We start from the raw sequence: 222,757 nt of genomic DNA, 5'->3' as shown, positions 1-222,757 counted from the left end.
CCAACAAGAACTTGCAGATAGTCCTTCATGCCGCCACCCTCAACGCTCCCGATACATCTGCTCTGGCGGTGACAGTCTGATTCGGGACCAGTGTGACGGTCTGATTCGGACCCACCCGGGCTTCGGCGTGGCGTCGTGACGGCTTGATCTGGACCCACTTCCGTGGCGTCAGGAGGACCCGCATCCAGCGGTCCTCGCGGCACCGGAAGTGGGTTTCGGGATGAGGGTGCGTGTGGAACTGTTCGCTGCGATCCGTCGGGACGCCCGGGTCGAGGGCATGTCGATCCGAGCGCTCGCACGCAAGCACCAAGTCGGACGCGGCACCGTTCGCCAGGCCCTCACGTCCGCGGAACCACCGCCGCGGAAGACCCCGGTGCGTTCCTCGCCCCGGTTGGATCCGTTCAAGTCGGCCATCGACGACATGCTCCGCGCCGACCTTGAGGCGCCGCGGAAGCAACGGCACACCGCCCGCCGGATCCACGTCCGCCTCATCGAGGAACACGACGCCATTGAGGTGTCGTACTCGACGGTTCGCGACTACGTCCGCATCCGCCGCACGCAGATCGGCCTCGAAGCTGGCCGCCGGGTCGAAGTCATGATCCCCAGGAGCACGCACCAGGCGCAGAAGCAGAAGTCGACTTCGGCGAGCTCTACGTCATCCTGGCCGGGGTGAAGACGAAGGTCTTCCTCTTCACATTCAGGTTGAGTTACTCCGGGAAGGCGGTGCACCGGATCTACGCCACCCAAGGCCAAGAGGCGTTCCTCGAGGGCCACATCGCCGCGTTCAACGAGATCGGCGGCATCCCCACCCGGCACGTCCGGTACGACAACCTCACCGCCGCAGTCACCCGGGTCGTCAACGCGCGCGGTCGTGAGCGGGTAGAGAACGACCGCTGGGTGCTGTTCCGCTCCCACTTCGGGTTCGACGCGTTCTACTGCCAGCCGGGCATCGCCGGGGCACATGAGAAGGGCGGCGTGGAAGGCGACGTCGGCCGGTTCCGCCGCCAGCACCTCGTGCCCATGCCCGTCGTCGACTCGCTCGACGAGCTGAACGAGAAGGTCTGAAGCGCCCCGGGTTTCGTGGAGGCTCGGTTACTTGGATCCGGCCTCGGTGAGGACCGGGGTTTCAGGGTAGTTGTTGGCGTTGGTGGTTTCCCAGTACGACGCCTCGAACTCGGCGGGTGGGACGAGTCCGATCTCGCCGTGGAGCCGTCGGTGGTTGAACCAGTCGACGTACTCAGCCACGGCGATCTCGACGTCGATCACGGACTTCCAGCCGCCCTTCGGGCGCATGACCGGGTTGCGGATGCACTCGGCTTTGAACAACGAGTTCAGCGCCTCGGCCATCGCATTGTCGTAGGAATCACCCTTCGACCCGACCGATGCGACGGCCTCGGCTTCGGCCAACCTCTCGGCATAGCGAATCGCTCGATACTGGACTCCTCGATCGCTGTGGTGCGTCAAGCCGGTGACGTCACGGCCGGCCCGCTGCCGTGCCCACAGGCCCATGTCGAGGGCGTCCAAGGCCAGGTCGGTGCGCAGGCTGGTCGACACCTGCCAGCCCACGACCATCCTGCTGAAAACGTCGAGGACGAACGCGACATAGGTCCAACCCGAGTGGGTGCGGACATAGGTCAGATCGGCCACCCACAGTTGGTTCGGCGCGGTCGCAACGAACTTCCGCTTGACCAGATCCTCGGGTCGCTCGGTCTCTGCGCCTTCGCCGATGGTGGTCTTGCGGGACTTGTCCCGCCGCATCCCTCGCAGCCCCTCGGCACGCATGAGCCGCTCCACGGTGCACCGGGCCACCCGGGCGCCTTCGCGGTTGAGCTCGGCATGGATCTTCCGCGCACCGTAGACACCGAGGTTGGCCTTGTGGGCGACCTTGATATCGGTGACCAGCTCGGCATCACGCACAGCCCGCGCCGACGGCGGCCGGGACTTCGCGGCGTAGTAGCTGCTCGGGGCGATCTTCACGCCGGCCTTCTTCAGCACCGCGCAGATCGGCTCGACCCCGACCTCACGCCCATCGACCACGTCATGGCGATGGGCATCGATGTAGGCCACTACCTGTTCGAGGGGCGGTCGAGCTCCGCGATGCTCCTATGTCAAGCAGCCAGCCGCAGTGGCTCTGCGGGCGCCTCGACGACTCCTGCGCGGAGGTCGGCTCGCAGTGCGGTGAAGACGGCGTCGGATAGCCGGCGACGCAGCAGTCGAAGGCCTGCGACGCGGTCCTTGCCGCGTGCCAGCTGCTTGTCCAGATAGGTCTTGCCCGGTCCGACACCGCGGGCCTGGGTGACCGCGATCATGTGCAGCGCGCAGTTCATCGAACGGTTTCCGCCACGGTTGAGCCGGACCTTTCCCTTGCTGGAACCCGACCACACCGGCACCGGCGCGGTGCCGGTGAATCGGGCGTAGGCGTCCTTGTTGCGGAACCGGTGCACGCCGGCGGTCTCACCCACGATGACTGCCGCGGACAGCACTCCGCAGCCGGGAATGTCCAACAAGGACGGAGCCAACTGGCGCACAAGGTCGCGCAGCTCCTTCTCGAGCGTATTGATCTGGTCGGTGAGTTCGGAGCAGCGTTCGAGCAGTCCTCGTGCGAGTCGGGCGACCACGCCCTCGAACCGGTCCATCTCCTCGAGTAGCTCGGCCACGACGCACTGACGTCGCAGGCCGCGGCTGGGCACCTGCAGGTCGGGGTCGAGCTCGTGTAGGTGCCAGCGGACCTGGGCGGCGATCCGGGTGCGCTGAACGACAAGGTCGCGACGGTGATCTGACAGCAACTTGACCTCCCGCGCTGGGCCATCCAGTTCGGCGACCGGCAGGTCTGCGTGCCTGAGCGCGGCGAGTGCGACTGCCTCCGCGTCGATTGGATCCGACTTCCCAGGCTCCCGGCTCGACTGGCGGACCCCGGCCATCAAGCGGGTCGGGACTCGGATCACCCGATGCCCGGCGGCGAGGAGATCCGATTCCAGCCGGCGAGTCAGGTGGCGGCAGTCCTCCAGTGCGAAGCGGACCCCTTCGTCGTCACGGTCGGCGAACTGGGCCGCCCACTCGACCAGGGCAAGGTGCCCCTCGTCGTTGGTGCGCACCGTCTTGGTGGCCAACCGCCGACCTACCTCGTCGAGTGCGACCACGGTGTGGGTCCGCTTGTGGGAATCGGCGCCGATCATGACCATGCGGAACCTCCAGCTGCTCGGGATGCAATCGGGTGTCCTGGCGTCCGCGAGGCGGGCACGCCTCAATTCAGCGCGAACTGTGGTCGCGAGCAGGCTCCTATCAAGCCACGCGCCCGCGGACGCCAGGACACCCGACCGGAGCCGCACATCGAGGACAAGCCATCGACCCAGCGAACCGAGACGGGGCAGCGAAGAAAGGAGCGAACCCCGGTCGGGCAGGCATTACTTTGGCATTGACGCGAAGAAAGCCGAGGCCGTCTTCAAGATGTGGTTGGCCCGACGCAGCTCACGATTCTCACGCTCGAGCTCCGCGATCCGATCCCCATCCAGGGTCGTGGTCCCAGGACGCAGACCCTCATCGATCTCCGTGCGCTTGACCCACGTCCGCAACGTCTCCGGGTTGATCCCCAACTGACCCGCGATCCGAGCGATCGCCCCCTGCCTCGTCTCAGGATCCCTGCGGGCATCGACCACCATCCTGATCGCACGCTCCCGCAGCTCGTCGGGGTACTTCTTCGGTGCTGCCATGACTCTCATCCTTCCGTGGAATGAGAGCCTCCATCAGACCCGGGGCGCTTCAGTCCGTGCCTTGGACGCCGCCGACGACCGCCGACGGATCTCGTCGCGGATCCGGACCGTCGGCGAGGACTTCGCGACCGAACGCGAGAACCTCGCGCCGCTCCCGGTCGAGGGGTTCGACCCCGGGCTGATGCTGAACCCGATGGTCGACCGCTCCGCGATGATCACCGTCCGCATGGCCCGGTACTCCGTCCCGGCGCGGTTCATCCACCGCCGCGTCCGCGTCTCCTTGCGCGCATCCGAAGTCGTCGTGTTCGACGGCCGACTCCAGATCGCCCGGCACCCCCGCGTCATCACAAGGGGTGGCCAGTCGGTGAACCTCGACCACTACCTCGAGGTGCTCAAGGGTAAGCCGGGCGCATTGCCAGGCTCCACCGCGTTGGCGCAGGCCCGCGAATCGGGGGCGTTCACGCCTGCGCATGAGGCGTTCTGGGCGAACGCCCGCAGGCGGCTCGGGGATGCGGTCGGCACCCGGGAACTGATCGACGTGCTCCTACTGCACCGCGCCATGGCCGCCGACGAAGTCGAAGCCGGGCTGCTCGCCGCAGTGAGCGTCGGTGCAGTCTCAGCTGACGTGGTCGCGGTCGAAGCACGCCTGCACACCACCCGCGCAGCGCCCACCGGGGCCAGTTCAGACCGTCATCCCGTTGCGCAGCGCAGCGATGGCGAACGACGAGATGTCGACACCAAGCGCAGCCGGAAGGTCGTGTCCCTCACCGAACGCCTGCTGCTCGACCCGGCCGCGGTCATCGCCGGCCTCCCGCCCGACACCCGGCCGCTGCCGTCGATGGAGAAATACCAGCAACTGCTCGGCCGCCGCACCGGCACCGACCACCACCCCGACCCGATGAGTCCCTATGAGAGCGGAGCACCCCGATGAGCACAGTCACCAGCGTGACAACCACCTTGCGCCGCCGCCGCGGCCTGACCGAGGAAGCCGCCGTAGCGGCGGTCGACCAGGCCTGCCGGAGGCTCCGGCTCCCGACCATGCGGGCCCTGCTTGGCGACGCGGTCGCGGCGGCGAACAAGGACCAGTTGACCTACACCGGATTCCTCGCCGAGCTGCTCCTGGCCGAGTGCGACGACCGCGACCGTCGGTCCACCATCCGGCGCGTGAACGGCGCCGGGTTCCCGCGGAGCAAGTTCCTCGCGGACTTCGACTTCGACGCCAACTCGAACATCATCCCCGCCACCATCCACCAGTTGGCGACCGGCGAGTGGGTGCGGAAGGGCCAGCCGCTGTGCCTGATCGGGGATTCCGGCACCGGCAAGTCTCACCTGCTCATCGGCCTGGGGACCGCAGCCGCGGAAAAGGGATTCCGGGTAAAGTACACCCTCGCCACGAGGCTGGTGAACGAGCTTGTAGAAGCAGCCGATGAGAAGCAGTTGGCCCGCACGATCGCTCGTTACGGCCGCGTCGACCTGCTCTGCATTGACGAGCTCGGCTACATGGAACTGGACCGCCGCGGCGCCGAACTCCTCTTCCAGGTCCTCACCGAGCGAGAGGAGAAGAACAGCGTGGCAATCGCGTCCAACGAGGGCTTCGCCGGCTGGACCAAGACCTTCACGGACCCGCGCCTGTGCGCGGCCATCGTCGACCGCCTCACCTTCGGCGGCAACATCATCGAAACTGGTACCGACTCCTACCGGCTGGCGTCGACCCGGTCAGGGAACGCGTCGCGGTGACGCAATCAACCGAGCCTGCTTCGTGCGCACGCCGCACCCGGTGGGCTGTCACTGCGTGCTGTCCCGCGTGGTCATCGGGCGCCCCTGAAGGATCCGGCGGCGTCGCTGGAGAACCCCGAGCGCCAGCACTACCAGCACAGACGCGGCGGCGAGCGCGCCGATGAGTGTCGTCCGTGTCTGGATCCAGCTGGAGACCACCGCGGAGACGTCAGTGAGTCCGCCACCACGACCCGCGGCGACCGGGGCGTCGCTGGTGGCCGCCGGATACCAGTACCAGGCCAGATAGGCGCCGGTGAGCAACAGGACGACAGCGGTGACCCTTGGGCCATGACGGGCCAATCGCGCGACGTGGCGGGTGAGTCCGCTGCCTGCCGCGGCGGTGGCCAGGGCGAGCAGCAGCAGGACGGTCGCCGAGCCAGCAGCGTAGACACCGAAGACGAGCAGGAGCCCGGCATAGCTGGCGGTGGCCTGCGCCTGCGCGATGACCGCGAGGATCACCCCGAACGTGCACGACAGCGAAGCCAGCGCGTAGCCGACCCCAAACGCAGCCATCCGGGCAGTGGGTGGGAGTCCCGCGGCTGCCCGGCCGGGGATCCGAGGCACCCGCACCGAGACCGAGCGTCCGGCTAGCATCCACAGGCCGAGAACCACCAGCAGGATGCCGACGGCCAGGCCGAGCGACGGCGCGGCGCGAATCAGCCCTCGGGCGCCGGCGCTGACTACCAGGCCAGCTGCCGCGAGGGTGCCGGCGAACCCCACCGCCAACACGAGACCGGCCCGCAGCGCCCGCAGCAGCCGCACCGGGACCGTTGAGGCATCGGTGTCGCCGAGGGTGTGGGTGATCCAGGCCGGGAGTAGCGCGAACCCGCACGGGTTCACGGGCGCGACCATGCCGGCCGCGAAGGCGAGGGTGAGCAGTCCGCCCATGGATCAGGCTCCGGCCTTTGCCAGTTCGGCGGTGATCGTCGCGGCGTCGGGGTCGGTGGCGCGGAAGGTCACCGTGCCGTCGGCGTCGACGACGATCAGGGTGGACAGAGCGGCCACCTCGAATCGCCGGGAGAGTGCCGCGCCATCGTCGATTGCGGCCGGTACGTGTTCGGCGTCGACGGACTCCATGAAGTCGCCGATCAGGGCCTTGGATTCGCCGGGGTCCATGTCGACGGCGAGGAAGCTTGCCACGGTGCCGGCGTTCTCGGCGGTGGTGGCTGCCTCGCCGAGGGACCGGACGCCGTTCACGCATTCGCCGCACCCGACGGAGAAGAAGAACACCGTGGTGGGCTTCCCGTTTGCGGGCAGGCTGATCTGCTGGCCATCGACGCTGGTCACGGTGGCGGGTGAACCGGAACCGGCGGTCGCGGGGTCGGCACTGTTGCCGCAGGCGGTCAGGGCAAGCGATCCGGCGGCGAGTACGGCGGCGATCGAGAGCGCGGCGCGGTGGCGGCGGGTGATTCTCATCGGTTCTGCTCGTCCTTCGGGTCGACGTTTTCGTTGGTGGGCATGGGCGGGCAGCAGCCGTGGCCGGCGGTGTCGCCGCCGCGGCGGGAGATGGCAATCAGCGCGAGGATCGCCAGGGCGATCCCGGCGCCGATGACCCACGGGTTGCGGAGGAACGCGCCGATACCGGCGATCGCGCCACCGGCGATGAGGATGGGGGGCAGGGCGCAACAGGCGACCATGAGCAGCGCGGCGCCGGCTCCGAGGAGCAGGCCGCTGCCTCCCGGGCGGTCGTCGTGGTTGGACATCATCGGTGTTCTCATTCCCTTCAGTGGGTATGGGTCAGCAGCAGCTGTGGCTGTCGTCGGCCGCGGCGGGCGCCTGGAGGCGGTTGAGCAGGCCGGTGGTGAGGGCGGCCCCGATCCGGTATGCCTCGGCCACCGGGACCACCTCCGCGACGGGGTGCTCGGCCAGCCAGCCCGCGGCGTCCTCGGCGGAGGTGAAGTAGTGCACCTGGCTGCAGAAGGAGGAACGGATCGAGGTGATCTGCTCCGGGTTCACCAGCGACACCACCGCGGTGGGCGGATCGACGCTGGTTGCACCTTGTGTGGGGTCGACGTTGACCCGAACCGGCTCGCCGCTGACCGGGGAGGCCGACTCCACGCGTGCCGGGCGGTCCAGCAGGGCGGGGAAGATCAGGGTGTCCAGCGCACACCAGGTGTAGAGCTCCTCACCGGCCACGATGAACCGGTGCGGGGTGGGGCGCAGGGTGAGGCCCTGGCCGATGATCCGGCCCTGGTCGTCGTACTCGGTGTCCGGCACCGCGGCGAGCCCACGCCGTACCTCGTCGATCGGACGTCCGGCGGCCGCGGCGAGTTGCTCGACGGCGACGGGGTCGCCGTCGACGAGCAGTCGCAGCAGCGGGACCAGCAGGCCTGCGTTGAGGCCGGTCTCCTCGGGTCGGGTGAGTCGTTGGGGTAGTTGCGTGCTGAGGTCCGACATGGCGGATGCCTCCTTCAGGAGTGGGGTGGGCGCTGTGTGGGTGCTGGTCAGGCGCAGCAGGACAGCTTCGAGACGTCGGTGGTGAAGGCCTTGGCAACGATCCGGATGCCCTCGGCCATGGTCAGGTAGGGCGCCCAGGCGTCGGCGACCTCGGCGATGGTCTTGCCGAGGATGTGCACGCCCGCGGCGGCGAGCTCGCCGGCGTCCTTGGCGACCGCTGTCAGGCCGAGGATCTCGCCGGTGTCTGCGTTGGCGACCATCTTGATGAAGCCGCGCGTGTCCCGGTTGACCAGCGCCCGGGGCACGTATTCCAGCGGTAGCACGCGGCAGTCGCAGCGGATCCCGGCCGCGAGGACTTGGGCCTCAGTCATCCCGACTGCGCCGATCGCGGGACTGGTGAACGTGACCCGCGGCAGCCGCATGTAGTCCACGGACTTCTCGGCGTCGGTGAAGGCGTTCTCGGCGACCAGGGTGCCGTGGTGGGCGGCGACGTAGACGAACTCGGGGTGCCCGGTCACGTCTCCGGCCGCCCAGATCCGGGGGTTGGAGGACTGCAGCTGGTCGGTGACCACGATCTCACCGACCTCGCCAGTTTTAACCTCGACCGCGTTGAGGTTGAGCCCGTCGGTGACCGGCCGGCGGCCGAGCGCGACGAGGAGCTGGTCGGCGCGGAACTCCTGCTCGCCACCGGAGACGTCCGCTGTGACGGCCACCTGGCCGGTGGCCGCGTCGCGGGTCGCGCGGGTCGGGACCGCGCGGCGGACCACCCGGATGCCCTCGTCGGCGAAGACCTCCTGAAGTGTCTTGGAGACTTCCGGCTCCTCCTGCGACGCCAGCCGGGAGCGAACCAGCAGGGTCACCTTCGACCCGATCCGGGCGAACATCTGGGCCTGCTCCAGCGCCACGTAGCCGCCGCCGAGGACGAGCAGAGAGTCGGGGACCTCGGCGAGCTCCATCGCTGTGGTCGAGGTCAGGTACCCGGCCTCGTCCAGTCCGTCGATCGGCGGGGTCCAGGGCCGGGAGCCGGTGGCCACCAGGTAGTGCTCGGCCGCGATGGTCTCGACGCTGCCATCCGCCGCGGCGACCTCGAGCAGGGGCGAATCCGGAGTGCCGGCGAACGCGGCGTTGCCGCGGCGGATCTCCCAACCGTAGGAGTCGGCGACGTCGACGTACTTCTCACCCCGCAGGGCCTCGACGAGATCCTGCTTTCCGCCGATCAGGGCCGGCATGTCCACCGGGTCGGCGGCAGCGGCGATGCCCGGGAACCGCTTCGACGCGTCCGCGGCGACGTGCCGGACCTCCGCGGCTGCGATCAGTGCCTTGGACGGCACGCAGCCGGTGTTCACACACGTGCCGCCGAACGTGTCGCGCTCGACCATCACCACCGACTTGCCCAGCGTGGTCGCGCGAATGGCCGCGGCGAACGCACCGCCGCCGGATCCGATGATCGCGAGGTCGTACCTGGTCTGCATCCCGATTCCTCACCGAGTGTGTTGGGAAACGCTTCTGATGCAGCCACAATGGACCTTCCAGTACAGGGGAAGGTCAAGCGAGACCTGCGACACGATGGAGGCCGGGATGCGGATCGGAGAACTCGCCGAGGCGGCAGGCACGACCACCAAGACCCTGCGGTTTTACGAAGAGCAAGGGCTGCTGCCCCCGGCCGAACGCACACCGGCCGGCTACCGCGACTACACCCCCGACGCGGTCAGCCGGATCGACTTCGTCCACCGCGGCCAAGCGGCCGGGCTCACCCTCGCCCAGATCAAGCAGATCCTCGACATCCGCGACCACGGCCAAGCTCCCTGCGGCCACGTACGTGACCTGCTGGACGCGCGCCTTGCCGACATCGACGCGCAGATCGCCGACCTCACAACACTTCGCGACAACGTGGCTGCGCTCCGCGACGATGCAGCCCTCCCAGAGCCCGAAACCTGTAGCCCCGATCAGGTCTGCAGATACCTATAGCCCTCGCCAATCGGCAGTGACCACCGAGACCAAGGGCGTGATTAGCCGGTGCCAGGTGGGTCCGAGTCAGACCGTCATCGTGGTCCCAGATCGGGTTGACACAGCCACATCTGCCCCACCGCGGCAACTGCCACCTTTGCCGCAACCTCGATCTGCGCCTGGGGCACCCCGCAGATACGGAGGCTGGAGACCGCAACGCCGTGGAGCTCCTTGTTGGTCACCGTGTCGCCGGAGGCACGCGTGCCGATGACGCTCTCGACAGCATTCAGGATCAACTCACCCAGTTGGAGCATGGCGACTGTGTCTGTCACCGCCTGCGATCCACACGAGATGCCGAGCGACCCGTACGCCTCCCGCAGTTGGCCACGCGCAGCGGCGTACTCCCGAGCTTCGGGCGTCTGGGAGACGTCGGGGCATGCGGGCAACATCCCAATGTTGTGCATGAGCGTGGCAAGAGATTCGGCGTCGTGAAAAGCGAGGAGGTAGAGCGCTGCCTCCGGGCTCTCGATCCGGGCCAGGTCGCCGACCCTGTCCAGCGCCGGCCGCACGGTCATCTCGAGAAGCTCGGCGAGGATCCCGGGCTTGCCGGCGAAGTGGTAGTAGAGGCTCGCTTGTCGGATCCCGACCGCTTCGGCGATGTCGCGGGTGGAGGTGCCGGCGTAGCCCTGGCCGACGAACAGGCGAGCGGAGACGGCGAGGATCTGGTCACGCGGGTCTGCGTGGGTGTCGGAGGCCGGAATGTGTCGGGGACGGCCCGGGCCCGGACGGCGATTGTTGGAGGCTGCGGAACTCATGTTGCTCCGTCGCAGATGTGGTGGATGGATCCCGGGGCCACCGATCGGAGCCAACCATTCGGGACCCCGGGTTCTCCCAGTCTTCAATAATATTCATTCTATTACAAGGACCTTGCACGCATTACGTTCAAGGAACCCTTGCGAACACGCATGTCTTGCGACCATGATGGATAGCCCAACGCCACCCCGAAGCACCTCGGGCGGGCACACAACAACGGAGGCACTCGGCATGGCTCTCACACGTATCGCTGTCAGTAACGACTGCAACGGTGGCAACTGCCCCTCGGTCCACACGACCGACGACCCTTCGGTCGTTGTCGTCCAGGGCATCAAGCTCGAGGACGCCACCCGCACCGAGCTTGTCGGCATGCCCGACCATGAGGACGCCGTCACCATCCCGACCGAGGTGATCCTCCAGGCGGCTCGAGCCCTCGAGGGGAGGGCCTGATCGGCGTGGCAGACCTCGGATCCGCGTTCCAGAACCTGACCACCTCGTGGTTCCGCCTGGAGACGCTCCAGGCCTACGACGTCAAGGAAGAGCACGAGTCCTTCGCCGAGTTCCTGCGCACCGGGCGGCTCGACTCGCCCGGTGATGTTGGGTGGCGGGAGATGATCGCCGGGCATGTGGCCGCCGGCCGGTCTCTGCAACGGGTCCACGTCGTCGAGGTGCCGCTCACCGACTACGTTCGCTACGAGATCGCCGAGTACGTCCGCAACCACGAGGCCGGAGAAGACATCCGCCTACTGTCGGTTCCAGCCGGCGACTGGCCAGAGGACCTCCCCCAGGGCACAGACTTCTGGCTGCTCGACGACGGCCAGCCCAGTCAGTCGGCGTGGGCAATGGACTACGACAACGAGGGTCGCTTTCTGGGCGTCAAGGAGGTCCAGGACCCTGACTTGATCGACACCTACCGAAAGTGGCGCGACACCGCCCTTGGCCTCTCCGTGCCGTTGAATGGCTATCGTCGCAAGGACGCATAATTTGCACGACCAAGACGAATAGTCAGGCAAGACGACCAGGAGGAACCCACCATGGGTAGCGCGACACGGCGAGCACGAGAGGCGCTCGGTGACGCACTGAGAACTGCCAGGCGAGAGGCCGGGATCACCGGCATCGCCCTCGCCGCGCAACTCCAGCAGTCCGGCCAGACCTGGTCACAGTCCAAGGTCTCCAAGATCGAGGCCGGTCGCCAGATGCCCACAGAGGACGAGGTCCGCGCCTGGGCGGATGCTGTTGGCGCTGACCCAGAACGACTCCTGGCCATCCAGGAACGCGCATCCTGGGAATACTCGGTGTTCCGCGACACCTTCGGGCAGGACGACGGCCCAGCCGCCGTGCAGCGCGCCTACGAGGCAGCCGAAAGGGCTGCTTCAACGGTGTTCAGCTTCCACCCGACCGTCATCCCCGGCCTGTGCCAAACCGCCGACTACGCCGCCGCGCTGCTCAAACTGATCGGCGGCCCGGTCGAGCACGGCGCATCCGAAGACGACATCGCCCACATGGTCGCCGCCCGGACGCGGCGCAGCGCCATCCTGTACGAACCCGGGCGCGACGTCACCGTCCTCGTCGCCGAGACCGCGCTGTACCCACGGATCGGTGGCCCAGACGTGATGCGAACCCAGCTCGAGCACCTCGCTGGTCTGGCGACCCGCGCGAAGGCGGTGGTCGGGATCGTGCCGCTCGACCAGTTCCCGGTCTTGGTCGGGCAAGCCTGGGACCAGCGTGACCAAGTCGTCACGATCGAGACCACCGCCGGCGATCTCGAGATCGCTGACCCCATCGAGGTTGCGCAGTACCAGCGATGGGCTGAGGCACTGACCTCAGTCGCACTCACCGGCTCCGACGCCGCACGCAAATGCGTTGAACTCGCAGCCCGAGACGTAAGCAGCACCGACTAGCAGGGATACAACCTTGAGTCTCGTCCCCCGGTCCACATCGACCCCGACCCGGCACAAGAGTGGCAACGTCGTCGACCTCAGTGATGTCTTCAGACATCACAAAGATGGGCCCGGAGGCCGCTGGCCAACGCCTCCAAAACCCTGCGGTGAATTTCTTGGGGAATGCCATCTGACCTGCGGAGACGCTGAGATTCCCCCAACATCCCCCCTGCCTGAGGGTATGAATCGGGTGATGGGGGATGTCCATCGTGGAAGGCATGAACGTCCAATCCACGCCCACCGCGAGACGGGTCGCCGAGGCGATGCGGAGAGCGCAGAACCAGCAGCTGCGTGATGCCGCGCTGATCCTGGCTCATGCCGGCGTACCGGTCTTCCCGTGTGCCCCGTATGGCAAGCAGCCGCTGACCCGCAGCGGATTCCTTGCCGCCACCACTGATCCTCGCCAAGTCGGGCGTTGGTGGCTGCGCTCCCCCTCCGCGAACATCGGGATGCCGACCGGCACCACCTCCGGCGTCGTCGTGGTCGACGTCGATGTTCACGCCACCGGCAACGGGTTCAGCGCCTTCGCGCGGACCGAGCGTGCCGGGATCACCTCTCAGTGGTCGTTCCTGGTCCGTACGCCCTCGGGTGGCATTCACGCCTACTTCACCCCCGCTGGCGAAGACCAACGTAACTGGCAGGCCAACGGGACCCACGTCGACTTCCGCGGCGAGGGAGGATACGTCGTCATACCGCCCTCACAGATCCGCGGCCCGGGCGACAACACACGGTCGTACGAACTGATCGCGATTGCCCAGCATGGCGACAAGGCGCTCGACGCCGACCGACTCCGAGACTTCCTCGTCCCACCACGTCAGGTGCGTGAACCGGTTGGGATGCCCGCTCGCGGGGCACGCCCTGACCGGCTGGTCGCGTGGATGGCCAACCGCCCCGAGGGCACCAGGAACAGCAGCCTGTTCTGGGCAGCGTGCCGGATGGTTGAAGACGGGCAGCGCTACGACGCCACGCTCTCGGTCCTCGGCGATGCCGCCCGGTCGGCGGGGCTGGGTGAGCACGAGGTGGAGTCGACGATCCGGTCGGCCTACCGGATCGCGTCCCGACTCGGTCCGGGGAGCCGCTTGGGCCCTACCCAGGCCCGCACGGCGACAGCGAGCAGTGAGGCGGTGGCGTTGTGAACAGCGGAGTCTTCTACCGGCGTCACGCGATGCCGCCACGCCAGAAGCCGGTCGACATTCCCCCGGCCGAGGTCTCCAAACTCGCCATCCACGGCGACCCCTCCCAGCAGACAAGCGAGCCCGCACCCGAGCGGGACCAGAACGCGGTGCGATGGGTGCGGCCCAGCGAGCTGCCCACGATGGTCGCCAACCGCTATGTACGCCGCCTCGTGGCCTCGAACGAGGCTGCTGTGCGGCAGGCGCGCCAGCTACCACGGCGTGCGATAGCGCGTGTGCGCATCGCGAGAACGCAAACCGCGAGCAACACTGCGCCAGACCGACTGGGAGGGATCGGGCAATGAGCTTCGTCGACTCCGAGGGACTGCGGTCCCTGCTCTTCCGGCTCTACGGCGCCGGCCCCGACGCCTGGCGTGATGATCCCGAGGTAGCCGAACTGATGGCGTACACGATGGAGAAGTACGGCGCTCTGGCCCGCCGCCACGGGTTCGAGCCCGCAGACGCGGCCGCCGCGGCCTACGAGGTACTTCGGACCCGTCCCGTGCGGAAAGCCGAGGATCCGTGGGCCGTGGTCACCCACGCGGTTCAGCTCACGATGAGCGCCGAGGACCGCGCGGCCGGACTGCTCTGTGCGGAGGCTCGAGTGCGGAAGGCTGACCTGGCTGGGTTCCACGATGCCCAGCGACTCAGCGACCGCGAGCACTCCCTGGCCGACTACCACCCAGCCTTCCAAGTGGCGCCCGCCCACGATCTCGCCATCCTTCTCGCTGATGCCGAGCGGGCGAAGAGGGAACAGGAGAAGGAGAACGCAGCCAAGGCTCACCGAGATCACGAGGCCCACGACGGCGGCGAGGAACCTGACGCAGACGCCGTCGGAAACGTCGATGAGCCGGTCGAGGATAAGCCCGAGAAGGAAGCCCCGAACGCGTTCTTCGCGCTCGACCAGATTGTCGAGATTCTCGTCGAGTTCGGCTGGCCGGAGCAGACCGCACGCGCGGCGATGGAGTACATCGGATCGCGGCTGATGATGTCGGGCACCAGGCAGGCGGCGTACGAACGCCTGCGCCGCGAACGCCAGCCATGGCTCCGGTTCGACCTCGACCTGGAAGTCTGGGGGACGCTCCTGCGCGCGGTTCTGGGCTCACCGGACCCCGACCGAGCCAAGACCCTCACTGGCAAGGGCATGTGGTGGAGGTTCTGCAAGGGCCACGAGACCGAGCAGGTCCTCGCCGACACCTCCCTGCGCCGGGCGCTGGTGACCTCAGCCCGCTACGTACGTCGCAGGAGGTCCCATGTCTGACCTCGGCCACTTCGAGCTCGAGCGGACCCTTGACTCGATCGCCATCGGCGTACGCCACCGCAAGGACCTCGGCGACCTGGCGACCCTGAAAGAGTCCATCGAGAGCCTCGGCCTGCTCCAGCCCATCACCGTCACTCCCGACGGCACACTCCTGTGCGGACGCCGACGGCTGGAGGCGGTCAAGGAACTCGGCTGGCGGACCGTGCGCGTCTGGGTACGCTCCGGGATCTCCGACGAACTCAAGGGGCTGATGGCGCTCCAAGACGAGAACCTGCTCCACAAGCCGTTCTCCCCCACCGAGGCCGAGACGCTCTACCGGGAACTCAAGAAGGTGCTCGCCGAGGACGCCGCGCGACGTCAGGAGGCGACGCGTTTCGGCGCCGACCCCACTGCCGGCGTCGGGGCGGAAGACGGTGCTGATGAATCATCAGCACCGTCAGGGGCTGGTTACACCCGCAATCAGGCGGCCACGCTCGTCACCGGAGCCAACTCCCACCAGCGTCTCGAACGCATCGGCCGCATCAAAGACATCGCTGACGACCCCACTCGACCGGCGCATGTACGCCAGGTCGCTAGCGAAGCGCTCGACCAGATCGACCACGGCGCACCGGTGTCCTCGACGTACGAGCGAGTTATGGACCTCGCCCGCCAAGCCGACGCCGACCCTTCCCTCCCCGACCTCGACGCCCTCGCCGAAGAAGCACTCAAGCGCATCTCCGCGCCACGTACGCGACGTACGAACCCGTCCGGCACCCCGCGCAAGTCAGAGTGGTCAACGCGATCCTTCGTCCTGATGTGGACCGACCTGGACGGCTGGTGGACCCACTATGACGCCGCTGAGATCGGCGCCGACCTCAACGACGGCGACTGGGAGCTCCTCGAGCGGATATACGGCGAGCTCGATGCGTTCGTCGAAGCCGCTCGCCGGGCTCGCGAATCCAAGGTGCCAGCGGGCACGGCTGCGTCCTAGAATTCTGAGCATGTTGCTGTGCAGACCACGTGACGCCGGGTTCATACCCAGGCGGCGGTGACCTACCTGCAATCCCGCGGGATGGACGCCGTCGCAGGAATCCGGAGCGTCACGTGTCCCGTACCGACAAGACCCAGCCCTTCCGCGTCCGTCTGTGGGATGGCACTCTCACCCGCGTCCCTGTTCACGACCACAGCGACGGCGCCTGTGATCTTCCTGCAACCTATCTCGACGACCTCGCCCAGTACGCCACCGATGGAGGTCGCTTCTCTCGCGGCTCCTGCTACTGGGCCATGCGCTTCACCGGCACCATGGCGTGCTGTTGCGGAATGTGCCACGACGCCGCTGGCCTTCGCGCTGAGCGCCGCGCCGATCGTCACCGCACCCGCCGTGAGCTCGCCGACCTCGTGAAGGAGGCGAACGCCGGCTCGCACGATCTGGATTAACGAGGCGATGAAGCCGGCGCCTGCGGGCACCTTGCCCCCATGAACACTCCCACGAACGAACGTGCCTCAGGCACCGCCGGGTCCCTTCACCTTCAGGTCCGCTACGTCGGCGATAGCCCCGAGGAGGACGGTGGATTCCGCCGCAGCTACCGCTACCAGATCGACGACACCGGCTCCCCCGACGGTCCCGTCGTCGGCACGGACCTGTACTCCGGAGTCGGCGCTCCCGTCGACGCCCGGGCCGCGTTGGCCACCCTCGTTGCGTTCGTCTCCGCCGCTGGTGAGGCTTACGGCCACACGATGCGTGGCGGACAGTCGGAGAATCAGCATCTGTTCCGCCGAGGTATCGCTGAGGCGGCGTACATGAACTCTGATGAGCTCCAGGTCCTCGCGATGGACCTGGAACGACTCTCCACGCGATCCGCTCAAGCCAACACGCGGTCGACACCTCGGCCGGACACGCCGACCCTGTAAACCTCGGGGGTCACGGCGCACCTCTCCTGCAACCCACTCATTCAGGAGAAATGATGCGAACCCGGACCTACACCGCCCGACGTCGGCGACTCCTCCGTGCAGCTGTCCTTGTCGGCGGCCTCACCGCCGTGCTCTTCATTCTCAGCGGCATTCTGATCGCGACCACCGACGGCGCACACGCCCCGAACCAGCGCCCGAGCCAGGCCCCGGAACCGCTGACATCTCCGCCCTCGGGTGAACCATCAAGCGCAGGTCACGATGAGGCTCGGGCGTTCGCGATCGAAGCGGCACAAATGGTCTTCGACTGGGACACGACCACCTCCTCGAACACCGACGGCTACTTCGCACGTCTCGTCGCGATCGCCGACCCAGGCGGAGTCGAGTCGGACGGGCTGGTGGCTGACCTGAACATCTACCTGCCGAACCCGGAGGCGTGGCGCGAACTGCGGGCGTACGAGACCCGTCAGTGGCTCGAGATCACCTCCGCCATGGTGCCCTCCACCTGGGAGGCAACCGCTCGCGAAGGCGAGGCGTACGGGCTCGAGCGTGGCACGACCGCGTACACGATCACGGGGATCCGCCACCGCGCCGGCACCTGGAACGGCGAACCGGTCACCAGCCGCCACCGGGTTAGCTTCACCGTCTTCATCCTCTGCGTGCCGCGCGAACCATCCTGTTACCTGCTCCGGCTCTCCCGGCTCGACCACCCGCTGCTTTAGAAGGATCGGTGAGATGCGGAAGGTGCTCATCGTGGTCGTGGTCTTCCTGGTCCTGATCGCTCCGGCTGCCCAGGCAAGCGCCTTCACGCTCGCCGTGACTTTCGCTGCCAAGCCCACCTGGAGCTGCCGCCTCGGGGAGACCGGACCTGTCCCCAACAGCCTCACCGCCACAGCGGCAGACGGGGTGAAGATCCGTCTGGATCGGTCTCAGCTCACCCACGCCGCGACCATCGTGGAGGTCGGTGGACGTACGCCCGGAGTCGGACGTGACGGCGTGCTCGTCGCGTTGATGGCCGCGCTGACCGAGTCCAGCCTCCGGATGCTCGCCAACACCAGCGCCTGGCCGCAGTCCGCGAGTTTTCCCAACGACGGGAACGGTGGCGACCACGACTCGCTCGGCCTCTTTCAGATGCGACCCCGCGCCGGGTGGGGAACCATGGCCGAGCTCATGAACTCCACCTACCAAGCACGCGCCTTCTTCGGCGGCCAAGACGGGCCCAACCATGGCTCACCCCGCGGCCTGCGCGACATCCCCGGCTGGCGTAGCCTCCCCAAAGGCGCCGCGGCGCAAGCCGTGGAGGTCTCGGCCTTCCCGGACCGCTACGCCCGCTTCGAACCGGTCGCTGAGCAGATCCTCGACGCACTGACCGTCCGCGCGGACCGCGGCGCCAACTCCCCCCAGGTCCCCGAGACCGGGCAAGTCGTGTTCCCACTCCCCGCCCGAACCTGGACCGCGACCAGCCCATTCGGGATGCGCACCGACCCGGTCACCGGCGCCCACACTCTGCACACCGGCTCCGACTACGCCGCACCCAAGGGCACTCCCGTCCTCGCCGCCGCCGACGGCATCGTGGTCTTCGCCGGCGACGTGACCTCAGGCTACGGCCACCTCATCCTCATCAAGCACACCGTCAACTCCGCCACGGTCCACTCCGGTTACGCCCACATGTACGCCGCCGGCATCCATGTCCGCAAAGGACAGCGTGTGACCGCCGGTCAGCACATCGCCGACGTCGGCACCGACGGCAAGTCCACCGGCCCACACCTCCACTTCGAGATTCGGCCCGGAGGCGCGTACGCCTCCCCCGTCGACGCCAACAACTGGCTCACCGAACACGGCGCGGCCAGCCGCTCAAATTCCACGTCCGAGGAACTTTCTGAAAGTTGCTGACAACGCCTGGGGGTATGATCCATCATCCTCTTGCCTCGCTGGTGACCCGAGACGCCAGCGGGGTTCCTCCTTCCCGGGCACAGACGCCCACCTGCTGGCCATGAGTCCCACCCTCCCCCGCGGACAGGTCCACCCAGACCTCGGCGCGATCTCCGGGACTGGGGATCTGCGCGACATCGTGGGAGCACTTCTCACCTACGGTTTGCTGCTCTCGGTCGCGATGCTGATCATCAGCGCAATCACGTGGGCTATCGCATCTGGGGCGGGAAGCTGGCATGGCGCCTCTCGGGCGAAGGTGGGTGTGCTCGTGGCTCTCGGTGGCGCGGTCCTCGCAGGAGGAACGCTCGCCTGGGCGAACTGGCTTGTCGGGATAGGAGCTCGCCTGTGAGCATCAGCGCTGAGCCGCGATCAACGCCGCCAGCTCAGCCTCGGGCCGTACGTGACGCTTGAAGAGCGGTCCGCACGGAACGCGGGCCAGCTCCTTCGACACTTGAGGCAGGTCGGGGACACCATCGCGACGATGGTCGGCGAGGAAGATGAAGTCCTTCATTGACCCGACCACGCTCCGATCAACGGTCGGACCGACTCGTACCTCTTTCATCTGCTCGATCTCGGCATCGATGATCTCCGGCGGCACGTTCTGGTCGATCAGAGCCTCAGCGATCACCTCCGCGATGCGGCCCGGCAGGCCTTTGGCAGGAGCAAGCGGGGTCAGGACCGGGAGCAGCGTGCGCGCGTTGACCAGGATCGCGGTCTGGGGACGCCACGGCAGAAAATTCGCGTACCAGTCACCGAGCAATGTCGTCGACGTCTCCCCGTCCACTGGCGGCAGACCGCCGATGCGATCGCGCAGCTTCTTGGTCGCACGCAGAACGAGCATGGAGCAATCATCTCCAATCGTCGTCTGAGTCCAGAGGCGACGCCACGATCCCCTACCGCTGACATACGACCCAGCCGTCGTCAGTACCGGGCGGGGCTCCAGTAGGAGACCGCCCGGACCGCACGACGTAGTGACAGCACGCCCGGAAGTGGCTTCACCGGCGATTCGTGAGCATCACGGGAAAGCCAACCCACCTGCTGGGCATCCAGCCCCTTCTCACTCGTGGAGCTACCCGTGAGCATTCACCCGCCGACCTATAAGGGTCCTGCGGCTCAGATCGACATCAGTCCGAACTCCAGCGGCTTGCCCGGCATCGCCGAGCTACGCGAGATCGTCGGCGCGACGATGACGATCGGCCTGATCCTCGCCGTCCTCGCCCTGATCATCTCCGCAGTTGTGTGGGCCCTGGGGTCGAACACCTCCAACCCTCACCTCGCCGGCCGCGGCAAGCTCGGTGTCCTGATCGCCCTCGGCGCAGCGATCGTCTGCGGCGCCTCAGTCAGCCTGGTCAACTTCTTCTGGAACGTCGGCCAGGCCGTCTGAAGACGAGGAGCGAGCGATGGGTCTGTGCGACGTACCCGGCGCCAACGAGGTCTGCAACCAAGCCACGGAGGCCACCACCAGCGCCGTCGAAGGCTCCTTCACCTGGCTCGCGACAGCGATGGGTGAACTGGCCAAGGCGGTGTTCGAGATGACCTGGAAGGTGCTCGACGACACGACGTATGTCGACGTCACCTCCAGCGGCTACACACGCGTCTACAACCTGATCTTCGGCATCGCGCTCTTGATCATGATCGGGTTCTTCCTGCTCCAGGTCATGGCCGCGATGATCCGCCGCGAACCGGCCGGCCTGAGTCGAGCCGCGCTCGGCCTGGGCAAGTCGATCCTCGGCTCCTTCCTCGCCCTCGCCCTGGTCGGCACTGCACTGGAAGTCACCGACCGGCTCTGCATCGGCATCGTCCACGCCGCCGGCACGAACATGAGCGAGCTCGGCGACCGGATCGCCGTCCTGGTCGCGGTCGGCACCGTCGCCGGCGTCGCCAACCCCGGCGCCGCAAGCCTGGCGAGCGTGTTCCTCACCAGCCTCGCCGTCGGAGCGACCTTCTTCATCTGGATCAGCCTGCTCGTACGCAAAGCCCTCCTGCTCGTCGCGATCGTCTTCGCCCCCGTCGCCCTCGCCGGCTCCTCGTGGGACCACGCCCGCGCGTGGGCCGGACGATGGGCTTCGTTCGTGATCGCGTTGATCCTGTCCAAGCTCGTCGTCGTGGTCATCTTCCTCATCGCCAGCACCCAGGTCTCTGCACCGATCGATGCCGATCTGAAGTCGCTGAGCGAACCCCTCTCCGGCATCGTGCTCCTGCTCGTGGCCGGGTTTGCGCCCTACATCGCCTATAAGGCGATCAGCTTCATCGGCTTCGACATGTACCACGCCATGTCCGCCGAACAAGAAGCCAAGAACGCCCTCAACCGCCCCGTCCCCCTTTCCGCCCGCTCGCCCGGGATCCAGCCTCGCAAGGTCCTCGATGAAGGTGGCGGAGAAGAATCGGCTGGTACGCCGCCAGCAACCCACTCGCCGAAGCCAGGCTCGAGTTCGACCGTCGTGGAGGGGCCAACCACGGAGATAGCCCCCATGACGCCCGAAGCGGCGGCGCCGGAGACATCCACAGCCGTCGCGGGTCCAGCCGCTGCCGCCGTGGCGGGCGCCGAACTCGTGAAGTCGTCATCAACCGCCGGCCAGCGGACTGGCCAGACCATCGGCGGTGCCACAGAGGAACAGGCGGCCGCCGGTGACGGCGCTCCACCACCTCGCGTGCCCATGCCCCACACCGCCGACCCAACCCCGGGTGACCAGCGATGACCACCGACCTCGCACCGGTCAAGTTCTCCCGCCTGTCCCGCCGCGGCGTACTCCTCGGCCTCTCCCCCAGTCAACTTGCCACAGTCGGCATCGCGGCGGTCACGCTGGTCATCGCCCTCTACGCTGGCGGCACCTCCGCCCTCGCCGGCGCAGTCCCAATCATCGGCGCCTGCACGGCCCTTTCGTTCCTGAAGGTCGCCGGACGGCCCGTGGTTGCCTGGCTACCGATCGGCACTGTGTGGCTCCGGCGCTCGATGACCGGGCAGCTCGACTACCGCCGCAACTTCACCCGCCCGCGTCAGGCCGGAACCCTCGCCCTCCCCGGCGACGCCGCCCGCCTCCAGCAGTGGGAGGACGCCGAGACCGGCGCCGTCATGGTCCACGACCCTCACGCCGCCACCCTCACCGCGATCGTCGCGGTCACCCACCCGGCCTTCGTGCTCCTCGACCCCGCGGAACAACAGCGCCGCGTCACCGGCTGGGGCCGCGTACTCGCCACCGCCTGCCGCTCCGGACGCCTTGCCGCCGTCCAGGTCACCGAACGTACGCTGCCCGACTCCGGCAAGAGCCTCACCGAATGGTGGGAGACCCACGGCACCGACGACGACACCTGGGCCGCCCGCACCTACGCCGAGCTCATCGACCGAGCCGGTCCCGCCTCCGAACGCCACGCCACCACCATCTCCATCGCCCTCGACATGCGCGCCGCCTCCCGAGTAATCCGAGCCGCCGGCGGAGGCCGCAAAGGCGCCGCCGCTGTGCTCCGCCAAGAGATGAGCGCCCTCACCGCGGCGCTGCGCTCGGCCGAGCTAAACCCTGAGGGCTGGCTTACCCCGGCCGACCTCGCCGTCGTCCTACGCTCCGCCTACGACCTTGACGCCGCACCCGCTCGCGAGCGCCACCCCGACCTCGGCCGCGACCTCACCCAAGCCGGCCCGATCGCAGTCTCCGAAAGTTGGGGATCGCTGCGCTCCGACTCCGCCCACCACGCCGTCCTCTGGATCAGCGAGTGGCCACGCTCCCAGGTCTACCCCGGCTTCCTCGCACCCCTCCTACTCACCTCGGGCATACGCCGCGCCCTCACCCTCTATTACCAACCGCTCCGCACCGACACCGCCGCCCGCGACATCCGGAGAAAGAAGACCGAATACGTCTCCGACGCCACCCAACGCGCAAAACTCGGCCAGATCGAAGACGCTCAGCAAAGCGCCGAATACCGCGATGTCCTCCAGCAAGAAGCAGAACTCACCGCCGGCCACGGCATCCTCCGCACCACCGGCCTCATCACCATCAGCGCCCCCGACGATCACGAACTAGAGAAGGCCATCGCCACCGTTGAGCAGGCGGCGATCCAGTCATGCTGCGAGACCCGCCGACTCTGGGGCCAACAGGCCCGGAGCTTCGCCACAGCGCTACCGCTCAGTCGGCGGCTTTCGTAGATGATCCGACGTCGCCCAAATCGTGTTCGCCAAGACGAGTCCGACATGCCCTGGCGAGTGAGGCCCACGGCCTCATTGTCATAGCCGATCGGGTTTGGCCACCCGCTCAAGCCGCAGGAACTGCTGTAGCGGGCTTCACCACCGGCCCCCGTCCGATAGCCGCTCGGTAGCCATCCGCGGTCGCAACGAGGTCGGCAACCTGGCGAATGAACTTCTGCGTGTAGACCCACTGCTTCGTGGACTCGATCCAAACGCACAGTTCGCTCGTGCTCTTCGGCAGCCGTCCTTTGCCACCCTTGTCCGGCCCCACGCCGAGATGATGGCGTGCTGCCGTGAAGTCGTTGGTGCTGAACTTGAACGGGATCAGGCACTCCACTGCCCGCGCCGCCGCGGCTGGCAGAAGCTCATCCTTCAGCGCTACATCACGCAGCTTCTCGATGATGACCGCGCGGCCCTCGCTCTCGATCATCACGCGCTGGTCCTCGGCCGAGAGATCTTCCATGCGCACGAATCTCAGCGCCATGTCAGCCTCGGTCTTAGGCCCCTTGATCGGGGTCATCATGACTCTGTACACGAATCGCTCATCGGCCAAGACAGCGGGATCGAGACTCGCCTCGAACTTAGTCACGTACGACTTGGTCGCTGCGGGAACACCGCGGCGCAGCGCCTTCTGCTGCTTGAGCCCTTCAGGCGTCAGCGATTGAACGAAGACCGGGAAACGGAGCTCAGACCCCAGGCTGTACACGGAACCGAAACGCCGGACTAACTCGGCCTCGAAGTTGATGACCAATGCGTGCGCGTGCGGCGCGGTCTCGATCATCGTCGCGGTCTGAAACCTGTGCTCGATCTTGTTGCGCAGTCCGATGAAGAACTCGATGTTGGCGCGGGTGGGGTCGCTCGCGGAGAACTCCTCCTTCAGACACTTCGCGAGATCCCAAGACTTCTTGTCGCCATTCGGCAGACGCTCGTAGCGACGGCTGCCCTTCTGCCGGTAGTGCAAGTTCACGCCGCGTCGCGTCAGATCAGCGTGGAGCAGGTCCTGCCAGGCGAGGTGCATGTGCACCACGAAGTCTAGGTAGCTCGCGCGGTCGCCCGGTCGGTTGTAGAAGTCCACGGCCAGGCACGCCTGCCGACGCGCCTCCTGCATGGTGTGCCACCAGGCGGGTCGCTTCGCCATTGCATCTTCTCCTGATCTTCATCTACACACATGATCTTGCCCTTATACGGCCTTCCACGCGATCAGGTTTCTGCGTTTAGCGGCCACATAGCCAGAAATGATGGACTTGATCGACTGAGCTGCTGACACACGGTGTGATCTCATCGCGCGACGTATCCCCGCGAGACGACCAGCGCGAGCGATGCCGAGGGCGAACGGGAGGCTTTCGCCGAACTCATCTCGTCACCGACCAAGTCTGACCCGCGCGGCGTCCCTGCTGGAGTCAAGGTCGCACCTGCCTGCTGATCACCCTTTCAAAGCAGGAGGACACGATGCCGACCTTCAACGACCCGACCAAGGACGCAGAGGAAGCCCGCCAAGCACTGCGCGGCCTCGCGCACGCGACCAGGAACCTCGAGGACCCCTCGGTGGTCTACGACCTGCTGGGTGCCCTCTCCCAAGCGATCACCTCGATGGGGCAGACGCTCAACCAGATCGGTGGCTTCCACGACACCCTGAAACGGCACGACATCCGGCCCGTCGTGGCCGACAGCTCGCGGACTGGGTACAGCGCCTCCTATCAGGTGTCGTGGGAACTCCACCGGGCCGCCGAGATGACCCGCCAGATTGCCAAAGTCGTCGACCACGCCCGCGAGATCGAGGCCAGAATCGCATACTCACGTCCCGTCGAACAGACCGCCCGAACCACCAGCATCCCCGGCAACGGGATCACACTGTGACCCGAGAGGAACGGCTCCACGCTGCCACGCTTGTTTCTCCTGCCCACGAGCGTCGGCGAGACCGCAAGAAGCGACGCCGTGCCACCGCCCAACTGCTCTCCGACTGGCACGCACGGAACCGGGCCGCCGACCTTGCCTCGGATGTCGAGCACGAGCCGCCGATGATCGGTCCAGCAGGTGAGGCCGGACCGGCCATGCTGCGTACGCATGGACGACTCCGCCTTCCGAAGCACCAAGACACCTCCGCAACTTGGGGCGGCGCGTACCCCTTCCTCGCCGAGGGCGGACTCGGCGCCGACGGCATCTTCGTCGGCCAGGACCTCTACTCCGGCAGCTCGTTCGTCTACGACCCCTGGGTCCTCTACGCCCGCGGACAGATCACCGCCCCCAACGTCGTCCTCGCCGGAATCGTCGGCTCCGGGAAGTCATCACTGGCCAAGAGCCTCTATAGCCGGTCCATCCCGTTCGGGAGACGTGTGTACGTCCCCGGCGACCCCAAAGGCGAACACACCCCTGTGGCCGAAGCCGTCGGCGGACGCGCCATCGCCCTCGGCCACGGCATGACCAACCGCCTCAACCCCCTCGACGAGGGTCACCGCCCGGCGGGGCTCGACGACGTCCAGTGGGCCGCTCAGGTCACCGCACGCCGCCGCGACCTCCTCGGAGCTCTCGCCGAAACCGTCCTCGACAGGGCCCTCACACCACTCGAGCACACTGCGATCGACGTCGCGCTGGGCGCAGTCGTCCGGTCGTACGAGGTCCCGATCCTCCCCCTCGTCGTCGACCGGCTTCTTTCCCCCGACCCCGCCGACGACCCGGACCACCGGCTCACCGACGATGGCCGCCTCGCCGCCCATGCCCTCCGCCGACTCGTTGCGGGTGACCTCGCCGGACTTTTCGACGGACCCTCAACCGTACGGTTCGACCCCACGCTGCCCATGATCTCGCTGGACCTGTCCCGCGTCACCGAGAACGCCATGCTGATCTCCGTGCTGATGACCTGCGCCTCAGCCTGGATGGAATCCGCGCTCCTGGACCCCGACGGCGGGCAGCGGTGGGTCGTGTACGACGAAGCCTGGCGCCTCATGTCCCACCCCGCCCTGCTCCGCCGGATGGACGCCCACTGGCGACTCGCCCGCCACTATGGGATCGCCAACATGCTGATCTTCCACAAGCTGAGCGACCTCGACAACGTCGGCGACTCCGGCACCGCCATGCGCGCCCTCGCCTCATCCCTGCTCTCCAACGCCGAAACCCGGATCATCTACCGGCAGGAAGCCGACCAACTCGGCAACACCGCAGCGGCGCTCGGACTCACCTCGACCGAGCAAAGCCTGCTTCCAACGCTGAGCACGGGTCGGGGGCTGTGGCGGATCAAGGAACGATCCTTCGTCTGCCAGCACCAGCTCCATCCCGCCGAACTATCCCTCTTCGACACCGCTGGGCGCATGCGCGATCGCCGCTAACTGGTTACGACTGCACCTGCCATTCCAACCAACGTGCCGTTCCCGAAACTGAGGTCGCCCGACTGTCGAATCTAGCCGCGCCCGTTCGTGGAACAGTAGAGAGCGGACATCCAGTCCGCCCTGCCCTTCGAGGAGTCGACATGGCGAACTACATCATCTACTTCAACGCCCCATGGTGCGGCGACCACACCGAAGAGTGGTTCCAGAGCAGAGTGGAGCCGTCCAGCGCCGTCAGCCGCGAGATGATGGACGCCGGCGTCTGGGTGTTCGGCGGTGGCCTGGCAGACGGCCACACCGTCCACAGCGCCGACGCCACCAGCGGCACCGCCGTGGTCACCGACGGCCCCTACGTCGAGACCAAAGAGCACATCGGCGGCTTCGTCGTCATCGACGTACCCGACGTCGAGACCGCCAAGTACTGGGCCGGCCGACTCGCGGAGGGGTGCGGCTGGCCACAAGAAGTCCGCGGGCCAGTCCTGTAGGTTCCGCAGGTCGCAATACCGGACCACGAATGTACAGCGCATTACTCATGCCGGTCGAGTAGCAGCAGCGTACGGGCGATCAGACAGCCATCGTCGAGCAAGACGTGCGTTCCAGCGACCCAATCGATCTACAACGGGTTTGTCGGAACTGGACACCGTCAGCGTCGCGCGCGATCTGGCGACGCTGACCGGTCCAGTTGCTTCTACCTCATGCGCGCGGTCACAACGAGCGTCGTTCCGTCGAGTGTGTCTCCGATAGCAGCCGTCGCCCACGATGCGATCTGGCTGTGGCTGGCTTCGAGCAGCGCGGTGAGATCGGCGGTTCGTGGGCGGTCCGAGAACGAGGCATCGAGGAACGTCGAGCCCGTCGCTCCGATCGCCTCGCCGTCGTCATCGACCTCATCGACTTCCCACCGGCCGATCGAGATTCCCCACCCAGGCAGGCCAAGCGGGTTCACCGACATCTTGGGCCCGACCTCGAGATAGAAGTCGTGGTTTCCGGAGTCGTCGTCGAACGGATCGATGAAGAAGTCGAGGCCCTCCAGACTGATGGATACGAATGCGTCCGGTGAGCATCGCGTGTAGGCGTCGAGCATCATGCGGAGATCGTCAGCGGCGACCTGGCGATCCGCGTCGGTGTCGTAGTCGTCGTGCTGATCGAGATACTCACGGTCGCGCTCCTTGAGCCCGAGATCCTCGGTGTAGACGAACGGCTCGTCGCGTTCCCAAAGGCGCTGGCCAGGTTCCTCTGACACGTCGGCTCCCTCCTCCTCCGCGAGGGCGACCCGGAGCCACTTTGCTTCGGTCGCCAACTCGGCCTCAACGGCCGTGCGCACCGGCGGTGGCACCGTCGTCAACTCCTGGTCGAGATCGGCGAGGGCGTCGTGCAACTGCCACATTGCCAGGACGTACCAGAGGCTGTGGGCACAGTCGAGAAGCTGCGAGCGTTCCTTCGGATTGGACAGCACATCGAGGTGGTCACGCGGATAGTCGTCTGCAGGTCCGAATCGTGTGTCCCAGGTGCTTACTGGCGTGGTCGCGCTTGCGGAGACCCGGTTGAGTGCGTCCACGATCGGCTCCGCGAGAGCGACAGACTCCACGCTCGTGACGGTCGACGACGCGAGTCCGGACCGTCCACGGAACGTCGCCAGGATCTGGACCTTGCCGCGGTGGGCATGGTGCGAATAGATGGTCATTACAGGTGGCTCCCTTGCGGCCATCGCACACACAGTGTGCGCGACAGCCTGAAGTAACGAAACGAGAAGGCGGCGGTAGCGCAGGCGCAATCCAACGCCCCGTGCCGCGAGACCGACGGTGGTGGTTCAGGTGCTTTCCCGAACTCCTTGCCTGTCCCCACAGTACAAGACCGACCATGCCGCCTCACGCTGGTTCGGATACGCGTGTCACCAACTCGAACGTGCCTGACGTGCGCGCAGCATGCGCAGGTCCTTCCCACTCAGACGTCCCCGGTTTCGAGGGCGTCAGGCGCAGGCTGCCGTTCCAGGTCGATGTTGTAGATGCGTTCTTCGGTGCCGGTAAGGCATCGAACCCGCTGACGCGGACCCGCGGGAGCACCTGCTGTTCGACACGACAGCTGGAGGCGACGATGTCGACGACACTCACCGAGCGACAGGCACGCAAGCAAGCCGAGCGCGAAGCGAAGTTGGAAGCGGTCCAGCAACGGCTGACGACCGCGGTAGAGCAACTGGTGACCGGCGACGACTGGCGCCGCGCGCTGGAGTTCTCGGCAAAGTTTCGGAGCCGCAGCTTTCGGAACTCGATGCTCATCGCGGTCCAGCATGCCGAGGCATACGAGCAGGGTCGCGTTCCGACCCCGTTCCCGACCTACGTCGCAGGCTACAAGCAATGGCTCACCCTCGGTCGTCAGGTTCGCAAAGGAGAGGCCGGCTACCAGATCCTCTCGCCGAAGACGGCACGGTTCGCCACGTCCACTCCGTCCGACCCGTCGTCGTGGCGGCGCCTGGCAACCAACGAGAAGGCACAGCCGGGCGAGACAGTCCGGACCCGGATGACCGGGGTCCGCTTGGCGTACGTCTGGGACATCTCCTTGACCGAAGGAGACGATCTGCCGACTACTCCCGCACCGCAGATTCTGAAAGGCGAGGCACCCGAAGGGCTCTGGGATGGGTTGGCAGACCTCATCACCGAGGAGGGATACGAACTGCGACTGGTCTCGAACGCCACGGCGATCGGCGGCGCCAACGGGCTGACCGACTTCCAGACCCGGGAGGTCTCAGTCCGCATCGACATGGACGACAGTGCCCAGGTCAAGTCGCTGTGCCACGAGCTCGGGCATGTTCTGCTGACCGATCCCGATAGCCCGGATGCACCGTTCCATCGCGGGATTGCCGAGGTCGAGGCCGAAAGTGTCGCGCTCATGGTCGGTGCCGCGCACAGCATGGACACCTCCGCCTACACCGTCCCCTACGTCACGACCTGGGCGAACACCGTGCCCGAGACGAACCCTGTCGAGGTCGTCCAAGCCACTGCCGAGCGGGTACGCCGTGCAGCGCTCGGGATCCTCGACCGACTCGACACACACCAGACCGCTACCGGGGCACCGCCCGGACTCGAACCTCGCGTGCCGACCGCCAAAGCACCGCAGGCCGAACGCACCGTGCAGCACGTGAAGCCGAGTGAGGCGATCGGGCTATGACCTCCTGGCGTCACCCTCACCTGCGAATCCACATCAATGAGGCTGGTGCTCCGTCCTTCACGCTCAACGGCGACACCTACACACCCCCTGGCGGCCCTCAACTGGCAGGCCGCGAGTCCGTACGCGGCGTCCTCGACGCCGTTCGCACGGATCTCGGCGCCGTCCGGGTCGAGATCATCGAGGCAGACGGCAGCATCTACAGCGACGTGCTCGGCCCCGACGACGTGACGGAGGCATCCGGCTCGACGAGCGACGAGCCTGATACGTACGCGTCAGGGTTCCTGCCGGGCGAGCCAGTCGCCGTCGCGGTGATCATCAGCGAACACCCCGCCTCCGACGACGGAACGACCCACGTACGTCTACCGGCGGCCGTGCTCGCCCGCCGCGGCGGCACCGTGATGCTGCTGGGCCGTTCCTCAGGCACCCTTACCTTCCTCGGAGCCGACCGATGAACCCGAACGCCCGGCCCATCGATGACGCGTTGGTCAACCTGGGACTCGGCCTCATCGCCGCGCTGGCGGGCCTCTTCGCGATCCTCTGGATGGCGGCAGAGGTGACCAGTCACCTCACCGGCGCGCGGGTACGTGGAAAGGGCCTGGCCACCGGCCTCGACGTGCTGAATGATCCGTTGTTTCCCGCCGGGCAGCAGCCCGTCGCGTACTGGCTGATCGCCACCGCCATCGTCGCGGTCCTCGGTGTCCTGGCCTGGTTCGCGTGGCGCCTGATCGGACTTACCCACCACCGGACCGCCCGTGACCCGCGGCGTCTCGCGGGCATCGCGACCAGCCGGGACGTACGCGCCGCGGCGTCCCGTCGAGCTCTCCTCCGACGAGCCGCGAATCTTCGGCCCAGCCTCGCGGAGCCACGGCCCGAGGATGTCGGCTACCTGCTCGGCAGGTCCCGGAACCACCAGGTGTGGAGCTCCGCCGAGGACTCGATGCTGATCCTCGGTCCACCTCGCTCGGGCAAAGGACTCCACCTCGTCATCAACGCGATCCTCGACGCCCCCGGCCCCGTGGTAACCACCTCCACCCGACCAGACAACCTCAATGCCACCATCGATCACCGTGCCGAACGCGGACCAGTCGCGGTCTTCGACCCCCAGCGCCTGGCCGAGGGCACCCCCTCGGGGTTGCGCTGGTCTCCCGTACGCGGTTGCGAGGACCCCCTCACCGCGATGATCCGCGCCACCGGGCTGGCCTCCGCTACGGGCCTCTCCTCCGGCGGCGTCGAAAGCGGCGGGTTCTGGGAAGGCAAAACCCGCACCGCCCTCCAAGCCCTCCTCCACGCCGCCGCCCTCGACCAACGCACGGCAGCCGACCTCTACGCCTGGACTCTCAACCCCTCGCTCGCCAACGACGCCGTCGCGATCCTGCGCAGCTCCACCGGAGCCGCGGATGGGTGGGGCGACTCGCTCGAGGCCATGATCAGCGCCGACCCACGCACCCGCGACTCGATCTGGATGGGCGTCTCCCTTGCACTCTCCTCCCTCGCCGACCCTCGCGTTCTCGACACAGTCACCCCACGAAACGGTGAAGCCTTCGACCCCACCGAGTTCCTCACCGACAACGGCACCCTCTACCTACTCGCCACCGGCGCCGGAGCCGGAGCCGCCTGGCCCCTGGTCGCCGCGTTCATCGAAGACCTCGTCGAAACCGCCCGCCATCTCGCCGCAGCCGCCCCCGGCGCCCGGCTCGACCCACCCCTCCTGCTCGCCCTCGATGAGATCGGCAACCTCTCCCCCTTGCCCTCCATGCCCGTGCTCATGGCCGAAGGCGGCGGCACCGGCATCACCACCATGCCCGTCCTCCAATCCCTCGCCCAGGCACGCGACAAATGGGGCGACCACGCCGCCAACGCCATCTGGGACGCCGCCATCGTCAAGGTCATCCTCGGCGGCGCCTCCGCCACCAAAGACCTCCAAGACCTTTCCGCCCTCATCGGCGAACGCGACGAACACACCGACACCCTCATCGTCGGCGACCACGGCTCCCGCTCGCTCCAACGATCCGTGCGCCGCCTCCCGGTCATGCCCCCAGAAACGATCCGAACGCTGCCCTTTGGCAAGGGCCTTGTCCTGCTCCGCAGCACACCCCCGATCGTCACCGAACTCCGGCGCTGGACCGATCGCGCCGGCCCACCCCGATGGCTCCGTTAATCGCCAGCCCACAGCGGTCCACTTCAACGAGCATTAGACGCGGTCGGTTGTGGGCCGACTCGGCATGCAAGGGCGGCGCGCCGTCGCGCCCATAGGGCATAAACAAGAAGACCGAGCGATCCGATCGCCAGAAGCGGCTGGATAGGGGCGAACCAGTTGAGAGCCCCGCTGACCCCGATGGCCATGACGACGAGCTTGTTGCAGACGGGACATCCCACCGCGAACAACGAGAGCACGCTGCCCAAGAAGGTCTTGCCTCCCTGGGTAGCAGGAACGGGAAGCGCCGGATCGCGGACGTAGGTTGCAACGAGCGCACCCGTAAGGAGCGCCGAAGCCGCCCAGACCGGATAGTTCCACCAGAGGACTGGGGTCATGCGCTGATACCAGGGCGTCTGGATGATCCCTGTCGGGATCCCGACCACGAGCGCGGTTGCAATCGCGGCGACCCCACCGATCGCCAGTCGGCGTGCCAGCAGCATGTCTGAACTCCTCCAATACTCATCAGCGTAGATCGTCAACGTAGTCGGACACTCCGGATCGGGCGCCACGGTCGTTCATTCGTTTTGCAGGTAGATGCGCGCGAGAACGTGATCCCACGTCGGGGTGCTCCCATGGATGCTCTGAGCATGTCTGGTCGCGAGCTCGGCCAACTCATCGTCCGTGTCGGCGGCGAGAACGACGTCGCAGGCATCACAGGCCAGTTCGAGGGGCACCGATCATCGCCCGTTCGTCGTCGCGCGGAACCGCATGAGATGGCGGCGTGCAGACAGCACAACGTCGATGTCACTGAATCCGGCTTCAGCTAGGCCCTCCGCCAACTCGTCGTGGGCGATCATGCGGTGTGGTGAGCCGTCGAGCCGGTGTGTCAGCCGAGCCAGGTTGGTGTCTGTGAGGTCGTAGCCGATGAGGATCCCGCCGGGGCGAAGCACGCGGGCGGCCTCGTGAAGCGCATCGGTCCAGTCGACGACGTGATGCAACATCAAGTAGGTCGTCACAATGTCGAACGATCCGGTGGCGTACGGCAACGATGTGACGTCGGCTTGTTCGACCTTGACGTTGGAGCGATCCTGGAGCCGGCGGCTGGCGGCGCTCACCATGGCGTCGTCCACGTCTGTGACGATGAGCCGGACGCCGGGGAACCTGCGGGCGACCCCGTCGGCCATGGCACCGCTACCACCACCGATCTCCAGGACATCGCCGCGAAGCTCGAGGCCGTTGAGCGCCCAAGGTAGGACCCAACGTCTGGCGAGGTACCGCCACGGATCACTACGACAGAACGCGCCTTCGATGGCGGACATCACCGGCATCAGCCCAACAGCCCCTTCATCGTGGTGATCTCGTTGGTCTGAGCGGCCTCGATCTGCTTGGCCAAGGCGACCGCGTCGGGGTAGGAGCCGTTGGCCTGCTCGGACTTGGCCATCTCGATGGCCCCCTCGTGATGCTCGATCATCATCGTGAGGAACATCTGGTCGAACTCGTTACCGGTGGCGTTCGCCAACTTGTCCATGTCGTCGCTGCTCATCATGCCGGGCATCGACGAAGACATGTCCATGCCAGTCATGTCCTCGGGCACCGGCTCGCCCCAGGACGTCAGCCATTCCGACATCGTCTGGATCTCAGGATCCTGCGCACCCTTAATCTCCGCGGCGAGCTCCCTGACCTCGGGGTTCTTCGCCCGGGACTTTGCCAGCCCGGCCATCTCAACCGCCTGACGGTGATGGGGAATCATCTCGGTCGCGAACGACACGTCGGCATCGTTGATGCTGAGGCTCGAATCGGTTGGCTCGGCGGGCGTCGAGGAATCCATGCCCGACATGCCTGGCATCGAATTGTCGCTGTCGCCGCACGCGGCCAGGGTAAGGCCGCCGATGACCACGAAGGCTGCGGCTGCGAGTGGTTTAGTACGCAAGGTTGGTCTCTTTCCCTGGTTGGCGTTGGTTCTAGGACTGGTACACGAGCGCGGCCATCATTCCGGCCTCGGCGTGGTAGATGTTGTGGCAGTGCGCCATCCAGTTGCCGGGGTTGTCGGCTTGGAACTGGATGTTTAGTTTCTGCATCGGCTTGAGCAGAACGGTGTCTTTGCGTAGCCCGTTTGGCAGCGCGAAGGTGTGGCCGTGCAAGTGCATCGGGTGCGTCATCATCGTCATGTTCGAAAGTTGGACCTGGATACGTTTGCCTGGCTGGATCGTCAGCGGCTGGTTCTCGGGGTACGCGGCTCCGTTGACCGCCCAGGCGTATGGGCTCATCTGCCCGGTCAGGGTCAAGGTGAGCTCTTGCTCGATGTCTCGTTCTGGTAGGCGTGCCGATTCTTCCGGGGTCAGGTCGGAGCCGATCAGGATCGCACCGTTGAGTTCGGCGACAGCATCGCCTGGTGTAGGGGCCGCACCAGTGGCCGTGCGGATGAGCGCGAATCCCTGCCCGGTCTTACCGATGGGCTTCGCGATGAGCGGGAAGACACCCTCCCTGAGGGTGACGACCGCGTCGTACCTCTCCCCCATGCCGATATAGAACGCACCGGCTTGTTGCGGTCGGACGGGGAAGCCATCCGTGTGGGTGAGTGACAACGTGTGGTCGCCGACGGCGACGGCGAAGATCGTGTCGGCTGCGGCGTTGATGAACCTCAGCCGCACCCGCTGACCGGGCTTGGCGCGCAGGACGTCCGGGCTCGAGCCGACTCGTCCGTTGATCAGGTAGTGGGGGTAGTCGACGTCACCGGCGTCGCCGAAAGGTGACTCCGGAGACCCCATCGACATTCCGTCCATACCGTCCATACCGTCCATCCCAGGCATCGAGGAACCGGACCCCATGTCCATGCCATCCATTCCACCCATGGGACCGGCAGAACCGGAACTGGTGGCGACCAAGCCGGCGAGGACGTCGTCGGGAGTCGTGCCGGTGCCGTCGATCCAGTCGTCGAGAATGACGATCCACTCGTCGTCGTAGTCGCCCGGTTCGGCGGGGTCGTCGATCACGATCGGGGCATACAGACCGCGGTCGAGCTGTACCCCGACGTGTGGATGGTAGAAGTACGTCCCCGGATCGGGGGCGACAAACTCGTAGACGAATCGCGACTGCGGCGTGATCGGATCTTGGGTGAGGCCGGGCACACCGTCGGCAGCGTTGCGTAGCGCGATGCCGTGCCAGTGGATGCTGGTGTCGGTCGGGAGCTGGTTGTCAACGGTGATCCGCACCAGGTCTCCCGCGGTCGCCCGGACCAGCGGCCCAGGGACCGTGTCGCCGTACGCCCATGTGTTCATGGTCGTGCCACCGAGGTCGATCGTCGTGGCCCGCGGTGTCAAGGTGCGCTCAACCACCCGTTTCCCCGCAGGCTGAGTCATCGGTGACTGGGTGGGCAGAGCGAGGCCCGACGGCTGCATCGCGGGGTTGCCCGAGCAGGCGGCGAGCAGGCCGCTGCTGGCGCTGCCCGCAGCGCCGAGCAGGAGCGAACGGCGCGAGAGCCTCATGAAAGCCGCTCTTCGTCGCTGAAGTCCGGATCAAGGTCAAGCTCGCCGCTTGCGAACCTGTGGTCGAGCGTGCCCCGCAGATCATGGCCAGCGTCTCGGGTGCGCGAGCCGATGATCGCGCGACAGACGAGGACGACCACAGCCCACACGGCCGCGAGCCCGAGAACCACCCAGATCCAGGTCACGTCCCATGCACCGTCCGTCATGGCTCCAGCCTGGAGGTCGACCTTTGTGATTGGCTCGCAGATTTCATGAAGGTTTGACGAAGGTCGGCTCGCGGAGGACCTGAGCCGGTCGCGATCGTCGTCGACGGCAGTCAGAATGGGGTCATGAGCAGCCACGCCCACGAGCCGCCGCCGCATGCCGCTGACCCCGTGTGCGGGATGAGTGTCGACCCGGCGAACACGCCGCACTCGGTGACCTACCGCGGCGAGCGCTATTTCTTTTGCTCCGCCGGCTGCCGACAACGGTTCATGGCCGATCCGGTCACCTACGCCGGGGACGCTACGCCCCCCGCCGACCACGACCACAACGCCAGCTACGGCCACCAGACGCCTGACCGGCACGCACACGCGGATCACGACCAACACCATCACGAGGAGCACCACCCTCATGCGGAGGCGTCGGCCCAACCCGCGGAGGCTTCCGCGCCGCCTGCCACTGAGTGGACGTGCCCGATGCATCCAGAGATCCGCCGTCCCGGTCCGGGCGCCTGCCCGATCTGCGGGATGGCGTTGGAGCCACTGATAGCGAGCGTCGAGGAGGGCCCAAGTCCCGAGCTGCGGGATATGACTCGCCGGTTCTGGGTCGGTGTCGCTCTGGCCGTACCGGTAGTGGTCTTGGAGATGGGTGGTCATTTTGTCGACGCGATTGGCGAGGCCATCCCGCAGTCGGTGTCGAACTGGATTCAGCTCGTTCTTGCCACACCCGTGGTGTTGTGGGCCGGGTGGCCGTTCTTCGTGCGGGGGTGGGCGTCAGTTCGAACCCGCAATCTGAACATGTTCACGCTGATCGCGATGGGCACCGGGGTGGCATGGCTCTACAGCGTCGTCGCGACGGTGTCACCAGAGATCTTCCCCGACTCCTTCCGTTCGTCTGCTGACATGGCCGACGGCATGGGATCTGGGGCGGTCGATGTCTACTTCGAGGCAGCGTCCGTCATCACCGTTCTCGTGCTGTTGGGGCAGGTGTTGGAGTTGCGAGCCCGCGAGCAGACCTCGGGGGCTATTCGCGCTCTGCTCGATCTCGCTCCGAAGACCGCCCGCCGTGTGCGTGCCGACGGCACCGACGAGGAGATCGGCCTGGACGACGTCATCGTCGGGGACCGACTCCGCGTACGTCCTGGTGACCAGATCCCTGTGGATGCGGTAGTGACGGAAGGCAGGTCGTCGGTCGATGAGGCGATGGTGACCGGTGAATCGATGCCGGTGTCCAAGTCCGAGGGTGACCACGTGATCGGAGGCACCATCAACACCACCGGTGGCCTGTTGGTGCGTGCCGAACGTGTCGGGCGGGACACGATGCTGGCGCGGATCGTGGCGATGGTTGCCGACGCTCAGCGCTCCCGCGCCCCGATCCAGCGCACCGCGGACCGAGTCGCCGGCGTGTTCGTACCCGTCGTGATCGGGATCGCCGTGCTGGCGTTCGTCGTCTGGGCGGTGGTTGGTCCGGAGCCCCGGATGGCCCACGGTCTGGTCGTCGCGGTCGCCGTGCTCATCATCGCCTGCCCGTGTGCGCTCGGCTTGGCCACCCCGATCAGCATCAAGGTCGGCGTAGGTCGTGGAGCCGAGCATGGCGTCCTGATCAGGAACGCCGAGGCGCTGGAGCGAATGGAGAGGGTCGATACGGTCGTGGTCGACAAGACCGGCACCCTGACCGAAGGGAAGCCCTCAGTCACCACGATTGAACTGGCCGACAGGGACGGAGACGTCAACGACGCACTGCGCCTTGCCGCCTCGGTCGAGCGTGCGTCGGAGCATCCCTTGGGGCAAGCGATCCTCGATGCTGCTAAGGAGCGCGAGTTGGGCCTGGCGGATGTGGCCGACTTCGATTCTCCCGTCGGCCGCGGCGTCGCTGGCACCGTGGAGGGCAGGCGGGTCGTACTGGGCAGTGCCCGCTTCCTCGCCGACGAGGGCATCGACCCCATGCCTCTGGTGGCCGTCGCCGATCGGCTCAGGTCCACGGGAGCGACTGCGATTCTCATGGGCACCGATCAGCGGCCCGTTGCCGTGTTCGCGATCGCAGACACCGTCAAGCCGACCACGGCCGAGGCGCTCGCCGACCTCAAGGAACAGGGCGTCGAGGTGGTCATGTTGACCGGCGACAACCGCGTCACCGCTGAGGCCGTCGCCAGCAGTCTGGGAATCACCCGGATCGAGGCCGAGGTCCTACCCGACCGCAAGGCCGAGGTCGTGCAGAAGCTCCAGTCCGAAGGCAAGGTGGTCGCGATGGCAGGAGACGGTGTCAACGACGCCCCCGCCCTGGCCGCGGCCGATGTCGGGCTCGCGATGAGTTCGGGCACCGACGTGGCGATGGAGTCCGCAGGTGTGACCCTGCTCAACGGCGATCTGATGGGCATCGCTCTCGCACGACGGCTCTCGGACAAGACGATGCGCAACATCAAGCAGAACTTGCTGTTCGCCTTCGTCTACAACGTCGCCGGCATCCCGATCGCCGCTGGCGTCCTGTACCCCGTCACTGGCCTCCTGCTGTCCCCGATCATCGCCGCCGCCGCGATGGCCCTGTCTTCCGTCAGCGTGATCAGCAACGCCTTGCGGCTGCGTGGCGTGCACCTCGGCCGATCGGGCACAAGACCGCACCAGGCGACGAGCGAGAGCTGACCTATGACAGCACCCATCCCGGTCCTGGTGGTCGAAGATGAGCGTCCCCTCGCCCAGATCGTGGCCGACTACCTGACCAAGGGCGGATTCGTCGTCACCCAGGTACACAACGGCCCCGACGCGGTCGATCTCGCCCGCACTCAAGACCCCGACCTGATCCTCTTGGACCTGGGTCTACCTGGACTGGACGGCGTAGAGGTGTGCCGCATCATCCGCACATTCTCTGACTGTTACATCATCATGCTCACCGCCCGCGAGGACGAGATCGACAAGCTCATCGGTTTGGGCGTGGGAGCCGACGATTACATCACCAAGCCGTTCTCCCCACGCGAAGTCGTAGCTCGAGCCCAGGCGGCGGTACGACGCCCACGGCTCAGCAAGCTCACAACACCGCAGACCGGCGACCTGCTCCGCTTCAACGGACTCACCCTCGACCTCGCGGCCCGTGAAGTCAGCCTCAGCGACGGGCCTGTGCACCTGACCCGGACCGAGTTCGATCTACTCGTTGCCCTCGCGCAGGCTCCTCGGCGGGTCTTCTCCCGACGCCAACTCGTCGATGCCGTCTGGGGCGAAGGATGGGGCGGTGACGAGCACATCGTCGACGTCCACATCGCTCACCTGCGCAGCAAACTGGGCGAGGCCGCCACCGAGCCCCTCTTCATTGACACCGTCCGCGGGGTCGGCTACCGGTTCAAGACGGATCAGATCAAGACAGTGCAGAGCCGATGAGGCTACGGCAATTGCGGATCGGAACCCGGCTCGTCCTGGCGCAGGCGTTGGTCCTGCTCGCTGCGATTGTTACCGCCGGAGTTATCGCCGCTGTTGTGGGGCCGCCCCTGTTCCATGAGCACATGCTCCAGGCAGACCACGCGCCCGACCCGTCCGAACTCGAGCACGTCGAACGTGCATTCCAGACGGCGAGCATCATCTCCCTGGGTATCGCCATCGTCGCCGCCGCGGCCCTGGCGTTGGCGGTCAGCTGGCTCCTGAGCCGACGGTTCGAGGAACCGCTGACTCGACTGCAGCGCGCCGCCGCACAGGTCGCCGCAGGCCGCTATGAGACCCGTGTCCCAGTCGGTGACGCCGGGCCCGAGCTCGACGCGCTCGCCGAGTCGTTCAACACCCTCGGCACTCAACTCGCCAGCACCGAGGACACTCGTCGGCGTCTCCTGTCCGATCTGGCGCACGAACTCCGCACACCGATCGCGACCCTGCAGGCCTACCTAGAAGGCCTAGACGACGGCGTCAGGCATTGGGACCAGAGCACGCGCAGCGTCCTGGGTGAGCAGGTGACACGCTTGGCCCGCCTCGCCACGGACCTCGATGCTGTCTCCCGAGCCGAGGAGGGCCGCCTGCAGCTCACACTGGAGCCGGCCGTCCCGGCCGATCTGATCCGGGTCGCGCAGGACACGGTCGCCGCGCGGTTCGAGGAGAAGCACATCCGGATCGTTGCGACGGCGACCGGCTCAGGACGCGTTGTGGTGGACCGGATTCGATTCCTCCAGGTGCTCACAAACCTTCTCGACAACGCTCGACGGCACACACCGGCGGGTGGAACCGTCACCGTCCAAACGCAGCGCGAGCAAGACTGGATCACAGTCTCCGTCACCGACCCCGGCGACGGAATCCCACCTGCGCAACTGCCACACATCTTCGAACGCTTCTATCGCGGCGACGCTGCCCGTAGCCGCGACGAACAAGGATCCGGGATCGGCCTCACGATCAGCCGTGCGATCGTCGAGGCACACGGAGGACACCTCGAGGCCTTCAGCCGTGGGCCCGGCAAGGGCGCAACCTTCACTCTTAGAGTCCCAGCCCTGACAACCAATGACTGAGCACGATCAGCTCCCAGGTAGTACGTGTGGGTCTCTGCACCTCCGAGAGGTGGGCTCCTGACTCACGCGACGAGAGGCAGCGGTTCGAGTCGTCTAACCATTGTCTACTATCGATCGTCGTAGTGATCACTGGGAAAGACGTGCGCGTGAAACTTGTAGTACGGACGACCGCAGCCCCCGCGCGGCGGATGTCGTTGCAGAGAGGATGGCGGATCGCCCTCGCCACGCTGCTGGGCGTTCTGACGCTGGCTTACGCAGCACCGGCGGCGCAAGCGCACGCAACCCTGCTGTTCGCCACGCCATCAGTCGAGGGCGCGGTCCCGACCTCGCCGAACCAGGTTCGGCTGGTTTTCGACCAAGAGGTCATTCCAGCCGAGTCGGCGCTGGAGCTGGAGGGGCCCCGAGGGGCCGCGATCCGCGTTGGGCCAACCACGTCGGGTGAGAACGGGCGAACGGTGAGCGCTGCCGTGCTCGAGGAGCTCGACGTCGGCCAGTACGTCGTGGACTGGACAGTCACCGCCAAAGACGGCGACACGATGACCGGCAAGTTCCGCTTCGCCGTCGGCTCCAGATCCGGCCTCACGCTCGGCGGGGGTGACGAGCCCGAGGTCCGCGGCCTGACGGCGCTCACGATGCTGCGGATCGGACTGTTCAGCGGCCTCGCGCTCACACTCGGCGGGTTGGTTGGAGCGCGGATTACACGACGCTCGGCCTCATCACAGACCCGCAAAGAGGATCCCGAACCCTGGCTGCTTGCCGGGAGCCTGCTTGGGTTGGTGAGCGCGGCTGGTCTCGCGGTGGTCCTGCTGGGCAGCGGCTCTCTGGCCGGCGGCATTGCTCGTTTGCGACCGCTTGAGCTGCTGAACACGACGCCTGGGCTGGTGGCTGCTGTGGAACTGATCGCGTTCGCCGCGGCTGCTGCCGCCTGCCTTGCGCGCCGTGGCGCCCTTGCCGCCGCGACGTTGGTCGCGGTGGCGGCGGCCGAGGGCGTACGCGCACATCCGCAGGCCACCATTCCGGGGTGGGGTGCCGCACTGACGTTCCTGCACCTGTGTGCGGCCGCGGTCTGGATCGGGGCACTCATTCACGTGGTGCGGGTCGGCCTGTCCCGGCGCCGTCGAGGCCTCTCGGCCGTCGAGGCCATGCGCGGCTACGCGCGGGTTGCGGTGTGGTTGTTCCTGCTGGTGCTCGGCAGCGGTGTCATGAGCGGGCTGGTGTTGGCGGTCCCGGGGGGCCTGGTCGACACGTTGACCGAGACAAAGTACGGACGCTGGTTGATCGTGAAACTTGCCGTCGTCATGGTCGTCGCCGCACTGGCCGTGTGGGCACGGCGGCACCTTGCGGCACGACCGAACGCAGTCCAGCCGTCGCGGGCCGCGCGAATCGAGGTTGCGGGCCTGGGCGGGGTGCTGGCCATCTCCGCGCTGCTGACCTCGCTCGCTCCCCCGGTTCAGGCTGATCTTGAGTTGCCGTTCCCGCCACCTCCCGTTGGGCCGGTGTCGGCGGCCGGGGGTCGGGCGGGCTGGATCGGCATTGGGCTCACTGCGTCGCAAGGTCAGCTGCTGGTGCGATTGAGCACTCCGGACATGCATCCCGCCGAGGATCCCGTCGACGCCACGACGTACGAGCTCGTGGCCAACGCACTTGCACCGGAGGACACCTCGCCTCGGGCGTTGCGTCTGCGCCGGTGCGGGACTGGATGCTTCGTGGCCCCGATGCAGTGGCAGCGGGGCCGGACCACGATCACCTTGAAGGCGACTTCGTCAGACTTTCGTGGAGGCACCACGGCACTCACCGTGGCCTGGCCAGCTAAGCAGGCGACTCAGCTGCTGAAGCAGACCGTGCGCGTCATGCAGCAGGTCCCGGCGCTCGTTTTGTATGAGCAGGTCACCAGCGATACCAACGGCGCCTCAGGCATCGAGACCCGGATCCCGATGAGTGGTCAGGAGCTGGTGGATTCGGATCCCTATGGCTCCGGGATCGCGCCCACCGTCGTACTGCTCGGACACGACCCAGACACCGGTGAGACCGAGCTGGCGCTGGCCTATCCCGGTGAAGGGACCTATGTGCATCTCACCTTGGACCATCACGACAGGATCGTGCGCGAGACCCTGAACGCCCCCAAGCATCGAACTACCAGAACGCTGGTCTACCCAGAGGACGACGACGGTCATGACCATGAACACTGACCACGAGTGCTGACCGCGCATCACGGGACCGTCGCGCTCTCATCGTCCTCCTGAGTCGCCGGCGAGGGCGTGATCGAACATCTCGCTCGCGACAGTGGTGGACGCCGCAGATGGGCCGCATGCAGTAATCTACTATCGCAATTAGTAGAAGGCGGGTTGGCTCGCCTCCACGAAAGGAAGACCTTCCAATGGAGCAGCTCCTCTACTCGGTGGCCATCCTGGCCTGCCCGGTCGGCATGGGACTGATGATGTTCTTCACGATGCGCCGCTCCGGTGGCCACAAGCCGGCGCAGCCGGCTAACGCGCAGGAGCTCGCCAGCCTCCGCGCAGAGCTCGACCAGCTGAAGGCCGCACAGAGTGACGCCGCCGCTCGATCGAATCTCCCGTGACCGACCTGGTGGTTCCAGGGCTCGTAGCTGCCGCATCGATCACGTTCGCCTACCTGTTCTGCGTTCGCCCGATGCGGCGCGACGGTCACGGCGTGATGGCCGGCATGCGCCATGGGGGATCTTGCTGCGATGGCTCGGAAAACCAGAGCGAGGCGATCGAGATCGAGCGGCTACGCACCGAGATTGCCGAGTTGCGCCAGCAACAACGGCCAGCGGCAGCTGAGCCGACTCAGCCACGCGAGTGAGCCGATTCTGATGTGTGCCCACCGGGGCACAGGAGTTGACAGCAGCACCGCAAGCACGAGAGGTTCTTGCCGCGCGCAGGCCCCGCACGCGCTGCCTCCGTACCTAGCGCACGCGGTACGCCTGCGGAATGAACTCATCAAGTTGTGGAATCTGTGTCGGGTCACAGGCCTCGAGCTCATTCCGAACGACAAGGAGCAACGTAAGTGTGCTGCCAGGCTCGTCGTCGATTGTGAACCCGCCCCCTGGGTAGTCTCGGGCGAACGCCACGATGACAGCCACGGGCTGGGATACAGCGCCATGCTCACGCATTGCGACAGGCCGCCTGCAGGCACGGCCAATAGCGTGCAACGCTCGATGTGCCTGATCCACCCGAACCCGGGGTACGACCTGATTGGGCTCAGGTGGCACTGACGGAGCAACGCCGCTCTCCACCACGGCCGACGGTGCCGCCGGCGGCTCCTGCACACTGAAGGCGTTAACGATCCCCCATGATGCCCCGCCAAGCAGCGCCAGCACCAGAAAGACCGCAGGCATGGGATGCCGGGTCAGCCATACGAGGACGGGTGTCACAGCGGCACCTGCCACGTGCCGATCAGCGTACGCAGGCTCGCCAGCCATGCACCCCAGATGCCGGTGACCTCCAAGACACCCAGGGCCACCAGCATGGCACCACCGATCCGCATCACCGAGCGCGCGTGGCTCCGGGCGAACGCGAAGACGCGAAAGGCGCGGCTGATGCCCATGGCGGCCAGAAGGAACGGGATCCCGAGACCGAGGCTGTAGGCGAAAGACAGCAGGGCCCCGCGACCGGCCGTGCCGCTGGTGGTCGCGAGGGCGAGCACCGCCGCGAGCGTCGGACCGATGCAGGGTGTCCAGCCGATGCCGAACATCACTCCGAGTATCGGGGCCCCCGCGAGGCCGACTGTCGGCTGGTAGCCGAGTCGGAACGTGCGTGATAACCCCGGCACTGCTCCCAATGCCCCAGCGAACATCAGGCCGAGGAAGATCGTGACCACTCCGAGGATCCGGATGAGCAGATCTTGATGTCGGACCAGGGTGCCGCCGATCGTGCCGAAGAGGGCTCCGTAGCTCGTGAACACCACGGCGAACCCGAGAACGAAGAGCACGGTCCCCATCACTGCCGTCGACCGTGACCGGGCGCCGGTTTCGCGCGCAGCGTCGGCTCCGGCAGCGCCGGTCACGTAGGCGAGGTAGCCAGGGACCAAAGGGAGGCAGCACGGACTGAGGAATGAGATCGCGCCCGCGAGGATGGCCACCAAGACGGCTACGAGGAGTGGACCGTAGGCGACGGTCGGGCCGATGGACAGCGCATGGGTCATCCGAGCTTCTCCGCGTCCTCGATCAGGCCGCGCAGGGTGCTGGCGTCGATCCGGCCGATGTTGCGGGCGCGAATGATGCCATCGCGGTCGATGACCAAGGTCGAGGGGACGGCACTGACGGGCACGATGCCGGTGAACGAGGCGAGCACGAGCCCGTTCTGGTCATTGAAGCTGGGGTAGGTGATCCCGAACTTGCGCTCGAAGGCCAGACCCGCCGCCGGATTGTCGCGCACGTCGATGCCGACGAACCGCACACCCCGCGGCGCGGACTCCTTCGAGATCTTCGCGAGGTCCGGAGCCTCTGCGCGACAAGGTGCACACCACGATCCCCATACGTTGAGGACGATCACGTGACCGCGAAGGTCAGCAAGGGAAAGCGAGTCGCCAGCGATAGTCTTGCCCTCGACATCGGGGAGCGGGATGCCCTCATCCCCGGCGTAAAGAGTCAGACCGACTTCTCCAGCGTCGGTCGTGCGGGCATGCGACCGAGTCTCGCGCAACTGCCACCACCCAAGGCCGAGGATCGCGGCGATCGCCAGGATCACAACCGCCGTACGCGCCTTGCGTCGCATTCCGTCACCCTTCGAACGTCTACTATCTTCGATAGTGGATAGTACGGCGGGAAGTCCGGCGCAGAGAAACCGGGCTCATAGAGGACAGGACTCACATGACCGACCCCAGTAGCGATCGCATCTTCGGCCTTTCGCCTCGCGCCCTTAAGGTCGTCGCACCGCTTCTCATCGTCACGGTTCTCGTGATCGCGATGGGCACATACCTGAATCAGCGCTCGGGCAGTGGTTCCGAGATCAGCGCGGGGCCCGTCGTGGGTGGCGACCTGCACGCAGTCGGCGAGGTCGGCGATCGCCTGTTCGTCGGTGGGCACGGTGGAGCCGGGTACCGTAGCGCCGCTGGAAATTGGACGCAGATCAAGTCGCTCGACGACAAGGACGTCATGGGCTGGGCCCAGTCAGGGGACACAGTGCTCGCCGGCGGCCACGCGGGCTTGTATGCCTCGAGCGACAATGGCGCGACGTTCGACACTGTCACCGGTCTGCCCGTCTCCGATGTTCATGGCCTCGGCGCTTCGGGCAGCATGGTATACGTGGCCTCGCCGCAGTCGGGGATCCTGGTGTCGACCGACGGCGGGAAGACGTTCGAGCGGCGCAGCTCGCAGGGCATGGACTTCATGGGCACCATCTGGGTGGACCCATCCAACCCGGACGTGGCGATCGCGCCATCGATGCAGGCCGGCGCGGTCAAGACGACCGATGGCGGCCGCACCTGGGATGCAATGGGCAGCGGCATGGGGTCCATGTCCGTTGCAGTCGGCAAGGGCGGCCAGGATCTGTTCGTCATCGGCATGGGCGATGCCCAGGTCAGCACCGACCAGGGCTCGACCTGGACCTCGGCCACGATTCCCGACAACACCAGCGCAGCCTCCTACACTGCCCAGGGCGAGCTCATCATCGGGGTTCTCGACGGCGACCGCGCTAACTTGTACGAGAAGGCGGGATCCGGGTGGGAGCCATTGTCCTAGCAGGTCGCGGGTCCGCCGGCCAGCGTGTGAGGAAGAGGAGTCATTCGAAAGTGCGCCCATTCGGAGACCTTGAGGCGGTGGTCATGGACCACCTGTGGGCGGCAGACGAACCGCTGACGGTTCGCGACGTCCTCGAGCGGATCGACCGAGACCCGCCACTGGCCTACACCACGGTGATGACAGTCATGGACAATCTTCACCGCAAGGGGGTCGTGACTCGCCAGCGGGAGGGACGGGCGTTTCGCTATCGGCCGACCAAGGACCGCGCCGCGCACACCGCCGACCTCATGCACGAGCTGCTCAGCGGGAGCGGTGACAGCTCGGTCACGCTGCTGCGCTTCCTCGACACCATGTCGCCAGCCGAGGTCAAGAAGTTGAAGCGGGCGCTCGGTGATTGACGCACTCCTTCTGGCGACGTACGCCGCGGTCGCCGGGACACTCGGCGCCACATGGCTGCGAGAGGCCCGTTGGCCAGCATTGGCTCCCCGACTCGCGATCGCCGCCTGGCAGGCCTTGTCGATGTCGGTGCTGCTGTCTCTCGCAGCCTCTGGACTCGCGCTCGGTATCTCGTTCTCCCACGTCAGTGCCGACGTGGCCAGATTCTTCAGCCTGTGTGCCGAGAACCTTCGCCACGGCTACGCCTCACCAGGCGGCGCATTCACCGCGCTGCTTGGCCTGACGCTGTTCCTGATGCTGATCTCACGGACCACATGGTGCGCAGTGCGGGCGTTGGTGTCAGATCGTCGGGAGCGTGCCGCACGCGTGGCCGCCTTTGACATGGTCGGGCGACGTGACGTCGCAACAGGTGCATTGATAGTCGAGCACGAGGCGCCGTACGCCTTCTGCATCGGCGGCCGACACCACCGAATCGTGCTCACCAGCGGCCTGCTCTCCACTCTCCGACCAGACGAGCTCGACGCCGTTCTGGCGCACGAGCACGCCCATCTTCGTCAGCGGCACCACACGGCACTGGTCGCATGTCGCGCATTGTTCGCGACGCTGGCGCCAGTCTTTCCTGCTTTCCGCACCGCCATGCCGCTCGTACAGCTTTACGCCGAACTGTGCGCGGATGACGGTGCCCGTCGCCGCGTCGGCCCGGGGCCGCTTCGCGATGCGCTTGCCCGGCTCGCGTGCAATCCCGCGCCGGCAGGCACGTTGGCCGCGAGTGCGCAAGACGTTGAAGCACGACTGTCCCGGCTGCGTGGCCGACCGCGACGCTTGTCCGTGGGCGCATCGGCGGTCGCAGCATTCGGCATCGCCGCAGCTGTGATGGTCCCGCTCGTGCTCGCCGCCGCTCCCGCCGTGGCCATCGCATGGGAAGGCATCTGCCGGATGGCGTGAGCCGCCTTCCCCAACCATTGGCAGCGTGAAGTCTGGACCGTGATGCGTGGACGGCCCAGCGCCTTGCGGCGGCGCGCACACTGCTCGATTCCGGTCAGCCCTGGCGTGTGGTTGACCGCCCACAGACGAACGCGCGCACTCGTCTACTATCCTTCTTAGGAGTTCGTTCCTGAGGAGAGGAAGTGCGTCATGGCGAGCATCCGTCGCCGCGCCAAGAAGAGCGATATCGACAGGCAGCTGTCGAACTGGAGCAAGCGCCGCATCGCGTCTTGGTCGTTGTTCGGGCTGGCGGCCGTTGTCGCGATCCAGCATCTCGTGGCCCACGCAGGCTGGCACCCCATCCCGATGTCGATGGGTTGGCAGGACGTGCTGATCGGCTATCCCATGGCCATCGGGCTCGGGATCATCGGCGGCATCGTCATGGACCCGAACCCGAGGGTCTGACGACGAGATGACCACTCTGTACATACCGAGCCCGAGCGAGGGCGTCTGGCATATCGGACTCTTCCCACTGCGCGCGTACGCGCTGTGCATCATCGCCGGCATCATCGCTGCCGTGTGGCTGGCGGAGAAGCGCTGGGCACGCCGCGGAGGTGAGCCGGGGCGGATCCAGGACATCGCCTTGTGGGCGGTCCCATTCGGCATCGTCGGAGGTCGCCTCTACCACGTGATCACCGACCCCGAGCTCTACTTCGGGGCCGGAGGCCGACCGATCGAGGCGCTCTACATCTGGAACGGCGGGCTAGGCATCTGGGGCGCGATCACCCTGGGCGCACTTGGGGCCTGGATCGGCGCCCGGCGCGCCGGCGCGCCGTTCGGGGAGGTCGCCGCGGTGCTCGCACCCGCGATCCCGCTGGCGCAGGCGATCGGCCGATGGGGCAACTGGTGGAACCAGGAACTCTTCGGCAGGCCCACACAGCTACCCTGGGGACTGCAGATCAGCCCCGATAAGCGTCCAGAGGGCTACGAGAGCTTCGCTACGTTCCACCCCACCTTCCTCTACGAGTCGCTATGGGACCTCGGCGTCGTGGGACTCGTGCTGTGGATCGAAGCACGTTTCAAGATCACCGGCGGTCGACTGTTCGCCATCTATGTCATGGGTTACACCGCTGGCCGCGGATGGATCGAGTACCTGCGGATCGACACGGTGAACCACGTCCTCGGGCTGCGCTTGAACATGTGGACCAGCGTCATCGCCTTCGCCGCTGCCGCGGCCTACTTCGCCCTGGCAACCCGCCGGCCCAAGGCGTCAAGCACGGCCCTCGAGGCCGCAGCCGCGGATCCTGTCCAGTGACCGACACCATCGACACACCGCTGACCACGCAGCCGAGCGAGCCTCCCTCAGCGCCCGGCACGCTCACCGTCTTGGAGCTTGCGCGATGGGGCTGGCGCCAGCTCACCTCGATGAGGACCGCCCTGATCCTCCTCCTGCTCCTGGCGCTGGCCTCGATTCCCGGGTCCCTCGTCCCGCAGGAGCCGGTCGATCCGAACGCGGTACGCCAGTGGCAACAGATGCACCCCAAGCTAACGCCCGTCTATGAGCGGCTCGACGTATTCCACGTCTACGGGTCGCCCTGGTTCAGCGCGATCTACCTGCTGCTGATGGTCTCCCTGGTGGGCTGCATCCTGCCGCGCCTCAGGGTGTACTGGCGCGGTGCGACCGCTCCCCCGCCGCGCGCCCCCCGCAACCTGACCCGCCTGCCTCACTCGATTACGGGCACATCTACCGCGTCTCCGGAGGTGGTGGCCGATGCGACCCGGTCGCTGCTCCGGCGGCAGCGCTATCGCGTCAACACGGCTTCCTCCGAGGACGGGTCTGCGACCGTCTCCGCGCAACGGGGCTACCTACGCGAGGCCGGCAACCTAGTCTTCCACCTGTCATTGGTCGTGATCCTGATCGCCTTCGCCGCAGGAAGCTTCTTCGGGTTCCGCGGCTCGGTCAACCTGGTGCAAGGACAGACGTTCACCAATGCCCGCCAGTCCTACGACGACTTCGCTCCCGGACCGCTGTTCCGCGCGGATTCACTCAAGCCGTTCAACTTTACACTTGACCAGTTCAAGGCGAACTTCATGACCTCCGGCCCGACGCTGGGCCAACCCACGGCCTTCCGCGCAGACCTTTCCTACAGCCCCTCGCCCGGTGCCGAGAAGGAGAAGCAGCGGGTCGAGGTGAACCGTCCGCTGACCATCGGGGACACCAGCGTCTTCCTCGTCGGCAACGGCTACGCGCCCGTCATCACGGTCCACGACGGCGAGGGCAACACCGTCTACTCAGGACCGACGGTCTTCATGCCGCAGGACGCCGCCTACTCCTCCGTGGGGGTCGTGAAGGCACCGGACGCCAAGCCCTCGCAACTTGGCTTCGACGCGCGGTTCCTGCCGACGTACGCCTGGAGCAAGGAGACAGGACCGGTCTCACAGTTCCCCGACGCGATGAACCCCGTGTTGTCGATGGCCGTCTACCAGGGCGACCTGGGACTGAGCAACGGTGTCCCCCAGTCTGTGTACGCGTTGAACAAGACGAATCTGGCCGCAGTCACGGACAAGACCGGAAAGCCGCTCATCCTGAATATCCCGATGGGCGCTACCCGCAAACTCCCCGACGGCCTGGGCACAGTCACCTTTGACGGGTTGACCCGCTGGACACGACTCCAAGTAAGCTCCACCCCAGCTGAAAATTTCGCCCTCGGCGGCGTCATCATCGGACTCCTCGGCCTGCTGGGATCACTCTTCATCCGCCCGCGCCGCGTCTGGCTGCGCGCGCGCCGTACCGAGGCCGGCTCCGAACTGGAGATTGCGGGTCTCGACCGTCTCGAGGGCAATGGGCTTGACCAGGCACTGACCGATCTCCTCGCCAACATCGAGAAGGCAACCACATGAGCAACATCCAATACGCCCAGTTCAGCAACACCGCGATCATGTTCGCGGCCCTGGTCTACAGCCTCGCCCTGCTGGCCCACATCGCCGAGTGGGCGTTTCACAAGGCACCACGACCCGAAATTGCGACCGTCAAGGTCGGCGCAACCGGGGTCGAAGCGGATCCGCGGAACTCACTGATCTCCTACCGTGAGGACTTCGCAGGTCGCCTCGGTGTCGCTCTTACCGTGATCGCGTTCGCACTGAACACTGTCGGGATGGTCACTAGGGGCCTGGCTGCTGATCGCGTGCCATGGGGCAACATGTACGAGTTCACGATCACCGGCTGTGTGGCCACCGTCGCTACGTACCTTGTGCTGCTCCGCTTCCAGCCCATTCGCTGGCTGGGTCTCGCGGTGACCGGGCTGATCGTCGTACTTCTCATGGTCGCGGTGCTGTTGCTGGACGTCCCAGCGGGCCCACTGGTCCCGGCACTGCACTCCTACTGGCTCTACATCCATGTGACGGCGGCCATGCTCGCCACCGGCGCATTCACCGTCGGCGCCCTGGCCTCTTGCCTCTACCTTTATCGGTCACGTGCGGAGGCCCGCGACGCCGGCAACCGCGGCCTCGCCGCACGACTCCCCGCCGGAGAGGTCATCGATGCGCTTGCCTACCGCGTGCATGCGTTCGGCTTTCCGGTATGGACCTTTGCCGCGCTGATCGCCGGCCCGATCTGGGCAGGCTACGCCTGGGGCCGGTATTGGGGATGGGATCCCAAGGAGGTCTGGGCGTTCATCACGTGGGTTGCCTATGCGGCCTACCTCCACGCCCGTGCCACCGCCGGCTGGCGCGGGCGCCGTGCCGCGATCCTCGCCCTCGTTGGCTTCGCCGCTCTGCTGTTCAACTTCGTCGGCATCAATCTCTGGGGCGGCGGCCTGCACTCCTACGCGGGCAAGTAGACGGACCAGGCGCTGTGGCGAGGCTGCGCGGGACTGCGGCACGCGTCTGATCCCGCACTGACCTCGACGGAGCAGCGCGCTCGGGGCCGTTCGACTGCGACTCGGAACGGCTCGCCCCAGGTGCCGCGGCCATGAGCATTCTGTTCAGCGGCTGATCAGGCGGCTCACCGCTGCTATGGTCTTGAACGGAACGGCTCAGACGGATACCCCGTGTCGAAGTGCATGTAGTCAGGGACGTCGATGTTCTGCCAGATCCACCCTTCTCGGCGGAATGCCTTCCAGACCACGCCGTCTCGGAGGATCACTCCAGGGGCCTCCTTGCGTGCCCGGTAATCGCCGGAGGGAAACCAGCACGTGCAGCGAAGGTCCTTCCACGGGTTCTCGAATGGGTTGATGTCGATCGCCCTCCCATTCGCGTGAGGAGACTCGCGAAACGGTGCGTTGATCTGGTCTTCTCTGCGGCAGTTGTACGCGGAGGTGTTGTCGTCGGCAAGACTGGCATTCGCGTCCCCGTCGTACTCCTCCACCGGCTGCATCTTCCGAATCGGGAATCGGGCGTCGTACAAACTGCTGAAGATCCGGGACACACTAGCCGCCACATCTCGGTTGACGACCAGCTGACCGCGCTGCTTCACACCGTCAAAGTCCATGAAGCTCACCCGCACCGAACGCAGTTGACCGCGTCGTACGACGGGACATCCGGGGCGAACCATTCCCACCGCCTCCATCTCTTGCCATTGGCGTCGAGATACCGGCTCGATCACTGGGTCGGCGGAGTCAACCGACGAAAGCCCCGCTGAGGGGTTCACAGGAGCTGTCGCAGACGGGTTCTTCCTCGGCACCTCCCGTTGGCCACGCTCCCCTACGGCGGCGCATCCAGAAAGCACCAAGGCCAGGACCAGCATGACCGCCGCCCGTCGGGCTGCCGTCACACGACCTCCGGCAGATCGCGTTCGAAAAAGGACAGTCGTTGGCCATCGGATCCTGTTGCATCACGGGTGTGTCGCCAGCCTGACTTCGCATAGAACGACCCGGCGCCGTTTGGGCCGGCGACGGTGACCAGACATGCCCGGTCCCGTCCCGCGTCGCGCGCCTGAGAAAGGAAGGCGTCCACCAGCACCGTCCCCAGCCCGTATCCGCGGGCGTGCTCGGCCACGACAATATTCGACAGGACCGCAATGCGGGGCCCACCCACCGACTCGAGGGCGCGATCGCGGGAGCGCATCAGAACGGTCAGGTATCGGCGTGCCCGGGTCACGAGGAAGCGGGTCAGCACCGTCGGCCTGCGCATCAGACCGATCAGCCCACATACCGCCAGCGCGACACCGTGATAAGTCAGCAGAAGACGGCGATGCTGAACGGGATCCAGGACGCCGACGAGATATCCCGATGGCACTCCGGACACCTCGACGATGAGTGCCACAGCCAGCGGACCGTCGAGGAACGTCCGGTAATAGCGGCAAAGGAACCGCGGTCCGAGACGCGCAAAGAACCCATTGGGGAAGTGCTGACGATGAGCGGCGACGACGGCCGGCAGGTCTTGCAAACCCATCCGCCTGGTCCTCACCGTCGATTCATCGACAGGTTCCCTCGGCGCCGCCCCGCCGCCTGACGCAGTACGTCCTGGTGCGGCGCGTCCTGGTGCAGCACGTCGTAGCAACTGCCTGCCACCTCCCTGGGATCTACTATTGGCGATAGTAGATCGTGTTCGGTCTCGGATTTCAAGAAGGAACACCCGGCGGCGCGGGCTCTCGACCGCCCCTGTTCACGCTCGCGATCGCCGGCGGCATCACCATGGATCTCCCAACCCCCGAGGCCGTACGTCCCCAACAGGCGGGCCTGCACTACGGGCGAACACCATGCTCAACAAACGCGTCCTTCGGATCGATGGGATCCGCGCCGCCTGGGCGTACCTCGATATGCACGTGGGGCCCGGTGCTGTTGCCGGTACTTCCGACCTCGCCGATCGGCTGCCCACGACCGACCAACTCGTCGGGATCGACGTCGATGCGCGCCTGATGGCAGTACCAGATCTCCGTCCCATCAGGAAGCTCCATGATCGTGCGGTAGCCGTACGCGCCCGCCCAACCGGCTTCGATGACACGCCCGCCCGCTACCGCGACGATCGTCGTGCCCCACGACGTCGCAAAGTCCAGGCCCGTATGAGTGTTGCTCCATAGCGAACTCCCCTCGCCGAAAGTGCCGGTGAGGCGATACGAGTCGACCGGGAGCACCCATCGCGCATCCGTGCGGTCGTCCGCGAGCCTCTCGACCTGACGGGGCCGGTCAACCCGAGCCCTCGGAGGCCGACTCGGGCTGGGCTTGGCGGGTTCGCGCCGCCTGTCCCTCGACGACTGCCGCTCCGCCGACCGGCTCACCCTGTCCCGCCGATCGAGCGCCGCCGGCGGCACTGAACGATCGGCCGCCGACTCCGTCAACGCTGCCGGATCCACCGAATCTCGAACAACAGAACCGCCACCCAGAACGCCCGCGACCGCAACGACAGTCAGCACCTGGGGCACCGCTCCTCGCCAGCGAATCGCGCCGCGACGCTCATTTCGATGCCGCCCGTCTACCGGCCCCAGCCGACGTGGGGCCGCCAAAAGTCTTCGCGTGTCAGCCTGCGACCAACCTCGTGTGTTGTCATCTATCCGCTTGTGTCGACCAGGGCGCACCTGTTCTCCTCGTCCCACCGAATCGCGTACACGACCGCGCCACAGGCATGAAATGGTGGGCGCCCATGACGGGGAAGCCGGGCACCCACCAGGGGATGGAGAATCCCGCTTCTACTATGGACCGTAGTTGATCGGTGGTAGTGGACCAACTCGCGCGTGTCATGTTGAACCAGGCGGGATTCATCTGAGTGAGTTCTTGTTACGCGTGGCGTACGCCTAGTATCGAGGCCATGCAGGATCTCCGGACGGCGACGCACATAGGTGGCGCGCGCCTTGCGTTTGCCGCGGTTGCGGTGGCGCTGTTCGGACTCTTGTCGATGCACGGTTGGGGATCTCACGCCGGCGCTCACACTATGGGCGCCTTGCCCCAGAGCGGGGGCGTGGTGATGGCCGCGGGACACGGTGGACCGCATGAACTGGCCGCGACAACGGTAGACGAGTCCCCGGCCACCGCGGCCCCCCGCGGCGCCACGGATTCCCAGATGCCTGGCAGCGACGGAGGTGGGAGCATCCTCGGTCTCTGTCTCGCGATCCTCACCGGGTTGATCTTGGGCTTCGCTCTACTGATGGCGAGGCGCGGCATCCGGGTCCTCAGGCACCTGGTTCCCACTTGGTCGACGCCGGTTCTCTACGGACGAGACCGTGATCCGCCCGATCTGCTGCAACTCTGCGTGATCCGCTGCTGACAGGTCCTGGCCACGAGGCACCCATTCGGGGTGGCTCGGGTTTTCGCCTGCCCAGACCCAGATCACATAACGGAGTACTTCTCATGCGTAAGACCCTGACGGCCGCCATAGTCGTGGCCGTGCTGCTCATCCTCGCGGCCGTTGTTCTCATCCTCGCTGTCCGTGGCGGCGAGGATGACGGCCACACGTCGGCCGGGCACAACGATGCCGACGTCACGTTTGCCCAGCAGATGATTCTGCATCACCAGCAGGCCGTCGAGATGTCAGAGCTCGCCGGGACCCGAGCCGAGAGCCAGAAGGTCAAGGACCTGGCCGCTGATATCGAGGCGGCGCAAGGACCGGAGGTCAAGACCATGACCGGCTGGCTCGGGAGCTGGGGCGAGGACGTCCCCGATGAGGGCATGCCCGGCATGGACCACGGCGACATGTCGTCGGACGACATGACCGGGATGATGTCAGAGGAGGACATGGCCGAGCTCGAGAACGCCTCTGGCGCCGAGTTCGACCAGATGTTCCTCACGATGATGATCGAGCACCACGAGGGCGCGATCGAGATGGCCCAGACTGAGCAGGCCGAGGGCGAATTCCCTGACGCCAAGGCTACGGCCAAGGACATCGAGACTGCCCAGACCGAGGAGATCAAGACGATGCAGGCACTACTCAAGTCCTGACCGTCATCCAAGCCGGGCAGGCCCCGCACCTGCCCGGCATCTTCTCAAGACCGGAGCATTCTCATGAACCGAACCTCCCGCCTCACGATCGCGGTCGCCGTGGCAACGGCCCTCCTTTCAACTGCCTGCGCCGCCGACTCGGAGTCCAGCCCAGCCGCAACCGACAACACCGCGGACGAGAGTTCAGTCGGCCACATCCACGGCCTCGGGATCGACCCCGCCGATGACAGCCTTTACGTCGCCACCCACTTCGGCCTCTTCCACGTTCCCGACGACGGCAAGCCGACCCGGGTCGCCGACCGCTGGCAGGACACCATGGCGTTCACCGTCGTAGGTCCAGGCCACTTTCTCGGCAGCGGACACCCCGACCTGACCGAGGACCTGCCTCCGCACCTGGGGCTGATCGAGTCCACCGACGCCGGCGAGACCTGGACACCGCTCGCGCTGCAAGGTGAGGCCGACTTCCACATCCTCGAACCGGCCGGCGACGTCCTCTACGCCTACGACGCCACCACCAAGCGCCTGCTCCGCACCGAAGACCGGGAGCGGTTCGAGGAGATCCACTCGGGCGACCTCGTCAGCGTCGCCGCCGCCAAGGAAGCCGGCCAGCTGTTCGCAACCACCGGCAAGGGTCAGCTGATCAGCATCGACACGTCCACGGGACAGACCCGCGAGCTCGGCGGCCCCATCACCGCCTACCTCGACGCCACTGCGGAAGGCAGCCTCGCAGGCATTGGCCCCGATGGCGTTGTCCGGGTCAGTGACGACGCGGGCAAGACGTGGCAGGAGACTGGATCGCTCGGTGGGCAGCCGGCGGCATTCACGATCACCGAGCAGGGCTGGTATGCCGCCACCACGGACGAGGCCTTCCGCTCGGACGACAACGGCGACACCTGGGAACAGGTCCTGTAGGTCGGCGAGACGATGAGCAAGCACCGAACTGCATCTCACCGATGCCGGGAACCGCACCGCGCCCGGCTCGTGGCCGAGGATTCCGCAGGCCACGCCGGTCTCGCCGTCCTTCTCACGGCGCTGGCGATCACCCTCCCGCTCGTCGCGATGGCGCGCGACGGTGAACCCGCCAACAAGAGTGAACGCGCCCCAGTTTCGTCGGTTGCCGCCCCGCCTTCGGCTTCGCCGACCTCGGGCACGGAGCTTCCCGACGGCGAAGTTGCCGCAGCCGCGGGACCGGTCCCCCGGCCAAGCGAACCGCCAGCGTCGCCGGTGGCGATACCCGAGCGCGGGTCCGGGAGGTTTGAGGTCGCGGCCGCTCCAGCCGCCCCCTTGGAAGATGCGACGACATACCGGGTCGAGGTGGAGAAGGAGCTGCCGTACACGACCAAGCAAGTCGCTCGTTTCGTCGAGACGACACTGTCTGACGACCGTGGCTGGGCTGCCGAGCACCGGCTAGCACGCGTCGACGGCCACGCCGACCTGCGGATCGTCCTGGCCACACCCGAGACCGCCGACGAACTTTGCGCTCCCCTTGACACCGACGGCAGGCTGTCGTGCCGCAACGGCGACGATGTCGTACTCAACGCCTGGCGATGGCACTTCGGCGCCGACAGCTACGCCAGCAAACTGACGGCCTACCGTCGCTACGTGGTAAACCACGAGACCGGCCACGCGCTCGGCTACCCGCACGTCGGATGCCCGGGCAATGGCGTGCCTGCTCCGGTGATGCTGCAACAAACCAAGGGACTGGACGGCTGCACCGCCAACCCGTGGCCCGCTCGTGTCGATTTGGCTGGGCACTGACTCGAGCCAGCGGCCCATCCGGTCGATCCTCGGTGTCCAGCCTGTGCCACGAGGATGTTGCTGCAAGTGATTCGCGATAAGGTGCTGCCATGTTGATGACCGCCCGCCGCCGTGACCGGATCGCACTGCTGGCGATGGCGGGCGTGGTCCTGGTGTTGAACCTCGTCGGTTGGGTCGTCCTGATCGCGGTGGTCGCGCCGCAGGAGTACCGGGTCGGCGGTTCCGGTGTGTTCGGCGTGGGCCTCGGGGTCACGGCGTTCCTGCTGGGCGTCCGACATGCCTTCGACGCCGACCACATCGCGGCGATCGACAACACCGCGCGCAAGCTGGTGGGTGAGGGCAGACCCGCCAGCGGCGTGGGTTTCTGGTTCTCGTTGGGCCACTCCAGTGTCGTCTTCGGACTTTCCCTGTTGCTCGCGGTCGGGGTGAGTGCGCTCGCCGGCCCGGTGCAGAACGACGACTCGACGTTACAGACCACACTCGGTCTCGTGGGCACTCTTACCGCCGGGACTTTCCTGATCGTGATCGGCCTGACCAACCTGAGCGCACTGTTCGGCATCGTCCACGTGTTCCGGCACATGCGAGCCGGAACCTTCGACGAGGACAAACTCGAGCACCACCTGCACCAACGCGGTCTCATGGCGCGGCTCTTCAACCGAGCCACCCGCCGGGTGACCAAGCCTCGCCACCTTTACCCGATCGGTTTGCTGATGGGCCTCGGGTTCGACACCGCGACCCAGGTCGCGCTCCTGGTCCTCGCGGGCGGCGCGGCCAGCACGCTGCCGTGGTATGCCATCTTGGTGCTCCCGGTCCTGTTCGCTGCCGGGATGACCCTCTTCGACACCGCCGACGGCGTCTTCATGGCCCACGCCTACAAGTGGGCGTTCCTCAGCCCGGTCCGGAAGGTCTACTACAACCTGACCGTCACGACCTTGTCGGTCGTGGTCGCCCTGGTGATCGGCGGCATCGTCCTGCTGCAACTGCTCGCCGAGCAGTTCCACCTCGCCGCCTTGTCATGGGCGACGCGGCTCGACCTGCAGTATGTCGGCTATCTCCTGGTCGGGCTCTTCGTCGTGGTCTGGACGATCAGCCTGCTCGCGTGGAAGTTGGGCCGTTTCGAAGAGCGAATCGAGATCCGCCACGCCGAGTCAGCCTCACCTCTATAGAAGTGAAGGACTCCGGTGAGCGTCCGGACCCTCCCTCAGTTGTGAGACGACAGACGAGGTGCGGGGGCACTGGACTGTGCTTCGCGATTGAGCGCAGGTCTCGATGAGGACTCCCTTCTCTTGGGCACGGCGCGGTCGGCGGCATGTGACCTTGCCGCTTCGGACCCGCAGGAGATCCCCGTGACAATCCGTCCCGCAATCCGCCCCGCAATCGGCCTCGGTTTTTCCGTCGTTCTCGCGGGCCGCCGTTGTCGGGGGCCCGCTGCTCAGCGCGACCACCGCGTCTGCCGACGACAGCGACTTCGACGGCCGGTGAACCGCCTCGGCCGCCAGCCGGCGCTCGAGCGCACGGCGACTTGTCACGCATGACACCGTCAGGGGCCCTGGCCGTGCTGGTGGGCCAGGGGCGCTTGCTGCTCGCCTCTCCTGGCGTCGGGCATGAGGTGCTGTCACGGCCCATGTCCGTCGAGGCGGCCGATCCCGGGCAAGAAGCGGCCGACTCGAGCGGCGTACCGACGCCAGGTCGCCTGGTGGATGCGGTCCAGGTATGGCTCCTCGATGCGGCGTACCTGAAGTTCGACGCCGATGACCATGCATGCCAGGCCCGCCGCGGAAACGGCGTTGGGCACCGTCAGGGCCAGGCCGGCCGTCATCACGATCGTTCCGGTGTATATGGGATTGCGCATCAGCCGGAACGGGCCGGTTGTGACCAGCGCCGGCGTTTCTGTGGCGTCGACTGTGGTGCGCCAAGAGGCGCCCATGGCCAGCTAACAGGCGAAGACCGCTGCGATGCTCAGCCCTGCCAGCGCTGCGCCGGCAGCACGCAGGGCCGGTTGGTCCAGGGCGGGGACTGGGGGCAGTCCGAGCAGGTCGGCGACCGGGGCCACGACACCTGCGGTCAGCCCGCCGAGCACGCTGATCAGTCGTGCGCACCAGTGGAATAGACCCACCGGCCGGCGCACCCCAGTCTCCCCGGTGCGACGTCGCTGGACGAGGATCCGTACTCCGCCATCGAGCGCCAAGAACAAGGCGAACAGCAACAGCCCAACAACCGCCATCGTGCTCAGCCCCGGTCGGCGTTCTGTTTGCGGGCCGCCCCGAGCAGGTAGTCGCCGTTCACTCTGGTGAACGACCCAGTCACGTCCAGGTTGTGGCGGGGCAGTTCGGCTAGGAACTCTTGTGCCGTGAACCGGTCGTGGTCGGGATGGTCGAAGAGGAGGCGGTAGGAGGGGCGGGCCAGGGCGTGCGCGGTGACCTCGTCGAAGACGAATACTCCTCCGGGCTTGAGGACGCGGGCGATCTCGGCGACCGCGGCCCGCCACTCGGGGATGTGGTGGATGATCGCGAAGTCGAACGCCGCGTCGTAGTCGCCATCGCCGGCGCTGAACGCTGCGTTCAAGTCAGTGGCGCTTCCGGCTTCAACGCGGACGCGGCCGGACCGGTCGGCCAGTCGCGTCTTGGCCTTGGCCACCATCTCCGGGTCCAGGTCGAGGGCGTCGACTGATGCGGCGTTGAAGTGGTCGAGGATCATCTGTGTGCCGTACCCGGAGCCGCAGCCGATCTCGACCGCTCTCGATCCGGGCTGGAGAGGCCCGCCAGCCAACTTCAGCAAGGCCGGGACCTCGTAGAAACGCTGCAGAGCCCGGCGAGCCGGGTTGTTGACCGCCACCTTCTCGATCCGGTTCATCAACATGACACGACCTCCGTGATAGGTGTCATCGGGGTCTGTGGTTATCATCGTCCCATGACGATGAATATCACGGATGACGGCTCCACGGCCACCACGTCGTGTGGGGCTCCGTCTGCGGCCGTGGCGTTGTTCCGGTCATTGGGCGACCCGGCACGGTTGGCGATCCTGCGGCGGCTTGCTGAGGGCGAGGCGCGGGTGACCGACCTGGTGAGCTGTGTCGGATTGGCTCAATCCACCGTCTCGGCGCATCTGGCCTGTCTGCGTGACTGCGGGCTGATCACCTCCCGCCCGCAGGGCCGCGCCACCATGCACGCCCTGGCGCGGCCGGAGCTGATGGACCTGCTCGCCTCTGCCGAGCAACTCCTCGCCGCCACCGGCGAGGCCGTCGACCTCTGCCCCACCTACGGAACCCACCCCCAGGAGCCCACCCGATGAGCACCCCATCCACCACCACCCCCGACGTCACCGGACCCGCAGCACACCGAGCGGTTCGCTACGCGAAGGTCACCATCGGCTACAACGTCGTCGAGGGCATCATTGCGATCTCCGCCGGCACGGTCGCCGGAGCGGTCTCCCTCATCGGGTTTGGCATCGACTCCTCCATCGAGGTCGCTGCCGCCACGGTTGTCCTGGTGCGCCTGCTGGCCGAGATCAAGGGCGGCGAGCCCGACGAGGCCAAGGAACGCCGGGCACTGAAGTTCATCGCGATCACCTTCTTCGCACTCGCTGCCTACGTCACCGTCGAGGGCGTCCGAGACCTGGTCAGTGGCGAGAGGCCCGACACCTCTGTAGTCGGCATCGCCCTGACTGGCCTGTCGATCGTGATCATGCCCTGGCTGGCCCGGGCCAAGCGCAAAGCCGGGCTGGAGATGAACTCTCGCCTGGTGGTTGCTGATGCCGCAGAGACCCGACTGTGCGCATGGCTGTCGGTCTCCACCTTCGTCGGCCTGGTCGCGTTCGCCCTGCTCGGCTGGACCTGGATCGACCCGGTTGCCGGGTTCGTCATCGCCGGATTCGCAATCATGGAAGGCAAGGAAGCCTGGGAAGGCGAACTCGTCTGCGACGACGATTGCGAAGACGACGACCACGCCACCAAAGCCGACTCCTCGTGCTCGGACGGCCGCAAGTGAGCGCCCCTGTCGAAGCCACAGCCGAGGCTGGCGTCAGCGCTCTCAGACGCCGGATCGGACTCCTGGTCATCGCCATCGTCCTTGCCGGAGCGGACCTGACGATCAAGACCTGGGCCGAGCACGTCCTGCCAGGTAACCCAATCATGGGCGGACCGCTCGACCTCCAGCTCGCCTTCAACCCAGGGGTCGCCTTCTCCTTCGCCGCCGACGCGCCGGCATGGACCGTCGTCGCCGTCACGGCCGTGATCACCGCCGCCGTCGCCGTCGCGCTATGGCGAACGGCCCCTACAGCTTCCCTGCTATGGGGCAGCGCGCTCGCCACCGTGCTCGGCGGCGCTCTCGCAAACCTCATCGACCGCGCCGCTGACGGTCACGTCACCGACTACCTACACACCGGCTGGTGGCCCACCTTCAACCTCGCCGACACGCTCATCGTCGGAGGCGGGCTCCTCCTCGTCGCCCTGTCCTGGCGCACCAAGGACCGACCCAACGACCGACCTCAGGACGCAGAGACCGCCTGTCATCCATCCCCCTGTCGCGGTGACAGACCCTGACGTACCTGGCAACCCAGATGAGGGCCGACATCGAGCCAGCCTCTCTTGGCCTGGAGCCCCCGAACGCGCGCCGAGCCCGTGTCAGCGGCAGTGATGGAGGCGTGGAGCCACGAACAGACCCTCTACTTTGCACCTCAGGACACGGCTAGGAGTCGTGGGCCTCGACGACACGCACTGGGTCTGGAACCTCTCGGCAGCGAACGTCGGCCAGGGACGCACTCCGTGAACGCTCGTTGTGCGGCCTTCGACTATGTGCGATAGTAGCGGCGCCGCAGTGCACGGGAAGTCGGTGAAAGTCCGACGTGGTCCTCGCCACTGTGACCGGGAAGCCCCTCCTCACCCATGCCACTGGCCCGCCGGGCTGGGAAGGCGAGGAGAAGGCGTTGATCCGGAAGCCAGGAGACCGGCTGCGGCATCGTCCACGAGGTTCGTGGAAAGAAGGGGTCACGATGACCAACCCCACCAACCCGTCCAGCGCCGTCACCACGGTGCCGGCCTGGGCCTGGCTGCTTGCCGCAGCCGCCCTGTTCACCTTGTTCATGCTCACGCAGGAGAACGGCGCCCTTCTCGGCGCCGCCCAGGGCCAGTACCTGCACGAGCTCACCCACGACGCACGCCACGCCCTCGGCGTCCCCTGCCACTGACATGGGGTTCATAGATCTACTCCGCCGCGGTGCCGCAGCCGGAGCCGCAGCTGGCTGCGCCGCTGCCCTGATGATGTGGCTCGTGGTCGAGCCTCTGCTCCGCAAAGCCCTCGTCATCGAGGACGCCCGCAACGCCCGAGCCATGTCCGGCCACCGTAAGGGCGAGATGGAGGAGCCGCTCGTTTCCCGCGCCGGTCAGGTGCTCGGCGGCATGGCCACCGGCCTTGTCGTTGGCCTGTTGTTTGGCGTGGTGTTCGCGATCGTGTTCGGCAAGGTCCGGCACCGGCTCCCGGCAGCGACCGACTACGGCCGCTCGCTGGTACTGGCGGTGCTCGCCTTCGGCGTCTTCACCCTTGCGCCGGCGCTGAAGATCCCCGGCAACCCACCCGCAGTTGGCGACCCGGCCACGGTCAATCAGCGGACGCTGATCTATGTCCTGACGATCCTGATCGCGCTGGCTTTGGTGCTGGGGGCGTTCGAGCTGGACAAGTTCCTCGCCTCACGAGACCTGAGTGCGCCAGTGCGCACCACACTCGTGGTGGCGGCCTTTCTTTCGGTCGCCGGTGCCGTGTTCGCGCTCACTCCAGGCACGCCGGACAAGATCGCCAGCGATATGCCCGCGAAACTGATCTGGGACTTCCGGATCGCCTACCTCGCGCAGCTGGGCCTGATGTGGGCCACACTCGGAATGGTCTTCGGTCTGCTTCTCACGCCCCGTCGGGCGCGTGTGCCAACAGGCAGCGAGGTTTCCATCGCGTGAGCTCGACAGTCGGGCGCGTCCTGCCGGTCAACCCGAGCTCGCGCATAGGTCTCGAGATGGCTGCTCGCACGCCAAGGGGCAATTCGAGACGACGCCCCGGTCGTAGCCGGCGATGCCGTCTCGCAGCGCCTCCAGGTGGGCGTCGTGATCGACGCCCGGGTGCTTGCGGGGCTTGCGCAGCAACCGTCACGGCGGGCCGTGACTACCCACCGATCTCTGTCAACGCCACATGTCCGTGCCAGCCGTGAGCAGATCCGCACGCATCTGCTGGCGGATCTCGAGTAGCACCAGCAGGAGGAGTCCGGCGCCAATCATCCAGCGGCGCCGTTGAGGTGTCCATGCGAACCCGAACGTTACCCACCGACGACTGATGAGCCCGACAAAGGTGCGCAAGACCGCGAGGGCGGCACCGCCAACGATGAGGATGCTGAGAGGGTTGTACCGCCAGGCTTGGACCAGATTGCCTTGAGCGGTGTAGCGGGCGGCGCGGGTACCTCCGCACAGCGGATCCATGATCCCGAACTTGTGCAGCGGGCCATGGAGATCGATAGGCGGCAGACCGAAGAGCGCCATGGCCACAGCTATCCCGAGCGCAGCCAAAGCCAGGGCAGTGAGCCACCAATGGCGATCGTGGCGCTCGACCTCGAGCCGAAAGAAAGGAATGGCGATGGATACGTACGGCATGTCAGTCCTTGTCTGAACACGAATGGCGACTGGACTACTATGCCCCGTCCCACCCTCAACCCGTGTGTGCGCGCCGCCAGATCCTTGCGCCAGCTATATCTGGTCACCCCCGCGAGGGCTTGGAGATGTCCAGCACGAGGATGCAGATGAGCAAGAGGAGCCCAATGACCGCGTGCAGGAGGTCGCTGCCCGTCCGCCCCAGCGTGAGCGTGCCCGAGCAGCCTGAACTGTGACATCTGGCATATGCAGAATGAGGATGGCGATGAGCACGAACGTGCCCACGAGCGAGACGAACCCCAGTGATGGCGTAGCAGCGCCCACTTCGTCACCGCACCCATAAGCACGCGGATGGCGGTGGTCAACCTCGAGACCGGCCACACCCTCGACTACCCGCACGTCGGCTAGCCGACGACGGGCCGGCAAGCTGCACCAAGCCAAAAGACTTACTAGCCGCCCCGGATCCCTGGCCTGTCCGGGTGGATCTGGTTGGACACTGACCTCGGCGACTCTTGGGAGCATGGCGCTCATGGATCGGCCACCGACGGGGTACCTCTTGGGCATCGGGCCACCTGGCTCGTCGACAACCGTGCCATTGACGAGAGGGAGTGCCATGCACACCGTCGAGCAGATGCTGAAGACCTACCCCAAGGACCTGGGCGGCATCGACACCGCCAAGCTCGCTGCGACGATCCAGAGCCTGGTCGAATGCGCCCAGGCCTGCACTGCGTGCGCGGATGCCTGCCTGAGCGAAGACAACGTCGCTGACCTGACCAAGTGCGTCCGCAGCAATCTGGACTGCGCCGACGCGTGCTCGGCGACCGCGAACATCCTGTCCCGTCACACGGGATACGACGCCAATATCACCAGGACGTTCCTGCAGGCTTGTGCGACGGCTTGCAAGGCCTGTGGTGACGAGTGCTCGCGTCACGCCGACATGCATGAGCACTGCCGCGCCTGCGCCGAGGCGTGCCGATCGTGCGAGCTGGCATGCCGCGATCTGATCGCGAACCTGGGCTGACCAGTTCCCTCAGGCTGAGGTCGCTGTACGCGTCGTTGCGGCACGGGAACGCGCCGCCTGCTCCTTGCGCCACCCGTATTTCGTCAGGCCGCGAGGCTTGTAGATGTTCAGGACGAGGACGCCGATGAGCATGACGAGCCCGATGACGGCGTGTGCGATGTCGCTGCCCATCGCGAGCAGCCCCTCCTCGTCGAGCGTGCGCGCCCGATCAGCCTCGGCGGTGACGTCGGGCATGTGCATGATGAGGACGGCGGTGAGTACGACCGTGCTCACCAGCGAGATGAGCACCCAGTAGCGGCGTAGCAGGCCCCACTTCGTCGCCGCGCCCATCAGCACGCCGGTGGCTAGCGACCCGAGCGCAAGCGGCACGATCGCGTACCAGCCGACGAGCTCCATACCGATCCAGGCTGCTCTGACGACCGCGGGATCATCCGTGGCCAGCACGGCGGAGGCCAGTGCCAGGTAGGCGCAGACTGCGCCGATCCAGCCGACCGAGCAGCTCAGGTGCACCGCCAGGAGTAGCCGGCGTATGCGCGGACCGACAGTCACAGGCTGACCCCGCGGGCCGCCTCGTCCGCTGCCGGCGCGGAATGTATCCCGCCGCTGTGACGTCCTGGACCATGGTCGCCGCCGACTAGAACCATCGCCAGCACGGCGACCAGGATCACGGCCAGCAGTGCACCGATGAGGAACTTGACCCACGACGGCATGCCTGGGGGTGTCTCGTGTTCACCGGGAGCGGTCGGGGTCTGGTTGTCGCCGGGCGTCATCGCGCGCTCCTCGTTTTGTAAGACATTCTGTCTACCTTAGTGTGCATGGTGTCTGGGTCTGCGACAAGGCGTATCGTTGAATCATGCCGAAGCTCTGGAAGGACACCGTCGAAGAGCACCGGCGTGACGTGCGAACAGCGATCCTCGAGACCGCTTGGGCGCTCGCCCGCGAGCGGGGTGTCCGTGGAATCACGATGGGCCTGGTCGCCGAGCAGGCGGGCATCAGCCGCGCGACGCTGTACAAGTATTTTCACGGCATCGACGAGATGCTCGTCGCCGGTCATGCCGAGCACGTCGCGCAGCACCTCTCCCACCTCGAAGCGCTCCATAACGAGGCATCCTCTGCCGGAGCTGGGTTGCATGCGATGCTTCGGGGCTACGCACAGATCTGTTTCCACCGGGGAGCATCAGCCACGGCCGAACTGCATGGCCTGGTCCACCGTGGCGACGAGCACGCGCGCAACAGTGCGGATGTGACGACCCTGTTCGCCAAGGCCGTGCGAGACGCACAGGACCGCGGGCAGGTGCGAACTGACTTGGCGGCCGAGGAACTCGCCTCCTACAGCCTGCACGCACTCGAAGCCGCCGGGCAGGCACGGTCTGCGAGCGCGATCGACCACCTGGTCAAGCTCGTCGCGGAGTCTCTGCACCTCCAGGGGAAGACCGCCGGGTCCGGGAGCGACTAGGGCCCGACGGTCAACACCATGTCCTGGACTATGTGAGCCTCAGTTGCAGGCAGGCACCGGCCCAGGTAGTGACGGACTCACACGGCGTGCACGCATGAGCACTGGCAGGCGGCGAGAGTGCCTTCGGCGGTCTCCGCAGCCGTACGGACGAGCACATCGACGCCGCCGCGATCCGTGGCGCCGGACAACTCGCTGACCGGCTCGACTTCCGTTGCTGCTTCTTCGCGGGTCCACAGGGCGGGTGCTGCGACGGCGCCGATCGCGGCGAGGATGGCGAGGATGGTCCAGGTGGTGGGGAACCCGGCGTTGGTGGCAACCCATCCTGCGATCGGGTAGGTGATCAGCCAGGCGAGGTGCGAGAGGGAGAACTGAGCAGCGAAGACCTCGGGGATGGCGTCGGGTTCGACCGCGCGTCGGAGCACTTGGCCGGTCGGGGTGATGATGAGCGCCATCCCGCCGCCGATCGTGACCCAGATGACCGCAGTGAGCTGCGGAAGGGCGAGATTCAGCGCGACCGTCGCCAGGGCAGCGGCGACTGCGATGACCAGCACGGTAGCGCCAGTGAGCATCACGATCCGTTCCCCGGTGCGGTCGAGGATTCTGGGAAGGACGAGGGCTGCCAGGAGGGTGCCGGTTCCTGAGGCTGCGAGCATCCAGGCCACGTCGGACTGTGTTCCACCGAGCACGTCACGGACGTAGTTGACGGTGTTGACGACGACGATGGATCCGGCGGCCGCGACCACAAGGTTCAGGGCCATCACTGCGCGCAGGCTGGGCGTGGCGGCGAAGGTCCGGATCCCGGAGACGACCCGGTCCACAGCGCTGACGTGCGCGCTCGGGCGGGCGTTGGGGATGCGGGTGGAGAGTACGAGCAGCGCGGAGGCGGCGAACCCGAGCGAGGTGCCGAGGAACAGCAGGTTGAAGGACATGAGCGAGAGTGCGACTGCCGCGAGCACCGGGCTCAGCAGACTCTCCATGGTGTAGGCAACCTGCGAGGCAGAAAGGGCGCGCGTGTAGTCGGCCTCTTCGGTGACGATGTCAGGGATGACGGCCTGGAACGTGGGCGTGAATGCCGCAGACGCTGTTTGTAGGACACCGATCAGCGCGTAGATCTGCCAGATCTCGGTGACAAATGGGAGGGCAAGGACGACCAGGGCACGGACCAGGTCGAGGATGGTGAGGAACAAGCGCCGGGGCAGCCGGTCGACGTAGGCGGCCGCTAATGGTGCGACCACGACGTAGGCCACCATCTTGATGGTCAGTGCGGTTGCCAGCACCGCGCCGGCGCGAGGACCGGCGAGGTCATAGGCAAGAAGACCCAGCGCGACCGTGGCCAGACCGGTCCCGAACAAGGCGATCACCTGCGCGCTGAACAGTCGCCTGTAGTCACGGATCGCGAACAACCCCATGGTTCTAACCCTTTCTCAGGCCGGGCCGCTTCCATGGCCTGGCGTCGTGGTTTCATTCGAAGACAATCTGGCCCGAGTCGCTGTCCCTGGCCTGTCCGGCCACGGTCCAGTCGGGCGAGCGCATCGGCGCTGCGTCCCGCTGTGTGATGGGGCGGGCCACCGGTGCGGTGATTCTGACTGTTCCAGCAGCGCGACTCTTCGTGGATTCGATACCCCCGGCCCTTCGCCGCGCGAACGCTGACAACGCGGGTCGGGCCGGGGTACCTGAGCCTTACGACTCGTGCGGTCTCAGGCGGAAGCGAGCTTGTAGCCGGCCTTTTCGACGGCCTGCTTCACAGACGCATCGCTGATGTCGCTCTCGCTGGTGAGGGTGATCTCGCCGGCAGCGAGGTCGACGTCGACGTCGAGGACGCCTGGGATCTGCTCGACCTGGCCGGTGACCTTTCCTGCGCATCCGCCGCATGTCATGCCGGTGACGGTGTAGGTGGCGTTGGTTGCCATGGGTGAACCTTCCTGTTGGATTCCGTGCCGTGTTGGCCCGGTTTGTTGTGTGGGTCCAGCCTGCGGAGCAGGCCCTCTGGGTCCTCGAAGGTCTCGGGCGGCCCAGAAGTTCGGTGGTCAGGCATTGGCCGGCTCTGGCCGGGATGCCTCCGCGATGTGGTCGGTGCTGGTTCGGGTGTCGCTGTGGGTTGCCTGGAAGCTGCGCAGCCGGAGGCTGTTGGAGACCACGAACACCGAGGAGAACGCCATCGCGGCTCCAGCGAGCATCGGGTTGAGCAGTCCAGCGGCTGCCAGCGGGAGGGCGGCGACGTTGTAGGCGAACGCCCAGAACAGGTTCCCCTTGATGGTGGCGAGGGTCCGCCGAGAGAGCCGGATCGCGTCGGCGGCCGCGCGGAGGTCTCCGCGGACCAACGTCAGGTCCGAGGCCTCGATCGCGACGTCCGTGCCGGTGCCCATGGCCAGACCGAGGTCAGCCTGGGCGAGTGCCGCGGCGTCGTTGACTCCGTCACCGACCATGGCAACGGTCCTGCCCTGCTCCTGCAGCCGCTTGATCACGTCGACCTTCTCCGAAGGCATCACCTCGGCGATGACCGTGTCGGGGCCCGCCTCGATGCCCACAGCCGTCGCAACCGCCGTGGCGACTGCGGCGTTGTCGCCGGTGAGCAGCACCGGCGTCAGCCCGAGGCCGCGCAGCTGGCCGATGGCCTCGGCAGAGGTCGGCTTGATCGCGTCGGCAACGACCAGAACCCCACGAGCTCGGCCGTCCCAACCGACCGCGACCGCGGTCTGGCCCGTCTCGGCGGCTTCAGCCATCGCCGCCTCCAGGGACGGCGTCAGGTGCTGGGACCACTCGGCAAGCAGCTGCGGTCGTCCCACCAGGATGGCGTGCGAGACCTCCCCCTCGACGATGATCCCCTGCACGCCCAGGCCTTCGATGTTGGCGAAGTCCTCCACCGCAGGGAGGTCACCGACCTGCGCAGCCGCGCCCTTGGCGATGGCCTGGGCGATCGGGTGCTCGGAGGCGTCCTCGAGGGCGCCGGCGAACCGCAACAGCTCATCGACGTCCTCGCCTTCGGCCACGACCGTACGAACCAGGGTCATCTGACCGGTGGTGACGGTGCCGGTCTTGTCCAAGACGATCGTGTCGACCTTGCGCGTGGACTCCAGCACCTCGGGCCCCTTGATCAGGATGCCGAGCTGGGCGCCACGCCCCGTACCCACCATGAGAGCGGTCGGCGTCGCCAACCCGAGCGCGCACGGGCAGGCGATGATCAGCACCGCGACGGCCGCGGTGAACGCGGCGGCGATCCCGCCGCCGGTGCCTGCCCAGAACCCGAAGGTCGCCGCAGCCAGGCCGATCACGATCGGCACAAAGATCCCCGAGACCCGATCCGCCAGTCGCTGTGCCTGAGCCTTGCCGTTCTGGGCGTCCTCGACCAGCTTGGCCATCTGCGCCAGCTGGGTGTCGGCACCGACCCGCGTGGCCTCGACCACGAGCCGGCCGCCGGCATTGACGGTCGCGCCGACCACGAGATCTCCGGGGCCGACCTCGACCGGCACGGATTCACCGGTCACCATGGAAGCGTCCACGGCTGAGGAACCTTCGAGGATCCGGCCGTCGGTGGCGATCTTCTCCCCGGGGCGGACGACGAACCGGTCACCAACTGCCAGCTGGTCGATGCCGATCCGTTCCTCGGTAGGGCCGCTCGTGCCGTCGCGGAGGACCGCGACCTCCTTCGCACCCAGTTCGAGCAGGGCACGCAGCGCGGCGCCCGCGCTGCGCTTCGAGCGCGCCTCGAAGTAGCGACCCGCCAGGATGAACGTGGTCACTCCTGCAGCAGCCTCGAGATAGATGTTGCCGGATCCGTCGGTGCGGGCGATGGTGAGCTCGAACGGGTGCGTCATACCCGGGACACCGGCGGTGCCGAAGAACAGCGCATACAGGGACCAACCGAGCGCTGCCAGCGTGCCCATGGAGATCAGCGTGTCCATGGTCGAGGTGGCGTGCTTGAGGTTGGCCCAGGCCGCCTTGTGGAAGGGCAGAGCACCCCAGACCACCACAGGGGCGGCGAGCGTCAACGAGAGCCACTGCCAGTAGTTGAACTGCAGCACAGGGATCATCGCCATCGCGATCACCGGCACGCTCAGGACCGCCGAGACAACCACCCGGTTGCGCAGGGCGCGCACCGAGTCGTCCTCGGCGCCAGTCTCCGAAGCCGATGCCTGGCTCGACGTACCCTTCGGCTCCGGAAGCCGCGCGGTGTAGCCGGCCTGCTCGACCGTCTCGACCAGCGCAGTCGGCTCGATGCCGTCGGCGTAGGTGACCTTTGCCTTCTCGGTGGCGTAGTTGACCGTGGCGGTCACACCCTCGAGCTTGTTCAGCCTCCGCTCGATGCGGTTCGCGCACGAGGCGCACGTCATGCCACCGATCGCAAGCTCGACCTGGTTGCCGGGGACACCGCCCTCAGGTGTGACGTCGTTGAGCGCACTCATGGTCTTTCCTTCCTCACCGGATGCTTGACGTTCTCGTTGCGTAGGTCTGTTGGTTGAGTCAGTGGTTGTGGTCGCCGTGGCCACTCGAGCCAGAACTGGGCTGCGCAGTGGGCTCAGTCGCGCTACCTTCGCGCGGCGCCGGGACAGGCTCGCCGGCCTGGGCGGTGAACTCGGCGGTGCGGACCACGCCGTCGTGCTGGAAATCCAGGTAGAGGCGGTACGGTCCGGCGGACGGGGCGGTTGCGAAGAAGGTGATGTCCGGGCCGGGCTTGGTGGTGCCATCGCCGGGCTCACCGTCAGGGTGGACGTGTAGGTAGGCCAGGTCTCCCGAGCGCAGCGCCACCAGGTGACCGTAGGCAGCGAGGTAAGGCTGCAGGTCGGTCACTGGCTGCCCGTTGCGGCTCACCGTCAGTGTCAGCTCGGAGGACTCGCCAGGGACGACCCGCCCCTTCAGCGTGACGGTGTAGCCGTCGACCTCTGCGGTCTGGCTGACCGGCTGCAGCGGCTCCGGCTGGTAGGTGCCTGCGACCGACACGTCGCCGCCCAGCGTCATGGTCTCGCCGTGTTCGGTGGCGCGGAAGTCGGCGAAGACCCGCCATGCTCCGGGCGTGAGATCGAGCTCGGTCGACCAGGTGCCCGCCTCATCACCTGACGTGGCCAGGGTGGGGTGTACGTGCTGGAACCCGCTCATGTCTCGCCGAACGGCGATGAAGTGGAGCTCCTTGTCATGGGTGGGCTCGTAATCGGTGACGGGCTGACCCTCTGGGCCGGTCACCCGGAACTTCACCGGAGTACGCCCTGCCGCCAGGATCGTCGAGTCCAGGTCCAGCGTGTATCCGTGCTCGGAGATCATCAGCCCGCCGGGCTGCTTGGAAGCAGCTCCGCCGTGGCCGGCGTGACCGCTGGCGCCACTGCCCGTGCTTTCGTGACCGGTCTCTACGCGGCCTGCGTCGTGCTTCATGTCATCTCCTGAGTGGCTGGTGGCCTGCGGGGTTTGGCCGATGGGCCCGATGGCGTTGCCTACGCCGAACGAGGCGGCAAGGATGGCAGCGAGGGCGGCGATGAAGCCGCCGAGCTTGAGAGAGGTCTTCACAGGAGGCTCCTTAGTCGGGACCAAGTCGGTACTGCTGTTGAGGGCGATGCCGCGGAACGCGCACCGCGCTGTGGCTAGCTGGCGTCGGCGACGCGATAACCGGCTTCATCGACGGCCGAGCGAATGCTGGCTTCGTCGAGCGGCGCGTCGCCGGTCACGGTGAGTCGGCCGGTGGCGAGGTCGATGTCGACATCGGTCACGCCGTTGACTTCGCTCACCTCTTCGGTGACCGAAGCGACGCAGTGGCTGCACGTCATGCCGACGACGGTGAAGTTGGTGGTGTGGGCTCCGCTGGCCATGGTGGGTACTCCTTAGGGGTAGTGGTCTGGTTGTGCGGTCGAAGTCTGTGGGTCAGGAGCGGACCAGGCGGCCGATGGCGTCGGAGGCCTCTTTGATCTTTTCGTCGGCTTCCGTCCCGCCTGCGGCGGCGGCCTGCACGAGGCAGTGGCTGAGGTGCTCATCGAGCAGGGCGAGGGAGACAGACTGCAGTGCCTTCGTCGTCGCGGATACCTGAGTGAGGATGTCGATGCAGTACGTCTCTTCCTCGACCATCCTCTGCAGGCCGCGCACCTGGCCCTCGATGCGTCGCAGTCGCTTGAGGTAGTCGTCCTGTCGATGCGTGTAGCCGTGCTCGTTCTGGTGCTCGTGGCTTTCCATATTCATTCCTCTGCTGGGCTGGTGCCGTCTTTTCGTTTGCCTCAACACCATACCCCGGTATGGTATGCCGGTCGCGGTGAAAGGAACCATACCCCCCTAAGGTACGGATGTCTAACCGCGGCAGACCGGACCAGCGACGCAGAAGGAGCACCGCATATGACCGACAGCTCGGCACCGCAGCCCAGCAACCAGGCCAAGCCCACCACCATCAAGACGGTGGACAACGGGCCACTCCAGATCAAGGGCCCAGCGCAGCTCGTCGACCACGACGGCAACAGCTTCAGCACCGGCAGAACGATCTTCCTGTGCCGCTGTGGCGAATCCAAGAACAAGCCGTTCTGCGACGGCACCCACGCCAAGGTCGGCTTCGCCGCCTGCCAGCGTGCGACTCCAGCGGACGAAGACTAGACTCGTCGGCCCACGCTCGGACGGGGTTGGCGCGACCGGTCAGGTACGGCATGTGGTGGGGCGGCCGGGGCGTGACCCGGAGTTCCGCCGCGTACCCGCCTCCCCGTCCGGCGCCCTTGACGGTACCGCGACCGGCGAGGGGCTGCATGTCGACCGCTCGACCGGCTACGCCGGCGCCCCGAGGCAGACGGCGCCGCTGACGTCCGGGCGGCGTAGCTGCCGGATCGGGGAGATGCGATCGCAGGTGCCGAAACGAGCAGGGCCGCGGCGGCCACACAGATCCCAGTGATCAGCACGCCGAGGGTCGGGCTGAGCAGCGCCATCCCGCCCCCGGCCATGAGCGGGCCGAGGAACTGCCCACCGAGCAGGAAACTGTTGGCGGCACCGACGTACCCGGCGCGTTCGTGATGGCCGGCCTTCTGGGATGCGTACAACATCAGTGACTGTGCCAACGCCGCGAAGCAGAAGCCCTGGATGAACCGCAGCGGCACCAGTGCCGGCAACCAGCCCACCGTCGCCTGGATGAGGACGGTCGCGGCAGTGACACCGCTCGCGATGACCAATGTGCGCAGCGGAAGGCCGGTTCTGTCGTTGACCTTGCCCCACCACAGGGAGCCGACCAGGGTGCCGCCCCACATCACCGCATGCAGTCCTCCGACCCACGGCCCGGCCTGTTGCGGCTCCGGCACCAGCTCGGTGACGAAGGCGGTATAGATCGGAATCAGACCGTAGACGCCAAAGAAGGCGAGAAAGCCCGCCGTCAACGGGATCCAGCCGATACGCGCGCACATGGACACGAGAGCGGCACGCGCAGGTTCTGCTCCGACGGACGCTCGCCTTGCATCGTGGGGATTCCGCAACCGCACCGTGCAGATGCCCCCGAGAAGGAGTGCCGCGAGGGCGATCCCGATCAGGAGCGGCCTGAGGTCGCCGGTCGCTACCAGGGTGCCGCCGGCGACCGGGCCGGTCAGGGCGCCGGCGGCAGTGGCGCTGTAGGAGCGGCCAAGCGCGCGCCCCCGGCTCCCCTCGGAGGCAGCCGACCCGACGTACGCTGCCGCAGCCTCGACCACCCCGCCCAATGTGCCTTGCACGATACGGGCGGCCAGCAACGCCAGCGGGCTGCCGGCGGCGGCCATCAGAGCCATCGCCAGACACAGGCCCGCCAAGGCGCGGACGACCATCCACTTGGGACCGATACGGTCACCCAGCCGGCCCCACAGCGGCGTGGTGATCGCCAGTGGGAGGGCGGGAGCCGCGATCGCAGCCCCCGCCCAGACCCCGACGGTGGCATCGGAGGCGCCGAGTGAAGCCATGTACAGCGGCATGATCGGCACCAGTGCCATCAGCCCGGCGGTGTTGACGAACTGGGATACCCACAGCAGTCCCATGTCTGTCCGCCGCAGGGTCATGTGCTCAGTCATGCTCGAGTGGAAACATCCAGTCGCTGATCAGATGCGCCACCAACCGTGGAGACCATCTCGAGCCACTGGTCGTCATAGACCAGGTCGAGGTAGCGCTCCCCCCGGTCCGGCAGTACCGTCAGGATGCGGCTGCCGGGCGGTGTGGTCGGCAGGAACTGCGTGATGGCTGCAACCACGGCGCCGGAGGAACCACCACCGAGGACGCCCTCGGTGGCAACCAGGTGCCGGCAGCCCAGGGCAGCTCGGGCATCGTCGATGTGGACCACGTGGTCGATCTCAGTGCGGCTGAGCAGCTCCGGGACCCGGCTCGCGCCGTATCCGGGGATCTCACGCGGACCAGCGGGCGAGCCGAAGATCACTGACCCGACCGCATCGACAGCCACCACCTGCATCGTGGGATAGCGCTCTCGAAGGCGCCGGGCCAGCCCCAGGATCGAACCCGTGGTGGACACGGCCGCCACCAAGTAGTCCACCGGGCTCTGGATCGCGTCGAGGACCTCGCGTCCTGTCGTCTCGTAGTAGGCGCGCCAGTTGAGGTCGTTGGCGTACTGGTTCACCCAGACACTGTCCGAACTGGCATCAGCCAGCTCCTGTGCCCGCCGTACCCGAGTGTGCAGGTAGCCGCCGCTCTCGTCGCGCTCGGTCACCAGCTCAACATCCGCGCCGACCGTCTGGAGGAGCCGAAGGTTGGTCGAGGTGGTCTTGGGGTCGACCACGGCGGTGAAGTCCAACCCGTGAAGCTTGGCCATCGTCGCCAGCGCGACCCCGAGGTTCCCAGAGGTGCTCTCCACCAGTCGCATCCCGGGTCGCAGCTCACCTGAGGCCAGTCCAGATTCGATGATGAAGCGGGCCGGCCTGTCCTTCATACTCCCCGCAGGGTTGAGCATCTCGAGCTTGGCGATCACTTCCCGATCGGGGTCTGGGAAGCAACGTCCCAGACGCAGCAAGGGAGTGTTGCCGACGCACGTGGTGAGGGAGTTGTGGATGTTTTCGGGCATGCCAAAGTTCCTTCGTTCATGAAGTCGAAAGTGCTTGAAGAGGGGTAGGAGGGCGTCGTCAAGAGACGACACCGGCTCCTACACCCGCTGCACGCCGAGTTCGCGAACGAGATGCGGGGTCCATCGCGGCAGATCGGCAGGCCGCTGCGATTCGATGAGACCAACCTGACGCGGAATTACCCACAGGCACCCCAGCGCCGGAATCAATTCCGAAGCAGCGACCCCAAGACGCGACTGAGTGATCTCGCCACACTCGACCTCGCCATGGGGGTGCTCGACCTTGAGGACGTCGACCTCACCAGCGGGGCCGCCGTCGCCGACCGAGGGCTGATCAGAAGACCAGTCGTGATCATGCTCGACCGACCCACGATCAACCCCATCCGCATGGGCCACCGACAGCGCTGTGGACTCGTCCACCGACCCCGCCACGTCATGACCGGCATCGCCGTGATGCCCGCTGTGCATGCTCAGCAGGTGCACCGCAAACACCATGGCAGCCACCAAAGCAACCACTACGCGCGGCCGAGCCCCAGAGAACGGGAAGGAACGGAAACGGGAGGCGAACGCCGAGTCAGCCCGCGAGCCCATACGCCTCCTTGCGTCATCATCCTTGATGGTCCGGCGCAGCCAAACTAACAGCCAAGCCTGAAGAAACCCTGACACCACGACGTGACATGCCGCACTATCCGCAGGCGACCCGTATCTGTCAGTTCTCATCTCCTCTCATCCATTTGCGTCCGCGAGGTAGTTCTCGTGCCTCGGTCTCGTACGTACTCCAGCGATCGATCGCTTGTCGGCACCACCGTTGCCTGCACCCTCGTCGCAGGCGTGATCGCGGCCGTCGCCAGACCCCCTCGTGACCGGCCGCTGGCCGACACTCCGGGTGACCTGGTCACCCCGCGCTCGCCAGATCACGATCGCGGTGGCGGTCGTCCTGGTTGTCCTGGTTGTCCTGCTCGAGATCAGGCAGCAAGGTCGAGCAGAGCTCCTGATGGACGACACCTTCACCTTCGTCGGCCTTCCCCTCCTCTGACCCCCAGACCCACCTCGCTCGCGGCTTCACCTGACGAGGGGTCCGGCGGTGCGATGGTCAGCGTGTGCAGACCAGGAGGCTGTACGTAGATCCATCACGGTCAACCTCGAGCCGCTCGACGACGAATCCTGCCTCTCGGAGTTTGCCGATGACATCGTTGATCGGGCGCAGCGTGAAATTATGCTTGGCGAACGGTTGAGCGGCCATCCAGTCCGGATCAGCAACGCCAAGAACGCCGCGGCCATCTGGAGCAAGGACCCGTGCCAGCTCAGCGAACGCGGGTTCCAGGTCAGCGATGAAGTAGATCGTGTTGAGGCTGATCCAGCCACCGAGAGTCGCATCGGCGATGGGAAGCGACGACATCGCCGCCTCATGCAGGACGAGTTGTCCCGACCGCAGTTCATTCGTGAAAGTCCGGCGTGCACGCGCGAGCATGTCGGTCGACGGTTCGATCCCCTGCACACGTCCGTTCGGGACCGCCGCAAGAAGCAGATCGAGCCCAACGCCGCCGCCAAAGCCGATGTCGGCCACCGTCTCGTTTCCTCCGAGTTTGAGGACATTGACGGCGGACTCGGTTGCAGTGCGATTGCCCTTGTTGAGGAGGAGTGCGACCACGGCACCGAGTGGCCCTGCCGGGCCGCCGAGCTGGCGGCTGAGCATCCGAAGGGCAACGTCGGGAACGGGGATCTTCACGCCGCCACCATTGCACGGCCCGCCAAGCAAACCTTCGTCGAGCAGCGACCAAGCAGACGAGCAGCGAGCGCGCCCGCGTTCCCAGTGAGACGTGGCGGGCCACATCTCAGACATTCGGTGCGGCGCCTCAATCCGTGACTGATCCGTGCGTATCGCTACGAAGACGGTTTCCGGACTCGGGGATCAACGGAGCAGGAACGACGCCTCGACAGCCCGCAGCAGCACGAAGGCGAGCAGCAAGGCGCCGTAGAGGCCGTGGGTGAACGAGAGCCAGCCTGTCGAGCAGTCACGAGTCCCATCAGGGCTGCGAGCCGTACCTCGCCGAACCCGACCAGGCCGGCGTTCAAGATCTGTCGATATTCCAATCAGATCCCGCCGCGGTCCTGATCCCCAGTCGCGTGATGCTCGGCCGGGCTGGATACGGCACCGACCTGTTACCGAGTCCAGAGCGCCAGGTGAAGGTCCAGGCCTTGCGGACTCTGCGCCGTTGACCGCTATCGGGCGAGCTTTGCCGCAGCCGCGGTGACCACGGGGTCGAAGACGGCGTGGTCGCAGGTGCTGTCGTCATCTCCACCCGTGAGTTTCATGACGATCAGGGCATGGCCGGCGTCGACGTACGCAAGCCGTGTTGAGCCGGAGCGACCGTCGCTCGCGGCCCATGCCTGCACAATCTGTACGCCTCGCACGCCCCCGCTGAGGCTGCAGCTACGCAGATGCGACTCGACGGTGATGCCGTCAGCAGCCACCAGGACGTCTGAACACTCGTGAGCCTGCCGCACGAGACGCGCGACGAGGGGACTAGCGTCGAGCTGACGGTCGGCGACGATCTCCTGCTTCAGCGTCATGTCACCACCGAATGACTGCCATGTCCCCTCGACGGCGACATCGGCATCGGCCCAGCGCGAGGCCTCTTCCAGCACCTGGCCTGTGGCCTGGCCGCACTCGGACTCCCGGCCCCCTGAGTCTGAGTTCGAGCTGTCGCTACGGGCAGGTGCCTCCGCCATACGCCACTCGCCGGGAAGATCGCTCTCCACGAGCATCGCGCTCCTTGCGCCAGCCTCGGTGAGAGTTGCACCGTCTTCGCCTGTTGCCAGTGGAGACGTACATGCAGACGTCGTGGCCACGACGAGGGCGGCGCTGCTGAGACCACGTCGGAGATACATCGGCTGGCTCCATGGTTGCTGGGCGTACCGCCGGTGCGGCGGATTCCTCAGCCAGGTGTCCCACTCACGTCGCTCACAGGCCGCCGGGCAGGTATGCGCACCTCATCGCCGAGAGCTGCCACGACCGCAGTGGCCGCGAGCACCGCAGGAGGACGTCATGACGATCCCGACCCAGATGAGCCTGCATGGGTTCATCGCCACCGTTCCGCATCTGACCTTCGGCGATACCGGCATCGCCCGGTTCTTCGCCCGCGTCGGCGTCGAGCACTACCGCAAGGAGGCCGACGGGAACTTCACCAAGCTCGATCCCACCTTCCACAACATGGCGATGTTCGGGACGAAGGCCGAGAAGGCATACAACCAGTTCCAGGTCGGTGACCAGATCATCGCATCGGGGTACGTCAACGAGTACCAGGTCGAACGCAACGGCGCCGTCGAGCAGCGCGAGGAGTTCATCGCCCGTCAGATCGGACACGACGCGCACCGCACCCGCTACACCGTCGCCCGCGGACCCTCCCCCACACCGCCAACGCCTCCGCCAGCCACCCAGGTGCCCGCACCGAGCCTGCACGCGATCTGAGCGGCGCCATGTCTGATACCCCCGAGGCCCCCTTCGAGCCCGATCCCGAGCCCTGGCACCCGCCTGAGGACGACGCCGACGAACTCCCCACCGACCGCGCTGTTCTCGAGATCCCCCAACCCGTACGTCCCATCGACTGGAACAGCCTCAGCGCCGAGGAGGCGGAGGCGGAGTGGCGCGATCTCGACGAGTGGGTCGACTGGCTGCGTCGCACCTACGGGCTGCCGGCCACGATCGTCCCTCCCCTGTGGCACCGCCATGACGAGCTTGTGTGGGAGCTCTCCGCGCTCCAGACCCACTGGCGTGAGTGCTACGACCCGAACTCCTCAGGCTCCGCGCCGCTGCAGTGGCATCACGACTTCACCGAGGCCCGCGCGCGGCTGCGTGAGTGGGTCTCCACCTGCGGCACGCGCATCGACCGCGACCGGCCAACCCGCCAGACGCCCTGGCCCGGTGAGGCGGACGCGGGCACGACCGCCGAGAACCCGATCCCCAACCGCCGCGCCGACTTCGAACAGTTTCTGGCCGAAGACGCGGCCGCTCGCAAGAGCACGAAGTGAAACGTACGCCGCTCCATCACAGCCCACGCCCAGGACCGGCTTCTCCACAGGCCACCGGGTCGCGCGCCGTCAAGAGCGCATCGTCGCTCAGCCTGCACCTTCCTCAGCAACCACTCCGCGAACGGAGACCGTCATGCTGCTCGCACACGCCGTCACCCTTGCCGAAGCACGCTCCTACCTCGCCGCGCTCGCCGACAACGCCCGCACCGTCGAGGGCTCCATCGCCTACGAACGCGTACTTCTCCAACTCGACCTGGTCCACGGCGACCAGTCCCCCGCCCACGAAGAGATCCTCCCAGGTCTGCTGCCCGCCGATCAGCTCTACGTCCTCGCGGTCAAGACCATCGAAGACCTTGTACGCCACGGCGTCGACGCCCTCCAGATCGAACTCGTCCTCGCAGCTCTCCTCGAGGCCCGCGAGACGGACACCACGGTGAACGGCAGCACCGGGCGGTCGTGATGTACGGCGAGAACGGCGGTGAACTCCGCAACGCACTCGTCACCTTGCTCGGCCAGTACCGAGTCAACTACCGCCTGCTCCTCGAGATCAGCCGAACGCACCCGCCACATGCCACCGCGGCCCGACAGGTCGAGTTCACCAGGCAGATCCTCCGTTACCGGCGGACCATTCTGACGTGGTGTCACCAGGCCCTCGAGCAGGCCAACCCGAATCCTAAGGCCGAGCGGAGCCTGGAACTCTATGAGCCACCGGACTGGCTGTGCAGAGCACTGACCCGACTTCGTCACCGCAATCCTGGACCGCTGCCATCCTTGAGCGAGCTCGCCTCTCCTCAAGAGATCGGCATTCTCGAAAACTGGCGCCGAGCGGCCAAGGCAGCAGCCCTTGCCGAGCACGACCTCGACGGCGGCCTCGGCGGCGGAATCCTCACCCACCGCGAGTGGCTCACTCTCGTCGGTGATATCGCTGACATCACCAAAGCCCTGCGCGTCCTCGATCACCGCTACCGCAACCTCCTGGGCTGGGAGCGCCTCAAGGGCGTCCGCGGCCTCGACCAGCACATCGACGACTGCGCCACCCACAGCCAGGCGCGCTACGGCATCCCCGACTACAACATCGACTGGCGCGGGTGGCACCCACCACAGCCGGAGATATCCCCGGACGCCGACACGATCACCCATGTCCTCGCCGCCGAGCACCGCCTCCTCAGCTCCCTCGCGACCGTCCCCTCAATGGCGAACCTTCGACACCTGCTCCATTCCCAGCGCGAACTCTCCAACCTCGCCGCCCTCCGCGCCCGAGACATCGCACCGGAACAGGCGGCACAGTTCCGCAGACGCGAGCAGAACCTCGCCAAGGTGTCGAAAACTGCCCGAACCGCTGGCGGCCTTGCCGGCACCGGCGCCAGCGCCACTCAGCACAGCGCCGACGCCGCACGTCTACTCGTCTCCGTCCCCGTCGGCGAGATGATCGACGTCGACGCGCTCCGAAACTTCGACAAGCTCTTCCGCCACGTCGACAACGCCCTGCACCGGGCCATCGAGCACGGCTTCAACACCCGCATCTACCTCGTACGCAACACCCTCCCGCGCATCGACCCGACCGACGGCCTCCAACCCCACCAAGCCCGCCAGATCTTCGAACCCGTCCGACACGAAGGACGTACGCCACTGGTCGCCGTCGCGCGCCGCTACCTCCGCACTGACCCTGTCCGAATGGCCCCGCCCGGCGTCGCCGCGATCAACCGCGCCGACTTCCGCAATGCGATCAACCACCGTCGAACCACCGGCAATGGCGGAGTCTCCTTGTAGGTCCGGATCCGTGCCGTCATTGCGAGGGGACCGGCGGTAGTCACTTCCGCCACTGCTCGACGACGCTGTTCCGGTAAGCCTCAGCGATCTTCCGCGCCGCACCGTCCAGCCACCTGACCCCGTCGACCACCCACAGCCGAGCCATCGCGATCGCAACGATCCCGTCCATTTCCTCGGTCTCCTCCCAGAGACCATCGAGCAGGTCAAGAACCATCGCAATCCCCCGACTCAGACTCAGCCCCTTGACAGGAACCTGCTCGGCCCACGGCGCGCGCCACGGTCTTAGCACCAACTCCGCGCGCGCATTCATCAGATACACCGCCAGGTCCTCCAGCCCGGCCTCGTCGGCGTGATCCGCGAGCACCACGAGAAGGGAGCTCGCCCGCCGGCAGATGGTCAAAGCCTCGTTCGTGTTGATGTCATCCATGTCCGTAAGGAACCCCAGATCGCCCACGCTCAGTGGCCTGCACCTGGCGCCTGTGGAAACGTCCCCCGGTCTCGCCGCCTGTGAATGACGACCGGCCCGCTTTCGCGAGCGCCGCTGACACCCGTGACAAGGCTTTACGATGAGAAGCATGACCACCAGCGACTGGACACAGGAGCGAGTCCGGGACCTCGTCGCCCATGCCCGCCAGGAGCAGCCCAGGTGGTCGTGGAAATTGAGCGTGCGTCCCGAGACTCTAGCAATGCTCGACCCGATACCAGGGGTTCTCACCCACCCCGACCCCGGCTTCGCACCCCTCGACATCCTCACCTTCGACGGTTGCGAGCTCGCCGCGCTTGACCTCCTCTGGGACGTCGTGCTCGCCAGCGCCGTCGATGCTCACGGCTTCACCCCCAACCAGGTCGTACCGTCCTACTGGCTCGACCTGTCCACCGGCGTAGTCGAGGAATGGACCGAAGAGGCTCACACTCGACTCACTCGCGGGACTTGAGGCTGGCCCGCTCTATCGCATCTCGGCGCCGCTGGCAGGTGGCTGACCGCCGACCCGCCATTGAAAACTCGACACTTGAGTTGCCAGGCAGGCAGCATCGCGTGACTTGTTCCGGCATGGCAGTCACTGGCGAAAGACGCACGTCGTCGCGCCGGTGAGTGCTTCAGTCCAGCGAAGCGAGCAGCATGCCTCGATGCACCGAAGTCCACCCCGATGGATCAATGCAGGTAGTCCGCGTTCTCCCAGCGCAGCCGTGGCGCGTACTCAGATACACCAATGTTGACACGAGCACCAAGTACGTCAGCGCCTCAAGTCCGAGCTGGCGCCACCCGTCACTGTGCTGCGCCAAGCTTTCACGCAGGACCGCCGGCCACGTGCCTCCGTGGCAGCTGAGGTCTCGACCGCGGAAGAACAGCCCGTACCGAAAGCCGTTCACAGCCTGCTGATCGGTTGCTCGGTCAATCAGCCGACGCTCAACGCCGCTGAATGCGTGGCGTACGGGGCGACCAGTAATCCCGCCGCCGGAGTCGTGGGCGGGTGCGGGGCACCTTAAACACGACGGCACATCGATCGCTTCCAAGGAGTCAAGAATGGCCATCCAATCCACACAGGCCCCGGCACAAGCTGACGCGATCCACCTGCTCAGTATCGAGGAGGCAGCGACGTACCTGAACGTGCCCCAGCGCTGGGTTGCCGACGCAGTGCGCCAGCGCCGCATCCGATGCAGCAGAATCGGAAAACACGTCAGGTTCCGCCTCGAGCACCTCAACGAGTTCATCACCGCCTGCGAGCAGCCCCTGACAGCGCCCAGCGGCGCGAACGTCCTCGACCTCAGCCCCAGAGGGTCGGGCCGTTCGCGCCTCTGACCTTCACTCAGGCAACCGCAGCATCGACGCCCCCACGCAGCAAGTGGAGCGGCGGCCGGATCTGCTCGCCGTTCATCACTGCGTCAATAATGTCAGAGATCAGCTCATCGCCGGCGGGTAGCAGGTGGCCGTAGGTGTCGATCGTGGTCGTGATTGACTCGTGTCCCAGCCGTGCCTGGATGTGCGGCAGCGGGGCGCCACCGGCGATGAGCCACGACACGTGCGTGTGCCGCAGGTCGTGGAACCGGAACGACGCGATCCCGTCCTCGATCACCTCATCCATCAGCGGACGCCAGACCCGGGTATAGAAGTCCGAGTTGTGCACCGGCCGACCAGTTGGCGAGACGAACACGAAGTCGTTCGCGGCCTTTCCCTCGATCAGCTTCTCCAGGATGGTCGCCATGCTCGACGAGATCGAGACCGTACGCCTTGACTTCGGTGTCTTCGGGTTACCGAGGTAGTGCTCGCGCATCGTGTGCTTATCGCGGATCTGCTTCTTCAGCCACGACGGGACCTCGGTCTCACCGTTCTCCCCCACGCGCTTCCACGCCTTGTTCACCCGGATCGTCCGGTTGCGCAAGTCGACGTCACTGACCCAAAGCGCGGTGATCTCACCGAAACGAAGGCCAGTTCCGGCGGTGGCCCGGATCAGGTCGGCTGCGGAGTAGGAGTAGCCGTCGGCCTTGGCCACGACAGCTGCGAACTCGTCCTCCGACAGGAACCGCAGCTCCGCCTGGGACTGCTTGACCCGTCGACGCTTCGGAGCCGTCCGGGCACACGGGTTGACGGTGAGGAAGCCCTGCTCCACGGCATAGTTGAAGACGCCGTACATCAGACCGTGGTAGTTCGCCTTCGTCTTCAGCGCACGGTCCCAGTCAATCAGCCAAGCCTTCACCTCCGGCTCGCTGATCGCCGACACTGGCTGCGCGAACGGCAACCGCCCGCGGACCTCCAGGCGAGCGAGCACGCGCACCTGCGAGAGATACTTCTTGCGCTGGCCGGGCGTGATGTCGACGATCTGGCGGATGTACTCCTCGCCGATCGTGGAGAAAGCAGGAGCCTCCGCGGTCGGATCGCCGCCGTTCGGACGTACGAACCCCTCGCCCTTCACCCAGCCGTCGGGCCAGTGGCTTCCGGCGGCCACGACCATCTTCTGGAATCCCTCGGCACGAGCCAGATTCTGCTCGCTCGTCCCCGCACTGAACGCCTCGAACTGCTTCTCACCATCACGGCCGCCGCCGAGCCGCCATACGACGTACGCCGACACCACCTTGTCACTGCGCTTGTGCTTCTCGATCCACACCATGTTCTGCACCTCCGTGCATCAGGTGCGAATCCGTGCCCGGACACCGGGCACAACACGGGCCAGAACAGGAGGCAACGGGAGGTAACGGGAGGTCACTTCACGCCTGAATCGGCCAAAAGTCGGCCTGACCTGCGGGGTTTATGTCGGTTCAAGTCCCCCCTCGCGCACGCATTGGATTGTGGCCCTGACCTGGGAGACCGGGTCAGGGCCACAACTCATTTCAGCCCGGTTGGGCACAACGAGTGCACGCATCCCCGGCTCAACTGTCCGGATAAGCCTATAAGGCCAGGTAGACCACTTCTTCGGCACGAATGGTCGCCTGGCTCTCGCCATTTTGATCGCGAGGTGCTAGAAGGTGCACACACACTTCGTGAGGAAGTTGGGCGCCATGGCGGATCGGGCCACTGATGGCAGAGTTCGGCACGAGTTGGAGCTGGCGTTGCGGAACGGGCCGTTCCCGGCGGCGCTACACCTGGCGATCGAAGTCCGTGGGCTGACTCTCGAGGAGATCCGGGACTGGTTGGGGGAACGCGGGGCGCATCTGAGTATCGCGACTCTGAGCTACTGGCGGCGGGGACGTAGCCGTCCGGAGCGGGCCGCGTCGCTGATCGCAGTTCAGCTGCTCGAGCAGCTGCTGGAGTTGCCACCCAATGCGTTGATGGCGCTCCTCGGGCCGCGCCGACTGAGAGGGCGGTGGATCGGTCACGTGCAGGGCAGTATGTCCCCAGATATCCTGTTCGCCGATCCCCGCCCGGAGGAACTGCTACGAGCTGTCGGCGTGCCCCGGGAGAATCGCCTCCGCCGAGTCAGCGTGCAGATCACTGTTGAGATCAACTCGGAGCGGATGGTCGAGCGGATTCTGGTCCGCGAGCTCGTCCGGGCCGCAGCCGACCGGGTTTCCCACCTCGCGGTGCTCTACTTCGCCGAGGAGCGACCCGATCAGCCACCCGAGCTCACCGAGGTGGCGAACGCTCGGATCGGACAGATCGAGACCGACCGGTCCGCCGGTCTGGTTGCGGCCGAACTGATCCTGGACCGGGTCCTTGGCCTCGGCGAGCCCGCGCTGCTCGAATACGAGTGGCGATTCGCTCCGGGCACGCTGATGGTCAACTACGAACATCGCTTCGCTGAACCGGTCCGTGAGTATGTGTTGCAGACCCGGTTCGCGCCGGGCGTCGTACCGGCGCACTGTCACCGCTACGACCGGCGTACGGTCACGGCACCCGAAGGCAACCACACCGAGCTGTGGATCGGCGGCGCGAACTCGGCCTTGCTTGCCGAGACCGACGTGCCGTCCGGGATCGTCGGCATGCGGTGGAGCTGGTCTCAACAGAGTTGTCACCGGGAGTGAAAGGCGGCCTTTAACAGAGGTGTACGCGGCTCCGGCCCGCTCCCTACCTTCAGTGCGTTCCCCATCGCACAGGAGGAAGCATGAGCAGAGTAATTCGACGCGTGGTCGCCTCAGTCGTCGCGATCACGGCCGGTTTCGCCGTGATCGCGACGACTCCGTCCGCGTCGGCTCAGGACCCGTCGCCGCCCCGAACTGTCATCAATCACGCGAGCCACCCCGTCCCCGGTTCTTACCTCGTCACCCTTGCGCCACAACGGAGCGCCGCCGCAGTAGGCAGCAGGACCGCCTCCTTGGCGGACCGGTACGGCGGTGACGTGACGAGCGTGCTGACGGCAACCATGCAGGGTTACGTCGTCAAGAACCTGTCGCCCGGTCAGGCCAAGAAGCTCGCGAACGATCCGGCCGTGTCCGAGGTCCGGCAGAGTGGCCGGGCCTCGATCGGTGGTCCCGGAGGCACCCAGGACAGCCCGGTGAACTGGGGTCTGGACCGCATCGACCAACGGGATCGGCCGCTCGACAGGAAGTACACCTACCCGAACGACGGTGCAGGGGCGAACATCTATATCGTCGACACCGGCATCCGGTACTCCCATCAGGAGTTCGAGGGCCGGGCGAAGTTCGGCGCGGACTTCCACGCAACGCCGAACCAGGGCAACGACTGCAACAACCACGGTTCCCACGTCGCCGGGATCGCTGCCGGCAAGACGCGCGGTGTGGCGAAGAAGGCCAACCTTGTTTCGGTGCGCATCCTCGGCTGCGACGGGTACGGCGAGGACGTCGACCTGATCACCGCCGCCGAGTGGGTGACGCAGAACGCGGTCAAGCCGGCGGTCGTCAATCTGAGCGTCTACACCGACGACAAGGACATCGCGGTCAATGCGATCAAAGCCTCGATCAACTCCGGTGTGCAGTGGTCGCTGATCACCGGCAACAACGGCAGCAATGCCTGTAACTACGGCCCGGGCGGTCAGACGCCGAGTGCACTGCAGGTGGCGAACGCGACGAGCAGCGACACCCGGGCCGGTGACTCGAATGCCGGCAGCTGTATGGACCTGTTCGCTCCAGGTTCCGGGATCGACTCCGCTTTCAGGGGCAGCGATACGGCGTACGGGCAACTCAGCGGTACGTCGATGGCCGCGCCGCACGTTGCTGGAGCAATGGCGCTCCGATTGTCCGAGGTGCCGAGCAGCACGCCGGCGCAACTGGAGACGTGGATCCTGGACAACGCCAGCACCGGCAAGATGTCGGGCCTGTCCTCGGACACCCCGAACAAGCTGCTCTACGTCGCGAACGAGCCCACGACGCCGTCACCAGGATGTGACAGCAAAATGAGCCCCAACGTCGTTGATGGTACGCCGACAACCGTCTGCAAGTACCCGTTCATCATCTCGCAGCACCGGACCGGAGGAGCTCGGCCGACCGAGCAGTCCTGCACTGGGACCGTGGTGGCGAAGCGGCTCGTGCTGATCGCGGCGCACTGCAAGTACGCGCAGGGCGAGAAGTACCTGATCTACGGGCGGGACGACCTGAGCGACACCAGCAAGGGCGCCCGGATCGAGATCCAGGAGTACAGGAGCCACCCGAACTACAACGCCAATGAGGGCTGGCGGACCGGCTGGGACGTTGCCGTCATCGTCACCAAGACCGACATTCCGACACCAGCCGGGATGGCCTACCCGTCGATCGCCAAGTCATCCGACTCGCTGCCGCTCGGCACCCGCGGTACGGCGATCGGCTACGGCAAGACCGATGCGAACGACAACCAAGGCAACACCAAGCTGTATGAAGCGGTCCTGCCGACGGTCGACAAGCAGAACTGTGCCAACATCAATCAGCAGTACGACGACCGCTACATGATGTGCAGCGGGTACGGCGACGGCAGCCTCGGCCTGTGCCAGGGCGACAGTGGCGGCCCGTACTACTACCAGGGCAAGGTCTACGGCGTCTTCTCATGGCTCCGGACCGACTGCGCGTCCTACAACGCTCACGGAAAGCTGTGGGGCGTGATGGGCGACTGGGCCAACGAGCAGCTCGGCAACACCGACCCGCTGCCCGGCGGCTCGGCCCCGACGGCCAAGCTCAGTGTGAACTGCATGAGCAGCCTGACCTGTGCGGTCGACGGCTCAGCGTCGACCGACTCGGACGGATCGATCGCGTCGTATGCCTGGAACTTCGGCGACGGCACGACCGGGACAGGGGCGAAGGCCTCGCACACCTATCCGAGCAGGAACGGGACGTACACGGTCAAGCTCACCGTGACCGACAACTCCGGCAAGACCAGCAGCGCGGAGAAGCAGGTGCAGTGCCACTCCTTCGGTAGCGGCCAGGGCTTCTGCTTCTAGCCCCCACACCGAGGCTCCCCGATCCCATCTCGTCATGGGTTCGGGGAGCCGCGTTCATCTTTGACCAGATCCGTCCGCTGCCCGTCCTGATCAAGCCTTCTGCGGCACAGCGGAGCCTGCCAGGCTGAACTTCATGAGCCGAACCGCGCTGATCGTCATCGACGTCCAAGAGTCCTTCCGGGCCCTCCCGAACTGGCCAGCCGTGAACCGCCCCGACATCGCCGAGCGGGTAGCCCGTCTGGTTCGCGCGGCGCGCAACAGGGGCGACTTGGTGGTCTGGGTGCTGCATGCTGAACCGGGCTCCGCCGGTGTCTTCGACCCAGCCAACGGCTACGTTCGGCTGATCGATGGCCTCGAGCCGAGGCCAGACGAATCCGTGGTCACGAAGGTCTCCCACAACGCGTTCACCACCACGAATCTGCAGCAAGTCCTCACCCAGCACGGAGTCACCGAGGTGGTGATCAGTGGCATCCGCACCGAGCAGTGCTGCGAGACGACCACGCGGATCGCCTCCGACCTCGGGTACGACGTTGTGTTTGTCACCGATGCGACTGCGACCACTCCCCTGCCGCATTGGACGATGCCGGTCGATGCGCCCCTCGAGCAGGTCCTGGCCGATCCGCGAACCCTCAGCCCTGAGGTGGTGACCGAGCGGACCGAGTATGTCCTGGCGCGCCGGTTTGCCACCATCCGGACCATCGACGAACTGGTTACAGAACCGATGCGATCCTGACCGGATCATGACCATCCACGTCGCGTTCCTACTGACCCCGAACCTGCACCTGCTGGATCTTGCCGGGCCGGCACAGGTCTTCTCCACCGCGAACGACCTCGGCCGCGGATACCGGCTGAGCTATGTGGCCGAGACCGAGACGATCCTGACAGCCCAGGGCATCCCGGTGCAGGCACAGGTCCGCTGGCCGGACCTCGGCGCGGACGACTTGGTCATCGTGCCGGGGTGGAGCTGGTCGCGGCCACGACGGGGTCCGACGATCGGGCCGGAAACCGCGCAACGGCTGCGCCGCCACCACGCGAACGGAGGAACCGTCGCAAGCGTGTGCTCGGGGGCGGACGCGCTCGGAACGGCCGGATTGCTCGATGGTCGCCAATTCACCACTCACCATGACCTGGCCGGCGAGCTCGCAGCCCACTACCCACAGGCGAAGCTCGTGCGAGATGTCCTGTACGTGACCGATGACCGGGTGACTACGTCTGCAGGAATCGCCAGCGGCATCGACCTCGCCATGCACCTTGTCGCCGGGAACGATGGCCCCGAAGTAGCCGCGCGTGTGGCACGGGAAATGGTCGTCTACGCGCGACGCAACGGGCACGAGCTTCAGGAGAGCGTGATCCTGCGGCATCGGGGCCACCTCAGCGACCTCTCCCATCGGGTACAGGATCTCATCGACGAGCGCTACGCCGACCGTCTCCTGCTCTCCGACCTCGCTCGCCAGGTCGGCGTCAGCGAGCGAACCCTCACAAGGGTCTTCGTCGCTGCAACAGGGCTGACCCCGCTCCGCTATCAACAACTTCTCCGGCTCGAGAAGGCCGAACACTTGATCGGCCACGGCACGACAGTCGAAGCAGCTGCGCGAACGGTCGGCTTTGAAGACGCCCGTATGCTCCGACGTCTCCGCTCACGTTCCGAGAAACCGGCCGAAGGCTAGGCCCGATCCACCCTCTTCTCGCTCAGTCTCCACTGTCCTGGACACCTGTCGTACACGATCTGCCACGAGCGGTCGCTGGTCAGCCAGCCCTTGGCGGCAGACGATTCTCGTCACCGCCTTGGCGCGTTCATCTGCACCGCGTACCGGGGGAGGCATGACGACTCTCGGCACATGGAACCTCGAAAACCTCTTCCGCCCCGGCAAGGACGGTCCATCCAGCAAGAAGGACTACGACAACAAGCTCACCACGCTCGCCGCCACGATCAACGAACTCGCACCCGACGCACTCTGCGTCCAGGAGATCGGCGACCCCGACGCTCTCGACGACCTCGTCGCCATGCTGAACGGAACCTGGCGTACGGCACTGGCTGACCCAGACGGACGCGGCATCCGCGTCGGCATCATCTCCAAACCCGCGCTGACCAAGGTCGAGCAGATCCGCGACCTCCCCGAGCAGCTTCGACCCATCCAGGTCGAGGACGACGGAACCACCATCGACGCCATGGGACGCCCGGCACTACGCGCCCGCATCCGGAGCAAAGGAACCAGCGTCGACGTCGTCTCCACCCACCTGAAGTCCAAGCTCCTGACCTTCCCCGGCGGCCGATTCAGCCCCAAGAACGAAGGCGAACGAGCCCGCTACGGCGTCTACGCCCTCACCCGCCGAGCGGGAGAAGCGGCCGCCATCCGCGCAGGCATCGACGTACTCCTCGACGGGGATGGCGCGACCAACGCCGTTTTCATCGGGGGCGACCTCAACGACGAGGTCCAGGCCGCGACCACCCAGATACTCCTCGGCCCCGGCGGATCCGAGATCGGCACCGCCGGGTACGACAAACCCGACAAGGGCGACGCCGTCCGCATGTGGAACCTCGCCCCGTTGATCCCCCAAGACGAGCGCTACTCACGGATCTACCAGGGCCGACGCGAGCTCATCGATCACCTCCTCGTCTCCAGGGCCCTGGTAGCGAAGGCCAAGAACGTCACCACCGGCGGCGGCAAGACGCCGTCGATAACCGACAACCCGAACGCCCGTAAGAACGACCCCGGATCCGACCACCGACCCGTCGTGGCCACCTTCGACCTGTGACCGAGAGCTGGAGCGCGCCTGCTTCAACACTGCATCCGTGGAGCAAGCGTGCTCGCGCACTCGGCCACGTGCCTACCGACTCCAAACATAGGTTTGTTCGAGCAGTCCACCCACGCATCTATCGCTTTCTGGGCGTGAGCGAGGCAGGCATCCCCTCAACGGCACCGTGTGCTCGTCAGCGGACATCGGGGTTTCCATCGGTTCAGATCGAGTGGTGGTCGCGCAGAGGCAACCCGCAGCCTCGACTGGACGGGCTGGACAGATCAGTTGTCGTAGTCGACGGAGACGGACGGTGTGGTCGGGCGGGACAGGCAGGTGAGCACGTGGCCGGTCTCGACCTCGATCGAGGACAGGGCGAAGTTCTGCTCCATGGCAACCGACCCCAACAGGACCTTCGCCTTGCATGTGCCGCAGGCTCCGCCGAGGCAGGCGTACGGCGCCTCGAGCCCCGCCTTCAACGCGGCCTCGAGGACGGTGTCGCCGGCTGCCAGAGAGACCTCGTGCTGTCGGCCACGCAGGCCGACGTTGACCGCGGCCGGGGCGAAGCCGTCGGCGACCCGAACCTTCTGGTAGCCGTGGAACAGCTCGACGTGCACACGGTCCGGCTCGATGCTGCGTTCGGTCAGCAACCCATGCAGGTCGGTCACCATCTCGACCGGTCCGCACAGGAACCACTCGTCCACCGAGGACGCGGCCAGCTCGGAGCCGAGCCAGCGTTCGAGCTTGGCCCGGTCGATCCGGCCGCGCAGATGCTCCGGGTGCCGGGGGTCGCGGGAGCGTACGTGGATGATCCGGAGCCGGTCGGCGTAGCGCGCCTCGAGGTCATCGAGGTCGTCGCGGAACATCGTGCTGTCCACGTCCCGGTTTCCGTAGATCAGGGTGAAGCGGCTCTCCGTCTCGACGGCGAGGGTGGTCTGCAGGATCGAGAGGATCGGGGTGATCCCGCTGCCGGCGGCGATCGCCACATAGCTCTTCGCGGCGAGCGAGTCGACCGCTGTCCCGAACGAACCGGTCGGTGTCATCAGCTCGAGGGTGTCGCCAGTTCGGAGCTGCTCCATCGCGAAGGTGGAGAAGGCTCCGCCCGGGATGTGCTTGACCGCGATCGCCAAGGTGTCGGACGTGGCCGAGGAGCAGATCGAGTAGTTGCGACGTACGCCCTCTCCGCCGAGGTCGGTGCGCACGGGGACGTGCTGACCGGGTTCGAAAGAGAACTTCTCGCGCAGCTCGTCAGGCACGGCGAAGCGGATCAGCACGCTGTCGTCGGTCAGCCGGTCGACGCCAGCGATCGGAACCCGGTGGAACTCCGCGGCACGAGCCGAGGATCGCTTCGGCATCCGCACCGGGAGGAGGCGGGCCATCTTGCCGTTCAGCGTCTTCCATTCGCGGTACTCCTCCGCATCGAGCTGATGACCGAAGACGGTGCCGATCGCGGCATCGCGCTCGAGGTAGGCCTCCTCGTTGCGACGCCAGGCCGCGACGTAGCGGTAGAACGGGATCGAGGGATGCAGGTGGTGGACCAGGTGATAGTTCTGCGAGAGGAGCAGCGGCGTGAGTACCCATTCGGATCCGACCCGGTTGCGGGTGGCGCGGTAGCGGTTCTCCTGCTGGGTGTCCTCCAGGTCGTGGTGCGGCAGCCAGTCGAACCACCAGGCCAGCACGAACATCGCGACCCGCTCGGGGATCAGATAAAGGACCGCCAGCGTCCACAGATGTCCGGCGAAGCCCGCGGCGACGATCACGGCGATCGTCGTGCCCATCAGCAAGACCGTCTCGAGCACCTCTGACTGGGGGCGACGCTTCACATTGCGCACCAGGAAGGAGAGGTACGGCACGTCCATCAGCGGGAACCGGAACGGGACCTGCCACCACGGGGCGCCACTGACGAAGTGGTCGGGGTCGTTGTCGTCGTCGTTGGTGTTGCGGTGGTGCTCGATGTGGATGAACGCGAACGACTTGAACGAGATCAGCGGCGAGACGAAGAGCATCGCGACCCGGCCGAAGGCCACGTTGACCCAGCGATGGGTGCTGATCGAGTAGTGCGCGGCATCGTGCAGCACAGTGAACAGCACGAAGATCGCGGCCCCACTCAGCAGGACCGTCACCGGGACCGGAAGCCGCTCGGTCAACGCCGCCCACGTCGAGACCGCGAAGAGCGCGATCGCACCGGAGAAGATGCCCACGATGGGCCAGGAGATCGTCGGGACCCTCTCACCCGGGTCCGGGAGCGCATGGCGGGTGGCTGCGGGTTGCTCTGCGGTTGCTGACATGCCCTCAACGTACGAACCGCGAGCGATCCCCCACTAGGGTAACCGAGCCCACATCGATGTGCGCCCAGCACATAATGGCCGGGATCACCGAGGTTTCGGATTGAGCACCACCGGACCCAGCACACCCGCCAGACGCAATGCGGCATGCAGCTCGGCAACGCGCTGGGTCGCCGGGCGCCCGCGCCGCTCCTCGGCCCGGCGGAGGCGCTGCAGGACGGTATTGCGGTGTACGCCGAGCTCGTCGGCCGCGGCCGCCAGGCCACCCTGTGCGTCGAGCACCGCAAGCAGCGTCCGCCGTTCCTCCTCCTCCCGGCGCCCGGTGACCGCCAGCCCACCCAGCTCGGTCGCGACGAACGCGCGGGCCAGGTCGAGATCGCCACTCATCGCGTCCACGAGCGCGATCTCCGCGTACGGCGTGACCGCGGATGCGCGACCCATGAGCCCGATGATCCGACGACCCCGCTGCGCCTGGACATGGGAATCGCGAAATCCGCCAGGGCCCTGCGCTGGGGCTCCGATCGAGATCCGAACCGGCTTGGGAATCTGGTCGGCCAATGGAGCAAGGCTCTCCGTCGCCACACCGGGAGCTCGCGCGGTGGAGACCCAGCCCCACAGGGCCTGGGCGCCATCCGGGACCAGCAGGGGATGCGGCGAACCGAAATGGGCTCCGACCGTCGTACCGACCCGCGCGAGGTCGGAGTCATCGCGATCGGTCCAGCAGACGAAGGCCGTCTGCCAGCCGGTGAGGCGATGCACCAACGTACGCTCGGCGCGCCCGAGGTCGATCCGGTCCCCGGCGATCAACGCGCGGACCGCGTCCGTCCGGGCCGCTCGGTCCCGGTTCTGAATACGGTCGAGCTCGGCGACGTACTCGGTCGCGACCTCACTGGAGATGCGATCGACGTACGCGAACGCGTAGCGCTGCAGGTAGTCCACCACCGCAAGGGAAAGCCCCGGGGCCTGCACGAGATCGGCGATCCTGGCCAGGATCCGCTCACTGAAGTAGGCGTGGCCCATCCGGTAGAAGCGCAGCATCACGTCGACGCTGTAGCCGCGGGCCGCCATCGCACGCGCATGCTCGAGCGCCGTGACCGGCGCCGACGCGGCACTCACATCGATACCGTGCCGCACCATCGAGAGCGCCGCCTCGAGGTTCGAGGAGCACGACCCCAGCGTCAGACCGCGGAGATCCTCATCGGCACCGGCCTCCGGGATCCGTTCGAGGATGTAGTCGAACATGTCATCGGCGTAGGACGACACACGACCCAGCAACTCGGTGGCGGTGCGGCGCAACTCCCCCACCACCGACTCGGGAAGGTCTCCCGACTCAGCCGCACTCACACCCATGCCAGGAGACTACAGACGATCCCGGCGACAACGACCGGGTCCCGCCTGCTCCTCATCGTCTCACCGCTGGTCATCGTCTCCCTCTCTTCAGGAAGCCTTCGGCCCTGGCGACGTTGTCCTCTGGGTCCGACCTACCAGCCCCTGCGATACGTCTGACCGGTCTGTGCCGTTCTGCACTTGGTCGTACGCAGGATAAGCATCAGTCAGGGCAGATCATTCCCTCACGCTCTTGCTCAGACGAGCGAGCTCACCAACACAGCAGCCGCCGAGACGACGAGCGTGCCCATGACGAGCGGTCGCAGCCGCGCCGGTGAGACCCGATGGAAGACGGCATCACCCAGCCGCCAGCCGACAGGCAGCCCGGCCACTCCACCGAGGGCGAGCAGCAGCACCTCGACGTCGATGTGACCGAGGACGAGGAAGGCAGCGACCGCGACGAGATCCTGACCGGCGAACACCGCCTGCAGAGTGGCCCGATAGCGCCTCGGCTCGCGATCGATGAGCACCATCACCAGAGGAGGGCCGTTCATCCCGGTCGAGGTCAGCAGTCCTCCGCTCACGATGCCGGCTACCGGCAGACCACGACGTCCGACCTTCGGCATGACCGCCATCAGCAGCACCAGGATCAGCATCACCACCGCGATCCCGGCCGTGAGCAGACGTTCGTCGGCCACCGCCAACAGCACCAGACCGACCGGCATCCCGATGATCCCCGTGAGAGTCAGCAGCAGACTGTCCCGCCGGTCGACGTACGCACGCTCACGCAGCGCGACGCCGGCTGTGAGGACCAGGCTGACGGCCGTCGCCGCGACCACGGCGCGGGCCGGGTCGGTCACGAGAAGCAGACCGGGCACCGCCGCAAGAACAGACCCGAAACCGGTCACCGCCTGTACGAGCGCAGCGACCACGAACACCAGAAGCGCGACCCCGGTGAGGGTGAGCAGATCGGTCAGCACCGGCACGTCTCAGATCGCGAGCGGCGCAAAGGCGCCATCGAAAATGGCGGAGAGGCGGGCGTAGGCGTCTGGCGGGAGCACCGACGCAACATACTGGTCGGTCCGCACCACGGCTTGCGATACCCCCTACGCGACAGGTCGGCTAAAGGCGCGAAGCGAACAGCTCCGCCAGGTGGAGGGCAGGGACGTCTGCGAGGTCGTCGAGCTGGACGCGGCAGGACATCCCGTCGGCTAGGACGACCGCATCCGGGTTGGCCCGAAGCGCCGGGAGCAGGTGGGTCTCGGCGACCGCGACGGAGACCTCGTAGTGGCCCTCCTCGACACCGAAGTTCCCAGCGAGACCGCAGCAGCCCGAGACCCTGGTGACGTTGGCCCCGGCCTTGCTCAGCAGCGCCTCGTCGGCCGCCCAGCCCAGGACCGCGTGCTGGTGGCAGTGCGGCTGCGCGACGACGTCGACACCCTTCAGGTCGGGTAGCGGCAGATCGAGCCGGGTGACGAGCTCGGCGAAGGTCAGCATCCCCTCCGCGACGGTCCTGGCCTCGGGCAGGTCGGACAGCTCGAGGGAGTCCGAGCGCAGGGTCGCGGTGCACGAGGGCTCGAGCCCCAGGACCGGCACGCCGGAGGCAACGTACGGGGCGAGGGTCCGTACGGTCCGGTCCATGATCCGCCTCGCCTGGTCGAGCTGGCCGGTGGTGATCCAGGTCAGGCCGCAGCAGGCCTTGTCGCCGATGACCCGGACGGTGAGCCCGTGCGCCTCGAGGAACCGGATCGCGGCGTGCCCTGACTGGGTGAAGAAGTGGTCGGTGAAGGAGTCGGCCCAGATCCACACGTCCGGGGCGTCCTCGGAGGTCGTGACCCGAGCAGTCTGCGCGGACCGTTTCAAGGTCTTGTCCGCAAAGGTGGGGATCGAGCGGCGCTGGTCGATGCCGGCGGTCTTCTTGGCCAGGCTCGCGATCGGACCGATCTTCATCGACGCGTTCAGCAGCGGCGCCATCGGCCTTGCCAGCCGCGCCCACATGGGCAGCCTGCCGAGCACGAGGTGCGAGCGCGGCCTGCGCTCGTTGGCGCCGCCGGGCGCGTCGTACTTCTGGTACAGCGCCTCGGACTTGTACGTCGCCATGTCGATGCCACTGGGGCAGTCGCTCGAGCAGCCCTTGCAGGCCAGACACAGGTCCAGCGCCTCACCGACGGCCTCGTCCGCGAGTCCCTGCACCAGGCTGCCGTCGAGGGCTTCCTGCAGCACGCGGGCGCGGCCACGGGTGGAGTCCTTCTCCTGCCGGGTGGCGAGATAGGAGGGACACATCACCCCGGTGGTCTTCGGCGCCACGCACTTGCCCACGCCGGTACAACGGTGCACGGCGGCACCCAGGTCTCCGTCGTCGTGGAGCAGGTTGAGCCCACGGTGGCGCGGCAGTGTGACCGGCCGGACCGGTCGCAGGTCGTCGGTGATCGAGGCCGGCTCGACGATGTTGCCCGGGTTCATCAGGTTGTCCGGGTCGCAGATCTGCTTGGCCGCTCCGAAGAGGGCGATCGAGTCCGCGTCGTACATCAACGTCAGCAGCTCCGAGCGCACCCGGCCGTCGCCATGTTCGCCCGACAGCGACCCGCCGTACTCCTTCAGCTTCATCGCGCATGCCGTCATGAAGTCGCGGAACACCTGCGCACTACCCGGGTCGCCGGCCTCGAACGGGAAATCGATACGGCAGTGGATGCAACCGTCACCGAAGTGACCGTACGGAAAGCCCTGCAGTCCGTACGCTGCCAGGATCTCGTCGAAGTCACGCAGCCAGGCACCGAGGTGCTCGGGTGGAACGGCGGAGTCCTCCCAACCCGAGTACGCCGGGGTGGAGAGTGAGCGGCCGGCCAGTCCGGCGCCGTCCTCGCGGATCTGCCACAGTGCCGCCGCCTCGTTCCGGTCGGACACGAAGCGGGTGTCGAGCGCACCGCCGGCGCGCCGCAGCTGCTCGACCACGGCCACCGCATCCGCGCCGGCGACCTCGGCAAGCAGCCAGCCACCACCGCGAGGAAGCTCCGGGATCGGCTTGCCCTTCGCACGCACCAGCTCCACGATCCGTGCGTCCATGCCCTCGCACGCGATCAGGCGACCCGGCGCGGCCGCCAGCAGCGCCGGCACCGCGTCGGCCGCATCGGGCATCGTCGGATACCCCAGCACCAGCAGCACCCGGCCAGGCTCGTCCTGCACGAGTCGCACCGTCGCCTCGAGAACCGTCGCCAGCGTTCCCTCCGAACCGACCAGGAACCGCTCCATCCGACGGCCCCGCTCGGGAAGAAGATGCTCCAGGCTGTAGCCGCTCACCTGACGTCCGAACCGCCCGAAGCTCGTCCGGATGTGCGCCAGGTGGTCGTCGGCCAGCCCGGCGAGAGCTTTGGCCGTAGGCCCCTGCTCTCCGGCGCCGGCGCCGAGGCGGGCGACCTCACCGGTCCCGAACAGCGCGGTCAGACCCTCGACGTTGTCTGCCGTACGCCCGTACCCCAACGCCCGCGAACCACAGGCGTTGTTCCCGATCATCCCGCCGATCGTGCACCGTGGATGCGTGGACGGGTCCGGCCCGAACCTCAAGCCGTACGGTGCTGCCGCACGCTGCAGGTCGGCGTGCACCACCCCTGGGTCGACCGTGGCGGTCCGAGTCTCCGGATCGATGCTGATCCGGCGCAGGTCGCGGGTGTCGACGACGATGCCGGGGCCGATCGCGTTGCCCGCGATCGAGGTGCCGGCACCGCGAATCGTCACCGGCACTCGAAGCTCGCGCGAGACCTCGTGGACCGCGTAGAGCTCGTCTGCGTGCTGGGCCCGCACCACGACCTGTGGCACCACCCGGTACAGGCTGGCGTCAGAGGAGTACAACGCCCTCGCCAGCACCGAGTCGTCCACCCGCCCCACGCCACGGCGGCGTAGCGAATCGGCGACCTCGACGGAGCGGTCATCGGTCGTCGCCCCGTGGGGCGTCGTGACTGGGCGCGGTGCGGGCATGGGGGGGTACCTCGGAGGCAGTGGATGGTCGTCGGGTGGGGTCAGCGGGGGCTGAAGAGCGCCTCGGGGACGGTGGAGGCGGCGTCGAGGAGCCAGGAGCGGTCCAGCCCCTCGGCGGCGAGGGTGTCGATGAGCAGCTGCAGCGCGTCGGGCGGGTTGGGCGTGTCCTGCTGCCCGGCGTCTGAGGCGAGCACCAGCTTCGGACCGGCCGCACGGGCCACCGCCGCCAGCATCTCGGGGGTGCATCCCGGTTGGTGGAGGAGCTGGTAGGTGGTGATCTCGATGTGCCCGCCGGTCGCGGCGAGCTCGGCGATCTCGCTGGGCCCGAGCCCCGGCACCGTGTACGAGGGGTGGATGAACAGCACCCGGTCGATGCCGTGGTGCGGGGCCCGGCTGGCAAGCCAGTGGCACTCGGGGCCGCTGAGATGCCCGGTGGCCAGGACGGCGTCCGCCTCACCGATCAGCCGCAGCACCTGCTCCGCGGGCTCCTCGCCGGCGGGGTCGACCGGCGGCACACCGTAGACGCTGTCGGGCAGTCGCGGATCCTGGTCGTGCAGACGTGGCAGCCCGGCTGTCCTCTGCGTGTGCGCGTCAGCGGTCGGGAACCAGACGACCCGGCCACCTGCGCCGAGAGCCGCGGCGACCGCCGCGGGGTTGATGCCGCCGACGTGCTGGTTGAGCGCCACTCCCCCGTACACCCGCAGTCCGGTCGCCCGGGCCACGGCCTGGGCGCGCCCCACCGTGGGCTCGTAGTGTCCCTTGAGGACGAACCCGCTGTAGCCGGCGTCGAGGTAGGTCTGCCCGATGGCGAGGTCGTCGCCGAGTCGTGGGAGCACGTCGGGCGCGGCGTGCACGTGTGAGTCGAACATCTCAGCTGATCCCCTTCGCGAGGTTCCCCGCGGCGCTGGTGACGAACTCGGCGCGGCTCTCGCTCAGCAGGGGCCACTCCCGACGGAGCCGTCGCAGTCTCTCCAGGTCGAGGTCCACGGTGAACTCCCCCGGCTCGTCATCCAGCTGTTCCAGGACTTCGCCCTCCGGGGAGATGACCCGCGAGCCGCCCCAGAAGGTGCTGCCGCTCTCTGTCCCGACCCGGTTCACGAAGACCACGTAGCACTGCAGGGTCAGCGCGGCGTGGAGCAGGATGGTCTCCCACACCTTCGCCGTGTCGCTGCCGACCGCTGATACGACGCTGTTGACGGGGACCACGAGCACCTCGGCGCCGGCGTGAACCGCCAGCCATGGGACGACCGGCTGCCACAGGTCGTTGCAGATGATCACCGAGAGCCGGACCCCGGCGACGTCGTGCCGCTCCAGCTCGGTGCCGGGCGTGAAGTGCTTGCGCTCCTCCCAACGCCAGTACGTCGGGAGGTAGAGCTTGCGCTGCACCCCCAGCGTCTCCGGTCCGAGGACGGCCGCGGCGTTGTGGACGAGGTGGAGATTCTGCTCGACGAACCCGACCACGACGGTGGGACCGTGACTCCCGAGCCGCGCGAGCCGCGCGTCATGACGGCTCAGCGGGGCGCTGTCCGGCAGATCCCCCAGGTGGTAGCCGTGGGTCGCCAGCTCCGGTGTGACCACCAGATCCACGTCGCGACACTCGGCGATCTGGCTCTCGAGCCTCTCCAGGTTCCCGGTGACGTCTCCCAGCTGGGGATCGGTCTGGAGAACCCGGATGCGAAGAGTGCTCTTCGCATCCCCGCGCGAGGCACCCAGATGGCTCACTTCACGAATCCCTTGCTTCTCAACCAGTCCTCGCTGACCAGCTCCGGGGAGTGCCCTTCGACGTCGACCTCGGCGTTCAGCTTGCGCAGCGTGGCATCGTCGAGCGCCTGCGCGACCGGCGCCAGCGCTTCGGCGACCTCGGGGTGCTCCTCGAGCAACTTCGTACGGACGCTGACGGCGGGGTTGTAGACCGGGAAGAAGCTCCGGTCGTCCTCGAGCACCGTCAGGCCGAGCGCGTCGATGCGACCGTCGGTCGCGAACACCTCACCGAAGACGCAGGGTTTCCCGTCGTCGACGCTCTTGAAGATGGCGCCCATCGCCAGCTCGGCAACCTGCTTGTTGGGCAGGTCGAAGCCGTAGTCCTGCTCCAGACCCGGCCAGCCGTCGTCGCGGCCGAGGAACTCGGCCGCTCCGCAGAAGCTCGCCTGCTCGGGGTCCTTCTGCGCGAGCGCGGCATAGTCCGACAGGGTCGAGACACCGAGCTTCTCGGCGGTCTGGTCGGCCACCGCCACCGCGTAGGTGTTGTTCGCCGAGGCAGGCGGCAGCCAGGAGATCTTGTTGCGGTCGGTGTCGGCCGCGTCCAGACGCTGGTGGAGCTGCTTCGGGTCGGTGATGAGCTCGGACTCGCCCAGGTGGGTCAGCCAGCCGGTGCCGGTGTAGTCCCAGTACAGGTCGATGCCACCGCCCTCGAGAGCGTCGCGGACCGTGCTGCTGCCGGACATGCCGCAGCTGCGGTTCACCTTGGCGCCGGTCGACTCCAGGGCCAGAGCGGTGAGCTCGCACAGCACCAGCTGCTCGGTGAACTCCTTGCCGCCCACGGTCACTTCGACACCGCTGAGGTCGGCCGACTCGGCCAACGACCCGGGCTCGACGTCGCTGGGCGGCGGCTGGGTCAGGGCGCAGCCTGACAGGGAGACGCAGGCGAGCGTCGTCGCCGCTGCGTGGATGAGTTTCATGGTTCGTTCTCCTGTGGTCCGTCACCGGGTCCACGACGTCGTCGGGTCAGAGTCCTCGCGGTCGAAGGACCTGCTCGGCGATGCCGGCCAGCCAATCGACGAGAAGGGCGAGTGCGATCGTCAGGACGCACCCGGTGATGAGGATGGGCATGCGGTTGAGCACGATGCCGCGCTCGATCAGGTCACCGAGCCCACCGGCGTTGGTGTAGGTCGCCAGGGTCGCGACGCCCACGTTCAGGATCAGCGACACCCGGGCGCCGGCGAGGATCACGGGCACCGCAAGGGGGAGCTCGACCTTGCGGAGGATCTCGCCCTTGGACATGCCCATGCCACGAGCGGCGTCGACGATGAAGGGGTCGACCTGCTGCAGGCCCACGATCGTGTTGCGGAGGATGGGCAGCAGGGCATAGATGACGAGTGCGATCACGGCCATGTTGAAGCCGACGCCCCAGATCAGCGCGAGCAGGACCAGGATCCCGATGGAGGGCACTGCCTGACCGGCGTTGGCCACCAGGAGCACAGGGCCCCGCAGAAGCTTCGCCGACGGCCGGCTCAGCCAGATGCCGAGCGGGATCCCGATCACCAGCACGACGATGGTGGACACGAGGACGAGCCAGATGTGCTCCCACAGGTTGGCCAGCACCTCGCTCTGCGCCAGCGCCCGCGACTCGACGGAGTCCAGACTGGCGTACTGCACCCAGACGAGCTGGCCGATCGCCAGCGCCAGTGCGATCATCGGCAGCTGCCATCGCCAGGCCCTGCGGGTGAGGGGGCTCTCGCCTGGGCCCGCCGGCGCGGTGGAGGCCTCGTCGATGACTGCGGCGGTCACTCCGGAACCCCCTCACCGATCAGCGGGGCGCCAGCCGTACGACTGTTCGTGCCGGCCATGACGAGGTCCTGCACGGCGACCGGTCGGCCACCGGGCACCACCACATGGGTCGCACCGGCGAGCATGGCTCGGTCGAGAGCCTGGGCGACGGTGTCGTCGTTCTGCACCTCCAGCACGTCCCGACCCGCGCCCGGGACCGAGGTGACCTCGCTCCGCTCCGCGGCCAGGTCGGCCATCCGGAGCAGCCCGAGACGCCGAAGGCCGGCCCCCTCGCCGATGAAGGAACGTACGAAGTCGTCTGCCGGATTCGTCAGGATCTCCAGCGGAGTGGCGAACTGGGCGAGCCGCGAGCCCTCGGCGAAGATGGCGATGCGGTCGCCGAGCTTGACTGCCTCGTCGATGTCGTGGGTGACGAAGACGATCGTCTTCTTGATCTGCGACTGCAGCCTGAGGAACTCGCGCTGCAGCCGGTCGCGGGTGACGGGGTCGATGGCGCCGAACGGCTCGTCCATCAGCATGACCGGCGGGTCGGCAGCCAGCGCACGGGCGACACCCACCCGCTGCTGCTGCCCACCGGAGAGCTGCTTGGGGTAGCGCTTGGCGTACTTGGCGGGCTCGAGACCGACCAGCTCGAGCAGCTCCTCGGCCCGCTCGCGGATCCGGGTCTTGTCCCAGCCGAGCATCTTGGGGACCAGCCCGACGTTCTGGGCGATCGTCATGTGAGGGATGAGACCGACCTGCTGGATGACGTAGCCGATGTGTCGGCGCATCTCGTCCGGATCGGTGTGGGTGACGTCCTGACCGTCGATCCAGATCTCGCCCGAGGTGGGCTCCACGAGCCGGTTGATCATGCGCAGCGTGGTCGTCTTGCCACAGCCGGACGGCCCGACCAGGACGACGAACTCGCCTCGGTTGATCTCCAGATCGAGCGGTCGTACGGCGTCGGCTGCTGTCCCGGGGTAGCGCTTGCAGACCTGACGGAGCCGGATCATTGGGGTGTTCTCAGACATGAAGGCCTCGCGGGGTGGTCAGTTTGGTGATGAGCAGGAAGATGATGTCCAGCACGAGGGCGACGAGCATGACCCCGAGTACGCCGGCGAGGACCTCGTTGAGGGCGTTGGCGCCGCCGATGCGGGCCAGTCCCCGAAAGATCAGCTCGCCGAGGCCGGGGCCCCGCACAGCCGCTCCGATCGCGGCGATGGCGACGACCATGATGGTCGCGACGCGCACGCCGTTGAGGATGACCGGCCATGCGAGCGGGAGGCGGACGAGGAAGAGCCTTCGCCACACGCCCATGCCGATCCCCTGAGCCGCGTCCACGACGCCAGGGTCGACCTCTTCGAGTCCGGTGACGGTGTTGCGCAGGATGGGGAAGATCGCATAGGTGGTCAGGGCCAGCGTCGTGGGAACCAGACCGAGCCCCACGATGGGGATGAGCAGGCCGAACAGCGCGAAGGAAGGGATCGTCAGCAGCGTTCCCGTCACCGACAGCAAGACGCTTCGCACGCGCGGGGAGCGTTCGGTCAACACCGCGGCGGCGACAGCGATCACGGTCGCCAGGCCCACGGAGAGCAGCACGATCTCGACATGCTGCACCGTGAGGAAGACGAGGCGCTCCGAGTTCTCGGCGACGTAATCGGCGAGGCTCATGACGGCACCTGGCGGTCAGGGGGAAGGGCAAGGCGGGGCATGGGGCTCCTCAGGTGGGGTCGGATGGTGGGCAGGGCGGCGTCCGTGTCACCCGGCGCGAGACGTCGGCGGCGAGCTGAGCAGGCCGCTCAGGTGGGCCGCCGCGTTCTGCAGCGAGCGGGCGGCGGAGACCTTGATGTCCTTCATGCGGTAGCTGGGGGCGGACAGGTTGAGCGCTCCGATGATCCGGCCGTGTACGTCACGTACCGGCGCCGCGATTCCGCTGATGTCGTCGTCGAACTCACCCTCCACGATCGCCAGGCCCTGGGCCTTGGCTCGCTGGAGACGCCGGAGCATGTCATCGATGTCGGCCGGCGCCTGTCGGCCCGCACCGACGTGGAAGCTGTCCGCGAACACGGATCGGATCTCGTCCTCGCTGTGGTCGAACAGCAGCGCGCGTCCCGAAGAGGTGCAGGTCAGCGGCGTGGTACGACCCACCCAGCTGACCGCCTCGACGGCGCGTTGCGGGCTCTCGGAGAGGATGGTCATCGCCTCGTCCCCCCGCTGGATACTGAAGTGGACGCGCTCTCGCACCAGCTGCGTCAGCCGGCGCATCACCGGGGGCGCCAGCAGAAGCAGGCGCTGATCGCCGGCATGGGCCGCGATCGCGAAGAGTCGCCACCCCAAGGTGTGGCGTCCCTCGGCGTCGCGCTCGACGAGGCCGACCTCGACCAGCGGCTTGAGCTGGCGCGAGATGACGGACTTGTCACGGCCCAGAGCTCTCGCCAGCGCAGCGACGGTCAGACCGCTTCGCTCATCGGAATCGACATCCGCGAGGGCTTCGAGCAGGGCCACGATCTTGGCGGCTGCGCTGTCGTTGGCTTCGGACATGGCGTGAATGATCTCCGTCACGTTGTGGGTAGTGCAATACGACGTTGCAGAAACTGCAACTGGCGTCGCTGCGTACCAGGGGAATGAGTGCGTTGCATTTCTTGCATCGTTCTGTTGCGAACTACGCACCTATCTCCACATAGTGGTCGCGAACTGCGGCCCGCCGCCGACTGGGCCCGGACAGAAACAGAAGGACAGCGTCGTGATCAAGAAGGACATCGTCTTCCACAGCGAGGGCAGCCGCCTGCAGGGCAGCATCTACTACCCGGACGACTACGTGGAGGGCGCCGTCTACCCGGCCCTGATCGTGAACTCGGGATACCAGGGGTTCAACGACTTCTACCCGAAGATGTTCGCAACCAGGCTCACCGAGCGCGGGTACATCTGCCTCGGTTTCGACTACCGCGGGATGGCGGACAGCGAGGGCGAGAAGGGTCGCGTGCTGATCGAGGAGCAGGTGCAGGACATCCGCAACGCGCTGACGTTCATGCGTGCGCAGGACGAGGTCGACGCCGCGCGGGTCGGGCTCGTCGGCTGGGGCATGGGCGCCGCCAACGTCGTCCTCGCGGCCGAGAAGGACCCGAAGGTCGCGGGCGTCGCGGCATTGAACGGTTTCTACAACGGGCAGCGGTGGCTGAAGTCGATCCACACCTACGACCGGTTCGTACGCATCCTCGAGGATGTCGAGGAGGACCGCGTGCGTCGAGTGGTTCACGGTGAGGTCAAGCTCGCCGACACCTTCGAGCACTACCCGCTCGACCCCGCGACCGACGACTACGTGCAGAACGAGCTGTCCTCGGTCTACGGTTTCGGGCACCCCACGAGCATCCAGCTCACCGAGTCCGTCCTCGATCTGGACGTGGACGCGGTGGTGTCCAGGACCGCGCCGATGCCGCTGTTCATCGGCCACGGCCTGCGCAACTCCCTCCACCCCTACGAGGAAGCGCTCGCGCTGTTCGAGGCGGCCTCCTCACCGAAGACGCTCTACCCCATCGACGGGCGGCACAACGACTTCATGTTCGCCGACCACCCTCAGGTCATCGCGCTCTGCGACCACCTCAAGGAGTTCTTCGACGACGCGATGACCGCGGCGGCCAAGCCGGCCGAGATCATCTCGGCCTAACCACTTCGACGTTCCTGTTGCCCGGGCCTGCTGCCCGAGCAGGCTCGGGCAGCAGGGACGTCGGGCGAGACAACCGTCTGTGTCATGAACCCGTACCGCCCGGGGTACCGCTCGAGTCATGTCTCTTCCTCCACGGCCATGCGCCCGTTGACACCGATGTCCGTGTCCCCCGCGGAACGGACGGCCCACCTCCGGGCGCGCGCACGCAGACTGCCCTGGGGCCTGGCCCTGAGGGCGGCTGGCGCGGGGGCCGTCGCCTTCTGGGTCGGTGCCGTCTTTCCGGGCCCGGCCGGCGAGTTCCCCTACTACGCGCCGCTGGGCGCAGTGGTGGCGATGTCATCGACCGTGATGGGCTCGGTTCGCAACGCCGTCCAGAGCATCGTCAGCATCTGGCTGGGCTCGGCGATCGCGCTGGCCACGGCGATGGTCATGGCTCCCACCGCGTGGACAGCGGCGCTGGTGATCGGCGTGGGGACGATGGCGGTGAACTGGCGTTGGCTCGGCGGCATGGGGCAATGGGTCCCCACGGCAGCCTTGTTCGTACTGATCATCGGAGCCGATGATCCCGTTGCGTTCGTAAGCGCCTACGGCGGGCTCACGCTCATCGGAGCCGCTATCGGCGTCGTCGCGATCGTGCTCTTTCCTCAGCTGCCTCTCGGGCCCGCAGAAGAGGCTATCCGTGATGTCCGGGCAGAGGTGATCGCCCAGCTCCGCCAGCTGGCATTTGCGCTACAAGGAGACGGACCGCCGACCGAGACACAGTGGAGTGATCGCCGGAACCAGCTGGAGCCCGCTCTGCAGCGCATGCGCGACGCGAGGGAGCTTGTCCTCGACGCGTCCCGAGCCAACAGGCGTCGGGCACACCACCAAGCCGTCCTGGAGAGCCAGGTCGAGCAGGCCAGAACCCTCGAGCGGGTGTGCGTCCTCGTGGAGCATCTCACCCAGCTGCTGGAGGAGGAGGAGCGCGCCGGGAACGACCTCGTCGGGCTCGGCCCACGGCTGCGGCCCGCGACCGCGCGAGCACTGCTCGCCCTCGCGGACCTGGTGGAGTCGGGAGACGGGCGCACCGTGGACCCCGGAGCCAAGGCGGCCGCGCGCGAGACCCTTGCCGGCCTCGTCGACCAGATCCATGCCGTACGCGTGGGCCACTCCTCGGACGACGAGCTCTTCACCGCCGGGAGCATCGTGACCAATATCCGACGGTGCCTGGAGTCTCCGCGATCGACCGACGATGAGGAGGCGCTTCGGTGAGTGCTTCGGTTCAAGCCTCGGGCGGCACGTCGCGCTGAGCGAGTGCCTTGGTGGCGGGCCCCTCCAGAACCTCTCCGCTGGCGGAGAAACGGGACCCGTGCAGGGGGCAGTCCCAGCTCTTCTCCGCGTCGTTCCAGCGCAGCGCGCCGCCCAGATGGGTGCAGAGCGCGACGACGCTACACGTACGGCCCTCCAGGGTGGAGGTCCCGACGGGCAGGACGCCATCACGACCGACGGCCCCGACGCCGTCCGCGGCGGGGGTGTGCGCCGTCGAGGCCTCGGCCCGCACCAGCGAACGGGTCGCGGCCAGACCGACACCGACGTTGAGCGACGCAATGCGGACCGCCCCACGCGGGCGCGTGATCCGCCGGCCCAGCACCTTCGCCCAGCTGGGCGTCGAACCCAGGATCTGGCCGGCGATGGTTCGCGCCGCGGCCACCCCGTTGGTCAGTCCCCACTTGTCGTAACCTGTGGCCAGGTAGATGTGTCCGCCGCCGCGGGGCAGGGTGCCGACGAACGGGATCCCGTCGTGGGAGGCGTAGTCCTGGGCGGACCACGCGTGCGTCTCGACGGCCCCGTCGAAGTGGTGCGCCGTCCATTCCCGCAGCTCGTGGATGCGGGTCAGCTCGGACTCGGTGCGGCCGACGACGTGCCCGGCGCCGCCGACGAGGAGCCGCGGCCCGGTGGTGGCATCCCCGGGTACGCCGCGGATCGACCTGCTCGATGCGGCTGCCGAGATGTACATCGCCGGCGGCGGCTCGACTCCCTCGAAGGCGAGGAGGTAGGAACGCTTCGGCTCGACCTTGGCGAAGTAGAGCCCACGGTCCAGAGTCGGCACCCCGGTCGCGAGCACGACGTTCTCGGCGCGAAGCACGCGCCCGTCGTCGAGCGTGATCTCGGGCGTCCCCCGCCCGGACACGCCCATCACCCGCCGGCCCTCGTGCACCGCCCCGCCGTGGCCGCGGAGCTGGGTGGCGAGGGCACCGAGCACGTCCATCGGGTCGAACTGGGCCTGGTCCGCCAGCACGGTGGCCCCCACGAGTGGGAACGGGACGTCGAGACCGTCGGTCCAGCGTACGTCCAGACCGAGCGAGCCGGCCGCCTCATGCTCTTCGCAGACGCTGGCCAGCTCGTCGTCGGCGCTCGCATAGGTCACCGCGTCGCGGGTCTGGACGGGGACGTCGTGCTCCGCGCAGAACCCCAGCAGCCACTCCATGCCCTCGCGGTTCGCGTCGACGTACGCCTCGGCGACCCCGCGTGACTGCGCGGACAGGATCTGGGAGAGCCTCGTCCCCTGAAGCAGCGAGAGCTTCCCCGTCGTACGACCCGTGGTGCCCGAACCCACCCGGCGTGCCTCGACGACGCCGACCCGGCGCCCGGCACGTGCCAGCATCAGGCCGACCGTCAGCCCGGTGATGCCTGCGCCCACCACGACATCGTCGAACCGGTCGTCGTCGGGGAAAGGGTCCGGGGTCGGGGTCACGGGATGGTCCTGCCACATCGCTCGCATGTGCCCCAGGTACCCGTTCGGCGAGTCGGTCAGGCTCGGTCGGGCTGCTTCGTACGTAACCTAGGTGCCAGAAGACCGTCCGAGCGCACCCTCCCTACGCGACGAAACGGGGCGAGTAGCCATGACTGCGGACCTTGCCTACGTGGTGGCGGGCGCCAGTCTGCTGCTGGCGATCGTGCTCCCCGATCTGCTCAACCGGTGGGCGATCTCGGCACCGATGGTGCTGGTCGGGGTCGGGATGCTGATCGGGCTGACCCCTCTTCCCGACGGCCTGCCGCTGGACCCGCAGGACAACCGGGCCGTGATCGAGCACACCACCGAGCTGGTCGTCATCGTGGCGCTGATGGGTGTGGGGCTGGCGATCGACCGCCCGCTCGAGGTCCGCAGCTGGAGGAGCTGGCGACAGTGGTCCCCGACGTGGCGGCTGTTGGCGATCGGGATGCCGCTCACCATCGCCGCGGTCGCGATCCTCGGCTGGGCCGCGGGTCTGCCGCCCGCGGTCGCGCTGCTGCTGGGCGCAGCGCTGGCGCCCACCGATCCGGTGCTCGCCTCCGACGTCCAGGTCGCCGGCCCGCAGACCGGTGGCCACGAGGTCGACGAGAGCGACGAGCTCCGGTTCACGCTCACCTCGGAGGCCGGTCTGAACGACGGTCTCGCCTTCCCGTTCGTCTACGCCGCGATCCTGCTCGCGACCGAGGGCGCCGTGTCGAACTGGGCTCTGGAGTGGGTGGGCTTCTACCTGGTGGCGAAGGTGACGATCGGCGTCCTCGCCGGAGTCGTGGTCGGGAAGGTGCTCGCCTACGTCGCGTTCCGCTCCAGCAACCGTGCCCTGCGGGTGGCAGAACGAGGCGAGTCGCTGCTCGCGCTCGCGGCACTGGTCGCGTCGTACGGCGTCGGCGAGGTTCTCGGCGGCTACGGCTTCCTCTCCGTCTTCGTCTGCGCCATCTCCTTCCGCTCGGCCGAGCGGTCCCACGACTACCACGCCGCGATGCACGAGGTGGCCGAGCGGCTCGAGCGCATGCTGACGCTCTTCGTGCTGCTGATCCTCGGCATCGCGCTCACCCGAGGCCTGCTCGACGCACTGGACTGGCGAGGCGTCGCCATCGGGCTGGCGCTGATCCTGGTGGTCCGACCGGCGGCGGGGATCCTGGCACTGGCCCCATGGCCGACTCGGGGCAAGGGCACGGTCCCGCTCACCCGGCCTGAACGCTGGACCGTGGCGTTCTTCGGAGTCCGCGGCATCGGGTCCATCTACTACCTCGCGTACGCCGCCGGCGAGGACCAGACGTTGGCCCAGGACTGGCTGTGGTCGACGGTCGCCTTCACTGTCGTCGCCTCTGTCCTCATCCACGGGATCCTCGCCACCCCGGTGATGGCACGCATCGATTCCGACCGGCGGTGACCTCCACCCCTACGATGGGCGCGATGTCGATGAACAGCTCGCCGCGCCGCCTCCTGCTGGTCGTCGATGCCCCGTCCCTGCTGCACCGCAACCACCACGCCCGGGCGCACACCCGGATGATCGACCGTGCCGGGCGGCCGGCATGGGCGCTGCACGGGATGCTGCGGCAGATCCTCGACTCGATCGACGCCTTCGCGCCCGACGCGGTGCTCTTCGGCCTCGATGACCGCACCGCGTCCGTACGCAGGGACGCCTATCCCGACTACAAGGCCGGGCGCGCCGAGAAGGACCCGATGCTTGTCGAGCAGCTCGGCCGGGCCGGTGCGATGCTCGACGCCCTCGGACTCGCAACCCTCACTCCCCCGGGCCTCGAGGCCGACGACGTGAACGCATCTGCAGCGGCCTGGGCGGTCCGCAACGACTGGAACTGCGTCGTCATCACCTCCGACCGCGACGCGTTCGCGCTGATCAGTGACCACACCCAGGTCCTGCGGCTCATCAACGGCGGCATCAACGGCTCACCGCTGCTCAATCCCGCCCGGCTGTATGCGATGTACGGCGTGCCGGCCACGCGCTATCTCGAGTACGCCGCGCTCCGCGGTGATGCCAGCGACAACCTACCCGGGGTGAGCGGCATCGGGGAGAAGACCGCCGCCGCGCTCCTCGACCAAGTCGGCCCCATGGAGCGGGTCTGGTCCGACATCGACGACAACTCGGGTCGTGAGGTGACGTCTGTGCTCGACCGGTGGGCCGCCGACACCGGCTCCCGCCGCATCTCCGCGCGCGTCGTCCGCGCGCTCTCTGCTCCCGGCGCACGATCGCGCTACGACTTCAACCTCCGCATGATGACCTGCCACGAGGACCTCGACCTCCGGCTCACGCCGGACATCCCCGGTACCCCGGGCCTCCTCCCCCTCGACCTGGACCGGGTCGCCCGGGTCGTCGGCTTCCTCGGTGTCCAGGCGACCACCTCGCTGGCGCAGCGGGTGCTGAGCACCAATCCCGCTTCGGTGGTCTCGTAGACCGTTCATCCCTACAGCGACCACGGTCAGATGGTGTTGATACCCAGCATCGAAGCCGACTTCTTCAGGCGTTCGTCGAAGGTCGCGATCGACGCCGACTCCTGCTCGGCGGTGAGCAATACGCAACAGTCGGGCATCTTGCTTCCGGTGTCGACGCGCATTTGGGCCAAGCGAGTAGCGGCGTCGCCCGGGAAGGGAACCTCGCGCACAGCCAGACGTGCGATTGCCTGCTGCGTGGCCGCGAGATGTCCTGACCGAGTCGCAGCCACCAGTGCTTCGGCAAGGTTGAGCGGACCGATGATCAGGTCTTGGTCGGCGTTCTCGTCGAGGAGGTCGGATGCTGCCTGGTGATGGGCATCGGCTGCATTGAGATGGGCGATGAGAAACGCTGCATCCAGCGCGATCACGCCGGCCACTCGTCTCGGAGCTCCTCGAGAGATGCGGTCATATCGGGATCTGTGATGACGCCGCTGGTCTCGCGGATCGTACGTCGGCGCTCAGCGGTCTTGTGCGCCTCGTCATCAGCGATTGCTTCCTCACCCGCTCGCACCAGGCGAAGGAGGAGCCGGGCCGGACGGTCTCTGTCGTCTGGCCAGCGCTTCGCGGCTGCCGCAAGGGCGGAGGCAACCTCGTCAGTCTCGGTCACCGTGTGGCGTGCACGCGCAGTTGGCATGCTTCAAGTGTAGCACTGAGCACTCAAGTGCTGCACCACATCGAAAGCCACCCCTCAGGCGAACGCGGATGATGGGCGGGTGGGGTCATCAGACCCGGCGGCATGAGTGGGAGGCACAGACTCTGCCGAGAGGGCGGAGTCGAGGTCGGCCATCAGGTCCTCCGGGCTCTCGAGGCCGATCGAGAGGCGTACGAGGTTCGCTGACGGTTTGGCGTGGGCAGCGACCGGGCGGTGAGTGAGGCCGGCGGGGTGTTGGACGAGCGAGTCGACTCCGCCGAGCGAGACCGCGTGGGTGAAGAGCTGCACCGAGGAGGTCAGGCGGGCGGCTGCCTCGTACCCGCCGCGCAGCGCGATCGTGACCATGGCGCCGGGTCCGTTCATCTGCTTGCCGACCAGGCCGCGGTCGTCGTCCTCGCCTGGGAAGTAGACGTGCTCGACCTCCCGGTGCGACTGCAGCCAGGCCGCGATCTCGACCGCGCCCGCCTGCTGGGCCCGCATGCGGGTCGGCAGGGTCGAGAGGCCGCGGTGCAGGAGGTAGGCGCCCAGCGGGTGCAGGAGGCCGCCGGTGATGGCCCTGACCTGGCGGAGCCGCGAAGCGGTCTCCTCGTCGCAGGCGATCACGCCACCGACCACGTCGCCGTGCCCGCCGATGTACTTGGTGGCGCTGTGCAGCGACATCGTCGCCCCCAGCGCGAGCGGGTTCTGCAGCACCGGGGTGGCGAAGGTGTTGTCGACGAGCACCGGTACGTCGCCGGCGGCGGTGACCACGGTGGCGATGTCGACGAGGTCGAGGGTCGGGTTGGCCGGGGTCTCCAGCACGACCAGCGCCGTGTCGGGCCGGACCGAGGCGGCGACCTCGTCCTCGGCGCAGAACGTCACCTCGACGCCGAGCAGGCCCGAGGCGAGCAGGTGGTCGGTGCCGCCGTACAGCGGGCGGACCGCCACGATGTGCCGCTTGCCACTGAAGGACGTGCTCGCGATGATCGCTGCGGTCATGGCCGCCATGCCCGAGGCGTACGCAACCGCCGTCTCGGCCTGCTCGAGCCGCGCCAGCGCCGACTCGAACCGCGCGACGGTGGGGTTCCACAGCCGCTGGTAGACGAACCCGCCGTCGGCGAGCGGCTCACCGCCGGTCGCCATCGCCTCGTACGAGGCCCCGCCCCGCTCGATGTCGGGGAGCGGGTTGGTCGAGGAGAGGTCGAGCGGAAGGGCGTGGACGCCCAGCATCGCCAGGTCTTCCCGTCCGGCGTGGACGGCGATCGAGTCGAGGTGGGAGTTCGCAAGCGGCATGCGACGATAGTGGCGAGAACCACAAGATCTGGCCAGATCTATCGGTGAACGGCCCAACGGATGCCTGATCTTGCCCATTTCGAGCAACCGCACTAGTGATCAAGGGTGTCCCAGTTGGCGAAAATACAACCCCCTGCAGCCGCCCTCGACTCAGTCGACCGCGGAATCCTGCGCGAGCTCAGCGACAACCCCGAGCTCACCAACAAGGCCCTCGCGACGCGACTCGGGATCGCCGAGTCGACCTGCGCCTACCGGCTGCGGGCTCTGCGCGACAACGGCGTCATCACCGGCCGCCGCCTCGACGTCGACACCCGTGCTCTCGGCTACCCGCTGCAGGCCGTGATCAAGGTCCGCCTCGGCAGCCACAGCAAGGAGCACGTCGAGAAGCTGTACGACGACCTGGTCCGGACCCCGGGCGTCATCCAGGCTTTCCACGTCGCCGGTGCCGACGACTTCCACCTCTACGTCGCCGTCGAGGACGCCGAGGCCCTGCGCGACTTCGTGCTCCAGCACGTGACCGTCCACCGCGTCGTCCGGCAGACCGAGACGCTGCTCGTCTTCGAGCTCCGCGAAGGGCCGGGCGTGCTCCCCCGCGACACGGCGTAGATCTTGGAAGTACGCGGTCCCGTCAGTCGTCCTCCATCCGGAAGCCGACCTTGAGCCCGACCTGGAAGTGCTGGATGTCGCCCTCGTCGACGTGGCCGCGGATCTGGGTGACCTCGAACCAGTCCAGGTGACGCAGCGTCTGGGAAGCGCGGCTGAGGCCGTTGCGGATGGCGTCGTCGAGTCCGGCCTCGGAGGTTCCGACGATCTCGGTGACGCGGTAGGTGTGTGAAGACATGGTGCTGCCTCTTCTCGTGGTGGTTGTCGTACAGGCCGAGGTGACCCACCTCTGTACCCACCATGGATCTCGCGTCGAGACCGTGCAAGGACCCTGAGCGACAGGATTGCAGTTGCGCCCTACCGGTCGCCGTGTCCTTAGCGATGCCGATCGAGCTCGTACGCAGTGAATGCGCCGATCATCGCGCGCCAGATCTCCTCGGCGACCTGCGGTGCCAGGCCCGCGGCGACCGCACGCTCGCGAGCAGCGGCGATCACTGCGTTGGCCCGGTCGGGGGCGCGTACGGCCTGTCCGTCGTTCTTGAACGCAGCCGCCGCCCGGACCAGCTGCTGGCGACGAGTCAGCAGCTCGGTCAGCTGCTCGTCCAGCGCGTCGATCCGGCCACGCACATCAGCAAGTGAGGTCGGCTCAGTCATGACAACCTCTCGTCTGGTGGTTTTCAGCCCCGGGACTCGGCCGCGACGCGGCGCTCGTGCAGGCGCTGCTGAGCGGCCGGCAGGTAGGCCAGGCAGGGCGCGTCGGCGTCCGGGTGCTTCTCCTTGAGGTGGAAGATCCAGCGGTCCATCGCGGCCATGTAACCGTTGTCCTCACCGGCGCGATAGGTGGACCACGGCCGGTCGCCCTTCACCGTGCAGACCGTGCAGGCAACCTTGTAGACGAACTGGTCGTCCTCGCCGATGTCGATCTTCACCTTCGCCAGCGGACCCGCCTCAGCTGCGGCCTTCCGCTCCCGTGCCGAACGACTCGCCACCATGTCCACCACTCCCCTGACCGATCCTCGCCATGCCCGGACCGTCGGTCTCGAACCTCCTCCACAGACTATCGCCCGCGAACCGCCTGATAATCTGAGGGCGTGGGACTGATCGAGGTGGACAAGTTCTAGCCGCCGCACTGCCGGTGGCTGTCGCCTGACGTACGCGCGTGAGCCCGCCCTTCTTGGGTGGTGATATCTCCGCGTAACTCTCACCGGCACGTTCGCAGCTGCGAACGCGTGACCACGACCCCTCGGTCGACGTCGCGGTGCACTTCGCCATTTCGTCGATTTTCCGTCGCGCCTTCTTTCGGCGACCGACGGACGAGAAGAGAGAACATCGCGATGTCCACCACATCTGCCATCACCCTGCGCAACCTGACCTTCGAGTGGCCTGACGGCACCGTCGCGCTCGACGGCGTCAACGGCACCTTCGGCACTGATCGGACCGGCCTGATCGGCCGCAACGGCGCCGGTAAGTCCACCCTGCTCCGCCTCATCGCCGGCGAGCTGTCACCGACCTCCGGGACGATCGACACTGGTGGCGAGGTCGGGTACCTGCCCCAGACGCTCACGCTGCGGCAGGAGACGACGATCGCCGAACTGCTCGGCATCGACGGCATCCTCGCCGCGATCCGGGCGATCGAGGACGGTTCGGTCGACCAACGCCACTTCGACGCGATCGGCGACGACTGGGACATCGAGTCCCGAGCCGACGAGGCGCTGGATCAGATCGGCTTCTCCGCCGCCGACCTCGACCGTCGCGTCGCCGAGATCTCCGGCGGCGAGAGCATGCTGATCGCCATCACCGGTCTGCGCATCCGCCGCACCCCGATCACCCTGCTCGATGAGCCCACGAACAACCTCGACCGAGCCACCCGCGCGAAGCTCGCCGAGTTCGTCGACCAGTGGCCGGGAACGCTCGTGATCGTCAGCCACGACCTCGAGCTGCTCGAGCACATGGACAGCACCACCGAGCTGTACGCCGCGACCCTGACCACGTTCGGCGGCCCCTACAGCGCCTGGAAGGAACACCGCGAGCAGGAGGCGGCGGCCGCCGAGCAGGCCGCCCGCTCCGCGCAGCAGGCGCTCAAGGTAGAGAAGCGGCAGCGCATCGAGGCAGAGACGAAGCTCGCCCGCCGCGAGCGGACCGCGAAGAAGACCCAGAAGGACGGCGGGATCCCGAAGATCCTGGCTGGCAACCGTGCCAGCAAGGCCCAGGCGTCGGCCGGATCGCTCCGCTCGACGCTCGACGACAAGGTGAAGTCCGCCCAGGCCGCCGTCGACGCAGCCGGTGCCCGCGTACGCCACGAGGAGCACATCCATCTCACCCTCCCCGACCCCGGCGTGCCCCGCGGCCGGCGGATCGCGGAGCTCGAGGACGAGGGCCGGACCGTCGTGATCCAGGGGCCAGAAAGAGTGGCCCTCGTCGGCGCCAACGGCTCCGGCAAGTCGACGCTTCTCGACCAGCTCGTTCAGGGTGGCGATCCGCTGCCGGGTCGGCCCCACGGCCGGCTGCTCACCGACCTGGTCGGTCTGCTCCCCCAGCGCCTCGACGGACTCGACGACGAGGCCAGCGCGATGGAGAACGTACGCAGCGTGGCGCCGGATCTGTCGCCCGGCACCATCCGCAACCAGCTCGCCCGGCTCCTCCTCCGGGGCGACAGCGTCGACCGCCCGGTCCATACGCTCTCCGGCGGCGAACGCTTCCGCGTCTCCCTCGCCCGCCTCCTCCTCGCCGACCCGCCGTCGCAGCTGCTGATCCTCGATGAGCCGACCAACAACCTCGACATCACCAGCGTCGAGCAGCTCGCCCAGGCCCTCGACGCCTACCGCGGCGCGTTGCTCGTCGTCAGCCACGACCACGGTTTCCTGGAGCGGATCGGCATCGACACCGTCATCGAGCTCGATGCGGACGGGCGCATGCACCAGCGCCGGGACCTGGACGGTCACTGACGGCGGCACTCACCGCACGGCCACGAGGACGCCGATCTTGTCGATGCGATGCTCGGGATTGTCGAACTCGTCGGACCAGTAGTTGCCAGCGGCGTGGTCCTCAGGAGTGGCGCAGGTCGACAGCGTGATCATCGCGCGGGTGGGCTCCTGGCCGGGTTTGCCTGGTACGGCGGCGCGCTGCGCGCGCAGCGACGCTGCCGACCGGAACGACGTCTCCCGGGTGCCGGTGATGCGATAGACGTACGTCGCTTCCTCGGTGCGCACCCGGACCCGGTCGCCTCGTTCGAGCTCGGGCAGCCTTAGGAACGCCCGTGTGGATGAGAGCCGGTGCGCGGTCACCTGGTAGTTGCCGATCCCACCCGGCCCCGTGCCCCCACGAGGACCGTGCGGGCTGGCCGCGACGCCGCCGTTCTGGATCTCGGTGCCGTGTGCGTCATCGGTCCAGCCGCGGTAGGGCACGACCACGAGGTCGGTGACGCCGATGCGCGGGATAAACAACTCCCCGCGCATCGGCCGGCCGTCGGAGGAAAGCGGCGTCTCGGTGGGTGAAGGTGGCGGCGCCGTCGACGAAGTGGACGGAGAAGGCGGCGGGCCTGCCGGCGACGTGGTGACCGAGACCGGCGCGTCGATGTCGCCCTCCGGAGTGCTGCACCCGGCCAGCACGAGTGCACCGAGAGCGGTGAGCGCCGCGGCGACGCTCCAGGGTGATGTCGTGTTCATAGGGCCGCCTCAAGCGGGTCCGGTTCAGGAAACCCACGGTACGCCGCGCGGAAAGGCCGATCAGGACAGCCGATAGAAGCGCCAGAAGCCGAAGAACACGACCCCCGCGGCGGTGCCCTGGACCGCGCTGACCACGATCGCGTCGCAGCGGACGAGCTCGGTGTCCTCGATCGGAAGGTTCTCGAACCCAATGAAGCCCGCGGCCTCGCCATAGCCCTGCAGCGTCGAGGAGCGCATCACCGTTCCGGTGCCGACGCTCGGAGGCGACGAGAGCCCGTCCGGCAGGCACACGAGGACGCTGAACCCGTACATCAACGGCTCCGGTTCGTCGGCGTCCGGCGCTCGGGTCAAGCAAGCAGCACGGATCGCCGGCGAACTGATGCCGGCCTTCGACAACTAAGCCGGTGTTCCGGAAGGTACCCAGAGCTGTCCTGGGGCCGGTGCTGGTAAAGGCCCGTTACCGGGACCGGGTCTCAACAGGGTATAGCGTGAGGAGACAAGAGTCGGGGTCGAATTTCCCAACGGTCGCCTTGAAGCGAAACATGTCTCCTACCCCGACAGTAGGCGGGACGTTGGGGCCGACCAGGTTCAGATCGATCACGCCAACGTCACGTAGCTGGATGGCTGGGCCCACCGTCGATGAAGCACCGGCATCGCCGGGCGCGACCAGAATGTCGTAGCGCGTCGTTGCGCCCTGGTGCTGAGTCATCTCGGAAATGCTGCCGTTGAAAGCGATCGGTACATCGGCGTACTTGGAGGCGAAGTCGGCGACGGTCGCATCGCAGTAGTCCGACACTGCCAAGGCCTGGGCGAGCTCCGGACTGTTCTTGACCGTAAGGACCTTCCGTGAGGCAGGTGTGTCACCCTCTTCCCCACCACCCGATCCATCACCGGACGGCTGGCTCGATTCGCTGTGCGTCGCCCGCTCCGTCTGCGCAGATTCCTCGACGCCTGCTGTTTCGGACGGCTCAGCCGACGTCGCCGCGGGGTCGTTGCCCTCGCTGATGGTCCCCAACACGACGGCAACGATGAGGATCATCACCGCTGAGATCCCGCCAACCAGAACGAGTCGGTTCATGGGCTTCTTCTCCCGTCGGAACGTCAGCTGGGTGCGAAGCGTCCCAGAGTCCTGGCCAACAAGCTCCCACCCTTGGCTCGTCCACTTCACGGCAGCGCGATTCTCGGCACCTCGGATCGTGTTGACCGTCATGAAGTCGTAACGGATCTCCTTGCGGCCCTGATCACCAGTCGGGCGCTGCGGCGACTCGTCGCGGGATGCATGTTCGCGCATTCGCGGAACCTAGCGGCGCAGCGGTTGTAACGAGGCACACCTGGCTCCCTGTCCCCTGTCTCAGGTATCTCCAACCGCCGCCCGTTACGGAAGAACGGCCCACTCTGGACTGGTCCGCCACCGACCTCGGCCCGCTTCATCGGCCACCAATAAGGTAAAGAATGCTCGCGTTGGTTTAGATTGCGGCCAACGCGGTAGGAGTAGGAGAGCACCCCACGATCTCGGAAGGACAGCTCCATGCAAGCCGAAGGACAGACACGTCAGGCGATCCCGCCGGTCATGTACCTACCCGCATCACCCGGCGGCGGAGCCGATGGCGAGCCCGTCGAAATCGAGATGCGACGCCTGCTTGACGGCCGAGTCGCACTGCTCGCGTACACCGCGCTGGATCGTCTGGCCGACTGCTGCGGAACCGAGCAGCCCTGGGTCCTTTACAAGACCGACCAGCTCGACGAGCTCAACAAGGTCAGCCCGTACGACGTCATCGTCATCGACCAGCCCCTGCCCGACGAACTCAGGCGGGATGCCCAGTGAGCGAGCTGCGCATCGACCCTGGCGACGGCGAACGGATTGCGACCCTCCACAAGGAAGCGGCCTCGGGCATCGAGGAGACCGCATCGAGTTTGCCTGGATCGGTCGACGCAGGGATCGCGTCGGCCCTCATCAGCGACATCTTGGCCCAGCTGACCGAGCATGCCGATCAGCTCTCGATCGCGAATGGGGCCGTCGGAAACATGGTGAGCAGCGTGGTCAAGGACCTGGACCAGACCGACGAAGAGGCCGCCGGTCCCCTACGGCGCCTCGAATCCAGCCTCAACGCTGGCGGCGAGCACCCGAGGAACGGTTAACGATGGCGGGGATCGACACTCATGTACCAGGCAAGCCAACACAGGTCCGCTCTGCAGCTGATTTCCTCGGCAAGACGCTCAAGTCGGCGGTCGCAGATGCCGGCGAGGACAGCCACCAGGCTCGTTCCAAAGCGCGCGACGGCTGGGAGGGCGAGTCCGGCGAGGCGTACAGCGGGCTGAGTAGCGAACTCGTCAAGGCCGCCGATCATCAAGAAGGGCACCTGCGCGAAGCTGGCCAGAAGTTCGACGCCTACGCCTACAAACTCGAGGCCGTGCAAAACCGCATGGCAGACCGGCGTACGCGAGCAAGCGGCGGAGGCCTGGCTCTGTCAGGTGAGACCATTACCGAACCGGCACCCGCAGAATCGCCCGGCGACCTTCCTGCGGGTTCGACTCCTGAGGAATCCGCCGCCTGGGATCAGAAGAACGCCAAGTTCGAGGCGCAGAACAAGAAGATCGAGCTCTACAACGAGATCGCCAAAGAGGTCGAGGAAGACAACAAAGATCTTCAGAACTGGGTCGACTCGAACCTCAAGAAGTTCTGGAGCACGGTCGACGGCCCATCACCGCTGGATGTCGTGATCGCCGCCATCAAGAAACTTCCGCCAGCGATGACAGGGATGTACTTCGATGCCAACGAACGCCGGCTAACCCAGTACGCGAACCACACTCGCGGAGAGGCAGCCCGTCTGCGGAGTGAAGCAGCAGAAGCCGTCGATAACCGACGCTCGGGACACCCCGGCCGACGAGCTGCGGGCGAGGCCACTGATGTACGGGGGAACCGCGCAGCGGCTCGCGGGTTGGACGCCCTCGGCGAAGGTGCAGAGCGTTTTGCCCGACGGCTTCCCGTAATCGGAACCGTTGCCTCCATCGGGTTTGCAGGCGCCGAGATCGCCAACGGGGAGTCCCCGTCGAAGGTCGTTGTCGGCGAAGCTGCCGGTGTGGCTGGTGGTGCTCTCGGCGCGGCCGCCGTCGTCGGTGGTGCCGCACTGATCGGTGTCGGCGCGCCAGTCATCGCTGTCGCGGCCGGGGCAGCCGTGGTGGGTATCGGTGTTGGCCTTGCTGCCGAATACGCTTACGAGAACTGGGTGTCAGATGAGACCCGCGAGAAGATCGATGACGGTCTGGAGGCAGTGGGCGATGCCATCACATTCTGGGACTGACTCACCGCGAGGAAGCGCGGACGGACGGTTCGTCGCGCCGCCTGTTCTGTCGAAGTCAGTTGTGCGCGTTTACGTACTCATCACACTGGTGATCGCTGGGCTCGGGCTCGGCCTCTGGGTCCTCTGGATCTCCGGCTCGACCGCAGCTCGCATCGCTACCGTGCTGATGGCGACCGTCGTTCTACTTCCGACCGCAGCGCTGGTGCTGAGCATGGCACGCCGCCGCTCCGAAGCCCTCGTGATCGAAGAGAACCCGGGCCAGGTCGTATTGCGAGGGTCCCGGTTCTTCGCACTCGCGCTGTTGATAGCGCTGATCGGCATCGTCTTCTATCCGGTCGCACTCGGGGTGTCAGTCGTGCGCGACGGAGTCGAGGAAGGCTCGATGACGATGTTCGTCGTCTCGTTCCTCGTCGCACTGGCGTGTCTGCCAGTGCTCGTCATGGTGCTGCTGGGCAAGTACAGGCTGAACCGCCTGGTGCTCACGCACGACCTGGTCACCTACCACGGCTACCGCCGCGCATGGTCAGCTCGGTGGGACGCCTTGGACAGAGTCGAGATCACCCCTGAGCCGAAGGTTCAGCTGCTCATCTCCGGACCTGCGACTGAGATTCAGGTCCCGCTGGGCCTCATGGCAAGCGGCCCAGTTCCGCTCGCGGAGTACGTCGACGACCTGCTCCGTCACCCCGACCGACGCCCCAGCAAGGTTCCTACGAGCTAGAGCTTCCGGTCCCTGGTCCTCCCTAAGCAGCCGGCCGCATCCCGAACAGGAACCGCGTGACCGGGGTACGGCGAACGAACAGGTCGTAGATCGCGATGGTCACCGCGAGCGAGACAGCGACGATCACCACGTACTTGGCCACGGCCGGAAGCTCCCAGGCGACGACGACGTACGCGACGGCGACCACGATCGGCTGGTGGAGCACGTAGAGCGGGAGGACGGCGTCGCCGAGGTACGCCGTCAGGCGGGATCGGCGCGAGGAGACCGCCGGTCGCGTGGCGGGCCGCGGGCGGTCGAGGAGGCCGAGGATCGCGACCACCGCGAACCAGCCGGTCGCGCCGTAACAGACGCGAGCCCAGACAGCGAGCGGCTCCATCGCCGTGAACGGCTCGTCGGTCCCGAAGAAGCCCGGCGTGCTGGCCAGGAACAACGGCAGACAGAGCCAGGCGGCCGGGACGGCGATCCGTCGCATCGCGGGGCGGAACCGCGGATCGGTGGCGATCACAACGCCTGCGGCGAAGAAGATGAGGTAGGCGAGCCGGTGCCAGCCGCCGTACTCCACCTCGAGGCCCCACACCGCGCAGACGGCAGCGAGCGGTAGGGCCAGGAGCAGCAGCAGTACGGGGCGGGCCTCGACCGCGGCAGCCGTCGACGCCGACCAGGCCGAGGTTCGGCTCGAGGCGCGCCACGTGACGAGTGCGACCAGGAGCGCGACCACGAGGGAGAACGCGAGGAGGAGTACGACGAACCAGAGGTGGCCGGACTCGAACTCTTCGCCGCGTACGAGGAAGGGCAGGTTCGACACGCTCAGATGGACGTCGAGGAACCGCCGGCAGTAGGCGAGGTAGGACTCCGCCGAGCCGTCCTGCCGGTGGCGGAGCCACTGCGGCAGGGGCAGGAGCACGAAGGCCGAGAACACCAGCGGGACCCCGAGGCGGCGTACGCGCTCGACGGCGAAGCCGCCGGCACCGCGGCGCCGCAGCGACATCGCCGCGCCGACCCCGGCGATCACGAACATCAGCGGCATCGCCCAGACCACCACCGGTCCGGCGGCCGCGGTCACGTTGGTCGTGGCGTCGTTCTTGACGTAGAAGTCGCCCTCGGCGTCGAAGACCATGGCCGAGTGGAAGAAGATCAGGCCGACGACGATCAGCGCGCGAAGAGCATCCAGCTCGGGGCGGCGCTCGGTCACGGGCTGATCGGGAGCATGCACCGGCGGCCTCCAACACGGCGTGGTGACTCAGCGTAGGGCGGGGCGACGTCGGCCGCGTCCGTTTCGGTGAGACTCTGACGGCCGAAGTGGGAGTCCCTGACACCTCGACCGCGGGTGGTTGACTGGGCATGTGTCCTCCAAACCAGCTCCGCACGTACTCGTCCTCTTCGGCGCGACCGGTGACCTCGCCGCGCGCAAGCTGTTCCCCGGGCTGTACCGGCTCGCCCTCGCCAAGCGGCTTCCCGACCAGCTCGCCATCATCGGCAGCGGGCGGCGCTCGCCCGGCACCGACGACGAGTTTCGTGACCAGGTCCGCCAGGCGCTGAACGAGTTCGTCAAAGAGGTCGACGAGAGCGTCGCCGGGCCGCTGCTGGAGCGGATCCGCTTCGTCGCCTCCTCTGCCGAGGACGGCGCCGCGCTGGCCGAGGCGGTGCACGAGGCTGAGGACCAGCTCGCGCTCGCAAGCGGGCAGACGGTGGGCGACGTACAGAGGCTTCTCTACCTTTCCGTGCCGCCGCAGGCCGTGGAGCCGATGGTCGGGATGCTCGCCCGCGAGGGGTTGAACGCGCGCAGCCGGCTGGTCGCAGAGAAGCCGTTCGGCACCGATCTTGCGTCGGCGCGCGAGCTCGATGCCGTGCTCAGCGAGGCGTTCGAGGAGAAACAGATCTTCCGGATCGATCACTTCATCGGGAAGGAGGCCGTGCAGAACCTGCTCGCGCTGCGCTTTGCGAACGGTCTCTTCGAGCCCGCCTGGAACCGGCACAGCATCGAGTCGGTGCAGATCGACGTCCCGGAGACGCTCACCGTCAAGGGCCGCGGCAGCTTCTACGAGGGCACCGGCTGCCTGCGCGACATGGTCACCACCCACCTGTGCCAGCTCCTCGGGTTCGTCGCGATGGAGGATCCGCACGCCTTCCGGGAAGGCGCGATCCGCGCGGCGAAGGCCGCCGCCTTCGCAGCCGTCCGGCCGCTGGACCCCGAGCGCGTGGTCTTCGGGCAGTACGACGGCTATCGCGAGGAGCCCGACGTCGCCGCCGACTCCGACGTGGAGACGTACGTCGCGATCGAGGCGTGGATCGACAACGACCGTTGGCGCGGGGTGCCGTTCTACCTTCGCACCGGCAAGGCGCTCGCCGCCGGGCGTCGGACGATCACGATCCGCTTCATCGACCCGCGCCACCAGTGGCTGCAGCCGGCGGACCCCGGTCGGGCAGAGCCCAACGAGCTGGTGATCGAGCTCAGCGACGAGGCCCGGATCGAGATCGACGTCCGGGCCAAGCGCCCCGGCCCCGGCATGGCACTGGTCGAGGGTGTCTTCCGCCTCGACCTCGCCGAGGACACGCCGGACGCCGGGCCGCTGGAGGCGTACGAGCGGCTGCTCCTCGACGTCATGAACGGTGACCGGACCCTGTTCACCAGTGCGCGCGAGGTCGAGCGGCTGTGGGAGATCTGCCAGCCGGTCCTCGAGCATCGGCCCACCGTGGAGCCTTACCCGCAGGGATCGTGGGGGCCTGAGTCCGCACTCGAGCTGCCCATCGGCGGCTGGCGGCTGGGAAGGAACCAGTCGGCCTAGGCCGCGTACGGTCGGGGGCTCAGGCCCGCTGCAGCGTCCCATCCAGCAGTTCTACCGCGCCCGGCCCGATCCAAGACGCCCGCTCGCCAGCGCTCATCCGCTGGAGATGCTCGAGAGCAACACGCAACCGGTCGGGTTCATCAAACGCCGCGAGATACACCGAGACCTCGGGACGCTTGGGCTTTCGGTCCATCGGGACGATCAGCTTGCTGCTCTTCGCTGCGAACGAGGGCGATGTCGTTCGACCGAGGAGATTGAGCCGTGGACGGATCGGGTCGCTGTCGACGTACAGAACGGTATGAATGTCGTCCCAGGCAAGACTGACGTCGGTGGTCCAGCCGCGAAGGTCGACCTTGTCCGCGGACAAACGCAGGGTGGGCTTGCGCGTCAGCGCCCTGACCGAGTCCGGGATGAGGATGACGAACAGGAGCCCGATCGCCCAGACGAGCACTCCCCCACCGGGAACGCCCACGGCGATTCCTGCTGCCAAGAAGAACCCCGTGAATCCGATACCCACCAGCAGCATGGTCAGCGGCGTACGCGCTCTCATCCTGAGTTCGATCGTCCGACCGTCTTCGGTCAACCCCACACGCCCTTTCCCACTGGTGGGAACCAGCGCCAGCACCAGTGCGACGGCACCCAGAACCAACGCGAGGCCCAATGACAGCGCCACTCCGCGTCCGGGACCGCTCAGCTCGGCATCGGTTACGCCCTGATAGGTGACGAATGCCCCGGCAATGACGACGAGCACCGCGACGACCCAGCCAAATGGTTTGGGCAGTCGAGTCGTACGTCGGCTCCCACTTGAGGCGCCGGAGTTGTACGGGTCAGAAGGCTGCATCCCATGCACTTTCTGCTAGATCACGGAACAAGGCACGGGCGGGCAGTCCGGCGGCGGCGACATCTTCATTCCAGGCGCTCCCTGCTGGATCCGGGCAGGTACTGACCGAACATACAGAAATTGGCTAGGTTCTCGAAAACTCTCTTGTCGAACACTGCTGTTCAAGTTAATCTCGAACAGCAGTGTTCATGTTAAGCGAGCCGAGGAGACCCCATGACAGACAAGACAGCCGAAGACGCGACAGTGGAGCAGGCTGCAGACCCTCGGCGATGGCGGCTGCTCGGCCTGCTGGGGCTCGCGCAGTTCATGCTGATCCTCGACGTCACAGTGGTGGCGATCGCGCTGCCGCACATGGGCGCGGACCTCGGGCTGGGGCGGGATGCGCTGACCTGGGTGGTGAGTGCGTACACGCTCGCCTTCGGCGGGTTGATGCTGCTCGGCGGCCGGATGGCTGACCTGTTCGGCCCGAAGCCGGTAGTGCTCGCGGGGCTCGCGACGTTCACTGTGGCGTCGCTGGCCACCGGTCTCGCCACGAGCGCGGAGCTGGCGATCGGCGGGCGGGTGGCTCAAGGCGTCGGGGCGGCGATGCTCTCCCCCGCCGCCCTCTCGATCGTGGTGCGGCTCTTCGACGGCGAGGAGCGCAACCGGGCGCTCGGGATCTGGTCGGCGCTCGGGGCGGGCGGGGCCGCGATCGGCGTACTTCTCGGCGGAGCCCTGACCGCGGGGCCCGGCTGGGAGTGGGTCTTCCTGATCAACGTGCCCGTCGGCATCGTCGTGGCTCTCGTGCTCGCCCGGCAGCTTCCGCCGCTGCCGGCGTGGGGAGGCAACGCGCGGCTCGACCTCGTCGGCGCGCTCATCGTCACCGCCGCCACCGGGCTGCTGATCCTGGGCTTCATCGAGGCCGGCGACGAGGGCTGGACCTCGAGCCGCACCGCCCTTCTCCTCGTCGGTGGCATCGTCGGGTACGCCGTCCTGGGCGGCTGGCTGCGGCGTACGCGACACCCGCTCATCGACCCGGCGCTGCTCTCCCGGCGACCGGTCCTGTCCGGCACCTTCGTGCTGTTCGTCGCGACCGGGTTGATGGTGGCGGTCTTCTTCCTCGGGACCTTCTATCTGCAGAGCGCCGCCGGACACGGGCCACTCACGACCGGGCTGCTGTTCCTGCCGGTCGCCGCCGCGACCATGGTCGGCGCGCAGATGGGCGGCAGGCTCATCGGACGCCTCGGCGCCCGCACCCTCGGTGTCGTCGGGCTGTCGATCGCCGCCGCCGGGCTCGTCGTGCCCGCGTTCGGCATGAGCACGCTGACGACCGTCGTCGCGGTCAGCGTCGGCTCTGCCGGGCTCGGCGTCCTGTTCGTCGTGGCCGCTGCGACCGCGCTGAGCCAGGTCGAGCCGCATCTCGCGGGCGTCGCCTCCGGCATCCTCAGCACCTTCCACGAGCTCGGCGCCTCGCTCGGCGCGGCGGTGATGTCCGGCGTCGCCGCGGCCAGCCTCGTCGACGGCACCACCGCCGGCTTCGAGCGGGCCTACCTGGTCGCAGCCGTGATCGCCGCGCTCGCCGCCGTCGTCGCCGTCGTCCTGATCCCCGGGCGCCCGGCATCCCCTGAGATCCACCAGTGAACCGACAAGGAGACCGAGCCATGACCAAGACACGAGCCCCGAGATCGCGCGTCCGATCGTTCGCGATCCACTACCTCCAGATGGTCATCGCGATGGCCGTCGGGATGATGGTCCTCTACCCGCTCTGGCAGCTCGCCGTCGGCGACCAGCCGGCTAGCGCGTGGGTGCATCGCGCCGACATCGACTCGCTGGTCATGTCCACCGCGATGGTGATCCCGATGGCTGCGTGGATGCGCTTCCGCGGCCACGGGGCGAGGCCGATCGTCGAGATGTCGGCCGCGATGTACGCAGGTTTCGTGCTCCTCTTCCCATTCCTCTGGCTTGGGGTCATCGACGCGGACGGTCTGATGCTCCTCGGCCACGTACTCATGCTGCTCTTCATGCTCGTCGCCATGCTCGCCCGCCCCGACGAGTACGCCGTCAGCCACGCACACCACGCCCACACCGAAGCCCACACCGAAGCCCACACCGCCACCGAGCAGGAGCCGGCATGACCGAGCACGTGCCAGCAGAGATCGTCGTACGCGACGCCACCCGCGACGACGCCAAGACCGTCCACACGCTCATCGGCGAGATCGCGGCCCACCAGGCCCAATCCGCCTCGGTCACCGTGACCGCCGAGCAGTGGGCCGGCTATCTCGAGCGCCCGGAGATCACCGTCCTGCTCGCCGAGGCCGACGGGGAGCCGGTCGGCTACGTCTCCGCCGTACGCCGCCTGCACCTGTGGTCGGGCAGCGACGTCATCGCCCTCGACGACCTCTACGTCCGTCCCGGGCACCGCGACGCCGGTGTCGGCCGACTGCTCATGACCGAGCTGGCGAGACGCTCCGGCGACCTCGCGATCACCTGGGGCGTACAACCCGACAACGACGCCGCCATCCGGTTCTATCGACGCCTCGGTGCCACCGTCCGCGCGAAGGTGATCTGCGCGTGGCCGGCCGGACGACGGTGACCGGGCCCCGGGCGCCTAACCTGTACATTGACGTTCACTATCTCCGGGGAGGACTCGTCGATGACGACCGTGAAACGCGCCGACGCGCTCAAGAACATCGAGTCGATCATGGACGCGGCGACCGCCTGCCTCGCCCGTGACCCCGACGTCAGCGTCGCCGAGATCGCCAAGGCCGCCGGCGTCGGCCGGGTGACCCTCTACGGCCACTTCGAGTCCCGCGCGACCCTGGTCACCCAGGTCGTCGAGCGCGCGATCCAGCAGTCCGACGAGGCGCTCGGCGCCGTCGACCTCGACGGCGACCCCCGGGCCGCACTGCGCAGGCTGCTCGAGGCGTCGTGGCGGTTGACCCAGCAGTACGGAGCGCTGATCGTCGCGGCCGAGCAGAGCATGCCCCACGAGCAGTTCCAGGCGATCCACGTCGGGCTGATCGACCGCTGGAAGCCGCTGATGGAGCGTGGCCGCAGCGAGGGCAGCTTCCGCGACGACCAGCCGCTCCAGTGGCAGCTCACCCTGCTCCAGAGCGTGCTCCACGCCGCCTCCGGCGCCGTCTACCGCGGCGAGATCGACGCGGCCGACGCCGCCGGGCTGATCGACGGCACCATCCAGGCCGCCCTCACGGCCCCGGAGTGAGGGCGGCCCGCGGCACCGGTCACATCCGCTGCTCGCCCTCCCGGATCGCCTCGCGAATCCGGGTGTAGGTGCCGCAGCGGCAGATGTTGCGGATACCGTCGAGATCGCCGTCGGTGATGGTGCGGCCCTCGGCGCGGACCTTCTTCACCAGCGCCACCGCGGCCATGATCTGACCGGGTTGGCAGTAGCCGCACTGGGCGACGTCGTTGTCGAGCCACGACTCCTGCATCGGGTGCAGGCCGTGCTCGCCGCGCTCTGACTCGGGCACCTCGCCGGGGAGCCCCTCGATGGTGGTGATCTCGTCCTTGGCGCCGAGCTTGCCCACGGGCACCGCGCACGGGTTGAAGGCCTTGCCGTTGATGTGCGACGTACAGGCTTTGCAGACATTGATGCCGCAGCCGTACTTCGGCCCCTTGACGCCGAGGATGTCGCGCAGCACCCACAGGACGCGGACGTCGTCCTCGACGTCGACGGTGACCGGCTCGCCGTTCAGGATGAAGGTCTGTTCAGGCATCTCGATCTCCTCAGTAGGTCCAGCGCAGGCCGTCGGTCGGGGACGGCGGGATCGGTGGCGTACGCGGCTTCGGCTCGAACGCGAGCGGGTCTCGATGGTTGATCGGGAACTCGGTCGGCACCTTGCCCACAGCCCGGGCGTACGCGCAGGCAACCGCTGCCGCGGTCGGGGCGACCCCGGCCTCGCCGACGCCACCCGGGGGCTCGGCGGAGTCCATGATGACCACCTCGATCTCCGGCGGCGTGTTCCACTGCCGGGTGTAGAAGTAGTTGTCCCAGCTGGCTTCCTCGAAGTGGCCGTCGACCAGGTGCAGGCTGCTGGTCAGCGTCATCGCGATGCCGTCGTTGATGGCGCCCTGCATCTGTGCCTCGACGCCGCGCGGGTTGATCACCTGGCCGACGTCGGTGACCATCGTCGCCTTCATGACCCGCGGTCCGGTGACCGCGTCGCGCACCTTGCGTCCGACCGTCTCGGGCCGGCAGTCGATCTCGACGACACAGGCCGACGCGCCCTTGTACTCCACGTGCACCGCGACGCCCTGGGCGGTCCCGGCCGGCATCGGCTTGCCCCACTGGGCCACCTCGCGGGCCTTCTTCAAGACGCCGCGGACACGCTCGTTGCGGCAGAACGCCAGCCGGAAGGCGAGCGGATCCTTCCCCATCGCCTTGGCGAGCTGGTCGACGACGAGCTCGTTGGCGGTGCGTACGTCCGGCGAGTACACGTTGCGCATCGCGCCGGTGTTGAACCGGGTGTCGGTCTCGTTCAGGGTCTGGGTGAGCACCCCGAAGTCGTAGGGGATCCCCGAGGTCAGCGTGAAGATCGTCTGGGCGTAACCCAAGTTGCCCAGCCCGGCGGGCAGGTCGGCGGCCAGCGCGGTGACGATCTCACCGAAGCCGTGCCGCAGGTCCATCTCGACGGCCGTGTGGCTCTGCTGGAAGGCGAGCACCTCGCCGGCGGCGTGCATCGCCCGGACGCGCGAGGTGGCCAGCGGGTGGGCCCGGCCGACCCGCGCGTCGTCGGACCGGTGCCACATCAGCTTGACCGGGACGCCCATCGCCTTGGAGACCTGGGCCGCCTCCATCGCTCCGTCGAAGAAGAGCCGCCGGCCGAAGGAGCCTCCGGCCTGCATCACGTTGACCTTCACCTTGTCCGGGGTCAGGCCCAGCTCGAGTGCGATCTGCTGCTGGGTGACGATCGGGTTCTTGAGCCCTGACCAGATCTCGGCACGGTCGCTGCGTACGTCGGCGATGGCGCTGTTGGTGTCCATCGGCGAGTTGCTGCGGAACCAGAACGTGAAGTCGTACGCGATCGTCTTGGCGATCGGAGTGTTGGGCAGCGATGGCATCGGCAGCTCGGCAGCCTTCACCCCGGAGAGGATGTCCTGGTCCGACTCCCCCGCGACCGGGCCGTCCTCCCAGTCGACCCGCAGGGCGCGTACGCCGTCGATGCACTGGCCGAAGGTTCGGGCCCGCACCGCCACCCCGGTCGGGACCATCGCCACGTGGGTGACCCCGGGCATCGCCTTGACCTCGGCGGCATTGAGCACCTTCTTCGGCTTGCCGTTGAGCGTGGGCGCCCGGCAGAGCATCGTCGGCAGCGCGTCCTTCACGTCCAGGTCGGTCGTGTAGACCTTCTTGCCGGTGACCGCGTCGAGCGCGTCGATCCGGTTGGTCGGCTTGCCGAGAAGGGTGAACTTCGCCTCGTCCTTGAGGCCGACCTCGACCGCCTTGGTGTCCGGGCTGGCCGCCTGCGCGGCGAGCTCCCCGTAGGTGAGGCTGTTGCCGAGCGCGTCGGTGATCACGCCGTCGCGGGTCTCGAGCTCGTCGACGGCGCCGTCGAGCTGCGCGGCCGCGGCCTCCAACAGCGCCTTCTTCGCCACCGCCGCAGCCACCCGGATCGGCGTGTACATCGCGTGGATCGTGTTGGACCCGCCTGTGATCTGGTTCCAGACCAGCTCCGGTCGGGCCGGCGCGAGGGTGACGTCGATCTTCTTCAGCGGAAGGTCGAGCTCCTCGGCGATGATCATCGCCGCCGCCGTGGTGATGCCCTGCCCCACCTCGGCGCGTGGCAGCGCGAAGCTAGCGGTCCCGTCCTCGTTGATCGTCACGGTGATCAGGCCCGAGGTCGGTTGGGCGGCGTGGGTCAGCAGGTCACTGAGATCGTACGCATCGAAGACCTGCGGCGCGCTCGGTATCTTGGCCGCGACCTGCCCACTCAGCAGTCCGAGCTCTGCGGCCGCGACGACGGTGGTGCCGCCGATCAGGTAGCCGAGAAACCGTCGCCTTCCCACGGAGTGCCGTCCGATGGACGGCTCCATGCCGATGTCTTCCTGAATTTCTGTCATGCGGAGCACCTCCGAGATCGAGGCTCCGGACGCCTGCGCCCGGAGGTTCTGCTCCCTCCCCGAGCGATCGTGACACCGCTCACATCCGGCCACCACCCACTTTGGAGGGTGGAATCCGGAATCTCCTAGGGCCGATACAGGGCGGTCATCCTGCCCTGCGGATCCAGACGGGCGAGCAGCGCGTCGCCGACGTCGGTCAGCTGCCGCACCTGCTCCGCGGTCAGCCCGTCGAGCACGTGGCTGCGGACGTTCACGACGTGTCCGGGCGCAGCCGCGACCACGGCGTCCCAGCCGCCGGCGGTGAGCCGAGCATTCGTCGCACGCGCGTCCTCCGGGCACGGGAACCGCTCGACCAGGCCCCGCTCCTCGAGCCGTCGCACCACGTGGGACAGGCGCGCCAGCGTCGCGTTGGTGCGGTGCGCCAGGGCCGTCATCCGCAGCGTACGGTCCTCGGTCTCGGACAGCATGGCCAGGACGAAGTACTCGAAGTGTGTCAGGCCGGCGTCGCGACGCAGCTGGGAGTCGAGCACTCCGGGCAGCAGCTCCACGATGGCGATCAGGCGCAGCCACGCGGCCATCTCCTGCTCATCCAGCCAGACGTCGTCCACGGTGTTCATCGTAGCCGGTCGCTTGACGCTACAACCAATAACTTGACGCTACAACTATTCCATGTCAGTTTAGTTGTAGCGACAAGTTTCCCGAGGAGCTCCAGATGCCCGTCAACCCCGTCCGGCTCAACCACGCCGTGCTGTTCGTCTCCGATCTGGAGCGCAGCATCACGTTCTACGAGGCTGCGTTCGAGATGACGGTCATGGCTCGCGAGCCCCGTGCCAACGCGGCGTTTCTGCGGCTTCGCCACTCGGGGAACCACCACGACCTCGGCCTCTTCGGGGTCGGCGCCCAGCCGCCACGCCCCCGCGGCTCCCTCGGCCTCTACCACCTCGCCTGGCAGGTCGACACGATCGACGAGCTCGAGCAGGCGCAAATGACCCTGGCCGAGCTCGGTGCCTTCACCGGAGAGTCCAGCCACGGCGCCACCAAGAGCGTCTACGGCGCCGACCCCGACGGCAACGAGTTCGAGGTGATGTGGATGCTGCCCCGAGCTGACTGGGGCGAGTTCGAGAACTCCGCTCCCATCGACCGGCTCGACCTGGCCAAGGACGTCGCCCGCTGGAGCGGAGTTCGGACGGCCGCCGAGCTCAACCGGGACGACGCCTGATGACGACACAGACGATGGTGCACACCGCCACCTACGGAAGCACCGACCCGGCCGCGCCGCTGGTGGTCCTGCTGCACGGGCGCGGTTCGCACGAGCAAGAGATCATCCAGCTGGCCCGGCACCTCCCCGCCGGCCCCGCCTACGTCGCCGTGCGCGCCCCGATCGCCGAGGGCGGCGGGTTCGCCTGGTTCGCCAACCGTGGCATCGGCCGGCCGGTCGCCGAGTCGCTGGCCGAGACGATGGGCTGGTTCCGGACCTGGCTCGACGACGTCGCGCCCTCCGGGCGGCCCGTCGTCCTGGTCGGGTTCAGCGGCGGCGCCGCCTTCGCCGGCGGACTGATCCTCCAGGAACCCGCGCGGTTCGCCGGCGCCGCCATCCTGTACGGCACGCTCCCCTTCGACGCCGGGGTCCCGGTCGAGGACGACCGCCTGGCCGACCTGCCGGTACTGGTCGCGCAGGGCGAGGCCGACCACGTCATCCCGCGCGATCTGCTCGACCGGACGTGGTGCTACCTGCTGCACCGCTCCGGCGCGCCGACGACGGCGCACCGCGACGAGGGCGCGCACGGCATCACCGCGACCGCCCTGCACGAGCTCAGGTCCTGGATCACGACGCTTCCCGCCTGACCCATCACCCGCTGACCCGGATCACAGTGATCCGGCGCACCACCACACCCAGAAGAGGAAACCCCATGAAGCTCGGACGCCCGTTCCCCTCCCCCACCGCCGACGTCGGCCTGCTGCTCACCCGTGTCCTCATCGGCACCGTCCTGATCGCGCACGGCTGGCAGAAGTTCGCCACCTACACACTCGACGGCACCGCGCAGTCGTTCGAGGCGATGGGTGTGCCGGTGGCCCAGGCGGCCGCAACCTTCGCCGCCCTGGTGGAGCTCGTCGGAGGCGCGCTGCTCCTGCTGGGCCTGCTCACTCCGGTGGCCGCGGCACTGGTCGTCGTCGACATGGTCGGCGCGTTCTGGTTCGCCCACCGCAGCTCCGGCGTCTTCGTCGACCAGGGCGGCTGGGAGCTCGTCGCGGTCGTCTCCGCGAGCGCGATCGCCCTGGCCGTGGCCGGCCCCGGGCGCGCCAGCATCGACCACGCCATCGGCGGCAGGGTCCGGGCCGAGGCCTGACGCCCCCGGCCCGGAGGGCCGTCCACGATCAATCGACCCCGCCCCCGGGATCGGCCGGAGTGACCACCTCCGCCGCGCCTCCGCATACGCGCACTCGTCGCGAGGCGGAGGCGCGGCGGATCCAGTGACGGTCGTGCGTGACCGTGACGACGGCGCCGGGGTGGTCGTCGAGAGCGTCCTCGAGCTGGTCGACGAGCTCGGGGTCGAGGTGGTTGGTCGGCTCGTCGAGCAGCAGTACGCCGCCCGGGTCCGCCAACGCCATCGCCAGGTCGAGACGGCGACGCTGACCGACCGAGAGCGCCCGCACCTGGCACCTCAGGTCCTCCTCGCGCAGCAGTCCGAACCGGCGCAGACGCTCGGCTGCGTCGTCGCCGTGGATCCCGAGGGTGCGTGCGAACACGGCGACGACCGAGCCCGCGGGCGGGACCGCGACCTCCTGCCGCAGCCACGAGACCCGCACGCCCGGGGAACGCTCGACGACCCCCGTATCTGGCGCGATCTCGCCGGCCAGCAGCCGCAGGAGCGTGGTCTTGCCGGCGCCGTTCGGTCCGGTCACCAGCCAGCGGTCCCCGGGGCTCAGCGTCCACCCGGCAATCCGCAGCCGGGCGCCCTCGTCGCGGCGTACGTCGTGAAGGGCGAGGTAGTGCCCCTCGGGCGGCGGGTCCTCGGACTGGAGCCCGGCGGACAACCGAAGCGGCTCGGGCGGCGGTGCGACGGGCTCGGCCCGCAGCCGGGCGACGCGCTCCTTCGCCATCCGGATCCGACCCATCGCCCCGTGGTCGCGGCTGCGCGCGCGGAAGGCGCCGTGACCGAAGCCGTCGAGCTCGAGCTTGCGCGGGATCGCCTCGAGACGGAACGCGTTCGCCTCGACGAGCGCCTCGTTGCGGGCCAGCTCGGCCCTCCACTGCTCGTGCCGCTCCGCCTGTCGGCGTCGCTCGGTCGCGCGCGCCACCAGGAAGCCGGCGTAGCCGTTGCCATAGCGGCGCAGCCCACCGTCGCGTACTTGGACGATGTCGTCGGCGAAGCGCTCGAGGAAGACGCGGTCGTGGGTGACCACCACCAGCGCTCCGCGATGCGCGGCCAGCCGCTCCTCGACCCAGGTCAGGGCGGAGTCGTCCAGGTCGTTCGTCGGCTCGTCGAGCAGCAGGAGCTCGGCGTTGGACGACAGCGCGACCGCGAGGGCGAGCCGTGCGCGCTCGCCTCCGGAGAGCCCGGCGACCGGGCGATGCCGGTCGATGCCACCCAGGCCGAGCTGATCCAGCGCGGCATCGACGCGCTGGTCCACGCCATAGCCGTCGCGGGCCTCGAACCTGTCGATCAGGTCGCCGAGCTCCTCGAGGAACGCAGGCTGCTCGTGCGCCTCAGCGACGGACAGACGCTCGGAGCACTGCTGGATGCGCGACTCGAGCGCCCGCAGGTCCGCGAGCAGGAGGTCGACGGCATCGTGCACCGTCGCTCCGGCCGGGAACCGGGGTGCCTGCGAGGCGTGTGCGATGCCGCCGGGAAGTACGACACGGGTCTCCCCTGCGACCGGCGCCACTACGCCCGCGAGAAGGTCGAGCAGGGTGGACTTGCCGGCGCCGTTGTCGCCGATGACGGCGAGCCTGTCGGTCGCGCCGACCACGAGGTCGACACGGTCGAGCACGACCCGCTCGGCGAAGCGGACGGTGGCCGAGCGCAGCTCGCAGATGCGGTGGCTGCGGACGGTGGAGGTGATGGAAGCAGACGGGAACAAGAGGACTCCTCTTCACGACGGTCGACCGCCGCGGCGATACGCATCAGCAGATGCGGGATCGGAAACGGACCTCGAGCATGCCGATCAGACGACGCGGTCGCTCAGGACCCGCTGCGGAGAAATCTCGACGCAGCGTCCCGATCGTTTACTTCAGAGTTCCCATCGCAGAGAACGATAGCGGGCGGAGCGCCCGCGCGCGACGCGATTAACCGGAACGATCGTGCTTCCACATCGCAAGCGCCCCGAGGACAGGACCAGGCACCAGGAGCAGGAAGGCGTACTGCCAGCTGGAGGCGGCAGCCACGAGCGGGGTCAGCTGGATGCTCACGACGGTGAGGGCGAAGCCGATGGCGGTCTGGGCGCTGAGCGCGGTGCCGACGAAGCGGCTGTCGGCGACCTCGGACAGAGCCGTCGAGAAGACGCCGGAGTCGGCGATGACGGATGCTCCCCACACGGCGCAGAAGATCGCGACGACGGGTGCGGGCGCGAGGAAGGCCAACGGTGAGAGCACGCAGCAGGCGCCGCTGACCGACAGCGCGGTGACGGCAGCGGCGCGCCGGCTGTACCGGTCGGCCGCCCATCCGCCCAGGAGACAGCCCGCGAGGCCGAAAAGTCCCATGCTGACGAAGACGAGCAGCGAGCGGCCATCGCCCAGCTGCTCGGAGGCGCGGGAGTGCAGCAGGTACGCCGGGATCCAGGTCCACAGCGCATACAGCTCCCACATGTGGCCGAAGTAGCCGAGATTGACGAGCCTGGGTCCACGCTCGGCGAACATCGTGAGCACATACCGCGGATGCAGCGTGACCGGCCCTCGAGCCAGGTGCGGACCAGGGCGGACGACCGCGACGGCGAGCACGGCGCCCAGCACGCCGACGACCGACGTCACCCGCAGCACGTCACGCCACGGAAGCGTCACCAGACCGCCGATGAGGTGCGGAAGGGTGGAGCCGATGGTGAGCGCGCCGATGAGCAGCCCCATCGCCAGGCCGCGGTTCGTACGGGGAGCCCAGGACGCCATCAGCTTGATGCCGACCGGGTAGACGCCGGCGAGGAAGAAGCCGGTGGCGAAGCGCAGGACCAGCGCGATGGCGAGACCGTCGGCGAACCACGCGAGCAGGGCCGTACAGACCGCCGCGAGCAACGAGCTGGCGCCCATGAGGACCTGTGCGGACCACCGATCGGCGAGGTTCAGGACGGTCGAGGTCAGCGCGCCCGTGACGAATCCCAGCTGCACGGTGCCGGTGAGCCACACCGCCTGGGTGCTGCTGGTCCCCCACTCGGCCTGGATGCTCGGGACCACCGCGGACACCGAGAACCACACGGCGAGCCCGAGGACCTGGACGGCTGCGATCGTGGCTCTCTGTGCGGCGGGGGTCATCGGCATCAGCCTCTCGAGTGCCGTACGGCTTGGTCGTTGCTGGGGCAGCCAGCATGCCGTCACCCGGAGATCGACGCCACCTCGGAGCCCGGCGAAGGTGCTCGGCGGACGACAGATCCGACGGTCGCCGGACCGGCGATCTATAAACTGCCGGAACGCACCGCCCAACGACGGAGAGGGGTGAGCGCGATGACCGATCTCGCTGCCTGGTTGACGGCTTTCGCCGACGAGCAGCGCCGGCCGGACGAGGTGGCCAGGTGGGTTGCGTCGACCGTTGACGCGATCCTGGCCGACGGCGAGATCGATCTGGCCGATCTGCGACCCCTGCTCCTGAAGGCCGTCGAGGAGCACTGGTACGCCTTCCTCGACCGGATCACGCTGCCGGACGCGGAGTTCGAGCTGGTCCCGACCGCACGCGCCATCGCGCTCGAGGCCGCGCGCCGCCATCTCGGTCTCCCGCTGCTGCTCAAGGTCTACCAGCGAGCCCAGGAGGCGAGCTGGGACTTCGCAGTGCAGGTCGTCCGGCAGGCGCCCAGCGATCTCGACCACGAGGCCCTGCTGGTCTGGTTCTGGACGAAGGCCACCACCTGGTTCGGCTCCTCGGTCGAGCAGTCGGTGCTGATCCACCAGGCGGAGACGAACCGGATCCGGCAGCGCGGCGACGCCCGCCGCTTCGAGGTGGTCTCGGAGGCGCTGCGCGACCGCAGCGTCGCCCCCTCCGAGCTGTCCGCCGCCCTCGACGGCCACCCGGTCAACATCGCGGGCCACATCGCCCTGGTGGCGCACGCGCTCACCGCCGACTCCATCGAACAGCTCGAGCCGGCCCTCTCCGCGGTCACTCGCAGGATCGGGCCCGCCCGGTCGGTCCTGGTTCGCCCCGGCGGCCGGGAGATGTGGGCCTGGCTCGCGCTGGGCGAGCGGCCGGACACCGTGACCGACACCGGGATCGACCCGGCAGCCGTCCGGGTGACGCTGGGCGTCGGCGGGAGCGGTCTGGACGGATTCGTCGCCGCACACCTCGACGCACAGGCTGCCCAGCGGGTCGCGCTGGCTCCGGGGCGGCGGGAGCCGCTCACCGCCTACGACGATGTGGCCGCTCTGGTCCTCGTCGCGCACGACCCCGCGGCCGCCGAGCGGTTCACCCGGGCGACGCTGCGCGGTCTGGCCGACCCGCCCCATGGCCGGCTCCGCGAGACCGTCCGCGAGGTGCTCACCTCGGCCGAGACGGCCGACAGGATCGCCGAGCGGCTGGGCATCCACAAGAACACCATCCGCTACCGCCTCACCCAGGCCGAGGGTCTCCTGGGCCGCCCGCTGCGTGAGCGTGCGGGAGACCTGCTGCTAGCACTCGATTACCACGACACCTTCCTCACGGAGCCCACTGTGAACAATCACAGTTTTTCCTGACCGATTCGGCTGATCGGCCAGAGACTTCGCTGCTGCGTACGTCCATTCTGACAGGAGACGTAACCGACCTCACAGGAGGCAGCAGATGACACTCGACGCCAGCGGCACCGTCGATCAGAGCTCCACCGCGAGGTGGCGAGACCGGAAGCGCTATCTGTGGCTCCTCGGCCTCGTCGTGCCGTCCTTCGCCTTCATCGCGGTCGGCGGCTACGCCCTGACCGGCTGGGGCGTGTTCCTGTGGACGGGTCCGTTCGTCGTCCTCGGCCTGGTCCCCGCCATCGATCTGGTGGCAGGTCTGGACCGCTCAAACCCGCCCGACGACCTCATCGAGGAGCTCGAGGAGGACAGGTACTACCGCTACATCACCTTCGCGTTCCTGCCGATCCAGTACGCCGGGTTCGCCTTCGCGATGTACCTGATCGCGACTCAGGACTGGCCGCTGGCCAACAAGATCGGCCTCGCCCTCACGATCGGGTTCATCGGCGGCATCGGCATCAACACCGCCCACGAGCTCGGCCACAAGAAGGAGAGCCACGAGCGCTGGCTGTCCAAGATCGCGCTCGCGCAGAGCTTCTACGGCCACTTCTACATCGAGCACAACCGTGGCCACCACGTACGCGTCGCGACACCCGAGGACCCGGCCTCCTCCCGCCTCGGCGAGAACCTCTACACGTTCTGGTTCCGCACGGTGTCCGGCTCCCTCAAGAGCGCCTGGGGCCTGGAGGCCAAGCGCTACCGGCGCAAGGGCACCCACCCGTTCCACCTCGGCAACGACGTCCTCAACGCCTGGCTGATGAGCGCTGTCCTGTGGGCCGGCATGACGCTGTGGCTGGGCGTCGAGATCCTGCCCTACCTCGTCCTCCAGGCGGTCATCGGCTTCTCCCTGCTGGAGGTCGTCAACTACCTGGAGCACTACGGGATGCTGCGCCAGAAGACCACGTCCGGGCGCTACGAGCGGGTGCTGCCGATGCACTCGTGGAACTCCAACAACATCGCCACCAACGTGCTCCTCTACCACCTGCAGCGACACAGTGACCACCACGCCAACCCGACCCGGCGCTACCAGACCCTGCGTGACTACCGGGAGTCCCCGGCCCTGCCGACCGGGTACGCCGGGATGATCGTGCTGGCCCTGGTCCCGCCGCTGTGGCGGCGAGTGATGGACAAGCGCGTGGTCGATCACTTCGACGGCGACGTCCGGCTGGCCAACGTACGTCCCGGCCGGCTCGACAAGCTGCTGGCCGAGTTCCCGCCGCCCGCCGCCGAGCCGGCTCTCGAGGAGATCGACGACGTGACCCGGCAGACCTTCGCCGATGAGATCGCCGCGGGGCGCTGCCCCGGCTGCGGCTACGTCTACGAGGTCGCGGCCGGCAACGAGCTGGAGGGCTTCGCGGCCGGCACCGCCTGGCGAGACATCCCCGACGACTGGTGCTGCCCGGACTGCGGCGTACGCGAGAAGGTCGACTTCGTCCCGCTGAAGGAGTCAATGCTGTGAGTGCCATAGAAGCTGACAAGACGGTGTGCGAGGGCATCGGCATGTGCGAGGCGCAGGCCGACGACTACTTCCAGGTCGGCGACGACGGCCTTGTCGACGTCCTCACCGACGAGGTGCCCGACCCCGATCGCGGCTACGTCAAGGCTGCCATCGACTCCTGCCCGGTCTCCGCGCTCCGCCTCCTCGGCTGAGCCTGGCCCGACGAGACGGAACCGAACCATGTCATCTCCCCACCACCGTCATCTCCTCGTCGTCGGAGCCGGCCTGGCCGGGATCCGAGCCGTCGAGGGGGCGCGCGCTGCCGGCTGGGCCGGACCGGTCACGGTCGTCGGCGACGAGCCGCACGCTCCGTACGACCGCCCACCGCTGTCGAAGGCCGTGCTCTCCGCCGAGGAGCCCCCGGCGGTGCCGGCGCTCCGGTCCAGCGAGGTGCTCGAGACGCTGCAGGTACGCCACCTGTCGGGGGTGCGCGCGGTGGCTCTCGACACGGAGCGCCGGACGGTGACCACCACCGCCGGAGAGCTCGGCTACGACGCCCTGGTCGTCGCCACCGGCAGCGCCGCGACGACCTTGCCCGAGCTGGCCGGGGTCCGCGGGGTGCACGTGCTCCGCAGCTACGACGACGCGCTCGCCGTGCGGGAGGCGTTGACCCGCTCGCAAGAGGTGGTGATCGTCGGCGCCGGGTTCATCGGCTCGGAGATCGCCTCGGCGGCCCGCGCCCGCGGCATCGATGTCACCCTCGTGGAGGCGGGCGGCCGGCCGCTGGAGCGGGCGGTCGGGACCGGCGCCGCCGCGCGGCTGATGCAGCTCCACACCGACGCCGGCGTGCGGCTGCTCACCGCGACGACCGTGTCCGGCATCCGCTCGACCGACCTCGGCGTCGACAAGGTCGAGCTGAGCTCCGGCGAGACCCTGGCCGCCGATGCCGTGGTGCTCGGCATCGGCGCGCGCCCGGCCACCGCATGGCTCCGCGACAGCGGTGTCGCCCTGGACCCGCGCACCGGCGGCGTGCTCTGCGACAGCCGGCTCGCCACGAGCGCTCCCGCCGTCTGGTCCGCGGGCGACATCGCCTGCGTCGACGGGGTACGCAGCGAACACTGGACCGCCGCCGGTGAGCAGGGCCGGGTCGCCGGCGCCAACGCCGCCGGAGCCGCCGAGGCCTTCGCCTCGGTCCCGTTCGCGTGGTCGACCTGGCACGGCCACCGGATCCAGGTCGTCGGCGAGACCACCGCAGCCGACGAGGAGGACCACGGCGACGGGTTCGTCCTCTACCGGCGCGAAGGCAGCGCTGTCGGTGCCCTCGGCATCGACAGCCCCGGCCCGGTCGCCCGCCTCCGCCGCGCCCTGAACGCCCAGCTCGCCGGCGCGGGCGCGAGCTGAGAGCACGATTCCGCCGTCCTCAACCCTTCACGGCTCCTTCCAGACCGTCGCTGCGCAGGAAGAACCGCTGGAAGACGAGGAAGAAGAGGATCGGCAACGCGGCGGAGATCGCCATCGCGGCGAGCAGAACGGAGAGGTCCGTGGCCGGCGCGATGGACGGAAGCCGGACGGCGATGGGTTGCTTGGCCGGGTCGGGCAGCACGATCAGCGGCCAGATGAAGTCCTTCCAGGCTGCGAGCACCGCGAAGACCGACACCACACCGAGCACCGGCCGCGACATCGGCAGGACGACGGACCAGAACAGCCGGTACGGTCCGGCGCCGTCGATCCGCGCGGCGTCCAGGATCTCTCGGGGAAGGCTGTCGAAGAACCGCTTCATGATCACCACGTTGAACGCCGACGCGCCGGCGGGCAGGAACGCACCGGCGTACGTCCCGACCAGCGACCAGCCCACGACCGGCAGGCTCAGCACGGTGAGGTAGAGCGGCACAAGCAGCAGCACGATCGGCACGAACATCGTGGCGAGCACGGCGCCGTAGAGGGCTCGGCCCAGACGTGGGCGCAACACCGAGAGCGCATACCCGGCGGTGGTGGCGACCAGCACCTGGACTGCCCATGACCCGGCCGCGATGACCACCGTGTTGACCAGGTAGGACGAGAGCCCGAGCTCGGTCCAGGCCTGCGACACGATCGAGAAGTCCGGGCCGTTCGGCCACAGCGAGATCGGCGAGCGCAGCGTGTCCTGGGTCGGTGTGACCGCCGACTTCACCAGCCACAACAACGGCCCGAGGCAGACGACCACCAGCCCGAGCAGCATCGCCGCCTGCACGCCGCGAAGGCCCCAACGCACCGGCGCACGCCGTCGGTCGAGGGAGGATACGAAGCTCATCAGTCGCTCCATCCTCGAGTGAGCCGGAAGTAGGCCCAGGACAGCAGCGCCAGCCCGACCGCCATCATCAGGCTCAGCGCGGTCGCCGGGCCGTAGTCGCCGCCGCCGGTCGTGCTGCCGAAGGCGTACTCGTAGATCAGGAGCAGCAGCGTCAAGGACGCGTGCGAAGGCCCGCCGCCGGTGAACAGGTACGGCTCCAGGAAGACCTGCGCGGTGCCGATGATCTGCAGGATCAAGGTGATCAGCAGCACCGGCCGCAGGTGCGGCAGCGTGACGTGCCAGACCTTGCCGAGCACGCCCGCCCCGTCGGCCGAGGCGGCGTCGTAGAGCTCCTGCGGCACCGTGGTCAGCGCGGCGAGATAGATGATCACCGTGCCGCCGGCCGCGGCCCAGGTGGCCTCCATCACCAAGGACGGCAGCACCCAGTCGGCCGACTCCAGCCACGGCACCGGCGCGATACCGACCCAGCCCAGGATCGTGTTGAACACTCCCCCGGGCCCGGCGTCGTAGAAGGTCTTCCACAGCAGCACCGCGACCGCGGGCGGCACCACGACCGGCAGGTACGCCAGGCAGGCGTAGAGCCCACGGAGCCTGCGCAGCGAGCTGAAGACCACCGCCATGACCAGCGGGATCGGATACCCGAAGACGAACGCGATCGCCGCGAAGACGGCCGTGTTGCGCAACGCCACCGGCAGAAGGGGGTCGGCGAGCACGGTGCGGAAGTTCTCCAGCCCCACCCACTCCGCGGTTCCGACGAGGTTGGTCTCCTGCAGGCTCATCACCACCGTCCGGGCGATCGGCCACCAGGAGAACAGCCCGAAGACGACGAGCATGGGCAGCAGGAACACCAGGGTCGCCGCACCGCCGCGCCACCACCTGCCGACGACCGAGACGAGCGACGTACGCCGGCGAGCCGGCCCTCTCGCGAGGGCCGGCCCACCTACCCGGGAGATGTCGAGAACCACGCTCAGCCCTTGTCCAGGATCTGCTGCACCGACGCGTCGGCATCCTTCAGCAGCTCCGGGATGTCGGCGTCCTCGTCGCTGAGCACCTTCTGGACGACCGGGTCGAGCGCGCCGTACACGGCCTGGGTCTGCGCGGGCGGCTCGGCGACCAGCGTGAGGTCGAACATCTTCGAGGTGTAGCCGGTCATCTGCTCCAGCGGCACGTTGACGTAGTCCTTCACCCAGTCCTGGTAGGTGGTGTAGGACGCCTCGTCGAAGATCGGGAACGTCGGTGTGCCGACGGGCTGGTCGGCCGCGGTCTGGGTCTTGGCGTCGGCGACGGCCGCGTCCTGGTCGGTGTACTTGCGGACCCGGAAGAAGTCAGCCCACGCCACCGCGGCCTCGGCCTCCGCCTCGCTCGCCTTGGCGCTGACCACGTTGACCGACCCACCGCCGAGGGCGCCGGCGTCGGGCGAGTCGCCCATCGGAACAGCCGTCAGCCCGTACATCTTCGGGTCGATCGCCGAAGTGGTGACGAGGCCGTTGTAGATGTCCGATCCGCTGATGTACATCCCGACCTTTCCCGCGGCGAACGCCTGGTTGATGCTGTTCCAGTCGTAGGCGGTGCTGCCGGAGAACGACTTGTCGGTCCAGCGCATGTCGTGGAGCAGCTGCAGCGCCTCCTCGGTCTGCGGGTTGTCGACGGTCGCGGTGAAGGTGTCGCCGTCCTGCGTCTCCATGCGGCCGCCCAGGGAGTAGGTCAGAGTCGTGAGGATCCAGCCACCCGTGTTGCCCGTCGTCATCTCGGCGTAGCCGGTGGCCCCTGTCCGCTCGTGGATCTGCTTGGCGGCGGCGCGCACCTCCTCCCACGTGGTCGGCGGCGCGTCCGGGTCGAGTCCGGCCTTCGTGAAGAGATCGCGGTTGTAGTGGAGCGCGTTGGCGTAGACGTCGGAGGGCAGCCCGTAGACCTTGCCGTCAGTGCCCTGAGCCGCGGCCACCACAGTGGGGTTGAGCTTGTCGAAGTAAGGCAGCTCGCGGACCTCGGCGTCGACGTCGGCCACCTGCTTCCGCTCGACGAGGCCCTTGGTGTCGGTGAACGGCACCCGGAACGAGATCGGCAGCGTGCCACCGGCGAGCTGGGCGGGGAACGTCTGCGCGTTCCACTGCCACTCCACCGGCTTCACGGTGATGTCGGGATGCTCCTTGTTGAAGGCCGCCGCCTGCTCCTTCACGGCGTCGATCGTGGCCTGCTTGTCGCCGGGGCGCCAGCCCTCGACGGTGATCGTGACGCCGTCGCTGTCGTCCGACGTCTCGCCGCACGCGGCGAGCGAGCCGAGCACGACAGCCGCGACCGCGGCGAGCGCGACACTGCGCAACCGAGTGGTTCTCATGGTCTGTCTCCTGGATGTTGTGGTGGGGTCTCAGGTCGTGGGCCGCAGCCAGACCGCGGCATCGGGGGCGAGCCGGCCGGCCTCGAGCGGCGAGCTGGCGAGCCAGACGTGGTCGCTGCTCGGCAGCGCCACGGCCGTGTCGGTCAGGTTGACCACGCACGCGAAGTGCGCGCCGCGGCGGAAGGCGATGATCCCGGGACCGGCCTCGATCCACTGGAAGTCGCCGGAGGCGAGGTCGGGGTGCGTACGCCTGATGAGCAGTGCCATCCGGTGCAGGGACAGCATCGAGCGCGGGTCGGCCGACTGCGCCTGCGCGGTCAGCCGGGCCCAGCCGTCGGGCTGCGGCAGCCAGGTCTTCGTGCCCGGTGTGCTGAAGCCGTACGGAGGCCGGTCCCCGCTCCACGGCAGCGGCACCCGGCAGCCGTCCCGTCCGGGGTCGACTCCACCGCTGCGGAAGTGCATCGGATCCTGGATCCGATCGAGCGGGATGTCGGCCTCGTCGAGGCCCAGCTCCTCACCCTGGTAGAGGTAGTACGCCCCCGGCAGGCCCATCGCGAGCATCGCTGCCGCCCGGGCCCGACGCTCACCCAGAGCCCGGTCGGTGGGGATGCCGAAGCGCTTGGTCTCGAACGCGAACGCGGTGTCCACGCGGCCGTAGCGAGTCACCGGCCGGGTGACGTCGTGGTTGGAGAGAACCCAGGTGGCCGGTGCGCCGGCCTCGCCGTGCACGCGCAGGGTCGTGTCGATGGAGGTACGCAGCGCCTCGACGTCCCACGGCGCGGTCATGAAGTCGAAGTTGAACGCCGCGTGCAGGGCGTCGGGGCGCAGGTAGCGGATGAACCTGGCGGTGTCGGGGAGCCAGACCTCTCCGATCAGGGCCCGGTCGGTGCCGTACTCCTGCGCGATCCGCCGCCAGCCGCGGTAGATCTCCTGGAGCTCGTCGCGATCGACGTAGGGGTGCTCGCCCGGTCGCGGGTCGTCGGGGACCTCGGGGAGGGCCGGGTCCTTGGCGAGCAGCGCGGCGGAGTCGATCCGGATCCCGGCGACGGCGCGGTCGAACCAGAACCGCAGGATCTCCTCGTGCTCGCGGCGTACGTCCTCATGCTGCCAGTTGAGGTCGGGCTGCTCGGCGGAGAAGAGGTGCAGGTACCACTGCTCGGGGACGCCGTCGGGCGTCGTCAGCCGCGTCCATGGTGTGCCGCCGAACTCCGAGGTCCAGTCGTTGGGCGGCAGCTCGCCATCGGTTCCGCGGCCGTCTCGGAACCAGAACCGTTCCCGTTCGGGTGCACCCGGCCCGGCAGCGACCGCGGCCCGGAACCATCGGTGCTGGTCGGAGACGTGGTTGGGGACGATGTCGATGATCGTGCGGATACCGAGCTCGAGGGCGTCCTGGATCAGCGCCTCCGCCTCGGCGAGGTCGCCGAAGATCGGGTCGATCGCGCGGTAGTCGGCCACGTCGTAGCCGCCGTCGGCCATCGGCGAGGGGAACCACGGCGTGAACCAGATCGCATCCACCCCGAGGTCGCGCAGATAGGTCAGGTGTGCCCGGACCCCGGCGAGGTCGCCGGTGCCGTCGCCGTTGCCGTCGGCGAAGCTGCGCGGATAGATCTGGTAGATGGCCGCCGAGCGCCACCAGTCGGCGGGGCGCTCTCCGTGCTCAGTGCTCATCGCTTCGGGCTCCGCTTCAGCGGTAACTCACACTCGTGTGACAGCCGTCACCTTGACGGCGTGCAGCGACCGTAGAGCCAGCCACAGAAGGGGCGCAAGAACTTGACAGTGCGTAATTAATTTCAAGACTTTGCGCGCTGACTTGCGGGTCCGGTCGATCGTCGGACCACCAGCTCGCCCTCGAAGAGCAGCTCGTCGACCGGCCCGAGCGTGCCGTCGACCTGGCTCACGAGGAAATCGACCGCCGCCCGGCCCATCGCCTCGATCGGTTGCCGGATCGTGGTCAGCGGCGGGTCGGTGAACGCCATGAATGCCGAGTCGTCGAAGCCGATCACCGACACGTCTCCGGGCGTCGAGAGCCGGGCCCGGCGGACCGCCCTGACCGCACCCAGCGCAAGCGGGTCGCTGGCGCACACGATGCCGGTCGCGCCCTGCGCGACCAGCCGCGCCGCGGAAGCCTGTCCGCTCTGGAGCGAGTAGAGGCTGCGCACGACCAGATCCTCGTCGAACGGCACGCCGGTCCGGTCGCAGACGACGCGGAAGGCGGCCAGCTTGCGCTCGGAGGGAACGTGGTCGCGCGGTCCCAGAACCAGCCCGATCCGCTCGTGCCCCAGCGAGATCAGGTGCTCAGCAGCCTGCTCCATCGCATCGGCGTCGTCGCAGACCACCCGAGGAAAGGGCAGGTGGTCGATGGCCGCGTTGATGAGCACGACGGGCAGGTTGCGTCCGGCCAGACGGTCGTAGTGGGCATGGTCCGCGTCCCGCTGGGCGTAGGCGCCGCCGGCGAAGACGACGCCGGCCACCTGCTGCTCCAGGAGCAGATCGACGTACTCCGACTCGGTCACCCCGCCGGCGGTCTGCGTGCAGAGCACCGGGGTCAGACCTTGCTGCGCGAGGTGGGCACCGAGGACCTCGGCGAGCGCCGGGAAGATCGGATTCTGCAGCTCGGGCAGGACCAGTCCCACCAGCCTGGCGCGCTCGCCGCGGAGCTTCACCGGCCGCTCGTAGCCGAGCACGTCGAGCGCGGTCAGCACCCGCTCGCGGGTCGCCTCGGAGACCCCCGGCTTGCCGTTGAGCACCCGGCTCACGGTCGCCTCGGAGACCTTGGCACGGGCGGCTGCGTCAGCAAGACGTCTACTCATGAACGCAAGAATATAACTACTTTACGCAAGCTGTCTGCAAGCACCGCCTTCCTTGACGGATAATTCAATAAGTGATTTAGTCACTTCTTGTGACCAGCAACACAACATCGCTCTCTGAACGCATCGCCGACGGGATCGTCGCCATGATCGAGGCCGCCGGTCTCGAGCCTGGCGACGCCCTGGCGTCCTCCCGCGAGCTCGCCAAGCGGTTCGAGGTGACCACACCGACGATCCGCGAGGCGCTGCGCCGCCTCGAGGCGACCGACGTGATCCGCTTCCGCCACGGCTCGGGCACCTACGTGAGCGGCGGGGTGAACCGGCGGCTGCTGGTCAACCCGCACGTCTCGGAGTCGCGCAGCGAGTCCGTCCTGGAGCTCCTCGATGCCAGGATCGTGCTCGAGCCGCCGGTCGCGGCAGCGGCGGCCGCGCAGCGTACGGACCACGACCTCGCCGCGCTGACGTCCTCGGCCGACAACGCGCTCAAGCCGCAGTACGCCGACGAGCGCCCCGAGCTGCACTTTCACGTCGCGCTCGCCAGCGCCTCCGGCAACCTGCTGCTGCGAGAGACCGTCGAGGCGCTGTTGCAGGTCAGGGCACGCGACCAGATCGAGATCCGGCACCGCTACACCGACCGCGACCGCGACCACGCCGACCACCTCCGCATCGTCGAGGCCGTCCGCGACGGAGACGCCGACGCAGCGGCCGCGCTGACCCGCGAGCACCTGCTCGCGATCCGCGAGGCGCTCGCTGCCACCCTCGGCACGGAGCAGCCCCGATGACCGCGAAGCTCGCCGAGATGACCACCCTCGAGGCCGCGCGGGCCGCCGAGAGCGGGACCGTCGTGGTGATCCCCGTCGGCGCGTTCGAGCAGCACGGCGCCGGCCTGCCCTTGGCCACCGACCAGCTCCGTGCCGAGGCGCTCGCCGACGCGGTCGCGGAGGCGCTGCCTGGGAAGGTGGTGATCGGCCCCGGCGTACCGGTCGGGGTCTCACCACATCATCAGGCCTTCGCCGGCACGGTGAGCCTGCGCCCCGCGCTGTTCGCCGCCGTCGTCCGTGAGTACGTGGAGTCGCTGGCCGCCCACGGCTGGCACCGGTTCCTGGTCATCACCGGGCACGGGGGCAACAACGCCACGCTCGGCACCCTGGCCCAGGACCTGCTGCGCGACCGGCCCGACCTGGAGCTCGCCTGGGCACCGGTGACCGTGCTGGCCAAGGACACCGTGGCCGCCATGGAGCTGAGCCCGGTCAGCGGCCACAGCGGCGAGGCCGAGACCGCCCAGATGCTGCACGTCGCCCCCCACCTCGTACGCCGCGATCTGCTCACCCCGGGCACCACCACGCCCGACGAGCTCGATCCGTTCGCCCGGCTGGCCCGCTCGGTGAGCCATCCCGCCGTGGCCCTCCCCTACGACCGGCTCTCCCCCAGCGGCGTGCTCGGCGACCCCCGTCGCGCCACCGCGGAGGACGGCCGGGCGATCTTCGCCGAGGCCACCGACCGTCTTGTCGCCTTCATCAAGGAGTGGCTCGACACCTAGGCCACCGGCCTAGCCACACGCTCGGGACCCGACCGGGACGCACATCGCGTCGCCGGGCGATCCAGCACACCCGAAAACGCCCCGAAAGGAGCACGACATGTCCCCACGACACCTCCGCTTCCTAGCGCCGGTCATCGCCGTCACAGCCGTGGCTGGAGCGTCATTGACCCCCAGCGCCGTCACCGCCCTGGCTCCGGCCTCCTCCAGAGCCGGAGCAGAGACCGCCACAAACCGGACGCCGTGCGCCAAGCCCACGGACCAGGAGCCCGACAGCAGCCAGAAGCACGAGCTGACCAGCGGTGACCTCGAGCGCAGCTACGTCCTCCGCCTGCCCGAGGGCTACGACCGCCGCGACGACTGGCCGTTGATCGTCGCCTTCCACGGTCGCGGCAGCACCGGCGTGGAGGTCGAGGGCTACTCCGAGCTCTCCGACCTGCCGGCCGTGGTCGCCTACCCCGACGGCGCGATCGGCACCGGGTCCGGATATCGCAAGGCCTGGCAGGGCGCACCGTACGAGGCGCCCGGCGTCGACGACGTCGCCTTCACCGCCGACCTGCTCGCCGCCGTCGAGGCCGATCACTGCATCGACCCGACCCGCGTCTACGCCACCGGGAAGTCCAACGGCGGCGGTCTGGCCGCCCTGCTCGCCTGCCGGATGCCGGGTACGTTCGCCGCCGTCGCGCCGGTCGCGCCCGCGCTCTACCCGGGCACCCGGGCCGGGTGCGCCGAGGCACCCCCGACGCCGATCCTGCAGATCCACGGGGTCGCCGACGCCACCATCCCCTATGCGGGCGACGCCGACCGGGACCTGCCCGCCATCCCCGAGTGGATCCAGGGCTGGGCCGACCACAACGGCTGCACCACCAGCAGAACCCGCACCAACCGCGACGTCGCCACCACCCGCTGGGCCGGTTGCGACCAGGGCGCCGACGTCCAGCACGTCGCCGTCTCCGGCGGCGGCCACGTCTGGCCGGGCGCCAACATCTACTCCGGTGGCGGTCACGTCACCCGCACCATCGAGTCCGCAACGGTGATCTGGGACTTCTTCTCCCGCCACCGCCTCACCAGCGAAGGGTGACCCCGATGACCAGCACCGCAACTCCCACGGGCAGCGACAGACTGCCGTGGATCATCCGCGCCATGGGCGTGATCGAACGCGTCGGCAACGCCCTTCCGCACCCGTTCTGGCTCTTCTGGATCCTCGCCGCCATCCTCGCGGTGATCAGCGCGATCTGCGCCGCCGCCGGGGTCTCGGTGATCTCCCCCAGCGACGGTGAGGAGGTCGTGATCCAGAATCTGCTCAGCGGCGATGGCCTGGCGATGGCCGTCTCCACGATGGTCTCCAACTTCGCGGAGTTCCCGCCGATGGCGACCATCGTCGTGGTCATCATGGGCGTCGCCGTCGCCGAGCGCACCGGCTTCCTCACCGCCGCGATGAAGGTCGGGATCTCGCGGGTGCCGGTGGGCTGGGTGGTCTTCGCCGTGGCGTTCACCGGCACCGTCGCCCACGTGGCCTCGGCCGCGGCGTACATCATCCTGGTCCCGCTCGGCGGTCTCGCCTTCCGGGCGGTGGGGAAGTCCCCGATCCTCGGGATCGTGGTCGCCTACACCGCGATCGCGAGCGGGTACGACGCCAGCCCGATCCCGACCCCCAACGACGCGATCTTCGCCGGCATCACCACCGCCGCGGCCCAGATCGTCGACGAGAGCGCATACGTCTCCCCGGTCAGCAACTGGTTCTTCAACATCGCCTCCTCCATCTTGCTGGCCGCGGTGATCACCCTGATGACCAAGCTCGTCCTCTCCAAGCGGCCCGACCTCGACGCCGACGAGGACGCCGACGACGGCGACTTCGGCACCCTCGAGCTCGACGGCCGCGAGCGCCGGGCGCTCCGCTGGGCCCTGCTCACCCTCCTGGCCGCGATCGTGGTCATCGCCGCTGTGGTGATCCCGCCGTCCTCTCCCCTGCGCGGCGAGGACGGGTCGCTGACCGAGTCGCCGTTCCTCACCGGCATCGCCGCGATCGTCGCGATCCTCTTCGGCATCGCCGGCACTGTGTACGGCTCGCTGTCGGGTGCGATCACCAAGGCCGGTGACGTGCCGACGCTGATGGGCCAGGGGATCAAGCAGATGGCTCCGGTGCTGGTGCTGTTCTTCGCGATCGCCCAGTTCCTGGCCTACTTCGAATGGAGCCATCTGGGCGACGTCATCGCGGTCAACTCGGCTGAGGCGCTGCAGACCAGCAACATCCCGGTCTGGGTGATCTTCCTGCTCGTCCTGGCGCTGCTCAGCATCGTCAACATCATGGTGACCAGCGGTTCGGCGATGTGGTCGATCGCCGCACCCGTCCTCGTGCCCATGCTGATGCTGCTCTCGGTCCCGCCCGAGACCACCCAGGCGCTCTTCCGGATCGCGGATTCGGGCTCCACCGCGATCACCCCGATGAGCCCCTACTTCGTGATGGCCCTCGGCTTCCTGCAGCGCTACCGCAAGGACGCCGGCATCGGCACCCTCGCCTCCTACACGCTGCCGCTGGCGATCGCGATGAGTCTGGCCTGGACCGCACTGTTCTTCCTCTGGTGGGGCCTCGGGATCCCGCTGGGCCCGGGGGCGCCGGTCCGCTGAGCGGATCACGGTGCGGGACGCCGCCGCGTGTAACACGTTGTTCGTAGGACTACTCGCCCGTTATAACGACCGGATAGTCCTACGAACGACGTGTTACACGTGATGGCGCCACCCGACTGAAAAACTTCGACCGTGAACGTACTCATCAGCGCCGACGAGCTGGCCACCGCACTCGACTCCGACCGGTCTCCGGTCCTCCTCGACGTACGCTGGCAGCTCGGCGGCCCGCCGGGACACGAGTCCTACCTCGCGGGCCACCTGCCCGGCGCCGTCTACGTCGACCTCGACACCGAGCTGGCCCGCCACGGCGAGCCCGCCGACGGGCGCCACCCGCTCCCCGAGCTCGCCGACCTGCAGGCCGCGGCCCGCCGCTGGGGGATCTCCGCCGGTGACACCGTCGTCGCCTACGACGCCGCTGGGAACACCTCCGCCGCCCGCGCCTGGTGGCTGCTGTGTTGGGCCGGCGTTGCCGACGTACGCCTCCTCGACGGCGCCCTCGGCGCCTGGACCTCCGCGGGCCACCCGCTGGCCACCGACGACGTCGCACCCACACCCGGCACGGTGACGCTCACCCCGGGCCACCTGCCGGTGCTGCCGTTCGAGGAGGTCGAGACCTATCCGGGTCTTCTCCTCGATGCCCGCGCCGCGGAGCGCTATCGCGGAGAGGTCGAGCCCGTCGACCCGAAGGCCGGACACATCCCCGGCGCGGTCTCCGCGCCCACCGTCGACAACCTCGGCCCGGACGGCCGCTTCCTGCCGGCCGAGGACCTCCGGGACCGGTTCGCCGCGCTGGGCGTCGAGGCCGACTCCCCTGTGACCGCGTACTGCGGCTCCGGCGTCACCGCCGCCCATCAGATCGCTGCCCTGGCCATCGCCGGCTACGAGGCGGCGCTGTATCCGGGCTCCTGGAGCCAGTGGAGCAACCACGACCTTCCGGTCGCGACCGACCAGGTCGACGGCAACAACCCTTGACCTCAAGTCAACTTCATCTTTCAGGATGGTGACACACCACGAGAGATGGAGTTGAAACCATGGCGGAACGCAACGACCGATCAGCCGTCACCGTGATCGGGATGGGCAACATGGGCTCAGCGGTCGCGCGGGCATACCTCGAGCGCGGCTATCGGACCACCGTATGGAACCGCACGGCGGACAAGGCCGAGGCCATGGCAGACGCGGGCGCGCTGGTCGCCTCCACCGCGGCGAAGGCGGTGGCGGCGAGCCCGGTCACGATCCTCGTCCTCCTGGACAACACCGCCGTCGAGGACGTGCTCGAGTCCGTCGGCGACGCAGCTGCCGGCCGGACCCTGGTCAGTCTGACCAGCGGCTCCCCCGCCCAGGCGCGAGCGAACGCGTCGTGGGCGGTCGAGCACCAGGCCGCGTACGTCGACGGGAAGGTCATGGGAGATCCGCCCGACGTCGGCACGGCCAGGATCTCGCTGGCCTTCAGCGGCGATCGCAACGTCTTCGAGACGATCCGGCCGGAGCTCGACGAGCTCGGCTCCGTGACCTATCACGGGCCCGACGCCGGGCACGCGGCCGTGGAGTTCAACGCCCAGGTCGCGATGGGCTACGAGTTCCTGATCGGCTTCCTGCACACCCTCAACCTCGTCGAGAGCGAGGGCATGGACGTCGAGGCGTTCACCGAGCGGCTCGCCGGGTCGCTCGACGGCTACGCCGGGCTGCTGCAGATGATGGCCGGCGCGGTCAAGAGCGGGAGGTACGGCCCCGACCTCGGCTCGCTCGACGTCCAGGCCGCACTGATGGACGATCTGATCGGGCATCGGGAGGCAGCCGGCGTCGAGACCGTTCGGATGCGGGAGGTGAAGTCGCTGATGGACCGCCGGATCGCCCAGGGTCACGGCGACCAGGGCTTCTCCAGCATGTACGAGCTGCTACGCCTCTGAGGCCTGCGCCTCCCAGGCGGCGACCTCCGCCTCCGATCGGAGCACGCAGAGCTGGTTGCCCTCGGGATCGGCGAAGATCACCCAGCCGGTCCCGGGGCCGTACTTCCCACGGTGGTCGGCGAGCTGGGTCGCGCCGAGCTCGAGGAGACGCTCGACCTCCTCGTCGCGGGTGCCGGTGCGCGGGCGCAGGTCGAGGTGGATCCGCTTCGCGGGCAGCTCCGCGTCAGCCACCTCGATGAAGAGCAGCCGGTGGCCCGTCTCCGGGTCGAGGATCATGCACTCCTCGTGACCCGGCAGGTTCGGGTCCCCCTCCACGTCGACGTAGCCGAGCAGGGCCTTCCACCACTCCGAGAGCGCGTACGCGTCGTGGCAGTCGATGGTGGTGTGCGAGACGAAGAGGGTCATGCGGCCATCGAAGCCTACGGGCACACTCGAGTCCACCGGTTTCAGGCGAACTCAGGCGGACTCAGGCGGACTCGGCGACCTGCTCGTCCATGAACTGCGGGAGCAGCTCGATCGCGATCGGGGACGCGGCGTCGATCCGCTCCTGCGGCACGCCGCAGATCCGCAGGCAGGTGGCGGCGATCGCCCACGCCTCGCGGCACGGGATCCGCCGACCGGGCTCCTCGGTGCGCATGTTGATCACGCCCTCGACCTGCTGGATCAGCAGGTCACCCAGCTGCTTGCGACTGACCGTCGAGCGCACCGTCGTCGAGGCGACCTCGCTGGCCAGGTCCGCGTAGTGCGCGGCCAGCTCGGCGTGCTCGTTGCGGAACTCGTCGTAGACCTCGCACTTGGCCACGTCGGGCAGCTGGTAGAGCATGCCGACGTTGTGCGGCACGTCAGCCAGAGTGCGTACGTCGACGAGGACCAGCAGATAGAGCGCGGTCTCGAAGTCGAGCGGTGGCACGCGATTCAGGATCTTCTCCACCTTCTCCGTGGTCGGCCGGACCGACCGGCGAAGCAGCTCGCCGAGGATCTCGTCCTTCCCCGCGAAGTGGTAGTAGAGCGATGCTTGGCGGATGCCGACCACGTCGGCGATCTCGCGGGTAGACGTCGCCGCGAAACCCTGGGAGACGAACAGCTTTGAGGCTGCGTCCAGGATCTGGTCGCGCGGTGAGGTCGTACCTGAGTCGGGAACATGCCTAGGGCGGCCGGGCCGAGAGCGCCTAGTTGTCATGTTGCCCATCTAACTCTTCTCCGGACTTTCAAGGAAGACTTGAAAGGACTTTATCCTCTACAAATTATGAGCAATAGGACCTATTGGGCATAGCTAGAGTGGGCTATGTCCAGGATGTGCGTGTTTGCGTACGTCAGTACCCATTCGCATGCATCAGAAGCCCCCATGCACGGCTCGGTGACCGGGTCACGCCACGTGATTCTGCGCTTCCGTCCGGTTTCCACCTGCCGTCGAATGGGCTAACGACGTTGTGGATGACAGGTCACGCATCTGTTGGAAACTCGTGTAACGCCTGTGGCGACCGCCACTTGATGATCCAGCCACGCGCTCGATTTGCTCGTGCTTAGATCCTCCCCATGGTTCGCTGGAGCGCAGTCGCCACCGCCCTGTTGGCCCTCGCGGCCGGCGTCGCCGCTCCTTTCGCAACGGCAGGCTCGGCAGCCGGCGCAGCGATGCCACCGAACCCGTACGCCGGTCCCGACGGCACCTGGAACATGCACGGAGACGCCGGCGCCTCCGACACGACCCCGTTCGCAGGGCCCGGGGCTCGCACCTCCCCCGCACAACCGGTGGCGTTGCCCGCGGTGTGCCCGACGATCCTCAGCGGTGCCGACGGGATGGTGCAGGCGCTGTGCACCGAGTACATCGACCGGGCACCCAGGCTCTACCTCCTCGATCCGACCACGCTCCTACCCGTAGCCCGGCACCATCTCTCCGCCGGGTCCCTGCTCGGCGGCGTCTACGCCTACATCGACGACGAGTCGCGGCTCGTCACCGTCGACGGCTCCGGCTCGCTGCTCTGGCTGGCTCACTCCAAGTCATGGTTCGGCTGGTCGATCGACGTGGAGCGCAAGGTGCCGCTGAACCTCCCGGCGGATGACGCGGTCACCACGGTCGGACCGGGCTACGCGGCGTCGGCCCGCTGGCCAACACCCTGCAGATGGTCGGCACGATCCTCCCCGACGGCACCCTCCTCCAGGGCACGCTCAGCGGCCTGGTCGCCGTCCGGCGCTGAGGGACGCTCAGCGCGGACACTCGCGCTGAGCGACGCGCGGGCAGCCTAGGCTTGTCCCTGTGGGAGATGAGCAGACGCGCGGTCGTCGCGACGCGGACCTGACCGGGCAGCTCGGCACCACGCTGCGCCACTTCATGCACCTGGAGTCGACGAGCGCGGCGCTGCTGGTGGTCGCCTCGCTGCTGGCGCTGGCCTGGGCCAACTCGGCGTGGTCGCACGGCTACGAGCACCTGTGGGAGACGGTGCTCTCGGTCCGGTTCGGCGACATCGGGCTCTCGATGGACCTGCACCACTGGGTCAACGACGGGCTGATGGTGGTCTTCTTCTTCGTCATCGGCCTGGAGGTACGCCGCGAGCTCGCCGTCGGCGAGCTCACCGACCGTCGTCGCATGGTGGTGCCGCTGGTCGCCGGTGCCGGCGGGCTGCTCCTGCCCGCGATGATCTACCTGATGCTCAACCCCTCCGGCGAGGCGGCCCGCGGGTGGGGCATCGTGATCGGCACCGACACCGCCTTCCTGCTCGGCATGCTCGCGCTGGTCGGACCGTCCGTCTCGACCCAGCTGCGCATCTTCCTGCTCACGCTGACCGTCATCGACGACATCGTCGCGGTGAGCGTGATCGGGGTCGCCTACACCGAGAACCTCCGGATCGGACCGCTCCTGGTGGCCGGACTGGCGCTGGTCGGGATCTTCGTGCTCGACCGGGTGAAGGTGTGGCGGGCCGGGCCCTACGTACTGCTCGTCCTGATCGCCTGGGTGGCCACTCTCGGGGCCGGCCTGCACGCCTCGATCGCGGGGATGCTGGCCGGTCTGCTGGTGCCGGCCGCGGAGCCGACCCGGGCGCAGATGGAGGTCGCGACCTCGCGGTTCCGGGCGTTCCGGCAGTCGCCGTTGCCCACGCTGCAGCGCGAGACCCGCGACCAGCTGACCCGCACGATCTCGGTCAACGAGCGGCTCCAGGAGACGCTGCACATACCGACGAGCTACCTCATCGTGCCCGTCTTCGCGCTCGCCAACGCCGGCGTCGACCTGCGCAACGGCGTGCTCGGGGAAGCACTCAGCTCACCGGTGACCTGGGGCGTCGTCGCCGGCCTGGTGCTGGGCAAGACGCTGGGGATCGGCGCCGGAGCCCTGGCCGCTACTCGGATGGGGCTCGGCCGGCTGCCGCAGGGGGTCGGCGGCGGTCACGTCCTCGGCGGCGCCGCGCTGTCGGGGATCGGTTTCACCGTCTCGCTGCTGATCATCACTCTCGCCTTCGACTCCGAGACCCTGCAGCGCGACGCGATCGTCGGTGTACTCATCTCCGTCGTGATCGCCTCGGCGCTCGGCTGGCTGATCTTCCAGCTCTCCGCGCGCTTCCTCGGCCAGCGCGACGCGGCCCTGCCCAAGGTGCTCTCGCCACCGATCGACCCGGAGCGCGACCACATCTACGGCGACGAGGACGCCGAGGTCACCCTGATCGAGTATCTCGATTACGAGTGCCCCTTCTGCGCCCGTGCCACCGGCACCGCCAACGAGGTCCGCGACTACTTCGGCCCTCGGATCCGCTACGTCGTACGCCACCTCCCCCTCCCCCAGCATCCGCACGCCGAGCTGGCCGCCGTCGCCGCCGAGGCCGCCGCGCGACAGGGCAAGTTCTGGGAGATGCACCTGCACCTCTTCGCCAACCAGAACCAGCTCGAGCTCCAGGACCTGGCCGGCTATGCCGCTGTTCTCGGGCTCGACGTCGAGCAGTTCCTCCGCGACCTGGAGGACCCCGAGCTCGCCGAGCACGTCCGCGACGACATGGCCTCCGCCGAGGCCAGCGGCGCCCGCGGCACCCCGACGTTCTTCATCGGGCCTCATCGGCATGAGGGGCGTTACGACGCTCGCACCCTCATCGCTACGCTCGAGCGGGCGGCTACTGGGGAGACTGCGCGGCTCGGGATGCGCTCTCGGCGCTGAGCTGCTTCCGGTGGTCGAGCTTGCCGAGACCCCATCCCTCGCTGGTCGAGCCGCCGGAGCCGCTGGGCGGAGGCGTGTCGAGACCAACACAGTCGCGCCTGCGCAGCGCGAACCAGGCGGCGAGGACGACGATGAGGAGCATGACCACGTTGTGCGCGTACTTCGGTCCTGCCTCGACGTCGCCGATGAGCGGGAAGTACGTGAACGCCAGCAGGCCCCGCACGAGCAGGTAGGCGACCCCGACCGCTGCGGTGTGGCGGATCGTCCATGCTCCCGTGCGGGAGGCCAGGAGAACGAGGGTCCCGAGCGTCGCCGTCATCGCGCCTGCCAGGGCTACGCCGAGCCAGTTCGCGGGCAGCAGCTCGGGGACGAGCGCGAAGATCAGCGAGACGCCGAGGACCTGCCAGACGGCGGGTCCACGCGCATCGGGTCGGGCGTGGTCCAGGTGCCGACTCCGGCCGACGAGGGCGGCGCCGAGCAGCATGGCTGCGACGATTCCCGCGGTGACGAGCAGCTGGGTCGGGCTTCCCGAGCGTGACTCCGGGTCGGTCACGATCAGCGCCGCGGCGATGACATAGGCGACTGCGGCCAGGACTGTGCCGATCGGGCCCAGCCAGGGCTTCCGAGCTCGAGCGGGGGCCCATGCCTCGGCCAACGCCACCGGCGCGGCGAAGCTGAAGATCACGTGTCCGACGATGAAGGAGTAGGCGTTGTAGCCGCTGAGTCCCAGCGACGGGATCAGGGTCGGCTCCCGGTTCTCCTCCCAGCCCTCATAGCCGCCGTAGTCGGCGCTGAACAGCGACTGGTCGATGAGGCCGGCCTGGGCCGTACCCAACGCTGCGAAGACCAGCAACAGGCTCGGCCAGCCCCAGCCGAGGCGTCGGGCCAGCTCCCGGGCGAGCAACGCGGGTGCTCCATAGAGGGCGCCGAAGAAAACCAGCGCGAAGGCGATCCCGCCGGGATCGCCGGTGCTGTCCCCGTACGCCGCCAACAGCTCGGCCCCGACCCCGCACAGCACCAGCAGGCCCCCGATCTGGAGCACCTTGCCGCGATCGCGTCGAGCGCCTTCACCTGCCGTCCCCGCGCGCGAGCGCCGTGTCGCCAACCGTCGACCCAAGGGGTACGCCGCGGCAACCAGCCCCACCACCTGGACCCAGCGTGCGACGGCGACCGGCAGTCCGCGGTCACCGATCAGATCCGGCCCGATGCCGGCGCCGACGGAAGCGATCGTCACCACGGCCGCGGCCACCAGCCCGAGGATGGCACCGGCAGCGCCGCGCAGCCACCAGGCGGCCGCCGCGCCGACCAGCAGGATCGGCACGCCGGGCGGGATCCGGAGCCCGCCGTCCGACGTCGACGGGCCGACGACGCCCAGACCGATCAGGGCGAGCGCCGCGACCAGCAGTCCGGCCGGGCCCAGCCGTTGGTAGCTCATGGGTCCAGGCTATGAGCCCGTCCGCCCGGCCACATCGACCTTCGGTCGCTGCGAGCTCGACTTTGGTCGCAGCGGTCTCAGGCCTCCGGCGACGACTCCTCAGGCGACGACTCCTCAGGCGACGGCTCCTCCGCCGACGAGTCCTCCGCGACAGCGCCCTGACGCTGCGGGCGCCAGAACGCAGCGAGCAGGAGGGCCGTGCCGAGCACACCGCCGCCGAGCGCCACCGCTCCGCCGATCCAGCCGTCGTAGACGATGCCGAGGGCCGAGTCGAGCGAGATCGTCCCGGGGCCGGTGACGCCGATGACGACCGCGACGACGGCCAGGATCATCACGTACTCCCAGCCCTCCTTGAAGATGAAGAAGCCGTTCGGCCGGTGCGCCAGCAGCGCGGCGACGAGCATCACCCCGACGACACCGGCGGCAGCCAGCGGCGTGATGAGGCCCAGGATCAGGAGCACTCCGGCACCGATCTCGGTCACCACGCTCGCCCACGCCTGCAGGGTGCCGTGGCGCAGGCCGAGGCTCTCGAACCAGCCGGCGGTACCGGCGATCTTGCCGCCTCCGCGCCAGTGGTTGACGCCGTGAGCGATCATCGTGCCGCCCACGGCAAGACGGAGCAGCATCAGGGCAAGGTCGACGGGGTCCATCACAGAGTTCCTCTGGGTTGTGGGTTCGGATGGCCCACCCTAGTGGTCCGGCAAGCGAGTGCGGAGGGACGCCGTAGGCTCCCCCGAATGCTGCTGCTCGGAGTCGTTCTCGCGCTGGGATCGGCGTTCGCCCACGCTGCCTGGAACACGGCGTCGAAGACCATCGCGCCCGCGGGACGGCCGGCTCTGTGGGCGGTCGCGATCGTCGAGTTCTGCTTGGTCGTCACGGTCACTGCGCCGGTGATGGTCGTGCGCGGCCACGGCATCGCGGTGTCGTGGGAGCTCCTCCTGCTCTCGCTCGGCAGCACCGCGATGCACGCGCTGACCATGTGTCTGGTCCAGGTGGCCTACCAGGACTTCGACGTCAGCCAGATCTATCCGCTCTCCCGCGGTCTCGCGCCGGTGGTGGTGGCGCTCACCGGCATGGTGGTGCTCGGGCAGTGGCTGAGCTGGGCCCAGTGGGGCGGCGTACTCCTGATGGCGGCGGCGGTCGGGGCGCTGCTGTTCGAGACCGTCCGCACCCGAGGCTCACTGCAGGCGAAACCGCTGTTGTGGTCGGCCGGCATCGCCGTCTCCATCGCGGCGTACACGACCTATGACGGTTGGGTGGTCGTGGAGCGCGGCCTCGATCCGATCGCCTACTACGCCGTCGGCACAGTGATCCAGGTGGTGCTGTGGAGCGTGATCGTGCGCGGGAGGTACGCCGAGGGGCTGCGCCAGCTCAGGATCCATGCGCGGACGGTGGCAGCGCTCGCGGTGCTGATCCCCACCTCGTACGTCCTCGCCCTCTACGCCACCCTGCACGCGCCGGTGTCGCTGGTGGCGGCGGTACGCAGCTCGAGCCTGATCTGGGTCGCGCTCTCCGCCGCACTGGTGCTGCGTGAGCCGATCGGGAGGGTACGCGTCGCAGCGACGGTCCTCGCAGCGGCGGCTGTGGTCGCGATGGTCGTGTGAGGTTCAGGCACGGAGCCCGGGCCGGGCGATGAAGACGTAGAGGAGCGCCCCGATCCAGCCCAGGAAGATCATCAGCAGGACATAGAGGATCTTGCTCTGGCCGGCCGCGGTCCACACGCTGTCCGGTGTGCGGAGCGCCTGCACCAACATCATCAACCACCACACGGTGATTGCGCACCAAACCAGCAGCATGATGCCACCGATCAGGTACGCCCATTCGGCGCCGGCGGGCAGGCCGATCATCGGCGTCATGGCATCTCTCCCAGCTCGTGGTGATCGCGGTTTTCTCGACGGAGGACGGCTTCCTGCACATCGTCGACCACGCCAGGGACATTGTGATCACCGGTTGTTTCAGCGTCCACCTCAATCGGCTCTGACGGCTCAGCGCGGCGCCAGGATCCGCAGCTGCAGCATCGCCGCGAAACGCTGCTCGGGATCGGAGAGATCCAGGCCGCTGACCTGCTCGAGCCGGCGCAGCCGGTAGCGCAGCGTGTTCGGATGGATGAAGAGGGCCGCGGCGGCGGTGCGTACGTCGCCGTTGGCGTCCAGCCAGGCGTCCAGGGTCTCGGCGAGGCCGGAGTCGTTGCGCTCGTCGTAGTCGAGCAGCCGCGCGATCGGGCCGACCGGGCGCTCGCCTCGGGCGGCCGCGAGGTCGCGGAGCTCGAGGAGCAGCGACTGGGTGTAGACGTCGGAGAGCCGGGCGACCGAGCGAGACGCGGTCGCCGGGGCGACGCCGTCGCGGAGCACCCGCAGCGCCCGGTTGGCGGCCTCGCGCGAGGCGACGATCGCGCTGACGTCCGCAGCGACTCCACCGACGCCGACGACGACCGGCAGCCGGGCGCCCAGGCGCTCGCAGAACTCTCGGGCCAGCCGGGCCGCCCGCTCCTCGGGCTCGGCGCCGTCGCCAGGCAGCGGGACCAAGGCGTACGCGACGCCGCCGACGACCGCGACAGCCGAGGCCGGCACGGCGGCCGAGAGATGCACCGCGAGCGCGTCTGCCGCGCGCTGGAGGCTGCTGGCGCCACCCGGGTCGGGCTCGTGGTCCGTCGACGACTCGTGCCGCAGCGCCAGGGCGAGCACCACCACCGGCCGCCCGGCGAGCCCCAGCCGGCCCAGCGCGTCCCGGGCGCCGGCACCGCCCTCGAGCACCGAGCTGACCAGATCCGTACGCAGCCGCCGCTGCACATCGGCGCCGGCCCGCACGCGCAGCATGTGGAGAGCGACCAGGCTGGCGGCATCGCGCAACGCCGCGCTCCGCTCGGGCGTGACCTCGCCGTCCATCGCGGCCCAGATGGAGCCGAGGACCTCGTCGCCGGCGCGTACGGCGATCGCGACGCGCTGCTTGCTGATCCTGTCCTCATCGAGCCGGGCCGGGTCGACGACGACGGGCCGGTGCTCCCGGTAGAGCTCGCGGAAGACACCGAGCTCGGTGAGCATCCGGGCGTAGCGTTCGGGCACCTGGCGGCCGATGACCGTCTCGACCCGGGAGGCGTCGGCCTCGTCCTGACGGCCGGAGAAGGCGAGCACCCGGGAGCTGCGGTCCTCGATCGTCACCGGTGCGTCCAGCAGCGCGCCGATCGCGTTGGCGACCGCGAAGAGGTCGCCCGAGGGCAGCCCGCCGAGGGTCTCGGCCTCGGCCGGGCCGATGTCACCCTCGGCCAGCAGCGAGCGCAGCAGCGCGGTCAGCTGTGCCCAGGTCGCCCCGCGACGCAGCCCGAGCAGGGCGATCCGGGCGTCTTCGACCGCGGCCGACAGGTCGCTGGTCAGCACGACCGGCGCGCGTACGACCAGCCCGACGGCCCCACGGCGCCCGACCTCCCGGACGAGCCCGGGCAGGTCGCCCGCCGGCACCCCGACGGCCAGGACGAGCGCTCCGGCAGGATGGACCGGCTCGTCGTCGGGGTCGTGGATGACCACTCCCCCGATATCGCCCTCGTGGGCCGGGTCGCCGGCCAGCAGCTCCAGCAACGAGTCGCCCAGATCGTCGAGGACTCGCCCCAGACTCGCGCGCGGACGAGGACTCACGCCCGCATCTTAGAGGTCGCGGGGGCAGGGCCGCCTGCTACGCGCCGCGATACGGGCACGCTGGCTGCGTTGTCGCCTCTCGACGGTGCAACCAGACCGCATTCGAGGCTCCGCCTTGCCATCGCGCCCGTCTCGCGACGCTCGCGACGGCGCCCCTACCCCCGCGACCTCTTAGGTGTTTGCTGAGCCGAGCGGGATCCATTCGGTCGAGGTGGTGAACGACGCCAGCGCCTCGGGCACCGGGGTGACACCCAGGCCCGGCCCGGTCGGGACGGTCATGTGGCCGTCCTCGATCGTGAGCGGCTCGGTGATGTCGGTGCGGTAGAAGCGGTCGGAGGCGGAGATGTCGCCGGGCAGCGTGAACCCCGGCAGCGCCCCGAGCGCGGCGTTGGCCGCGCGACCGAGGCCGGTCTCGACCATGCCACCGCACCAGACCGCGAGTCCGTGCGCGGCAGCGAGGTCGTGGATGCGTACGGCCTCCAGGTAGCCGCCCACCCGGCCGGGCTTGATGTTGATGATCGAGCAGGCGCCCATGCTGATCGCGGCGGCCGCGGTCTGGGCCGAGACGATCGACTCGTCGAGGCAGACCGGCGTGCGGATCTGGCGGGCGAGCGTCGCGTGGCCGAGCACGTCCTCCTCCTCCAGCGGCTGCTCGATGAGCAGCAGGTCGAACGGGTCGAGCCGGGCCAGGTGGCGGGCGTCGCGCAGCGTGTAGGCGGTGTTGGCGTCGACCTGCAGCGGGATGTCACCGAAGCGCTCCCGGACCGCGGCGACGGGCTCGATGTCCCAGCCCGGCTCGATCTTGAGCTTGATCCGCACATAGCCGGCGTCCAGGTAGCCGCCGACCACCTCCAGCAGCTGCGGGACGGAGTCGAAAATTCCGACCGAGACGCCGCTCGGCACCCGATCGTGCACAGCGCCCAGCTCGCGCGCCCAGGAGCGCCCGGCCGCGCGCAACTCCGCGTCGAGCACCGCCATCTCGAGCGCCGCCTTCGCCATCCGGTGTCCCTTGAACGGATGCAGGACCTTCCCGATCGCGTACGCCCCGTGCTGCTCGAGCTCGCCGGGGGCCGCGGCCAGGGCCGGGAGCAGGAACCGGCGGAGCACGTCGGCGGTCGCCTCGACGTACTCGGACGAGTAGAACGGGTCGGCCATCGCGACGCACTCGCCCCAGCCCTCGCTCTGCGAGGTCACCGCCCGCAACAGCAGGATGTCGCGCTCGGTCTGGGTGCCGAAGGAGGTCCGGAACGGCGACACCAACGGCATCGACACCCGGCGCAGCTCCACGCCTTCCAGCTTCATTCGGTTCCTTCCGTCGGGGTCGTGCCGACCAGTAGATAGCCCTTGTCGCGGTCGAAGCCGGCCAGTCGGCCCGACTCCAGGCCGCTCAGCAGCTGCTCGCGGACCTTCGTACGCCACTCCCGGGCCTGGGCGGGGTCGGAGATCCGCAGCGCCTCGATGTCAGCGGGGATCTCGACCCACGATCCACCGGCCGCATCGGCGACCTCGGCCGGACGCCCGTCGCACGCGGCCGCCACCTCCGGTGAGTCCAGGCGCCAGTGCACCAGGATCCGGTCGCTGGCGTCCTCGGCGTCGTTGATGCCGTCGGCCATGGAGCCGTAGAAGTCCGGGAGGTACTCCGCGCCGCGCGCGCCCAGCTTGCCCAAATTGAAGTAGGCGTTGCGGGCCACCAGCGGGTCGTAGGTCCACTCCATCAGCGTGATGCCGCGCTCCAGGCACCACGCCCGCTGGTGCAGCTTGAGCGCGAACCCGGCGTGCCTGCCGGCCATCGCCGGGACCACGCCGGCGATGTGGCTGTGCATCGCCCGGGCCGACGGCACCGAGTGGAACCCGACGCAGACACCGACCATCTCGCCGCCGGTCCCGTCGGTCCCGTCCGCACAGTCGAACGCCCCTACGACGTAGCCCTCGGCCTTGCGCATCGCGCGCATCAGCTCGGACCCGAGCGGCGGGTTGTCGGGCACTCCCCAGATGCCGGCGAGCACCCGCTCGGCCCGTTGCAGCTCGCTGATGTCGTCGAGCTCACGGACGGTGATCCGGGCAGCCGCAGCGGCCCGTTCGTATGCCCCCCACGCCTCGGTCACGGCCTGCCTCCCGCAGGATCGGCTGGAGGATCAACCAGCAGCTCGGCCAGCAGTCCGTACAGCAGGGCCGTGCGGTCGACCAGCCGGTCGACCAGGACGTGCTCGTCCTCCGCATGTGCCCCGCCACCCACCGCGCCGAGCCCGTCGAGCGTCGGCGTGCCGACCCCGGCGGCGAAGTTGCCGTCGGAGGCTCCGCCGACGGCCGCCTGTTCGGGCACCGGCAGCCCGAGCCGGGCGGCGACCTTGGCGGCGCGCTCGAACAGCGCCTTCGACAGCGCCTCCTCCAGCGGTGGCCGGTTGATCCCGCCGTGCACGACCAGCTTGGCGCCCTCCAGCACCGGCGTCAGAGCGCGGATCCCGGCGTCGACCCGCTCCTGCTCGACCCCGCTCCAGGCGCGTACGTCGACCGTGAACCGAGCCGCACCGGGCACCGTGTTGAGCGTGGTTCCCGCCGTCGCGGAGGTCGGCGTCACCGTCGTGCCCGCAGCCTGGTCAAAGAGCGCGGCCACCGCCGGCACCTGGTGGGCCAGCTCGAGGGTCGCGTTGACGCCCTTCTCCGGCTCCAGGCCGGCGTGAGCGGCGCGCCCGACGACCTCGATCTCGTACATCGAGGTGCCCTTGCGGGCTGTCTTGAGCGCTCCCCCGTCCGCTGAGGCCTCGAGCACGAGCACGGCCGACGCCTCCCGGGCCTCGGCCTCGATCAGCGCGCGTGAGGACGGCGAACCGAGCTCCTCGTCGCCCGTGACGAGGACGCAGACGCCGTCGGGAGCCGGCAGCGCGGCCACCGCGTGGAAGGCCATGACCAGCCCGGCGAGCATGTCGAAGCAGCCCGGGCCGCGCAGGACACCGTCGCTGACGGCGTACGGGATCCGTTCCAGGGTGCCGTGGGGCCAGACCGTGTCGTGGTGACCGAGCACCAGGACGTGCGGCCCGGGCCCGAAGCGCCAGCGCAGATGGGTGGCCCCGTCCACGACCAGACGCTCCGGCGGGACGCCGAGATGGGCTGCGCCGAGGCGCGCGACGACCTCGGCCGAGCGCGCGACGGCGTCCAGGTCGGAGGATGGTGACTCGATCTCGACCAGCTCCCGGATGTCGTCCAGGAGCCGGTCGAGATCGATCTGAGGTTGACGCATTCAGGCCTTCTTCGGGGTCGCGCGGGCGCCGAAGTGGAGGTACTCCTCGCCGGTCGGCAACGTGTAGAAGCGTACGGGGAAGTACGCCGAGGACTTGTCGGGCTTGACGGCGAAGATCGCCTCGGCGACCGGGACCAGCTCGTGCACCTCCGGTTCGGAGGCCCCCTCGATCTCGGCGATGGGCCCCGAGACGGTCGTACGCATCACCGGCCTGCCGTCGAGGACCAGGACCTCCTCCAGCACCGACTCGCGGGAGTACTCGCCGAGGAACGGCGTGATGTCGACCTCCGGCGCGTCGGCGGGGACCTCGAAGCGGTCCGGGAGGCGTACGTCGGCGAGCTCGGCGAAGATCTCCTCGAAGAGGTCCTGGTAGAGCGCGATGGCGCTGGCGACATTGGTGTTGAGCGAGACCGCGATGCCGGCCTCGGGGAGCAGCCGCAGGAACGCGGCCTGCCCGATGGTGTTGCCGTCGTGGCCGATAGCGCGGGCGCCGTGCCAGTCGCAGCGGAACCAGCCCAGTCCCCAGGAGTCGCCTAGCAGGTCCTTCTCCGGGCACTCGACCTGGAAGTCAGCCATCGCCGCCACGGACTCGGCGGAGAGCACCCTGGTGCCGTCCTTGGCCAAGCCGCCGGTCAGGTGCATCCGGGCGAAGGCGAGCACGTCGCCGGCGGTCGCGGTGATCAGGCCGGCCGGCCCGACCGAGCGCGGCAGCCCCCAGACCGGAGCAGGGGCGATGTCCTCGCCGGTGCCGAGATGGCCCATGGCGACCGCGTGGACCATCGCCTCCTCCGGCAGGGTGCCGGTGTGGGTGAGGCCGAGCGGGCTGAAGAGCCGATCCCTCATCGCCTGGTCCCAGGTCTGCCCGGTGACCACCTCGATGACCCGGCCGAGCAGGACGTAGCCGGAGTTGCAGTAGGACCAGGTGGCCCCCAGCGGGTGGTTCTGGGCAGCCTCGCCGAGCCGGGCGGCGTACTTCTCCAGGACGTCGTCGCCGCGACCGGTGTCGGTGAAGACGTCGCCGTCGATGCCGCTGGTGTGGGTGAGCAGGTGATGGATCGTGACCTTCTCGGTGACCTCCGGGTCACGCAGGTCGAGGTCCTCGATGATCTCCTTGACCGGGGTGTCGAGAGCGAGCCTGCCCTCGTCGACCAGCTGCATCACCACGGTCGCGGTCCAGACCTTGGAGATCGAGCCGATCTGCCAGACCGAGTCGGTCGTGGCGGGCTGGCCGGTGCCGAGGTGGAGCACTCCGGTGGCGGTGGTGAACAGCTCGTCCTCGGCGCCGTCGCGGCCGACCCGGAGGATGCCGAGCTGGGCTCCAGGGACGCCGTGCTTCTTCGTCAGCTCGGTGAGTCGGGCCAGCCAGTGGGCGGAATCGATGGTCATCAGATCTCCTTCTCGGGGGTGTGCGGAGTCCCGCCCGGTACGGCGGCGAGAAGCTCTCGGGTGTAGTCGTGGGTCGGGTTCTCCAGTACGTCGGCGGTCGGCCCGTGCTCGACGATGCGTCCCTCGCTCATCACCGCGACCGTGTCGGCCACGTAGCGCACGACGGCCAGGTTGTGGGAGATGAACAGCATCGAGAGCCCGAGCTCGCGCTGCATCTCCCGGACGAGGTTGAGTACGGCGCCCTGAACCGAGACGTCGAGGGCCGAGGTGATCTCGTCGGCGATGAGCACCTCCGGCTTCCCGGCGAGCGCCCGGGCCAGAGCGACGCGCTGCCGCTGGCCACCGGAGAGGCTGCCCGGGCGCTGGGTGGCACGGCCGGGATCGAGGTGGACCAGGTCCAGGAGCCTGGCGACCTCGCTCGTCCTCTCGGCACGCGACGGCCGTCCGGGCATCGCCTCGGCAATGCTCTCGCCGACGCTCATCCGCGGGTCGAGGGAGGAGTAGGGATCCTGGAAGACCATCTGGACGCCAGGGCGCCGGCGCCGGGAGCGCCGACCGGCCGGGGTGCCGTCGCCGAGGCTGTTCTCGATCAGGATGTGCCCACCGCTGACCGGCACCAGTCCGACGGCTGCCTTGGCGAGCGTCGACTTGCCCGACCCGGACTCCCCGACCAGGCCGACGATCGTGCCGGCGGGCACCTCCAGGCTGACCTCGTGGAGCACCTGGGCGCGGCCGAACCGGACGCTGACCTGGTCGAACCGCATGCCACTCATACCCTCACCCGCTTCTCCAGCTCGACCGGTAGCGGCTCGCCGGCGTGCCAGCACGCCACTCCGTCGACGAGCGCCGGCTCCTCGCTCAGGCACCGGTCGGTGGCGAGCGGGCACCGGGCGGCGTACGCACATCCGGGCGGCATGGCAGCGGGGTCGACCGGCTGGCCGGGGATGGTCGCCAACGGCTCGTCCAGAGCCGTGGTCATCGACGGGACCGCCGCGACCAGCGCCCGGGTGTAGGGGTGCCGGGCACCGGAGCGGAGGTCGGCGGCGGCGATCTCCTCGACGATCCGGCCGGCGTACATCACCAGCACCCGGTCGCAGACCTCGCCGATGACAGAGACGTCGTGGGAGATCAGCAGAAGCGCGGTGCCGTGCTCGCGGCGTACTTCCTCCAGGAGCCTCAGGACCTGCTTCTGGACGGTGACGTCGAGCGCGGTCGTCGGCTCGTCGGCGATGATCAGCCGCGGCGCGCCCATCAGGCCCATCCCGATCATGGCGCGCTGGCGCATGCCGCCGGAGAGCTCGAACGGGTAGGCGTGGGCGGCCCGTTCCGGGTCTCGCAGATGCACCGCCCGGAGCCGGTCGACGGCCCGGGCGAGCGCGTCGCGCCACCCGAGACCCTGATGGAAGCGGCTCACCTCGGCGAGCTGCCGGCCGACCCGCATGGCCGGGTTGAGCGAGGTCATCGGGTCCTGGAACACCACCGCGAGCGAGGTGCCGAGCAGGTCGTCGTGCTGGCCGCCGTCGTTCAGGTCGGTGCCGCAGAAGGTGACCTCGCCGGTGACCCGGCCCGGCTCCTCGACGAGCTGGGCGACCGCGAGCGCGGTCAGGGACTTGCCCGACCCGGACTCCCCCACGATCCCCACGGCCTCGCCGGTACGCAGCGAGAGGGACACCCCGCGGACGGGGGTCACCGGGGCCGACGGAGCGGGGAAGGCGACAACGAGGTCACGTACGTCGAGCACCGTGTCCTCGGCAGGCGCGGCTTCCTTCGGGAGGGCCGAGCGGACCGGCACCGACCAGGCCCGGGGCCCGACGACCGGCGTGATGCCGAGCGCCCCGGCGACCGCCTCTCCGGTGAGGTTGAAGGCCAGTCCTGCGATGACGACCGCGATGCCCGGCGCCAGGGCCGCGAGCGGGTGGACGTAGATCCCAGCGAGGCCGTCCTGCATCAGCCGCCCCCAGTCGTAGGCGGGCGCCTGCACACCGAGACCGAGGAACGAGAGCCCGGCGAAGGCGAGCAGCGCGCCCCCGGCGCCGATGGTGGCGTTGACGACGAGCGGCTCGGCGACGTTGGGCAGCACGTGTCGCCACAGGATCCGGATCCGGCCCAGGCCCGCGATCTGCGCCGCCGCGACGTAGTCACGGGAGGCGATGCCCGCGATCAGCGTCTGGCACAGCCGGGCGAAGGTCGGTGCGCCGGCGAACCCGATCGCCAGCACCGCTCCGCGGGTCCCGACCCCGAAGACGGTGGCCAGGCAGAGGACGAGGAGGAGTCCGGGGAAGGCGACCAGGATGTTGACCAGCGCCGTCACCGGTCGCCCGAGCCGCGGTCCGAGCAGCCACGGCAGCGAGCCGAGCACCAGCCCGACGCTCACCGCGATCGCCGTCGCCAGCAGTGCCAGGCTGACCGAGAGCCTGGTGGCGACCAGCACCCGCAGAAACAGGTCGCGGCCGAGGTTGTCGGTGCCGACCCAGTGCTCCGCCGACGGCCCGGCGAGCAGCTGGTCGGTGTCGACGACGGCCGCCCGGTCGCCGACCAGCACCGGAGCCAGGACGGCGAGCAGCAGCACCCCAGCGAGCAGCGCCGCGCCGACGGCTCCTACCGGCGTACGCAAGGCCCTCATCACGCCTCCCCGATCGTCGAGCGGGGATCGAGGAGCGCGAGGGCGACGTCGACGAGCGTGTTGACCACCAGCACGATGACGCCGTAGACGAGCACAGTGCCCTGCACGACCGGATAGTCCTTGGTGACGATCGACTGGACGATCGTGCTCCCCAGCCCCGGCCAGGCGAAGACGTTCTCGACCAGCACCGTGCCCGCGACCATGGCGGCCAGGAGCATCCCACCGAGGGTGAGCGTCGCGGTGACCGCGTTCGGCAGGGCGTGGACCAGGTGGATCCGGCGCGCCGGGAGCCGTTTGGCTCGTGCGGTGCGGACGTAGTCGGACTCCAGCACCGCGATCATCTCGACGCGTACGATCCGGGCGAGCACCGCCGCCGGGCCGATCGCGAGGGCCAGGACCGGCAGCACGTAGGAGGCGGCACCGTCCGTCCGGCCAGCGACCGGGAACCAGCCCAGACCCACCGCGAAGACCGCCACCAGGATCACGCCGACCAGGAAGTCGGGGATGGAGCCGAGCACGACGCTGGTGGAGGAGAACCCCAGCGACGTACGCTGCCGGCGCCCGCGCCGGGTCGCGACCGCCACGGCGACACCGAGCGGGACGGCGATCAGGAGGGCGAGAGCGAAGGCCAGCAGCCCGAGCGAGACGGTGGCGCCGAGCCGCCGGCCGATGGTCTCGCCGACCGGCAGCTGGGTCTGGATCGACTCCCCGAGATCACCGCGGAACAGGCCGCCGAGGTAGTGCAGATACTGCGTCAGCAGCGGGTCGTCGAGGCCGAGCTCGTGCCGGCGCGTCTCGACGAGGTCGGCCGGCGCCGTCATCCCGAGCGCGGCCCGCACCGGGTCGCCCGGCACCAGGTGGATCATCAGGAACGCCGCGGTGACCAGGACGAACAGCGACACCAGCAGCCGGCCACCGCGGCGCAGGGCGAACCGGGTCCACCGTCCGCCGAACCCGAGATCCAGCCCGGGGCGGGAGGCCGTCGATGCCGCGACCGCCATCAGCCCCTCCCTCAACCCAGCATCCGGATGCTGGTCGGGACCACGTTGCCCACGATCTCGAGCTCGGCGCCCTGGGAGAAGAAGGGCAGCAGGTTGTTGGCGAACGGCACCACGTCGTGGGCCTCGAACAGGCTCGCCTCCGCGGCCAGCCAGTCCGCGCAGCCCTCGGCGCCGTTCTTGCTCATCGCCGTCTTCACCGCCGCGTCGTAGTCGGGGTTGGCGATGCCGGCGAAGTTGTTGCCGCCCTCGGCAGGTCCCGGCCCGGAGAGGAACGGAACGATCTGGTCGGGGGTCTGGACGTTGATCGGCACCCAGGCGACGTCCCAGTCACCGGTGCCGAAGATCGCGGTCTGGATCGCGGTCTGGTCCAGGGACTTGGCGGTGGCGTCGACGCCCACCTTCTTCCAGGCGGCCACGGCCAGCTCGGCCGCGGCGGTCCCGGCCGCGCCGATCGAGGAGTCGTGGAGGACGGTGACCGCCAGCGGCTTCCCGTCCTTGGTCCGGACCCCGTCCGCGCCTGCGGTCCAGCCGGCCTCGTCGAGCGCCTTCTCGGCGGCAGCGACGTCGTTGTCGGGGACGTTGCCCTCGACCGAGGAGCCGGTGCAGCCGGCCGGTGCGACGACGGCGAGCTGGGTGGCCGGACCACCCTGGCCGGCGGTGATCACCTTCTGCAGCTCGGCCAGGTCGAGCGCCTGGGTCAGCGCCGCGCGCACCGCGGGGTCGGCGGTCGGATGGCCCTCGGCGTGGTTGTACCACTGCTCGCCGACCACAGCCTGGGCGTCGACGCGACTGACCTTCGCGGCGTCGAGCCGGGCCGCCTCCTGGCCGGGTATCGAGGCGGAGTTCAGGTCTCCGGAGAGCAGCTGGTTGGCCGCGGTGGTGCTGTTGCCGACGACCTTGGCCTCGATCGTGGCCGGGGTGCCCTTGGCCGACGTCTTGGCGCCGTCGGGGCCCCACGCGTAGCCCTCGCGGACCTCGTAGACGTAGCGGTCACCGGGGACGGCTTCGGTCAGCGTGTAGGGACCGGTGCCCGCGGTCCCGGCCTTCAGGCTCGCCCGGTCCTTCAGACCGCTGTCGCAGACCATCGGGAGGTTGGCGAACGAGGCGAGCACGAACGGGGCGGGAGCGGCGAGGGTGACCGTGACGGTCTGTCCGGACGCCTTCGCGGTGGCGCCGGCCGGGATGAACACGCCCAGGAACGGGCTCTGGTTCTTCGGGTCCTCGACATAGCTGATGTTGTCGGCGACGGTCTGCGCAGTGAACTCGGTCCCGTCCGAGCAGGTCACGGCCTCCTTGATGTCGAAGGTGACGGTGGTGCCGTCCACGCTCCACTTCTCCGCGAGCTGCGAGGACACCTCGCCCTCGGCGTCGACGCTGACCAGGGAGTCGTACGCGAACCTGGTCAGCTGGAGCAGCGTGCCGCCCACGCCGCCCTGTGGGTCGAGGGCGCCGGGGTCTGCGGCGAGAGCCATCGTGAAGGTCTGGCCATCGGCGTACGCCTTCGCCTCGCTGCCGCCCGAGCCGGAGCCGCACGCGGCCAGGCCGGCGGTGGCCAGGGAGAGGGTCAGAGCCAGAGCGGCTGGTCTCAGAAGGGCTGATCGGGAGCGGTGCGGCTTCATGGGGCGTACCTCTTCTTGTGCAGCTGCTCGGGCAGGGGGATGGTCAGTCGGCGCGTGCGACCACGCGGCCGTAGTGGACGTACTTCGCCTTGCCGTCCGTCTCGCCGATGAAGGCGAAGACGACATGGATGCCGCGGACGGGCTCGGCGGCGATGAAGGAGTCCCCGTCGAGGTGGACGAGGGAGAACCGCATCGGCTGCTCGCCGATCTCGGCGATGACGTCCTTGGGGGTGCGGTCGAGGACGAGCCGGCCGGTGCCGTCTTCGGTGACCTCGATGTCGTAGATCGTGTCCGCGTAGCGCCCCAGGAACCGGCCGACGTCGACCTTGCCCGGGACGACCGGCGGGGTGGGCCGGTCAGGAAGACGTACGCCGCCGAGCTCCTCGAGCAGACGCGCGACGGTCGCGTTGAAGAGCCCGAAGACCTCGCCGCCGTTGGTGAGCAGCGCGACGGCCAGCCCCTGCTCCGGCACGACCCGGAGGAACGCGGCCTGCCCGATGGTGCCGCCGTCGTGGGCCACGACCGCGTCTTGCGGGGTGTCGAAGAGCTCCCAGCCCAAGCCCCAGGCGTCGCCCATGCCGGCGAGCAGCGGCAGGTCGACCTGGCGCTCCCGCATCGCCTCGACCGCCGCAGCGGAGAGCACCTGGGTCCCGTCCGGCGCGGTGCCCTGGTTCAGGTGCATCCGCACGAACCCGAGCAGGTCGCCCGCGGTCATCGCGAGCATCGAGCCGGCCGGTGCGTTGGAGCGGGCCAGCGCCCAGGTGGGTGCCGCCTCCGGGGCGCCGTCCGCGCCCGGCATGTGGCCGGTGGCGGCGCGGCGCAGGATCGCCTCGTACGGGCTCGGGGAGACGCTCGCGAGGCCGAGCGGCCTCGCGATCCGGTCGAGGAGCACCTGGTCGTAGGGCTGACCACGGAGCACCTCGACCAGCCGGCCGAGCACGACGAATCCGGTGTTGTTGTAGGAGAACGTCTCGCCGGGCGCGAACAGCTGCGGAAGGTCGCTCAGGGTGGCGACGTAGCGCTCGACCGCGTCCTCGCCGCGGCCGGTGTCGGTGAAGATGTCGCCCTCGAAGCCGGCGGTGTGACTGAGCAGCTGCCGGGTCGTGATCACCTCGCCCGCCGCCCGGTCGCCGATGACGAGCTCGGGCAGGTGGTCGCGCACCGGCCGGTCCAGGTCGAGGAGCCCCTCGTCGACCAGCTGCATCACCAGCGTCGTGGTCCAGACCTTCGTGATCGAGCCGATCTGGAAGACCGTCTCGGTGTCGACCTCGACCCCGGTGGCCAGGCTGGTCGTGCCCGCGGCGGCGGTGATCACCTGGTCCCCGACCAGTACGGCGATCGAGGCGCCGGGCACGCCGTGCTCGGCGACGAGGTCGGCGAAGCTCTCCTGCAGGAACCGGGCAGCATCCGGGCGGGTCGGGTCGTGGGGCATGCTGAAACGGTAGGGAGTCGCGGGGGCATGCGTGTTCGTCCCATCGGACAGTCGAGCGGCCGTGCTGTTGTCCGATCGCACAATGGCCCGCGGTGGCCGGCGACGGTTGGATGGCCGTGTGCTGATTCTCCGCGGAGGCCTGGTGGCCGACCCCCGAACAGGGACAGAGCAGGTGGCCGACGTCGCCGTCTCCGACGGGTCCGTGGTGGCCGTCGGGAGCGTGCCCGAGGACCCGACGGCCGAGGTGATCGACGTGACCGGGCTCGTCGTCGGCCCGGGGTTCGTCGACCTGCACAGTCACGTCCACTCGATCGCCGGGCAGCGGCTCCAGGCGATGGACGGAGTCACGACCACCCTCGACCTGGAGGCCGGGCTGCTCCCCATCGAGCTCGCCTACGCACGGGCCGCGGCCGACGGCCGGGTGCTCCACTACGGCTTCTCCGCCTCCTGGGGCGACGCGCGCGCCGTCGCCCACCTGGGGATGGCGCCGGAGGCCGACCTGGCGGCCTCGTTGGCGATGCTCGGCGACCCGGCCTGGCAGCGTACGTCCTCGGCTGCGGAGCGGCGGGCGTGGCTCGACCTGCTCGAGGCGGAGCTGGCCGCGGGGGCGCTCGGGATCGGCGTGCTGATGGGCTACGCCCCGCGATCGGACCCTGCCGAGTTCCTCGACGTCGCCCGGTTGGCCGCCCGCACCGGCACCGCGACCTTCACCCACGTACGCGAGATCGTCGAGGCCGACCCGACCACCCCGGTCGACGGGGCCGAGGAGATCACCCGCGCCGCCGCCGAGACGGGCGCGCGGATGCACCACTGCCACGTCAACAGCACCTCCCGGCGCCACGTGGACCGTGTGCTCGGCCTGCTGGAGAGCTCGCGCGCGGCCGGGTCGGACGTGACCGTCGAGGCCTATCCGTACGGCGCCGGCTCCACCGCGATCGGCGCGTTCTTCCTCGCCCCAGAGCGCCTCGGTGCCTGGGGTCTGGTGCCGTCCTCGATCACGATGGTCAGCACCGGCGAGCGGATCGCCTCGGTCTCGCGCCTGGCCGAGCTGCGCGCCACGGATCCTGGAGCCGTCTGCGTGGTCCACTTCCTCGACGAGGACTCCCCCACCGACAACGCGATGCTCCAACGCGCCCTCGCCTTTCCGGACGCGATCGTGGCCAGCGACGCCATGCAGGTCGAGTGGCCCGGCGGCGTCGTCGACACCCGCGAGTGGCCGCTGCCGCCGGGTGGCCAGACCCACCCCCGCACCGCCGGCACCTATGCCCGCTCGCTGCGCCGCATGGTTCGCGAGATCGGCGCCTGGACCTGGCCGGAGGCCTTCCGGCGCTGCGCCTACCTACCGGCCCAGGTGCTCGCCCCGTTCACCCCCGCGATGCGCACCAAAGGTTATCTGGCCCCCGGCGCCGACGCTGACCTCGTGGTTCTCTCCCCCGACCAGATCACCGACCGGGCCACCTACCTGGATCCGACCCGGCCCTCGACGGGCGTGGTCCATCTCCTGGTCGACGGCACCTTCGTGGTCCGCGACGGCGCGCTCGACGCCACCGCCTATCCCGGCCGGCCCGTGCGCCGCTGACTTCCGAAGGCGCCGATGCACCGATGGCCGGTCGGGCTACGCCTTCGGCGCCAGCAGCATCGGCATCAGCTCGACCACCCGGGCCCGCAGGTCCTCCAGGACACCGTCACGACCGTTGAGATAACCCAGCAGAGCCTGCTGGAAGATCCCGTCGAACATCCCGTACGCCACCGGCGAGGCGATCGCTGGCTCGACCCCGGCGAGCTCGGCATAGCGGCCCAGGACCCGGGCGATCATGTCCTCCAGGCTCTGGTCGATCTGGGTGACCGCCTCACGCAGGCTCTCCTCGAACATCGACTGCGAACGCAGGTCGTACCAGAGCCGGTGCATCGGGGCTTCCTCGACGATGGTCTCGACGAGCTTGTCGCCGAACCGCTCGGCCAGATCGTCGGGTGAGGTGGCCTCGGCCACGACGCCGTCGTAGCGGTGGACGCAGGTCTGCTTGTAGTAGCGCACGCAGTAGACGATCAGCTCGAGCTTGTCGTTGAAGTAGTAGTGCACGACGCCGTGGCTGAACTCGGAGTTGTTGGCGATCTCGCGCAGGCTGGCCCGTGCGTAGCCCAGCTCCCCCAACGTACGCAGGGCCGACTCGGCGAGCGCCTTGCGGCGTTCGTCGTGCTTGTCGGCGGGCGTGCGGCGAGGCGCCTTCGGGGCGGCGACCTGGGTCATGGGCCGAAACGATACCCCCTTCAGCGCCCGTCTCGGGCCGGCCTGACCCATTTTCTGGTCAACTGTCAAAAGAAATCTTGACACTCGTCAAGATTCACGGTTGTCTGTGAGCCACATCACAGCGACGAAGGAGTCACAGATGACCGATCTGAGCGGACGGACAGCGCTCGTCACCGGCGGGGCCCAAGGCCTAGGCGAAGGGATGGCCAGAGCGCTCGCCGCGGCCGGCGCGAAGGTCGCCGTCGCCGACGTCAAGGACGAACAGGGCGCCAAGGTGGCCGAGTCGATCGGTGGCACCTTCGTGCACCTCGACGTCACCGACGACTCCTCCTGGGAGGCGGGCGTGGCCGCCGCGGTCGACGGCCTCGGCGGGCTCGACATCCTGGTGAACAACGCCGGCGTGGAGGTCACCAGCCTGATCACCGAGCTCGACCCGGCAGACGTGAGGAAGATGCTCGAGGTCAACGTGCTCGGCACGGCCCTCGGCCTCAAGCACGGCCTGCGTACGATGCGGCCCGACGGCGCCGCCGGCAAGGGCGGCGTGATCGTCAACGTCGCTTCGGTCGCGGCCACGATCGCCTTCCCCGGCATCTCGGTCTACTCCGCCACCAAGAGCGCCGTGGACCGGCTCACCCGGGTGGCGGCGATGGAGAGCGGCAAGCTCGGCTACGGCGTCCGCGTCAACTGCCTCTACCCCGGCCTGGTGCCGACCGAGATGGGCGCCGGACTGGCCAACGACGTCGCCCAGCTCGGCCTCTTCGAGTCGGCCGAGGCTGCCGTCGGCGGGGTCATCGAGCTGACGCCGTCGGGGCGCCTCGGCACCGTCGAGGACATGGCCAACGCGGTCGTCTTCCTGGCCTCCGACCAGGCGGCCTTCGTCAACGGCGTCGGCCTCGCGGTCGACGGCGGAATGGGGATGTGACCATGAGCGACAACAAGCCCGTCGTCGTCTACGGCGCCTCCGGCTACACCGGCCGGCTGGTCTGCGAGTACCTGCGCGAGCTCGGGGTGCCCTTCGTGGCCGCCGGCCGCTCCAAGGAGAAGCTGGTCGCCTCGATGGCCGCCAACGTCCCCGGCATCGAGACCGCCGACTACGAGATCGCCGAGGTGGAGCACTCCGTCGAGGCGCTCACCGCGCTGTTCACCGGCGCGAAGGTCGTCCTCAACACGGTCGGCCCGTTCTCCCAGTACGGTCCCGCCGTCGTGGAGGCCGCGCTGGCCGCGGGTGTCCACTACACCGACACCACCGGTGAGCAGGACTGGCTGATCACCTGCGACGAGACGTACGGCACCGCCTTCGCGGACAAGGGGCTGCTGCTCGCGCCGGGGATCGCACAGATGTACACCACCGGCGAGATCGCCGCCGAGATCTGCCTCGAGCAGCCCGGCCTCGACACCCTCGACATCGCGGTCTTCTGGGGAGGCTCCCCGACGATCGCGTCGACCCGCACGATCCTGGTCAACGCGGCCACCTCCAAGGCGCACTACCTGGAGCAGAACGCGTACGTCGAGTTCGACCCCGCCGGCGGGCTGGTCCCGCTGGTTGTCCCTGGCCAGCACGAGCTCGCGCTCTCGCTGCCGTGGGGCGGGACCTCGCACCCGGTCTGGTATCGCCGCGACCCGAAGGTGGCGAGCTGCAAGGCCCAGGGCGGCGTCTTCAACGCCGCGCTGATGCACGGAGTGCCGCAGATCGTCGCCGCTGCCCTGGAGGCGACCAAGGACATGGACGCCGAGCAGCGTGACGAGGCGCTGACCGCCACGGCGGCCCAGGTGATGAGCGAGATGCCGCCACGGGAGAACCCGCGGCTCAACAAGTCGCTCGACTCGGTGCACGCCTCCGGCCCGCTCGGCCGCGCGCACTGCGTCATCCACGGGAACCAGAACTACAAGCAGACTGGGCTGCTGCAGGCGTACGCCGCCTACTCGCTGTTGCAGCTTCCGCCGCGCCGGGTTGGCTTCGCCTCGGGCTGTCAGGCCTTCGGCCACCGCGAGCTCCTCGGTCAGCTGCAGGCGTTCGGACTGGTCGCGGAGCCGGTCGTCACCCGGCAGCGCAGCTGAGGAGGAACGGATGCGACTCGTCGACTACCTGGACAAAGGTGCCTCTCTTGGAGGGGATGCTCCCTGTCTCGTCTGCGGCGAGGACACCTGGTCCTACGCCGAGGTCGTCGATCTCTCCAACCGCGTCGCCGCGGGCCTTCGGGGCCGCGGCGTCGCGCCGGGGGCGAAGGTGGCGATCCTGTCGGCCAACGACCCGGTCGCCTTCGCCTCCGTGTTCGGCATCAGCCGCGCAGGGGGCGTCTGGTGTCCGATCAACCCACGTAGCGAGGCCGCGGAGAACCGGGAGCTCCTCGAGCTCTTCGGCTGCTCGGCGCTGATCTTCCAGGCTTCCTTCGCCGGGCTGGTCGACCAGATCCGGTCGGACCTTCCGGAGCTGACGACGCTGGTCTGTCTCGACGGCTCCTTCGAGTGGGCGCTGACCTGGGACGAGTTCGTCTCGGGGTCTGAACGGAGCGGCCCCGAGCCTGACGAGCTTGCCGAGCCTGTCGAGCCCGTCCGGGCACACGAGCCCCCTGGTGCCGACGACCTCGCGATGGTCGTCGGCACCGGGGGAACCACCGGGAGCCCCAAGGGGGTCATGCTCACCGGCACCAACCTGGAGACGATGTCGGCGATCACCCTGATGGCCTACCCCTGGCCGGGCGCGCCGGACCGGCCGACCTACCTCGCGCTCGCACCGCTCACCCACGCCGCCGGGGTGCTCTGCTTCCCGGTGCTGTGCCTGGGCGGCAAGATCGTGGTGATGCGTACGCCCGACGTCGGCGCCTTCCTCGAGCACATCGAGCGGGAGCAGGTCACCCACACGTTCCTGCCACCGACGCTGATCTACCTGGTGCTGGACCATCCGGCGCTGCCGTCCTCGGACCTGAGGTCGCTGCGCTGCTTCTGGTACGGCGCGGCGCCGATGTCGTCGACGCGGCTGGAGGAGGCGCTCACCCGGATCGGGCCCGTGATGGCGCAGCTGTTCGGGCAGACCGAGGCGCCCATGATGATCGCGACCATGGCGCCGGCCGACCACTTCCACAGGGACGGGACCGTCGCCACCGAGCGGCTCTCCTCGGCCGGCCGGCCGGCACCGCTGGTGACCGTGTCGATCATGGGCGAGCGTGGCGCGCTGCTCGGCTGCGGGGAGCGTGGCGAGATCGTCGTACGCAGCTCCCTGGTCATGCGCGGCTACCTCGACAACCCCGAGGCCACCGCCGAGGCGAGCGCGCACGGCTGGCACCACACCGGTGACATCGGCTTCCTCGACGAGGACGGCTTCCTGCACATCGTCGACCGAGCCAAGGACATGGTCATCACCGGCGGCTTCAACGTCTACTCGACCGAGGTCGAGCAGGCGCTGATGACCCACCCCGCCGTCGCCGACTGCGCCGTGGTCGGCCTGCCCGACGAGAAGTGGGGCGAGCGCGTCACCGCCGTCGTCCTCCCCCGGCCCGGCGCCGAGGTCGACGTCGCCGAGCTCAAGGCGTACGTCAAGGAGCGGATCGGCTCGGTCAAGACCCCCAAGCAGATCGAGGTGTGGCCGGACCTGCCGCGCTCGAAGGTCGGCAAGGTGCTCAAGACCAAGATCAAGAAGGAGCTGATTGGGCCGTAGGCGCTGAGTCCCTCGGGAACGTGGAGGCTTCGGCTGCGTACGCCACCATCCAGCTCGGTTCGATGGTGGCGTAGACGACGCCCGGCCCGTCCCAGGCCTGCGGGTCCGAGCCGTAGTACTCGGTGAAGTAGGCGTTGTAGTCCTCGAACTCCGGTCCCTCGGAGACCACGTGCGCCTTGCCGTGGGTGAAGACGCCGATCCGCTCGCCGTCGACGTGGGTCGCGCTCACCGCCGGCCGGGCCAGCATGTGCTTGGCCTTGGCGGCGGTGGGAGCGGTCCCGAACAGCCAGCGACCGTGGCGGAAGTGGCCGTCGACACAGCTGGTCCGCGGCTCACCGGCCGCGGTCACGGTGGCCAGCACCAGCACCTTCATGCCCGTCAGCTCGGTGACGAGCTGACGGGCATCGAGGCGGCTCTCGTCGCTGACGATTCCGGTCAGATGGCTGTTCGCGCGGCCGATCGAGGCGTCCAGGAGGCGTTGCAGGTCGGCGATCTCTTCTTCTGTCTCGTGCACATCAGAAGTCTGACACCGCCGATCCCGGAGCGCTTGACCGTTCTTGCGCAGCTCACCGGATCGCGGACGGTCCGATCGCGTCCACGATCTCCGGCGGGATGGCGATCGACCCGGAACCGTCGGCTGCGACGACCACGTAGACGATCGACACCGCACAGGTGACCTCCTCGCCCCTGCGGAACTCGAACTCGAGCGTGAAGCTCTTGGTGCCGATCCGGGTGGTGCGCACCGGCACCTGGACCTTGTCCCCGAAGCCGATACCGGCCTTCCAGTCCAGGTCGGCGTGGGCGAGATGGACGTCGACACCCAGCTCCTGCCAGCGGGAGTACGGCCACCCGCGAGAGTCGATGAAGTGGTTCATCGCCTCGTCGGCGTAGCCGAGGTACCAGCTGTTGAACATCACCCCCTGCATGTCGATCTCGTAGTAGCGGGGCGAGAACTCATAGACCGTCGTCATGAGCGCTCCTTCGCCGGCAGGATCCGCCCGCTGACCTCGCCGAGCGCGATCCGACCGCCGCCCGGGGCGGGCGCGGTCGCCGTGATCGTGACCTCGTCGCCGTCCTCCAGGAACGTACGCACCGAACCGTCCTCCAGCTTGAACGGCTCGGCCCCGGACCAGCTGAGCTCGAGCAGCGAGCCGCGCTGGCCCGGCTCGGGTCCGCTGATCGTGCCGCTGGCGAACAGGTCGCCGACGCGCAGCGAGGCGCCGTTGGCGGTCATGTGCGCGAGCATCTGCGGGGCGGTCCAGTACATCGTGGCGTACGGCGGCTCGGAGACCAGCGACCCGTTGAGCCGGACCTCGAGGGCGAGATCGAGCGCCCAGGGCTCCAGCGCGGAGTCGTCCAGGTAGCCGGCCAGCGGAACGTCTCGTTCCGGGGGCCGGACCCGCGCCGCCTCGAGCGCCGCGAGCGGCAGCACCCACGGCGAGATCGAGGTGGCGAACGACTTGCCGAGGAACGGGCCCAGCGGGACGTACTCCCAGGCCTGGATGTCGCGCGCGGACCAGTCGTTGAGGAGCGTGATCCCGAAGATGTGGTCCGCGGCCTCGGCGAGCCGGACCGGCTGGGACATCTCGGAGCCGACGCCGACCACGAAGCCCAGCTCCGCCTCGATGTCGAGCCGGATCGAGGGGCCGTCGACGATCCCGTCAGGGGTCTTCCGCAGCCCGGTCGGCCGGACGACGTCGGTGCCGGAGACCACCACGGTGCCGGAGCGGCCGTGGTAGCCGATCGGCAGGTGCTTCCAGTTGGGCGTCAGCGGCTCGGAGTCGGGGCGGAACATCTTCCCGACGTTGCTCGCGTGGTGCTCGGAGGCGTAGAAGTCGACGTAGTCGGCGACCGTGAACGGCAGCAGCAGCTCGGCGTCCGCGAGGGGCACCAGGTGGGGTCGCACGTCGGTCTCGCAGGCGGGGTCACTGAGCAGCCGGGTCACCTCCGCGCGTACGTTCCTCCACACCTGGGGTCCGGCCGCCAGCAGCCCGTCGAGGCCGCCTTCACAGTGCTCGGCGAGACCCGGCGCCGCGGCGGCGACGTCGAGCACCAGGTCACCGATCCGCACCCCTAGCCGCGGGGTCGCGTCGGTGGTGGTGCGGAAGGTGGCGTACGGAAGCGCTTCGAGGCCGAACTGGCTGTCGTTGATGTCCAGCCACGTCGTCACTTGCGACCCCCTGCCCAGGTCCAGGCGTACTTGCCGTCGTCGACCGCAGAGCCGGCCTCGCCGATCTCGAGCGGCCGGAAGGTGTCGACCATGACCGCGAGCTCGTCGAAGAACTCCGCGCCGAGGCTGCGCTCCATGGCACCCGGCTGAGGCCCGTGGGCGTGGCCACCGGGGTGGAGGGTGATCGAGCCGATCCCGATCCCGGATCCCTTGCGGGCCTCGTAGTCGCCGCCCACGTAGAACATGACCTCGTCGGAGTCGACGTTGGAGTGGTAGTAGGGCACCGGCACCGCGAGCTCGTGGTAGTCCACCTTGCGCGGCACGAAGTTGCAGATCACGAAGTTGTTGCCCTCGAAGACCTGGTGCGCGGGCGGCGGCTGGTGCACCTTGCCGGTGAGCGGCATGTAGTCGGCGATGTTGAAGACGTAGGGATAGAGGCAGCCGTCCCAGCCGACGACGTCGAACGGGTGGTGCGGGACGACGTGGATCGTGCCGGCGATGCCGCCGGCACCCGGGCCGCGGTGCTTGATGTAGACCTCGACACCTTCGGCTCCCTCGGTGGAGCCGGTCGAGAGCTCCACGGTCTGCGGCTCGGTCGGGAGCCGGAGGTCGCGCTCGCAGTAGGGGGCGTGCTCGAGGAACTGGCCGTAGCGGGAGAGGTAGCGCTTCGGCGGGGCGATGTGGGAGTTGGCCTCGATCGCGTAGACCCGCAGCGGAGCGTGGCCGGTCGGCTCCCAGCGATGGGTGGTGGCACGCGGGATCACCACGTAGTCGCCCTCACCGACCTCCAGGTTCCCGAAGACGGTCTCCACGACGCCGCTCCCGGCCTCGACGTAGACACACTCGTCGCCGATCGCGTTGCGGTAGAGCGGCGAGGTCTCCCCCGCCACCGCGTAGTGGATGCGTACGTCGCCGTTGCCGAGCACCAGCCGGCGCCCGGTCACCGCGTCCTGACCCCTCCAGTCCTCATCGGAGACGAGGTCGTGCAGCCCGAGGTGGATCGGGCGCAGGGGGTGGTTGGGTGTCGTGCCGTGGTCGGGCAGGTCCCAGATGCGTACGTCGGTCACCGCCGAGGGGATGTAGCGGTGGTAGAGCAAGGAGGAGTCCGAGGAGAACCCTTCCTCTCCCATGAGCTCTTCGTAGTAGAGGTTCCCTTCTCCGTCGCGGTGTTGGGTGTGCCGCTTGGGCGGGATGTGCCCGCGCTGTTGGTAATGCGCCATGCCCCGGATCGTACGTGACCTCGCCCACACCGATCACCGGGGCCGAACGTCCCGAATTCGTCTTAGATACCTCCAGGGGCATGACCTGCTCCCCTAGGCTCCAGAGATGCCCTCCGAGACTCCCGAGACCCTCTTCGTGCCGCATGCACGAGGGCGTCTCCTGCACGTCCGGACCTGCCCCCAGCTTCTCGGTCTGGACGCCCCGGTCCCCGCCACCGCAGCGCAGATCGAGACGCTGGGAACGTGCGCGTGGTGTGCGAAGGAGCTCTCCGAGGAAGGCCGACGATACTTCGACTCCGTCGAGCAGGCGGTACGCACCCTCGACCCTTCCGGCGACGCTGTTCGGCCTACTGAGCGGGCGTTGGGCGGGGTCGACTACGACCTCATCTGGGTTCCGCCCAGCTACTCCTATATCGCTGTCGGGGACAAGGAGCATGCGGTCGCCTGGATCGGGCGAGGGTGCGTCATGCACGAGGATGGGCGGCTCATCGACTTCGGGTGAACCTGGAGACGCCGGTGGTCGAGCTTGTCGAGACCTCCCTGCTCCCGCTGGTCGAGCTCGTCGAGACCTCACCCCGCTGGTCGAACTCGTCGAGACCTCCCTGCCCCCGCTGGTCGAGCTCGTCGAGACCTCACCCCGCTGGTCGAGCCTGTCGAGACCCCCTCGCCCCCGCTGGTCGAGCCGCCGGAGCCGCTAGGCGGAGGCGTGTCGAGACCAACACAGTTCCCTGCCGGAACGTCCCACCCCAAGGCCGGACAGGGCCGCCGACCCGACTTCGAGGGTCTTCTCGACCTGCCCCGGAGTCAAGGACGGCCTACGGCCGCCGGCTCCGCCGGCCGCTTACGCGGTCCTTGACACCGGACCACGTCGAGAAAAAATTTGGCTGGCTATCGGGGCGGCGGCCCGGGTGTGGCGCGGAGGAATCTTGCTTGGGAAGGATGAGGTTGAAGGGGCGGGAGGGTGGCCCTTCGGGCCACTTATCATCCACAGGCTTGATGTCGTTCGCTCGCCACTAAAAGCGTATTTGACCTGCACAAATAGGTGTTCAAGAGCGCTTGGTCGGAGTAGAATCAGAGGCACTACGACACACCTTTGAAGGGAGGTAGCAGCCATGAGCATCGACCACTGGGGCACCAACCCCGCCGACGTCATCGAGTCGGCTCTTGCTGCCATCGAAACCTCCCTGGAAGAGCTGCTCGCGATGGACCCGACCTACTGGCGGACCAGCCAGAAGAAAGACTTCCTGGCGAAGGTGGAGAAGCTTCAGGCCCAACAGGCAGCGTTGACGCTGCGGGTGCTGGCTGTCTCGGGTGATATCGCCGCAGAGACCGGTGACAAGGACGCCTCGGCCTGGATGCGTGCCGAGCTGCTGGTCGACAAAGGTGCCGCGAGGTCGCAGATCAAGCTCGCCAACGCGGTGACGAAGTACGAGTTGGTTGCCGCTGGCCTCGCTGAGGGTGTCGTCTCTGAGGCGAAGGCCCGAGTGATCACCAAGGCCCTCGACAAGGTCGAGGCCGACCCGGTCGCCACCGTCGAGGACCTGGTCCTGGCTGAGAAGCTGCTGGTCGAGTACGCGACCCAGTTCACAGCCAAGGAACTGCGGGTCGTCGGCAGGCGGATCCTGCTCGAGGTCGACCCCGCCCGGTTCGAGGCAGCCGAAGCCAAAGCACTCCTCGCCGAAGAGGAACGCGCCCAGCAGAAGACCGCACTCCGGGTCTGGGACAACCACGACGGCACCATCGGCTTCGACGGTGTCCTCCCGACATCGATCGGGATGCGTTTCAAGAAGCAGGTCGAGGCCTGGGCTCAGCCGCGTAAGCAGCAACTGGTCGAGAAGGGCTCGGCCCTGCCGCCGTGGGAGCGGATGATGGGACAAGGGTTCACCCGGCTGATCGAGACCATCGACCCGAATGCGCTGCCCCGACACGGTGGCGACGCCACGGTCGTGAATGTGGTGATCTCGCTCGAGGAGCTCCGCAAAGAGCTCGGCACCGCGACCCTGGGCTACGACGAGACCAACGGCACCACCATCACCGCAGCCGAAGCCCGCAAGATGGCGTGCAACGCGACCATCATCCCCTGGGTGTTGGGCGGTGACAGTGAGGTCCTCGATGTCGGCCGGGCGAGCAGGTTCTTCCAACCGATCCAACGCAAAGCACTCCGGTTGCAGCAGACGTGCTGCCAAGCCGAAGGCTGCGACATGCCACCGGAATGGTGCGACGCCCACAGAGAGGATGTCGGTGCGTCATCTCGTGTGGCGGCCTGACTCTGAGCGCTCATTGACGGCGCGAGCATGAAGCGCGCCTGTCCTGAAATGGATTGGTCGACCGTTGCACGAGGTGGCGTGCTGTCAGACCACCGGCACGCTGGGCGTGACTTGATAGGAGCCTGCTAGGAACACGCCCATCTCTGTGTTGTCCGCCCTGGCGATGCCGGTGGTCTGTCCATCCACCCGACGAGGAGAGGACGGCATCACCAGCATGACGAATCGAAGCGAGGATCGCGAGGTGATCGGCGGCGTCGATACCCACGGCGCCACTCACCACTGCGCTGCGCTCGACGCGCGAACAGGGAAGTTGCTGGGCGACAGCGAGTTCCCAGCAACTGCGAAGGGCTACGCCCAAGCCCTCAAGTGGCTGCAGCGGTACGGGAGGGTCGAAGCGGTCGGGGTCGAGGGAACCGGGTCTTACGGAGCAGGGCTCACCCGGTACCTCACCAGCCGCGACGTGGTCGTCATCGAGGTCGTCCGCGCGAACCGTCAGGCCCGGTATCTGCAGGGCAAGTCGGACCCTCTAGACGCGATCAATGCTGCGCGCGCCGTGCTGGCCGGCATGGCCACCACGGTCCCCAAGACACGCAACGGGAACGTAGAAGCGATCCGAATGATCCAAACCACCAGGCGCAGCGCCTCGAAAGCACGCAAGGCCGCGATCAACCAGATGCACGGCCTGATCTACTCCGCTCCCGAACCACTGCGCGAACAGCTGCGAGGGCTCAACCGCGCCGCACTGGTTGCCCGCTGCTTACGCCTGCGACCAACGACCTCAACCCAGTCCGGGGAGCTGACAGTCATCGCCAAGACGATGCTGCGCCGACTCGCACGGCGCGTTCAAGCTCTCGATGAAGAGATCGAGGAAGCCAACCAGCAACTCACAGAACTCGTTCAACACGCAGCGCCCGCCCTGCTCCAGGTCTTCGGCGCCGGACCTGAAGCAGCTGCGCAACTCCTGACCACCGCAGGAGAGAACCGCGACAGGATCTCAACCGAGGCCTCACTCGCACGCCTCTGCGGTGTCGCCCCGATCCCAGCCAGCAGCGGCAACACAACCCGGCATCGACTCCACCGCGGCGGCGACCGGAGAGCCAACTCCGCGATTCACATGATCATCATCAACCGGCTCCGATGGCACGAACCCACCAAGGCCTACGTCACCCGCCGCACCGCCGAAGGAAAGACCAAAAGCGAGATCATCCGATGCCTCAAGCGCGCGGCCGTCCGCGAGCTCTACCGCGCTCTCCTGACAGACCTCAACAAACCAGCCGCAGAGCACGAACCCGCCGCTTGACATGCATAGGAGCATCCACCTCGACCCCTGGGCCGCAGGCGGAAGAACGGATCTGAAGGACGGGGTCTTGCTCTGCCCGCACCATCACCGACTGGCGCACAACCCTGCCTATGTTCATGAGCGACTACCCGACGGCACGATCCGGTTCACTCGTCGGCCCTAGACCGGCAGTGTGAGACCCACTCGTCAAGGCCCCGCCTGCGCGGGCACCTTCGCCTGCCCCGGGACACGTCGGCTCCGCTTGGGCCCGATGTGGACCTGTGCGGGGAACCCTCGTCCCGCGAGTCGTCCGCCGGGGTCAGGCGGCGTTGTGACCGATTCACAAGGTCTCGCCCACTCCCGTAGGCACCGACCCGGCCCCTGCCCCTCGCAGCACACCCGCCAGACCCCCAATCCCGTGCCCAACTGAATCCGCTGCGCCAAACCCCGCCGCCGACCCGATACAGGCGAAATCTTTCTCGATCGGGTGCCGGGTCAAAGATGGCCGCAGGCCACCGCGAAGCGGCGGGCGAAGCCCGTCCTTGACGCGGTGCGCGATCGAGAAACAATTGAACAAGGGTCGGCGGCGAACACCGAGACCAAGCAACAGTCATTTCCGCGTGGCTTCCCGGGACCAGACCGGGACGGAAAGCTCGACCACCGACACCAGCAAGGGACGGTATCCTCGAAGTATGACTGCGTTGCCCGAATGGATGCGCCCTCCTCGTGAGGAGGGTTGGTACTCCGAAGACCTCGACATGCTCGTCGAGGCGCCGCGTCATACCGAACTCATCGACGGAGCCCTGGTCTTCAACATGTCACCGCAGCGCCGCTGGCACAGTCGGCTCGTCACGGCCCTGACCAACGCGCTGACGGCGCAGGCGCCCGACGGGTTCGAGGTGGATCGGGAGCTGACGGTGGTGCTCGACAGGCGCAATCGGCCGGAGCCGGACGTGCTGGTGAGCACGGCGCGGATCCCGGACCAGGCCTCGTTCTACGAGGCAGACACGGTGGTTCTGGTGGTCGAGGTGGTCTCGCCGGAGTCCGAGCACCGCGACCGGGCGGTCAAGCCGCAGAAGTACGCCGAGGCGGGCATCGCCCATTATTGGCGCATCGAGAACGAGGACGGCGCACCGGCGGTCCACGTCTATGAGCGCGACGAGCTGACCGAGGCCTACGTCCCGACCGGGATCTTCCGCGACCGCCTCGACGTCCCGCAGCCGTTCCAGCTCAAGATCGACCTGAACGACCTGGTCCGCTGAGGTGTTGTGCGGCTGGAGCGGCCGATCGGCCGCTCCCAGCCGCACGACCATCAGGGCTTGGTCTCCTCCACGGGCACCTCGGGCACCTCAGCCGGAAGATTCTCCTGCTGGACGAGGTGGAGGTAGGAGAGGTGGCGCTCGTACTGGTCTAGGACGTCACCCATCAGCTGCTCGCGCGAGTAGTCGTTGACGTCATAGCCCTGGGTGCCTTCGGCGAGGTGGACCTCCGTGCGGAAGTAGACCTCACCGCTGACCCGGCCGACCGCGAACGTCGGGGCGGGACAGGGCAGCGGCGTGAGCTTGTAGACGAACGCGGGGGCGTCCTCGAGGTCGGTGTGGAGCTGGACGCCATGGACGCCGCGTACGGCCTTGGTCTCGGTCACGACCGAGGTGAGCCCGTGCGTGCAGAGCTCGGCGGCGACCTCTTCCAGCACGGGTGTCGCGACCGTCTGGATGAACCGCTCGGTGTCCCGCGCGGTGGGATAGTTGACCGAGCGGCGCAGCCGCTGCGACAACGAGGGACGTACGCCACCGTCGGCCGCTCCGACCAGGCGCGCCGAGGAGATCGCGGCCGGCAGGGCGTACCTCGCGCTGGTGGTCTTGAGCGACTCCAGCCGTAGCGAGCGGTGGAGCCCGACGGCGACCAGGGCGAGCACGATCGAGAACGGCAGCCCCATGATGATCGTGGCGTTCGTCAGCGTCGTCAGCCACGCATCCCCGCCCGCGAACATCAGGGCGAGGGTCAGCGCACCGATGGCGACCGACCAGAAGATCCGTACCGGGATCGAGCAGTCGGCCATCGGGTGCGGCAGACGGGAGGTGAAGTTGCCCATCACCAGCGCACCGGAGTCGGCGGACGTCACGTAGTAGAGGAACCCGGTCAGGGTCGCGAGCGCGACCAGCGCGATCGCACCCGGGTAGTTGTCGAGGAAGACGTAGAAGCCCTGCGCGTAGTTGCCGCTGGTGAGCTCCCCGAACTCGGCGTCACCGCCGCGGATCCGGCCCAGCGCGCTGTTGCCGAAGATCGAGACCCACAGCAGGATGAAGCCGAACGGGATCATCATCACGCCGACCAGGAACTGCCGGATCGTCCGGCCACGCGAGATCCGGGCCAGGAACAGCCCGACGAACGGCGACCAGGCCACCCACCAGGCCCAGAAGAAGAGGGTCCACAGGTTCTTCCAGACGCCGACGTCAGGGTTCTCGACGGTGTCGTAGGGCATCGTGTCGAAGCTCATCCCGGGCAGATTCACCAGGTAGTCACCCAGGTTCATCACCAGCGAGTTGAGCAGGAACGCGGTGTTGTCGGAGAAGAGCACGTAGAGCATCAGTGTGAGCGAGAGCAGCACGTTGAGCTCGGAGAGTCGGCGGATGCCCTTGTCGACCCCGGAGACCGCCGAGATCGTGCCGAGCAGCACTGCGACCACGACCAGGCCGACCTGGGCGGCGCGGCCCTCGGGGATACCGAAGAGAACGTTGAGACCGGCGTTGAGCAGGGCGATCGAGATACCGAGCGAGGTCGCGATACCGAAGATCGTGCCGAGCACGGCGGCCAGGTCGATCCCATCGCCGAGCCGGCCGCGGACCCGCTTGCCGAAGATCGGATAGAGCGCCGACCGGATCGAGAGCGGCATCCCGTGGCGGAAGGAGAAGTAGCCCAGCGCCATGCCCATGACGGCGTACATCGCCCAGCCGGACAGCCCGTAGTGGAACAGCGTCCAGGTCACGGCCTGCTCGGCGGCGGCGACGGTGCCGCCCTCGCCGGTCGGCGGGGTGAGGTATTGCGAGACCGGTTCGGCGACCGAGTAGAACATCAGGTCGGCGCCGATCCCGGCCGCGAAGAGCATCGCGGTCCAGGTGAACAGCGAGTACTCCGGCCGGGACTCCTCCGGCCCGAGCCGGATCCGCCCGTAGCGAGACAGACAGATGAACAGGACGAACGCGATCAACGCCGCAGCGAGCGCGAAGTACCACCAGCCGAAGTACGTCGAGATCCAACCGACGACATGCCCGATCACGGTGCCCGCGGTGTCGGGCGCGAGCAGCGTGAAGAGCGTGAACGCGACCACCACCCCGGCAGAGCCGAAGAAGACGGTCTTGTTCAGCTCCGCCTTCGTCGTGGGGATCTCGTCTGGGTCCGCAGCGGGTTCACCCAAGGGCATACGCGACGGGTCGATCGTGTCCGGCATGAGCTGTCTCCTCCGGTTGGGGTGCCCGGCAGGCTAGTCCACCCGGCGCCGGCTTGGGTCACGGTTCGGTCTCAGGACTGGTTGCGCGGGTCCCCCGCAGGCCACAGCGGCGAGTCGTCGCGGTGGCGGTAGTAGGGGACGTCGGAGGGTGCCAGCGGAGTGTTGCCCGCGATCAGGTCGGCCGCCTTCTCCGCGACCATCATCACCGGAGCGTAGATGTTGCCGTTGGTGACATAGGGGAAGACGCTCGCGTCCACGACCCGCAGTCCCTCGGTGCCGTGCACCTTCATCGAGGTCGGGTCGGTCACCGCCATCTCGCCGGTGCCCATCGCCGCGGTGCACGAGGGGTGCAGCGCCGTCTCGGCGTCCTTGCGGACCCACTCGAGGATCTCCTCGTCCGTCTCAACGGTCGGGCCCGGGGACATCTCGCCGGCGTTGAAGGGGGCGAAGGCGGGCTGGTTGAGGATGTTGCGGGCCACCCGCACCGCCTCGACCCACTCCCGGCGGTCGTTGGGTGTGGAGAGGTAGTTGAACAGCATCGAGGGGTGCTCGAAGGGGTCGTCGGACTTGATCCGGACGTGGCCTCGGGTGTCGGCGTACATCGGGCCGATGTGCACCTGGTAGCCGTGCTGGCCCTTCTCCTGACCGGGAGCCATCGACCCGTCGTAGCGGATCGCGATCGGCAGGAAGTGGAACATCAGGTTGGGCCAGTCCACGTCCTCGTTCGACCGCGCGAAGCCGCCGCCCTCGAAGTGGTTGGTCGCTCCCAGGCCCTTCTTCTGGAAGAGCCACTGCCAGGCGATCTTGGGCCGCTGGTGCCACACCAGGCCCGGGGCGATCGAGACCGGCTGCTTGGAGGCGTACTGGATGTAGACCTCGAGGTGGTCCTGGAGGTTCTCCCCCACGCCCGGGAGGTCGTGCACGACGTCGATCCCGTGCGAGCGCAGCAGGGACTCCTCCCCCACGCCGGAGAGCTGGAGCAGCTGCGGGGTGTTGATCGCGCCGCCGCAGCAGATGATCTCCTTGGCGCGGACGAAGTGGTCCTTGCGGGCGCGCCCGACGCCGCGGACGTAGTCCAGGCCGGTCACCCTCGGGACGTCGCCCGAGGTGTCGAAGCGGATCTTCGTCGCGTGCGCGAAGGTCTCGACGGTGAGGTTGGGGCGGTTCATCACCGGGTGCAGGTAGGCCCGTGCGGCCGACCAGCGGCGGCCGTCCTTCACGTTCCGGTCGAAGGGGGCGAAGCCCTCCTGGCGGTAGCCGTTGACGTCGTCGGTGAGCGGGTAGCCGGCCTCCTGGGCGGCCTCGAAGAACGCCGAGAAGAGCGGGTTCGAAGCGGGCCCGCGCTCGAGGTGGAGCGGACCGGAGCCACCGCGCCACTGGTCGGCGCCGGAGGTGCCGTCCTCGAGGAAGCGGCTCTCCATGCGCTTGAAGTAGGGCAGGCAGTGGCGGTAGTCCCACGTCTCCATGCCCGGGTCGGCCGCCCAGCGCTCGAAGTCCATCGGGTTGCCGCGCTGGAAGATCATCCCGTTGATCGAGCTCGAGCCACCGAGAAGCTTGCCGCGGGCGTGGTAGACCTTGCGACCGCCCAGGTGCGGCTCGGGATCGGACTCGTAGCCCCAGTCGTAGAGCTTCGAGCCGATCGGGAACGGCAGCGCCGCCGGCATGTGGATGAACGGGTCGATCTTGAAGTCGCTGTGACCGGCCTCCAGCACCAGCACCTTCGTGCCGGGGTCAGCGCTGAGCCGGTTGGCGATCGCCGAGCCGGCCGAGCCGCCACCGACGATGACGAAGTCGTACGTCGCGGTCATCTCAGTTCTCCTTCGCTGTGCCGGTCTCCTGGGCGCGGGGCGCGAACCAGTGCTGCGGGCTCGGGTCGATGTTGTGCCAGATGTGCTTGGTCTCGCGGTACTCCTCGAGCCCGGCCTGGCCGAGCTCGCGGCCGATGCCGGACTGCTTGTAGCCGCCCCACTCGGCCTGGGCGACGTACGGGTGGTAGTCGTTGATCCAGACGGTGCCCATCCTGAGCCGGGCGGCGACGCGCTCGGCGCGGCCGGCGTCGCGGGTCCACACCGCGCCGGCGAGCCCGTAGATGGAGTCGTTGGCGATGCGGACGGCGTCGTCCTCGTCGGTGAAGGTCTCCACGGTGAGGACCGGCCCGAAGGACTCGTCCTGCGTCACGCTCATCTCGGTGGTGCAGTCGTCCAGGATGGTGGGCAGGTAGTAGAAGCCGTCGGCCAGCGCGGGGTCGTCGGGGCGCTTGCCGCCGGTGCGGAGGGTGGCGCCCTCGGCCAGACCCTTCGCGACGTACGCCTCGACCTTGTCGCGGTGAGCGCTGCTGGTCAGCGGGCCGGTCTCGGCAGCGTCGTCGAACGGGCCGCCGAGGCGGATCTGCTCGGCGCGGGCCACCAGCTCGTCGACGAACTTCTCCTTGATCGACTCCTCGATGATCAGCCGAGCGCCTGCGGAGCAGACCTGGCCGGAGTGGAGGAAGACCGCGGTCAGCGCGAAGTCGAGCGCCGTCTCCAGGTCGGAGTCTGCGAAGACGATGTTGGGGTTCTTGCCGCCGAGTTCGAGCGCGATCCGCTTCACCGTGTCCGCGGCGTTCACCATCAGCCGCTTGCCGGTGGCCAGTCCGCCGGTGAAGGAGACCAGGTCGACGCGCGGGTCCTCGGACAGCGGGGCGCCCGCGGTCGGGCCCTCACCGAGCACCAGGTTGCCGACGCCGGCCGGCAGGCCGGCCTCGTCGAGCACCTTCATCAGGTGGATGGCGCTGTGCGGCGTGATCTCGCTGGGCTTGAGCACGAAGGTGTTGCCCGCGGCCAGGCACGGCGCGACCTTCCACGCCACCTGCAGCAGCGGATAGTTCCACGGCGTGATCAGCCCGCAGACGCCGACCGGCTCGTGCACGATCCGGCTCTTCACGATCGGGTTGCCGGTGTCGATCACCCGCCCGGCTTCCTCGGTGGCGATGTGGCCGAAGTGACGGAAGACCGAGACCACGTCGGCCACATCGTACTCGCTCTCCACCAGTCGCTTTCCGGTGTCGAGCGACTCGGCGCGGGCGATGATCGCGGTGTCCCGCTCGAGCAGGTCGGCGACCCTCAGCAGAAGGTCGCCTCGCTCCCGCGCGGGCGTCGCCGGCCACTCACCGCTGTCGAAGGCATTCCGCGCCGCAGCGATCGCGGCCCGGGTGTCCTCGGCTCCAGCCTCCGCAACGGTTCCGACGACCGCGCCGTCGGCGGGACAGCGGATCTCCCGCTGATCGCCCGACTGGGCGGGCACCCAGCGTCCGTCGATGTAGATCTGGCTCATGCAACCTCCGGCGTCGGGTTGCTCAACAGGCAACCGCGGGTGAATTACACATGATCCTGCGTGGACATGAAGGGCCAGGTCAAGGGCTTGGAGGTACAAAATTGTTGCAGTTGGTACAAAATTGTTCCAACTGATACAAATGGCTGGCGCCGGTTGTTAGGGTCGCCGCATGACGACCGCGCGTACCGCGCCCGCCAAAGATCCACAGCGCCGTGCCGCCTGGGCGGAGCTGGCGACCGACTACGTCCACGAGCACGGGCTGATCGGCCTGAGCCTGCGCCCGCTCGCCGCCGAGCTGGGCACCAGCAACCGAGTCCTGCTCTACCACTTCGGCACCAAGGACCAGCTGGTCGCCGACGTGCTCCGCACGTCGAACGAGCGGTCGGTCGCCGAGGTCGCCGCGCTCGAGCCCTCGAAGGACCTGAGATCCGCTGTCCATGAGCTCTGGGCGGTGATGGAGGGCGATCGGTGCAGCCGGATCTATGTGGAGGCGGCCGCGCTCGGTCTCTTCGGCAGGGAGCCGTACGTCTCGGCGGTCCGCGAGGCCAACACGCTGTGGATGCACGTTCTCATCGGGCATCTGGACAAGTCCGGCGTGGATCCCGCCGTCGCTGAACGAGCAGCCCACGTCATCGACGCCGCCTTCATGGGCTTCCAGCTCAGCCTGGGCCCCGACGGCAGCCTCCCCGAGCGCGCCCGGTCCGTCGATGTTCTAGCGGACGCCGTCGCCGCCCTGGCCTGAGCCACGCGCCCCCCACCGCGGACCGCTCCAGTCGACGTCACACTCCCGGGTCCTGGACAGAGGTCGAACCACGATCGCTGATTTCCACGACGCTGCGGCGCCAACGTCGCTAGCCTCGATGGTCGACCGAGTTCGCCATCGATGGAGGCATGCGCATGATTCGTTCGGGCCCTATCCAAATTCTGACAACGGCGTTGGCCTTCGGCATCGCCGCCATGCTCATCGCCGCGTCGACCACGTCACCAGCGACTGCCCAGCCCCAGGCCGAGCTCCCGAGCAAAGCGGAGGCACCAGTGCCCGGTCTGGTGCCGAACCCGCTCCAGGTGCGCGCGACAGGAGGGCCCGGTTTCGTCCTGACCAAGCAGGCCCGGATCGTCGCCCGTGGCGCTGACGCAGACGAGGTCGGCGTTCTCATGGCCGCCGACCTGCGTCCGGCGACCGGCTTCGACCTCCCGGTCGTCGCCGGCAGGTCGACCCGTCGTGATGTCGTCCTGACCATCGACCCCGAGGCCGGGTTCGGCGAGGTCGAGGGCAACCCGGAGGCGTACAAGATCTCCTCGACGGCCAACGGGGTCAAGGTCACCGGGGCGAGTCGCCACGGGCTGTTCAACGGCACCCAGACGCTGCGTCAGCTGCTGCCGGCGTTTGCCTCATCCACCGTCCAGGTGAACACCGACTGGACGGTGCCGGCCGTCTCGATCCTGGACGCGCCGCGGTTCAGCTATCGCGGGATCATGCTCGATGTCGCCCGCTCGTTCCTCGAGGTCGACGAGGTCAAGCAGGTCATCGACGCCGCAGCGGCGGCCAAGATCTCGGTGCTGCACATGCACCTGGCCGACGACCAAGGGTGGCGGATCGACATCACCAACTCCGGTCGGGCGGCCGACGACGACATCGACTACACGGCGCTGACGCGGGTCTCGGGTGCGACCGCGGTGCTCGGCAACCCGTATCAGAGCGCCGACGGCCACACCGGGTTCTACACCCAGGACGACTATCGCTCGCTGGTGCGGTATGCCGCCGAGCGCGAGATCGAGATCATCCCCGAGATCGACATCCCCGGCCACACGAATGCCGCCCTGGCCGCGATCCCGCAGCTCAACACCGCCGGGTCGAGTCACCCGGCGACCGAGGACGAGCCGGTGGCACCACACAACGGGACCATCGACGTCGGCTACTCCTATCTCGATCCGACCTCCGAGGTGACCTATACGTTCATCCAGCACGTCTTCTCACAGCTCGCTGCGCTGACGCCGTCCGAGTTCCTGCACGTCGGCGGCGACGAGTCGCATGCGATGACGCAGCGATATGGCCACGAGGGCTACGTGGCGTTCGTCGAGCGGGCGCTCGCGATCGTCCACGGACTCGGGAAGAAGACGATCGGCTGGAACGAGTACGCCGAGGCCGGGCTCACCGCCGGTGATGGTGTCCAGTACTGGGCCGGCACGACCGAGCACGCGAAGCGCGCCGTCATCGAGGACGGCGCCAAGCTGCTCGTCTCGCCGGGCAACACCTCCTACCTCGACATGAAGTATCACGCGAAGACGCCGATCGGACTCTCCTGGGCGTGCTCGGGCGACTGCGACGTCGCGCACTACTACGACTGGAGCCCGCAGGAGGTCGTCGCGGGCGTCGGGGACGAGCACATCCTCGGCACCGAGGCGCCGCTGTGGTCCGAGACGATCCGGGGCGTCGACCAGGCCGAGTTCATGATCTTCCCACGCGTCCTCGCGCACGGGGAGAACGGCTGGACCGCCGAGTCGCGGCGCTCGCCGTCGGACTTCGCGGCGCGGCTCGCCTCGGTCGGTCCGCGACTTGCTGCCGCCGGCACCAACTTCTACGACGGGCCGCAGATCGCCTGGTCGACGGAGCTGGCCGGGACCGATGCTGCGGTGTCGGCAGGGTCGGTCGAATCGGTGTCGGTCGGACTGCTCGCCGCCCCCGGGACCAAGACGGACGGGACCACGGTCACCGTCGACGAGGTCGACGACGCGGACGGCACCGGTGGCTCGACACTGTCCGCACCGCTCACCGCGACAGTCGACTTCGGGGACGGGTCGCCTCCGGCCTCCGCACGGTTCACCGCGTCTGAACCCCGGGATTCGCTCCACGCTGCCGGGGTCTATGCGGTGACGGCTGCTCATGCGTACGAATCCCCGGGGAAGTATCGCGGCAAGATCAGGGCCTCCGACGGGTCAACGACAAGGTTCACCATCACGGTCTCCTGATCGAGCGGAGGTTGTGAAGCTGAGAGCGGCCTATGGCTCACTCTCAACTTCACAACCTCCCGATGTCACAGATCTCGCGGCGCAGGTGTCCTTGGGGTATGAGCAACCAAGAAGCCTTCAGCAGGAGCCGGGTCGTGGTCATCGGCGGCGGATACGCGGGTGTGATGGCCGCGAACCGGCTCACCAAGCGCGAGGACATCGAGATCACCCTGGTCAACCCGCGCGACCGTTTCGTCGAGCGGATCCGGCTGCACCAGCTCCTGGCCGGATCGTCCGATGCGGTCGTGGCCTACGCCGACATCCTGAGTCCGCGGGTCCGTCTGCTCGTCGGCACGGTCTGCGCCGTCGATGCCGGTGCCCGGACGGTCGCACTCGAGGACGGGCAGGAGGTGGCGTACGACTACCTGATCTACGCCGTCGGCAGCACCGGCGACACGCGGGTGGCGGGCGCACACGAGCACGCCTTCGGCGTCGCGACCTTCGAGGAGGCGACCCGCCTGCGGGCCGCCCTGGACAAGACGCCCGCCGATGCACCGGTGGTCGTCGTCGGTGGCGGCCCGACCGGCATCGAGGTCTCCTCTGAGCTCGCCGAGGCCGGCCGCAATGTTGCGCTGATCTGCGGAGACAGTCTGGGCCCGTGGTTGCACGAGAAGGGCCGGGCTGACGCCGAGCGCGATCTGCGGCGCTTGGGCGTCGGCATCATCGAGGGGGCGCGGGTGGCCGAGGTGCTGGCCGGCAGCGTACGCCTCGACAACGGTCGCGAACTGCCGAGCACGGTGACGATCTGGACCGCCGGGTTCGCTGCGCCGGACCTGGCCCGCGCGAGCGGGCTCTCCACCGACGAGATCGGCCGACTGATCACCGACGAGACCCTGACCAGCGTCGACGACGACCGAATCATCGCCACTGGCGACGCCGCGGCGCCGTCGGGCCTGGCTTACCGGATGAGCTGCCAGGCAGCCAACCAGCTCGGGCCCCTGGCCGCGGAGACGGTGCTCGCCCGGCTCGCGGGCGCAACCCCTGAGGTGGTCAGCATCGGCTTCGTGGGGCAGTGCATCAGCATCGGTCGCGGTCTGGGGATGCTGAACTTCGCCCGCCGGGACGACTCGGCCGTGGCCGCCCGGCTTCGCGGCGTGCCCGCGGCGAAGGTCAAGGAGCTGGTCTGCCGCAGCACGATCTGGGCCCTGTCGATGGAGGCCCGTCGACCCGGGTCCGCCATCGGCTTCAAGGACCGATCGCGGGCCGGTCGCGTCCGGACGGCAGCGGTCGTTCCGCCGGCGAAGGAGCCGAGTCTGTGAGCCTGGCCGTCACGGTCGTCGCCTGGATCCTGGCCGCGCTGCTGCTCGTCGTGGGAGTGGCCCATCTGGCCGCCCCTGGCAAGGTCGAGCCGCTCGTCCCCGAGTGGTGGCCGTCCAAGCGACTGACGGTGTACGTCTCCGGGCTCGCCGAGGTGGCGATCGGGATCGGTCTGCTGGTCCCGGTCACCCGCCCCTGGGCGGCTGGCGTGGCGGTGCTGATATTTCTCGCCTACACGCTCGTCCACCTCGACGACCTCCGCCACACCTCGGGCGCGACCCGTTTCGGCGACACCACCGGCGGCGTCGTCACTCGGGGCGTCGTGAACCTCGCGTACGCCGGTCTGGCGGTCTTCGTCCTCCTCGGCTGAGATATCGGCTGAAGTCTCGTCCAGCGGTTTCGGGAGGAGGTCAGGCAGCCGTCATGCGGCGGTTGCCGCGCCCTCGACGACTTCCTGACCGCGGACCGACAGCGGGGAGCTCACCAGATCGGCGGCCACCCAGCGACGTCGCACTGACCGTGCTCGTTGCTCCCGGCTGCGAGGACGGTCCCGTCTGCCCGCAGTCCGAGCGTGTGCCGGGACCCTGCGGCCACCGCGACGATCTCGCGCCAGTCGGCGACATCGCACTGGCCGGCGTCGTTGCCGCCGACGGCCAATGCTCGGCCGTCGGCGGTGACGGCGACGGTGTGGTAGCTGCCAGCGGCCACTCCCGCGACATCGCGCCAGGTCTCGACACCACCCGCCCCGGCGCTGCGATCGCCGGCCGTGAGCACGCGCCCGGAGCTGGTCAGGCCGATTGTGTGAAGGTAGCCCGCCGCCACGGCGACTAGGTCGCCCCATGCACCGACGTTGCACTGCCCGCGGCGATCGTTACCCACCGCCGTCGCAGTTCCGTCAGCCCTGAGGCCGACCGAGTGCCAGTCACCGCAGGCCAGCGCGACGATCTCGCGCCACGAGTCCACCTCGCCGGCGCCTTCGGTGCGCCTGCCCGCGGCGAGCACGGTGCCGTCGGCCCGCAGTCCCAGCGTGCGGCGCCAACCGGCGGCGACAGCGGTCACCTCGCGCCAGGAGGTCACCTCGCACTGACCCTCGTTGTTCCAGCCCGTCGCCACCACGGTGCCGTCGGTTCGGAGACCGACGCTGTGGGACCGCCCCGTGTTCGAGGCGGTGTGCACGTTGCCCGCCGCTACCTCGACGACCTCGGTCCAGTCAGCGGTGCGGCACTCCCCCGCCGTTCCCGAACCGGTGGCGAGGACCGTCCCGTCCGCGCACAACCCCAGCGAGTGGCGCGGCCCGGCCGCGATCAGGTGCCCCATGACAGCAGCATGACCGATCAGGCCGTGGTCTGTTCGTCGAGACCGCGTTCGCTCTGCGTAGCTCGAAGTTCGCGGACCATCTCGTGATTCACCCCGTCGACCATCTCGACCCGCGTGCCGGTGTCGACGTAACCGCACTTGCGATACGCGCCCTGCGCGCGGACGTTGTCCTCGTTGACGTGGAGGCGCACCTGCTGGACACCGATGTCCTGCAGCCACGCCTCCGTCTCCGACAGAAGCGCCTGCAGGACACCGCCGCCGCGCTGGTCCGGTCGCACGTAGACGCCCACGATGGCGGCACGCACGTGTGCACTCGTCTCACCGATGTAGTCGGGCTCGCCCGGCGCCGTCACGAGTGCCGTCACCGTCCCCACGAACTCGGCGTGCTCGCCGACCGCGACGAACTTCCCCACGGACGTGCCGGCGGCGGCCGTCTGCGCCTGCTCCCGCCAGTAGCTGTCCGGCCGCTGGAGGGCGTCCTCGAGTCGCTCGAGATAGGCGAGGTGGGCGATCGGGTCACGCAGCGCTTCGAGACGCAGCTCCCGGATGCTCTGCCACTCCTCGGCATGCGCCCGGCGCACGGTGCAGGAAGCCGGCGCTTCACCCTCCTCGACGGTCATGGCGCCATCCTCCCAGCGCACCCTGACCTGCGTCGAACCTTTTCCAGCAGGCGTACGACCCGACGGGGCGCGGTGTCTGGCGCCATGTCACAGTCGTCCGCGCTGCCTCGTCCTAGAGGGCAAGATGGACCGAGGAGGACATTTCATGACACCTGAAGCCGAGTTCGAGGAGCTGCGCCCGCTGCTGTTCTCGATCGCCTACCGGATCCTCGGCAGCGTGAGCGAGGCGGAGGACGCGGTGCAGGAGAGCTGGATCCGGCTGGCCTCGAGCCCGACCGAGCCCGACTCGCTGAAGGCGTTCATGTCCACCGTGGTCACCCGCATCTCGCTCGACGTGCTGCGCTCGGCACGGGTGCGCCGGGAGACGTACGTCGGTCCGTGGTTCCCCGATCCGCTGCCCACCGACACCCACGCGGACGAGCGCGCGGACATCTACGCGAGCCCGGAGCGGGCGACCGAGCTGGCCGACTCGGTCTCGATGGCCGCGCTGCTGCTCCTCGAGCGGCTCAGCCCGCTGGAGCGGGCGGTCTTCGTGCTGCGCGAGGTCTTCCACTTCGGCTTCGCCGACATCGCCGCGGCGGTCGATCGCTCCGAGGCCGCCTGCCGCCAGCTCGCCTCGCGCGCGCGTCGCCACATGGACGAGGGCAAGCCACGGTTCGAGGCCGACCGGCGCAAACGGGTCGAGCTCTCCAGTCGCTTCTTCGACGCGCTGCGCGACGGCGATCTCGATCAGCTCCAGGCGCTGCTGGCGGCCGATGTCGAGACCGTCAACGACGGTGGTGGCGTGGCTGGTGGCGCCGGCGGCCGGTTCGGCGCGGAGAAGGCGGCACGCATCCTGGTCGCGGCGGTGCCGCCGCTGCTCGCCATCGGTGCCCGCCTGGAGGAGCGCGAGCTCAACGGCGAGCCGGGCGCCATCCTGCGCGACGCCGACGGCTCCGTCCTCGGCACCTGGACCCTCGACATCCTCGACGGCCAGATCCAGCGGATCCGCTCGGTCACCAACCCCGAGAAGCTGGGCCACCTGGGTCCGGTGGCGGATCTGAAGGAAGTCGTACGCCGCCGCAACCGCCACCGTCACGGCCTCTGACGCCCGCCCCGCTGGTCGAGCCGCGAGGCCGCCTGCGGCCGAGCGTGTCGACCGGCGGGGCCGCCAGGCGTCAGACCACCGCGCCCCGCGGGGTCACCGGCCGAGCGCCGAGGTCGGCGGTGCGTACATCCTTGGTCTCCCGTGCCGTGCTGGCGGCAACGATCGCGACCAGGCAGACCACTGCGGTGTAGCCCGCGGTGACGACCCAGCCGCCCTCCTTCACGCCGCCCAGGGCGGTGACGATCGACGGCGTGAACCCGGCCAGCATGAAGCCGATCTGGGTGCCGATCGCGACACCGGAGAAACGCACCGGGGTCGAGAACATCTCGCCATAGAACGAGGGCCAGACCGCGTTGGCGGCCGCGTAGCCGAAGGAGAAGGTGATGATCGCGAGGGCGAAGACGAGCAGCTCGTTGCTCTGGCTCATCGAGAGCAGGTAGAACGGCATCATGACCGCGCTGGCGACCGCACCGTAGATGAAGACGGGCTTGCGCCCGACCCGGTCGGCGAGGCGGCCGAACAGCGGCTGGGTGAACAGCGCGACGACGTTGGCGGCCACGACCAGCCACAGCGTGATCGAGTCGACCATGCCGATCTCGACTCCATAGGCGATGGCGAGGTTTCCGAACACCGTGGAGACGGCCGCGATGAAGGCGCAGCAGATGACCCGCAGAACGTCGACCCAGTGGTCGCGCAGCAGCACCGCGAGGGGCAGCTTGGCGACCTCGTTGTTGGCCTTGGCCTCCTCGAACTCGGGCGTCTCGTTGAGGCGGGCGCGGATGAAGAACGCGACCAGCACCACGATCGCGGAGAGCCAGAACGGGATCCGCCAGCCGATGCCGTACTTGATGTCGTCAGGCAGCGCGACCACCGGGATGAAGACGAGCGCGGCCAGGATCTGGCCGCCCTGGGTGCCGGTCAGGGTCCAGGAGGTGTAGAAGGAGCGCTTGTCGTCGGGCGCGTGCTCGAGCGTCAGCGAGCTGGCGCCGGCCTGCTCGCCGGCAGCCGAGAGGCCCTGGAGCAGCCGGCAGAACACCAGCAGTCCGGGCGCGAGCCAGCCGACCTGGTCGAAGGTCGGCAGACAGCCGATCAGGAACGTGCCACCACCCATCAGCAGGAGCGTGAACAGCAGCACCTTGCGGCGGCCGATGCGGTCGCCGAAGTGACCGACGAAGACCGCGCCGACCGGCCGGGCGACGTACGCGAACGCGAAGGTCGCGAACGACATCACCAGCGAGGCATCGCCGGCGGTCGGGAAGAAGACATGCGGAAAGATCAGGGCTGCGGCGGAGCCGAAGATGAAGAAGTCGTAGTACTCCACGGCGCTGCCCATGAAGCTGGCCAGCGCGGCTCTGATCGGGGTCTTGCCTTCGCTGTTCTCGATGTCAGGTCCCGCCATCGGGTCCTCCTCGGGTAGGTCCGCGGTTCCTGACCGCGGGCGGGTGGGGGGGGTGGATGTTTGTTCAGGTTCGGGGTCAGCCGGCTGCGGCGAGCTCGCGCAGGTGGGCGAGCATCCGCTCGGCATCGGGGTCGATGCCGGTGATCAGCCGGAAGGCGTCGACGGCCTGGTAGACCGCCATGTGGCCTCCGTGGAGCGTCCGGCAGCCGACCTCACGCGCGGCTTGGAGCAGCGCGGTGTCCAGCGGCCGGTAGACGATGTCCGCCACCCACAGGTCAGGGCGGAGGAGGCTCGTCTCCAGCGGCGTACCGGGGTGGTCGGCCATGCCGACCGGGGTGCAGTTGACCAGTCCGTCGGCCTCGGGGAGAAGCGCGACCAGCTTGTCGACGTGGGTGGCCTCGACGGTGCTCTCCGGGTGGTGACGGCGGATCTCCTCGACGCGCGCCTGGGCGCGGTCGAGGTCCATGTCGGCGATGACCAGCCTCTCGACCCCCTGAGTCACGAGCGCGTGGGCGACGGCCGAGCCCGCCCCTCCCGCGCCGAGCTGCACGACGGTGCCGAGCGGAGCACCCGGCATCCCGGTACGCAGTGCGTGGCCGAACCCGGTCGTGTCGGTGTTGTAGCCGACCGCGCCCTCATCGGTGAAGACCACGGTGTTGACCGCGCCGAGGCGGGCCGCGGTCTCGTCGAGCCGATCGAGGTGCTCGATCACGAGCTCCTTGCACGGGTGGGTGATGTTGAGCGCGTCGAAGCCGAGACGCCGGGCATCGTTCATCAGGTCGCCCACGCCCTCGGCGGGGATCCCCAGAGCCGTGATGTCGAGCGTCTTGTAGACGTAGGACAACCCATGCTCTGCCGCCTCGCGCATGTGCAGCGCCGGGCTGAGCGAGGGTCCGACTCCCGCGCCGATCAGGCCGACGAGAAACGAAGACTTCATCTGGGCGATCCTTAATGTACGAACTAGTACGTTACGTAGTGAAGGGGATCACACCCGGCCTCGGCTCGTCAACCCCCGCCGAGACGTCACTCGCGTCGGCCGAGGCGTCACTCGCGTCGGCCGAGTTGGCAGCGCGGTGCCAACTCGGCCGACGTATGTGACGCCTCGGGCGACGTATGTGACGCCTCGGGCGAGGGAGGGGGCAGCTCTGGCTAGGCCGAGAGCCAGCCGACGACGATGTCGCCGAGGATGCGGCGGTGGCGCTCGCGTACGTCGGGGGCGAGCATGTCGCGGCCGAAGAGGAACCCGAAGGTCGCGGCGTTGGCGACCTGGAAGACGCAGTAGGAGCTGATCAGCATGTGCACGTCGACCGCGTCGACGTCGCCGCGGAGCTCACCCGAGGCGCGGCCGCGGGCCAGAACGTCGTCGAGGAGGGAGACTGCCGGAGTGCCGAGGTCGCGCAGCGACTCGACCTTCCCAAGGTGCTGGCCGTTGTGGATGTTCTCGACCGAGACGAGCCGGATGAAGCCCGGGTGGTCGTGGTGATGGTCGAAGGTGAGCTCGGCGATCCTGCGCACCGCGTCCACCGGAGCCAGGTGGTCGGCATGCAACCCCTGCTCGGCCTCCCGGATGCGACGATAGGCGGCCTCGAGGACGGCGAGGTAGAGGCCCTCCTTGCCGCCGAAGTAGTAGTAGATCATCCGCTTGGTCGTGCGGGTGCGCTCCGCGATCTCGTCGACCCTCGCACCCGAGTAGCCCTGCTCGGAGAACACCTCGGTCGCGACCTCGAGCAGCTCGGCCCGGGTGCGTTCGGCGTCTCGGAGCCGCTCTTCCGACTTCTCGGCGGAATGTTGCGTGTCGACCATGTCCCGAGCCTAGAGCACAGCCCACTTCCCAAGCCGGACCATTGTATGTACCGTTTCGTACATTAGCCACGAACGGAGACCCATGCGCACCTCGATCGCCACCGTCTGCCTCAGCGGCGGCCTGGTCCAGAAGATGTACGCCGCGGCCGAAGCCGGCTTCGACGCGATCGAGATCTTCGAGCCCGATCTCGTCGCCGCACCCCAGTCCCCCGAGGAGATCCGGGCACTGGCTGACCGGCTCGGGCTCACGCTGGACCTCTACCAGCCGTTCCGCGACGCCGAGGGCGTCGACGAGTCGGTCTTCGCCGATGTCCTGCGCCGCGCCGAGGCTAAGTTCCAGCTCATGCGACGTCTCGGGATCGACCTGATGCTGGTCTGCAGCAACGTCGGCACCGCGACCGTCGACGACGACGAGGTCTCCGCGCGACAGCTGCGCCGGCTGGGCGAGCTCGCGGCGGCGTACGACATCCGGCTCGCCTACGAGGCACTCGCCTGGGGACGGTTCGTCGACGACTACCGGCGCTCGTGGCGCATCGTCGAGCTCGCCGACCACCCCAACGTCGGGATCTGCCTGGACAGCTTCCACATCCTCTCGCGCGGCCACGACCCGAAGCAGATCGAGGAGATCCCGGCCGAGAAGATCTTCTTCCTGCAGCTCGCCGACGCACCCGCCCTCAGCATGGACGTGCTCTCCTGGAGCCGCCACCATCGGCTCTTCCCCGGCGAGGGCAGCTTCGATCTGCCGGCCTTCCTCGCGCACGTGATCCGCGCCGGCTACGACGGGCCGCTGTCGCTGGAGGTCTTCAACGACACCTTCCGCCAGACCGACCCGGTGCGCACCGCCCGCCAGGCACAGCGCTCGCTGCGCTGGCTCGCCGACCGCACCGCCGACCTGCTCGGCGACGAGGCCGGACATGACGGCGGCCTCCTCCCCCGGCTGCCCGACGTCGCCGCACCGGAGGCCTTCGACTTCGTCGAGATCAAGGCGGCCGACACCTCCGGCGTCGAGGTGCTGCTCGAGCAGCTCGGCTTCGACTTCGGCGGCCGTCACCGCAGCAAGCAGGTGCGCCTGTGGACCTGGGGCCAGGCCCGGATCGTGTGCAACGACCAGCCCAGCAGCTCGCCCTCACCACGCATCGCGGCCGTCGGCTTCGACGTCCCCGACTCAGACCCGGCCGCGGAGCGTGCCGCACGACTGATGGCGCCACCCGTCCACCGCCGGACGTACGCCGGCGAGCAGGCCCTGCGCGCCTTCACCTCCCCCGACGGCACCGAGGTCTTCTGCTCCCACGCGGCAGACTGGATCGGCGAGTTCGGCGGTGGCGTCGCAGGCGCGGTGGACGGCGGCACGCGCATCGACCACGTCAACCTGGTCCAGCCCTGGCACAGCTTCGACGAGGCCGTCCTCTTCTACACCAGCGTGCTGTCGCTGGCCCCGCAGCCGAGCCAGGAGGTCGCCGGCCCCGCCGGCCTCGTCCGTAGCCAGGTGATGAGCTCGCCTGCCGGCGGCGTACGTCTTCCGCTCAACCTGCTCCCGTCCGGGCATCTCCCGACCGATCAGCAGGGCCACGCCCAGCACATCGCGCTCGCCTGCCCCGACATCATCGACGTCGTGGCGGCCGCCCGGGAGCGCGGTCTGCGGCCGCTCGCGGTGCCGGGCAACTACTACGACGACCTGGTCGCCCGCTTCGGTCTGGCCGAGGACCTCGTCGACACGCTGCGCGACCTCGACCTGCTCTACGACCGCGACGCCGACGGCGAGTACCTGCACTGCTATACCGAGACCGTCGGCGAGGTCTTCTTCGAGCTCGTCGAGCGGCGCGAGAGCTACGACGGCTACGGCGCCGGCAACGCTCCCGTCCGCCTCGCCCGCCAGGCCACCGTTGGTTGAGCTCGTCGAGCGCCAGCGAGCCGGTGTCGAAACCAACACAGTTCGTACGCGACTGTGTTGGTCTCGACACGCCTCCGCCTAGCGGCTCCGAGGTCTGAACGAAGTGGCCTTCGACCAGCGGGGATCAGAAGTTGCCGCGGAGCTCCTGCTCTCGCTCGATGGCCTCGAAGAGGGCTTTGAAGTTGCCCTTGCCGAAACCGAGGGAGCCGTGGCGCTCGATCAGCTCGAAGAAGACCGTGGGGCGGTCGCCGATCGGCTTGGTGAAGATCTGCAGCAGGTAGCCGTCCTCGTCGCGGTCGACGAGGATGCCGCGCTTCTGCAGCTCCTCGATCGGCACGCGGACCTCACCGATCCGGGCGCGCAGCTCGGGGTCCTCGTAGTAGGAGTCGGGGGTGTTGAGGAACTCGATCCCCGCGTCGCGCAGCGCGTCGACGGTCGTCAGGATGTCGCCGGTCGCCAGCGCGAGGTGCTGGGCGCCGGGGCCTTGGTAGAACTCCAGGTACTCGTCGATCTGCGACTTCTTCTTCGCGATCGCCGGCTCGTTGAGCGGGAACTTCACCCGGTGGTTGCCGTTCGCGACGACCTTCGACATCAGCGCGGAGTAGTCAGTGGCGATGTCGTCGCCGATGAACTCTGCCATGTTGGTGAAGCCCATGACGCGGCCGTAGAAGTCGACCCACTCGTCCATCTTGCCGAGCTCGACGTTGCCGACGACGTGGTCGAGCGCCTGGAAGAGGCGCTTGGGCGCGCCCTCGGGCTTCTTCAGCGTCGAGGTGCGGGTCACGTAACCGGGCAGGTAGGGACCCTCGTAGCCCGATCGGTCGACCAGCGTGTGGCGGGTCTTGCCGTAGGTGGCGATGGCGGCGATGCGTACGGTGCCGTGCTCGTCGCTCACGTCGTGGGGCTCCTCCAGGACCGTGGCGCCCTGGGCTCGCGCGTGCTTGATGCAGCGGTCGACGTCGGGCACCTCGAGGGCGATGTCGACGACGCCGTCACCATGGCGGGCGTGGTGAGCGATGATCTCGCTGTCCGGCGCGACGCCGCCCTTGATCACGAACCGCACTCCCCCGCTGCGCAGCACGTAGGAGTGGTGGTCGCGGTTGCCGGTCTCGGGGCCGGAGTAGGCGACCAGCTCCATGCCGAAGGCGCTCTGGAAGAAGTGGGCGGTCTGGGTGGCGTTGCCGACGGCCCATACGACCGCGTCCCAGCCGGTGACCGGGAACGGGTCAGAGGTGTCGTCGTAGGCCACCAGGCCGACGAGCTGCTCCAGCTCGGCCAGCCCCAGTCCGGCGAGCTTCTCTTGGTTGGTCAGGGTGTCTGCAAGCGTCATGCGGCAAGTCAAGTGGGCCGAGTCACACCAAACAAGTTGACCACTTCGCACTGGTCAATCTGTCAGATCCGACCAGTTATCGCCGTACGACGCTAGGCAATCTGTCTATCATCGAGCCATGAACCTCGACGACCTCGACCTCACTCTCCTGGAGACGCTGCACGCCCACCCACGCGTCGGAGACCTCGAGCTCTCCAGGGTCGCCGGCGTCGCCCGCGCCACCGTGCAGAGCCGGCTGCGCAAGCTGGCCGAGGCCGGCGTGATCCGCGACTGGGCACCCACGATCGACCCGGCCGCCGCCGGCCACACCGTGCAGGCGTTCGTGACCCTGGAGATCTCCCAGGGCGCGCTCGAGGACGTACGCCGCGACCTCGCCGAGATCCCCGAGGTCCTCGAGGCGTACGTCACCACCGGCTCCTTCGACGTCTTCTGCAAGGTCGCGACCGGGTCGCACGCGAAGCTGCAGGAGGTGCTCGTCCGCATCGACCAGTCCCACGCCGTCGTCCGCTCGACCAGCGTGGTCACCCTCTCGACCCTCATCGAGCCGCGCACCCTGGACCTGCTGCGGACCGGGGCCACCACTCGGTGACCGAGAGGGGAGAATGTGGCCATGACCGACACCTTCGAGTCGTTGATCGCAGCAGGGGCAGCCGCCGACGTGACCGGGTGGGACTTCTCGTGGCTGGACGGTCGGGCCACCGAGGAGCGCCCCAGCTGGGGGTACGCCCGGCAGCTCGCCGACCGGCTCAGGCGGGCAGCGGCGTCGCTGGACATCCAGACCGGCGGCGGGGAGGTCCTTGCCGAAGCGAGGACCTTTCCCGCCACCGCGGTGGCGACGGAGTCGTGGCCGCCCAACGTCCTCGAGGCGACCCGACTGCTGCATCCGCGCGGCGTGGTCGTCGTCGCCGACCCGGACGAGCCGCCGCTGCCGTTCGCAGACGAGGGCTTCGACCTGGTGACCAGCAGGCATCCCGCGTCGATCTGGTGGGACGAGATCGCCCGGGTTCTCCGGCCGGGCGGGATCTACTTCGCCCAGCACGTGGGCCCGGCGAGCGTGTTCGAGCTGATCGAGTTCTTCCTCGGCCCCCAGCCCGAGGCCCGGCGAGGACGCCGTCCCGAAGACGAGGCAGCAGCGGCAGAGGCCGCCGGGCTGGAGATCGTCGACCTGCAGACCGCGAGGCTGCGGATCGAGATCCGTGACGTCGCGGCCGTCGTGTACCTGCTGCGGAAGGTGATCTGGTGGGTGCCGGGATTCACCGTCGAGAAGCACCGTGACCGACTTCGCGACCTCCACGACCTCATCCAGCGGGACGGGCCGTTCGTCGCACACTCCACCCGCCATCTCCTCGAAGCCCGCAAGCCGCCGGCCTAGCGCGGGCGTGGCCGCGGCCGGATCAGGCAGCCCGGGGCAGCTCGACCGAGACCCGCAGCCCACCACCGGAGCGGGCGAGCACGGCGAGGTTGCCGTCGTGGGCGCGGGTGATGCTCTTGACGATCGCCAGCCCCAGACCGACGCCGGCCTGGTCCCCGTGAATGCGCTGGGTGCCTCGTTGGAACGGCTCGGTGAGCGTGGCGACGAGCTCACGAGCGAGCTCCTCGCCGGTGTTCGCGACGGAGAGGACCACGCTCTTCTCGGTGGCGACGACGGTGACCGACACCGACCCGTCCTCGGTCAGGTTGTGGACGATCGCGTTGTGGATCAGGTTGGTCGCGACCTGCAGCAGGAGTGCCGGAGAGCCGATGACCGAAGCCTGGTCGCCAGAGGTCTCGATCCGCACCCCGCGGTGCTCGGCGAGCGGCAGCAGTGTCTCGACCGCCTCCTCCGCCACCAGTGACAGATCGACCGGCTCACGGGCGAAGGAGCGCTGGTCGGCGCGGCTGAGCACGAGGAGAGCCTCGGTCAGGTCGATCGCGCGGGAGTTGATCAGGCGCAGCCGGTCGACGAGCGCCTCGACGTTGCGGTCGGGGTCCTTGCCGGCGACGTCGAGCAGCGTCTGCGTGATCGCCAGCGGCGTACGCAGCTCGTGGGAGGCGTTGGCGGCGAACCGCTGCTGCTCGGCCACCTGCGCCTCGAGCTTGGCGAGCATGTCATCGAATCCGTCGGCGAGCTCACGGAACTCGTCGCCGGGACCTTCGAGCTCGATTCGGTGCGAGAGCGACCCGTCGGCGGCCGTACGCGTCGCCTCGGTGATCCTGGTCAACGGGGCGAGCATCCGTCCGGCGAGGATCCAGCCTCCCACCAGCCCGAACACGAGCAGGCCGGCCATCATCATGGCCGCCCGCGGCACGAAGGCACGCTCCAGGTCGGAGCGGTTGGGGACGAAGGGTGCGCTCGGCCGTCCAGGCTCCTGCGGCCACTGCACCCATACTCCGTCAGGTACGTAGCGCAGCAGGAAGACCCACACCACCGCGAGCAGCAGGACACCGGTGACCACGATGACGCCGGCGTAGCTCAACGTCAGCTTGAGCCTGACGCTCATCCCCGGGCGTCGGCGACCCGTTTCGCTAGGCGTCGACATCGATGCGGTATCCCACGCCCGGCACGGTCGCGATGATCGCCGGCTCGCCGAGCCGCTTGCGCAGGGCGGAGACGGTGATGCGAACGGCGTTGGTGAACGGGTCGGCGTTCTCGTCCCACGCCCGCTCCAGCAGCTCTTCGGCGCTGACGACGCCGCCTTCGGCCGCGGCGAGCACCTCGAGCACGGCGAACTGCTTGCGGGTCAGCGCGACGTAGCGGCCGTCGCGATAGACCTCCCGCCGGAACGGGTCGATCCGCAGGCCGGCGATCTCCCGCACCGGCGGCCGGTTGTGGGCGCGCCGCCGGTCGAGGGCCCGCAGCCGCAGCACCAGCTCGCGCAGCTCGAACGGCTTGGTCAGGTAGTCGTCGGCACCCAGCTCGAACCCAGAGGCCTTGTCGTCGAGCCGGTCGGCGGCGGTGAGCATCAGGATGGGCATCCCGGTCCCGGAGGCGACGATCCGCTTGGCGATCTCGTCGCCCGAGGGACCGGGGATGTCGCGGTCGAGCACGGCGATGTCGTAGGCGTTCACGCTCAGCATCTCCAGAGCCGTGTCGCCGTCACCGGCGATGTCGGCGGCGATCGCCTCCAGCCGCAATCCGTCCCGGATGGCCTCAGCCATCAACGGCTCGTCCTCGACCACCAGCACCCGCATGCCAATGATCCTAGGTCGATGACATATCGCCGATGTATCCGAAACGGCATATGCCCTGACGACACCCATCCAGGTTGACTGGCAGGGTGACCTTCACCGTCAGACCGATCAGTTCCACCGAGCACCTCGACCACATCAGGTCGCGGCGCTCGGTCAGCTTCCAGCAGACCCCGGCCTGGGCCGCGGTGAAGACCGAGTGGCGTGCCGAGTCGCTGGGTTGGTACGCCGGCGAGCGGCTCGCCGGAACCGGGCTGGTGCTTCACCGGCCGGTGCCGCGGCTGGGCTACACGCTGGCGTACCTTCCGTGGGGGCCGGACATCGACTGGGCCGGTGGGCTCACCGTCTGGATGCCGCCGCTGGTCTCCTACCTGCGCTCGCAGGGCGCGTTCGCGATCCGGGTCGCTCCCCCGGTGCGGACCGACATCTGGAGCGCCGCGGAGGTCAAGGAGGGCATCGCAGACCCGGGGGTCGTCCGCCTCACCGATCTGCCCGGGCGCGCCGACCCGGTCGGCAACGACGTGGCCCGGTATCTGTGCGACTCCGGCTGGATCCCGCAGAACCCCGAGAGCGGGTTCGGGGCGGGGCAGCCGCAGTTCACGTACGAGATCCCGCTGCGCCGCCCGGACGGGACGGCGCGTTCCGAGGACGACGTGCTCACCGGGATGAACCAGCTCTGGCGGCGCAACATCAAGAAGGCCGCCAAGGCCTGCGTCGAGGTCACCGCCTCGACCGGTGGGGAGGACCTGAAGGCGTTCCACGACCTCTACGTCCACACCGCCGAGCGCGACCGGTTCACGCCGAGGCCGCTGGCCTACTTCGAGAAGATGTTCACGGCGCTGAGAGCCGAAGACCCCGCACGGATCAGCCTCTACCTCGCCCATCACGACGGTGACCTGGTCGCAGCGACGATCTACGTCCGCGTCGGCGGCCACGCCTGGTACGTCTACGGCGCCTCGTCGACGACGAAACGGGACGTACGCGGCTCCAACGCCTGTCAGTGGGCGATGATCCGCGACTCGCTGGCCGCCGGCTGCGACGTCTACGACCTGCGCGGCATCACCCCGACCCTGTCCACCGACGACTCCCACGTCGGACTGATCCAGTTCAAGGTCGGCACCGGCGGGCAGGCGGTGAGGTACGTCGGCGAGTGGGACCTGCCGCTGCGCCCGATCGTCTATCGGGCCTTCGACCTCTACATGAGACGGCGGAACCAGTGATGATGAACGAATCGGGCTCACTCACCTTCATGGGCATCGCCCTGCTCACCATCCTGGCGCTGCCCGTGGCGATGGCGGCGGTGCCGCTCCTGGCGCTGTTGCGCCGGGGGTTCGGTCTGGCGCCGGGCCGGGCATGGCGTACGTCGCTGGCCGAGGTCGCGATCGTCTACGGCACCGTGCCGTTCGTACTGCTGACGATGGTCCCCGGCCCGATGGCCGGTCAGGTCGACGGCAGCGTGAGCCTGGTGCCGCTCGAGGATCTGCCGACCATGACGCCCATCGGCGTCGTCGGCAACCTGCTGATCTTCGCCGCGGCCGGCTTCTTCGGCCCGATCCGATTCCGGGTGCTGCGCTCGGTGGGGCGGGTCCTCGTCCTGGGCATCGCCGGGTCGGTGACGATCGAGACCCTGCAGCACACCCTGCGCCTGGACCGGGTCTCTTCCATCGACGATGTGCTCCTCAACGCCGGCGGCGCCACCGTCGCCGCGATCTTGTCGTGGCCCTGGTGGCGGCAGTGCACCGCGACCGCACCGAGCACGGCGAACAGCAACGGTCTGGTGCGGTCGGTCTGACCGCACCAGACCGTACGGCCGTGCTGGCTACGCGTCTGGTCGGTTGCGGAGCTGCCGCTTCTGCTCGTCGTCGAAGCGTTTCAGCGCAAGAAGGCGTTCGTACTCTTCGTCGCTGTAGTCCGCCGAGTAGTCGGCCACGAAGTCGAGGTCCGGATCGCCGCTCTGCTTGTCCTTGCCCCTACCTCCGCGACCGGCCGCTCCGGCACCTGCGCCACGCATCTGGCCACGGCTGCCCGCACCGGCCGCAGCCCGACCGCCGGCGCCGGCTCCGGCTCGGCCTCCTGCGCCGCGCGCGCCAGCGGCACCCGATCGTGCAGCCTGGCCGGGGGCTCCGACCCTCGGCGCCGTGCTGGCCGCCCTTCCGGCGGCGGCCCTCGCCGGGCTGCTGGCGGCACCGACCTTGCCGGCGGCTGCTGCCGCTCCGGCACCGAACTTGGCCCTCAGCGCCGCGGCGGCGCCGACCGCGAGCCCGGCGCCGCCGAGCCCGATCCCAAGCGCAGCCGCTCCGCCGGCGCCACCGCCGAGCGGTGCCAGACCTTCCGCGGTCTCGATGCTGGCGTAGTTCGTTGCCGGTGCAGGAGAGCCATCAGCGTTGACCCACACTCCGGCGGCGTTGTCCCACTCCGGGATGTTCTCGGCGTGGGCCTGCCTGATGATCTCCTTCTGCTCTGCCCGGATCTGGTGTCCCTCGCCCTCGGCGTAGAGCGTGCCCGGGTTCACCGAGTCGTACTTCGCCTGAGCCGCGGCGACCGCGCTGCGCGAGCCCGGGCTGGAATAGCCCCCGGACGAACTGCCCGAGCCACCGCTGCCGTTCGACCCGGGCGCCGTCGACGACGGCGGCTCCGTGATCGCCCGCACCTTCGGCTCGGCTTCCTGATTGCCGTCATCGATCTGCTGGCACTGGATGGCCGCCTCCCGCTCGGCATCCGCGATCGCCTGCGCCTCCGCCGCGTGCTTTGCCTTCGCCTCGCTCAGCGCACTCTCGCGACTCGCCTTCTCGGCCCCGGTGTGACCCTCGGTCGTGTACGCCGGGTCGGATGCGCTCGGCGCCGCGCCGTGGGAGGTCGGCAAGTTGGCCTCGTGGAAGTCATACTTCTGCTTGGCTCGGTCGTATCGTTCCGCAACGCGCGACATCGCGGCGCAGGCTGCCGCAATCGTAGCCGCCTTCTCGAGCATCTGCTCCGACGCCTCGTTGTACGAGCTCGCGGCCCTCTGAGCCGTAAAGGAGGACTCGGCAAAAGCGTCCCCACATCCCTTTGCCAGGGTCGTGAACTGCGTAGCAGCAGCCCGAAACAGCCTTTCGGACCTGCGCCAGTTGGTGACGTGTGCGTCGATGTCTTGCGCATCGGCTGCCAGGAGGTATTGCTGCAGGCGAATCATGTGCGGGCCCTTGACCCGGCCGACACCGCCTCCACCATCAACGGCCCCCATCAGGCACCGTCCTCTACGGACGAGGAGCCCATGATCTCGGCGCGCGATTGCATCTCCTGGAGCAGTCCAGGCGGTATCGGCAGGAAGGGGATCGGAAGAGGCAGTGCATCAGGACGATCGTCCTCGCCCAAGCCCATATGGAGCGGCTGGCTCACCATCGCAACGCCCGCGCTCAATGCTTTGCCCCAATCGCCGGCGTCTCCATCTGCGCCTGTGATTTCTTTGGCTGCGCGGTCAGTTCCGTCGTAGAACTTGATCAGAGCGTCCGAAAGGTGTGACAGCGTGCTGCTGATCCGCTCGGTCGCGAGATCGAGCTGAGTCTTGAGTGACTCGCCAGTCGCGCCTTGCCCGAGAAGTCCCGGACGTGGCGCCTCCACCCGCAGTTTGTCGACGTCGACCTTCATGTCGACAAGCATGTTCTTCATACTGTCGACAATCTCTTGATCGACCTTGGTCTCTTTCCCGCTCCCCACGGAATCCCCCTCAGATGGCGCATGTGTTGAAGCGTCGACCGAACGCGCTGTCGAGGCGGTGACCCGGGACCCATCAACCTTCAATTACGCATTTTGCAGGACGGTCATCATCCTGTCCACGACGTTGTACGTCCTGGTTCAGCGTTGCATCTCGCGGCCTCGACTGCGGCTCGCTACGCTCGCCACCATGCCGACAACTCGGGCGCGGACCCGCCACATGGTTTCAGTCTCTGCTGTTGTTGCCATCACGCTTCTAGGCATGACGTTGAGCGCATGCGGCTCGACCGAGGACGCTGGCGAGGGCGCCACGTCCGCAAGCCCGACCAGCCCGGCATCGGCGAGTCCTTCTGAGCCGAATGCCGGATGGCACCCAGCCAAGGACGACGGGGGCCAGTTCTTCGTCCCGCCAGACTGGGACGTCGAGGAGGGACCCACCGGGCTCGAGTTGCAGGCGCCGCCCCAGCGGGAAGGCGGGGCTCGTGTAGGTGGCGGGACTTTCACGTCAAACCCGACACTTGACTCGGACGATGCTATCGATAGCGCCGCCGAGGTATCGCTGAAGTTCTCGAAGAAAGCTGGCCAAGACAAGGTCGAGCGCCTTCCAGACGTGACTCTCGGCGGGGTCCGCTTTTACCACGTCCGCGGCGAGAATGACGCCCAGTGGGTCGACGAGTACGGGACGGTCCACAATGGACAACTTGTCGGTGTCCTATGGATGTTCAACCGCGGCATGGTCGATCGCAAGCAGATTGATGAGATGATCAATCAGGTGATGTCGACCTTCGAACCTGCCTCCTGATCGGACGCAGACCCGCCGTCGCAACTGGTCCGTCTCGCGCCCCGTGGCCGCGCATCGGTGCGCAAACAGGCGCCCGGTCGTCACCTCATCCAGGCAACCTATAGGCGCGCAATTCCTTGTATCCGATCAGCAGCCACCTGTCGTGGAGACTCAACGTGCCGTCGAGCGTACTCAGACCGTCCGGCTCGGTCGCACCCCCGGGGATCGTCGCGAGCGTGGTGACGTGGTCGGGGTCGTCCGGATTCCAGGCATGCACGACCGCGTTGGTCGGCGCGTCCCCGGAGGTTGGCCCGACAGTGATGACCGTGGCGCCATCCACGCCCGCGACAGACTCGCCCTCAGCCAGTTTGCTGGTCGCCACTTCTCGTCCATCCGTCAAGTCATACACCTTGAGCAACGTGCTCTCGTTCAGCATGACGTAAAGGCGCTCGCCGACGACTTGCGCGAAGCGGATCGTCTCGGGCGGGAGCGAGTTCACCGTCTCCCCCACCTGGGTCACCTTTCCCCCGCGCAGCGACCATAGCCCGAAGACGTTCCCACCGGTGCCAGCTACGACGAGGGGGTCTGCGCTGACCACCCGCCATGGCGTTGCGGGTACCGGCGCGCCACTGAACGAAGCCAACTGGTCACCCGTCTCGGCGCCATAGGTCTCGTACGCGTTCTGACCACGGGTGCCCGAGACCACGACATTCTCGTACGACGCCGTTGCTGTGCAGTCGGCGCCAGGGAACGTATGGCGGACTGCTCCGAACCCCATGTCGAGGGTTGCCGCGCCACTGCACTGGCTGGTGACGGTGACCGCTTCGTCGGTCACCGAGATGCCGTTCGTGCCAGCGGGATGTGGGTTGCCACCCGAGGGGTTGTTCAGCCCTGAATCGGCCGACCAGACTTGCTTCCCAGTGCTCGTGTCGAAGGTGGTGACCTTTGTGCAGCGCTCGCCTGACAGCACGGCGCCAGTCCCGTCAGAGGTGAGATCGAACGACGCGGCGCAGATCTCACCGCCGGGGATTCCGGCCGTCCACCGTTTGTCCCCGCTCGCTAGATCGTACGAGACCAGTTCTGTCGCTCCGAGTGAGATCACTGAGTCGTCGGTCACCCAGCGGGTTGGTCCGAGATCGAATCGGCCACGCGTAGACAAGTCGTTGAGAGTGAACGCGTTCGGCTGATCGAGTGCCACCTGCCAACTCAGCGAGAGCGACTTCCCTGCTGTGGGTTCTGGATCCGGGTCAGCTTGTGTCCCACACGCGGCGAGAACAAGCCCACCCACGAGAAGCGCGCCGCAGGCACCGAGAGAGGAACGTCCCGGCCGTGCAAGGCGGGTGAGCGCGGATGGCCTGTTGAACCTAATTGTACGAATCCTCTCCGCGAAGGCTTCTGTCCGGAACCTGCGGGAGCTGGATCTGGTCCCGCAGGACGTGCATCTGGGTCTCAACGCCATCACCGCTGTAAGCGCTGCCGGCGAGGTCGTTGGGATCCGGCACGCTGCTGCCTGTTCCCCCGGCTTGCAGGCTGTCGAGCGCGTCGTTGTAGGCGCTGTAGTAGTCGTTGTAAAGGGTTTCAGTGAGGCCGGTGTAGATCTGCTCGGCCGTCTTCACCTCGATGCGTGTGTGCTTCTCAGGAAGGAAATCCTTGCCCGACACATCTTCGATGTCCTTGATCAGCGCCCGGGCCTTGTCGACATGACCCTGAAAGTCAGTCACCTTTTGAACCGCGTCGCCGACAACCGGGACAGTGTCAGCGAGCAGGTCCAGAGCGGAACTGCCGATCTGTTGAATGTCCGCGACCCAGGTGGGGACATCTGCGGGTTCGGGTGGCTCGAGGTCGTAGTGCGCCCATTGATCGAGTTGGGCTTTGAGACCCTCAAGAACGGAGTCCAAAAAGAACTGGGCGCCGAACTGGGTGCCACTGATGATCTTCGCGGCAGCAGAGAACCCAAACGTGACCATGCCCAGGAACGTGCCGCAGATTCCGATCGACTCGTTGTAATTGCTGTAGAACTCGTAGAAGGCGTTGCCAGCTTCGCCGTGCCATTGCGTTGGCAATGTACCGAGCTTCGCCCAGTCGTCGACCGTTGCCTGGGTCAGCGGGACCACTGCGTTGCGTTGCATCTCGAGAATGGTGCTGACCATCGCAGGCACGTCGGGTTGCAGGAACTGGTTACACACACTCGTGGCGTAGCCTGCAACCCCGGATGCCCACGCAGCGCCGTCCTGCCAAGCCATGTCGGCTCCCCGCTGGATGAGCTTGCGGTAGTTTTCCACGTCGAACGTGGTGTCAGCGGGTGTGCGGATATCGAGCCACCAGGTCCGTGACGGCTCGACTTTGAACCGCCCCTCAGGGCAGGGAAACGAGTATCCGTCGTCGAGTCGCATCACGGTGAGAAGCGGGTGTTCGCTCCCGACAGAATCCTGTTGAATCTCGCGGAGGTACTTCCACGCGTTCTCGTTGCCGCGAAGGTAGCCGAGGTGAGTCTCGATATCCCGCAAGGTCTGCTCGAATGTGTCGCGCGAGAATGCCATGGTCTCACCCCCTCCGCTTCTGGCGCTCGTGCTCGAACTCGCTGTTCTCTTCGTTCTCCTCGCGCTGGTCGGCATCTACGCTAGGCGCATCGGGGTCTGGAGTGGAGGGGGTGTTTTCGTCTCCAGCACCGGCGCCGGGGCCCTCAAGTTTGGCCAGCCAAGGTGGAGTGTCGGCGGCGCGTGGTTGCGGCGCGTTCTGAAGATTGTTCTCCAGTCGGTTGAAGTCATCGCGGGCGGCTTGGTCCGTCCTCCGGTAGTCGTCAGCCGTCTTGATCATCGCTGTGGCGGCGTGGTTGAGCGAGATCACACCCTGGCGGACGACGTCATAGACGTCGTTGCCTACGCCGAGCATCGTACGGAGAATCGCGGGATCTCCCGCCAGCGCTGCTTGCTGGTTGAGCACCTCAAGCTGACCTGAAACATCTCCGGCAAGCTTGGACAGGCGATCTGCGGCGGCAGGCATGAGTTCCTTGCCTGCCGTGTAGAGCCTTTCGATGTCCGTTTGAAGAGTCGGCTCGCTCATCGCGCCCAGCCTCCACCCGAGACTGGGTGTGCAAAACTGCTAACAGTCTCTACCACAGCAGTCTCCCGAGAATTGTCGTCACAGGTTTGTTCACGATGTGCTCATACCCGCGAGCGCCGTATATAAACGTAAAATCTCAAGTTTCGGCCCCGTGGTCGGGTGTTCGACATCCGCGGAGCAACGTTGAGGAGACTACGCCAAGCAGGTCGAGAGCGCGCGGCGTTCGACCACCTGCTTACCGCGTCGCACCCTGATAGTGCCGTCAGAGCCTTAGGCATCAGCCTAGTGCCGCGGCGACCTCGTCGAGGCGGGCGCCGCGTGAGGCCTTGACGAGGACCACGTCGCCGGAAGCAACGTGGCTCCGCAGCCAAGCAATGGCGGCGGCGTTGTCGGGCAGCGCGAGGGCCCTCTCCCCCGCGCCGTCGGCGATGACGGCGGCGGCCTCGCCGATGGTGATGACGAGGTCGGCCCGGGTCGCTGCGTACGTCCCGATCTCGTGATGGGCGTCGCGGCTCGCCTCGCCGAGCTCGAGCATCTCGCCGAGGACGGCGATGCGGCGCTTGGCGTCGATCGAGGCGAGCGCGTCCAGGCCGGCACGGGTGGACTCGGGGTTGGCGTTGTAGGAGTCGTCGAGGAGGGTCGCGCCGCTGTCGAGGGCGCGCAGCTCCATGCGCCACTTCGAGATCGAGGCGGTGTTCAGGGCGGTCGCGGCCTGTTCGAGGGGGACCCCGGCGGTCAGGCCCGCTGCCGCGGCGGCCGCGGCGTTGAGCGTCCAGTGGGCGCCGACGAACGGGAGCCTGACGACAGCGCTGTCGCCGTCGTAACGCAACGTGAACGAGGGCCGGCCGAGCCGGTCCAGGGACAGGCCGCACACGCGTACGCTCGCGCAGTCACCGGCGCCGAAGGCCAGCACCGGACCGTCGGTGAGTTCGGACATCGCGAGCACTCTGGGGTCGTCGGCGTGGAGCACGGCCGTGCCGCCGGCAGCGAGCCCGCGCACCAGCTCGCTCTTGGCCACAGCGATCGCCTCGCGCGACCCGAACTCGCCCAGGTGTGCCTGACCGACGTTCGTGACGACGGCGATGTCCGGCGCGACCAGGCCGGTCAGCTCGGCGATGTCGCCGATGTGCCGGGCCCCCATCTCGAGCACGAGGAACCTCGTGGTCCTGTCGGCGCGCAGCATGGTGAGAGGTACGCCGAGCTCGTTGTTGAACGACCCTGAGGTCGCCACGGTCGGCGCAGCGGTCGACAGCACGGCCTCGATCATGTCCTTGGTGCTGGTCTTGCCCTGGGAGCCGGTGACCGCGACCACGGTCATCTCCTCGCGCAGCATCGAGACGACATGGGCGGCCAGGCGTTGCAGCGCGGCCTGCGCATCCTCGACGACGACGGTCGGGAGGGCTGTCGGGCGCGAGCCGAGCGCGGCGACGGCGCCGGCCGCGGCCGCCTGTGGCGCGTACTCGTGGCCGTCGGCGTGCTCACCGGCGAACGCGACGAAGAGGCCGCCGGGATCCGCCGCGCGGCCGTCGATCACGGCCGGGGCGTTCACCGTCACGGAGCCGTCGCCGACGACCTTCCCGCCGACCAACGAGGCTATTTCGTCCAAGCTGAGGGGAATCATCCCATCAGTCTTCGAGATCCGGTGTTGTCGGCGCGTATGCGCTAAACGATATGCGGACGATAACCGCGCCCGAGATCGCCGAACCACCTATCGCCGGCATATCGGAAAATCCATACGGGCCCGCAACTGCTCATGGAGTTTGCTGGCGGCGATGATCAACCACGAACCGACCCTGACGGCACTGACAGAACCGACACATCCGACACATCCGACCTCGATCTCGTCGGCCTTCCAGATCGCGGTCTACGGCTGCGCACCCGACGAGAAGGGACTCTTCGAGTCGCTGGCACCCACGCTCGGCGTCTCCCTGACCACCACGCCCGAGGCGGTCGATGCGGACAATGCCGAGCTGGCCCGCGGAAACCGGTGCGTCAGTGTGAGCCATAAGACGCCGATATCGAATGCGACGCTCCTGGCCCTGAAAAGGGCAGGGGTGCGATATGTCTCGACGCGAAGCGTGGGATTCAACCATATCGACGTCGAATTCGCGGCGAACATCGGGATGACGGTCGGGAACGTCGCCTATTCACCCGACTCGGTGGCCGACTACACGCTGATGCTGATGCTGATGTCGGTGCGCGAGGCCAAGGCGACGATCCGGCGCACCGACGCCCACGACTACCGCCCGGCGACCGCTCGGGGCCGCGAGCTGCGCGACCTGACCGTCGGCGTGGTCGGGACCGGGCGGATCGGCGCTGCGGTCATCGACCGGCTGCGGGGCTTCGGCTGCGAGGTGCTCGCCTACGACATCCGGCCCCGCCCGGCGACCGCGGGGGTCGAGCACGTCGACCTCGACACCCTCGTCGAGCGCAGCGACGTGGTCACTCTCCACGCGCCGCTCAGCGAGGAGTCGCACCATCTCCTCGACCGGCGGCGCATCGCCCGGATGCGCCCCGGCGCGTACGTCATCAACACCGGCCGCGGGGCGCTCATCGAGACGCCGGCGCTCGTTGTGGCCCTCGAGGAGGGCCGGTTGGGCGGCGCGGCCCTGGACGTCGTCGAGGGCGAGGAAGGCATCTTCTATGCCGATCTGAGGGGACGCGAGATCCCCAACGGCTGGCTGGCGCGGCTCCAAGAGATGCCGAACGTGCTGGTCAGCCCGCATATCGCCTATCTCACCGACCATGCCCTCCAGGACACGGTCGAGAACTCCATCATGAACTGTCGTGAATTCGAAAGCAGGTTCCAGCATGTCTGAGTCCAAGATGTCCAAGTCGCCCAGGCTCAAGGTCGGCGTCATCTTCGGTGGCGTCTTCGAGGAGCACCCCGTCTCGGTGAAGTCGGCCCAGGAGGTGGCGAGGCACCTCGACGCCGACAAGTACGAGGCGTACTGGATCGGCATCACCAAGAGCGGCGACTGGCGCCTGTGCGACGGGCCGGAGGCGAGCTGGGAGGACGGCGCGCACCGCCCGGTGGTGCTCTCCCCCGACCGCAGCGTCCACGGGCTGCTCGTCCTCGACGAGGGCAAGTACGAGCCGGTCCGGCTCGACGTCGTGCTGCCGGTCCTGCACGGCAAGCTCGGCGAGGACGGCGCGATCCAGGGGCTCTTCGAGCTCTCCGGGATCCCCTACGTCGGCTGCGACGTGCAGAGCTCGGCGCTGTGCATGGACAAGTCGCTGGCCTACACGGTCGTCGGCGAGGCAGGCATCCCGACGCCGAACTTCTGGATCCTCGGCCCCGATGACACTGTGCAGACCATTGGCGACGCCGGCGCTCTCCCCTACCCGGTCTTCGTGAAGCCCGCCCGCTCCGGATCGTCCTTCGGCGTCAGCAAGGTGACCTCGGCGGACGAGCTGGCCGAGGCGGTGGCGACGGCGCGGCAGTACGACCAGAAGGTGCTCGTCGAGGAAGGGGTCGTCGCCGAGGAGATCGGCTGCTCGATCCTCGGCAACGGCACCGACCTGGTCACCGGAGAGGTCGACCACGTCGCGCTCTCGCACGGCTTCTTCAAGATCCATCAGGAGGACGCCCCCGAGACCGGCTCGGAGAACGCGACCTTCATCGTGCCGGCCGACATCCCTGCCGAGGCGCAGGCGCTGGTCAAGGCCGAGGCGCAGCGGGTCTACCGCGCGCTGGGCTGCCGCGGACTGGCGCGGGTCGACATGTTCCTCAAGGCTGACGGCACCGTGGTGCTCAACGAGGTCAACACCTTGCCCGGGCTCACCTCCTACAGCCGCTACCCGCGGATGATGGCCGCGGCCGGGATCTCGATGACCGAGCTCCTCGACCGCGCGGTCGCCCTGGCGCTGGAGGAGACGGCTCGATGAGGGACGGGTTCGCCTTCGTCGACGAACTGGTGCCCGGCATCCGCTGGGACGCCAAGTACGCCACCTGGGACAACTTCACCGGAAAGCCCGTCGACGGCTATCTGGTGAACCGGATCGTCGGAACCCGCGAGCTCTGCGCAGCGCTCACCCAGGCACGGGACGATGCGGCAGCCCTCGGGTTCGGCATCCTGCTGTGGGACGGCTACCGCCCCCAGCGCGCCGTCGACGCCTTCCTGCGCTGGGCCGAGGAGCCCCCACCCGCGGACGACGCGCGCAAGCGCGCCCACTACCCCGCGATCACCCGCCCGGAGATGTTCGAGAAGGGGTACGTCGCCACGAAGTCCGGTCACAGCCGCGGCAGCACCGTCGACCTGACCCTCTTCGATCTGGCCTCCGGCGAGCTGCTGGACATGGCCGGCGACCACGACCTGATGGACGAGATCTCCCACCACGGCGCCGCCGGGGTCTCCGAGGTCGCGGCGCGCAACCGGTCACAGCTGTGCTCGGTGATGGAGTCGTGCGGGTTCAGCCGCTACGAGAGCGAGTGGTGGCACTACTCGCTGATCGAGGAGCCCTTTCCCGACACCTACTTCGACTTCCCTGTGGTCTGACTCAGCCAGCCGTGGACCTTCGGGCGGTTCGCCTTCTTCCAGACGGAGGCGAACCGCTCCTCGGCGGCATCGGCGGCGGCCTCCTCGGCCTCGAGGAACTCACGAAGGGCATCGTCGTGCTCAGGGAGCTCCTCGATCGCCCGGATCATGACCACGGAGTCGTTGAGGTCGCCGAGCGCCGACTGGATCGATCTGGCGGCATCCGCGCAGCGCTCGGCGTCCTTGCCGAAGACCTCCCGCAGCGACTCCGCCGTGTAGCGGGTGCGCTTGGCCTTCTTGCGCACCTCGTGGAGCTGCTCGCGCCGCCGACCGGCGCTGGTAGCGCGGTCGGCCTTGTCGACAGCGGCCGCCAGCCGCCTCCAGTCGCGGCGGAGGCGCTTGCGCAGCGGCTTCTTGTCCGGGCCGCCTGCGGACCACGGGAGACCGTCGGTCGCGGCGAGACCGGCGATCAGCGCACGGTAGCGCTCCCCGTCGAGCTCCGGCAGCAGCCGGGCGCGACCTACTGCGTGCTGCTCGGCGATCGCCGCTCGGAGTGCGTCGATGCCGGACGGTCCTGGACCGTGCTCGGCCGCCCAGCGTCGGAGCCGCTTGCGGAGCACCTCTGCGTCGCGTACGTCTCCGAGGAGGGCGGCGAGCCACTTCAGCTCGGACCGGAGGGGCTCGGTCCGCTCCGAGTCGAGGAGCGGGCGGTAGGTCACCAGGGCGCTGCGCAGCCTGCGTACGGTCACCCGCATCTGGTGGACCGAGTCGTCCTCGTCGCGCAGCACGAGCCGGCCCCAGCGGTGGAGGGCGGCCACCTGGTCGCGCCACCACTCGCCGACCGGCTCGTGTGGATGAGTCATCCCTACAGTTCTACCGTGCTACGGCCTCCGCGTCACGCGTGGTTCGCTCGGCTGCCTCCGCCTCGACTCTGGGCTTCTCGCTGGGCTTCTCGCGGTGCGGGAGCACGGTGAGGAGCAGGCCTGCGCCGGCCCAGCAGGCGAGGACGATCAGCGGCATGGCGGTCCCGGCACCGTCGAAGAAGGAGAAGCCGCGCAGCGCCGATCCGGCCGCTCCCGGGGGCATCAGCTGGCCGAGCCATCCGAACGGCACCATCTCCGGCGCTGAGGTGATCCCGGAGATCGGGTTGCCGACCAGCAGGACGAGCAGCGCCACGATGCCGACACCGGCCGGTCCGATGAGATGGCGCAGGCCGATGATCGGGAGCGCGACCGCCAGGATGCCGAGGGCGACGACGCCGGCGTTGGCCAGGTAGCTGCCCTCCAGGGCGCCGAGCCAGCCCTGGACGACGCCGATCATCGCCAGGCCGCCACCGATCGCGATCAGGAACGCGGCCGCGACCCGGTCTCGGGTGCGGGTCAGCACCAGCGAGGTGATGGCGCCGGCCATGATGCCGCCGATGACCAGCGGCAGGGCGGACGCGCCGAAGACGATGCCGCGCGGGTCGTCCTCCGCGCTCGGCATGACGTCGGTGACCGTGGGCTGGGCGCCGGGCTGGCCTCCGGACTCACCACCCATGGCGGTGGCCATCTGGGTGAGCTGCTGAGCGACGTTGGCGCTGGCCGCGGAGGCGACCAGGACCTCTTGACCCTCAGGACCTACGAGGATCGCGCCGTACGCCTCCCGGTTCTCGATCGCCTCGACCGCTGCTTCGCGGTCCGCGACCGCGGTGACCTCGAAGGCGTCCTCCCCCACGCTGGTGGCGAGCTGGGTCTCGATCTGGGTGACCACGGCCTCGGGGCCGGCCACGACCAGCGGTAGCGATCTGGGCTCCATCTCGCTGGCGGGCCAGGCGAACGCGGAGATGAGCAAGGTGAGCAGGGTGACCAGGCCGAGGCTGATCCCGATCACGGCTTTCACTGACTTGGACATGGCGATTCCTTAAAAACGAATGTTCATTCTCTTTGAGGAGCACTCTCCTCCTCCCGCGCCGATTTATCAAGAACGAGCATTCGTTTTCTTTTGAGGTACGCTTCGTCGCATGCCCAAGGTCAGCGATGAGCACCGCACCGAGAAACGTCAGCAGATCATCGCGGCGACGCTGCGCTGCGTGGAGCGCGACGGGTTCCACAAGACGACGATGGCCGACGTGGTCCGGGAGTCCGGTCTCTCCGCCGGCTCGGTCTACACCTACTTCCGCGGGAAGCACGAGATCATCCACGCGATCGCCTCCTCCG

Annotated in this window: 228 protein-coding genes, 4 pseudogenes and 1 riboswitch (1 of these 233 only partly in view); of the genes and pseudogenes, 118 read left to right on the top strand and 114 right to left on the bottom strand. The window is 68.2% G+C overall.

Annotation, left to right across the window (positions count from 1 at the left end; translation table 11 throughout):
• Nucleotides 1-220 precede the first annotated feature (220 nt).
• A pseudogene (gene istA / locus BJ988_RS08805) lies at nt 221-1,062 on the top strand (IS21 family transposase); the annotation flags it as partial.
• 30 nt (nt 1,063-1,092) lie between these two features.
• On the opposite strand, the gene BJ988_RS08800 reads toward istA, so the two are convergent.
• From BJ988_RS08800 to BJ988_RS08790, 3 genes are all read right to left on the bottom strand, one after another.
• Nucleotides 1,093-2,067, bottom strand: coding sequence for an IS3 family transposase (locus tag BJ988_RS08800; RefSeq protein ID WP_179657661.1), 975 nt, complete (start codon nt 2,065-2,067; stop codon nt 1,093-1,095).
• A gap of 41 nt (nt 2,068-2,108) precedes the next feature.
• A complete protein-coding gene (locus BJ988_RS08795; RefSeq protein ID WP_218860692.1) occupies nt 2,109-3,176 on the bottom strand; it encodes an IS110 family RNA-guided transposase in 1,068 nt (355 codons plus the stop codon).
• Nucleotides 3,177-3,404: 228 nt separating this feature from the next.
• Nucleotides 3,405-3,710, bottom strand: coding sequence for a transposase (locus BJ988_RS08790; RefSeq protein ID WP_179657659.1), 306 nt, complete (start codon nt 3,708-3,710; stop codon nt 3,405-3,407).
• A gap of 52 nt (nt 3,711-3,762) precedes the next feature.
• On the opposite strand from BJ988_RS08790, the pseudogene BJ988_RS08785 reads away from it, so the two are divergent.
• Nucleotides 3,763-4,641: pseudogene (locus BJ988_RS08785) on the top strand (Mu transposase domain-containing protein); the annotation flags it as partial.
• 26 nt (nt 4,642-4,667) lie between these two features.
• Nucleotides 4,668-5,447 carry an IS21-like element helper ATPase IstB gene (gene istB / locus BJ988_RS08780; protein ID WP_281365475.1) on the top strand — a complete coding sequence of 260 codons (780 nt, stop codon included), beginning with the start codon at nt 4,668-4,670 and terminating at the stop codon, nt 5,445-5,447.
• Nucleotides 5,448-5,495: 48 nt separating this feature from the next.
• Here the strand turns inward: istB and BJ988_RS08775 are convergent, their stop codons facing one another.
• From BJ988_RS08775 to merA, 5 genes are read right to left on the bottom strand one after another with little or no spacing between them, the layout of a single operon-like run.
• Nucleotides 5,496-6,374 (bottom strand): cytochrome c biogenesis CcdA family protein, encoded by an 879-nt coding sequence (locus tag BJ988_RS08775; RefSeq protein WP_141780779.1) that lies wholly within the window; start codon nt 6,372-6,374, stop codon nt 5,496-5,498.
• A 3-nt stretch (nt 6,375-6,377) separates the two neighbouring features.
• The gene (locus tag BJ988_RS08770) at nt 6,378-6,902 is read right to left on the bottom strand and encodes a TlpA family protein disulfide reductase (protein ID WP_141780780.1); all 525 of its coding nucleotides are present in this window, start codon (nt 6,900-6,902) and stop codon (nt 6,378-6,380) included.
• Nucleotides 6,899-7,192 (bottom strand): hypothetical protein, encoded by a 294-nt coding sequence (locus tag BJ988_RS08765; RefSeq protein WP_141782776.1) that lies wholly within the window; start codon nt 7,190-7,192, stop codon nt 6,899-6,901. Before BJ988_RS08765 ends, BJ988_RS08770 begins: the two co-directional genes overlap by 4 nt.
• A 31-nt stretch (nt 7,193-7,223) precedes the next feature.
• Nucleotides 7,224-7,883, bottom strand: coding sequence for an organomercurial lyase MerB (gene merB, locus BJ988_RS08760; RefSeq protein WP_179657658.1), 660 nt, complete (start codon nt 7,881-7,883; stop codon nt 7,224-7,226).
• A gap of 47 nt (nt 7,884-7,930) precedes the next feature.
• Entirely contained in the window at nt 7,931-9,355 is a 1,425-nt protein-coding gene (gene merA, locus BJ988_RS08755) for a mercury(II) reductase (protein ID WP_179657657.1), read from the bottom strand.
• A 106-nt stretch (nt 9,356-9,461) separates the two neighbouring features.
• Here merA and BJ988_RS08750 point away from each other — a divergent pair, with 106 nt between their 5' ends.
• Nucleotides 9,462-9,851: a heavy metal-responsive transcriptional regulator gene (locus BJ988_RS08750; protein WP_006246584.1), complete on the top strand. Its 390-nt coding sequence runs from the start codon at nt 9,462-9,464 to the stop codon at nt 9,849-9,851.
• Between the two features lie 74 nt (nt 9,852-9,925).
• Here the strand turns inward: BJ988_RS08750 and BJ988_RS08745 are convergent, their stop codons facing one another.
• Nucleotides 9,926-10,645 carry a TetR/AcrR family transcriptional regulator gene (locus tag BJ988_RS08745; protein ID WP_141780783.1) on the bottom strand — a complete coding sequence of 240 codons (720 nt, stop codon included), beginning with the start codon at nt 10,643-10,645 and terminating at the stop codon, nt 9,926-9,928.
• Between the two features lie 229 nt (nt 10,646-10,874).
• Here BJ988_RS08745 and BJ988_RS08740 point away from each other — a divergent pair, with 229 nt between their 5' ends.
• From BJ988_RS08740 to BJ988_RS08685, 11 genes are all read left to right on the top strand, one after another.
• Nucleotides 10,875-11,093 (top strand): hypothetical protein, encoded by a 219-nt coding sequence (locus BJ988_RS08740; protein ID WP_141780784.1) that lies wholly within the window; start codon nt 10,875-10,877, stop codon nt 11,091-11,093.
• Between the two features lie 5 nt (nt 11,094-11,098).
• Nucleotides 11,099-11,626, top strand: coding sequence for a DUF6879 family protein (locus BJ988_RS08735; protein ID WP_141780785.1), 528 nt, complete (start codon nt 11,099-11,101; stop codon nt 11,624-11,626).
• 51 nt (nt 11,627-11,677) lie between these two features.
• Entirely contained in the window at nt 11,678-12,544 is an 867-nt protein-coding gene (locus tag BJ988_RS08730) for a helix-turn-helix domain-containing protein (RefSeq protein WP_141780786.1), read from the top strand.
• Nucleotides 12,545-12,801: 257 nt separating this feature from the next.
• Nucleotides 12,802-13,719, top strand: coding sequence for a bifunctional DNA primase/polymerase (locus BJ988_RS08725; protein WP_141780787.1), 918 nt, complete (start codon nt 12,802-12,804; stop codon nt 13,717-13,719).
• A 337-nt stretch (nt 13,720-14,056) separates the two neighbouring features.
• On the top strand, nt 14,057-15,016 hold the full coding sequence (locus BJ988_RS08715) for a serine/arginine repetitive matrix protein 2 (RefSeq protein ID WP_141780788.1): 960 nt from the start codon (nt 14,057-14,059) through the stop codon (nt 15,014-15,016).
• Nucleotides 15,009-15,986, top strand: coding sequence for a ParB N-terminal domain-containing protein (locus tag BJ988_RS08710; protein WP_179657655.1), 978 nt, complete (start codon nt 15,009-15,011; stop codon nt 15,984-15,986). Before BJ988_RS08715 ends, BJ988_RS08710 begins: the two co-directional genes overlap by 8 nt.
• 113 nt (nt 15,987-16,099) lie before the next feature.
• The gene (locus tag BJ988_RS08705; protein ID WP_179657654.1) at nt 16,100-16,432 is read left to right on the top strand and encodes a hypothetical protein; all 333 of its coding nucleotides are present in this window, start codon (nt 16,100-16,102) and stop codon (nt 16,430-16,432) included.
• A 39-nt stretch (nt 16,433-16,471) separates the two neighbouring features.
• Nucleotides 16,472-16,906 (top strand): hypothetical protein, encoded by a 435-nt coding sequence (locus BJ988_RS08700; RefSeq protein WP_141780791.1) that lies wholly within the window; start codon nt 16,472-16,474, stop codon nt 16,904-16,906.
• Between the two features lie 293 nt (nt 16,907-17,199).
• Nucleotides 17,200-17,625 carry a hypothetical protein gene (locus BJ988_RS08695; RefSeq protein ID WP_141780792.1) on the top strand — a complete coding sequence of 142 codons (426 nt, stop codon included), beginning with the start codon at nt 17,200-17,202 and terminating at the stop codon, nt 17,623-17,625.
• A 13-nt stretch (nt 17,626-17,638) separates the two neighbouring features.
• The gene (locus tag BJ988_RS08690; protein WP_141780793.1) at nt 17,639-18,796 is read left to right on the top strand and encodes a M23 family metallopeptidase; all 1,158 of its coding nucleotides are present in this window, start codon (nt 17,639-17,641) and stop codon (nt 18,794-18,796) included.
• A 100-nt stretch (nt 18,797-18,896) separates the two neighbouring features.
• The gene (locus BJ988_RS08685; protein ID WP_141780794.1) at nt 18,897-19,184 is read left to right on the top strand and encodes a DUF6112 family protein; all 288 of its coding nucleotides are present in this window, start codon (nt 18,897-18,899) and stop codon (nt 19,182-19,184) included.
• A gap of 3 nt (nt 19,185-19,187) precedes the next feature.
• On the opposite strand, the gene BJ988_RS08680 is transcribed toward BJ988_RS08685, so the two are convergent.
• Entirely contained in the window at nt 19,188-19,676 is a 489-nt protein-coding gene (locus BJ988_RS08680) for a DUF6933 domain-containing protein (RefSeq protein ID WP_211352429.1), read from the bottom strand.
• Nucleotides 19,677-19,910: 234 nt separating this feature from the next.
• Here BJ988_RS08680 and BJ988_RS08675 point away from each other — a divergent pair, with 234 nt between their 5' ends.
• From BJ988_RS08675 to BJ988_RS08665, 3 genes are read left to right on the top strand one after another with little or no spacing between them, the layout of a single operon-like run.
• A complete protein-coding gene (locus BJ988_RS08675) occupies nt 19,911-20,219 on the top strand; it encodes a DUF6112 family protein (RefSeq protein WP_179657653.1) in 309 nt (102 codons plus the stop codon).
• Between the two features lie 16 nt (nt 20,220-20,235).
• On the top strand, nt 20,236-21,534 hold the full coding sequence (locus BJ988_RS08670) for an efflux RND transporter permease subunit (protein ID WP_141780795.1): 1,299 nt from the start codon (nt 20,236-20,238) through the stop codon (nt 21,532-21,534).
• Nucleotides 21,531-22,973 (top strand): SCO6880 family protein, encoded by a 1,443-nt coding sequence (locus BJ988_RS08665; RefSeq protein ID WP_141780796.1) that lies wholly within the window; start codon nt 21,531-21,533, stop codon nt 22,971-22,973. The genes BJ988_RS08670 and BJ988_RS08665 overlap by 4 nt, the downstream gene beginning before the upstream one ends.
• Before the next feature lie 106 nt (nt 22,974-23,079).
• Here the strand turns inward: BJ988_RS08665 and BJ988_RS08660 are convergent, their stop codons facing one another.
• Entirely contained in the window at nt 23,080-24,150 is a 1,071-nt protein-coding gene (locus BJ988_RS08660; RefSeq protein WP_141780797.1) for a DUF3644 domain-containing protein, read from the bottom strand.
• Between the two features lie 311 nt (nt 24,151-24,461).
• Here BJ988_RS08660 and BJ988_RS08655 point away from each other — a divergent pair, with 311 nt between their 5' ends.
• The 3 genes from BJ988_RS08655 to BJ988_RS08645 all read left to right on the top strand — a co-directional run bounded on the left by BJ988_RS08655 (nt 24,462) and on the right by BJ988_RS08645 (nt 26,817).
• On the top strand, nt 24,462-24,869 hold the full coding sequence (locus BJ988_RS08655) for a hypothetical protein (protein WP_179657652.1): 408 nt from the start codon (nt 24,462-24,464) through the stop codon (nt 24,867-24,869).
• The gene (locus BJ988_RS08650) at nt 24,866-26,335 is read left to right on the top strand and encodes an ATP-binding protein (protein ID WP_179657651.1); all 1,470 of its coding nucleotides are present in this window, start codon (nt 24,866-24,868) and stop codon (nt 26,333-26,335) included. Before BJ988_RS08655 ends, BJ988_RS08650 begins: the two co-directional genes overlap by 4 nt.
• Nucleotides 26,336-26,475: 140 nt before the next feature.
• A complete protein-coding gene (locus BJ988_RS08645) occupies nt 26,476-26,817 on the top strand; it encodes a YciI family protein (protein WP_179657650.1) in 342 nt (113 codons plus the stop codon).
• A 203-nt stretch (nt 26,818-27,020) separates the two neighbouring features.
• Here the strand turns inward: BJ988_RS08645 and BJ988_RS08640 are convergent, their stop codons facing one another.
• Complete coding sequence (locus tag BJ988_RS08640) at nt 27,021-28,103, bottom strand: hypothetical protein (protein WP_179657649.1); 1,083 nt, start codon at nt 28,101-28,103, stop codon at nt 27,021-27,023.
• Between the two features lie 320 nt (nt 28,104-28,423).
• Here BJ988_RS08640 and BJ988_RS08635 point away from each other — a divergent pair, with 320 nt between their 5' ends.
• Genes BJ988_RS08635 through BJ988_RS08625 form a run of 3 tightly spaced genes read left to right on the top strand, consistent with a single transcriptional unit; the run spans nt 28,424 to nt 31,652 of the window.
• A complete protein-coding gene (locus BJ988_RS08635) occupies nt 28,424-29,494 on the top strand; it encodes an ArdC family protein (protein ID WP_141780802.1) in 1,071 nt (356 codons plus the stop codon).
• On the top strand, nt 29,491-29,946 hold the full coding sequence (locus tag BJ988_RS08630) for a hypothetical protein (protein WP_179657648.1): 456 nt from the start codon (nt 29,491-29,493) through the stop codon (nt 29,944-29,946). The genes BJ988_RS08635 and BJ988_RS08630 overlap by 4 nt, the downstream gene beginning before the upstream one ends.
• Entirely contained in the window at nt 29,943-31,652 is a 1,710-nt protein-coding gene (locus tag BJ988_RS08625) for a type IV secretory system conjugative DNA transfer family protein (protein WP_179657647.1), read from the top strand. The genes BJ988_RS08630 and BJ988_RS08625 overlap by 4 nt, the downstream gene beginning before the upstream one ends.
• 23 nt (nt 31,653-31,675) lie before the next feature.
• Here the strand turns inward: BJ988_RS08625 and BJ988_RS08620 are convergent, their stop codons facing one another.
• The 6 genes from BJ988_RS08620 to BJ988_RS08600 all read right to left on the bottom strand — a co-directional run bounded on the left by BJ988_RS08620 (nt 31,676) and on the right by BJ988_RS08600 (nt 35,322).
• Complete coding sequence (locus BJ988_RS08620) at nt 31,676-32,131, bottom strand: hypothetical protein (protein ID WP_141780805.1); 456 nt, start codon at nt 32,129-32,131, stop codon at nt 31,676-31,678.
• A 75-nt stretch (nt 32,132-32,206) separates the two neighbouring features.
• Nucleotides 32,207-32,365, bottom strand: coding sequence for a DUF1059 domain-containing protein (locus BJ988_RS31645; RefSeq protein WP_141780806.1), 159 nt, complete (start codon nt 32,363-32,365; stop codon nt 32,207-32,209).
• 3 nt (nt 32,366-32,368) lie between these two features.
• Complete coding sequence (locus BJ988_RS08615; protein WP_281365474.1) at nt 32,369-32,950, bottom strand: class I SAM-dependent methyltransferase; 582 nt, start codon at nt 32,948-32,950, stop codon at nt 32,369-32,371.
• 8 nt (nt 32,951-32,958) lie between these two features.
• Nucleotides 32,959-33,528 (bottom strand): DUF305 domain-containing protein, encoded by a 570-nt coding sequence (locus BJ988_RS08610; RefSeq protein WP_246088106.1) that lies wholly within the window; start codon nt 33,526-33,528, stop codon nt 32,959-32,961.
• 64 nt (nt 33,529-33,592) lie between these two features.
• A complete protein-coding gene (locus BJ988_RS08605; RefSeq protein WP_141780809.1) occupies nt 33,593-35,116 on the bottom strand; it encodes a multicopper oxidase family protein in 1,524 nt (507 codons plus the stop codon).
• Entirely contained in the window at nt 35,113-35,322 is a 210-nt protein-coding gene (locus BJ988_RS08600; RefSeq protein ID WP_141780810.1) for a hypothetical protein, read from the bottom strand. The genes BJ988_RS08605 and BJ988_RS08600 overlap by 4 nt, the downstream gene beginning before the upstream one ends.
• A 123-nt stretch (nt 35,323-35,445) precedes the next feature.
• On the opposite strand from BJ988_RS08600, the pseudogene BJ988_RS31555 reads away from it, so the two are divergent.
• From BJ988_RS31555 to BJ988_RS08570, 8 genes and pseudogenes are all read left to right on the top strand, one after another.
• Nucleotides 35,446-35,847, top strand: a pseudogene (locus tag BJ988_RS31555) (YHS domain-containing protein); the annotation flags it as partial.
• Between the two features lie 267 nt (nt 35,848-36,114).
• Nucleotides 36,115-37,956 carry a copper-translocating P-type ATPase gene (locus BJ988_RS08595; protein ID WP_425490917.1) on the top strand — a complete coding sequence of 614 codons (1,842 nt, stop codon included), beginning with the start codon at nt 36,115-36,117 and terminating at the stop codon, nt 37,954-37,956.
• A gap of 3 nt (nt 37,957-37,959) precedes the next feature.
• On the top strand, nt 37,960-38,685 hold the full coding sequence (locus BJ988_RS08590) for a response regulator transcription factor (RefSeq protein ID WP_141780812.1): 726 nt from the start codon (nt 37,960-37,962) through the stop codon (nt 38,683-38,685).
• Nucleotides 38,682-39,245 (top strand): annotated as a pseudogene (locus tag BJ988_RS30375) (HAMP domain-containing protein); the annotation flags it as partial. The gene BJ988_RS08590 and the pseudogene BJ988_RS30375, both read left to right, overlap by 4 nt.
• Before the next feature lie 9 nt (nt 39,246-39,254).
• On the top strand, nt 39,255-39,791 hold the full coding sequence (locus BJ988_RS30370; protein ID WP_246321815.1) for a sensor histidine kinase: 537 nt from the start codon (nt 39,255-39,257) through the stop codon (nt 39,789-39,791).
• 146 nt (nt 39,792-39,937) lie between these two features.
• Nucleotides 39,938-41,980: a copper resistance protein CopC gene (locus BJ988_RS08580; protein ID WP_179657645.1), complete on the top strand. Its 2,043-nt coding sequence runs from the start codon at nt 39,938-39,940 to the stop codon at nt 41,978-41,980.
• Nucleotides 41,981-42,168: 188 nt separating this feature from the next.
• Entirely contained in the window at nt 42,169-42,369 is a 201-nt protein-coding gene (locus BJ988_RS08575) for a hypothetical protein (protein ID WP_179657644.1), read from the top strand.
• Entirely contained in the window at nt 42,366-42,614 is a 249-nt protein-coding gene (locus BJ988_RS08570) for a hypothetical protein (RefSeq protein WP_179657643.1), read from the top strand. The genes BJ988_RS08575 and BJ988_RS08570 overlap by 4 nt, the downstream gene beginning before the upstream one ends.
• A 567-nt stretch (nt 42,615-43,181) precedes the next feature.
• Here BJ988_RS08570 and BJ988_RS08565 read toward each other — a convergent pair.
• Nucleotides 43,182-43,955: a cytochrome c biogenesis CcdA family protein gene (locus BJ988_RS08565; protein ID WP_179657642.1), complete on the bottom strand. Its 774-nt coding sequence runs from the start codon at nt 43,953-43,955 to the stop codon at nt 43,182-43,184.
• Nucleotides 43,952-44,527, bottom strand: coding sequence for a TlpA family protein disulfide reductase (locus BJ988_RS08560; RefSeq protein WP_179657641.1), 576 nt, complete (start codon nt 44,525-44,527; stop codon nt 43,952-43,954). Before BJ988_RS08560 ends, BJ988_RS08565 begins: the two co-directional genes overlap by 4 nt.
• A gap of 95 nt (nt 44,528-44,622) precedes the next feature.
• Here BJ988_RS08560 and BJ988_RS08555 point away from each other — a divergent pair, with 95 nt between their 5' ends.
• The 7 genes from BJ988_RS08555 (at nt 44,623) to ccsB (ending at nt 50,651) form a co-directional block, all read left to right on the top strand.
• Nucleotides 44,623-45,492 carry a WD40/YVTN/BNR-like repeat-containing protein gene (locus BJ988_RS08555; RefSeq protein ID WP_179657640.1) on the top strand — a complete coding sequence of 290 codons (870 nt, stop codon included), beginning with the start codon at nt 44,623-44,625 and terminating at the stop codon, nt 45,490-45,492.
• Nucleotides 45,493-45,518: 26 nt separating this feature from the next.
• Entirely contained in the window at nt 45,519-45,890 is a 372-nt protein-coding gene (locus tag BJ988_RS08550) for a BlaI/MecI/CopY family transcriptional regulator (protein WP_343051537.1), read from the top strand.
• Complete coding sequence (locus BJ988_RS31290) at nt 45,883-46,833, top strand: M48 family metalloprotease (protein WP_179657638.1); 951 nt, start codon at nt 45,883-45,885, stop codon at nt 46,831-46,833. The genes BJ988_RS08550 and BJ988_RS31290 overlap by 8 nt, the downstream gene beginning before the upstream one ends.
• A 189-nt stretch (nt 46,834-47,022) precedes the next feature.
• The gene (locus tag BJ988_RS08540) at nt 47,023-47,277 is read left to right on the top strand and encodes a hypothetical protein (protein ID WP_179657637.1); all 255 of its coding nucleotides are present in this window, start codon (nt 47,023-47,025) and stop codon (nt 47,275-47,277) included.
• 7 nt (nt 47,278-47,284) lie between these two features.
• Nucleotides 47,285-48,127, top strand: a complete 843-nt coding sequence (lgt, locus tag BJ988_RS08535; protein ID WP_179657636.1) for a prolipoprotein diacylglyceryl transferase — start codon at nt 47,285-47,287, stop codon at nt 48,125-48,127.
• Entirely contained in the window at nt 48,124-49,713 is a 1,590-nt protein-coding gene (resB, locus tag BJ988_RS08530) for a cytochrome c biogenesis ResB family protein (protein ID WP_179657635.1), read from the top strand. The genes lgt and resB overlap by 4 nt, the downstream gene beginning before the upstream one ends.
• Nucleotides 49,710-50,651 (top strand): c-type cytochrome biogenesis protein CcsB, encoded by a 942-nt coding sequence (gene ccsB, locus BJ988_RS08525; RefSeq protein ID WP_179657634.1) that lies wholly within the window; start codon nt 49,710-49,712, stop codon nt 50,649-50,651. The genes resB and ccsB overlap by 4 nt, the downstream gene beginning before the upstream one ends.
• Nucleotides 50,652-50,824: 173 nt before the next feature.
• Here ccsB and BJ988_RS30360 read toward each other — a convergent pair whose 3' ends face one another.
• The 3 genes from BJ988_RS30360 to BJ988_RS30135 form a co-directional block, all read right to left on the bottom strand.
• A complete protein-coding gene (locus BJ988_RS30360) occupies nt 50,825-51,316 on the bottom strand; it encodes a M15 family metallopeptidase (protein ID WP_343051536.1) in 492 nt (163 codons plus the stop codon).
• 263 nt (nt 51,317-51,579) lie between these two features.
• Nucleotides 51,580-52,203, bottom strand: a complete 624-nt coding sequence (locus tag BJ988_RS08515; protein ID WP_179657632.1) for a GNAT family N-acetyltransferase — start codon at nt 52,201-52,203, stop codon at nt 51,580-51,582.
• A 292-nt stretch (nt 52,204-52,495) separates the two neighbouring features.
• On the bottom strand, nt 52,496-52,885 hold the full coding sequence (locus BJ988_RS30135; RefSeq protein WP_218860688.1) for a peptidoglycan DD-metalloendopeptidase family protein: 390 nt from the start codon (nt 52,883-52,885) through the stop codon (nt 52,496-52,498).
• Nucleotides 52,886-53,556: 671 nt separating this feature from the next.
• On the opposite strand from BJ988_RS30135, the gene BJ988_RS30355 reads away from it, so the two are divergent.
• The 5 genes from BJ988_RS30355 (at nt 53,557) to nicT (ending at nt 57,607) form a co-directional block, all read left to right on the top strand.
• On the top strand, nt 53,557-54,012 hold the full coding sequence (locus BJ988_RS30355; RefSeq protein WP_281365473.1) for a DUF6153 family protein: 456 nt from the start codon (nt 53,557-53,559) through the stop codon (nt 54,010-54,012).
• Nucleotides 54,013-54,095: 83 nt separating this feature from the next.
• Complete coding sequence (locus BJ988_RS08505) at nt 54,096-54,683, top strand: DUF305 domain-containing protein (RefSeq protein WP_179657631.1); 588 nt, start codon at nt 54,096-54,098, stop codon at nt 54,681-54,683.
• A 63-nt stretch (nt 54,684-54,746) separates the two neighbouring features.
• Nucleotides 54,747-55,595: a F510_1955 family glycosylhydrolase gene (locus tag BJ988_RS08500; protein WP_179657630.1), complete on the top strand. Its 849-nt coding sequence runs from the start codon at nt 54,747-54,749 to the stop codon at nt 55,593-55,595.
• 12 nt (nt 55,596-55,607) lie between these two features.
• The gene (locus BJ988_RS08495; protein ID WP_179657629.1) at nt 55,608-56,441 is read left to right on the top strand and encodes a DUF3152 domain-containing protein; all 834 of its coding nucleotides are present in this window, start codon (nt 55,608-55,610) and stop codon (nt 56,439-56,441) included.
• A gap of 89 nt (nt 56,442-56,530) precedes the next feature.
• On the top strand, nt 56,531-57,607 hold the full coding sequence (gene nicT / locus BJ988_RS08490; protein ID WP_246321442.1) for a Nickel transporter NicT: 1,077 nt from the start codon (nt 56,531-56,533) through the stop codon (nt 57,605-57,607).
• 449 nt (nt 57,608-58,056) lie between these two features.
• Here the strand turns inward: nicT and BJ988_RS30130 are convergent, their stop codons facing one another.
• The 3 genes from BJ988_RS30130 to BJ988_RS08480 all read right to left on the bottom strand — a co-directional run bounded on the left by BJ988_RS30130 (nt 58,057) and on the right by BJ988_RS08480 (nt 59,294).
• A complete protein-coding gene (locus BJ988_RS30130; RefSeq protein WP_218860686.1) occupies nt 58,057-58,368 on the bottom strand; it encodes a methyltransferase family protein in 312 nt (103 codons plus the stop codon).
• Nucleotides 58,369-58,374: 6 nt separating this feature from the next.
• Nucleotides 58,375-58,557 carry a hypothetical protein gene (locus BJ988_RS30125; RefSeq protein ID WP_218860685.1) on the bottom strand — a complete coding sequence of 61 codons (183 nt, stop codon included), beginning with the start codon at nt 58,555-58,557 and terminating at the stop codon, nt 58,375-58,377.
• 113 nt (nt 58,558-58,670) lie between these two features.
• The gene (locus BJ988_RS08480) at nt 58,671-59,294 is read right to left on the bottom strand and encodes a class I SAM-dependent methyltransferase (protein WP_246321441.1); all 624 of its coding nucleotides are present in this window, start codon (nt 59,292-59,294) and stop codon (nt 58,671-58,673) included.
• Between the two features lie 57 nt (nt 59,295-59,351).
• On the opposite strand from BJ988_RS08480, the gene BJ988_RS08475 reads away from it, so the two are divergent.
• The 5 genes from BJ988_RS08475 to BJ988_RS08455 all read left to right on the top strand — a co-directional run bounded on the left by BJ988_RS08475 (nt 59,352) and on the right by BJ988_RS08455 (nt 62,385).
• Entirely contained in the window at nt 59,352-59,732 is a 381-nt protein-coding gene (locus BJ988_RS08475) for an ArsR/SmtB family transcription factor (RefSeq protein ID WP_179657627.1), read from the top strand.
• Nucleotides 59,729-60,427, top strand: a complete 699-nt coding sequence (locus BJ988_RS08470; RefSeq protein WP_179657626.1) for a cation diffusion facilitator family transporter — start codon at nt 59,729-59,731, stop codon at nt 60,425-60,427. Before BJ988_RS08475 ends, BJ988_RS08470 begins: the two co-directional genes overlap by 4 nt.
• Nucleotides 60,424-60,981, top strand: a complete 558-nt coding sequence (locus BJ988_RS08465) for a signal peptidase II (protein ID WP_179657625.1) — start codon at nt 60,424-60,426, stop codon at nt 60,979-60,981. Before BJ988_RS08470 ends, BJ988_RS08465 begins: the two co-directional genes overlap by 4 nt.
• A gap of 255 nt (nt 60,982-61,236) precedes the next feature.
• Nucleotides 61,237-61,407: riboswitch (cobalamin riboswitch) on the top strand.
• A gap of 23 nt (nt 61,408-61,430) precedes the next feature.
• The gene (locus BJ988_RS08460; protein WP_179657624.1) at nt 61,431-61,625 is read left to right on the top strand and encodes a CbtB domain-containing protein; all 195 of its coding nucleotides are present in this window, start codon (nt 61,431-61,433) and stop codon (nt 61,623-61,625) included.
• Between the two features lies 1 nt (nt 61,626).
• Nucleotides 61,627-62,385, top strand: coding sequence for a CbtA family protein (locus tag BJ988_RS08455; protein WP_179657623.1), 759 nt, complete (start codon nt 61,627-61,629; stop codon nt 62,383-62,385).
• Between the two features lie 219 nt (nt 62,386-62,604).
• On the opposite strand, the gene BJ988_RS08450 is transcribed toward BJ988_RS08455, so the two are convergent.
• Entirely contained in the window at nt 62,605-63,069 is a 465-nt protein-coding gene (locus tag BJ988_RS08450) for a DUF2752 domain-containing protein (protein WP_179657622.1), read from the bottom strand.
• Nucleotides 63,070-63,679: 610 nt separating this feature from the next.
• Between BJ988_RS08450 and BJ988_RS08445 the strand changes: the two genes are divergently transcribed.
• Nucleotides 63,680-64,087, top strand: coding sequence for a four-helix bundle copper-binding protein (locus BJ988_RS08445; RefSeq protein WP_179657621.1), 408 nt, complete (start codon nt 63,680-63,682; stop codon nt 64,085-64,087).
• A gap of 9 nt (nt 64,088-64,096) precedes the next feature.
• On the opposite strand, the gene BJ988_RS08440 is transcribed toward BJ988_RS08445, so the two are convergent.
• Nucleotides 64,097-64,636, bottom strand: coding sequence for a DUF2269 domain-containing protein (locus BJ988_RS08440; protein ID WP_179657620.1), 540 nt, complete (start codon nt 64,634-64,636; stop codon nt 64,097-64,099).
• On the bottom strand, nt 64,633-64,857 hold the full coding sequence (locus tag BJ988_RS08435) for a hypothetical protein (RefSeq protein WP_179657619.1): 225 nt from the start codon (nt 64,855-64,857) through the stop codon (nt 64,633-64,635). The genes BJ988_RS08440 and BJ988_RS08435 overlap by 4 nt, the downstream gene beginning before the upstream one ends.
• 83 nt (nt 64,858-64,940) lie before the next feature.
• On the opposite strand from BJ988_RS08435, the gene BJ988_RS08430 reads away from it, so the two are divergent.
• Complete coding sequence (locus BJ988_RS08430; RefSeq protein WP_179657618.1) at nt 64,941-65,543, top strand: TetR/AcrR family transcriptional regulator; 603 nt, start codon at nt 64,941-64,943, stop codon at nt 65,541-65,543.
• A 77-nt stretch (nt 65,544-65,620) separates the two neighbouring features.
• On the opposite strand, the gene BJ988_RS08425 is transcribed toward BJ988_RS08430, so the two are convergent.
• The 6 genes from BJ988_RS08425 to BJ988_RS08400 all read right to left on the bottom strand — a co-directional run bounded on the left by BJ988_RS08425 (nt 65,621) and on the right by BJ988_RS08400 (nt 71,696).
• Nucleotides 65,621-66,952: an MFS transporter gene (locus BJ988_RS08425; RefSeq protein WP_179657617.1), complete on the bottom strand. Its 1,332-nt coding sequence runs from the start codon at nt 66,950-66,952 to the stop codon at nt 65,621-65,623.
• A gap of 288 nt (nt 66,953-67,240) precedes the next feature.
• Complete coding sequence (locus BJ988_RS08420; RefSeq protein ID WP_179657616.1) at nt 67,241-67,453, bottom strand: heavy-metal-associated domain-containing protein; 213 nt, start codon at nt 67,451-67,453, stop codon at nt 67,241-67,243.
• Between the two features lie 117 nt (nt 67,454-67,570).
• Complete coding sequence (locus BJ988_RS08415; RefSeq protein ID WP_179657615.1) at nt 67,571-69,946, bottom strand: heavy metal translocating P-type ATPase; 2,376 nt, start codon at nt 69,944-69,946, stop codon at nt 67,571-67,573.
• A gap of 58 nt (nt 69,947-70,004) precedes the next feature.
• On the bottom strand, nt 70,005-71,039 hold the full coding sequence (locus tag BJ988_RS08410; RefSeq protein WP_179657614.1) for a hypothetical protein: 1,035 nt from the start codon (nt 71,037-71,039) through the stop codon (nt 70,005-70,007).
• Nucleotides 71,040-71,113: 74 nt separating this feature from the next.
• Nucleotides 71,114-71,338, bottom strand: a complete 225-nt coding sequence (locus BJ988_RS08405) for a heavy-metal-associated domain-containing protein (protein WP_179657613.1) — start codon at nt 71,336-71,338, stop codon at nt 71,114-71,116.
• Between the two features lie 52 nt (nt 71,339-71,390).
• On the bottom strand, nt 71,391-71,696 hold the full coding sequence (locus BJ988_RS08400; RefSeq protein ID WP_179657612.1) for a metal-sensitive transcriptional regulator: 306 nt from the start codon (nt 71,694-71,696) through the stop codon (nt 71,391-71,393).
• Between the two features lie 156 nt (nt 71,697-71,852).
• Here BJ988_RS08400 and BJ988_RS08395 point away from each other — a divergent pair, with 156 nt between their 5' ends.
• Nucleotides 71,853-72,104 (top strand): CDGSH iron-sulfur domain-containing protein, encoded by a 252-nt coding sequence (locus BJ988_RS08395; RefSeq protein WP_179657611.1) that lies wholly within the window; start codon nt 71,853-71,855, stop codon nt 72,102-72,104.
• Here the strand turns inward: BJ988_RS08395 and BJ988_RS08390 are convergent.
• From BJ988_RS08390 to BJ988_RS08380, 3 genes are all read right to left on the bottom strand, one after another.
• Nucleotides 72,101-73,525, bottom strand: a complete 1,425-nt coding sequence (locus BJ988_RS08390; protein WP_179657610.1) for an MFS transporter — start codon at nt 73,523-73,525, stop codon at nt 72,101-72,103. The two genes, BJ988_RS08395 and BJ988_RS08390, sit on opposite strands and share 4 nt — an antisense overlap.
• Entirely contained in the window at nt 73,522-74,523 is a 1,002-nt protein-coding gene (gene sbnA, locus BJ988_RS08385) for a 2,3-diaminopropionate biosynthesis protein SbnA (protein WP_179657609.1), read from the bottom strand. The genes BJ988_RS08390 and sbnA overlap by 4 nt, the downstream gene beginning before the upstream one ends.
• Nucleotides 74,524-74,601: 78 nt before the next feature.
• Complete coding sequence (locus BJ988_RS08380) at nt 74,602-75,024, bottom strand: hypothetical protein (RefSeq protein WP_179657608.1); 423 nt, start codon at nt 75,022-75,024, stop codon at nt 74,602-74,604.
• Nucleotides 75,025-75,406: 382 nt separating this feature from the next.
• Between BJ988_RS08380 and BJ988_RS08375 the strand changes: the two genes are divergently transcribed.
• A complete protein-coding gene (locus tag BJ988_RS08375) occupies nt 75,407-75,556 on the top strand; it encodes a hypothetical protein (protein ID WP_179657607.1) in 150 nt (49 codons plus the stop codon).
• Between the two features lie 57 nt (nt 75,557-75,613).
• Here BJ988_RS08375 and BJ988_RS08370 read toward each other — a convergent pair whose 3' ends face one another.
• Nucleotides 75,614-76,249 (bottom strand): methyltransferase domain-containing protein, encoded by a 636-nt coding sequence (locus BJ988_RS08370; RefSeq protein WP_343051535.1) that lies wholly within the window; start codon nt 76,247-76,249, stop codon nt 75,614-75,616.
• A 494-nt stretch (nt 76,250-76,743) separates the two neighbouring features.
• The gene (locus BJ988_RS08365) at nt 76,744-77,289 is read right to left on the bottom strand and encodes a hypothetical protein (RefSeq protein ID WP_179657606.1); all 546 of its coding nucleotides are present in this window, start codon (nt 77,287-77,289) and stop codon (nt 76,744-76,746) included.
• Nucleotides 77,290-77,569: 280 nt separating this feature from the next.
• On the opposite strand from BJ988_RS08365, the gene BJ988_RS08360 reads away from it, so the two are divergent.
• The 4 genes from BJ988_RS08360 (at nt 77,570) to BJ988_RS08345 (ending at nt 80,322) form a co-directional block, all read left to right on the top strand.
• Nucleotides 77,570-77,992, top strand: a complete 423-nt coding sequence (locus BJ988_RS08360; RefSeq protein ID WP_179657605.1) for a single-stranded DNA-binding protein — start codon at nt 77,570-77,572, stop codon at nt 77,990-77,992.
• 8 nt (nt 77,993-78,000) lie between these two features.
• Nucleotides 78,001-78,552: a hypothetical protein gene (locus BJ988_RS08355; protein WP_179657604.1), complete on the top strand. Its 552-nt coding sequence runs from the start codon at nt 78,001-78,003 to the stop codon at nt 78,550-78,552.
• Between the two features lie 133 nt (nt 78,553-78,685).
• Complete coding sequence (locus BJ988_RS08350) at nt 78,686-79,012, top strand: hypothetical protein (RefSeq protein WP_179657603.1); 327 nt, start codon at nt 78,686-78,688, stop codon at nt 79,010-79,012.
• Between the two features lie 311 nt (nt 79,013-79,323).
• Nucleotides 79,324-80,322 (top strand): hypothetical protein, encoded by a 999-nt coding sequence (locus BJ988_RS08345; protein ID WP_179657602.1) that lies wholly within the window; start codon nt 79,324-79,326, stop codon nt 80,320-80,322.
• 40 nt (nt 80,323-80,362) lie between these two features.
• Here the strand turns inward: BJ988_RS08345 and BJ988_RS08340 are convergent, their stop codons facing one another.
• On the bottom strand, nt 80,363-80,749 hold the full coding sequence (locus tag BJ988_RS08340) for a hypothetical protein (RefSeq protein ID WP_179657601.1): 387 nt from the start codon (nt 80,747-80,749) through the stop codon (nt 80,363-80,365).
• A 148-nt stretch (nt 80,750-80,897) separates the two neighbouring features.
• On the opposite strand from BJ988_RS08340, the gene BJ988_RS08335 reads away from it, so the two are divergent.
• Both BJ988_RS08335 and BJ988_RS08330 read left to right on the top strand, forming a co-directional pair.
• The gene (locus tag BJ988_RS08335; RefSeq protein WP_179657600.1) at nt 80,898-81,257 is read left to right on the top strand and encodes a hypothetical protein; all 360 of its coding nucleotides are present in this window, start codon (nt 80,898-80,900) and stop codon (nt 81,255-81,257) included.
• 590 nt (nt 81,258-81,847) lie between these two features.
• Nucleotides 81,848-82,123 carry a helix-turn-helix domain-containing protein gene (locus BJ988_RS08330; RefSeq protein ID WP_179657599.1) on the top strand — a complete coding sequence of 92 codons (276 nt, stop codon included), beginning with the start codon at nt 81,848-81,850 and terminating at the stop codon, nt 82,121-82,123.
• Between the two features lie 7 nt (nt 82,124-82,130).
• Here BJ988_RS08330 and BJ988_RS08325 read toward each other — a convergent pair whose 3' ends face one another.
• A complete protein-coding gene (locus tag BJ988_RS08325) occupies nt 82,131-83,429 on the bottom strand; it encodes a tyrosine-type recombinase/integrase (RefSeq protein WP_179657598.1) in 1,299 nt (432 codons plus the stop codon).
• A gap of 388 nt (nt 83,430-83,817) precedes the next feature.
• Here BJ988_RS08325 and BJ988_RS08320 point away from each other — a divergent pair, with 388 nt between their 5' ends.
• From BJ988_RS08320 to BJ988_RS08300, 5 genes are all read left to right on the top strand, one after another.
• Nucleotides 83,818-84,780 (top strand): hypothetical protein, encoded by a 963-nt coding sequence (locus tag BJ988_RS08320; protein WP_179657597.1) that lies wholly within the window; start codon nt 83,818-83,820, stop codon nt 84,778-84,780.
• Nucleotides 84,781-84,860: 80 nt separating this feature from the next.
• Nucleotides 84,861-87,122 carry a S8 family serine peptidase gene (locus tag BJ988_RS08315; protein ID WP_246321438.1) on the top strand — a complete coding sequence of 754 codons (2,262 nt, stop codon included), beginning with the start codon at nt 84,861-84,863 and terminating at the stop codon, nt 87,120-87,122.
• A 133-nt stretch (nt 87,123-87,255) separates the two neighbouring features.
• Nucleotides 87,256-87,855 (top strand): cysteine hydrolase family protein, encoded by a 600-nt coding sequence (locus tag BJ988_RS08310; protein ID WP_179657596.1) that lies wholly within the window; start codon nt 87,256-87,258, stop codon nt 87,853-87,855.
• A gap of 7 nt (nt 87,856-87,862) precedes the next feature.
• The gene (locus BJ988_RS08305; protein WP_179657595.1) at nt 87,863-88,789 is read left to right on the top strand and encodes a GlxA family transcriptional regulator; all 927 of its coding nucleotides are present in this window, start codon (nt 87,863-87,865) and stop codon (nt 88,787-88,789) included.
• Nucleotides 88,790-88,943: 154 nt separating this feature from the next.
• Complete coding sequence (locus tag BJ988_RS08300) at nt 88,944-89,879, top strand: endonuclease/exonuclease/phosphatase family protein (protein ID WP_179657594.1); 936 nt, start codon at nt 88,944-88,946, stop codon at nt 89,877-89,879.
• A 263-nt stretch (nt 89,880-90,142) separates the two neighbouring features.
• Here BJ988_RS08300 and BJ988_RS08295 read toward each other — a convergent pair whose 3' ends face one another.
• The 11 genes from BJ988_RS08295 to BJ988_RS08245 form a co-directional block, all read right to left on the bottom strand.
• Nucleotides 90,143-92,146, bottom strand: a complete 2,004-nt coding sequence (locus tag BJ988_RS08295) for a fatty acid desaturase (RefSeq protein WP_179657593.1) — start codon at nt 92,144-92,146, stop codon at nt 90,143-90,145.
• Nucleotides 92,147-92,230: 84 nt separating this feature from the next.
• Entirely contained in the window at nt 92,231-93,493 is a 1,263-nt protein-coding gene (locus tag BJ988_RS08290; RefSeq protein WP_179657592.1) for a PucR family transcriptional regulator, read from the bottom strand.
• A 233-nt stretch (nt 93,494-93,726) separates the two neighbouring features.
• Entirely contained in the window at nt 93,727-94,455 is a 729-nt protein-coding gene (locus tag BJ988_RS08285; RefSeq protein ID WP_179657591.1) for a TSUP family transporter, read from the bottom strand.
• Nucleotides 94,456-94,591: 136 nt separating this feature from the next.
• Nucleotides 94,592-97,441 (bottom strand): FAD-binding and (Fe-S)-binding domain-containing protein, encoded by a 2,850-nt coding sequence (locus tag BJ988_RS08280; RefSeq protein WP_179657590.1) that lies wholly within the window; start codon nt 97,439-97,441, stop codon nt 94,592-94,594.
• A 41-nt stretch (nt 97,442-97,482) separates the two neighbouring features.
• Entirely contained in the window at nt 97,483-98,310 is an 828-nt protein-coding gene (locus BJ988_RS08275; protein ID WP_179657589.1) for a DUF6282 family protein, read from the bottom strand.
• A 1-nt stretch (nt 98,311) separates the two neighbouring features.
• The gene (locus BJ988_RS08270; RefSeq protein WP_218860681.1) at nt 98,312-99,163 is read right to left on the bottom strand and encodes a nitrilase-related carbon-nitrogen hydrolase; all 852 of its coding nucleotides are present in this window, start codon (nt 99,161-99,163) and stop codon (nt 98,312-98,314) included.
• On the bottom strand, nt 99,160-100,119 hold the full coding sequence (locus BJ988_RS08265; RefSeq protein WP_179657588.1) for a glycine betaine ABC transporter substrate-binding protein: 960 nt from the start codon (nt 100,117-100,119) through the stop codon (nt 99,160-99,162). Before BJ988_RS08265 ends, BJ988_RS08270 begins: the two co-directional genes overlap by 4 nt.
• 46 nt (nt 100,120-100,165) lie before the next feature.
• On the bottom strand, nt 100,166-100,948 hold the full coding sequence (locus BJ988_RS08260) for an ABC transporter permease subunit (protein WP_218860679.1): 783 nt from the start codon (nt 100,946-100,948) through the stop codon (nt 100,166-100,168).
• On the bottom strand, nt 100,945-101,958 hold the full coding sequence (locus BJ988_RS08255; protein ID WP_281365472.1) for an ABC transporter ATP-binding protein: 1,014 nt from the start codon (nt 101,956-101,958) through the stop codon (nt 100,945-100,947). The genes BJ988_RS08260 and BJ988_RS08255 overlap by 4 nt, the downstream gene beginning before the upstream one ends.
• Entirely contained in the window at nt 101,951-102,598 is a 648-nt protein-coding gene (locus BJ988_RS08250) for an ABC transporter permease (RefSeq protein WP_179657587.1), read from the bottom strand. The genes BJ988_RS08255 and BJ988_RS08250 overlap by 8 nt, the downstream gene beginning before the upstream one ends.
• Nucleotides 102,599-102,685: 87 nt before the next feature.
• Complete coding sequence (locus BJ988_RS08245) at nt 102,686-103,468, bottom strand: IclR family transcriptional regulator (protein WP_179657586.1); 783 nt, start codon at nt 103,466-103,468, stop codon at nt 102,686-102,688.
• Between the two features lie 202 nt (nt 103,469-103,670).
• Here BJ988_RS08245 and BJ988_RS08240 point away from each other — a divergent pair, with 202 nt between their 5' ends.
• Nucleotides 103,671-104,591: an alpha/beta fold hydrolase gene (locus tag BJ988_RS08240; protein ID WP_179657585.1), complete on the top strand. Its 921-nt coding sequence runs from the start codon at nt 103,671-103,673 to the stop codon at nt 104,589-104,591.
• A 156-nt stretch (nt 104,592-104,747) separates the two neighbouring features.
• A complete protein-coding gene (locus BJ988_RS08235) occupies nt 104,748-105,842 on the top strand; it encodes an FUSC family protein (RefSeq protein WP_179657584.1) in 1,095 nt (364 codons plus the stop codon).
• Nucleotides 105,843-105,852: 10 nt separating this feature from the next.
• On the opposite strand, the gene BJ988_RS08230 is transcribed toward BJ988_RS08235, so the two are convergent.
• Nucleotides 105,853-107,325, bottom strand: a complete 1,473-nt coding sequence (locus tag BJ988_RS08230; protein WP_218860677.1) for an FAD-dependent oxidoreductase — start codon at nt 107,323-107,325, stop codon at nt 105,853-105,855.
• A 148-nt stretch (nt 107,326-107,473) separates the two neighbouring features.
• On the opposite strand from BJ988_RS08230, the gene BJ988_RS08225 reads away from it, so the two are divergent.
• Both BJ988_RS08225 and BJ988_RS08220 read left to right on the top strand, forming a co-directional pair.
• Complete coding sequence (locus tag BJ988_RS08225) at nt 107,474-108,754, top strand: cation:proton antiporter (RefSeq protein WP_179657582.1); 1,281 nt, start codon at nt 107,474-107,476, stop codon at nt 108,752-108,754.
• 23 nt (nt 108,755-108,777) lie between these two features.
• Nucleotides 108,778-109,776, top strand: a complete 999-nt coding sequence (locus BJ988_RS08220) for a 5'-3' exonuclease (protein WP_246321436.1) — start codon at nt 108,778-108,780, stop codon at nt 109,774-109,776.
• A gap of 26 nt (nt 109,777-109,802) precedes the next feature.
• On the opposite strand, the gene BJ988_RS08215 is transcribed toward BJ988_RS08220, so the two are convergent.
• From BJ988_RS08215 to BJ988_RS08205, 3 genes are read right to left on the bottom strand one after another with little or no spacing between them, the layout of a single operon-like run.
• The gene (locus BJ988_RS08215) at nt 109,803-110,192 is read right to left on the bottom strand and encodes a PIN domain-containing protein (RefSeq protein ID WP_179657581.1); all 390 of its coding nucleotides are present in this window, start codon (nt 110,190-110,192) and stop codon (nt 109,803-109,805) included.
• Complete coding sequence (locus BJ988_RS08210) at nt 110,180-110,449, bottom strand: hypothetical protein (RefSeq protein WP_179657580.1); 270 nt, start codon at nt 110,447-110,449, stop codon at nt 110,180-110,182. Before BJ988_RS08210 ends, BJ988_RS08215 begins: the two co-directional genes overlap by 13 nt.
• A 54-nt stretch (nt 110,450-110,503) precedes the next feature.
• Nucleotides 110,504-111,739, bottom strand: coding sequence for a trans-sulfuration enzyme family protein (locus tag BJ988_RS08205; protein WP_246321435.1), 1,236 nt, complete (start codon nt 111,737-111,739; stop codon nt 110,504-110,506).
• 105 nt (nt 111,740-111,844) lie between these two features.
• Between BJ988_RS08205 and BJ988_RS08200 the strand changes: the two genes are divergently transcribed.
• Complete coding sequence (locus tag BJ988_RS08200) at nt 111,845-112,345, top strand: winged helix-turn-helix transcriptional regulator (protein ID WP_179657579.1); 501 nt, start codon at nt 111,845-111,847, stop codon at nt 112,343-112,345.
• Between the two features lie 22 nt (nt 112,346-112,367).
• On the opposite strand, the gene BJ988_RS08195 is transcribed toward BJ988_RS08200, so the two are convergent.
• The 3 genes from BJ988_RS08195 to BJ988_RS08185 form a co-directional block, all read right to left on the bottom strand.
• Nucleotides 112,368-112,580, bottom strand: a complete 213-nt coding sequence (locus BJ988_RS08195; RefSeq protein ID WP_179657578.1) for a dodecin — start codon at nt 112,578-112,580, stop codon at nt 112,368-112,370.
• A 137-nt stretch (nt 112,581-112,717) separates the two neighbouring features.
• Nucleotides 112,718-112,996: a chorismate mutase gene (locus BJ988_RS08190; protein ID WP_179657577.1), complete on the bottom strand. Its 279-nt coding sequence runs from the start codon at nt 112,994-112,996 to the stop codon at nt 112,718-112,720.
• Between the two features lie 23 nt (nt 112,997-113,019).
• The gene (locus tag BJ988_RS08185; protein WP_179657576.1) at nt 113,020-113,334 is read right to left on the bottom strand and encodes a hypothetical protein; all 315 of its coding nucleotides are present in this window, start codon (nt 113,332-113,334) and stop codon (nt 113,020-113,022) included.
• A 342-nt stretch (nt 113,335-113,676) separates the two neighbouring features.
• On the opposite strand from BJ988_RS08185, the gene BJ988_RS08180 reads away from it, so the two are divergent.
• Entirely contained in the window at nt 113,677-115,287 is a 1,611-nt protein-coding gene (locus BJ988_RS08180; RefSeq protein ID WP_179657575.1) for an ABC-F family ATP-binding cassette domain-containing protein, read from the top strand.
• 9 nt (nt 115,288-115,296) lie between these two features.
• Here the strand turns inward: BJ988_RS08180 and BJ988_RS08175 are convergent, their stop codons facing one another.
• From BJ988_RS08175 to BJ988_RS08165, 3 genes are all read right to left on the bottom strand, one after another.
• Nucleotides 115,297-116,007 carry a sortase domain-containing protein gene (locus BJ988_RS08175; protein ID WP_179657574.1) on the bottom strand — a complete coding sequence of 237 codons (711 nt, stop codon included), beginning with the start codon at nt 116,005-116,007 and terminating at the stop codon, nt 115,297-115,299.
• Nucleotides 116,008-116,067: 60 nt separating this feature from the next.
• A complete protein-coding gene (locus BJ988_RS30350) occupies nt 116,068-116,358 on the bottom strand; it encodes a hypothetical protein (RefSeq protein ID WP_179657573.1) in 291 nt (96 codons plus the stop codon).
• A 106-nt stretch (nt 116,359-116,464) separates the two neighbouring features.
• A complete protein-coding gene (locus tag BJ988_RS08165) occupies nt 116,465-117,298 on the bottom strand; it encodes a DUF4839 domain-containing protein (protein WP_179657572.1) in 834 nt (277 codons plus the stop codon).
• A gap of 237 nt (nt 117,299-117,535) precedes the next feature.
• Between BJ988_RS08165 and BJ988_RS30115 the strand changes: the two genes are divergently transcribed.
• The 4 genes from BJ988_RS30115 to BJ988_RS08145 all read left to right on the top strand — a co-directional run bounded on the left by BJ988_RS30115 (nt 117,536) and on the right by BJ988_RS08145 (nt 120,027).
• Nucleotides 117,536-117,832, top strand: a complete 297-nt coding sequence (locus BJ988_RS30115) for an SAV_915 family protein (RefSeq protein ID WP_218860675.1) — start codon at nt 117,536-117,538, stop codon at nt 117,830-117,832.
• Entirely contained in the window at nt 117,829-118,146 is a 318-nt protein-coding gene (locus BJ988_RS08155; RefSeq protein WP_179657571.1) for a hypothetical protein, read from the top strand. The genes BJ988_RS30115 and BJ988_RS08155 overlap by 4 nt, the downstream gene beginning before the upstream one ends.
• Nucleotides 118,147-118,148: 2 nt before the next feature.
• The gene (locus BJ988_RS08150; RefSeq protein WP_179657570.1) at nt 118,149-119,309 is read left to right on the top strand and encodes a hypothetical protein; all 1,161 of its coding nucleotides are present in this window, start codon (nt 118,149-118,151) and stop codon (nt 119,307-119,309) included.
• 88 nt (nt 119,310-119,397) lie between these two features.
• Nucleotides 119,398-120,027: a hypothetical protein gene (locus BJ988_RS08145; protein ID WP_218860673.1), complete on the top strand. Its 630-nt coding sequence runs from the start codon at nt 119,398-119,400 to the stop codon at nt 120,025-120,027.
• A gap of 22 nt (nt 120,028-120,049) precedes the next feature.
• On the opposite strand, the gene BJ988_RS08140 is transcribed toward BJ988_RS08145, so the two are convergent.
• A complete protein-coding gene (locus BJ988_RS08140) occupies nt 120,050-121,240 on the bottom strand; it encodes an acyltransferase family protein (RefSeq protein ID WP_343051534.1) in 1,191 nt (396 codons plus the stop codon).
• A gap of 130 nt (nt 121,241-121,370) precedes the next feature.
• Here BJ988_RS08140 and zwf point away from each other — a divergent pair, with 130 nt between their 5' ends.
• Complete coding sequence (gene zwf / locus BJ988_RS08135) at nt 121,371-122,813, top strand: glucose-6-phosphate dehydrogenase (RefSeq protein ID WP_179657568.1); 1,443 nt, start codon at nt 121,371-121,373, stop codon at nt 122,811-122,813.
• 19 nt (nt 122,814-122,832) lie between these two features.
• Here the strand turns inward: zwf and BJ988_RS08130 are convergent, their stop codons facing one another.
• Nucleotides 122,833-123,564, bottom strand: coding sequence for a hypothetical protein (locus tag BJ988_RS08130; protein WP_179657567.1), 732 nt, complete (start codon nt 123,562-123,564; stop codon nt 122,833-122,835).
• A 303-nt stretch (nt 123,565-123,867) separates the two neighbouring features.
• Between BJ988_RS08130 and BJ988_RS08125 the strand changes: the two genes are divergently transcribed.
• From BJ988_RS08125 to BJ988_RS08110, 4 genes are read left to right on the top strand one after another with little or no spacing between them, the layout of a single operon-like run.
• Nucleotides 123,868-125,274, top strand: a complete 1,407-nt coding sequence (locus BJ988_RS08125; protein WP_179657566.1) for an MFS transporter — start codon at nt 123,868-123,870, stop codon at nt 125,272-125,274.
• Between the two features lie 20 nt (nt 125,275-125,294).
• Nucleotides 125,295-125,768, top strand: a complete 474-nt coding sequence (locus BJ988_RS08120) for a hypothetical protein (protein ID WP_179657565.1) — start codon at nt 125,295-125,297, stop codon at nt 125,766-125,768.
• Nucleotides 125,765-126,226, top strand: a complete 462-nt coding sequence (locus tag BJ988_RS08115; protein WP_179657564.1) for a GNAT family N-acetyltransferase — start codon at nt 125,765-125,767, stop codon at nt 126,224-126,226. Before BJ988_RS08120 ends, BJ988_RS08115 begins: the two co-directional genes overlap by 4 nt.
• Before the next feature lie 60 nt (nt 126,227-126,286).
• Complete coding sequence (locus BJ988_RS08110; RefSeq protein WP_179657563.1) at nt 126,287-126,856, top strand: TetR/AcrR family transcriptional regulator; 570 nt, start codon at nt 126,287-126,289, stop codon at nt 126,854-126,856.
• A 19-nt stretch (nt 126,857-126,875) separates the two neighbouring features.
• On the opposite strand, the gene BJ988_RS08105 is transcribed toward BJ988_RS08110, so the two are convergent.
• From BJ988_RS08105 to BJ988_RS08095, 3 genes are all read right to left on the bottom strand, one after another.
• Complete coding sequence (locus tag BJ988_RS08105) at nt 126,876-127,370, bottom strand: (2Fe-2S)-binding protein (RefSeq protein ID WP_179657562.1); 495 nt, start codon at nt 127,368-127,370, stop codon at nt 126,876-126,878.
• 10 nt (nt 127,371-127,380) lie between these two features.
• Complete coding sequence (locus tag BJ988_RS08100) at nt 127,381-129,714, bottom strand: molybdopterin cofactor-binding domain-containing protein (protein WP_246321434.1); 2,334 nt, start codon at nt 129,712-129,714, stop codon at nt 127,381-127,383.
• A gap of 125 nt (nt 129,715-129,839) precedes the next feature.
• Entirely contained in the window at nt 129,840-130,322 is a 483-nt protein-coding gene (locus BJ988_RS08095; RefSeq protein ID WP_343051533.1) for a MarR family winged helix-turn-helix transcriptional regulator, read from the bottom strand.
• A 104-nt stretch (nt 130,323-130,426) separates the two neighbouring features.
• On the opposite strand from BJ988_RS08095, the gene BJ988_RS08090 reads away from it, so the two are divergent.
• The 3 genes from BJ988_RS08090 (at nt 130,427) to BJ988_RS08080 (ending at nt 132,062) form a co-directional block, all read left to right on the top strand.
• Nucleotides 130,427-130,933 carry a VOC family protein gene (locus BJ988_RS08090; protein ID WP_179657560.1) on the top strand — a complete coding sequence of 169 codons (507 nt, stop codon included), beginning with the start codon at nt 130,427-130,429 and terminating at the stop codon, nt 130,931-130,933.
• On the top strand, nt 130,933-131,559 hold the full coding sequence (locus tag BJ988_RS08085; protein ID WP_179657559.1) for an alpha/beta hydrolase: 627 nt from the start codon (nt 130,933-130,935) through the stop codon (nt 131,557-131,559). Before BJ988_RS08090 ends, BJ988_RS08085 begins: the two co-directional genes overlap by 1 nt.
• A 65-nt stretch (nt 131,560-131,624) precedes the next feature.
• Nucleotides 131,625-132,062 carry a DoxX family protein gene (locus BJ988_RS08080; protein ID WP_179657558.1) on the top strand — a complete coding sequence of 146 codons (438 nt, stop codon included), beginning with the start codon at nt 131,625-131,627 and terminating at the stop codon, nt 132,060-132,062.
• A 28-nt stretch (nt 132,063-132,090) separates the two neighbouring features.
• Here the strand turns inward: BJ988_RS08080 and BJ988_RS08075 are convergent, their stop codons facing one another.
• Both BJ988_RS08075 and BJ988_RS08070 read right to left on the bottom strand, forming a co-directional pair.
• Nucleotides 132,091-133,752, bottom strand: a complete 1,662-nt coding sequence (locus BJ988_RS08075) for an ABC-F family ATP-binding cassette domain-containing protein (protein ID WP_179661379.1) — start codon at nt 133,750-133,752, stop codon at nt 132,091-132,093.
• A 250-nt stretch (nt 133,753-134,002) separates the two neighbouring features.
• Nucleotides 134,003-135,175 carry an MFS transporter gene (locus BJ988_RS08070; RefSeq protein ID WP_179657557.1) on the bottom strand — a complete coding sequence of 391 codons (1,173 nt, stop codon included), beginning with the start codon at nt 135,173-135,175 and terminating at the stop codon, nt 134,003-134,005.
• Between the two features lie 189 nt (nt 135,176-135,364).
• On the opposite strand from BJ988_RS08070, the gene BJ988_RS08065 reads away from it, so the two are divergent.
• The 4 genes from BJ988_RS08065 to BJ988_RS08050 all read left to right on the top strand — a co-directional run bounded on the left by BJ988_RS08065 (nt 135,365) and on the right by BJ988_RS08050 (nt 139,457).
• Complete coding sequence (locus BJ988_RS08065; protein ID WP_179657556.1) at nt 135,365-136,582, top strand: PucR family transcriptional regulator; 1,218 nt, start codon at nt 135,365-135,367, stop codon at nt 136,580-136,582.
• Between the two features lie 85 nt (nt 136,583-136,667).
• Complete coding sequence (locus BJ988_RS31285; protein ID WP_179657555.1) at nt 136,668-138,077, top strand: fatty acid desaturase; 1,410 nt, start codon at nt 136,668-136,670, stop codon at nt 138,075-138,077.
• Nucleotides 138,074-138,268, top strand: coding sequence for a ferredoxin (locus BJ988_RS30930; protein WP_179657554.1), 195 nt, complete (start codon nt 138,074-138,076; stop codon nt 138,266-138,268). The genes BJ988_RS31285 and BJ988_RS30930 overlap by 4 nt, the downstream gene beginning before the upstream one ends.
• Before the next feature lie 28 nt (nt 138,269-138,296).
• Nucleotides 138,297-139,457, top strand: a complete 1,161-nt coding sequence (locus BJ988_RS08050) for an NAD(P)/FAD-dependent oxidoreductase (RefSeq protein ID WP_179657553.1) — start codon at nt 138,297-138,299, stop codon at nt 139,455-139,457.
• A gap of 19 nt (nt 139,458-139,476) precedes the next feature.
• On the opposite strand, the gene BJ988_RS08045 is transcribed toward BJ988_RS08050, so the two are convergent.
• The 5 genes from BJ988_RS08045 to BJ988_RS08025 form a co-directional block, all read right to left on the bottom strand.
• Nucleotides 139,477-140,346, bottom strand: coding sequence for a carbohydrate ABC transporter permease (locus BJ988_RS08045; protein ID WP_179657552.1), 870 nt, complete (start codon nt 140,344-140,346; stop codon nt 139,477-139,479).
• A complete protein-coding gene (locus tag BJ988_RS30335; protein ID WP_343051532.1) occupies nt 140,346-141,311 on the bottom strand; it encodes a carbohydrate ABC transporter permease in 966 nt (321 codons plus the stop codon). The genes BJ988_RS08045 and BJ988_RS30335 overlap by 1 nt, the downstream gene beginning before the upstream one ends.
• A gap of 2 nt (nt 141,312-141,313) precedes the next feature.
• Nucleotides 141,314-142,681, bottom strand: a complete 1,368-nt coding sequence (locus BJ988_RS08035) for an ABC transporter substrate-binding protein (RefSeq protein WP_179657551.1) — start codon at nt 142,679-142,681, stop codon at nt 141,314-141,316.
• Nucleotides 142,682-142,711: 30 nt separating this feature from the next.
• Nucleotides 142,712-144,349, bottom strand: coding sequence for a glycoside hydrolase family 13 protein (locus tag BJ988_RS08030; RefSeq protein WP_179657550.1), 1,638 nt, complete (start codon nt 144,347-144,349; stop codon nt 142,712-142,714).
• A gap of 122 nt (nt 144,350-144,471) precedes the next feature.
• The gene (locus BJ988_RS08025; RefSeq protein ID WP_179657549.1) at nt 144,472-145,491 is read right to left on the bottom strand and encodes a LacI family DNA-binding transcriptional regulator; all 1,020 of its coding nucleotides are present in this window, start codon (nt 145,489-145,491) and stop codon (nt 144,472-144,474) included.
• Nucleotides 145,492-145,580: 89 nt separating this feature from the next.
• Between BJ988_RS08025 and BJ988_RS08020 the strand changes: the two genes are divergently transcribed.
• The 6 genes from BJ988_RS08020 (at nt 145,581) to BJ988_RS07995 (ending at nt 151,560) form a co-directional block, all read left to right on the top strand.
• Entirely contained in the window at nt 145,581-146,270 is a 690-nt protein-coding gene (locus BJ988_RS08020; protein ID WP_179657548.1) for an FCD domain-containing protein, read from the top strand.
• A complete protein-coding gene (locus BJ988_RS08015) occupies nt 146,267-147,028 on the top strand; it encodes a creatininase family protein (protein WP_179657547.1) in 762 nt (253 codons plus the stop codon). Before BJ988_RS08020 ends, BJ988_RS08015 begins: the two co-directional genes overlap by 4 nt.
• A 97-nt stretch (nt 147,029-147,125) precedes the next feature.
• Entirely contained in the window at nt 147,126-148,106 is a 981-nt protein-coding gene (locus tag BJ988_RS08010) for a CE1 family esterase (RefSeq protein ID WP_179657546.1), read from the top strand.
• A gap of 5 nt (nt 148,107-148,111) precedes the next feature.
• On the top strand, nt 148,112-149,653 hold the full coding sequence (locus tag BJ988_RS08005; RefSeq protein ID WP_179657545.1) for an AbgT family transporter: 1,542 nt from the start codon (nt 148,112-148,114) through the stop codon (nt 149,651-149,653).
• A gap of 132 nt (nt 149,654-149,785) precedes the next feature.
• A complete protein-coding gene (locus BJ988_RS08000; RefSeq protein WP_179657544.1) occupies nt 149,786-150,625 on the top strand; it encodes a rhodanese-like domain-containing protein in 840 nt (279 codons plus the stop codon).
• Between the two features lie 59 nt (nt 150,626-150,684).
• Nucleotides 150,685-151,560 (top strand): NAD(P)-dependent oxidoreductase, encoded by an 876-nt coding sequence (locus BJ988_RS07995; protein ID WP_179657543.1) that lies wholly within the window; start codon nt 150,685-150,687, stop codon nt 151,558-151,560.
• Here the strand turns inward: BJ988_RS07995 and BJ988_RS07990 are convergent.
• The gene (locus BJ988_RS07990; protein WP_179657542.1) at nt 151,549-151,965 is read right to left on the bottom strand and encodes a VOC family protein; all 417 of its coding nucleotides are present in this window, start codon (nt 151,963-151,965) and stop codon (nt 151,549-151,551) included. The genes BJ988_RS07995 and BJ988_RS07990 overlap by 12 nt on opposite strands.
• Before the next feature lie 61 nt (nt 151,966-152,026).
• Nucleotides 152,027-152,740: a TetR/AcrR family transcriptional regulator gene (locus tag BJ988_RS07985; RefSeq protein ID WP_425490821.1), complete on the bottom strand. Its 714-nt coding sequence runs from the start codon at nt 152,738-152,740 to the stop codon at nt 152,027-152,029.
• Nucleotides 152,741-153,096: 356 nt separating this feature from the next.
• On the opposite strand from BJ988_RS07985, the gene BJ988_RS07980 reads away from it, so the two are divergent.
• Both BJ988_RS07980 and nhaA read left to right on the top strand, forming a co-directional pair.
• A complete protein-coding gene (locus tag BJ988_RS07980) occupies nt 153,097-153,804 on the top strand; it encodes a hypothetical protein (protein ID WP_179657540.1) in 708 nt (235 codons plus the stop codon).
• Nucleotides 153,805-153,814: 10 nt separating this feature from the next.
• Entirely contained in the window at nt 153,815-155,698 is a 1,884-nt protein-coding gene (nhaA, locus tag BJ988_RS07975) for a Na+/H+ antiporter NhaA (protein ID WP_343051531.1), read from the top strand.
• Here nhaA and BJ988_RS07970 read toward each other — a convergent pair.
• Together BJ988_RS07970 and BJ988_RS07965 are read right to left on the bottom strand one after the other, a co-directional pair.
• A complete protein-coding gene (locus BJ988_RS07970; RefSeq protein ID WP_218860668.1) occupies nt 155,655-157,133 on the bottom strand; it encodes a hypothetical protein in 1,479 nt (492 codons plus the stop codon). The two genes, nhaA and BJ988_RS07970, sit on opposite strands and share 44 nt — an antisense overlap.
• Before the next feature lie 77 nt (nt 157,134-157,210).
• Nucleotides 157,211-157,783, bottom strand: a complete 573-nt coding sequence (locus tag BJ988_RS07965) for a DoxX family protein (RefSeq protein WP_179657539.1) — start codon at nt 157,781-157,783, stop codon at nt 157,211-157,213.
• 87 nt (nt 157,784-157,870) lie between these two features.
• Between BJ988_RS07965 and BJ988_RS07960 the strand changes: the two genes are divergently transcribed.
• A complete protein-coding gene (locus BJ988_RS07960) occupies nt 157,871-158,737 on the top strand; it encodes a hypothetical protein (RefSeq protein ID WP_179657538.1) in 867 nt (288 codons plus the stop codon).
• A gap of 3 nt (nt 158,738-158,740) precedes the next feature.
• Here the strand turns inward: BJ988_RS07960 and BJ988_RS07955 are convergent, their stop codons facing one another.
• The 11 genes from BJ988_RS07955 to BJ988_RS07905 all read right to left on the bottom strand — a co-directional run bounded on the left by BJ988_RS07955 (nt 158,741) and on the right by BJ988_RS07905 (nt 172,061).
• A complete protein-coding gene (locus BJ988_RS07955) occupies nt 158,741-158,989 on the bottom strand; it encodes a hypothetical protein (protein WP_179657537.1) in 249 nt (82 codons plus the stop codon).
• Between the two features lie 129 nt (nt 158,990-159,118).
• Nucleotides 159,119-160,762 (bottom strand): helix-turn-helix domain-containing protein, encoded by a 1,644-nt coding sequence (locus BJ988_RS07950; protein ID WP_179657536.1) that lies wholly within the window; start codon nt 160,760-160,762, stop codon nt 159,119-159,121.
• A 171-nt stretch (nt 160,763-160,933) separates the two neighbouring features.
• Nucleotides 160,934-162,064 (bottom strand): o-succinylbenzoate synthase, encoded by a 1,131-nt coding sequence (gene menC / locus BJ988_RS07945; RefSeq protein WP_179657535.1) that lies wholly within the window; start codon nt 162,062-162,064, stop codon nt 160,934-160,936.
• The gene (locus BJ988_RS07940) at nt 162,061-162,867 is read right to left on the bottom strand and encodes a GNAT family N-acetyltransferase (protein ID WP_179657534.1); all 807 of its coding nucleotides are present in this window, start codon (nt 162,865-162,867) and stop codon (nt 162,061-162,063) included. The genes menC and BJ988_RS07940 overlap by 4 nt, the downstream gene beginning before the upstream one ends.
• Nucleotides 162,864-164,000, bottom strand: coding sequence for a M20 family metallopeptidase (locus BJ988_RS07935; protein WP_179657533.1), 1,137 nt, complete (start codon nt 163,998-164,000; stop codon nt 162,864-162,866). Before BJ988_RS07935 ends, BJ988_RS07940 begins: the two co-directional genes overlap by 4 nt.
• On the bottom strand, nt 164,001-165,386 hold the full coding sequence (locus BJ988_RS07930) for a serine hydrolase domain-containing protein (protein ID WP_179657532.1): 1,386 nt from the start codon (nt 165,384-165,386) through the stop codon (nt 164,001-164,003). It abuts the gene before it with no gap.
• Nucleotides 165,386-166,159 carry an ABC transporter ATP-binding protein gene (locus BJ988_RS07925; protein ID WP_179657531.1) on the bottom strand — a complete coding sequence of 258 codons (774 nt, stop codon included), beginning with the start codon at nt 166,157-166,159 and terminating at the stop codon, nt 165,386-165,388. The genes BJ988_RS07930 and BJ988_RS07925 overlap by 1 nt, the downstream gene beginning before the upstream one ends.
• Complete coding sequence (locus BJ988_RS07920; protein WP_179657530.1) at nt 166,156-168,009, bottom strand: dipeptide/oligopeptide/nickel ABC transporter permease/ATP-binding protein; 1,854 nt, start codon at nt 168,007-168,009, stop codon at nt 166,156-166,158. The genes BJ988_RS07925 and BJ988_RS07920 overlap by 4 nt, the downstream gene beginning before the upstream one ends.
• Nucleotides 168,009-169,010, bottom strand: a complete 1,002-nt coding sequence (locus BJ988_RS07915; protein WP_179657529.1) for an ABC transporter permease — start codon at nt 169,008-169,010, stop codon at nt 168,009-168,011. Before BJ988_RS07915 ends, BJ988_RS07920 begins: the two co-directional genes overlap by 1 nt.
• 11 nt (nt 169,011-169,021) lie before the next feature.
• Entirely contained in the window at nt 169,022-170,629 is a 1,608-nt protein-coding gene (locus tag BJ988_RS07910) for an ABC transporter substrate-binding protein (RefSeq protein ID WP_179657528.1), read from the bottom strand.
• Nucleotides 170,630-170,672: 43 nt separating this feature from the next.
• Nucleotides 170,673-172,061 carry a serine hydrolase domain-containing protein gene (locus BJ988_RS07905; RefSeq protein WP_179657527.1) on the bottom strand — a complete coding sequence of 463 codons (1,389 nt, stop codon included), beginning with the start codon at nt 172,059-172,061 and terminating at the stop codon, nt 170,673-170,675.
• Nucleotides 172,062-172,179: 118 nt separating this feature from the next.
• On the opposite strand from BJ988_RS07905, the gene BJ988_RS07900 reads away from it, so the two are divergent.
• Complete coding sequence (locus tag BJ988_RS07900; protein ID WP_218860666.1) at nt 172,180-173,640, top strand: amidohydrolase family protein; 1,461 nt, start codon at nt 172,180-172,182, stop codon at nt 173,638-173,640.
• A gap of 36 nt (nt 173,641-173,676) precedes the next feature.
• On the opposite strand, the gene BJ988_RS07895 is transcribed toward BJ988_RS07900, so the two are convergent.
• Nucleotides 173,677-174,309, bottom strand: a complete 633-nt coding sequence (locus BJ988_RS07895) for a TetR/AcrR family transcriptional regulator (RefSeq protein WP_179657525.1) — start codon at nt 174,307-174,309, stop codon at nt 173,677-173,679.
• A gap of 139 nt (nt 174,310-174,448) precedes the next feature.
• Between BJ988_RS07895 and BJ988_RS07890 the strand changes: the two genes are divergently transcribed.
• The 3 genes from BJ988_RS07890 to BJ988_RS07880 are packed head-to-tail and all read left to right on the top strand — an operon-like array spanning nt 174,449 to nt 177,964.
• Nucleotides 174,449-175,231, top strand: coding sequence for an SDR family NAD(P)-dependent oxidoreductase (locus BJ988_RS07890; RefSeq protein ID WP_179657524.1), 783 nt, complete (start codon nt 174,449-174,451; stop codon nt 175,229-175,231).
• Between the two features lie 2 nt (nt 175,232-175,233).
• Entirely contained in the window at nt 175,234-176,367 is a 1,134-nt protein-coding gene (locus tag BJ988_RS07885; protein ID WP_179657523.1) for a DUF5938 domain-containing protein, read from the top strand.
• Nucleotides 176,368-176,377: 10 nt separating this feature from the next.
• Nucleotides 176,378-177,964 carry an AMP-binding protein gene (locus BJ988_RS07880; RefSeq protein WP_179657522.1) on the top strand — a complete coding sequence of 529 codons (1,587 nt, stop codon included), beginning with the start codon at nt 176,378-176,380 and terminating at the stop codon, nt 177,962-177,964.
• Here the strand turns inward: BJ988_RS07880 and BJ988_RS07875 are convergent.
• Genes BJ988_RS07875 through BJ988_RS07860 form a run of 4 tightly spaced genes read right to left on the bottom strand, consistent with a single transcriptional unit; the run spans nt 177,939 to nt 181,354 of the window.
• Complete coding sequence (locus BJ988_RS07875; RefSeq protein WP_179657521.1) at nt 177,939-178,478, bottom strand: pyridoxamine 5'-phosphate oxidase family protein; 540 nt, start codon at nt 178,476-178,478, stop codon at nt 177,939-177,941. The two genes, BJ988_RS07880 and BJ988_RS07875, sit on opposite strands and share 26 nt — an antisense overlap.
• Before the next feature lie 52 nt (nt 178,479-178,530).
• Nucleotides 178,531-178,935: an acyl-CoA thioesterase gene (locus tag BJ988_RS07870; protein WP_179657520.1), complete on the bottom strand. Its 405-nt coding sequence runs from the start codon at nt 178,933-178,935 to the stop codon at nt 178,531-178,533.
• The gene (gene fahA / locus BJ988_RS07865) at nt 178,932-180,134 is read right to left on the bottom strand and encodes a fumarylacetoacetase (protein WP_179657519.1); all 1,203 of its coding nucleotides are present in this window, start codon (nt 180,132-180,134) and stop codon (nt 178,932-178,934) included. Before fahA ends, BJ988_RS07870 begins: the two co-directional genes overlap by 4 nt.
• Nucleotides 180,131-181,354, bottom strand: a complete 1,224-nt coding sequence (locus BJ988_RS07860) for a homogentisate 1,2-dioxygenase (RefSeq protein WP_179657518.1) — start codon at nt 181,352-181,354, stop codon at nt 180,131-180,133. The genes fahA and BJ988_RS07860 overlap by 4 nt, the downstream gene beginning before the upstream one ends.
• Before the next feature lie 106 nt (nt 181,355-181,460).
• Here BJ988_RS07860 and BJ988_RS07855 point away from each other — a divergent pair, with 106 nt between their 5' ends.
• From BJ988_RS07855 to BJ988_RS07840, 4 genes are all read left to right on the top strand, one after another.
• A complete protein-coding gene (locus BJ988_RS07855; RefSeq protein ID WP_179657517.1) occupies nt 181,461-181,856 on the top strand; it encodes a hypothetical protein in 396 nt (131 codons plus the stop codon).
• Nucleotides 181,857-182,466: 610 nt separating this feature from the next.
• Nucleotides 182,467-183,621: a 13E12 repeat family protein gene (locus tag BJ988_RS07850; protein WP_179657516.1), complete on the top strand. Its 1,155-nt coding sequence runs from the start codon at nt 182,467-182,469 to the stop codon at nt 183,619-183,621.
• Between the two features lie 214 nt (nt 183,622-183,835).
• Nucleotides 183,836-184,921, top strand: coding sequence for an IS110 family RNA-guided transposase (locus BJ988_RS07845; RefSeq protein WP_179656809.1), 1,086 nt, complete (start codon nt 183,836-183,838; stop codon nt 184,919-184,921).
• Nucleotides 184,922-185,592: 671 nt separating this feature from the next.
• Nucleotides 185,593-186,162 carry a Uma2 family endonuclease gene (locus BJ988_RS07840; RefSeq protein ID WP_179657515.1) on the top strand — a complete coding sequence of 190 codons (570 nt, stop codon included), beginning with the start codon at nt 185,593-185,595 and terminating at the stop codon, nt 186,160-186,162.
• A 50-nt stretch (nt 186,163-186,212) separates the two neighbouring features.
• On the opposite strand, the gene betT is transcribed toward BJ988_RS07840, so the two are convergent.
• The 3 genes from betT to BJ988_RS07825 all read right to left on the bottom strand — a co-directional run bounded on the left by betT (nt 186,213) and on the right by BJ988_RS07825 (nt 191,663).
• On the bottom strand, nt 186,213-188,351 hold the full coding sequence (gene betT, locus BJ988_RS07835; RefSeq protein WP_246321433.1) for a choline BCCT transporter BetT: 2,139 nt from the start codon (nt 188,349-188,351) through the stop codon (nt 186,213-186,215).
• Between the two features lie 71 nt (nt 188,352-188,422).
• On the bottom strand, nt 188,423-190,159 hold the full coding sequence (betA, locus tag BJ988_RS07830; RefSeq protein WP_179657514.1) for a choline dehydrogenase: 1,737 nt from the start codon (nt 190,157-190,159) through the stop codon (nt 188,423-188,425).
• Nucleotide 190,160: 1 nt separating this feature from the next.
• Nucleotides 190,161-191,663, bottom strand: coding sequence for an aldehyde dehydrogenase family protein (locus BJ988_RS07825; RefSeq protein WP_179657513.1), 1,503 nt, complete (start codon nt 191,661-191,663; stop codon nt 190,161-190,163).
• A 169-nt stretch (nt 191,664-191,832) separates the two neighbouring features.
• Between BJ988_RS07825 and BJ988_RS07820 the strand changes: the two genes are divergently transcribed.
• The 4 genes from BJ988_RS07820 (at nt 191,833) to BJ988_RS07805 (ending at nt 196,299) form a co-directional block, all read left to right on the top strand.
• Nucleotides 191,833-192,405, top strand: a complete 573-nt coding sequence (locus BJ988_RS07820) for a TetR/AcrR family transcriptional regulator (protein WP_179657512.1) — start codon at nt 191,833-191,835, stop codon at nt 192,403-192,405.
• Nucleotides 192,406-192,698: 293 nt separating this feature from the next.
• Nucleotides 192,699-194,633, top strand: coding sequence for a family 20 glycosylhydrolase (locus BJ988_RS07815; protein WP_179657511.1), 1,935 nt, complete (start codon nt 192,699-192,701; stop codon nt 194,631-194,633).
• Nucleotides 194,634-194,731: 98 nt separating this feature from the next.
• Entirely contained in the window at nt 194,732-195,931 is a 1,200-nt protein-coding gene (locus tag BJ988_RS07810) for an NAD(P)/FAD-dependent oxidoreductase (RefSeq protein ID WP_179657510.1), read from the top strand.
• Nucleotides 195,928-196,299, top strand: a complete 372-nt coding sequence (locus BJ988_RS07805; RefSeq protein WP_179657509.1) for a DoxX family protein — start codon at nt 195,928-195,930, stop codon at nt 196,297-196,299. Before BJ988_RS07810 ends, BJ988_RS07805 begins: the two co-directional genes overlap by 4 nt.
• 110 nt (nt 196,300-196,409) lie before the next feature.
• On the opposite strand, the gene BJ988_RS07800 is transcribed toward BJ988_RS07805, so the two are convergent.
• Together BJ988_RS07800 and BJ988_RS07795 are read right to left on the bottom strand one after the other, a co-directional pair.
• A complete protein-coding gene (locus tag BJ988_RS07800) occupies nt 196,410-197,246 on the bottom strand; it encodes an RCC1 domain-containing protein (RefSeq protein ID WP_179657508.1) in 837 nt (278 codons plus the stop codon).
• A gap of 17 nt (nt 197,247-197,263) precedes the next feature.
• Nucleotides 197,264-197,866 (bottom strand): GNAT family N-acetyltransferase, encoded by a 603-nt coding sequence (locus BJ988_RS07795; RefSeq protein ID WP_179657507.1) that lies wholly within the window; start codon nt 197,864-197,866, stop codon nt 197,264-197,266.
• 145 nt (nt 197,867-198,011) lie between these two features.
• Between BJ988_RS07795 and sigJ the strand changes: the two genes are divergently transcribed.
• Entirely contained in the window at nt 198,012-198,953 is a 942-nt protein-coding gene (gene sigJ / locus BJ988_RS07790; RefSeq protein WP_179657506.1) for an RNA polymerase sigma factor SigJ, read from the top strand.
• Nucleotides 198,954-199,023: 70 nt separating this feature from the next.
• On the opposite strand, the gene BJ988_RS07785 is transcribed toward sigJ, so the two are convergent.
• The 3 genes from BJ988_RS07785 to BJ988_RS07775 all read right to left on the bottom strand — a co-directional run bounded on the left by BJ988_RS07785 (nt 199,024) and on the right by BJ988_RS07775 (nt 202,155).
• A complete protein-coding gene (locus tag BJ988_RS07785) occupies nt 199,024-200,352 on the bottom strand; it encodes an MFS transporter (RefSeq protein WP_179657505.1) in 1,329 nt (442 codons plus the stop codon).
• 76 nt (nt 200,353-200,428) lie between these two features.
• Nucleotides 200,429-201,289, bottom strand: a complete 861-nt coding sequence (locus tag BJ988_RS07780; RefSeq protein ID WP_179657504.1) for a shikimate dehydrogenase — start codon at nt 201,287-201,289, stop codon at nt 200,429-200,431.
• Nucleotides 201,290-201,501: 212 nt separating this feature from the next.
• Nucleotides 201,502-202,155 (bottom strand): TetR/AcrR family transcriptional regulator, encoded by a 654-nt coding sequence (locus tag BJ988_RS07775; protein WP_179657503.1) that lies wholly within the window; start codon nt 202,153-202,155, stop codon nt 201,502-201,504.
• An 82-nt stretch (nt 202,156-202,237) separates the two neighbouring features.
• On the opposite strand from BJ988_RS07775, the gene BJ988_RS07770 reads away from it, so the two are divergent.
• A complete protein-coding gene (locus tag BJ988_RS07770; protein WP_179657502.1) occupies nt 202,238-204,046 on the top strand; it encodes a bifunctional sugar phosphate isomerase/epimerase/4-hydroxyphenylpyruvate dioxygenase family protein in 1,809 nt (602 codons plus the stop codon).
• Between the two features lie 124 nt (nt 204,047-204,170).
• Here BJ988_RS07770 and hppD read toward each other — a convergent pair whose 3' ends face one another.
• Nucleotides 204,171-205,376: a 4-hydroxyphenylpyruvate dioxygenase gene (gene hppD / locus BJ988_RS07765; RefSeq protein WP_179657501.1), complete on the bottom strand. Its 1,206-nt coding sequence runs from the start codon at nt 205,374-205,376 to the stop codon at nt 204,171-204,173.
• A 118-nt stretch (nt 205,377-205,494) separates the two neighbouring features.
• On the opposite strand from hppD, the gene BJ988_RS07760 reads away from it, so the two are divergent.
• Together BJ988_RS07760 and BJ988_RS07755 are read left to right on the top strand one after the other, a co-directional pair.
• On the top strand, nt 205,495-205,965 hold the full coding sequence (locus BJ988_RS07760; RefSeq protein ID WP_179657500.1) for an Lrp/AsnC family transcriptional regulator: 471 nt from the start codon (nt 205,495-205,497) through the stop codon (nt 205,963-205,965).
• A 21-nt stretch (nt 205,966-205,986) separates the two neighbouring features.
• Complete coding sequence (locus BJ988_RS07755; protein WP_179657499.1) at nt 205,987-206,748, top strand: class I SAM-dependent methyltransferase; 762 nt, start codon at nt 205,987-205,989, stop codon at nt 206,746-206,748.
• Between the two features lie 22 nt (nt 206,749-206,770).
• Here the strand turns inward: BJ988_RS07755 and BJ988_RS07750 are convergent, their stop codons facing one another.
• Both BJ988_RS07750 and BJ988_RS07745 read right to left on the bottom strand, forming a co-directional pair.
• Entirely contained in the window at nt 206,771-207,856 is a 1,086-nt protein-coding gene (locus BJ988_RS07750) for a sensor histidine kinase (protein ID WP_179657498.1), read from the bottom strand.
• A 25-nt stretch (nt 207,857-207,881) separates the two neighbouring features.
• A complete protein-coding gene (locus BJ988_RS07745) occupies nt 207,882-208,547 on the bottom strand; it encodes a response regulator transcription factor (protein WP_179657497.1) in 666 nt (221 codons plus the stop codon).
• Between the two features lie 86 nt (nt 208,548-208,633).
• Here BJ988_RS07745 and BJ988_RS07740 point away from each other — a divergent pair, with 86 nt between their 5' ends.
• Together BJ988_RS07740 and BJ988_RS07735 are read left to right on the top strand one after the other, a co-directional pair.
• Nucleotides 208,634-209,764, top strand: coding sequence for a peptidoglycan bridge formation glycyltransferase FemA/FemB family protein (locus BJ988_RS07740; protein ID WP_179657496.1), 1,131 nt, complete (start codon nt 208,634-208,636; stop codon nt 209,762-209,764).
• The gene (locus BJ988_RS07735; RefSeq protein WP_179657495.1) at nt 209,764-210,336 is read left to right on the top strand and encodes a VanZ family protein; all 573 of its coding nucleotides are present in this window, start codon (nt 209,764-209,766) and stop codon (nt 210,334-210,336) included. The genes BJ988_RS07740 and BJ988_RS07735 overlap by 1 nt, the downstream gene beginning before the upstream one ends.
• Before the next feature lie 27 nt (nt 210,337-210,363).
• On the opposite strand, the gene BJ988_RS07730 is transcribed toward BJ988_RS07735, so the two are convergent.
• Entirely contained in the window at nt 210,364-211,470 is a 1,107-nt protein-coding gene (locus BJ988_RS07730; RefSeq protein ID WP_179657494.1) for a hypothetical protein, read from the bottom strand.
• Nucleotides 211,471-211,766: 296 nt separating this feature from the next.
• Nucleotides 211,767-212,192 (bottom strand): hypothetical protein, encoded by a 426-nt coding sequence (locus tag BJ988_RS07725; protein WP_179657493.1) that lies wholly within the window; start codon nt 212,190-212,192, stop codon nt 211,767-211,769.
• A 307-nt stretch (nt 212,193-212,499) separates the two neighbouring features.
• Here BJ988_RS07725 and BJ988_RS07720 point away from each other — a divergent pair, with 307 nt between their 5' ends.
• Nucleotides 212,500-213,039, top strand: coding sequence for a hypothetical protein (locus tag BJ988_RS07720; protein WP_179657492.1), 540 nt, complete (start codon nt 212,500-212,502; stop codon nt 213,037-213,039).
• Between the two features lie 85 nt (nt 213,040-213,124).
• Here BJ988_RS07720 and BJ988_RS07715 read toward each other — a convergent pair whose 3' ends face one another.
• The 4 genes from BJ988_RS07715 to BJ988_RS07700 form a co-directional block, all read right to left on the bottom strand.
• Nucleotides 213,125-214,216, bottom strand: a complete 1,092-nt coding sequence (locus BJ988_RS07715; RefSeq protein ID WP_179657491.1) for a PQQ-binding-like beta-propeller repeat protein — start codon at nt 214,214-214,216, stop codon at nt 213,125-213,127.
• A gap of 166 nt (nt 214,217-214,382) precedes the next feature.
• Nucleotides 214,383-215,558 carry a hypothetical protein gene (locus BJ988_RS07710; RefSeq protein ID WP_179657490.1) on the bottom strand — a complete coding sequence of 392 codons (1,176 nt, stop codon included), beginning with the start codon at nt 215,556-215,558 and terminating at the stop codon, nt 214,383-214,385.
• 4 nt (nt 215,559-215,562) lie between these two features.
• On the bottom strand, nt 215,563-216,081 hold the full coding sequence (locus tag BJ988_RS07705) for a hypothetical protein (protein ID WP_179657489.1): 519 nt from the start codon (nt 216,079-216,081) through the stop codon (nt 215,563-215,565).
• Between the two features lie 277 nt (nt 216,082-216,358).
• Nucleotides 216,359-217,687, bottom strand: coding sequence for a UDP-N-acetylmuramoyl-tripeptide--D-alanyl-D-alanine ligase (locus tag BJ988_RS07700; RefSeq protein ID WP_246321431.1), 1,329 nt, complete (start codon nt 217,685-217,687; stop codon nt 216,359-216,361).
• Between the two features lie 166 nt (nt 217,688-217,853).
• Here BJ988_RS07700 and BJ988_RS07695 point away from each other — a divergent pair, with 166 nt between their 5' ends.
• Genes BJ988_RS07695 through vanX form a run of 3 tightly spaced genes read left to right on the top strand, consistent with a single transcriptional unit; the run spans nt 217,854 to nt 220,580 of the window.
• On the top strand, nt 217,854-218,900 hold the full coding sequence (locus BJ988_RS07695) for a D-isomer specific 2-hydroxyacid dehydrogenase family protein (protein WP_179657487.1): 1,047 nt from the start codon (nt 217,854-217,856) through the stop codon (nt 218,898-218,900).
• Between the two features lie 7 nt (nt 218,901-218,907).
• Nucleotides 218,908-219,969: a D-alanine--(R)-lactate ligase gene (gene vanA, locus BJ988_RS07690; protein ID WP_179661375.1), complete on the top strand. Its 1,062-nt coding sequence runs from the start codon at nt 218,908-218,910 to the stop codon at nt 219,967-219,969.
• Entirely contained in the window at nt 219,966-220,580 is a 615-nt protein-coding gene (gene vanX / locus BJ988_RS07685; protein WP_179657486.1) for a D-Ala-D-Ala dipeptidase VanX, read from the top strand. The genes vanA and vanX overlap by 4 nt, the downstream gene beginning before the upstream one ends.
• Here vanX and BJ988_RS07680 read toward each other — a convergent pair.
• Both BJ988_RS07680 and BJ988_RS07675 read right to left on the bottom strand, forming a co-directional pair.
• Nucleotides 220,556-221,422 (bottom strand): CHAD domain-containing protein, encoded by an 867-nt coding sequence (locus BJ988_RS07680; protein WP_179657485.1) that lies wholly within the window; start codon nt 221,420-221,422, stop codon nt 220,556-220,558. The genes vanX and BJ988_RS07680 overlap by 25 nt on opposite strands.
• Nucleotides 221,423-221,432: 10 nt before the next feature.
• Nucleotides 221,433-222,452: a hypothetical protein gene (locus BJ988_RS07675; RefSeq protein ID WP_179657484.1), complete on the bottom strand. Its 1,020-nt coding sequence runs from the start codon at nt 222,450-222,452 to the stop codon at nt 221,433-221,435.
• Between the two features lie 109 nt (nt 222,453-222,561).
• Between BJ988_RS07675 and BJ988_RS07670 the strand changes: the two genes are divergently transcribed.
• Nucleotides 222,562-222,757, top strand: the 5' portion of a protein-coding gene (locus BJ988_RS07670; RefSeq protein WP_179657483.1) for a TetR/AcrR family transcriptional regulator. It continues 413 nt past the right edge of the window; only the first 196 of its 609 coding nucleotides appear in the window; the start codon lies at nt 222,562-222,564; its stop codon lies off the right edge, out of view.

This window comes from Nocardioides panzhihuensis, from assembly GCF_013408335.1.
In the GTDB taxonomy this organism is placed as follows: Bacteria; Actinomycetota; Actinomycetes; order Propionibacteriales; family Nocardioidaceae; genus Nocardioides; species Nocardioides panzhihuensis.
This window is presented reverse-complemented; position numbering and strand designations above follow the sequence as displayed.

What these genes read in the sequence shown, in the direction of transcription:
- BJ988_RS08460 (WP_179657624.1), top strand. Translation starts at nt 61,431, where the DNA reads ATGACCAACCCCACCAACCCGTCCAGCGCCGTCACCACGGTGCCGGCC.
- BJ988_RS08670 (WP_141780795.1), top strand. Translation starts at nt 20,236, where the DNA reads ATGGGTCTGTGCGACGTACCCGGCGCCAACGAGGTCTGCAACCAAGCC.
- BJ988_RS07990 (WP_179657542.1), bottom strand. Translation starts at nt 151,965, where the DNA reads ATGACCCTCTTCGTCTCGCACACCACCATCGACTGCCACGACGCGTAC.
- BJ988_RS08795 (WP_218860692.1), bottom strand. Translation starts at nt 3,176, where the DNA reads ATGATCGGCGCCGATTCCCACAAGCGGACCCACACCGTGGTCGCACTC.
- BJ988_RS30115 (WP_218860675.1), top strand. Translation starts at nt 117,536, where the DNA reads ATGCAAGCCGAAGGACAGACACGTCAGGCGATCCCGCCGGTCATGTAC.
- BJ988_RS07810 (WP_179657510.1), top strand. Translation starts at nt 194,732, where the DNA reads ATGAGCAACCAAGAAGCCTTCAGCAGGAGCCGGGTCGTGGTCATCGGC.
- BJ988_RS08010 (WP_179657546.1), top strand. Translation starts at nt 147,126, where the DNA reads ATGTCCCCACGACACCTCCGCTTCCTAGCGCCGGTCATCGCCGTCACA.
- BJ988_RS08500 (WP_179657630.1), top strand. Translation starts at nt 54,747, where the DNA reads ATGAACCGAACCTCCCGCCTCACGATCGCGGTCGCCGTGGCAACGGCC.
- BJ988_RS08210 (WP_179657580.1), bottom strand. Translation starts at nt 110,449, where the DNA reads ATGCCAACTGCGCGTGCACGCCACACGGTGACCGAGACTGACGAGGTT.
- BJ988_RS08195 (WP_179657578.1), bottom strand. Translation starts at nt 112,580, where the DNA reads ATGTCTTCACACACCTACCGCGTCACCGAGATCGTCGGAACCTCCGAG.
- BJ988_RS08620 (WP_141780805.1), bottom strand. Translation starts at nt 32,131, where the DNA reads ATGCTGCTGGCACGCCGACTGGCGATCGGTGGGGTCGCCGCGATTGCA.
- BJ988_RS07905 (WP_179657527.1), bottom strand. Translation starts at nt 172,061, where the DNA reads ATGCCCCACGACCCGACCCGCCCGGATGCTGCCCGGTTCCTGCAGGAG.
- BJ988_RS08325 (WP_179657598.1), bottom strand. Translation starts at nt 83,429, where the DNA reads ATGGTGTGGATCGAGAAGCACAAGCGCAGTGACAAGGTGGTGTCGGCG.
- BJ988_RS08415 (WP_179657615.1), bottom strand. Translation starts at nt 69,946, where the DNA reads ATGAGTGCGCTCAACGACGTCACACCTGAGGGCGGTGTCCCCGGCAAC.
- BJ988_RS08330 (WP_179657599.1), top strand. Translation starts at nt 81,848, where the DNA reads ATGGCCATCCAATCCACACAGGCCCCGGCACAAGCTGACGCGATCCAC.
- BJ988_RS07725 (WP_179657493.1), bottom strand. Translation starts at nt 212,192, where the DNA reads ATGAAGAACATGCTTGTCGACATGAAGGTCGACGTCGACAAACTGCGG.
- BJ988_RS08765 (WP_141782776.1), bottom strand. Translation starts at nt 7,192, where the DNA reads ATGATGTCCAACCACGACGACCGCCCGGGAGGCAGCGGCCTGCTCCTC.
- BJ988_RS08275 (WP_179657589.1), bottom strand. Translation starts at nt 98,310, where the DNA reads ATGTTCGACTCACACGTGCACGCCGCGCCCGACGTGCTCCCACGACTC.
- BJ988_RS08695 (WP_141780792.1), top strand. Translation starts at nt 17,200, where the DNA reads ATGGTCTTCGACTGGGACACGACCACCTCCTCGAACACCGACGGCTAC.
- BJ988_RS08740 (WP_141780784.1), top strand. Translation starts at nt 10,875, where the DNA reads ATGGCTCTCACACGTATCGCTGTCAGTAACGACTGCAACGGTGGCAAC.
- BJ988_RS07695 (WP_179657487.1), top strand. Translation starts at nt 217,854, where the DNA reads ATGATCAACCACGAACCGACCCTGACGGCACTGACAGAACCGACACAT.
- BJ988_RS08445 (WP_179657621.1), top strand. Translation starts at nt 63,680, where the DNA reads ATGCACACCGTCGAGCAGATGCTGAAGACCTACCCCAAGGACCTGGGC.
- BJ988_RS08110 (WP_179657563.1), top strand. Translation starts at nt 126,287, where the DNA reads ATGACGACCGTGAAACGCGCCGACGCGCTCAAGAACATCGAGTCGATC.
- BJ988_RS08290 (WP_179657592.1), bottom strand. Translation starts at nt 93,493, where the DNA reads ATGGGTGTGAGTGCGGCTGAGTCGGGAGACCTTCCCGAGTCGGTGGTG.
- BJ988_RS08235 (WP_179657584.1), top strand. Translation starts at nt 104,748, where the DNA reads ATGTCCGTGTCCCCCGCGGAACGGACGGCCCACCTCCGGGCGCGCGCA.
- BJ988_RS08150 (WP_179657570.1), top strand. Translation starts at nt 118,149, where the DNA reads ATGGCGGGGATCGACACTCATGTACCAGGCAAGCCAACACAGGTCCGC.
- BJ988_RS08730 (WP_141780786.1), top strand. Translation starts at nt 11,678, where the DNA reads ATGGGTAGCGCGACACGGCGAGCACGAGAGGCGCTCGGTGACGCACTG.
- BJ988_RS08425 (WP_179657617.1), bottom strand. Translation starts at nt 66,952, where the DNA reads ATGGGGTTGTTCGCGATCCGTGACTACAGGCGACTGTTCAGCGCGCAG.
- BJ988_RS30355 (WP_281365473.1), top strand. Translation starts at nt 53,557, where the DNA reads ATGCAGGATCTCCGGACGGCGACGCACATAGGTGGCGCGCGCCTTGCG.
- BJ988_RS08575 (WP_179657644.1), top strand. Translation starts at nt 42,169, where the DNA reads ATGGAGCAGCTCCTCTACTCGGTGGCCATCCTGGCCTGCCCGGTCGGC.
- BJ988_RS08690 (WP_141780793.1), top strand. Translation starts at nt 17,639, where the DNA reads ATGCGGAAGGTGCTCATCGTGGTCGTGGTCTTCCTGGTCCTGATCGCT.
- BJ988_RS08100 (WP_246321434.1), bottom strand. Translation starts at nt 129,714, where the DNA reads ATGACAGAAATTCAGGAAGACATCGGCATGGAGCCGTCCATCGGACGG.
- BJ988_RS08045 (WP_179657552.1), bottom strand. Translation starts at nt 140,346, where the DNA reads ATGAGCTTCGTATCCTCCCTCGACCGACGGCGTGCGCCGGTGCGTTGG.
- BJ988_RS07680 (WP_179657485.1), bottom strand. Translation starts at nt 221,422, where the DNA reads ATGACTCATCCACACGAGCCGGTCGGCGAGTGGTGGCGCGACCAGGTG.
- BJ988_RS07705 (WP_179657489.1), bottom strand. Translation starts at nt 216,081, where the DNA reads ATGAGCGAGCCGACTCTTCAAACGGACATCGAAAGGCTCTACACGGCA.
- BJ988_RS08700 (WP_141780791.1), top strand. Translation starts at nt 16,472, where the DNA reads ATGAACACTCCCACGAACGAACGTGCCTCAGGCACCGCCGGGTCCCTT.
- BJ988_RS08300 (WP_179657594.1), top strand. Translation starts at nt 88,944, where the DNA reads ATGACGACTCTCGGCACATGGAACCTCGAAAACCTCTTCCGCCCCGGC.
- BJ988_RS08050 (WP_179657553.1), top strand. Translation starts at nt 138,297, where the DNA reads ATGTCATCTCCCCACCACCGTCATCTCCTCGTCGTCGGAGCCGGCCTG.
- BJ988_RS08115 (WP_179657564.1), top strand. Translation starts at nt 125,765, where the DNA reads ATGACCGAGCACGTGCCAGCAGAGATCGTCGTACGCGACGCCACCCGC.
- BJ988_RS08745 (WP_141780783.1), bottom strand. Translation starts at nt 10,645, where the DNA reads ATGAGTTCCGCAGCCTCCAACAATCGCCGTCCGGGCCCGGGCCGTCCC.
- menC (WP_179657535.1), bottom strand. Translation starts at nt 162,064, where the DNA reads ATGAAGCTGGAAGGCGTGGAGCTGCGCCGGGTGTCGATGCCGTTGGTG.
- BJ988_RS07780 (WP_179657504.1), bottom strand. Translation starts at nt 201,289, where the DNA reads ATGAAGTCTTCGTTTCTCGTCGGCCTGATCGGCGCGGGAGTCGGACCC.
- BJ988_RS07775 (WP_179657503.1), bottom strand. Translation starts at nt 202,155, where the DNA reads ATGGTCGACACGCAACATTCCGCCGAGAAGTCGGAAGAGCGGCTCCGA.
- BJ988_RS08435 (WP_179657619.1), bottom strand. Translation starts at nt 64,857, where the DNA reads ATGACGCCCGGCGACAACCAGACCCCGACCGCTCCCGGTGAACACGAG.
- BJ988_RS07730 (WP_179657494.1), bottom strand. Translation starts at nt 211,470, where the DNA reads ATGTCGCGCGTTGCGGAACGATACGACCGAGCCAAGCAGAAGTATGAC.
- BJ988_RS08600 (WP_141780810.1), bottom strand. Translation starts at nt 35,322, where the DNA reads ATGACGGACGGTGCATGGGACGTGACCTGGATCTGGGTGGTTCTCGGG.
- BJ988_RS08165 (WP_179657572.1), bottom strand. Translation starts at nt 117,298, where the DNA reads ATGCGCGAACATGCATCCCGCGACGAGTCGCCGCAGCGCCCGACTGGT.
- sbnA (WP_179657609.1), bottom strand. Translation starts at nt 74,523, where the DNA reads ATGCCCGAAAACATCCACAACTCCCTCACCACGTGCGTCGGCAACACT.
- BJ988_RS08025 (WP_179657549.1), bottom strand. Translation starts at nt 145,491, where the DNA reads ATGAGTAGACGTCTTGCTGACGCAGCCGCCCGTGCCAAGGTCTCCGAG.
- BJ988_RS07675 (WP_179657484.1), bottom strand. Translation starts at nt 222,452, where the DNA reads ATGTCCAAGTCAGTGAAAGCCGTGATCGGGATCAGCCTCGGCCTGGTC.
- BJ988_RS08085 (WP_179657559.1), top strand. Translation starts at nt 130,933, where the DNA reads ATGACGACACAGACGATGGTGCACACCGCCACCTACGGAAGCACCGAC.
- BJ988_RS07930 (WP_179657532.1), bottom strand. Translation starts at nt 165,386, where the DNA reads ATGACCATCGATTCCGCCCACTGGCTGGCCCGACTCACCGAGCTGACG.
- BJ988_RS08255 (WP_281365472.1), bottom strand. Translation starts at nt 101,958, where the DNA reads ATGTCTGAGAACACCCCAATGATCCGGCTCCGTCAGGTCTGCAAGCGC.
- sigJ (WP_179657506.1), top strand. Translation starts at nt 198,012, where the DNA reads ATGACACCTGAAGCCGAGTTCGAGGAGCTGCGCCCGCTGCTGTTCTCG.
- BJ988_RS08395 (WP_179657611.1), top strand. Translation starts at nt 71,853, where the DNA reads ATGACCGACAGCTCGGCACCGCAGCCCAGCAACCAGGCCAAGCCCACC.
- betT (WP_246321433.1), bottom strand. Translation starts at nt 188,351, where the DNA reads ATGCCGGACACGATCGACCCGTCGCGTATGCCCTTGGGTGAACCCGCT.
- BJ988_RS08220 (WP_246321436.1), top strand. Translation starts at nt 108,778, where the DNA reads ATGTCGATGAACAGCTCGCCGCGCCGCCTCCTGCTGGTCGTCGATGCC.
- BJ988_RS08405 (WP_179657613.1), bottom strand. Translation starts at nt 71,338, where the DNA reads ATGGCCAGCGGAGCCCACACCACCAACTTCACCGTCGTCGGCATGACG.
- BJ988_RS08480 (WP_246321441.1), bottom strand. Translation starts at nt 59,294, where the DNA reads ATGAACCGGATCGAGAAGGTGGCGGTCAACAACCCGGCTCGCCGGGCT.
- merA (WP_179657657.1), bottom strand. Translation starts at nt 9,355, where the DNA reads ATGCAGACCAGGTACGACCTCGCGATCATCGGATCCGGCGGCGGTGCG.
- BJ988_RS08185 (WP_179657576.1), bottom strand. Translation starts at nt 113,334, where the DNA reads ATGGTGGCGAGTCGTTCGGCACGGGAGCGGAAGGCCGCAGCTGAGGCG.
- BJ988_RS08540 (WP_179657637.1), top strand. Translation starts at nt 47,023, where the DNA reads ATGGCGAGCATCCGTCGCCGCGCCAAGAAGAGCGATATCGACAGGCAG.
- BJ988_RS07820 (WP_179657512.1), top strand. Translation starts at nt 191,833, where the DNA reads ATGACGACCGCGCGTACCGCGCCCGCCAAAGATCCACAGCGCCGTGCC.
- BJ988_RS08595 (WP_425490917.1), top strand. Translation starts at nt 36,115, where the DNA reads ATGTTCACGCTGATCGCGATGGGCACCGGGGTGGCATGGCTCTACAGC.
- BJ988_RS08420 (WP_179657616.1), bottom strand. Translation starts at nt 67,453, where the DNA reads ATGGCAACCAACGCCACCTACACCGTCACCGGCATGACATGCGGCGGA.
- BJ988_RS08065 (WP_179657556.1), top strand. Translation starts at nt 135,365, where the DNA reads ATGACCGATCTCGCTGCCTGGTTGACGGCTTTCGCCGACGAGCAGCGC.
- BJ988_RS08430 (WP_179657618.1), top strand. Translation starts at nt 64,941, where the DNA reads ATGCCGAAGCTCTGGAAGGACACCGTCGAAGAGCACCGGCGTGACGTG.
- BJ988_RS07750 (WP_179657498.1), bottom strand. Translation starts at nt 207,856, where the DNA reads ATGAGCGTCAGGCTCAAGCTGACGTTGAGCTACGCCGGCGTCATCGTG.
- BJ988_RS08335 (WP_179657600.1), top strand. Translation starts at nt 80,898, where the DNA reads ATGACCACCAGCGACTGGACACAGGAGCGAGTCCGGGACCTCGTCGCC.
- BJ988_RS07840 (WP_179657515.1), top strand. Translation starts at nt 185,593, where the DNA reads ATGACTGCGTTGCCCGAATGGATGCGCCCTCCTCGTGAGGAGGGTTGG.
- BJ988_RS08305 (WP_179657595.1), top strand. Translation starts at nt 87,863, where the DNA reads ATGACCATCCACGTCGCGTTCCTACTGACCCCGAACCTGCACCTGCTG.
- BJ988_RS31285 (WP_179657555.1), top strand. Translation starts at nt 136,668, where the DNA reads ATGACACTCGACGCCAGCGGCACCGTCGATCAGAGCTCCACCGCGAGG.
- BJ988_RS08645 (WP_179657650.1), top strand. Translation starts at nt 26,476, where the DNA reads ATGGCGAACTACATCATCTACTTCAACGCCCCATGGTGCGGCGACCAC.
- BJ988_RS08630 (WP_179657648.1), top strand. Translation starts at nt 29,491, where the DNA reads ATGACCTCCTGGCGTCACCCTCACCTGCGAATCCACATCAATGAGGCT.
- BJ988_RS08790 (WP_179657659.1), bottom strand. Translation starts at nt 3,710, where the DNA reads ATGGCAGCACCGAAGAAGTACCCCGACGAGCTGCGGGAGCGTGCGATC.
- BJ988_RS07845 (WP_179656809.1), top strand. Translation starts at nt 183,836, where the DNA reads ATGACGAATCGAAGCGAGGATCGCGAGGTGATCGGCGGCGTCGATACC.
- vanX (WP_179657486.1), top strand. Translation starts at nt 219,966, where the DNA reads ATGAGGGACGGGTTCGCCTTCGTCGACGAACTGGTGCCCGGCATCCGC.
- BJ988_RS08030 (WP_179657550.1), bottom strand. Translation starts at nt 144,349, where the DNA reads ATGAGCACTGAGCACGGAGAGCGCCCCGCCGACTGGTGGCGCTCGGCG.
- BJ988_RS07885 (WP_179657523.1), top strand. Translation starts at nt 175,234, where the DNA reads ATGAGCGACAACAAGCCCGTCGTCGTCTACGGCGCCTCCGGCTACACC.
- BJ988_RS07755 (WP_179657499.1), top strand. Translation starts at nt 205,987, where the DNA reads ATGACCGACACCTTCGAGTCGTTGATCGCAGCAGGGGCAGCCGCCGAC.
- BJ988_RS08655 (WP_179657652.1), top strand. Translation starts at nt 24,462, where the DNA reads ATGCCGACCTTCAACGACCCGACCAAGGACGCAGAGGAAGCCCGCCAA.
- BJ988_RS08505 (WP_179657631.1), top strand. Translation starts at nt 54,096, where the DNA reads ATGCGTAAGACCCTGACGGCCGCCATAGTCGTGGCCGTGCTGCTCATC.
- BJ988_RS08250 (WP_179657587.1), bottom strand. Translation starts at nt 102,598, where the DNA reads ATGAGCCTCGCCGATTACGTCGCCGAGAACTCGGAGCGCCTCGTCTTC.
- BJ988_RS08615 (WP_281365474.1), bottom strand. Translation starts at nt 32,950, where the DNA reads ATGTCCGCCATCGAAGGCGCGTTCTGTCGTAGTGATCCGTGGCGGTAC.
- BJ988_RS08090 (WP_179657560.1), top strand. Translation starts at nt 130,427, where the DNA reads ATGCCCGTCAACCCCGTCCGGCTCAACCACGCCGTGCTGTTCGTCTCC.
- BJ988_RS07970 (WP_218860668.1), bottom strand. Translation starts at nt 157,133, where the DNA reads ATGAGCTACCAACGGCTGGGCCCGGCCGGACTGCTGGTCGCGGCGCTC.
- BJ988_RS08190 (WP_179657577.1), bottom strand. Translation starts at nt 112,996, where the DNA reads ATGACTGAGCCGACCTCACTTGCTGATGTGCGTGGCCGGATCGACGCG.
- BJ988_RS07720 (WP_179657492.1), top strand. Translation starts at nt 212,500, where the DNA reads ATGACGTTGAGCGCATGCGGCTCGACCGAGGACGCTGGCGAGGGCGCC.
- BJ988_RS08495 (WP_179657629.1), top strand. Translation starts at nt 55,608, where the DNA reads ATGAGCAAGCACCGAACTGCATCTCACCGATGCCGGGAACCGCACCGC.
- BJ988_RS08080 (WP_179657558.1), top strand. Translation starts at nt 131,625, where the DNA reads ATGAAGCTCGGACGCCCGTTCCCCTCCCCCACCGCCGACGTCGGCCTG.
- BJ988_RS08710 (WP_179657655.1), top strand. Translation starts at nt 15,009, where the DNA reads ATGTCTGACCTCGGCCACTTCGAGCTCGAGCGGACCCTTGACTCGATC.
- BJ988_RS08225 (WP_179657582.1), top strand. Translation starts at nt 107,474, where the DNA reads ATGACTGCGGACCTTGCCTACGTGGTGGCGGGCGCCAGTCTGCTGCTG.
- BJ988_RS07745 (WP_179657497.1), bottom strand. Translation starts at nt 208,547, where the DNA reads ATGCGGGTGCTGGTGGTCGAGGACGAGCCGTTGATGGCTGAGGCCATC.
- BJ988_RS08320 (WP_179657597.1), top strand. Translation starts at nt 83,818, where the DNA reads ATGGCGGATCGGGCCACTGATGGCAGAGTTCGGCACGAGTTGGAGCTG.
- BJ988_RS07910 (WP_179657528.1), bottom strand. Translation starts at nt 170,629, where the DNA reads ATGAAGCCGCACCGCTCCCGATCAGCCCTTCTGAGACCAGCCGCTCTG.
- BJ988_RS30130 (WP_218860686.1), bottom strand. Translation starts at nt 58,368, where the DNA reads ATGGGCGCCTCTTGGCGCACCACAGTCGACGCCACAGAAACGCCGGCG.
- BJ988_RS07995 (WP_179657543.1), top strand. Translation starts at nt 150,685, where the DNA reads ATGGCGGAACGCAACGACCGATCAGCCGTCACCGTGATCGGGATGGGC.
- BJ988_RS08750 (WP_006246584.1), top strand. Translation starts at nt 9,462, where the DNA reads ATGCGGATCGGAGAACTCGCCGAGGCGGCAGGCACGACCACCAAGACC.
- BJ988_RS07880 (WP_179657522.1), top strand. Translation starts at nt 176,378, where the DNA reads ATGCGACTCGTCGACTACCTGGACAAAGGTGCCTCTCTTGGAGGGGAT.
- nicT (WP_246321442.1), top strand. Translation starts at nt 56,531, where the DNA reads ATGTTGATGACCGCCCGCCGCCGTGACCGGATCGCACTGCTGGCGATG.
- hppD (WP_179657501.1), bottom strand. Translation starts at nt 205,376, where the DNA reads ATGACGCTTGCAGACACCCTGACCAACCAAGAGAAGCTCGCCGGACTG.
- BJ988_RS08180 (WP_179657575.1), top strand. Translation starts at nt 113,677, where the DNA reads ATGTCCACCACATCTGCCATCACCCTGCGCAACCTGACCTTCGAGTGG.
- BJ988_RS08400 (WP_179657612.1), bottom strand. Translation starts at nt 71,696, where the DNA reads ATGGAAAGCCACGAGCACCAGAACGAGCACGGCTACACGCATCGACAG.
- BJ988_RS08455 (WP_179657623.1), top strand. Translation starts at nt 61,627, where the DNA reads ATGGGGTTCATAGATCTACTCCGCCGCGGTGCCGCAGCCGGAGCCGCA.
- BJ988_RS07825 (WP_179657513.1), bottom strand. Translation starts at nt 191,663, where the DNA reads ATGAGCCAGATCTACATCGACGGACGCTGGGTGCCCGCCCAGTCGGGC.
- BJ988_RS08475 (WP_179657627.1), top strand. Translation starts at nt 59,352, where the DNA reads ATGACGATGAATATCACGGATGACGGCTCCACGGCCACCACGTCGTGT.
- BJ988_RS08350 (WP_179657603.1), top strand. Translation starts at nt 78,686, where the DNA reads ATGCTGCTCGCACACGCCGTCACCCTTGCCGAAGCACGCTCCTACCTC.
- BJ988_RS07795 (WP_179657507.1), bottom strand. Translation starts at nt 197,866, where the DNA reads ATGACCGTCGAGGAGGGTGAAGCGCCGGCTTCCTGCACCGTGCGCCGG.
- BJ988_RS07920 (WP_179657530.1), bottom strand. Translation starts at nt 168,009, where the DNA reads ATGAGGGCCTTGCGTACGCCGGTAGGAGCCGTCGGCGCGGCGCTGCTC.
- BJ988_RS07735 (WP_179657495.1), top strand. Translation starts at nt 209,764, where the DNA reads ATGATGAACGAATCGGGCTCACTCACCTTCATGGGCATCGCCCTGCTC.
- BJ988_RS08590 (WP_141780812.1), top strand. Translation starts at nt 37,960, where the DNA reads ATGACAGCACCCATCCCGGTCCTGGTGGTCGAAGATGAGCGTCCCCTC.
- BJ988_RS07770 (WP_179657502.1), top strand. Translation starts at nt 202,238, where the DNA reads ATGCGCACCTCGATCGCCACCGTCTGCCTCAGCGGCGGCCTGGTCCAG.
- BJ988_RS07850 (WP_179657516.1), top strand. Translation starts at nt 182,467, where the DNA reads ATGAGCATCGACCACTGGGGCACCAACCCCGCCGACGTCATCGAGTCG.
- BJ988_RS07855 (WP_179657517.1), top strand. Translation starts at nt 181,461, where the DNA reads ATGCCCTCCGAGACTCCCGAGACCCTCTTCGTGCCGCATGCACGAGGG.
- BJ988_RS08680 (WP_211352429.1), bottom strand. Translation starts at nt 19,676, where the DNA reads ATGCTCGTTCTGCGTGCGACCAAGAAGCTGCGCGATCGCATCGGCGGT.
- BJ988_RS08660 (WP_141780797.1), bottom strand. Translation starts at nt 24,150, where the DNA reads ATGGCGAAGCGACCCGCCTGGTGGCACACCATGCAGGAGGCGCGTCGG.
- BJ988_RS08245 (WP_179657586.1), bottom strand. Translation starts at nt 103,468, where the DNA reads ATGTCCGAAGCCAACGACAGCGCAGCCGCCAAGATCGTGGCCCTGCTC.
- ccsB (WP_179657634.1), top strand. Translation starts at nt 49,710, where the DNA reads ATGAGCAACATCCAATACGCCCAGTTCAGCAACACCGCGATCATGTTC.
- BJ988_RS08770 (WP_141780780.1), bottom strand. Translation starts at nt 6,902, where the DNA reads ATGAGAATCACCCGCCGCCACCGCGCCGCGCTCTCGATCGCCGCCGTA.
- BJ988_RS08685 (WP_141780794.1), top strand. Translation starts at nt 18,897, where the DNA reads ATGAGTCCCACCCTCCCCCGCGGACAGGTCCACCCAGACCTCGGCGCG.
- BJ988_RS07895 (WP_179657525.1), bottom strand. Translation starts at nt 174,309, where the DNA reads ATGACCCAGGTCGCCGCCCCGAAGGCGCCTCGCCGCACGCCCGCCGAC.
- BJ988_RS07785 (WP_179657505.1), bottom strand. Translation starts at nt 200,352, where the DNA reads ATGGCGGGACCTGACATCGAGAACAGCGAAGGCAAGACCCCGATCAGA.
- BJ988_RS08310 (WP_179657596.1), top strand. Translation starts at nt 87,256, where the DNA reads ATGAGCCGAACCGCGCTGATCGTCATCGACGTCCAAGAGTCCTTCCGG.
- BJ988_RS07870 (WP_179657520.1), bottom strand. Translation starts at nt 178,935, where the DNA reads ATGACGACGGTCTATGAGTTCTCGCCCCGCTACTACGAGATCGACATG.
- BJ988_RS08635 (WP_141780802.1), top strand. Translation starts at nt 28,424, where the DNA reads ATGTCGACGACACTCACCGAGCGACAGGCACGCAAGCAAGCCGAGCGC.
- BJ988_RS08450 (WP_179657622.1), bottom strand. Translation starts at nt 63,069, where the DNA reads ATGCCGTACGTATCCATCGCCATTCCTTTCTTTCGGCTCGAGGTCGAG.
- BJ988_RS07760 (WP_179657500.1), top strand. Translation starts at nt 205,495, where the DNA reads ATGAACCTCGACGACCTCGACCTCACTCTCCTGGAGACGCTGCACGCC.
- BJ988_RS08105 (WP_179657562.1), bottom strand. Translation starts at nt 127,370, where the DNA reads ATGCCTGAACAGACCTTCATCCTGAACGGCGAGCCGGTCACCGTCGAC.
- BJ988_RS08035 (WP_179657551.1), bottom strand. Translation starts at nt 142,681, where the DNA reads ATGAGAACCACTCGGTTGCGCAGTGTCGCGCTCGCCGCGGTCGCGGCT.
- BJ988_RS08120 (WP_179657565.1), top strand. Translation starts at nt 125,295, where the DNA reads ATGACCAAGACACGAGCCCCGAGATCGCGCGTCCGATCGTTCGCGATC.
- BJ988_RS08470 (WP_179657626.1), top strand. Translation starts at nt 59,729, where the DNA reads ATGAGCACCCCATCCACCACCACCCCCGACGTCACCGGACCCGCAGCA.
- vanA (WP_179661375.1), top strand. Translation starts at nt 218,908, where the DNA reads ATGTCCAAGTCGCCCAGGCTCAAGGTCGGCGTCATCTTCGGTGGCGTC.
- BJ988_RS08390 (WP_179657610.1), bottom strand. Translation starts at nt 73,525, where the DNA reads ATGACTGAGCACATGACCCTGCGGCGGACAGACATGGGACTGCTGTGG.
- BJ988_RS08605 (WP_141780809.1), bottom strand. Translation starts at nt 35,116, where the DNA reads ATGAGGCTCTCGCGCCGTTCGCTCCTGCTCGGCGCTGCGGGCAGCGCC.
- BJ988_RS07925 (WP_179657531.1), bottom strand. Translation starts at nt 166,159, where the DNA reads ATGAGTGGCATGCGGTTCGACCAGGTCAGCGTCCGGTTCGGCCGCGCC.
- BJ988_RS08560 (WP_179657641.1), bottom strand. Translation starts at nt 44,527, where the DNA reads ATGCGACGCAAGGCGCGTACGGCGGTTGTGATCCTGGCGATCGCCGCG.
- BJ988_RS07965 (WP_179657539.1), bottom strand. Translation starts at nt 157,783, where the DNA reads ATGGACCCCGTCGACCTTGCCCTGATGCTGCTCCGTCTTGCCGTGGGC.
- BJ988_RS08005 (WP_179657545.1), top strand. Translation starts at nt 148,112, where the DNA reads ATGACCAGCACCGCAACTCCCACGGGCAGCGACAGACTGCCGTGGATC.
- BJ988_RS07960 (WP_179657538.1), top strand. Translation starts at nt 157,871, where the DNA reads ATGCTGCTGCTCGGAGTCGTTCTCGCGCTGGGATCGGCGTTCGCCCAC.
- lgt (WP_179657636.1), top strand. Translation starts at nt 47,285, where the DNA reads ATGACCACTCTGTACATACCGAGCCCGAGCGAGGGCGTCTGGCATATC.
- BJ988_RS08725 (WP_141780787.1), top strand. Translation starts at nt 12,802, where the DNA reads ATGAACGTCCAATCCACGCCCACCGCGAGACGGGTCGCCGAGGCGATG.
- betA (WP_179657514.1), bottom strand. Translation starts at nt 190,159, where the DNA reads ATGACCGCGACGTACGACTTCGTCATCGTCGGTGGCGGCTCGGCCGGC.
- BJ988_RS08295 (WP_179657593.1), bottom strand. Translation starts at nt 92,146, where the DNA reads ATGTCAGCAACCGCAGAGCAACCCGCAGCCACCCGCCATGCGCTCCCG.
- BJ988_RS07890 (WP_179657524.1), top strand. Translation starts at nt 174,449, where the DNA reads ATGACCGATCTGAGCGGACGGACAGCGCTCGTCACCGGCGGGGCCCAA.
- BJ988_RS07985 (WP_425490821.1), bottom strand. Translation starts at nt 152,740, where the DNA reads ATGACAACTAGGCGCTCTCGGCCCGGCCGCCCTAGGCATGTTCCCGAC.
- BJ988_RS08625 (WP_179657647.1), top strand. Translation starts at nt 29,943, where the DNA reads ATGAACCCGAACGCCCGGCCCATCGATGACGCGTTGGTCAACCTGGGA.
- BJ988_RS08775 (WP_141780779.1), bottom strand. Translation starts at nt 6,374, where the DNA reads ATGGGCGGACTGCTCACCCTCGCCTTCGCGGCCGGCATGGTCGCGCCC.
- BJ988_RS08265 (WP_179657588.1), bottom strand. Translation starts at nt 100,119, where the DNA reads ATGAAACTCATCCACGCAGCGGCGACGACGCTCGCCTGCGTCTCCCTG.
- BJ988_RS08365 (WP_179657606.1), bottom strand. Translation starts at nt 77,289, where the DNA reads ATGCTCGTGGAGAGCGATCTTCCCGGCGAGTGGCGTATGGCGGAGGCA.
- BJ988_RS08125 (WP_179657566.1), top strand. Translation starts at nt 123,868, where the DNA reads ATGACAGACAAGACAGCCGAAGACGCGACAGTGGAGCAGGCTGCAGAC.
- BJ988_RS08340 (WP_179657601.1), bottom strand. Translation starts at nt 80,749, where the DNA reads ATGGATGACATCAACACGAACGAGGCTTTGACCATCTGCCGGCGGGCG.
- BJ988_RS07935 (WP_179657533.1), bottom strand. Translation starts at nt 164,000, where the DNA reads ATGCGTCAACCTCAGATCGATCTCGACCGGCTCCTGGACGACATCCGG.
- BJ988_RS08355 (WP_179657604.1), top strand. Translation starts at nt 78,001, where the DNA reads ATGTCTGATACCCCCGAGGCCCCCTTCGAGCCCGATCCCGAGCCCTGG.
- BJ988_RS07800 (WP_179657508.1), bottom strand. Translation starts at nt 197,246, where the DNA reads ATGGGGCACCTGATCGCGGCCGGGCCGCGCCACTCGCTGGGGTTGTGC.
- BJ988_RS08515 (WP_179657632.1), bottom strand. Translation starts at nt 52,203, where the DNA reads ATGGGTTTGCAAGACCTGCCGGCCGTCGTCGCCGCTCATCGTCAGCAC.
- merB (WP_179657658.1), bottom strand. Translation starts at nt 7,883, where the DNA reads ATGTCGGACCTCAGCACGCAACTACCCCAACGACTCACCCGACCCGAG.
- BJ988_RS07980 (WP_179657540.1), top strand. Translation starts at nt 153,097, where the DNA reads ATGGTTCGCTGGAGCGCAGTCGCCACCGCCCTGTTGGCCCTCGCGGCC.
- BJ988_RS08715 (WP_141780788.1), top strand. Translation starts at nt 14,057, where the DNA reads ATGAGCTTCGTCGACTCCGAGGGACTGCGGTCCCTGCTCTTCCGGCTC.
- BJ988_RS08015 (WP_179657547.1), top strand. Translation starts at nt 146,267, where the DNA reads ATGACCGCGAAGCTCGCCGAGATGACCACCCTCGAGGCCGCGCGGGCC.
- BJ988_RS08565 (WP_179657642.1), bottom strand. Translation starts at nt 43,955, where the DNA reads ATGACCCATGCGCTGTCCATCGGCCCGACCGTCGCCTACGGTCCACTC.
- BJ988_RS08315 (WP_246321438.1), top strand. Translation starts at nt 84,861, where the DNA reads ATGAGCAGAGTAATTCGACGCGTGGTCGCCTCAGTCGTCGCGATCACG.
- BJ988_RS07860 (WP_179657518.1), bottom strand. Translation starts at nt 181,354, where the DNA reads ATGGCGCATTACCAACAGCGCGGGCACATCCCGCCCAAGCGGCACACC.
- BJ988_RS08205 (WP_246321435.1), bottom strand. Translation starts at nt 111,739, where the DNA reads ATGCCGCTTGCGAACTCCCACCTCGACTCGATCGCCGTCCACGCCGGA.
- BJ988_RS08555 (WP_179657640.1), top strand. Translation starts at nt 44,623, where the DNA reads ATGACCGACCCCAGTAGCGATCGCATCTTCGGCCTTTCGCCTCGCGCC.
- BJ988_RS08360 (WP_179657605.1), top strand. Translation starts at nt 77,570, where the DNA reads ATGACGATCCCGACCCAGATGAGCCTGCATGGGTTCATCGCCACCGTT.
- BJ988_RS08280 (WP_179657590.1), bottom strand. Translation starts at nt 97,441, where the DNA reads ATGCCCGCACCGCGCCCAGTCACGACGCCCCACGGGGCGACGACCGAT.
- BJ988_RS08070 (WP_179657557.1), bottom strand. Translation starts at nt 135,175, where the DNA reads ATGACCCCCGCCGCACAGAGAGCCACGATCGCAGCCGTCCAGGTCCTC.
- BJ988_RS07915 (WP_179657529.1), bottom strand. Translation starts at nt 169,010, where the DNA reads ATGGCGGTCGCGGCATCGACGGCCTCCCGCCCCGGGCTGGATCTCGGG.
- BJ988_RS07710 (WP_179657490.1), bottom strand. Translation starts at nt 215,558, where the DNA reads ATGGCATTCTCGCGCGACACATTCGAGCAGACCTTGCGGGATATCGAG.
- BJ988_RS08175 (WP_179657574.1), bottom strand. Translation starts at nt 116,007, where the DNA reads ATGAACACGACATCACCCTGGAGCGTCGCCGCGGCGCTCACCGCTCTC.
- BJ988_RS08665 (WP_141780796.1), top strand. Translation starts at nt 21,531, where the DNA reads ATGACCACCGACCTCGCACCGGTCAAGTTCTCCCGCCTGTCCCGCCGC.
- BJ988_RS07955 (WP_179657537.1), bottom strand. Translation starts at nt 158,989, where the DNA reads ATGACGCCGATGATCGGCCTGCCCGCCGGCGCCGAATGGGCGTACCTG.